Here is a 171,674-nt window from a genome sequence, read left to right on the forward strand (position 1 = left end):
GCCTACCACGTGGTGGCGACCCATCCGCAGATCATGCCGTTCACGGGCGATGCCAACAGCAAGTACGCGCTGTATGGCGACCATGTGAATCTGGCGATCACACCGTTCGGCGTCACCTCGCCGCACCTGGCGGACAAGGACCTAGAACAGCAGGAAGTGATGGACGCGTTCCTGCGCTACAACGGCAGGGTGGTGCCGAAGGACACCGCGATTACCGTTCCCGACGGCATGTCCGCCCGCAAGGTGATGGGTGACTTCAATCGCAAGCGTTTCGGTGCCATGGCTGGCGTCAATCTCGATTCCGCCAGCGATGCCGAGGTCCAGGACGCATTCACCTACAACGTCTTTCCCAACATGTCGCCGTGGGGCGGTTTCTCCCCCAGCGTGCTGTACCGCTGGCGCCCATGGCCGGACCAGGACCACACCCTCATGGAAGTGCGCATCCTGACGCCTGTCCCCGAAGGCAAGCCGATGCCGGCGGCCGTACCGATGCAAATGCTGAACCCCAGCGAAACGTGGGGATCGGCGCTGGGCGTGCTGGGCAGCATTGTCGACCAGGACATGGGCAACCTGCCGCACGTGCAGACGGGCATGAAGGTATCGCCGAACAAGCAGTTGCACCTGGCGAATTACCAGGAGGTGCGCATCCGTCATTTCCATCAAACCCTGGACAAGTACCTCGCTTCGTGATCATTGCAACGAAAAAAACCAGCCTGAAGCGGCGTTCGGGGCGTGCCAGCCGCGAACAGCTGCTCGAGGTGGCGGCCCAGCTCTTTGCGCGCATGGGGCTGCATCGCGTCACGCTGGCGGAAATCGCCGGAGCGGCGGGCATGTCCGGCCCGGCCATCTACAACCACTTTCGGTCCAAGGACGCGCTGTTCTGTGAAGTGGTTTGCCTGATGTATGACGAGGAGACGGCAGCCTTCAGCGAAGTGCTCGACCCCCTCGATTCCGTGCAGGAAGGGCTGAACCGCCTGATGGAGCAGGTGCCGGCGATGTATCGCGACGACGGCGTGCTGCAATTGCTCGGCCTGACCGCGCAGCTCGAAGCCGTGCGCGACCCGGAGGCCTTCGCCGCCATTTCGGAAGCGGCCCGGCGGCGCGATGAGGTGGCGATACGCCTGGTCGAGCGCGCCATGCGCAAGGGCGAAGTGCCGGCAGACGCCGATGCCACCGAACTCGGGTCAATGATGATTTCACTGTTCATCGGCGCGCTCGGCAACCGCGCGCTGCGCGCATCACGACACGGCCAGTTCGTGCACAGCATCGAGGCCTTGCGCGGCATCGTGCGCTTGCTGGGAAACGATAGTGCGACAAAGAAAGAGGGCATCGCGCGCACTCTTGCGTGACGGCCCGGAATGTGGAGGCGGACCGTGTGCCGCCTCCTGGTAGAAACCTTCATGGCAAACAGTAAAGGAGACAATCCATGAGCGACCAAGCAACGATGAACTCCGCCTCCGGGCAGCAAGCGGCGGAGGCCGGCAGCGACTGGGCCCGGCTGCGCCGCGAGTCGGGCAATGCGCTGCGCCGGAGAACCATCAATCACATCAAGAACGGCACGACCGACCTGGCGGACGGCCCGATGCTGGTCGATCCAGGCGCATACACCGATAGCGCCCGCCACGAGCAGGAAAGGCAGGTTCTGTTCCAGCAGCGGCCAATGCTGGCGGCGCTGACCGGCGACCTGCCGGAGCCGGGGGATACTTTCCTCTTCGACGAGACCGGCCCGTCGATCCTGCTGGTACGCAACAAGGCCGGCAAGGTCAACGCCTTCTTCAACATGTGCACGCACCGCGCGGCGAAACTCGTCACCGAACCGGGGCGCAAGAATCGCATGAGCTGCAAGTTCCACGGCTGGACCTTCGATCTCGATGGCAAGCTGGTGGGCCTGCCCGGCCCTGAGGGCTTCAAGGGCATCAACAAGGATGATCGCGGCCTGATCCCGGTTCCAGCGGCGGAGTGGCATGGCCTGATTTTCGTGCGCGCCGTACCGAACGGGGAGCCGATCGACGTCGAGGCGCATCTCGGCAAGGCGTTTGCCCGCGAGCTCGCCCACCTGGAACTGGAAAAGGCGCGGCCGATGAAGAGCACGCGCTTCGGGGTCAACAGCAACTGGAAATACGCGCTCGATACCTATGGCGAGGGCTACCATTTCGGCACTCTGCATCCGACCAGCATCGGCGCGCTGGCCTTCTCCAACATCATGAGCTATGACAACTACGGGCCCAACCATCGACTGGCGATGCCGCGTGCCGAGTTCATGGAGTACAGTGACAAGCCCGAGGAAGAATGGCCGGATACGACCTACAATGGTCTGTATTACATCTTCCCCAACACCGTGATCAATGCCAACAGCATCAAGGGCGGCAAGCAGTTCTACGGCATTTCCCGCGTCTTCCCGAACGAAAAGGTTGACGAGGCCACCACAGTGATTTCCACCTACAAGCCGGGTCATATGCTCGATGTCGAAGAGACCGCATCGTGGACGGAAATGCATGACTTCATCGTCAAGGTCGTCAGCACGGAAGACTACTCCGTGTCGGAAGATGGTCAGCGCAACATGAAATATGCCCCTGCCGGATTCAAGCCCGTCCTGGGCGCCAACGAACTGGCACTGCAAAACATCCACCGCCACATCAGCGACCTGCTCGCACAGGCGGACAAGTAATTCCTCCTCCCTCCCGCATTGCCGCGCTTCATGCGGCAATGCCGGCACACGTGCACGGAAATCTATGTACGGCAATACGTGCAGGTGAGTGCCCTCCGGCAGAAAACGAAGCGCAAAACGCGCGGCAATGCCATCTGCCGGATATCTACCCGGCGCGAAAAATTTTTGCTTTTTCTGCCTCACCTGTGTTAAAACATACCGTCTGAACTGTTTTATACTTGGGCGCGCAAGCTTCTGCGCCCGAAGCGGGCGACACGACCAACAACCATGCAAGCGAAGAAAGCGTGACATGACGACAGAACTGAAGATTGGAAGAGATAAGGCGGCTGCGGCCACATCGAAACAAAAGAGCGGGCTCTCGCGGGAGCAGCTTTTGAAGGCATACCGGCAGATGAAGGTGATCCGCGAGTTTGAGGATCGCGTCAACACCGAATGCCTGACTGGCGCCATTCCCGGATTTACCCATCTGTACAGCGGCCAGGAAGCCGTTGCGGTGGGTGCCTGCGAACACATGAACGATGCCGACTACATCATCAGCACGCACCGCGGCCACGGCCACTGCATCGCCAAGGGTTGCGACGTGGTGGGCATGATGAAGGAGCTGCATGCACGACGCGACGGCCTCAACGGCGGCAAGGGCGGTTCCATGCACATTGCCGATGTCGGCAAGGGAATGCTGGGGGCCAATGGCATCGTCGGCGCCGGCTCGCCGATCGCCCTCGGCGCGGCCATTGCGTGCAAGCTGCGCGGCGAAGGCAGGATCGCGGCGTCCTTTGTCGGCGACGGCGCCTCCAACCAGGGCACCGTGTTCGAAGCCATGAACATGGCCGTGGTACTGAAGGCACCGAAGGTTTTCGTCTTCGAAAACAACGGCTATAGCGAACATACCGGCGCCTCCTATGGCATCGGCTGCGACGACGTCGTCAAGCGCATCGAGGGCTTCGGGATTCCGGTGTTCCAGGCCGATGGTTTCGATTTCTTCTCGGTGTACGAAGCCATGGGCAAGGCGCTTGCGATTTCACGCAACGGCGGCGGTCCGAGCGCGATCTATTGCACGACCATCCGCTATTTCGGCCATTTCGTCGGCGATCCCCAGAACTACCGCGCCAAGGATGAAGTGCAACGCTTCCGCGAGCAGAGCTGCTGCCTGCAGAACTTCCGCAAGCGCATGGCGCAAAGCGGCGAACTGGACGCCGCCAGCCTCGATGCCATCGACCGTGAAGTCGGCGCGCTGATCGAGCGCGCGGTGACGGAAGCGCGCAACGCGCCGCGTCCGCAACCGGAAGACCTGCTGAAGAACGTATACGACAACTATTGATTCGGGCCCCTGCCATGACTAAAAAGACAATGCGAGAAGCCATCAACGAAGCCCTGCACCAGGAGATGGAACGCGATCCTTCCGTGATCGTGATCGGTGAAGACGTATCGGGTGGCGCAGGCGGCAGCTCCGGCCAGCGCGATGCGGCCGGCGGCGTTTTCGGCCTGACGAAGGGTCTGCTGCCGAAGTTCGGCGAAAACCGCGTGATCGACACGCCGATCAGCGAGTCGGCGATTATCGGCGCGGCCAATGGCGCCGCCCTGGCCGGCTTGCGTCCGGTGGCGGAAATCATGTTCTCCGATTTTATCGGCGTCTGTTTCGACCAGATCCTCAACCAGGCCGCCAAGTTCCGCTACATGTTCAACGGCGCGAAGGCGCCGCTGGTCGTGCGCATGACCGTCGGAGCCGGACGCAGCGCGGCTGCACAGCACTCGCAGACCATGCATTCCCTGCTGACCGCGATTCCCGGCATCAAGGTGGTCATGCCTTCCAATGCGTATGACGCCAAGGGCCTGCTGCTGCAGGCGATCCGCGACAACGACCCGGTCATGTTCATCGAGCACAAGATGCTCTACAACGACGCTTGCGAGGTGCCGGATGGCGACTACACCATTCCCTTCGGCGAAGGGGTCATGGTCCGTGAAGGTGAACACGCGACGGTGGTGGCAAGCGGGCAGATGGTCAAGCTGGCTGCCGGCGTGGTGGACAAGCTTGCGGCGGAAGGCATTCGCTGCGACCTGATCGATCCGCGCACCACGTCGCCGCTCGACGAAGAACTGATCCTCGAAAGCGTGCGCGAGACAGGCCGCCTGGTCGTCGTGGACGAATCGACCCCGCGTTGCGGCCTCGCTGCGGACATCGCCGCACTGGCTGCGCGCGAGGCATTCTTCAGTCTGCGCGCTCCAGTCGCCACCGTGACCCCGCCGCACACGCCGGTTCCGTTTGCACCGGAACTAGAGCGAGAGTACCTGCCGGACGCCGCGCGCGTCGAGCGGGCCATCCGCTCGGTCCTTGCGCATTGAAGGGGATGACATGAGCAAGATCCATCCCATCACCATGCCCCAATGGGGGCTGGAAATGACCGAGGGCAGCATCGCCGCATGGCATGTGGCGATCGGCGATCGCGTCGAAAAAGGCAGTGCGCTTGCCGATGTCGAGACGGCAAAAATCGTCAACACACTGGAAGCGATGGGCGATATGGCGGGCGTCGTGCGCCGCCTGATCGGCAGCGTCAATCAGGTGGTGCCGGTCGGCGGTTTGCTCGGCGTCGTCGCCGATGCCGACGTCAGCGAAGAAGAAATCGACAAGTTCCTGGCGGATGCAGGGCATGCGGTCGCACCGGCGCAAGCAGCGCCTGCGGCCCAACCAGCGCCTGCGGCCCAACCAGCAGCCCAACCAGCAGAGCCCGCCGTCCCGGCTGCAGCCTCTGCGCCGGCCGCGGCAGCAGTCAGTGTTGCAGCGACGGCACAGAAGACCATCGAGGAACCCGCGGAGGTCGCGACGGCGGTCGCCCAGCCGGCACTGAGCGAGGCGGAACTGGATCACATCATCGCCGCAAACGCGACGGTCAACGCCAGCCCGGTCGCACGCCGCCAGGCCAACCGCGCCGGTATCGACTTGTCACGCCTGCAAGGCAGCGGCCGGCATGGTCGTGTCTCCGTGGCCGACGTGATCGCGCTCCAGCCCGGATTGAAAACAGTCGCACCCGATCTGCCGCTGCCCGACGACCGACAACTTGTCGAGCGCAACAGCAGAGTGCGCGCTTCGCCGGTCGCGCGCCGCGTGGCGAACCGGCATGGGATCGACCTCGCTGCCGTCACGGGAACCGGGCGACATGGCCGGATCTCCGTGGAGGACGTGGAGGTCATGCTGGACACCGTGCTTCCACGAATAGAAACCGCAGCGGCAACGCCGGTCAGCCGGGCAGATGTGCGTGCCGGCCCGGCAGCGCGCAAGCTGGCGGCGGACAACGGCGTGGACCTCGCCACCGTGCAGGCAAGCGGACCGCGCAACCTCGTCCTCAAGTCCGATGTCCAGGAATCGATCAGGAATACGGCGCAGCGTGGCACCTCCGCGCCGCAGGAGGAGAAGGCTGCGGACGATCACCAGCTCATCGCGCTGACGCCGATGCGCAAGGCGATTGCCGCGAGCCTCACGCAGTCCAAGCAGAACATCCCGCATTTCTATCTGACGGTTGACCTGCAGCTCGACGCATTGATGAGCCTGCGGCAAACGATCAATGCGCAAAGCGAGGGGCGCCGCAAGCTTTCCATCAACGACTTCCTGATGCGCGCGGTTGCGCTGGCGCTGCATGACGTCCCGGCGGCCAATGTCCATTTCACCGACGCCGGCATCAAGCAGTTCAGTGGCGTGCACCTGTGTCTGGCCGTGGCAATCGATGGCGGGCTGGTCACGCCGGTGATCCGCAATGCGGAGAACAAGGGCGTGTTCGCGATCGCTGCCGAGGCGGCGGATCTGGCCGAACGGGCGCGCAAGCGCAGCCTGACGCAGGCGCAACTGAGCGGCGGCACCTTCACGGTGTCGAACCTGGGCATGTTCGGTATTCGCCAGTTCGACGCCGTCATCAATCCGCCGCAAGGAGGCATCCTGGCAGTGGGCAATGTGCGGCGCGAAGCGTGCGAGGGAGCCAACGGCGGCATCGAATTCCGTTCGGTGATGTCGGTCACGATGTCGTGCGACCACCGTGCGATCGACGGCGCGGTCGGGGCCGAGTTCCTGGGCGCGGTGCGCAAGTGGGTCGAGCGGCCGTACGCCTTGCTGGCCTGACGATAAACAGAGAAACAGGAGACATGTATGGGAGGACGTTTGCAGGGCAAGGTGGCACTGGTCACCGGCGGCGCGAGCGGCATTGGTGAAGCGACGGCGCGCCTGTTTGCGCAGGAAGGCGCGCAGGTCGTGCTGGCCGATATCAATGAAACGGCCGGCGCCGCGCTGGCAAAGACGCTGGGCATGCATTTCATTGCCACGGACGTGAGCAGTGAAGAGCAGGTCGAGCGGGCCGTGAAATACACGCTGGAGCGCCACGGCCGCATCGACTGCATGATCAATAACGCAGGGGTGGTCGGCGCAGTCGGCTCGATCATGGAAACCACCGCGCAGGCATGGCGTGCCACCCAGGCGGTGCTGCTGGATAGCGTGTTTTTCGGGATCAAGCATGCTGCGCGTGCCATGCGCGAGCAGCGCAGCGGCGTCATCCTTTCCTTGTCCAGCATCGCCGGCGTCATGGGCGGCCTGGGGCCGCACGCTTACACCGCGGCCAAGCATGGCGTGGTCGGGCTGACCCGTTCCGCCGCATCCGAGCTGTCGGCGTACGGCATCCGGGTGAACGCGGTTGCGCCCGGCACGACCGTCACGCCGATGATCGAGCAGGTGCGCGGCGGCAAGGAAGCGGCCATGACTGGCGCAGCGCAGGTATCGCCATTGGGCACGGCGCTGCTGCCGGATGAAATCGCCGCAGCCTTGTTGTTCCTCGCGAGCGACGCCGCGGCTCACGTGACGGCGCATACCCTGGTCGTCGATTCCGGCGTCACCGCGGGCGGCTTCGCCTCGGGAGCCAGCGTGCTGCGCGACCGTCCCGTGGCGTTCATGGGACCGTCCGGCGAGCAATGACCCAGCCATGCAAGGAGTGGAGAAAAAACAATGAGTGAACGTCTCAAGGACAAGGTCGTGCTGATTACCGGTGCGGCCAGCGGGATCGGCGCGCAGGCCGCGCGGCAGTTTGTCGCGGAAGGGGCGAGGGTCGTCATTTCAGACGTCAATATCGATGCCGGCAGCAAGCTTGCGCGCGAACTCGGTGCGACTTTCGTGACAGTGGATGTCAGTGTCGAGGGTCAGGTGCGTAGCGCAGTCAGCCTGGCAGTCGAGCAGCATGGCAGGCTCGATTGCATGATCAACAACGCCGGGATGGTCGGCGCGGTCGGTTCTATTCTCGACACGCGCGCCGATGACTGGCACCGCACGCTCAGCGTGCTGCTGGACAGCGTTTTCTATGGCATCAAGCATGCCGGCGCACAGATGCGCAGGCAGGGCAGCGGCGGATCGATCATTTCCCTGTCGAGCTTGGCCGGCGTGGCCGGCGGAGTGGGGCCACATGCGTACAGCGTTGCGAAGGCCGGCGTAATTGCGCTGACCCGCGGCGCGGCGTCGGAGCTCGCGCAATACGGCATTCGTGTCAATGCAGTGGCACCGGGCCTGGTCGTCACGCCGCTGGTGGACAAGGTCTACGGCGGCCGCGACAAAGCGGAGCAGGGCGCGGTTGCCAATTCTCCGTTGGGAAGCGCCGCCATGCCGGAAGAGATCGCCGAAGCGCTCTGCTATCTGGCAAGCGACGAAGCGCGCCATGTCAACGCCCACACGCTGGTCGTCGATTCCGGGGTGTCGGTCGCAGGGTCCTCCGCTTCCGCCCAGTTCCACGCTCGCCCCGCAGGTTTCCTCGGCACGATGCCGAAGCAGTATCAGTGATTGATTGGAGTTTTTAGTATGCCTAATGTGGTTTTTGTGTTGCCTGACGGCGAGTCGAAGGAAGTCAGTGTCCTGAAAAACGCCAGCGCGATGAGCGGCGCCGTGCAAAGCGGCGTGAGCGGGATCCTCGCGGAGTGCGGCGGCGCCTGTGCTTGCGCCACCTGCCATGTGTATGTCGACCCTTCCTGTGAAAACCTGTTGCCGCCGGTAGGCGACCTCGAAAGCGAACTGCTGGAAGCGGTCGCTGCCGAGCGCAAGCCGAACAGCCGCCTCAGTTGCCAGATCAAGGTCACGCCGGAGCTTGACGGACGCCTGGTCCTGCATGTGCCGGACCGCCAGTCGTGATGAATCGTAATGAAGCGCGCAGCACGTCCATCAACCAGCCATCGAGGTGCGAGACCATGAACCCGGCAATTCAGTTCGACATCGAAGGAAGCATTGGCTTTATCCGCTTCAACCGGCCCGACGTCCTCAACGCGCTGAACGTGGAAATGGCACAGCAACTGGCCGAAGTGTGCCGGAAAGTGGCTGCCGACCCGGCGGTACGCGTTGTTGTATTGAGCGGCAATGGCCGGGCATTCATGGCGGGCGGTGACCTGCAAGCGATGCGGGCGCAGCCCACTGAGGCGGTGAACAGCCTGATTCCGCCTGTGCACGAAGCGGTACGACTGCTTGCGGAGATGCCGAAACCCGTCATCGCCAGCGTGCACGGCGCGGCCGCCGGCGCCGGCATGAGTATTGCGCTCGTGGCGGACATGGCGCTGGCCGCTGCCAACATCCGCTTCAATTTCGCCTATAGCGCAATCGGTACCAGCTGTGACGGTGGCATGTCCTGGTCGCTGCCGCGCCTCGTCGGCATGCGCAAGGCGATGGAAATCGCCATGGTCGGCGACGTGCTGGATGCGGCCGAGGCATTGCGTCTCGGACTCGTCAACCGCGTTGTCGAACCGGACCGGCTTGAAGCAGAAACGCTGGCAATGGCCCAACGCCTGGCACAACGCGAGCCGCATGCGCTCGCGCATCTGAAGCGCCTGATCCGTGTCTCTTCGCTGCAGACGCTGTCCGCCCAGCTGAATGATGAATTCGCAGCGTTCGTCGATTGCGCGCGGCGCCCAGAATTTGTGGCGGCAATCGATAGCTTTTTTGCGCGGCGCTAACCAGACGAGGATGACCATGAGCCAATCCGGCACAGAAGAAAAGTTTGTTCCCCGCGAAGACAATTCTTCGTATGAGACCGATGAGCCCGTGATCTATCGCGTGGTGGATGGGATTGCCACCGTCACCATGAATCGGCCCGCGTTCAACAACGCGCAGAACTCGCAGATGACGTATGCGCTGGACAAGGCATTCCGGCAAGCAGTCGACGACGACGCCGTGAAAGTGATCGTGCTGCGCGGCGCAGGCAAGCACTTTTCAGCGGGCCATGACATCGGCACTCCCGGCCGCGATATCAACAAGCCATTCGACCGTGTGAACCTGTGGTGGGATCACACCAACAAGCCAGGCGGGGAATTCCTGTATGCGCGTGAGCAGGAGGTGTACCTGAACATGTGCCGCCGCTGGCGGGAACTGCCCAAGCCGACCATTGCGATGGTGCAGGGCGCCTGCGTTGCCGGCGGACTGATGCTGGCATGGGTGTGCGACCTGATCGTCGCCAGCGATGACGCGTTTTTCCAGGACCCGGTGGTCCGCATGGGCATTCCTGGCGTGGAATATTTCGCCCATCCCTATGAGCTCAATCCGCGCATCGCCAAGGAGTTTCTCTTCACCGGCGAGCGCATGAGTGCAGAACGTGCCTATCAGATGGGCATGGTCAACCGGATACTGCCACGCAGCGATCTGGAGGCCGGGACGTACGCGCTGGCGGCACGCATCGCGCAGCAACCACGCATGGGGCTTGCGCTCACCAAGCAGGCGGTGAATCACGTCGAAGATCTCCAGGGCAAGCGCAATGCGATGGAGGCGGTGTTCGCCTGGCACCATTTTGCGCATTCCCACAGCGAGCTCGTTTCAGGCGACCGGATCGGCGGCTTCGACGCCAAAAGCATGGCGGCAGCCAACAGGAAAGCAGCCGAATAAAGAAGAAATCCACAAGGAGACACATTGAGCAACTACGACAGGTTTTATATCGATGGCAAGTGGTGCGTGCCAGTCGGACAGCAGGTGCGCGACGTCATCAACCCGGCGACCGAAGAAGTGTGTGCGCAGATCCGCATGGGAAGCGGCGAAGACGCGGACAGGGCCGTGCTGGCGGCGCGCCGCGCATTTCCGTCCTGGGCTGAATCGACCCGCGCACAGCGCATGGCTTTGTTCGAACGCATCATCGATGTGTATCAGCGGCGGCTGCCCGAGCTGGGAAGAGCGGTGTGCGACGAGATGGGCGCGCCCCTGCAAATGGCGACCCAGATGCACGCAGCAATCGGCCTCGGCCACTGGAAGGCCAACCTCGAGATCCTGCGTGACTATGCGTTTGAACGGGAACAAGGCAAGAGCGTCGTGCGACGTGAGCCGGTTGGCGTCTGCGTCCTGATCACGCCGTGGAACTGGCCCTTGAACCAGATGGTATGCAAGATCGCGCCGGCGCTCGCGGCAGGTTGCACCGTAGTGCTCAAGCCGAGTGAATTGTCGCCCCTGTCGGCGGTGCTGCTTGCCGAGATCCTGGATGAGGCCGGTGTGCCGCCGGGCGTGTTCAACCTGGTGCAGGGTGATGGGCCCAACATCGGCGCGAAACTCGCGGCGCATCCCGAAGTCGACATGGTTTCCTTTACCGGCTCCAAGCGCGGCGGCGTGGCAGTTGCCACGGCCGCTGCAGAGACAGTCAAGCGCGTTGCCCAGGAGCTCGGCGGCAAGTCCGCCAACATCATCCTGACGGAGAAATCGTTTTCGCAGGCCGTGCGCGCCGGTACGACGGCATGCCTGATCAACAGCGGACAGACCTGCAAAGCACCGACCCGCATGCTGGTGCCGGCAGCGCGCCACGCCGAAGCCGTGGAGCTCGCGCGCGAGGTGGCCGAAGCCTATCGGGTTGGCGATCCGCTCGACGCCGCTACGCAGATGGGGCCGCTCGCCAACCGCATGCAGTATGACAAGGTGCGGCAAATGATTGCCATGGGCATCGAGGAAGGCGCGCAACTCGTCTGCGGCGGGACAGAACGCCCGTCCGGCATGGAGAAAGGGTTCTTCATTCGCCCCACCGTGTTTGCCGGGGTGAACAACGCCATGCGGATCGCCCGCGAAGAAATCTTCGGGCCGGTGCTGTGCATATTGCCGTTCGCGTCGGAAGACGACGCGGTGGCAATGGCCAACGATACGCCCTACGGCTTGTCCGGCGCAGTATGGGCCGACACCATGGAAGAGGCGGCGCGTGTCGCGCGGCGACTGCGAACAGGTTCGGTGCACCTGAACGGCGCGCCCTCGGACCTGATGGCGCCGTTTGGCGGTTACAAGCAGTCGGGCAATGGACGCGAGTGGGGTGTCGCCGGATTCGAAGAGTTCCTGGAATCCAAGGCACTGATTGGCCTGGAGTCGGTGTCGTGATCCCTTCATGCGGGCAGCACGTGGTGCGAGGCCGATCGATATGAGCCGGCCGACCGTCGCAGTAGGCGTACATCTTGGCCTGATGGCAACGATGGTCGTCTGGGCCTTGAACGTCACGATCGTCAAATGGCTGACCGGCGGCATGGACGTGACGCTGGTTGCCAGCTTGCGCATGGTGTTTGCGTTTGTCGTGCTGTTCGTGTTCCTGCTGGCAAGCGGGCAGCGTTTTCCGCGCTGGCGCGGCACGACGCTTGCGCTCGCGCTACTGGCTGCCATGCTGATGGTGTATGCGAACCAGATGCTGTTTGCAGCGGCCATGGACAGGACAACGGCCAGCAATGCGGCACTGATCCTTGCGCTGAATCCCTTGCTCAACGCGCTGCTGGAAGCGTCTGTCTTTCGCAAGCGGCTTACTGCGCCATTCGTCATCGGCGCGCTGCTGGCGGTCGCTGGCGTCAGCATGGTGATCCTGAACCGCCCGGGAGCCGCTTTCGCTGCGCCTACGCTGGGCGACGTGCTGGTGCTGGCGTCGATGGTCGCCTTCGCCACCGGCGTACTGATCGTTCAGCGCCTGGTACGGGACCACAGCGCGCAGGAAATCAATGCATTCCTTTATCTGGCTGGGACATGCGCACTGGTATTGCATACCGTCGCTACGGTGCCATCCCCCGCGATGGCGATTCAGAGCCTGAGTCTCCTGGAGTGGGCAGGTGTGGCCTTCTCCGGTGCGGTCGCGACCGCCATGGGCGCAATCGCTTGGACGCGCGGCGTTGCTGCCATGGGGCTGGGGCGGGCGGCAGTCTACATGTCGTGGGTGCCGGTGCTGGGCGTGGCATTCGCTGCGCTCCTGCTGGGCGAAGGCCTCACGGTGTGGCATTTCTTCGGAAGTGTTCTTGTACTTTCCGGAACCGTGCTGAGCTCCGAGCGATTCCGTCAGCTGACACCGCTGTCAGGACGATGATGCTGGCCCGGGCATGCGTTGAACTATGCCGGGCCATTCGAAAATTTTGCCATTGAGGGTCTTTGTATTATGAGTAGTGAACTGCCGGCCGCCATACGCGAACTTGCCCCAGAGGGCTTGTCGCCCCGTTCGGGTAGCCAGCAAGAACTGAAAAGCTCGAAAACGCGCGAGACGATTCTTGAGTCCACGCTCGACTGCCTGGCGGAGCATGGCTACGCCAGTACGACCCATAACCTGATCTGCCAGAAGGCCAAAGTGTCGCGCGGAGCGATGCTGCATCATTACCCGACCAGCCAGGACCTGATGGTCGCCGTGATCGATTACGCGTTCTACAAGCACATGACGGCGTTCAGTCACATGGTGAGCAGCCTGACCGATGAAGACCGCCAGAACCGCAACACCGCGATCGTGATTGATTGGCATTTGTGCCAGTCGCGCGAGATGCTGGTGTATCTCGAAATGCGTACTGCGTCGCGTACCAACGATGAACTGCGCGCCATCTTCCTGCCCCGGGCACGGCATCACGACCTGGTCTGGAAAGAGGAACTGCTCAAGGTGTTTCCGGAGTGGCGCGACGATATGCGCAAGCTCGACCTTACGCGCCGCCTGGCGCGCGCGATCATCGAGGGCCTGACCCTGAGCCGGGAGTTGTGGCGCGACAGCAGTTCCGAGTGGGCCTTGCTCGCGTTTACCGCCGACATGCTGCGCGGGATCCGCATCGGCGAAATGAGCTTTCCTTCCGGTGAGCACATTGAAGCGTTCAAGAAGTCGGCCACCATCACTGCAGGCAAGCGGTCGCGGAGCCGTACTGCGGCGGCGACCGGACGCCGCCCGCGCAAGGGCGAGGTCGACTGATCTGGCGTGCGCATGTTTCAACGAAACGATAGTGAGGCAGGCAATGGACCATGACATGCCCGAGCACCATCGGGGCAAGAGCGGCAAGGGCGGGCAGACATTTTTTCCGCCGCGAGGCACGAAGAAGAACATCCTCGTGGTGACGCGCGGCCACGCTTTCGTTCGCGATGCGTTCTACGCGGTGTTCGAAGACAATCCGGAGATTGAATGGTCCGCTGTCGAGCATCCTGCCGCCCAGCTGATGTTCACGTCGTCCGTCGCGCGGCATTTTGACTGCTATGTGCTGTACGACATGCCGGGCATCCAGTTCAAACGCGAGGGCGACGGCGTGCCGCGCTTTTTCGAACCGCCCGAGTTTTACAAGGATGGTTTGCTGGCGATGCTGGATGAAGGGGTGCCGCTCGTGATTCTGCATCATGCCTGCGCAGCGTGGCCGGCCTGGCCGGAGTGGGCAGAAATCGTGGGCGGGCAATTCCTTTATCAGCCGATGAAGTCACGCGGCGTCGAAAAGCCCGACTCCGGCTATCGGATCGACGTCAGGCACACGGTATCCCAGGTTCTTTCACATCCCATCACCGAGGGCGTGGAGCCCTTCGAACTGACTGACGAACTGTACCTGTTCGAGGTGTTTGAAGACGCGGTCATTCCCTTGTTTCGCAGCGACTTCACGTTCACTGCCGAGAATTTTTATTCCGCGAAGCTCGCCCTGGCTGGCCGCATGAATGCCAATGAAGGCTGGCAGCACGCCCCCGGCAGCAACCTGGTCGGATGGATCAAGCGCTACCGCAACAGCCCCATTGTCTACCTGCAGTTTGGCGATGGACCTGCCTCTTATTGCCACCCCAGTTTTCGCAAGGTGCTGGGCAACGCGATACGCTGGGCATGCTCCGAAGATGCGCGTCGATGGGCGCGGCAATCCGCGCGCAAAAGTACGATGGACGTGGGCGCATAGCTCTTCGGAACCTGGCCTGCTCACGGGCCGTACATATTTCTATTCTTGAAACATCCCCGCGTTGCCACGCAGACTCCTCTTTCTTTCGATTGACCATTTGTCGCCTTGATGATGTAATTGGTTGTGTGGTTAATGATCATTAATTAATAATCGCGCTGACAAGAGATGACGCATGAAGATGACGCAAGAAGGGAAGAGGAGAACCAATTGATTCTAGCCAGCAAGAAAGCTGCGGCGCGCCGTTCCGGCCAGGCCAGCCGCGACCAGTTGCTCGAAGAAGCGGCCAGATTATTTGCGTTGAAGGGACTGCAGCAGGTCACGCTCGCCGAGATCGGCGCCGCCGCCGGCATGTCCGGGCCCGCCATCTACAATCACTTCCAGTCGAAGAATGCGCTGTTCATCGAGACCGTCTGCATGATGTACGAGGAAGAAATTGCCGCGTTCAGTGAATTGCTCGACCCGCTCGATTCGGTCCATGACGCCCTCGACCGGCTGCTCGACAACGTTCCGGAGATGTACCGCGACGACGGCGTCCTCCAGCTGCTCGGCCTCACCGCGCAGCTCGAAGCCGTGCGCAATCCCGAACTGTTCGCCCCGATTTCACGTGCAGTGCGCGAGCGGGACGAAGTCGGAATCCGCCTCGCGCGGCGCGCGAAGAAAAAAGGAGAATTGCCCGCACACGTCGATGCCGACGAGTTGGGCGCCATGATCATCGCGTTGTTCGTCGGTGCCCTGGGGAACCGCTCCCTGCAATCACCACTGAAGAAGGATTTCGCGCGCAGTGTGGAGACGCTGCGCCAGCTGCTGCAGATGAAGCGGCACGTCAAAGCCAGGTAGCCCCCGAGGCACATTGGTCCTGCACATCCAACCCGACAAGGAAACCCGCCATGAACGCTCCCGAGACCACCATCCCCGCCGTACCGGAACAGTCAGATGCTGCGCCAGACTGGGCCGAGATGCGCCGCGAGTCGCGCAACAAGCTGCGGCGCCGGACCATCGAGCACATCAGGAACAAAACAACCGATCTTGCCGAGGCTGCGCTATTGCTCGACAAGAGCGTCTACACCGACCCGGCGCGTCATGCGGACGAAAGGCGCGTGCTGTTTCAGGAGCGGCCGATCCTGGCGGCACTCAGCGGTGACCTGCCGCAGCCTGGCGATACCTTCCTCTTCGACGAAGTGGGCCCGCCGATCCTGGTCGTGCGCAACAAGCAAGGCAAGGTCAACGCCTTCCTGAACATGTGTACGCATCGCGCCGCCAAGCTGGTCACCGAATGCACGCGCAAGAATCGCATGAGCTGCAAATTCCACGGCTGGACCTTCGACCTCGATGGCAAACTGGTCGGCATGCCTGGCAAGAGCGGCTTCGCCGGCATACAGCTCGCCGAGCGCAATCTCATCCCTGTGCCAGTGGTGGAGTGGCACGGCCTGATCTTCGTGCGGGCCGTGCCCAATGGCGCGCCGATCGATGTCGAGGCGCACCTCGGAAAGGCATTCGCCAACGAGCTGGCGCATCTCGAACTGGAAAAGGCCGTGCCGATGAAGACGACGCGCATCGACGTCAACAGCAACTGGAAGTACGCCATGGACACCTATGGCGAAGGCTATCATTTCGCCACCCTGCATCCATCGACCATCGGCGCGCTCGCGTTGTCGAACATCATGAGCTACGACAATTACGGTCCGCATCACCGTCTTGCCATGCCGCGGGCCGAATTCCTCGAATACTGCGACAAGCCGGAATCCGAGTGGCCGGAAACAGGCTACAACGGCCTGTATTACATTTTTCCCAATGTGGTCATCAATGCCAACAGCATCGCGGGCGGGCGGCAATTCTACGGTGTGTCGCGCGTCTTTCCGTGCGAGCGCGTTGACCAGGCGACCACACTGATCACGACTTACAAACCCGGCCAGATGCTCCACGACACGGAAGTGGAGCCGTGGACGCAAATGCATGACTTCATTCACAAGGTCGTGAGTACCGAGGACTACTCGGTGTCGGAAGAGGGGCAGCACAATCTCAACTATGCACCGGACGACTTCAAGCCGGTTCTTGGCGCCAACGAGATCGCGCTCCAGAACATCCACAAGCACATCGCCACGCTGCTGGCGGCAGAGAAAAAGTAATTGTTTGCAGGGCACCGTGCGCACGGTGTCCGCGCCCTCCCGACTTCCCCCGGCTTCGGAATTTATCCGGAGAATCGCCCTATCTGGTGCCTATTGCCGTCGATATAGGTAAAATTGTCGGCTTTGGATGTGCACGACATATTTACCGGTGCAATACGAGCAGCAGATTGCCGCTCCGTCAGCGGACGCGGATGATCTGGCGGGGTAGATATGTCGTTGACCTCACGGTGTTTTCCCGAGATGGCGCCATGTGCCAGTCTCGAAATTAAGGGCCTTTGTCTATGACCAATGAACTGTCCACAGCCATTGAGGAACTCGCACCGGACGGATTGTCCCCCCGCCCGGACAGCCCCCAGGAACAGAAAAGCTCGAAGATGCGCGAGAGCATCCTGGAGGCGGCGCTGGATTGCATGGCCGAGTACGGGTACGCCAGCACCACCCATAACCTGGTCTGCCAGAAGGCAAAGATTTCCCGCGGCGCGCTGCTGCATCACTATCCGACCACCCAGGACCTGATGGTTGCCGTGATCGACTACGCGTTCTACAAGCACATGAAGATCTTCAGCCAGACCGTGGGCCGTCTGACCGATGAAGACCGGAAGGATCGCAACACGGCCATCGCGATCGACTGGCAGCAATGCCAGAGCCGCGAAATGATGGTCTACATGGAAATCCGGAGCGCTTCGCGAACCAATCCCGAGCTGCGCGCGATTTTCCTGCCACGCGCGCGCCATCATGACCTGGTCTGGAAGGAAGAGCTGCTGAAGGTGTTTCCGGAGTGGCGCAACGACATGAGAAAGCTCGATCTCAGCCGCCGCCTTGCTCGTTCCATCATCGAAGGCCTGGTCATGAGCCGTGAACTGTCGCGCGATACTGAAGCGGAGTGGACCCTGCTGACCTTCACGGCGGATCTGCTGCGCAAGATCCGCATCGGCGACGTGAAGTTTCCCGCCCCCGACGCTGTTGAAGCGTTCAAGGAAGCGGCATCGCAACCGGCCAAACGTCCCCGGGCCACGGCCGCCAAGTCAAACAGCCGGTCCCGCAAAAGCGCGGCCTGAGCACCCAGGGGCGCCGCAACCGATCGCGGCGCCCGGCGCCATCCGGCACCTGCCGCCATAGCGCCCAACTCCACGATATCAACCGTCCCGGGCCCCGCTTCAAGGCGCGATCAGCCGGGCGTTGCCAGGTGCTGCAATGCGGCCATGTCACGCAGCTTGATGCATCCGTACTGGCGTTCAACCAGTCCGTCTTTCTCCAGCTCACCCAGTACCTTGTTGATGCTCTGACGACTCGTTCCCAGCATCTGGCTCAACGCTTCCTGCGACAGATGCAACATGCCGCGTGGCTCTTCCACCCGGCCTTGCAACATGTTTTGCGATATCAGCAGCAAACGCCTGGCCAGCCTTTCCTTGAGAGATTGCAAGGCATTGCTTTCCAGGAGAAGCGTCGAGAGTCGAATCCGCTGGCAGAGCAGGGGGATGAAATACCGGTACAGTTCCGGTTGAGCTTCAAGCAGGGCGGTCAACTTTTCGGTCGGAATGACAAGCAGCCAGGTATCGCCCTGTGCGCTTGCGTCGTAGCCGCGCGGCGATCCTTCCAGCGCCGAGGACTCGCCGAACGAGGTTCCAGGCTCCAGCAGCGCCAGCAAGGCCTCCCGTCCATCTGGCGCAGAACTGGTCGCACGTATGCATCCCTCGATGACCAGATAGATTCCATCCGGCTGATCGCCCTTGCGGTGCAAGACCGCGCGGTCGGGCAAGCGGCGTTCGCAGGCCATCTCCGCCAGCTTGTCCGTTAGTGTGGAGGGCATTTTCTGGAACAGCGGATTGCGCAGCAGCAGATGGCGCCGCCTGGAATTCTCGCCAAGCGTAAGAACTTTGACAGTCTCGGATGACATCGCTCGATATACTGGTTTCAAATAATTAACGGGACGGCAACCGTGAAAACAGCGCAAGACCTCATTCATTCAGAGGTTCAGCAGCAGCTTTCAGACAGACGATGGCAGACGCGGCGTGGGCTGGCAGCCCGTCATCGGCCGATTTCCTTGTTGCGCCGGAATGGAGTCCTCCATGCGCCTGCCCTGGCCAAGGTGCAGAGGACAGATCAATCCCTGGTCGATCTCGCTTGCTTGATGTTCGGCGAGATTGCCGCGTCCAGCTTCGTCAAGGTCGGCGTTACGGCAAACAGGTTTCTCAACAGCCTGAGCGGCGTCACCCCATTCGACCTTCCGGCCCCCACTGCCGCGCCAAATCTTCAAGTCCATGTAGTGCCGCATCCCGACCACACCGCATTGCTCGCTGTACCGACCCAGCAGTTGGGGCATCGCCTGCCGGAGCATTCTTTCATCATGACCTTATCAAGGACTCTACCATGTATCAACACCTGCTCGTGCCAACCGATGGCTCCGAACTTTCGACTCAGACGATCGGAAGCGCCGTCTCCTTTGCAAAGGAGTCCGGTGCGAGGATCACCTTTTTCCATGCCGCGCCGGACTTTCTCGCGACCAGCGAGGGCGCGCTTCTGCTCAGCGCCGCGCCGACCATCGTTTCCGAGCATCTTGCCGGCGGCGCGCACGCGATCCTGATGAAAGCTGAAGCCGCCGCGCGCGCTGCCGATGTCCCTCACAGGTCGCTTTACACCGTTTGCGACCGGGCACATGAAGCGATCATCAGGGCGGCGGAAGAACAGGGCTGCGACCTCATTTTCATGGCGTCGCGCGGCCCGAAAAGCATAGGCGGTCTGCTTCTCGGTTCCGAGACGCTCAAGGTGCTGATGCATTCAAAAATTCCTGTCCTCGTTTCCTCTGTGTCGCGCAACTCGACGACGCCGCAGATGGATAAGGCCATCGCCATCATCCAGGACGAACACCGGTCGCTGGCTGCCGTGCTGCATGCATTACGCAACCTGCCGGGCGCCATCGCCGAGCACGGGCGGGACGCCGGATTCTCGCTTGGCATTCAACTGATGCAATACATCAAGGAATTCCCGGAAAAGCTCCACCATCCGAAGGAAGACACGTATCTGTTTTCCAAATTGCGCCAGCGCACACATGCCACCGACGAAACCATCGCGAAGCTCGAGCAGGAGCACGCCGACAATAAGGCGCTCGACGCCGTGGAGGCAGCACTGGCAACGTACAGGAAGGAGGGCGATTCCGCGATGGACGGGTTTATCGAGGCAGTCGACGCCTACGCGGCCTCGCAATGGAAACACATGGCGCTGGAGGAAGGCGTCATTATTCCTGCTGCGCGCACCTTCCTGAAGGAGGAAGACTGGATCGACATCGCCGAAGCGTTCGGCAAGAACGGCGATCCGCGCTTCGGCATCGCACTGAGCGAGGAGTTCCGTGAACGTTTTGCAGCGCTGGCGCGACAGGCCCAGCCCATGCTCAAATCCTGAGCATCGGATGTCTTCACGGTCGGCGCCGGACAGCGCTGACCATCCTCCTCCTTGGCGCTCAAACGGACGCGGTCGACGTCCGTATTTCCAGGTGGTCGCCGGCTGATTCCTCCTGACGGGATGGCGTGCTGGCCCGACTCCGTTCACGTCTTAACTCCGCATCAAATAAGCGCGCACGGTCGCCGGGTACAGGCGGCTCCCATTCCTTCCGCGCAATCCCAGTTTATTCAGGTGCGCCGCAATGGACGCGAAGGTCTCGCCCCTTGCACGGCGTTCTGCAATGCACTCGAGAACCGACGCAAAATCCCGCTCGCTGGGACGCGTTTTCTGTGCATGGGTAGTCCTGCGAGGTGCCTGACACATCGAAAAACTCGACAACTGCTGCAGCATGAACTCGGTAGGTGCCATGTGTTCACTTCGCTCTGTGGTGTGAGATCCGGATTGCAGATCGGCTGTTTCGTGGCGATTGACCTGGTCGGGCGAGCGCCCGTCCTGCATGCAAATTTGCATGCTTCGGTCCGCCTCCTTCGTGGTTGGCCCGAACAATGGTTTGCTTCGAGTCCTTGATGTTGCGGGTCTTGCAGCGCACGCGGTTTCGCATGGCTGGAAATACAAAAGTATAGGGAGCGTGAAAGCCCGCAATCAATGGCAGGAACCGTCAACAATGCTGGAAAATTTGGTCAATCCGGCGTTGTTACCGTGCGCGCTTGCTTCGTCTTGCTCGCGCCATGAGACGAAAATCACTCCGCCACGGATGCGCCGCGGCGTGAGCGATTGCCAAGTGCAACACCGATATGATCAATCTTCCCACCAAAGTTGCTCTTTTTTGTCATCGTTACATTGCCCCGCGTTTTCTATACTTGAGCCGGATTTCTCTGGCAATCATGCCCGCCAGGGAACATGTTCTTTCGCGCCGGACTCCTGCCTCGTGGCCAAGTCTTTTGCAGACGCGAAAAATCGTTTCCCATCTCTTTTCCTGAATCGATATGAGTCAATACGCGCCTCCCTTGAACGACGTTGGTTTCCTGCTCAAGCATGTGTTCGATTTCAACCGGCATGCAGACCAATGCGGCTTTGACCTGGACAGCGATACGGCCTTGGCCATTGCCGAAGAGGCTGGAAAATTCGCCAGCGAAGTCATCGATCCGATCAATCGCCAGAGCGATACGCAGGGTGCACGGTGGAGTGATTCTCGCGTCACCACGGCCGAAGGCTTCAAGAAGGCCTACCACGCGTTTTGCGAGGGCGGATGGAATGGCCTGCGTTTCCCGGAGCAATACGGTGGACAGGGACTGAGCAGCGTCATCGCGACCACGGTGGACGAGATGTGGCATGCCGCCAGCGTCAGTTTTGCGCTTTGCCCGATGTTGACGAACGGTGCTGTCGAAGCGCTCCTGACCGCGGCCAACGATGAACTGAAGGCGACGTATCTGACGAAGCTGGTCAGTGGCGAATGGACCGGCACCATGAACCTGACTGAGCCCGGTGCCGGCTCCGATCTCGCCGCAGTGCAGACGAAGGCGGTGCCGCAGCCGGACGGCACGTACCGCATCAGTGGCCAGAAAATCTTCATCACCTACGGCGAGCACGACTATACCGACAACATCGTGCACCTGGTCCTCGCCAGGACGCCGGATGCGCCCAAGGGCGTGAAGGGCATCTCCCTGTTCGTGGTACCGAAATTCCTTGTCAATGCGGATGGCACGCCGGGAGCGCGCAACGACGTGCGCTGCAGCTCGATCGAACACAAGCTGGGCATCCATGGCAGCCCGACGGCAGTGATGCTGTTCGGCGAGAACGACGGCGCCATCGGCTACCTGGTCGGTGAGGAAAACCGCGGACTTGAATACATGTTCATCATGATGAACGAAGCCCGCTTCTCGGTGGGCCTGCAAGGACTGTCGGTCTCGTCGCGCGCCTACCAGCATGCGCTCGCCTACGCGCAGGAGCGCGTGCAGGGCAGGGCGGTGGGCGACGAACCCCGTCCCGGTGCGACGATCATCCGCCATCCTGACGTACGCCGGTTGCTGTTGTCCATGAAAAGCAAGGTAGATGCGATGCGCGCGTTGGCCCTGTATGTCGCCATGCAAAAGGACGTGGCGCATTCAGCTGCCGTCGGCGCCGATGTGCGCAAGGAAGCGCAGGCCAGGATGGAATTGCTGGTGCCCGTGCACAAGGGCTGGCTGACCGAGACGGCGCAGGTCGTCACTTACGACGCCGTGCAGGTGTTCGGCGGCATGGGCTTCATCGAGGAAACCGGCGCAGCGCAGTATTACCGCGACGCGCGCATCCTCACGATTTACGAGGGGACGACCGCGATCCAGGCCAATGACCTGGTCGGACGCAAGACGATTCGCGACGGCGGCCGTGCCGCGTTTACGCTGATCGACAGCATGCTTGCCAGCGCCAGCGCATCGCAAGCGGAAGAAAACGCCTGCGTGCGCAAGGTCGCAGGACAATTGACTGCGTCGTGCGCGGTACTGCGCACGACGGTGCAATGGATCCTGGATAACCAGGCAACCGGTTCGCGCAACGTCTATGCAGGCTCGGTACCTTACCTGGAACTCTGGGGAACGGTATGTGGCGGATGGATGCACCTGTTGCGCGCACAGGCTGCGCTGAACGCCGATGTGGCGGCGGACACACAGCGTGCGACCCTGCTCTCCGCACAGTTCTACGCCGAGCATATTCTCGGCCGGGCCGACTCGCTGGCCTCCACGGTCACGGCGGGCGGACAAAGCCTGCTGGACTTCCCGGATACCGCGTGGTTGGCATGACGACGGCAACGCACCACCAGATTCAACGAAAGGGAAAAACATGTCGGAAAACCTGATCCTGACGCGCCAGGAAGGACGCGTAGGCATTATCCAGTTGAACCGTCCTGCACAACTGAATGCGCTGAACGATCAACTCATGGACGAACTGGGCGCGGCATTGTTGCGCATGGACGCGGATGAGAACACCGGCTGCATCGTCCTCACGGGGAGCGCCAAGGCATTTGCCGCCGGCGCGGATATCGTGGCGATGCAGAGCAAGACCTACGCCGAAGCGTTCCGCAGCAACTTCATCAGCCGCAACTGGGAAACCATCCTGCGCGTTCGCAAGCCGGTGATTGCCGCCGTGGCGGGATTTGCGCTGGGCGGCGGATGCGAACTGGCGATGATGTGTGACTTCGTCATCGCCGCAGACAACGCCAGGTTCGGCCAGCCGGAAATCAAGCTGGGCATCATCCCCGGCGCCGGCGGAACGCAGCGCCTGCCGCGTGCGGTATCGAAAGCCAAGGCGATGGACATGGTGCTGACCGGACGCATGATGAATGCAGAAGAAGCGGAGCGTGCCGGGCTGGTGTCGCGCATTGTCCCGCTGGACAAGCTGGAAGAAGAGGCGTTGGCTGCGGCAACCGTCATTGCCAGCATGTCGCTGCCGAGCGTCATGGCCGTCAAGGAAGCAGTCAATCGCGCCTATGAGAGCACGCTATCGGAAGGCGTGCTGTTCGAGCGGCGCAACTTCCATGCCCTGTTTGCCACGCATGACCAGAAGGAAGGCATGCTCGCGTTCATGGAGAAACGCAGCCCTGCCTTCAGGAATGAATGACACTTCACTGGCGCAGCCAGGACCCGGAATCCCCCGATTTGAACAAGCATAAGGAGCACGAGAAATGACGATACATGTAGTGGGAGTAATTGGTGCCGGCACCATGGGCAACGGAATTGCGCAAGCATGCGCAGCTGCAGGCCTCGCCGTCACGATGGTGGATATCAGCGAGGAAGCGCTCAAGCGCGGCGTGGCGACGATCAGCTCCAGCCTGGACCGCCTCGTCAAAAAGGAAAAGCTGTCGGCAGCGGAGAAGGACTCCATCCTTGGCCGCGTGAAGACGAGCACACAGCTTGCCGATATCGCCAACGCGGATATCGTCATCGAAGCCGCCACCGAAAACGAAACGATCAAGCTCAAACTGCTGCGCGACATTGACGGCTTGCTGAAGCCGGAAGCAATCCTTGCGAGCAATACCTCCTCAATTTCGATCACGAAGCTTGCGGCGGCCGTGAAGCGTTCCAGCCAGTTCATCGGCATGCATTTCTTCAATCCGGTTCCGGTCATGGCGCTGGTCGAGCTGATCCGCGGCCTGCAGACCAGCGATGAAACGCATGCACGCGTGGAAGGCCTCGCGAAGCAATTGGGCAAGACTTCCATCACCGTCCGAAACAATCCCGGCTTTGCGGTCAATCGCATCCTTTGCCCGATGATCAATGAAGCGATCTTCGTGCTGGCAGAAGGATTGGCGAGCGCGGAAGACATCGACGCGGGAATGAAGCTCGGCTGCAACCAGCCGATCGGACCGCTTGCGCTGGCGGACATGATCGGCCTCGATACACTGCTTGCCGTCCTGGAAGTGTTCTACGAGGGATTCAATGATTCGAAGTATCGCCCGGCACCGCTCCTGAAGGAGCTCGTCGCTGCAGGCTACCTCGGGCGGAAAACCGGTCGCGGTTTTTACAAGTACGACTGAGAAAATTGCACGTTGCCGGACGCGTGTCCGGCAAGCCGCCGGCACCAGGAGGCATTCTCTGCTCCAGGAAAATCCGCCGGCGAGCGCTTGCCGCGCTCAAACTAATGCATCCCTCCCATCATCGTCGTCATCATCCCCGTCGCGGTATTGGCCGGCATACCAGCGTTTTGCATGGCGGTCTGCATCGAGGCAAGGGAAGTCATGTCCACCATCGGCATGGTGATGGCGCCGTTAGGCTGCACGATCGGCAGGCTGACGCTGGTCGGATTCTGGGTCATCAGCGCTGACATCACTGCAGCCATTTTCACCGGATCGGGTGTGGCATAACCGCTCATCATGCTGTCCATCGCCGTGACCGCGCAAGCGATCTGTTGGGATGCAGTGGTGCCGGCGACGTAGCATGGCACGCCGCTGGGGTCGACCAGCAGACCGGAGTTCCTGGCAGCCAGCGAAACCCGGGCCAGTTGTTTCACCATGTTCGATTGCATGGTCAGCATCGCCGAGTTGGTTGCATCGTTTTTCAGATTCATCATCGGCATCACGCTCAGGTCAATGCCAAGCCCTGCCATGGCGGTCTGCACCGCGGCCATCGCCGCATTAATGGAGGCCGCATTCATGGTCGTCTTGCTCGCCGCATTGGCCGCGATCTCGCTGAATGGTGTTACGTACACTGTTGTCGTGCCCGACACGGACGGAGCGACTGCACGCATTGTCATGTTGTAGGGAATATCGAGGCCGGTCGTTTCATCCACCATCATGCTCGTGGAAGTTGGCATCACCTTGATCATGACCGGACCGGCATAACCGTCCTGGAACGAGACGCTATAGGAACCGTCGGAGCCTGTGGTCGTCGAGGCACAGGAACTGTCCGGCTCGGGCGTGCCGTTCATGATTCGGCACACAAGGACCTTTGCCTGCTTCACCAGACCCTTGGAAGCGGTTCCGGTGACCGATGTGGCACTCGCCGATCCGGCTGAAGCGCCTCCACCGCCGCATCCGGCGAGCGCTGCGCTCAGGGAAGCGATGAATGCCATGTTCAGTATCAGCATTGTGCGCGTGCTCATCATTGCTACTCCCAGTGGAAGAAGATCGAGATCGTCCAAATCAGTGCGGTGTCACGGTGTGGATCGCTGCACGCCTTATTGATATCCGGCAGTGGTCCTTCGACGAGAGGAAATGTTCATTCGCGATAAGCGTCTTTACTCGTCTTTACTAGCCGTCGATTGATTCAGCATAAACCGCAATTCGAGATGTGCCGGAAAACGAAGAATCCGGTCATTAAAATTCTTTGACACTGGTCAACCATTTCCAATCCCGCGGGATCGGACGGTGCACTCCTGCAAGATCTGATGACGCGACGTCGCGCGGGCGTGTTGGCGCGAATCCGTCCCGGTCGCCAGCGCTTCATTCCACTGTTTGAACAAGAACAAAGGGGAGCCACTCATCGTCGCTACGATGAACAGGCCCCGGATAAATCCGGGGACGCCTGCTTGAATGAGCGGATGATGTTCACATGGAGGGCATGCAGTAGCAACACGGGGTGAAGCGTGCGCATTGCCGGGACGTCTATCGATCGCTCAGCCTGCACATGAGCATGAAGATGTCCTGAGTATCAGGATCCATCTTGCGCTGGCTTCGATGTGCGAGCGATAAACGAAAGGACATTTTCATGAGGAATAATTCCACGATATTTCATGCGCCATTGATTGCAGTGATGTCGCTATCGATGCTCCTTGCACCGGGTGCCCGCGCCGAGGGTAACCGTGCCGCTTCACTGGGAGGGCATGCGGCGGAACTCGAGCAGGTCAAGCGCGGCTACGAGATCGTGCCGTCAGGCGTCCAGCTGAACCTGGCCGGCAAGAATCGGGTGCTGGTCGGCCTGGGCAGTTATATCGTCAACACCGTCGGCTGCAACGATTGCCATACCCATCCATCTTATTTGCCAGGCGGCGACCCGTTCATGGGATTGCCGGAAATGATTAACTTTCAGCAATATATGACCGGTGGCCGTCAGTTCGGTCCTGTGACCTCCGCTAATCTCACACCGGACGGCACCGGCAAGCCAGCCGGTTTGACACGCGCCGAATTCATCCAGACGCTGCGCACCGGGCACAATCCCAACGATCCGCCGGGACAGATCCTGCAGGTCATGCCCTGGCCGACTATCGGCAAGATGACTGACCGCGACCTTGCAGCGATCTACGAATACCTGAGCGCGCTTCCGTCGTTGCCGGATAATCCGGCTCCCGGGCCGTAGAAGCCGCGTTGCAAGGGCAGGTGCGAAGCGGCGATGAACCGTGTTCTCATCGTCGCCGCTCATGATGCCGTTGATGAAAATCAATGAAGAGATGTGTTGTCCCGCCGGATCAAATCCGGTCGCCGTTACCTTGATATCCTTGTGGCAGCAGGAGAGATGATTCTCCTTCCAACCCATTCGTGAGCTGCCATGAGAGACCTTGTTGCATCGCTTAGCCTTGTTGCGCTTTTGACGGGGTGCGCCTACGAGCCGTCCGACTGGTATGGCATACCTAAAGCGACTCCGGAAAAGCAGCACGCAAAATATACCGAAGACTCCGCGCATGGAGACGCGCTACCGCTCGTATCGGCCTTGCATGGCGATAATTCCACGAGAAAGCAGGGATTCGGGAAGTAAACCGCGCAATCGGTGATTCTGGCGCAACGGCGCTATTACTGCTCCCGTGTCCGACGTCATGCAGGAATGGAAAAACCCTCCGCAAGGGAGGGTTCAATCAGCCTTTGACCAGCGTATCTTCAGGCATCCACGCGTCGAGATTTTTCTCGCGTCGCCGCGCTGGCCCGATCACGTCCGTTATTTGCCGATCTGCTGGCTGACAGCGTTTTCCTGCTGGTTCAGCGTGCGCTGTTCGGCCCGGGTAATGTGGCCGCCATTCTGGGCTGCCATGCTGCGCTCTTCCTTGCGGATCTGGTTATCCTGCTTGCGCAGGGCGACTGCCTGATCCTTGGTCAGGTCGCCTTCCTTGCGCTCGTGCGTGATGCGGTGGTTCTGACGCGCCAGGCGATCATTGACCTGGTCGCGGCGCGGGTGCGTCTTTTCCCATTTGGTCTCTGCCATGGCGCTGTTTGCGCTGGCGGCAAACAAGGCAACCAGCAAGGCGGCGAATTCGGCTTTGCGATAGCGATTGGATTTGAGCATGACGTGTTCCTTTCAGGCGAGGTGTTCATTGGATGGTGCTGCACCTCCTTAACGACGTCCGAAAGGAGCCCGACGACATGAAATGTTATTGATTTTGTACCGGAATGTGTCGGTCTGTAATCAACGTATCACGGTCTTTCAGCGGCCGGCGGCCTTGTTGAGAAACTCCATGTAACGCGTGACCCCGGTGTTCACGTCCATGAAGGGCTGGTGATACCCGACCTCGCGCAGAAGGCTGATGTCTGCCTGTGTAAAGCTCTGGTACTTGCCTTTCAGCTTGTCCGGAAAGGGGATGTACTCGAGCAGTCCCTGTTCGACGATCTGCGAGAGGGAGAGAGGCCCGCCTTGCGGACGCAGGCTGTTGACGACGGCAACCGCGATGTCATTGAACGGCTGTGCCCTGCCGGTGCCAAGGTTGAAGATCCCCGATTTCTCCGGATGCTCGAGGAAGAACAGGTTGACGGCGACCACATCATCGACATGGATGAAGTCGCGCATCTGTGTTCCCGGTTCGTAACCGTTATAGGCGCCGAACAGCTTCACCTTGCCCGAGGCCAGGAATTCGTTGTACTGGTGATAGGGCACCGATGCCATGGTTCCCTTGTGCACCTCGCGCGGACCGTACACATTGAAGTAACGCAGCCCCACCACTTGCGCGGCTGGCTTGCTGCCCTTGTTCGCCCAGAAGCGGCGCACGTACTGGTCGAAGAGGAATTTCGAGTAGCCGTAGATGTTGAGCGGGCGTTCATGCTGGCGTTCTTCCTTGAATACCCGTCCGCCGCCATAGACCGCCGCGGACGATGCATAGATGAACGGAATGTTCTCCTGCTGGCAGAATTCGAACAGGGCGATGCTGTATTCATAATTGTTGCGCATCATGTAGCGGCCGTCCTGCTCCATCGTGTTGGAGCAGGCGCCTTGGTGCAGCACCGCTGAAAACTTGCCGGCGAACTCGCCGCGCTTGAGACGATCGAGGAAGTCTTCCTTGTCGAGATAGTCGGCGATGTCCGAATCGACAATGTTGCCCAGCTTGTCGGCGCGGGACAGGTTATCAACAGCGAACACACTGTTCGCTTCGCGCTTGCTGAGTACGTGGGTGATATTGCTTCCAATAAAACCCGCTGCGCCGGTGACCAAAATCATTTCAAACTCCCAGTAAATTCAATTCTTCGGGCCAGACGGCATGAATGCCATCTTTCCTGCCACGATGATCGTCATGACGCCCCTTCGAGCGTATCGCGTCCGAGCATCAGTTTAAGCGGCTCCCAGACATTGTCCGCGGAGATGTTGCGCATGCAGTGATGATGCCCGAGCGGGCATTCCCGTTTCTGGCACGGCGCACATTCGAGGTGCAGCCACAGGATCTTTGCCAGGTCGGACAAGGGTGGTGTGTGCCGAGGGTCGGTGGGGCCGTAGACGGCGACCAGCGGCCGCTTCAATGCGGCGCCGATGTGCATGAGGCCGGAATCATTGGTCACCATTGCGCTTGCCTTGGCGATCAGCACGATGGCTTCCTTCAACGACGTTACGCCCGCCAGGTTCTGCACATCCGGCGCAGCAGCAGTGATCGCATCGCAGACCTCCTTGTCCTTGCCGGATCCGAGCAGCAGTATCTTGACCTGCGGGTAGGCCTGGTGAACCTGGGCGGCCAGTTCCGCGAAGCGTTCCGTCGGCCAGCGCTTCGCGGGACCGAACTCGGCGCCCGGCGCAAAGGCGACATAAGGCATCTCCGGCGCGTTTTTCATCCGGCTCAATACCTGCGCCGCGGTTTCGTCGGAGACGTGCATGACGGGGCGCGGCAGCACCGGGGGGCGTGGCAGGAATCGCGCAGGGGCATCGGCCAGGGCGGCGTAGAACTGCACCATGGGGCGAGGCGAATCCGGATTGTCATGATGCATCATGTTGATCAGTCCGTAGCGCATTTCGCCCTGATAGCCGACGCGGCGGGGAATGCCGGCCATCCACGGAATCAGCGCGTACTTGAACGTGTTCGGCAATACATAGGCTTCGGCGTATTTCCTCTCGCGCAGCGTTTTTGCCAGTTTCCAGCGCTCACCCAGTTGCAGCATGCCATGCTTGAAAGGCGTCTGGATGACCGTTGCCACTTCGCGCATCGCCTCCCAAACCGGAGCCACCCAGGCTGGCGCGAGCACGTCGATCGGACGGCTCGGAAACCGCTCCTTGATGCGCGCGAGCAGCGGCTGTGCCATGACGGCATCGCCGATCCAGTTGGGTGAGATGACGAGGACACGCGGCGTGTCGCCCTTGTTTACATTCATTCTTGGAAACCTGTCCGCTCCGGGAGCGGGATTGTTGGCGCAAATCGGGTGTGCGGAAAACGGGAAGCATATTGTAGCCAAATGGACTGCCGTCCAGCAAAGTCAATTGCTGCAATGGCATTTTGTCATCGGGATGCGCGGAGCTGCTGTGGCCCGTGCTTTTCGGAGCTTGTGCCCCGGTCAGTGACGATTTCAACCTTGACTTTCCCATGGTGGAAAGGACTATGTTGATCTTGTGAGCAGCATTTGGCGGAGTAACACCGTGGACGAATTTCATGCCGGAAAATGCGCCGTCATGGATCTGCCAGCGTTGCGAACGAAAGGGATGGCCGCGCGAACCGTAGCCGGTGCTTTTTGACCTTGATCATTCATCTTTGTCAGCGGGCTTCCTACGATGAGCTCACGCTGCAACGACGGTGCAGCGATGGACATCTTCAGGGCATATTGGCGAATCCATTGTTTCGACAACGCAATGAACTTGCGGGCGCCGCTTACCGGAATGGGCTCTAAGGGTGAGGCAGAGTTCCACCGCCAACCAGGACGAGGAGTGCATCATGGACGACAGGACCATGCACCACGACCACAGCGGCCATCGACACGATGACCACGCAGCCCATCATGCCGTGGATTCGGCACCGCAATCCGGCAAGCCATTTACCGACCTGGTATGCGGCATGAAAGTGGCGGCGGTACCGGACAAGACCATCGAGCATGCGGGGACGGCGTATCACTTCTGCAGCGCCAACTGCATGGAGAAATTCCGTACCGATCCGTCGCGCTACATCAATCCGAGCGCGCCGGAGCCGGCACAGCCTTCAGCGGAGGGCACGGTCTATACCTGTCCGATGCACCCCGAAATCCGGCAGGCCACGCCCGGGAATTGCCCGATCTGCGGCATGACCCTTGAGCCCGTCATGCCCTCGCTCGAGGAAGAAGAGAATCCCGAACTGATCGACTTCCGGCGACGCTTCTGGTGGACGTTGCCACTCACAGTGATCGTGACACTCATGGCCATGTTCGGGCACCGCATCGTCGAAGGCGGCCTGCCGCAGCAGAGCTGGATCGAACTGGCGATCAGTACACCGGTTGTCCTGTGGGCGGGCGCGCCGTTCTTCGTGCGTTGGTGGCGCTCACTGCAGCAGCGCAGCCCCAACATGTGGACGCTCATCGGCACTGGCGTGGCCGCAGCATACGGCTATAGCGTTGTGGCGACCGTGGCACCCGGTATTTTTCCGGCATCCTTCGTCGCGCATGGCCGGATTGGCGTCTACTTCGAGGCTGCCGCCGTGATCACCTCCCTGACACTGCTGGGGCAGATACTCGAACTCAGGGCGCGATCGCAGACCTCTGCCGCCATCAAGTCCTTGCTGGGGCTGGCACCAAAGACGGCGCGCCGCATCCGGAGCGACGGCGGCGAGGAAGACATTCCGCTTACCCATGTTCATATCGGCGACACGCTGCGCGTCCGACCCGGCGAGAAGGTTCCGGTCGACGGGGTGGTGCTGGAAGGAGAAAGCGCGCTGGATGAATCGATGCTGACCGGCGAACCGATTCCGGTGACCAAGCGTCCGGGCGACAAGCTGATCGGCGCGACCATCAACACCAGCGGCAGCCTCATCATGCGCGCGGAAAAAGTCGGCGCGCAGACCATGCTGTCACAGATCGTGCAGATGGTCGCCAATGCGCAGCGTTCGCGTGCACCGATGCAAAGGCTGGCCGACGTGGTGGCCGGGTACTTCGTGGTTGTGGTCGTCTCGATCGCCTTGCTGACGTTTCTTGGCTGGGGCTTTTTCGGGCCGGAGCCCAGTTGGGTATACGGCTTCGTGAATGCAGTTGCAGTCCTGATCATTGCCTGTCCATGTGCGCTGGGACTGGCGACGCCGATGTCCATCATGGCGGCAACGGGCCGCGCGGCTACCCAGGGCATCCTGTTTCGCGATGCCGCCGCGATTGAAAGCATGCGCAAGATCGATACGCTGATTGTCGACAAGACCGGGACCCTGACCGAGGGAAAACCGGCATTCGACCGGGTGGTGCCGGCTTCCGGTTTCACGGAACAGGAAGTGCTGCGCATTGCCGCCAGCATCGACCAGGGCAGCGAACATCCGCTGGCGCACGCGATCGTGGCCGAAGCGCGGCAACGCGGATTGGCGCTCGACAAGCCGGAACGCTTCGAGTCCTCCAGCGGCATTGGCGTGCGGGGCGTCGTCGCCGGACGGCGCATTGCGCTCGGCAATACGGCCTTGATGGAGCAGGAAAAAGTGGACTGGCACGGCATGGGCAGCGCGGCGGAAGCGCTTCGCCAGGAAGGCGCAAGCGTGATGTATCTGGCGGTGGGTGGAAGACTGACCGGCCTGATTGCCGTTGCCGATCCGGTCAAGTCCAGTACGCCGGAAGCGCTCCAGGCGCTGAAGGATGCGGGACTGCATGTCGTCATGGCTACGGGCGATGGCGTCACCACGGCAAGATCGGTGGCGAAGAAGCTGGGCATTGATGAGGTATATGGCGAAGTCAAGCCGCAAACCAAGCTTGAACTCGTGGAGCGCAAGCAGAACGAAGGCAAGATCGTCGCCATGGCGGGCGATGGCATCAATGATGCGCCCGCGCTCGCCAAGGCGAATGTCGGCATCGCCATGGGGACCGGCACGGACGTGGCGATCAACAGCGCGCATGTGACCCTGGTCAAGGGCGATCTGCGCGCGATTGCTCGGGCGCGCACCTTGTCGGTCGACACGGTGCGCAATATGCGGCAGAACCTCGGCTTCGCATTTGTCTATAACGCGCTCGGCATTCCGCTGGCGGCCGGCCTGCTGTATCCGTTCACCGGACAGTTGCTCTCGCCGATGATCGCGGCACTCGCCATGAGCCTGAGTTCGGTCTCTGTCATCACCAATGCGTTGCGCTTGCGCGGTGGCGGGAGCGCTGGAAGTACGCCGCCGGGCGCCGCAGGCGGCCATCGTCAGCTCCTGTTCGGGGCATTGGCTTTCCTGCTGTTGCTTGGCTTGTACTTTGGCGTATTGACCGCCGTCTCCGGCTGGGAATTCACCGTCAGCCAGTTTGCGGAATTCTGGTATTACATCGTGCCGCTCGCCGCCGGCTTCGGCATCCAGATCGGCCTCTTCGTACGCTTGCGCGATCTCGTGACGCATGCGAAGCAGACGGGAACCGTTGTCGCTGCATCCGGCACCACATCGACGGCCGCCATGATTTCCTGCTGCGCGCACTATCTGGCCAATGTCGCGCCGGTGCTGGGCGCAACCGGCCTGGTAGCGTTTGCAGCGCAGTTCCAGGTGCAACTGTTCTGGGTCGGCTTGCTGTTTAGTGCCGCGGGCATTGCCTACATTGGAAACAAGGTCATCAACGCTTCCAGGGAGCACGCAAAATGTCTCGCATGATCGTTCGTACTTGCGTATTGCTTGCTGCATTGGCTGCGTGGAGTGGCGCCGATGCAGGGAACCTTGCCCCGCAGGCCAGCAGCGAATCGGCAGTGACGGTCAAGGTGACGCCGAAAGTGCTGCAAGGCTCGGCGTGGGAATTTGACGTCACATTCGACACCCATACCCAGCCGCTCAATGATGATCTGATGAAGAATGCGATGCTTGTCCTCGCCGATGGTACGCAGATCGCGCCGAAATCATGGCAGGCGGATCCGCCCGGCGGGCATCATCGCAAAGGGGTATTGCGGTTCAACGCGCCTGCGCAGGCACAAGCGGTCGTGGAGTTGCGAATCAATCGGCCGGGTGAGGCAAGGCCGCGTTCGTTCAAGTGGAAGCCCGAATAGCAACTGGAATGCAGCATCCGAGGCAGCGTTTCGCGGAAAGATCAAGAAGCTCCCGGCGCAGGGAGGAGGTGCGCCGGGAGCCGTACTGCAAAAAGCCGGGAGATCCGTCATTGGCCACTTGAGTACTCGAAGCCACGCTGCTGTTTTCGCGTTGCGATAATCGCTTCGTCGCGGACTTCATCCCGCGAACGTGTGCTGCGCGCTACCGGCAGGTTTGGATAGGTCGCCTCAATATTTTGTTCGAGCAGGCCTTGTGTGCGCGCCGCGTTGAGTTCTGCGACCACCTCTGCCCGTGTCTTTGTCGACGGGACATTGTTGAATTCAACCCAGTTGTCGTTGCCAACGGCGTCGCCGGCAAAGGCGCTGGTCAGTCCGGCGGTCAACAGTGCGGTGAATGCGAAGACGGTGGCGAGTTTGTTCGATTTCATGATACGGCCTCTATGTCGTGGGTTCAGTCAAGTGAGCTTGCGTGGATTCGCGGTTTGCATCTCGCTTATCCATGACCCGAGTGTAGATGGCGGGCACGAACAGAAACCTGACGGCCGGATTACAAGTGTGTAATGTGCGGGGCAGCGTGAATGTTTATATGCAGAGACGAGGTGTATCGACACCCGATGCAATACCGCCCGTGGCCGTGTTAATTCGGTCACGGGCGGTAGAAAGACCTTTTCCGGAAACCTGGCCTTCTTAAGGCATGATCTCGACGTACTCGTACACCTCGCAATCCGTGATCTCCTTGCGCGCCGCAAGCGGCAGCGAGGCAAACCATTCCACCGGCCGGTGGCGGTCGATTTCCTGGCCCATGAAACGCACCAGGTCGCAGATCGGGTCGGTGACGTTCTTGCGATAGCGCTCATCGCCTTTCACGTACGCGAGGTACAGGTTCTTCATGCAGTTGCCGCGGCACCAGGAATAGGCTTCGCAGGTGTGGCAGGGCATGTTCGGATGCGGCTGCAAGGGGCTGGCGCGCAGCCAGTTGCCATCCAGGTCGCCCTGCAGCATTTCCGGCAAATGCATCATGTCGGGGCAAGGATAGATTTTCCCGTCCGGCATGACGTTCAGGATGTGCGTCGACACCCGGCATTGGGTCTTGCCGTCATAGAGCTCGATCGCGCGCTTGGGCATGACCTTGTTGCGGATCGCGCCCATGAAAGGAATGATCGGATAGATGTGATCGGTGGACGCAAAGAAGCGCTCGATCAGCTTCGACAGCACCGCCTTGCGTCCTTCGACGGCCTCCGCTGTGTAGGCTTCTCCGGCGACGAACTGAAAGTACACGTAGTCGAAGGTTTCCGTCAGCGCGTCGATCTCCTCGAAGGAAATCGCGTCGTTGCTCCAGGTCATGCGAGCAGTGACTGTGCCGCCGATGCGTTCATGCGTCTCGCGCAGGTTCTTCAGCACCTGACGATAGATGCCGCGTCCGCGGTAGCCGTCAGTCGTCTTCTCACCGCCGTCGATCGACACGAGGATGTTCGACAGGCGGGACAGGACATTGTCCGGCAGGTTGTCGAGCAGGGTGCCATTGGTCTGGAGCTGGAAACGGAAGTTCGGATAGCGCGTCATGACTTCACGTATGAACGGCTGGTTCAGTGTCGGCTCACCGCCGTAAAACGTGACGTAGACATCGTACCCGTCGAGATGCTTGCGGATGAAATTGTCCAGCGCTTCCATCGAGTATGTCACTTTGCCCTGTGAGCCGAGCACGCCGCCTTCCGAAATGGAGCAATAGGTGCACTTCAGGTTGCAGGTCAAGGTGGTCAATAACTGCAATTCCACGCGGCTGCCGACGATGGGCGGCCGATCGTCGACCTGGGGTATTGGCTGCGTCGGATAAAACACGAGCGGAATCGAACTCATGATGGGAAATGACTCCTTATTTTGGTTGTTGGTGAGTGAGGGCGAAAGGGTAGACGATGCAAAAAGCGGGAACAATCGCTCTTCCGATTTACTTGATTTGAGTCAAGAAAAATCAGGGGTTTTCTTGCGGCGTGATCTGGCGGGGGCCTGGGCAATTCGAGTAGGCCACGCGAACGCAGCGCGGCGCAAAGACTGGGCTTGCCATTGCTATTGTGAGGGAAGCAGTTTGCCGGCGCGCGATGATTGACCTGAGGCAAACAATCTCGAGGCTTTTGTTGCCTTAGTGAATCTATTTCCTTAACGTTACCCAAAAGGCCAGAGTGTCCCCATTTCGCCAGTGCGCGTTCGGCGAAGGCGAAACATGCATTGGGCATGTACAGGTAACAATAGCTTTACTGGCAGGCCTGCCGGATGCCGAGAAACGACATCGCGACAGCTTATGCGCAGCGCGCATTCCGGTTACGACATGACCACGCTATTTTGGCTGCAGACCGCTGCATGTGGTGGCGACACGCTCGCGCTGTTGAGCGCGACGTGCCCCAGCGTGGAGCAACTGCTCTCAAGCATGGGAGTGGAGCTCCTTTGGCATCCTTCGCTTTCCTATCACGCGACGCGACACCGTGATGAAACCATGGTGCGCATCATCCATGGCGAGCTGCATCTCGGGATCCTGTGTGTTGAAGGCAGTATTGTCACGGCGCCGCATGGCACCGGCTTGCATGACACCTGCAACGGACGCGCCAAATTGGACGTCGTGCGCGATCTTGCAGAGCATGCGGACCTTGTCGTTGCGGTGGGGACCTGCGCGGCGTTCGGCGGCATGCCTGCCGCGCAGCCCAACGCGGGCGGCTGCATCGGCCTGCAGTTCGATCATGACAGGCCGGGAGGACTGTTCAGCGCCGACTGGCGTTCCCGTGGCGGCCTTCCGGTGATCAATATATCTGGATGCCCGGCGCATCCGCATGCGATCACACAGACGCTGGCCTGGCTGGCAGCGGGCGCACCGCTTGTGCTGGATGAACTGAACCGCCCGACATCGCATTTCAGCAGGATCGTGCATCAAGGATGCACGCGCAACGAATACCATGAATACAACATCGAGGATACCTGTTCGGGCGACCGTGCTTGCCTGTTTTTCAACCTGGGCTGCCAGGGGCCACTGACCCGCGGTATGTGCAACAGCGACTTGTGGAATGGCGCAAGCAGCAAAACGCGTGTCGGTGTTCCATGCTTCGGTTGCACGTCGCCGGACTTTCCACGCGACGGCGATCTGCTGTGCACTGAAAAACTCGGGGAAGTGCCCTTGCATCTGCCACTCGGCGTAGAGCGGGCGCGATACATGGCCTACAAGAACCTGGCTCGTGCCGCAGCGCCGGAACGTGTCCGCAACAAGAAAATGGAACCTTAGATGCCGCGCGTCGAAGTCAACCTGGAGCTGAACCGGGTCGAAGGAGACCTCACCATCGGCGTCACCCTGGAGGACGGGGTCGTGGTCGATGCAAAGACGGTTGGGCATCTGTATCGCGGCTTCGAGCAAATCCTGATCGGACGCACGCCGCGCGATGCCATGGTGATCACACCGCGGATATGCGGCATCTGCAGCACCGTGCATCTCTACGCCGCCGTGCTTGCACTTGAGCAGGCATGGCAGCTTCCCGTGCCTGCCAACGCCGTACGGATACGCGATCTTTGCCTGATGGCGGAAGGCATACAGAGCGACCTGCGCCAGACCTTTCTTTTCTTTGCACCGGATTTCTGCAATCCGCGTTACCGCGAGCACGTGCTGTTTGATGACGTCATGGCGGCCTTCGAACCCTTCAAGGGTGCTATGCATCGTGAGGCGCTCGCCATTACGCGACGTGCCGTCGAGCTCATCGCGCATTTCGGTGGCCAGTGGCCGCATTCCTCTTACATGCTGCCCGGTGGTGTCGCGTCGCCGCCGGACATGCGGCGCATTTTGGCGTGCCAGGCGGTGCTGGATGAGGTATCACGGTGGTATGAGACGCGCGTGATCGGTGCGTCGCTCGAACAGTGGCTGGCGCTGAATAGTGCGCCATCCCTCTACGGATGGCTGGACCAGGAAGGACCCGCGAATAGCGCATTGGGCCTGATGTCCCGCTTCATGCGTTCCATCGGATTGCACCAGCTCGGCGCAGGCACGCCCCATATGATCTCCTTCGCCGGAATCGATCCGCTGCTGCGCGCATCGACCGGCGCCGGTTTTTACGACGCGGACATCAAACAGGTCCTGCCACTGGACCAGGGCCGTATCAACGAGCATGTCCGCTATTCCTGGTTTCGCCAGTACGCGGGCGGTCGTCATCCTTATGAAGGCGAAACCGTTCCCCTGTACCAGCCTGCGTCCGACCGCTACACCTGGGCCAAGGCGCCGCGCTATGCAGACAAGGTAGTGCAGACCGGGCCGCTGGCCGAGCTTTTCATCGGCGGTGACGCGCTGATCCGCAGCTTGCATGAATCGGAAGGAGACAGCGCCTGGCTGCGGCAGCTCGCCCGCATCCGGCGGACGGCATTCAAGCTGGTACGCGCCCGGCAATTGCTGAAGGAAATGGCAGCCCATCTCAATGAGCCCCATTTCCTCAGCCCGCCGGCGCATGCGGAGAAGGACGGCCAGGGATGCGGATTGATCATGGCACCACGAGGCGCGCTGGGTCATTGGGTAAAGATCAGGAATGGCGTGATCGATAAATACCAGATCATTACGCCGACCGCCTGGAATGCGTCGCCACGCGACAGCGCGGGTGAAATGGGGCATTGGGAGCGCAGCCTGATCGGCTTGCGCGTGGCCGATCCGGACGACCCTGTGGAGGTGGGGCATGTGATCCGTTCCCACGATCCTTGCCTGGTTTGTTCGGTTCATTTTCTGGGGAGCGGCCGGCGAGTGCGCTACGCCGCATGAACGATGCGTCACGTCATTTGCTTTGGCAATGAACTGCATGGAGACGATGGGTTCGGCCCTGCGGTGCACGGCCGCCTTGGGCAGATGGTGTTGCCGCCGGATTGGAAAGCATTCAATGCTGGCTGCCGCGGTCTGGATGCACTCGCGCTCTTTCAATGCGACGAGGTCATCGTCGTGGATGCAGCCGCACCCGCTGGCCAACCCGGCAGGCTGGGACAGCCGGAGCTCTACGAAATTGATGCGGAGTCAGTCCTTGCTGGCCACGATGCCGGCGTCGGCTATCTGCTCCAGGCGTTGGCCGCCATGGACGGACGCTTGCCCGCCTTGCGCATCCTTACTGCGGAGATGGCGGCGGTCACCCCGTTTCGGCCCGGACTGTCAGCGCAGATGGCAGGCGCGGTGGACGGGGCGGTGAACATGCTGTGCGCATGGATGCAAGGCCGAGACAGGAACGACAAGGAAGGTGAGGAGTCCAGCAGCCGCATGCAGCAGGAGGAGCAATGAGCGAGAGCGAACGGTTGCGCGGCCTGCATGACGAGCTCGATGCGCTGCGCCTGGCCAACGCGGCGCTCGAAGCGCAAATGATCGCTGCCGCGGAAATCTCGGATCGCATGTTGCGCGAACTGGAGGCCCAGCGCAATGCCTTGCGCGACGCGCATCAGCGGGAACATGCGCTTGCCACGTTTACGCAACGGGTGATGGACACGGTTGCATGCGTGGTCGTCGTGCTCGGGCCGGATGGACGGGTGCGGCAGGAGAACAGGTATGCGCAGGAACATCTTGCCGCAGAACGGGGCAGCCTTGAAGGATGTGCGCTGGATGACCTGCTTCATCCGGAAGAGCGCGATGCGCTGGCATGCCAACAGCCTGTGCTTCCCTGGTCGGCACAATCAGCATTGTTTGAAACGGTCCGGCAACAAGGTATCTACGGTGCGGAACACCGCTTCCTCGTCAAAGACAAGTCCTATCAGCACTTCCTGGTCAACGCGACGATGCTCTACGGGCACCAGGGTACCGAGGAGGGGGCTGTCATCAATGCGATCAATATCACTACCCTGAAGGAACAGGAACTCCGCCTGCGCGTCAACGAAGCCCGCCTCAACGAGGCACAGCAGGTTGCGCGGCTTGGCAGCTGGGAGCTGGACCTGCGTACGAATGCATTGACCTGGTCAGCTGAAGTGTTCCGCATTGTCGAGATCGATCCGGCGTGTTCGGACGCATCGTTCGACCTCCTTCGTGTCGCCATTCATCCAGAGGACCGCGAGACGGTGGAACGGGCGTACATGACGCCGCTCGTGGCCCGTCATCCGCGCGAGCTCGTGCACCGCCTGCTGTTTCACGACGGCCGGACCAAGTGGGTGAGCGAGCGATGGATCACCCACTACGACGATGATGGAAAGGCCGTGCGCGCACTGGGCACCATGCAGGACATCACCGCGCAAAGACAGGCCGAGGAGGACATCCGGCTGTCGGCAAGCGTCTTCGAGAACAGCCTCAACGGGGTTCTCATCACCAGGCCAGATGGCAGCATTTATAAAGTGAACCGGGCATTCACCGAAATTACCGGATACAGCGAAGCGGAAGTGATCGGCAAGACACCGCGCGTCCTCACCTCGGGAAATCATGACAATGCCTTCTATCGCGGCATGTGGGAGTCCCTCCAGCGCGACGGCAAATGGGAAGGAGAGATGCAGAACCGCCACAAGGAAGGGCGGATGATGGTGATCTGGCAGAGCGCCTCGGCCGTGCGCAATGCGAAAGGCGAGATCACGCATTATATCGGCATCTTCTACGATATCTCTGAGCAGAAAGCATCGGCGGAGCGCGTCTACCGCCTTGCCCACTACGATGTCCTGACCGGATTGCCCAACCGTGCCTTGCTGCTGGATCGCTGCGAGCGCGCGCTGACCCGTGCCCGGCGCGAAGGCAGCCGCTTCGCGGTCCTCTTTCTCGACCTGGACCGGTTCAAGCACATCAACGACAGCCTCGGACATCCCGTGGGTGACGAGCTCTTGCGCGCGGTGGCAAAGCGCATCCAGCAGTCGCTGCGTGAAGAGGACACGGTGGCGCGCATCGGCGGCGACGAGTTTGTCGTCCTCGTGGAGAATATCGAAACGAACCACGATGCGGTCGTGATTGCCGACAAGCTCCTGGACGCATTCATCTCGCCGCTTGAACTGCGCGCCCATACCTTGTCAGTAGGAACGACCATCGGTGCCAGCGTCTATCCGGACCATGGCCACGACGTGACCAGCCTGATCAAGAATGCGGACCTGGCCTTGTACCAGGCGAAGGAGAATGGGCGAGGGTGTTTCAGGTTTTACGAAACGCAGCTGACCGAATTCGCGACCGAACGCATGGGTCTGGAGAACGACTTGCGTCAGGCAATGCAGCGCCATGAGCTCAAGGTTCACTACCAGCCGTTCTACAAGCTCGACGATGGCCGGATCATCGGTGTCGAAGCGCTGCTGCGCTGGCATCATCCGGAGCGCGGCATTGTTTTTCCTGACACCTTCATCCCGATCGCGGAAGACACCGGCCTGATCATCACGCTGGGGCACTGGGTGCTGGAACAGGCCTGCCGCCAAGCCAGGGCGTGGCTGGATGCAGGGTTCCGGCTTGACACCATTGCCGTCAACCTCTCGGGGATCCAGCTCCAGCGCGGCAACATCGTCGCCGCCGTGGGCCGCGTGCTGGAAGATACGGGACTGCCGTCGCGCTGCCTGGAACTTGAGATTACGGAAACCTACATCATGCGCCATGTCGAGCGCGATATCCGCGAACTCGAAGCCTTGCACGCGCTGGGAGTGCGCCTGGCGATCGATGACTTCGGCACAGGGCAGTCCTCTCTGAGTTATCTGCGCCGGCTCCCGGTGAGCAAGCTCAAGATCGATCGATCCTTCGTGGCCGACCTCGCGCATCCGGGCGCGAGTGCAAGCATCACGCGCGCCATCCTCGGGCTCGGCAGGGAACTGCAGATGACGGTGGTAGCAGAAGGCGTGGAAACCCCGGAGCAGGAAACATGGCTGCGGACGCTGCACTGCGACCAGGTGCAGGGTTTCCGTTACAGCAGGGCGGTGGAAGCGGAGGCGCTGACCGCCTTGCTGAAGGAGAGCAGGGACGGGATGCCCGCCTCCCCGAAAAGCGCAGGCTAAAGCGGGTTGCTGTTCAGGCAACGCGAACTATTTCTTGCGGCATCGTTTGCGCATGGGCGCCATGGTATGCCGAAATAGGCGGCCGGCGTTCGAGGGCTGGCCTTGCCGCTTGCGCTTGCACGACACCTTTTCCCTCGTCGTCCTCGCGAAGGCAGGGACCGATAGGGCGGTCGGATACTTCTATCTGCCTGTGCGAGCGAAGCGCAGAATCAACCGGTCATGGGTCCCCGCCCTCGCAAGGACGACGGGGAGAGATATGCCGACCTTGAACTAGTGGCCTCCGCCCGCACGCAATGCGATGTGCAGCAAGGACAAGTGCTTCGCATACGGCGAAGGCCTCGTATCGTGAGGAATCAAGCGCTACTTCTGCGAAGGTTCCTGGTCCTTGTCCGCATCCTTGATGCCATCCTTGAAACCTTTGATCGCCTTGCCAAGATCGGTGCCGACATCGCCCAGCCGCTTCGTGCCGAACACCAGCATCACGATCACCAATACGACGAGCCAGTGCGCAATACTTAATTCACCCATTTTCCTGTCCTTCAGTTTCCAGTTTCGTTTGATCCCAGGCGCTACAGCCGGCTCCTGTTGGATTGCACTACCGGAAATTTGTTCCTTCCCCGCATCACCAGCCCTTGTCAGGCAATGGAAAGGTTCATTGCACTACACTCGCGAGGCAAACACTTTGAAGGGAAATGCCTTGGCCCGACCAGTCCGCCTTGCCGCGATCGTTGCAATTTTGCTCTCGCTTTGCGCATGCGACCATGCAGTGCGCGCCCACATCGGCACCAGGTACATCATTGAGGGCGATCCGCAAAGCGCGATCTATCCGAAGGAGATCGAGCCGCGGGACGAAGATGTGCTGATCACGCTCAAGGAAGGTGCGCCACGGCCTGAGGTGCTGCTGATCGAGGCCGGCGGGCGCGAGACGCGCTTTCCATTTGCGACCGAGGGAAGCATGTTGGTCGTTCCTGCCAAATTCGGTCGCCTGCGGCTGCGCCACGAAAGCGATTCGCCCGTCGACGTCGTAGAACAGACTGCGGCGAAGTAGCGGCTAGACACGCTTCGGTCTTCGGCTTGCGGGCATAGCGTGTTGCAAATTTGACTCCCGCATCCTCTGCGCATAAACTAAGCCGCGTTTGGTGCCTGCCCGCATATTCATGCGGACAGTTAAACGGGAAACACGGTGCTTTTCAAAGTTAACGTGTGCTGCCCCCGCAACGGTAAGCAAGCGTCGCGCGTGCTCGCGACAGCCGGCCCTTCGTACCACTGTGCAGTCTGCATGGGAAGGTAGGCCGGTTCGACTTGCCAGCCCGGATACCGGCCAAACATCATTCAGGATGAGCCGATGATTGCAGACGGGGAGTACTGCGATCACTACCATCACATTGTTAACCCTATTTTTATGGGCCATGTCCGCTGCGGCGGCATGGAAGGCACATGCGCATTCCACACATCGAATCCACGGCTGACGCCGTGCTGTCCAAGGCACTCGACCACGCAATCAACAACAAGACCAAGCCGCTCGGCAGCCTTGGCATGCTTGAAACCATCGCGAAGCAGATCGGGATGATCCAGCAAACGGTCTGTCCGACGATCCATCGTCCGTCCATTCTCGTCTTTGCCGGCGACCACGGCGTCGTGGCCGAGAACGTCTCCGCCTTTCCGCAAAGCGTGACCTGGCAGATGGTCGAGAACTTTCTGGCGCAGGGCGCCGCCATCAATGTCTTTGCAAACCAGAACGACTGTGCGTTGCATGTCATCGACGCCGGCGTCAACCATGACTTCGGTGCGCGCGATGGCCTGATCGACCGGAAGGTCGGCCCGGGAACGCGCAATTTCACACAAGCGACTGCGATGGACAAGGAGGAATGCGCGCTGGCGATGAAGCGCGGCATTAGCCTGGTCGACGACCTGGATGCCAATGTGATTGGCTTCGGTGAGATGGGAATCGGCAATACTAGCTCCGCTGCGGCGATCATGCACAAGCTGACCGGTGTACCTGTGGCCGAATGCGTTGGCGCGGGTGCCGGCCTATCGAGCGACGGCGTTGCGCACAAGAAGAATGTGATCGAACGCGCCGTCGAACGTCATGCCTCAGTCAGTGACCCCCTCGATGTGCTGGCGGGATTCGGCGGTTTCGAGATCGCCATGATGACCGGCGCAATGCTGCGCGCCGCCGAGCGCCGCATGGTGCTCCTGATCGATGGATTCATCGTGTCCAGCGCATTGCTGGTCGCCGCGCGTCTGCAACCTGCCATCCTGGATTACTGCGTGTTTTCGCATTGTTCGGACGAGCGTGGCCATCAGCAGATGCTTGCGCATCTCGGCGCGCGGCCTCTGCTCACGCTGGGCCTGCGACTGGGCGAGGGCAGCGGCTGCGCGCTGGCCTTGCCGCTGCTGCGTGCTGCAACCAGTTTCCTGAACGAGATGGCGACCTTCGAGTCCGCGCAGGTCAGCGGCGCGAAGGCGTGACGATGATGCAGTCGTTGGAGACGTCACCGAGAGGGCTGGCTGGCCGTGTGATTCATCAGTGCCGGCTGTTCTTCACCGCCGTGCAGTTTTTTACGCGGCTGCCGGTTCCGCGCTGGGTGGGTTTCGATCCGGGATGGCTGCATCAGTCCACGCGCTACTTCCCGGCCGTCGGCTTGCTGGTCGGCGTCGCGACGGCGATCGTGTATGCATTGTGCGTCTGGTTTTGGCCACCGTCAGTCGCGGTCTTGCTCTCGACGGCAGCCGGGATCTACCTGACCGGTGCCTTCCATGAAGACGGGTTCGCCGATGTGTGCGACGGCCTGGGCGGTGGCGTCACGCGCGAACGCGCGCTGGAAATCATGAAGGACTCGCGCATTGGTGCATACGGCGCCATTGGCATTGGCATGATGCTTGCCGTGAAGTGCCTGGCCCTGTCCTCCCTCCCGTCGCCGCTGGCGATAGCGGCGCTGCTAGCTGCGCATCCCTTGTCGCGCTTCGCAGCGGTCACGCTCATATGGCGTCTCGACTATGTCAGGGAAGAAGGCAAGTCAAAACCGCTTGCGCAGCAGATGTCGCCCCTGGAATTCATCATCGCCGCATTGACTGCCCTCACCGCGCTGACGGCGTTGTTGGGTATCGGCCTGCTGTCCTGGAAGACCCTTGCTGCCGGAGTCGCCGCCACTGGTGGCGTCACGATCTGGATGGCAAGGAAATTCATCCGGCGCATCGGCGGCTACACCGGCGATTGCCTCGGCGCCGTGCAGCAGGTGGCTGAAGCAGCGTTCTATCTTGCGGCCTTGGCGACGGCTGGATAATCGATGCGGCTCTACCTTGTCAGACATGCGAAGCCGGCCATCGTGCCCGGCATCTGCTATGGCAGTTCCGATCTACTGGTGTCGCAGGAAGAACATGAGCGTGCGGTGTCGGCGCTGGCGTGCCGATTGCCGGAGGGGCTTCCGGTATTCTCCAGCCCGCTGCGCCGCTGCAGTACCCTGGCTGTTGCACTCGCCGCCCGACTTGGTGTGTCTCCGCCGATTCACGACCAGCGCTTGGCAGAAATGCATTTTGGCCAGTGGGAGATGCGGACCTGGGAGGAAATCGATCGTGGCGAGGTCGAGGCATGGGCTTCGGATGTCGTCGGCTATCGACCGGGCGGCGGCGAAAGCGTGCTGGAGGCCGCACGGCGGGTTCATGCGTTTCATGCGGAGCGCATGCGCTGCCAGGAGGATGCACTGGTCGTTTGTCATGCGGGAACCATACGCCTGCTTATGGCCTGCCGCGACGGCAGCACTGCAGAAGAGGTGGCGCTTGCAGCGGCGCGTGATCCGGGGAAGATCGGCTATGGCGAGCTGGTTGTCCTTGACTGCCCGGCTTGTCCTTGACCCGTGCACGCTTTACAATAGGCATGTTTTGGTGCCCGCGCGCATGTTCATGCGCGCAGTTAAACGGGAAACACGACGCGTCATGGTCGATTCATGAAGCTAACGTGTGCTGCCCCCGCAACGGTAAGCAAGCATCGCGATTGATCGCGATAGCCGGCCCCTCGTACCACTGTGCAGTTTGCATGGGAAGGTAGGCCGGTTCGACTTGCCAGCCCGGATACCGGCCAGGACAGGTGGAAGCACGCGGACGGGGATCTTCGCGACATCGAGAAGTGTCATCTGAAACTTCTCATTCGTCATATCCGGTTCCAGTGCTTCTGTTCAATCCGGCTGCGGGGAAGCGGCCGGTTGTCTTTCTCTGGATATCATTTCGTGATTTCATCAATTTACCGACCAGCCGGTACGGCGCGTCGCCCACTTGCAATGGCACTGGCTGTTGCAGCTTCCACATCTGCCTTCGGGCAGGCTGTCCAAACCAAGAAACTGGAACCAGTCGTCGTTACCGCGACACGTACGCCGCAAATTGCCGGTGAGGTGTTGAGCGATAACGTCGTCATCACTTCAGAAGAGATCGCGCAGTCCGGCCAGGTTTCGCTGGTCGACATGCTGCAGGCCAGGCGTGGTATCGAAATCTCCCGCAACGGCGGCCCTGGCACCAACTCTTCCGTATTCATTCGCGGCACCGCGAACAATCAGAACATCGTGCTGGTCGATGGCGTTCGCGTTGGTTCCGCGACCACGGGAGGTGCATCCTGGGCGGCTATCCCCTTATCGCAGATCGATCACGTGGAGATCGTCTACGGCCCGCTTTCGAGCCTGTACGGCGCGGACGCAATGGGAGGCGTGGTGCAGATCTTCACCAGGAAGGGTGAAGGCAAACCGGCCCCGGCTATTTCTGCTGGTGTCGGGAGCTACAACACGCGCAATCTTGAAGCGGGCATCTCCGGCGCCACTGCCGGAGAACGGAAGTTCCGTTATGCGCTGAACGCGGCGCATGAAACCTCTGATGGCTTTTCCGCGACAAAGGCGGGCGCATTTGGTTTCAATCCGGACAAGGATGGATACACGAGCGACAACGCGAGCGGTCAGTTCAGCCTTGAGCTGGCGAAGGATCAGGAAATCGGCCTCAGCCTGCTGCACAACCACCTGAATGCGCAATTCGATAACAGCAGGATCTTCGATGACCGTAACGTGCAGACGCTCGATACCATCGCGCTTCATGCGAAGAACCGGATCACCTCCAGCTGGTTGAGCACCGTGCAGCTGTCGCAGTCCGACGACAAGCTCGCGTCAATCACCGCGTCCGGCAGAAATTTCTTCGATACCCGGCAAACCGGCCTGAGCTGGCAAAATGATGTGAGCATCGGGAAGGACGTGCTGCAGATGGTGCTGGAACGGCGCGAGGAAAAAGCCGATACCAGCAACGCTGCGGTCAACCGTACCCGCACCACGAACTCCGTTGCGGCCGCATACCAGCTGCGACGCGGCGCGCATTTGGCCACTGCCAGCGTGCGCAACGACGACAGCTCGCAAACCGGTGCGACGACGACAGGCAGCCTTGCCTACGGCTATCGCATGACCAATGCATTGCGTGCCAACGCAAGCCTTGGCACCAGCTTCAGGGCGCCAACTTTCAATGAACTGTTTTTCCCTGGCTACGGCATCGCATCAAACAGGCCGGAAAAAGGCAGGGACATGGAAGCGGGGCTGTACCATGACGATGGAAAATCGCAGTTCAGCGCGGTGTATTACCACAACCGCATCACGGACCTGCTCGTCACCGCCTTCCCTTGCCCAGTCGACCCCGCCACCCATCAATTCGGCTGTGCCTATAACGTCAACAAAGCCTTGCTCAGCGGCGTGACCTTCGGCGCCAGCACCACGCTCGGAAATTACCTCATGCATGGCAGCCTGGACCTGCAGGACCCGCATGACGAAACCACAGGTCGCCAGCTCGCGCGCCGCGCGCGCCATCACGGAACCGTGGGTGTCGACTACCACGCCGGGTCCGTGCGCGCGGGCAGCGAACTCGTGTTTGCCAGCAGGCGTTACGACGATGCCGCGAACAGGAATGTGCTGGGCGGGTACACCCTCGTCAATCTGCACGCCAGCTATGACTTCGCGCCGGACTGGTCATTGTTCGGACGATGGGACAACGTGTTTGACAAGAAGTATGAACTGGTCAGGAACTACGCGACCGCCGGCTCAAGTCTGTTTATCGGCGTGCGTTACGCCATGAAATAGGCGAGGCAGGTAACGCAAGAACGCAAGCCATCAACCAAGAGCGCCTATCAAAATGCTACTGCGCAACCTGATCCCGGACCTGCGATGCACACCGTAGCTTACGTACGGTTACGCTTCTCGATCCAGGATCGGGCTGCCCGCTACGCATTTGATAGGCGCTCTAAATCGTTTCAGAGGAACCATGAGCGAAAGCGACATCAATCAGCGCCACCATGCACGCATGCAGCGCAAGAAGGAAATTGTTGACCAGAAGATCGAATCGGCGTCGCGCAACGTCGGCGTACTGCTAGTCAATACCGGCAATGGCAAGGGCAAGAGTTCGAGCGCCTTCGGCATGGCAATCCGCGCCCTTGGCCATGGCATGAAGGTTGGCGTGGTGCAGTTCATCAAGGGCGCCAAATCGACAGGCGAAGAGCTGTTCCTGCAGCGTTTTCCTAACGAGGTCGAATTCCACGCGATGGGCGAAGGCTACACCTGGGAAACCCAGAACCGCGAGCGAGACGTCGCCTGCGCCGAGCGCGCATGGCAACAGGCAAAAGTATTCCTGTCGGATCCTGCAATCGGATTCGTCGTGCTGGACGAACTCAATATCGCGCTCAAATACCATTATCTGGATATCCACCGCGTCATCGCCGACCTGCATGCCCGCCCGCTGATGCAGCATGTGGTAGTGACGGGACGCGGTGCGTTGCCGGAGATGATCGCTGCGGCGGATACGGTCACCGACATGCAGCCGGTGAAACATGCATTTGCCGCCGGCATCGCGGCACAACACGGCGTGGAGTGGTGAGATGGCATCTTCTGTCAAAGCTGTCCTGGTCTCAGCGGTTGCATCCGGCCAGGGAAAAACGACCGTCACGGCGGCACTTGCGCGCAAGCTGGTCCGGTCCGGGATGCGCGTACGGGTATTCAAGACCGGCCCGGATTTCCTCGATCCGATGATGTTGCAGCAGGCGGCCGGCATGCCGGTGCAGTCGCTGGACTTGTGGATGGTCGGGCCTGACCATTGCCGCAAGCTGCTGGCGCAAGCGAGCGCGGACGCCGATGTCATCCTGATCGAGGGCGTGATGGGACTGTATGACGGCACGCCATCCTCCGCCGACCTGGCCCGCGCATTCGGCGTGCCGGTGCTTGCCGTGATTGACGCCTCCGCGATGGCGCAGACTGCCGGCGCGCTAGTGCTCGGCTTGCGTGATTATGGTCCGGTGAATCTTGCTGGCGTGATCGCCAATCGCGTCGGCAGCCCCGGCCACGCGCGCATGATCAAGGATGCGATGCCTGGCGTACCGTTGCTGGCCACGCTTGCGCGCCAGGAGGAATCCCTGCCGGAACGCCATCTCGGGCTGGTGCAGCCGGGCGAAATCGAGACGATCGATACCTTGCTCGATCGCATTGCCGACGAACTCCTGCTCGACACGGAAGCGTGGCAGGTATTGCCGCCGGTGGCGTTGGCCGACGACGACGCGGCTGAGCCGGTTGAACCTCTCTTGCGCGGCAAAACCATCGCGATTGCACGCGACGCTGCCTTTGCATTTCTGTATCCCGCCAATCTCGATTGCCTGCGCGAGCTCGGCGCCGAGCTGGTCTTCTTCTCTCCCTTGGAGAACGAGCCAGTGCCGAAGCAGGCCGATGCGATCTACCTTCCCGGTGGCTATCCGGAACTGCACGCGCAGCGCCTGTCGCAGGCGCAGGCATGGCAGGCGTCGATACGCGATGCCCACGCAGCGCAGCGTCCGATCCTTGCCGAATGCGGCGGCATGATGGCGTTGACCGATAGCCTGGCCGATACTGATGGCCAGACCTGGCCGATGACTGGCCTGCTGCGTGGGCAGGTGGTCATGCAGAAGCGCCTCGCCGCGCTCGGCTCGCAAGGCTGGTCGACGCCGCAAGGCCAGTTGCGCGGGCATGCATTCCATTACTCGCGTCTCGAAACCGATGTTGCGCCGTTTGCGCGCACCAAGAGACATCCGTCCGGCGATGCGGGGGAGGCGATTTATCGCAACGGTTCACTCACTGCTTCCTATTTCCATGCGTATTTCCCGTCCTGCCCATCGGCTGTGGCGGCGCTATTCCTCGGCAGGGCAGGCGCATGAGACGTACGCTCGTGTTTGGCGGCGCCCGTTCCGGCAAGAGCGCGTATGCGGAGAACCTGGCCGCGGCGTCCAGCCGGGACGTCATCTACGTAGCGACCGCGCAGGCGGGTGATGCGGAGATGACGGCGCGCATTGCACATCATCGCCAGCGGCGCAGCCATTGCCGCTGGCAGACAGTGGAAGAGCCGCTCGCGCTCGGCCAGGCCATCGCGCGCTGGAGCCGGCCGGACACCCTGCTGCTGGTCGATTGCCTGACCGTCTGGCTGTCGAACCTGCTGTTCGCAGAGAACGGGGACTTCCCCGAGATTGGGTCGATTGCACCGCCTGCGATTTTTCTTGAACAACGCGAAGCTTTTTTGAGCGCGCTGGAGCAGGCGCAGGGCGATGTTGTTCTGGTGTCGAATGAAGTCGGGATGGGCATCGTGCCGAAGGGCGCGGTGTCGCGCTGGTTTGTCGACGAGGCGGGCCGCCTGAACCAGGCGGTGGCGGCACGCTGCGAGCAGGTGGTCTGGGTGGCTGCCGGATTGCCGCTGGTGCTGAAGGGGGAACGATGATCCTCGGCTTGAATCTGTCCACGCTGGTCGTGCTGCTCACCGGCGGCATCATCCTCGATGCGGTGCTGGGCGAAATGCGTCGCTGGCATCCGCTGGTGGGGTTTGGCCGCATCGCCGGCTGGCTGGAAAAGCGTCTCAACGTGGGACAGTGGCGGTTTGCGAGAGGATTGCTGGCATGGATACTGGCCGTGCTGCCGCCGGTGGCGCTTGCCGTCTGGTTGGCGAGCGCGGGCGGTGTTGCAGCCGTTGTGCTGCATGTGCTCTTGCTGTATTTCAGCCTCGGCCTGCGCAGCCTGCGCGAGCACACGCAACCCATCGAACAGGCGCTGGCGCAAGGCGACCTGGACAAGGCCCGGCAGCTTACATCGCGCATCGTCAGCCGCGATACCCAACATGCTGATTCCGGCGCATTAGCGAAAGCGGCAGTGGAGTCGCTGCTGGAAAACGGCAACGACGCCGTGTTCGGCACCTTGTTCTGGTTCGTCGTTGCCGGTGGTCCGGGCGCCTTGCTGTTCCGCCTGTCCAATACCCTCGATGCGATGTGGGGCTACCGCACGCTGCGTTTTCTGGCCTTTGGCTGCGTGGCCGCCCGCATTGACGATGTGCTGAATCTGATTCCCGCGCGGCTGACCGCGTTGTCCTACACGCTGCTGGGCGATAGCCGCCGCGCCTGGCTGTGCTGGCGCACGCAGGCGCGGGCGTGGCCCAGTCCGAATGCGGGTCCGGTCATGGCCTCCGGCAGCGGCGCGCTCGGGCTCATGCTCGGCGGCCATGCATGCTATGACGGCGTGGATGAAGTCAGGCCGCCGCTCGGCAATGGCCGCGCGGCGCAGGCGGCGGATATCGGGCGCTGCTGGCGGCTGGTGCGAGGGAGTGTCTTGCTGTGGGTGTGCGTACTGTGCGCCGCCGCTTTGATTGAAAGGATGTTGCATGCTTGAGCATGGAGGGAACCTGCACGATGCGGTCGCGCATTTCGGCATTCCACTCGCGGAGTGGTTGGACCTGTCGACCGGCATCAACCCGCAACCCTACCCGGCGCTGATGTTGACTCCCAATGCGTGGCACAGGTTGCCACCGGCGAGTACGGCACTCGCTGCGGCGGCCTGCGCACACTACGGCGCGCCGTGCATGCTGCCGGTTGCCGGCACGCAGGCAGCCATCCAGGCCTTGCCGCGCCTGCGCCCGAAGTCGCGAGTGGTGGTGGCCGGGCCATCCTACGCGGAACATGCGTACCGCTGGCAGCAGGCCGGCCACAGCATGCGCGAAGTTCCCTATCCGGAACTCGGGCAGGCCGTGGAGGATTGCGAAGTCATGGTGGTCGTCAATCCGAACAATCCGACCGGCGCCACTGTCGAGCCACAGGTATTGCTGGCGTGGGCCGAGCAATTGGCTTCGCGCGGTGGCTGGCTGATCGTCGATGAAGCATTCGGCGACACCATGCCGCACCTGAGCGTGGCAGACAGAACCAACCGGCCGGGCCTGATCGTGTTGCGCTCGGTCGGCAAGTTCTTCGGCCTTGCCGGCCTGCGGCTTGGCTTTGTAGCTGCACAGGAAAGCCTGCTGGCAGACCTGGCGGAACTGATCGGGCCGTGGTCGGTGAGTGGTCCGGCGCAGGAAATTGGATGCGCGGCCTTGTCCGATGGGCCATGGCAGGACGCAACTTTCAACCGCCTGCAACGCGACGGCGAACGCCTGCGCTCGCTGTTGTCTCGCCACAGTATCGTCTCATCGGGAAGCGCGTTGTTCCAGTGGTGGCCGGAACCGCGGCTCGAGGCATTCTGGCAGCACATGGCAGAGCGCGGGATCTGGGTACGATTGTTTCCGCAGAAGGCGCGCGGCATACGTGTCGGCTTGCCGCCGGATGAAGCAGGGTGGCAACGCCTGGAGCAGGCGCTGCATGACTGGCCTCTGACAGGAAGCAAGGGATGAGGGCGGCCGTATTCATGCTGGCCTGCGTGCTTGCAGCCAAGGCTACGGCTGCCATCAGCGTACGCGACGACGCGGGCAACATCGTCGTCCTGCAGCAACCGGCAAAGCGCATCATTTCCCTCGCGCCGCACGTGACGGAATTGCTGTTTGCTGCGGGCGGCGGCGCATCGATCGTTGGCACCGTCAGCTACAGCGATTACCCGCCCGCTGCAAAAACCATTCCGCGCATCGGCGACAACTGGCAGGTCGATCTCGAGCGCCTCGTGGCACTCAAGCCGGACTTGCTCGTGGTCTGGCGTCACAATGCTTCGGCGCGCCAGATGGAACAGTTGCGCGCGCTCGGCATTCCGCTTTACTACAGCGAACCGCACAAGATGACTGATGTCGCGGAGACGCTCGAGCGCCTCGGCAAACTGCTGGGAACGGAACAGCAGGCGAACAGGAGTGCGGGTGAACTGCGCCAGGGATTGAGCGCGCTCGCTGCACGTTTCAGCCAGCGCCCGACGGTGCGCGTGTTTTACCAGGTCTGGGACCGCCCTCTGTACACGCTCAACAGCAGCCACATCATCAGCGATGCGATCCGGGTCTGCGGCGGTGAAAATATTTTTGCGCAGATGCCGATGGCGGCACCGCAGATTGGCGTGGAGGCCGTATTGCAGAAAAACCCGGAAGCCGTCATCGCCGGTACCTTGCGTGATCGCGCATCGGACGGCGCTGCTATCTGGAAGAAATACCCGACACTGGAAGCAACGCGCCATGACAACCTGTTCACGCTGGATGGCGACTTGCTCAACCGTCCAGGGCCGCGCATCATTTCAGGGGCCGCCGCGCTCTGCGAAAAACTGGAGCAGGCGCGCATTCATCGAGGAGAACGACCATGACTTACCAACGCATCGCATGCCTGTCCACCGAAGCGGTGGAAACGCTCTATGCGCTCGGCGCACAGGATGCCATCGCCGGCATTTCCGGCTTTACCACCCGCCCGCCGCAGGCGCGTAGCGAGAAACCGAAGATCAGCGGATTTTCATCCTCGCGCATCGAGCGGATCCTGGCGGTCAAGCCTGACCTCGTGATCGGTTTTTCCAACCTGCAGGCGGATATCTGCCGCGACCTGGCGGCAGCCGGAGTGGAAGTCCATCTGTTCAACCAGCGCGACGTCGCGGGCATCCTGCGCATGGTGCAGACACTCGCCGCATTGGTCGACCGTAGGGAAGAAGGCAGGAAACTGATCGATGAGCTGCAGTTGAAGGTGGACGCTGCACGCGCACGGGCAGCGCAATGGCCAGTCCGCCCGAAGGTGTATTTTGAGGAATGGAATGACCCGCTGATCAGTGGCATCGGCTGGGCGTCCGAGGTGATCCAGGTGGCAGGCGGGGAGGACATCTTTGCCGAACTGGCGAAGCAACCCGGTGCGAAGGAACGCATCATTGCCGACCCGATGGAAGTCGTGCGCCGCGCGCCGGACATCATCATCGGCTCGTGGTGCGGCAAGAAATTCCAGCCTGCGTCGCTGTGCGAGCGGCCGGGATGGGACACGATCCCCGCTGTACAGCAGGGGATGGTGAGTGAAATCAAGTCCGTCGACATCCTGTCGCCGGGGCCGTCGGCCATCAATGAGGGTTTGCGCCAGATCAGCGATTTGATCGCGCAGTGGCAAGAGCGGAGAAAGCGCGCCTGAACAGGAGAGACTGCGGGCAGTCGTGCCTGCGTGCCCGCGTGCCGTCGCAAGCTGCGCGTCCCCTTGGCTGTTAGACTGAGGCCTGCAGCGAACTCAGGCAACTTCTTCCATTGACCACCTATACCCTTCCTTCAACGGTTCACTCCGACATCGAGATCCGCAAGAGCCGGTTCCTCGGCATCGTCATGCCCGTAGAGAGTCGGGATGCCGCGATGCACCAACTGCAGGCGCTGCGCGAGCAGCACCCCGGCGCCGCCCATGTCTGCTGGGCCTTGCTGGCGGGCGGCCAGTCCGGCATGTCTGACGACGGCGAACCATCGGGCACTGCCGGAAGGCCCATCCTGGAAGTGTTGCGCCACCACGAGCTGGATGGCGTGTTGGGTGCTGTCGTCCGATACTACGGCGGCATCAAGCTCGGCGCCGGTGGACTGGTGCGTGCCTATACGGATGCCATCGCGCTCGCGTTGAAGGACGCCGTGCGGATCGAGCGCATCGCGCGCAGTGATTTGATCGTCGCGCTTGAATATGCGGACGAGGCCAGGGTGCGGCGATGGATCGAGCAAATGCATTACGAATTGGCGGAGGCCTGTCATGGCGAGGCAGTGAGGCTTGTTGTACGCTTGCCGTCCGACAGGCTCGCCGATGCGCGTGATGAGCTCCTGACACTGACCGATGGACGTGCTCTGCTGAGATGATGTCGCTCACTCCCTCCACCTGGCGCTGTGCTTGCGACGAACTACAATGATGAATGACGTCGTGGGGAACGCTTGCCGGATGGCAGCAATGCCACTGTGTCACATTACTTTTAAACGTGGAGGAATACGAATGAAACGAATTCTCATTGGCCTGCTCGCCGTCCTGCTCTCGGCTTGCGCCTATCGTGAAGTAGGGCATCCGGTCAGCCTGCTTGGCGATCCTGCCCCGGTTGCAGCTGCCACCAGGACCGTGATCATCCAGCCGGACACCACCTGGACGCATGTCACCGGGGGCGATACCGTGAAGTTTGTCGTTGGGGACAAATCGTTCGCCTGGGTCTTCAACGTAGGCGCTAGCGTCGACTCATTCGACTTGCGCCGGGTCGCGCCGCCGGGCGTCCTTGACCATCAGGTCATCGTCGGCATCGCGCCCGATCCTCGTTATCTTGGTGGCGGCGGCAGAAGAATGTAAGCCGGTCATGTCTGCGTGCCGCCGCTCGCAGCCGACAAGTCATCATCGGGAGATGGCAGGCCAGATGACGGTTGCGGCGATGCTCTTGGTCGAGCCCGTCATCTCGGTATTATTCAGCCACACGGCAAGCACGCCGGACGGCGTTGCCGCCAGGGTCGGATAGTACAGGCGTGCAAATGGCACTGGCGGGCCGGACACGACCAGTCCGGGCGCAGCTGGGGTGACTGTTCCGTTGATGCTGACGTGTGCCGCATAAATGCCCGTCGGCCCGCCCGGATTATTCACGTATGCGCCGCGCGACCAGGCGAGGAGATAATCCGAGCCCGTGAAAACCAGTCCCGGGTAGTCGGCATTGGCCGTTATTCCGGTCGCGATGGCGATTCCGCCCGTTGCAGCGGGGCCATTCAACAAATTGCCTGCGTGAGTGACCAACGAGCCATACATATCCCCCGGGCCCGGTGAAAAGCTGTAGCTCTGCCCCGGATAGTTGCGCCGATCGATCCACGTCACGAGGCAATTGGTGGCGTCACAAGCGACTTTGGGAGAGTATTGCGCTTCAGGCGCGGTGCTGACCTCGATCGGCGTCGCATCGAGGACCATGCCTCTTGGCGAGACCCGCGCCGCGAACAAATTGCGGTCGGCGTTCTGACCGGACACCCAGGCAACAAGAAAATCAGTGCCGTTGAAGGCAAGCGACGGCATTTCGCCTGTGCCGATGCGGAATGGCGATCCGATGACGCCGTCGCGCGAGATGCGTATCCCGTTCACCGAAAGGCCATCCATCTCGCTGAACTCGGTATACACGACGAGGTAAGTGTTCGCCCCGTACGCGACCGCTGGCGAGAACACGCCTGAAAAATAGCCGACCTGGTCCGAAGAAAGCAAGGTCAGCCCGGGATACGGATCAAGTACTTCACCAATGCCGCTGATCCTTTGCGCATGCAGGTCGTCACCACGCGTGGTCACAAGCACGAAGCCGGAACCATCCGAAGCAGCCGCAAGGCCGGACGCAGAACTTGGCGAAGGAGGTGAAACGGCAAATTCACTCTGCACCAGTCCGTTCGCACCGACGAATTCAGCGGTCAACTGCTTGTCGGTCGCTGTGTCCTTCCGGCTGACGAGCAGGTAGCGCTTTCCATCGCTGGCCAATGCCGGGCGGCCCGGCTTGGTTGCATCGGAGTTCGCGTTCGCCAGCGCGATCATCAAGTCTGTCGGCGGCAAGATTCCCGCGCCGATGTTATTCACCAGCATTCCGCGCACGTCGAGCGTTTCGGATGTGGAGGTCGTGCCGATCGTCGTCTGGATGGACTGGCGCAGTGTGCCCACGTCGGGCGCGCGCCACTCGTGAAGCGTCTGCGCCACCGGTACTGTTCCGCCGTGCGACAGTTTCACGCTTCCCGTGATGTCATAGCGCAGGCGTGCCGTGCTGGAAAAGCTGCCGAGCCTGGTGGAAAGAGTTTCGACTCCTTCGACAACACCGTTGACTTTCACATCGAGACGGTCGTTGACGCGATCTCCGTCCAGGTCGACGCCGATGTCGATATCCGACCGGTTGAGAAGCGGCGAGGCACTGAAGCTGCCGTCGAAACGCATCAGCTCCATGGGCTTGATGACGGACGCGATCCAGTTGGCGCTCGAGTTGTCGCCCAGGTAGGTGAAGGCGCGCGCATCCTTTGCGTAGTAGCTCTCGACGGGAATGCCATCACCGCCCGGATTGCTGTCACGGAAGATCCAGGCAATGACGTCAGCGACATGGGTGACGCCGGTGATAGCTACTTCATCGATGAAAGAGGCCGCGGCATCGCTCGATGTCACATCGTAAGCCCATCGCGCGCCGACGGTGACGGGATAATAGGTTTCCGGAATGCCTGTCGCTTCTGGCGGCACAGGCGTGCTGCCGCCGCCACCTCCGCCTCCGCATCCGGCAAGCAGCAAGATCAATGCGCCGGCGACTAGATGCAGCATGATTACCTCTCATCAAACATTCAGTAGCGGTCGCCGGGTTCAACGGCCGTGCCGCTAATGAAAGTATCGACAAGCCTCTTTCGGCACCGTTGATCTGCGTCATCACCTTACCGCCCGGCCCGTTCATTGCGGGAAAAAACATATTCCGCGTCAAGAAAAGGATTTCAGGCAACAGGAAAAAGAACCGATATCGCTTCCAGTGAATCGAACTGTTATCTATGTCTGTCGATGCGTCGTCACCTTAACCGAAGCAGCCGAATCTCGTGGACATCATCTTTCTTGGGACTTCATCGGGTACGCCGACCAGGGCGCGCAATGTATCCGGAGTGGCATTGCTGGAAGAGCAGGGTAGTGCCTGGTACCTTGTTGATTGCGGCGAAGGAACGCAGCACCAGTTGTTGCGCGCACCGATGTCCCTCATGAACCTGCAGGCGGCGTTCATCACGCATGTCCATGGCGACCATTGCTACGGCCTGCCCGGATTGCTGGCCAGTGCAGGAATGCTTGGCAGAAGCCTTCCCCTACACATCATTGCACCCGTCGGAATCGAAGCCTGGATCAGGGCGACGGTGCAACTGACCCAACTCGTCCTGCCCTACGAGCTGAGGTTCGTGGCGACCGAAGCCCTTGAGAAGTGGACGTATGGCAATTGGGTCGTCGAGAAGACGCCCTTGTCGCACCGGGTGCCTTCCTTCGCCTACACCTTTACCGAAGCCGGCACAGAGCCGAAGCTCGACACCGGCAAGCTTGAGGCGCACGGCATTCCGCGCGGGCCCGCCTGGGGGCAGCTCCGCAATGGCATGGATGTCACCTATGCCGGCAGGACGCTCAAGAGCAGTGATTACATCTGTTTTCCGCATGCGCCAAAGCGCGTTGTCGTTGCCGGGGATAACGACCGGCCCGAGCTGTTGCGCGAGGCATGCAGGGGCGCCCACGTCCTTGTTCATGAAGCGACATTCACGAAAGAGATCGCAGAAGGGCCGGCGAAAGATTTTGGCCACAGCTCGGCAGCATCCGTCGCGTCCTTTGCGCAATCGGCCGGTGTGCCTAACCTGATACTCACGCATTTCAGTCCGCGCTACCAGGCCGACGCGAGCCGCTCTCCCTCCATCGAAGATTTGCGCAAAGAAGCAGCAGGCAATTACGACGGAAAGCTGTTTCTTGCGGAGGATCTGGCGCGCTATCGCCTGAGCAGGAGCGGGGAGCTGAGCCGGACAGGGTGAACCGGGAGCCGGCAATGCCGAACTCCATCTATCTGGTTGTGTCATCTGCCTGTCATATCTGCGTCACTTCGCTGTCACATTCGAAGGCTAAAGTGCCCTTGGTCATTCAACAAACGTAGGAGTAGATATGCGACTGAACAAGATTGTGCCGTGCGCGTTGATCGCCGTCGGTGCTGCATTTACCTTTAACACTGTCAAGGCGGCAGAAATTACCGGCGCCGGTGCAACCTTCCCTTATCCGATTTACGCGAAGTGGGCAGAGGAATACAAGAAGGCGACGGGCACGGGCCTGAACTACCAGTCGATCGGTTCCGGTGGCGGGATCAAGCAGATCAAGGCGAAGACCGTCGACTTCGGCGCCTCCGACATGCCGCTCAAGGCGGAAGAGCTCGACAGTGAAGGCCTGATGCAATTCCCGGCCATCATGGGCGGCGTGGTGCCGGTGCTGAACGTGGAAGGTATCGCACCCGGACAGTTGAAGCTGACCGGTCAGGTGCTGGCAGAGATCTATCTGGGCAAGGTGAAGAAGTGGAACGATCAGCAGATCGCGTCGCTTAACCCCGGTGTGAAACTGCCTGCTGACGATATCTCCGTGGTGCATCGCGCGGATGCTTCGGGCACGTCGTTCCTGTTCACCGATTACCTGTCCAAGGTCAGCGCAGATTTCAAGTCGACCGTTGGTGCGGGCACGGCAGTCAAGTGGCCGACAGGCGTGGGCGGCAAAGGCAATGAAGGCGTGGCAGCGAACGTTCAGCGCCTGAAGAATTCGATCGGCTATGTCGAGTATGCCTATGCGAAGAAGAACAAGATGAGCCACACCCAGCTCAAGAACCATGACGGGCTGTTCGTGCAGCCGGACGACTCCAGCTTCAAGGCTGCGGCTGCCGGCGCGGAATGGAGCAAGACCCCGGGCTTCGCAGTCATCCTGACGGACCAGGCCGGCAAGAGCAGCTGGCCGATCACCGGCGCCTCCTTCATCCTGATGCACAAGGCGCAGGCGGATATCGCCAAGAGCAGGGAAGTCCTGAAATTCTTTGACTGGTCCTACAAGAACGGTGGCCAGATGGCCGCAGAGCTGGACTATGTCGCCATGCCGTCGAGCGTCGTGAAGCTCGTCGAAGACGCCTGGAAGTCGCAGCTCAAGGATGTTGCTGGCAAAGCCGCCTGGTAACACTTAGGCACCAGCGAACCTGACGCGCCTTGCATGAACATGTTTATGCAGGGCGTTTTTATTGTGGGGCGGGCATCCCCACGATCTTGTCCGTCGAAGGCGTCGTCACGCAAGACGGTACGCCGCCGGATCAAACTTTGAACTCCCTTTCCAAGCGTGACGATCGATCCGAACATACTTATTGTCGAAGACGAACTGTCCATCGTGGAACTGCTGTCGTATACCTTGCATTCCGCCGGAATGAAGACAACGGCGGCCACCACCGCAGCGCAAGCGATCGAATGCCTTCAAAGGCAGCGCCCGCACTTGATGTTGCTCGACTGGATGCTGCCCGACCTGTCCGGCTTGCGCCTGCTGGGACGTCTGCGAAACAGCAGGGAATTCCAGGACATGCCGGTCATCATGCTGACCGCTAGGGCCACGGAAGAGGACAGGATCCTCGGCCTCGACACCGGCGCCGACGATTACATGACCAAGCCGTTCTCTCCAAGGGAACTTGCATCGCGCGTGAAAGCCCTGCTACGGCGCAAAATGCCTGAACAGACAGAGGTGGTGCTGCGTGCCGGCGCCATCGAGCTCGATCCTGCGAACGTCACGGTGCGAGTGGCCGGCACGCGGATCGACATCGGTCAGGCCGAGTTCAAATTGCTCAAGTTCTTGCTGGCGCATCCCGAGCGGGTTTTCTCCCGCGCCCAGCTATTGGACAAGGTGTGGGGCCTTCAGGTGGCGATCGAGGAACGCACGGTGGATGTGCATGTGCTGCGCCTGCGAAAGGCCCTCGGCAGCGCGCACGTGCAGGTGCGCACTATGCGCGGCGAGGGCTATCTCCTGGCGCGGGACTGATGCATGGCGGCTGCGCTCAGGTTCCCGGAGTGATTCAGTTGGCCGCGGGGCCGCCGCCTTCCCTGTTGTCCGGCGCCGGAACAACAGCCGGTGTGCCTGCGTCACGAGGTTTGGCCGGTTCCGCAGGCACGATTTCTCCCGCATTGGATTCGCTCTCGCTCGGCTGGGCATCTTCGCGGGCCTGGTTCGTGATGCGGTCCATTTCGTCGCTGCGTGAAGCGGCAGGCGCATCGGGAATATCCGGCACCTCCGCCGGCGCTGCAGGGGATGCAGGGGATGTAGGCGTTGACGCAGACGGCCGGGGACGTGGACGGACAACTTCCTTCTCCTGCTTTTCCCCGCCGAACCAGCCATGCAGTTTGTCCATCACGGCGTCGAAGAACGAGGCGGGCGGCGTCGCGAAACGCGCGTTCGCATCAATGAGCCGCGTATGCAGCGTTCGCCGATAGAAGTCGCCCACGATGGGAAGTGCAGTCCGCGCGCCTTCACCCCAATGGCTGCTGCGCATCGCAACGCGCGCATCGTTGAATCCTACCCACGCGCCGGCAACGAGATCATGGTGCATCAGCATGAACCAGCCGTCCGTATTGTCCTGCGTGGTGCCTGTTTTTCCGGCGACATCGGCGCGTATACCGTACTGTGCGCGAATGGCGCGCCCGGTTCCCTGGTTGACCACGCTGCGCATCATGTCGGCCAGGTCGTAGGCGGTCTTTTCCGTCATCACACGGCGGCTCGCGCTGGAAAAGGTTTCCAGGACCTTGCCATCCTTGTCCGTGATGCGGCTGACCAGGATCGGCTTGCGATATTCGCCGCCGTCAGCAATCGTGGAATAGGCGGTCGCCATTTCAAACAGCGTCACAGGACTGGTGCCGAGCGCCAGCGCGGGTACCGGGTCAAGAGGGCTCTGATCCACGCCGAGCTTGCGCGCGAAGCTCACGACGCGGCGCGGGCCGACCTGCTGTATCACCTGCGCGGTGATGGTGTTCTTGGAGTAGGCCAGCGCCTCGCGCAACGTCATTTCCCGTCCGCTCGGCGGATGTACGTCGGAAGGACGCCAGACGCTGCCGTTGCCCATCGGGATTTCGACCTGGGAATCGGTAAAGCGCGTATCCGGCGTCATGCCTTTTTCCAGTGCAGCGCCGTAGACGAAGGCCTTGAAAGTGGAGCCCGGCTGGCGCCTCGCCAGCGAGACATGGTCAAACTGATCGACGGCGAAGTTGCGGCTGCCGACCCACGCCTTCACCTGCCCGTTGGTCGGATCGATGGCGACAAACCCCGTTTCCATGCGTGTCTTGTCCGCGGCGAGGCGCGTCATGAACTCGCTGTCTTTCCTGATCTGCTTGAGGGCGGCATCGGGCGCCGTACCCGCGGCGATCGCGGCGCGATAGGCGGATGACTCGCGGATGAATGCATCGACGAGCTCGCCATGCGACGTGCCGAATGACCCGAATGGATGGGAGCGCCGTTGCGGCCCTGCACCCGCCGATCGGTCCAGGCTGAGCCCCTTTTCGGCATCGAACCCGGCCTGCAGCGTCTGTAGCTGGCGCTGCACGGCCTGTTCCGCAAACTGCTGCATGCGCGAATCGATCGTCGAAGTGATCACCAAGCCATCGGAATACAGGTTGTAGTCGTTGCGGTCGGCCCATTCGATCAGCCATTTGCGCACGTTGGCGGCGAAATGCGGCGTCTTGCCGAACTCTTCCTGCTGGCGCTCGAAGTCGAGGCGTATCGGCCGCACCTTGAGCTTGTCGAATTCCGCCTGGCCCAGGACGCCGCGCTTGACCATCTGCGCCAGCACGACATTGCGACGCTTGACTGCACGGTCGCTGTTGAGCACCGGGTTGTAGTAGCTGGTGCCCTTCAGCATGCCGACGAGCGTGGCGCTTTCAAGAAGGTTAAGGTCGGCCGCCGACTTGTCGAAGTAAGTGCGCGCGCCCATCTCGATGCCGAACGCGTTGTACAGGAAGGGCATCGTGTTCAGGTAGGTCAGCAGGATTTCCTGCTTTGAATACGCGTACTCGATCTTCAGCGCCGTGATCAGCTCTTTCAGTTTGCGCGTGATGGTGCGCTTGCGGCCGATTTCCTCCGGATAAAGGTTGCGCGCGAGCTGCTGTGTGAGGGTCGAGCCACCTTCCGGCTCGCCCTGCAGGGTGCGCACGATGCCGGCCGCCGTGCGTTTCAGGTCGACGCCGTGGTGTTCGTAGAAGCGATGGTCTTCGGTCGTGATAAGGGCTTTGACGACATAGGGCGAAATCTCGTCAAGCGTCACCCACTCGCGGTTCATGCGCTTGAAGACGGCCAGTTCCTTGCCGTCGCTGGACATCAGCACGCTCGGCGTCTCCGCCTTGGCCTTGCGCAGGTCGGCGATGCTCGGTGTGAAAGGGATCAGGACGATCGTGTAGGCAACAAGCAGCGTGGCCGCGATCACGCCGCTCGCGATCATTGCCTTGAACAGTGAGTTGATTCTGACTGGCCAGCTGGCCGTGGGGTCGACGATCGACTTGAAGTAGCCTGGGATGCGCCTTGCCATCCGCAACAGGCGCTCGCGCGGCGTAATGTCTGTTTCCAAAATGAGGTTCGGTGTTCAATCCACCGCGCAATTATTCCACCAACGCAAGAAGTTTGCCGCAAATCGCGGTGTTGTTTTGTTATGCGAAACCACGTTCCAGTTTCTTGACGCTGCGGCAGGCCGGATGCTAGGGTTACTCCTTTGCAGCTGATGCGGAGCCAATCGCTTCGCCCATCGTCTTTTCCGGCCCACGCCGCATCCGCAAGCCACGTCTCTTCACGCACAAGGAATCCTGATAATGAACGGAGCTGATGCTCTTTGCGACACGCTGCTTGCCGGCGGCGTCGACACCTGCTTTGCCAATCCCGGCACCTCTGAAATGCATTTTGTCGCCGCGCTCGATCGCAAGCCGAAGATGCGTTGCGTGCTGGGCCTGTTCGAAGGCGTCGTGACCGGTGCGGCCGACGGTTATGCGCGCATGGCCGACAAGCCCGCTGCCACATTGCTGCACCTCGGGCCGGGGCTGGCGAACGGTCTCGCCAACCTGCACAACGCCAAGCGCGCGAACACCCCGGTCATCAATGTCGTCGGCGACCATGCCGGCTATCACCTGAAATACGATGCGCCGCTGACCAGCGATATCGAAGGTCTTGCTCGCCCGATGTCGCACTGGGTGAAGAAGACGCCGGATGCCGACCACGTATCGCGCGACACGGCCGAGGCCATCACGCGCTCGCGCAGCGGCGCAGGACAGATCGCGACCCTCATCCTTCCGGCCGACGCCGCCTGGACGCAGACCGGCCAGCCATTGGCCACGATCGCAGCGCCGGCGCCGCTGCCGCAGGTGTCGCGCGAGAAGATGCGCGAAGCGGTCGATGCGATCCGCTCCGGCAAGCGCACCATGCTGATGCTTTCCGGTTCCGCCCTGCGCGCGGCGGCACTCGATGTTGCCGGCCGCATCGCGAAGGCCACCGGGGTGCGCCTCATGGCGCAGCAGTCCAACGGCCGCATGGAACGCGGGGCGGGACGTGTTGCGATCGACCGGGTACCGTATGCCGTGGACCATGCGCTCGCCGCATTGAAGGAGGTGGAGCAACTCATCCTGATCGGTGCGAAGGCACCGGCCGCTTTCTTTGCCTATCCCGGCAAGCCGAGCGAAATGACGCCGCCCGGATGCCGCATCATCGAGCTGGCTGCTGCTGGCGACGATCTCCTGCACACGCTGCACTGGCTGGCCGATGACCTCAGCGTCGGGCGGGAGATCAACGCCGACACGCCGGCGCTGGATCGGCCTGCCTTGCCCACCGGCGCGCTGAACGGCTCGGCCGTCGCGACGGCACTGGCCGCGCTCATGCCGGAGCAGGCCATCATTTGCGACGAGTCGGTAACATCAGGGCGCAACCTGTTCCAGTTCACCCGCAATACGCCGCAACACGATTACCTGCAACTCACGGGCGGCGCCATCGGCCTCGGCCTGCCCATGGCGGCCGGTGCAGCGATCGCCTGTCCTGACCGCAAGGTAATCTGCCTTGAAGGCGACGGCAGCGGCATGTACACCCTGCAGGCATTGTGGACGCAGGCCCGCGAAGGGCTCGATGTCGTCAATATCATTTTCTCCAATCGCTCGTATGCGATCCTGCGCGGTGAACTGCGCGGCGTCGGCGCCGGCGAGGCAGGCCGCAATGCGCGTCGCATGCTCGAGATCAACGAGCCGGCGCTCGACTGGACCAAGATGGCTGCCGGCATGGGCGTTGAAGCCGGGCGCGCGACAACCGCCGAAGAGTTTTGCTCCCTCCTGAAACTGGCGTTGTCACGCAAGGGGCCATTCCTCATCGAAGCGCTGACCTGAAGGCTGCGGCTGCGCTCTTCAGGCTGCGTTTGCCTCGACATCGACGATGAGATGCCGGGGCTGGCCGGCAGATGAGTGCCACAGGCGCACATGAATCTGCTCAGGCGTAATCTTGAAGAATGCGGTGCCGACATCGCCGTTCGCGGGATGCAATGGTGACGTGCCGGGGGCGTCGGAGGCACGGCTTGCCATCGGATCCAGCAGAGGAAGGACATCTTCCTCGAGCGGGTAGGCCGGCATGCGTGCCAGCAGGCTTTCCAGCGCAGCATGACGATGCGCCGATGAGTGGCGAACCTTCCCGCAGGCGGGCCCTTGCGCACTCCGTCGATGGTTGGCATGGCAGTATTTGTTGGCGATGGGAACGAGCGAGCGATCGAGCGGGTCCGCTTCGATGCCGACCATGACAAACTCGCCTGCCGCCGCGAGGGTATGGTGGCACGATCCCATCCGTTCACATTCCATCACCAGCGCAACGGCGTCCGCGAGCGACCCGGCATCGAGCACTGCCCGGCCGATCACGGCGCTCGGGATTCCGAGGCTGAATTCGCCGCCTTCGATGTTGTCGATCACCTGCACTACGCCGGCGCGGTTTGCGGCAAATCCAACGCCCGGGATGCAAGCCGGGAGGCACGGAGCGAGAAAACCCGGCTTGCCCTGCGGCCTGACTTCGACCACTTCGCTGGATGCCGCCAGGACCGGGTCATCATGCAGCCACTGCGCCACCATCGCCGCACCGAGCCGGTTGACGGCAATCGAACTGCTGGTGGCTCCGGAGGTAGCAAGCAGATCGTTGCGACAGTTCCACAGGAAGACGTCAGCTGGAGCCATGCCGAGGCCGGCACCGATGCCGCGAATCTCTTCCCAGTATTCCGGAAACGCCTTTTGCGTGCGCTCGATCAGCTTGCCCAGCACGCGGCCTCCGCGCCACTTCTGCAGGCGTTGCCAGTCAGCGCATTCGTACAGTTTGCCCAGCGCCTGCTTTCCCATCTGGCCGAGCGCTTCTCCGACCGCAAACGGGTCGCCTTCAATGATCCGGATCATTGCGTGTTCTCCTTCTGCTGGTTCAGTCTGCGCACATCCTTTCATGCCGCCGATCCGCCGCGGCGCAGCGTGACGATTGCCGCGCGGAGCACGCGGCCGTTGAGCTCGTAGCCCTTGCGCTGCGTGCCGGCGACGACCATCGCCGATGCGTCGTCCCGTTCCGGCAGCGGCCTGTGCCTTTCCACGTCGAACGGCTCGCCGTCCTGCGGGCAGATCTCGCGCAGGCCGTTCCGCCAGAAGGCGTTGTCCATTTGTCGGAGGCTCAGCGCAAGGCCGTCCTTCAAGGCTTTCGCGTCGGTCGTGTCGACGCAAAGCGCGGTCTCCAGCGCGTCCTTGAACGGCAGCAAGGCTCTGGCAAAACCCTCGATGGCAAAGCGGTAGGCGTGACTGAGATCGGCTTCGGCGCGGTGGCGCGCATACTCGCTCTCACCCAGGGCATTGCGTATCGCCTGCTGCAGGTCCTCCGAACGCGCTTCGACTTCCGCCAGCCTTTCCGCAATTCTTTGCCCGCTGACGACGCGTCCTAAACCTTGCGCGCTATCGTCCCCATGTCCGGCATGGGCCTGCTCCGATGTCATGTCCGTGTCTCGCATCATCGTCCTATCCTTTCGCAGATCCGTGTATCCGTGTTTCATTCGCGTGCGCCCGGAGCATTGGACGTGTCCCGTGCAGGCATGTCTGTACCGCGACGGCGTCCGCGGGCAGGTTCGTCCGCCTGGCCGGATGCCTGGTCGACTGTCAGGATTTCAATGCGCTCGGACCTGCCGAACGGAAGCGCGACTTCCACCGTGCCGCCGACAGGGCGGCCGATCAGTGACATCGCCAGCGGAGCGAGGATGGAGATGTGGGCGGACAAGCCGTTGCTTTCCTGCGGGCAGACGATACGCACCGCGCGGCGTTCGCCGGTGCCTGCGATGCGATAAGTCACATCCGAATACAGCCCGACGCAATCGTTTCCCGAGGCGTTTTCTGGAAGCGGGATCGAGCTGGAGACGAGGTCGACCAGATCGTCGGCAAGGTCCATGTTTGAATCCTTGTTGCTGAGCAGATGCTCGGCGAGCGTGCTGAGGATGGCAGCATCCTCCTGAGACAGGTAGCGTTGATTTTTCATGGCAAAAAGACCCCTGCGGCCGCTGCGCGAAGCGCGTGGCCGACGAAAGAAATGCACAGGACGCGACGCGCTGGGCGCGTCAGCAGAACTTCAGGACTGGTGCGGGTGCTCGGGAGTGCGGAGAAGGCCGGGTGGCTCTCTCAGGCGCTCACCGAGCCCAAGAGAGGAAGGCGAGACCTCGGGTAGACAGCCGCGTGCAGAGGACATTCCATGTGGAACGTGCGCACGACGAACATTGTGGGAGACAAGCAGAAGCGAGTGAAACGGCCACGCGCGCGATTCCCTTGTCCAGGGACGAACAATTGCCATTCGAAAGAATGCGAAGCTTGTTCATGCGCAATGGTGAAATGGAGGCCGATTGAGACTGAGTATATACACTTTGTCCGGACCGTCAAGCCGGCCTTCCGGCTGCTCGCGCGCCCTGGATGCGCAAGCGATGCACTCTCCCGGTCTGGGGTAAACTTTGCCGGTCCATTGATCACTTTCCCATTTCAATACGGAGAATCCAGGCATGACCTCTTTCAAGGCCTATCAAATCGAGCAGGATGAAAACGGAAAGGCTTCCGGCCGCATGACACAGCTGAGTCCGGAACAGCTTGATGAGGGCGAGGTGACGATTCGCGTTCATTATTCCAGCGTGAACTACAAGGATGCGCTTGCAGCGACCGGCAAGGGCAAGATCATCCGCCGCTTCCCGTGCGTCGGCGGCATCGACATGGCCGGCGAGGTCACTGAAAGCACCGATGCCCGCTTCAAGCCCGGTGACAAGGTGATCGCGACGAGCTTCGACATCGGCGTGGCGCATCACGGCGGTTACGCCGAGTTTGCGTGTGTGCCCGGGCGCTGGGTCGTTCCGCTGCCGGAAGGGCTCGATCTGCAAGCATCGATGGCACTGGGGACTGCCGGATTCACTGCGGCGCTTGGCATCGTTCGCATGGAGGACAACGGATTGGCACCGGAGAATGGCCCGGTCGTGGTTACCGGCGCAACCGGCGGCGTCGGCGGGCTGGCCATCGATATGCTCGCGCAGCGCGGCTATCACGTCGTTGCGCTGACGGGCAAGGAAACGGAGGAAGATTACCTGCGCATGCTCGGTGCTGCTGAAATCATGCTGACGTCGACGATCGACCTGGAAAAGGTGCGCCCGCTCGAGGCAGGACTCTGGGCCGGCGCCGTGGACAATGTCGGCGGGCCCATTCTGCACTGGGTGCTGTCGCACATGAAGCAGGCGGGGACGGTCGCCAGCATCGGCAATGCCGCCAGCTTCAAATTGGACACCACCGTGTTCCCGTTCATCTTGCGCGGTGTCAGCCTGCTGGGTGTTGATTCCGGCTACATGGGATTCCCGACGCGGCAGCGCGTGTGGGACCGTCTGGCCACTGACCTCAAGCCGCGCCATCTGGCAGAGGTCACGCGCGTGATCGATTTCGATGCGTTGCCGGGGTGCTTTGACGACTTCATCGGCGGGCGCGTCAAGGGACGCACTGTGGTGAAGATAGCGGCATAACTGCGAGCGGAGAAAACATGGATCTGCAACTGCAAGACAAATACGTACTGATCACCGGCGGAAGCAAGGGAATCGGCCTTGCCTGCGCGATGGAATTCCTGAAAGAGGGCGCGCGCGTCGCCCTGGTCTCTCGCGATGCTGCCAATCTGGCGCACGCAATGGAAACCCTGAAGCAGGCGATTCCCGAGGCGTCGGCACGCATTTCGACCTTCGCGGCAGACCTGGCCAACGCAGAAGTGGCCGCAAGCGTCCTGGACCAAGCGGAACAGGCAGGCGGGCCGGTTGATGTTCTCGTCAATTCCGCCGGCGCGGCGCGGCGAACGCCTCCCGATGAACTGACGCCGCAAGCCTGGCACGACGCAATGCAGGCAAAGTACTTCACGTACATTCACATGATGGATCCGCTGATCAAACGGATGGGGCAACGCGGTTCGGGCGCGATCGTCAATGTGGTCGGCGCCGGCGGCAAGGTGGCGGGGCCGATCCATCTTCCCGGCGGCGCAGCCAATGCCGCACTTATGTTGGCCAGCGCCGGCCTCGCCGCTGCCTATGGTCCGAAAGGTGTCCGGGTGAACGTGGTCAATCCTGGGCTGACTGCGACGGATCGCCTCAAGGAAGGTATGGCCGCCGACGCCAGACTCAAGCAGATCAGCCTGGATGAGGCGATGCGACAGGCCAATGAGCGCCTGCCGCTGCGACGCATCGCCGAGCCGGAGGAAATCGCCAATGCGGTCGTTTTCCTGGCGTCGCCGCGTGCCAGCTATATCACCGGCGCCATTCTTGCGATGGATGGCGCAGTCACGCCGATGGTGTGACGCTGCCTGCTCCGGCGGCGTGATTTCCTTCATGCCGCCTCGCTGTGCAAACCTTCAGGCGAAAAAAAAACCCGCAGGCCGTGAGGCTTGCGGGTAAATCCAATTCAAGAAGAGTTGGAGGAGACAGGTGTAAATATACTGCGGCGCAGCAAATCTGGCTGCTTTATTCTGGTGATATGTGGATATTCACAAATCGAATAATGAGTAGTCGTACGACTTTCTCTATCCCGTAACCGAGGGTTTGGCCTTCTTCGCCAGGTACATGGCTTCGTCGGCGTGCTTCAGCAGTTGTTCGATACGGTCGCCATGATCCGGATAAAGTGCAATCCCAATACTGGGAAACATCTGTAGCGACCGGTCACGCAGCACGATCGGCCGCTGCGTGGCAGCCCGGATTTTTTCTGCGATCAGCATGGCATCTTCCGGCTGTTCAATGTGTTCCAGCAGGATGACAAATTCATCTCCACCCAGGCGCGCGACGGTATCTTCCTTGCGCACGCATTGTTTCATGCGGCGCGCGATTTCCTGCAGAAGAAGATCACCGGTGGCATGCCCGAGCGAATCGTTCACCTGCTTGAAGTCGTCCAGGTCGATGTACAGCACTGCCGCGCGCTTGTCCTCGCGCCGCGCACGGGCGAGAGCGGCGTCCACGCGATCGTGGAAGGAACGGCGGTTGGGCAAGCCGGTCAGGTCGTCGTGCCGTGCCAACCTCTGCAGTTCCGCATGCAAACGCTGCCGTTCGATGGCGGTAGCAACCTGGGTTGATACGTACTGCAGAAGTTCCTTGTCTTTCTCGGTGTGAGGCACGCCCAGCGAGCTCTTGACGATCAGCGCACCGATTACCCTTTCCTGCAAGATCAGTGGGGCGGCCAGCCAGGATTCGCCGTCATCCTGACGGGAGATCGTGCCGGGCGCGCGGGATGCCGCTTTCTCCTGCAGGAGTATCGGTTGCCGGCTTCGGATGACATCGGTGCAAAGCCGGCGTGCCGTACTTTCTTGTACGAGCGGCGAATCGCCATAGCTGTCGAGCTGGTACGGAATATCGATCAGGCCATCGTGCTCCTCGCACATTGCGACGACGAAGCCTGTCACGGGAACGAGCGATGCGATGACGCGATGCACTTCACGAAACAGTGCGACAAGATCTCCTGTCGAGTGAGCCGCTTCAGAGATCGCATACACGGCCGCCTGCACGGCTTCGGCACGCTTTTTCTCGGTGACATCGCGTGCCACGCCAATTCTCAGGCGGGCCTCTTCGGACCAGCGGGCGGACCACATGATGTGCACGATCCGCCCGTCCTTTCGGACATAGCGGTTTTCAAAGCCGATCCTCGCGTGGCCGGCGACGACATGCATCGCTTCTTCCCAGGTTCTTGCGCGATCTTCGGCCAGGACGAACTCGATGAGGGATTTGCCGATCATTTCATCGGGCGTATACCCGAAGATCCGTTCGGAGGCGGCATTCACATAAACGACACGGCCACGGACATCGACCATGACGACGGCGTCGAGCAGCAGGTCGGCGAAATCCGGAAGCGCGATGGGTGTCTTTACATCCATGTCAGATGAATTGCATCAGGTTTGGGGGCGGTTTTCAGATGGGCCGGAATCCATGGAGACTGTTGGTATGATGGCATGGATTGACTAAAAATTCAGGCGGACGGCACCAGTTTGATGAATTAGTTTGAACGTCCGCAACGCTCCGTCAGATCAACCACGACAAAGAAAACGGCACATGCGCCGGGTGAACCAAGAGTAGCATCTGTAGCGATGGTGGACGATGGCCTGAGCGCCACGAACGCGAGCCCTGATTTCTGCCCGATTTGATCCAGGGCAAAGACACCCGTGCGGTGTCTCCACCATTCTCGCAAGTTCATTTCTCGCAACCAACCTTGGCGATTGAATTCGATGGACAAGAAAATTACTGCTACGCTCATCCCCGGAGACGGGATCGGACCGGAAGTCACGGCGGCGACTGTACGCGCTCTCGATGCGCTCGGAAGCCCGTTTGAATGGGACACGCAACATGCTGGCATGGCCGGCGTCGAGCATTGCGGGGATCCTGTGCCGCAGCAAACGCTGGACAGCATCCGTCGCAACGGCCTGGCCCTGAAGGGTCCGCTGACGACGCCGGTCGGCGCCGGCTTCCGCTCCGCAAACGTCCGCATGCGCGAGGAATTCAAGCTGTACGCCAACGTGCGCCCGGTGCGCACCATCATCCCCGGCCGTTACGAGAACATCGACATCGTCCTCATTCGTGAAAACATCGAAGGACTGTACGTCGCGCATGAACACTTCATTCCCGTCGGTGACGATCCGCGCGCGGTTGCGGTGTCGACCGGCATCAACACGCGTGACGGCGCGCGGCGCATCGCACGCTTCGCTTTCGAATATGCGCTCAAGCACGGCCGCAAGAAGATCACGATCGTGCACAAGGCCAACGTGCTGAAGGCGCTGACCGGGATTTTCCTGGAGGCCGGGCGCGAGGTCGCGAAGGAATACGAAGGAAGGATCGCGGTGGATGACCGCATCGTGGACGCCTGCGCGATGCAGCTGGTGCTCAACCCATGGCAATTCGACATGCTTCTCTGCACCAACCTGTTTGGCGACATCCTGTCGGACGAACTCGCGGGTCTCGTCGGCGGATTGGGGCTTGCGCCCGGCGCCAACATCGGCAAGGATGCGGCGATCTTCGAAGCGGTCCACGGCTCCGCGCCGGATATTGCGGGCAAGGGCCTGGCCAATCCGATTTCCCTGCTGCTGGCTGCGGGACTGATGCTCGACCATGCCGGGAAACCTGAGCTCGCCGAGCGCCTGAGGAACGGCATCCAGCAAACGCTGATGGAAGACCAGGTCAAGACACGCGATCTGGGCGGCACAGCGTCGACAGATGAATTTACGGCTGCCTTGATCAAGCGCCTCGCGTAAATTGCCACTTGCTCGGGCGCCGCATCATTCTGCGCCGCCCGAGTGCGGGAATCGTTGCGTTGCCTGCAAGCCGTTTCTCGTTTTCCGGATCCCAGATCCCGGATTCCGCGCCCCATTTCCCGCTTCCTGTCTGCCTTCATCCTTCCTGACAAAATTGTCAGCAACGCGTCAGCGTCGTGACCTGCTGCGGCGCCTAAGATGTGAGCTTGTCCCGAAGGTGCAGGCCTCCGGCTTGTCGGCGCCTTCGTCTCGCTCTGAAAGCACCTTGTGAGATTTCTCCTCAGCTCTTTTCGACGATCAATGCTGGTGGTCACGCTGGCACTGACGGCCTGCGCCAGCGGGCCCGATTATGTGCGCCCGGCTCTCCCGTTGCCCGCCGCGTATAAGGAAAGCGGGCCATGGAAACCCGCCGAGCCGCAACTGGCCGATACGAACCACCCGTGGTGGGCGCACTACGGCGATACGGAACTCGATACGCTCGTCGCGCAGGCGAACGAGGCCAACCAGAACATCCGCATGGCCGAGGCGCAGTACCGCCAGGCACGTGCAACGGCGCAACTGGCGCGCGCCGGATATGCGCCCACGCTCGGTGCCGGCACCTCCATCGGCCGGGCACGGACACACACGGCTCCGACTCCGGCCGACAGCAATGCGCTGACGCTGCAGGCAAGCTGGGAGCCCGACATCTGGGGCCGCGTGCAGCGTTCCGTCGAGGCCGGCGAAGCAGCCCTCCAGGCCAGTGAAGCCGACCTTGCCGGCGCGCGTTTGAGCATTCAGGCCGAGCTGGTGCAGGATTACCTGCAACTGCGCATCACCGATGCCGAAAAGGATTTGATCCTGCGTACGGTGCAGGAATATGAAAAGGCGCTGTCATTGACGCGCAGCCAGTACAAGGCCGGCGTCGTTACCCGTGCTGACGTCGCCTTGGCCGAGACGCAGCTGCAATCGGCCCGCGCGCAGGCCATCGACCTGGACGTGCGCCGCACGCAGTTCGAACACGCTATCGCTATCCTTACCGGCAGGGCGCCCGCCGAAGTGACGATCGCGCCCAGACCCTCCGGCACGCCGGGCATAGCTTTGCCTGTCATGCCTGGGGGCCTGCCTTCGCAGTTGCTCGAGCGGCGTCCGGATATCGCCGCTGCAGAACGTCGCGCCGCTGCCGCCAATGCCCAGATCGGCGTGGCGCAGTCTGCCTACTTCCCGAGCCTGGTGCTCAACGCCAGCGGTGGATTCGCCAGTGCCGGGTTCTCGCAATGGATCACGGCGCCGAGCCGGGTCTGGTCGCTGGGCGCCGCACTGGCCGAAACGATTTTTGATGGCGGAGCGCGCTCGGCACGTACTGACCAGGCCGTCGCCGCTTACGATGTCGCCGCCGCGCAGTACAAGCGGACCGTGCTGGCCGGCTTGCAGGAAGTTGAGGACAACCTTGCCGCGCTGCGTGTGCTTGACGCCGAGCGCGCGATGCAGGAATCGGCGGTCGAGTCCGCGCGCGTTGCCGAGCGCACCAGCCTGGCCCGTTACCGTGCCGGGACGACGACCTACCTCAGCGTGGTCACGGCACAGACCTTGCTGCTGTCGAACGAACGCAGCGCGCTGCAGGCATTCGCGCGCCAGCTGGCCGCCAGTGCTGCGCTGGTCAAGGCGCTGGGCGGTGGCTGGAATGCTGCCGGGCTGGCCGCAGGTGCAGACGGGTCAGCGGCTGCGCCGCAAACCACGCATGTTCAAACCGTTCCGGCCGGCTCATGACTTTGCCGCCACATTCGACCATCAAACCCATGGCTTCTTCATCTTCTTCCTCCTTGCGTCGCTGGCTGCTTCTCGGCGTGATCATCCTGGTGCTGGCAGCGATCGCTTGGTTCGCGATGCGTGACCGCAGCCAGCCGGCAAGCCCGCGCGAAGTGGCTGCCGTGCCGGCAACGCTGGTCAAGGTGGCGCGTGAGAACGTCCCCCATTTCCTCGTTGGCGTTGGCACGGTGCAAGCGCAGGCCAGCGTGACGGTCAAGAGCAGGATCGACGGGCAGCTAGAGCAGATCAATTATGTGGAAGGGCAGGACGTCAAGGCCGGCCAGGTGCTGGCACAGCTCGACGCGCGCCCCTTGCGCGCGCAGCTCGAACAGGCACAGGCGCAAAGAGCGCGCGATGAAGCGCAGCTGGCCAATGCCAGGCTCGACCTCGAGCGCTACCAGCAATTGATCAAGGAAGATGCGACCTCGCGTCAGGCGCTGGACACGCAGCGCGCACTGGTCGCGCAGCTGCAGGCGGCGGTGCAGACCGACAAGGCGCAGATCGACTATGCGAAGGTGCAGCTTGGTTACACGACCATTACCGCTCCGCTGTCGGGGCGCGCTGGCGCGCGCCTGGTCGACCCCGGAAACATCGTGCGTGCCGCTGACGCGAACGGCCTCGTCGTGATCAACCAGATCGATCCGATCGCGCTGGTCTTCACGCTGCCGGGCGATACCGTGACGGAGATCAACCGCGCGCAACAGGGCAAGCAGCGACTCGCGGTGTTCGCCTATGAGCGCGGCAATGATGCGCCACTGGCGCAAGGTGAGCTGGTGCTGCTGAACAACCAGATCGATGTGGCCAGCGGTACCGTGCAGCTCAAGGCACGCTTTGCCAATCCGAAGCATCTCTTGTGGCCCGGCCAGTATGTCAACGTGCGCCTGCAGCTCCGCGAGTACCAGGATGCGCTGACAGTTCCGGCGCCGGTGGTGCAGCGCGCCCAGTCCGGCACCTACGCTTATGTGGTCGGCACCGACGGCAAGGCGCAGATGCGTCCGATCGACGTGCTGCAGATCCAGGATGGCAAGGCTGTCGTCAGCAAAGGCTTGCAGGAAGGAGAGACCGTGGTGCTGGACGGGCAATACAAGATCAAGCCGGGCGTGCGTGTCGTGTCTGGCCCGCAAGGCAAGCCTGCGGGATTAGCGTCAGCGCCGGCAAAGTCGGCAGCATCAGCATCAGGGAGCGGCCAGTGAGCGTTTCCGCCGTCTTCATCAAACGCCCGATCGGCACGTCGCTGCTGGCGCTCGCCATCCTGCTGGTCGGCATTGCGGTCTGGCCGTTGCTGCCGGTGGCGCCCTTGCCGCAGGTGGACTTTCCGACCATCCAGGTATCGGCCAACCTGCCCGGCGCCAATCCGGAGACCATGGCCTCGGACGTGGCGCAGCCGCTCGAACGCAAGTTCTCGCTGATTCCCGGCCTGTCGCAGATGACATCGACCAGCACGCTCGGCAGCACGCAGATCACGCTGCAGTTCGACCTCAACCGCAATATCGATGCCGCCGCACTCGACGTGCAGTCGGCCATCAATGCCGCAGCCGGTCAGTTGCCGAGCAACCTGCCGAGCCCGCCAAGCTTCCGCAAGACCAACCCTGCGGACTCGGCGATCGTGGTGCTGGCGGTGCAGTCCGATACCTTGCCGCTGACGCGCGTCAACGAATACGCCGACACCATTCTCGCCCAGCAGATTTCGCAGATTCCCGGCGTGGGCGACGTCGGCATCGGCGGCGAACAGAAGCCGGCGGTGCGCATCCAGGTCGACCCCGCCAAACTGGCTGCGCTGGGGATGAGCCTTGAGGAGGTGCGGACCGTGATCGCATCAAGCACGGTCAGCCAGCCCACCGGCAGCATCAATGGCAAGCACCAGAGTTTCGCGGTCTATACCAACGATCAGGTGCTGGAAGCCGATCATTGGAACGATATCGTGCTGGCTTATCGCAACGGCGCACCGGTGCGGGTGCGGGATATCGGCGTTGCCATCGAGGGACCGGAAAACACCTTCGGCGGCGGCTGGGCTTATTCCGGCGCTGCGGCCACACCCGAGAGCCCACAGCACAACGGCCGCGCGCTGATCCTGTTCGTCCACAAGCAGCCGGGCGCCAACGTGATCGAGACTGTGGACCGCATCAAGGCCGCGCTGCCGAAGCTGCGCGCAGCACTTCCGCCGACGGTCTCGGTGACGACACTGGTCGATCGCACCCAGAACATCCGTGCCTCGGTGCACGATGTCGAATTCACGCTGGTCATCACCATCATCGCGGTGATCCTGGTGATCTATGTGTTCCTGCTGAACGTGCCGGCCACCGTGATCCCTGGCCTGACCGTACCGCTGGCATTGCTGGGCACGGCGGCAATGATGTATGTGCTCGATTACAGTCTGGACAACCTGTCGCTGATGGCGCTGACCATTGCGGTCGGCTTCGTGGTCGACGACGCAATCGTGATGCTGGAAAACATTTACCGGCACATCGAGGATGGCATGAAACCGCTCGAGGCCGCCTACAAGGGCGCGTCCGAGATCGGCTTCACTATCATTTCGATCTCGGTTTCGCTGGTGGCCGTGTTCATCCCGCTGCTGCTGATGGGCGGCATTGTCGGTCGCCTGTTCCGCGAATTTGCGGTGACGGTGACCTTGACCATCATCGTATCGGTCGTGGTGTCGCTGACGCTGACGCCGATGCTGTGCTCACGCTTCCTGTCGAGCGAACATGCGAAGAAGCACGGGCGATTGCACCATCTGTTCGAGCACGGTTTCGACGCGATGCTGGCCGGCTACAAGCGTGGACTGGATTTCGTGCTCAAGCATGAATTCAAGACGCTGTGCGTGTTCCTCGCCACGCTGGCGCTGACGGTGGTGATGTTCGTGCTCAGTCCCAAGGGCTTCTTCCCGCAACAGGATACCGGCACCATCTATGGGTTTGCCGAGACGGCGCAGGATGCCTCGCCCGAAGCCATGAACGATCGCATGGTGGAGCTGGCGGAAGTGGTGCGCAAAGACCCGGACGTAACAGGCTTCGGCATGTTCTCCGGCCGCACCAGCGCCAACACCGGCTCCTTCTTCATCGCGCTCAAGCCCAAAGATGAGGGCCGCACGGCGACTGCCACGGAAATCATCGCGCGGCTGCGGCCGCAGCTGGCGAAGCTGCAGGGCGTCAACCTGTTCATGCAGGCGCCGCAGGACATCAACGTTGGCGGCCGCCTGTCGCGCACGCAATATCAGTACACACTGACCGACACCAACCTCGACGAGCTCAATACGTGGGCGCCGCGCCTGCTGGAACGCCTGCGCAAGCTGCCTGAGTTGACCGACCTTGCGTCAGACCAGCAGAACGGCGCCGCCGCTGCAAAGCTGACCATCGACCGCGCGCGTGCCGCGAGCTTCGGCATCACCCCGGCCATGATCGACGCAACGCTGTACGATGCCATCGGTCAGCGGCAGGTGGCGCAGTATTACACGCAGACCAATAGTTACCATGTCGTGCTGGAAGTGACGCCGCAGCTGCAGAAAGACCCGGCCTTGTTCGACAAGCTCTACATCAATTCGCCATTGACCGGAAAACCTGTGCCGCTGTCCGCCTTCGTCAAGGTGGACACCACACAGACCGCTTACCTCCTGATCAGTCACCAGGGACAGTTCCCCGCAGTGACGCTTTCCTTCAACCTGGCGCACAACGTGTCGCTCGGCGACGCTGTCAAGGCAATTGGCAAGGCGGAGCGGGAGATGGGCATGCCCGCCACCCTGAGCGGCAGCTTCCAGGGCACGGCCAAGGCCTTCGGCGAATCGCTCGCCACGCAGCCCTACCTGATCGCTGCTGCGCTGCTCGCGGTGTATATCGTGCTTGGCCTGCTGTATGAAAGTTACATCCACCCGCTGACCATTTTGTCCACGCTGCCCTCGGCGGGACTGGGCGCGCTGCTGATCCTGCGCCTGGGCGGATACGACCTGAGCGTGATCGCCCTGATCGGCATCATTTTGCTGATCGGCATCGTCAAGAAGAACGGCATCATGATGATCGACTTCGCGCTGCACGCCGAACGCGAGCGCGGGCTCGAGGCGCACCAGGCGATCTACGAAGCTTGCTTGCTGCGCTTCCGCCCCATTATGATGACGACAATGTGCGCGCTGCTCTCCGGCCTGCCGCTGATGCTGGGCCACGGCGCCGGTTCGGAACTGCGCAGGCCGCTGGGCTATGCGATGGTGGGCGGCCTGCTGGTATCGCAGGCCATGACACTCTTTACCACGCCTGTTGTCTATCTCTATCTCGATCGGGCACATGACTGGTACATGCGCCGCAAGCAGGCACGTATGGCGCATGCCGTGCCGGAACTGGCTGGAGAATGAACGCGCCCGGCGTGCAGCCGTGAGCCGGGCGGATGGATGGAAGCGATGAAGATACTTGTGGTGGAAGACGAGCTGAAAATAGCGGACTACCTCTACAAGGGGCTGACCGAGCAGGGCTGCAGCGTCGATCTCGCGCATGACGGGCTCGACGGCCAGCACCTGGCGCTCGAAATCGACTACGACGTCATCGTGCTCGACCAGATGCTGCCCGGCCTCGACGGCCTGACCCTGCTGCAGTCGCTGCGCGCCGTGAAGGACACGCCCGTCATCATGCTCACCGCGCGCGACCGCGTCGAAGACCGTGTGCGCGGTTTGCAGGCCGGCGCCGACGACTATCTCATCAAGCCTTTCTCGTTCATGGAACTGCTGGCGCGGCTGCAGGTGTTGACGCGCCGCGGCCGCCGGCAGGAGACGACCCAGATCCGCGTTGGGGACCTGACGATTGACCTGGTTGCGCGCAAGGCATTCCGGCAGGGTGCCAGGATCGATCTCACCGCCAAGGAGTTCATGCTGCTCACGGTGCTCGCGCGCCACCAGGGAGAGGTCCTCTCCAAGACCGCGATTGCCGAACTGGTATGGGATGTGAATTTCGATACCAGTGCCAATGTGGTCGAAGTCGCCATCAAGCGCCTGCGCGCCAAGATCGACACGCCATTCGGCGGCGGGCTGCTGCACACGGTGCGCGGCATGGGCTACGTCCTTGAAGAGCGTCCGGCCTGATGAACCCCGCGCGCTCCATTGCAGGGCGCCTGGCGGCGTTGTTCGCCGCGGCAGCGCTGATCGTGTTTTCCCTGTTCGGTTTCGTGCTCGACCGCGAACTGACGGTCGCGCTGCGGCGCCAGCAGGTCGAGCAGCTCGATACCAAATTCCAGGACATCGAATACATCCTGAAACGCATCCGTTCGCCGGATCAGTGGGTGCGCATCCACGCCAAGCTCGATGCGCTCACGCCGCCCGACCGCAGCACGCGCTACTGGATTTTGAGCGATGATCCGCACATCCGCTATGGCGAGTCGCTGGCCGAGATCGCCGGATTCAGCCAGGGCAGCGGCCGGGTTGGAGAACTGCGCATCGGCGACCGGCCCGAACCTTTTCTGATCCGCAGTGCCTACTTCCCGGCCAACGATCTGCACCCGGCGCTGCGCTTCATCGTCGGCATCGACTCCGAATCCTACGTGCGGACGCAGCGCGCGTTCCGCTCCGTCCTGCTGGCCTGTGTCGCCTTTGGCGTGCCGCTAGGCGCGCTGATCGGCTACCTGATCACGCATCTCGGCCTGGTGCCCCTGAAGCGCCTGTCGCGCGAAGCCCGCGCCCTGAGCCCAAGCACGCTGTCGCAGCGCCTGATGGTCACCGACCTTCCCGAGGAACTGGCCGACCTGTCGCAGTCGTTCAACGGCGCGCTCGACCGCGTCGAAGCCGCCTATGAACAGCTCGAGAGCTTTAATGCCGACGTGACGCATGAACTGCGCACGCCGCTGACCAACCTGATCGGGCAGACGCAGGTCGCGCTGTCGCGCCAGCGCAGCGCCGACGATCTGGTCGAGGTGCTGCAGTCCAACCTCGAGGATCTCGAACGGCTGCGCGGCATCGTCAATGACATGCTGTTCCTCGCACGCGCGGATCAGGGCGAGCGTCCGCAGCACCTGTTGCCGGCCTCGCTGGCCGCGGAAGTGGAGAAGAGCGCGGAGTTCCTCGACTTCCTGGTGGAAGAAGCCGGCGTGCGCATTCGCGTGCAGGGCGATGCCTTGGCGCCGATCGAGCGCTCCCTGTTCCGGCGAGCGGTCACTAACCTGCTGCACAACGCCATCCGCCATGCGGACACGGATTCGGAAATTCTCGTTCAACTCACTTCGGACGCCAGCTGCGCGCGTATTGCGGTATCCAACCACGGCCCGGAAATCCCGTCCGAACATCTCACGCGCCTGTTCGACCGCTTCTACCGCGTCGACATGGCGCGCGCCAACAGCGGCGAGAGCCACGGGCTCGGCCTAGCCATCGTCAAGGCCGTGGCAGCGATGCACTCCGGAAGTGTATTTGCGACCAGCGAGGATGGCGTGACGACGATCGGGTTTTCGGTGTCGGCTGCCCTATGACAACCGATGCGCGTTTTCGTTCTTGAAAGAACTCCTGACAACAGTTGTCGCTGGCAAGTAACACGTTTCATCCGTCTGCGAAAATCCGCTTCGCTTACGCTTTCTGTGCCGCTATAGTCGTTCATTGAAACCCATGGTCTGTCGACAGTCCGACGGATTGCGGCTGGGGTAATACATCCTGTTTTTCCCGGCCTGTTATCTGACGCCTGCAGCGACGGCCATGGCTATCCCCGGGGTTCACATCCCTCATTTTTATTCTTTGAGATTTAGACAAACTGCATTACAGCGTCGCGCTCAGGCTGACACAGTACCTAAGGTACTGCCACGGAATAAATTGCACATTTATTTCGGTTATGGCGCGCGCACTGCGGCGTAAGGTACGCCTTGCATTGCACCCCGCCATGCCCGGCAAAATGCACACGCTATTCCTTGGCAGGTCCTGAAGGCCTGATGCGGCTTCGCGGACGCGGAGGAATTCCACATGAAACTTTCCAACCTCAAGATCGGTACCCGCCTCTACGGCGGCTTCAGTGCGGTCGTATTGCTGATGATCATCCTGCTGTCAGTGGCGTATGCGAACTTTTCGCGCCTTGGCCAGGCCAACTTCATGAACATCCACACCTATCAGGTGCTAGAGGAAGTCAAAGGAATGCTCTCCAGCCTGATTGATATTGAAACCGGCCAGCGCGGTTTTTCTCTTAGCGGAAGAGATTCCTCGCTGGAGCCGCTGAAGGCGGGCGAGAATGACTTCAAGGTGCACTGGGACAAAGCCAGGTCGCTGACATCGGACAACCCGAAGCAGCAGGAACGTCTGACACAGCTTTTTGCCGCGCAGCAGAAGTGGATGAGTGACGCCATCGATCCTGCGATCGCCTTGCGGCGTGACATCGAATCCGGCAAGGCGAAAATGGATGCGGTCGTGGAACTGGAACGCGCCGCCAAGGGAAAGCAGGCGATGGATTCCATGCGTGTGCTGATTGCCGATCTTGACAAGGAAGAGCGGCAGCTCTTGGGTGTGCGGGCAAAGGATGCGCAAGACTTGCAGTCGCTCACCGGCAGTACCATGATCGGCGGTGGAATGCTCGGCATGGTGCTGGCGGCAGTGCTTGCCGTATGGCTCACTCGTAACATTACCCGTCCCATGTCTGATGCGGTGGAAATGGCAAGGCGCGTCGCCAAGGGCGACCTGACCGCGCATATCAACACGACCGCAACTGATGAAACCGGGCAGCTGATCGGTGCGCTGTGCGACATGAATGAGAGCCTGGCGCGCATCGTGGCTGAAGTCCGTCGTGGCACCGACCAGATTTTCGCGGCGTCGAGCCAGATCTCCGACGGCAACATGGATCTCTCCTCGCGTACCGAGCAGCAGGCAAGCTCACTGGAAGAGACAGCGTCCTCGATGGAAGAGCTGACCTCGACCGTGCAGCAGAATGCCGAAAATGCGCGCCAGGCCAACACGCTCGCGATGTCAACATCCCAGATTGCCCAGAGAGGCGGCGCGGTGGTGTCCGAAGTGGTGAGCACGATGGGTGCGATCAACGAGTCGGCAAAGAAGATTGTGGACATCATCGCGGTCATCGATGGCATCGCCTTTCAGACCAACATCCTCGCGCTGAATGCAGCGGTTGAGGCGGCACGCGCTGGTGATCAGGGCAGGGGCTTTGCTGTTGTGGCAGCGGAAGTGCGCAACCTAGCGCAACGCAGCGCTGCCGCCGCCAGGGAAATCAAGGCATTGATCGGCGATTCGGTGGAAAAGGTGGATGCCGGCAGCAAGCTGGTCGATCAGGCCGGTACCACGATGGAAGAAGTGGTTTCCAGCGTCAAGCATGTGGCCGGCATCATTGCCGAGATTGCGGCAGCCAGCGACGAACAGCGCAACGGCATCGAGCAGGTCAATCAGGCCATCACGCAGATGGACAATGTCACCCAGCAGAATGCCGCGCTGGTGGAAGAAGCGGCCGCGGCAGCCGGCGCCATGCAAGACCAGGCTTCCAGCCTGGCAGAAATGGTCGCGCTGTTCACGATCGATTCCACGCAGCTTTCAAATTATGCCGGTGCAGGTGGTGTACTCGGCGGACCGCAAATGTCCCAGCGTGCCCGTGCCATTCCTGCGTCCCAATCATCAGCATCGCGTGAGCGCAAAGCGAAGGCTCTGAAGTCCTTGCAGCAGGCAAAAACAACGGTCGCCAGGAACCCGCTCGTGCCGAGGAATGTGTCTATGGCGAAGGCCACCGCCACGGCAGGCGACGACTGGCAAGAGTTCTGACCTGCAAATTCTCTGGCGTTTGAAAAGACCGGGAATCGGAGCGCAACATTCAACGTGAACTCGCCCGGAAGTCGCTGGGCGTTGTTCCGGTCCATTTCTTGAATGCCTGCCGGAAGTTCGGCGCGTCGCTGAACCCGAGCGACGCGGCGATGTCCTCGGTGCTCATGCGGGTCTTGCGCAGATAGTCCATGGCGAGCTGCTTGCGCACGTTGTTGAGAATGGCCTGATACGACGTGTCCTGCGCCTGTAGCTTGCGGCGCAGGGTGCGCGACGTCATGTGCAACTGACGCGCGACGGTCTCAATGTCCGGGAAGCGGCCGGGTTGCACCATCAGCATGTTGAACACCTTGCCGGCCATGCCGGACGCGGCCTTCAATTCGGTCAGCATCTGGTCGCAGGTCTGGCGCACAACGGCGGCGGTGGCGGGATTAGCGAAGGCGAGCTGCTGCTCCAGCAAATCATGGCTGAAGCGCAGCTGGTTGTGATCCTGGCCGAAGCGCACCGGGCAGCCCAGCAAATCCTGATAGGCAGGCGCATGGCGTGGTGCCGCATAAGTCACGCGAACCTCCGTCGGCGTGACCGGCCGGCCGAAGATGTCGCCGTGCACCGACAACTGCGTTCCTAGCTGGAATTCGAGCACGAACCGGAACAGCTCGCTGCGCGCGCCGAGTGACAGCACATCCGAAAATTCCCAGAAAGCGTCACGCTCCGTTTCCTCAAAGCGCAGGCCGAGCAGGGTAGCGGCCAGGGCGCGGTACTTGATGGCGAAGTCGATCGCGTCGCGCGGCGTAGGGCTGCTGAGCAGGGCATAGCCGTACATGCCGAAGTGGGTGATGCGAATGCGCTTTCCCGCCTTGATCGCGACGCCCGGATCATGCGAGAGACGCAGGGCATTCTCATACACCGTCAGCAACTGGCGCGGCGCCACGCGCGTGGCAGGCGCATACAACTGCTCCGGTTCGATGCCGCTGCCCTCGAGCAGCCGCGACGCGGCGACGCCTTCTTCCTGCAGAAGTTCGGCCAGGGCAGCTATCTTGTGTGGCGGTTCGATGCGGTCATCGATGTCCGGAAATCGGCGCTCCATGTCGGTCCAGTTCTCTAACAGGCTGTTGAAAAACTACTGCGCGGGCCGATCTTGGGGCCTCCGGTGCTCGGCGTACCACTCGTACGCGTGCGCTCCTCGCGCCTACGCGGCCCGCCTACAATCTCGGCCCGCTCGCTACGTTTTTCAACAGCCTGCTACGTTATGTCCAGGCTCGTTGCAGGAAAGTATTGGCCTGTGCGGGGCAGTCTAGCATGAAATGTCCGATTTCAACCCCTCCATCCCTTTCGCAACTTGATACCGCGAGCAAAGACGTCTGCGCAGGGCATCAGGCCGCTGCGACGCATAGACCACAGGTGACAAATGTCCGGAATTAACCTGTTTGTGTTGTGCGAGTTAAAGCACAATCAGCACATAAAACAATTCCTACACGAGGAGACAACATGACGGCTCGCGACCCGAGGTGCCGGCGATGATGCATATCGACCAGGTACGCCTCAATTTCAACCCGCACGCGTTGCTGGCCCTTAACCTCATCCTGGCGCTCGTGATGTTTGGCGTGGCGCTGGACTTGAAGCTGTCGGATTTCCGGCAGGCGCTGCGTACGCCCAAGGCGCTGGCCATCGGGCTGTTCGGGCATCACATCCTGTTCCCGGCCGGGACTTTCCTTCTGATACGGCTCATCGATCCGCTGCCGTCGATCGCGCTCGGCATGCTGCTGGTATCGTCCTGTCCCGCCGGCCATATCTCCAACTTCTTTACACACCGCGCTGGCGGCAATGCCGCGCTGTCGGTATCCATCAGCACGCTCTCGACGGTGGCGGCGATCTTCATGATGCCGCTCAACGTCGCCTTCTGGGCCGGCCAGGACGCTGGCATGCGCGCCATCATGCATGATTTCTCGCTCGATCCGATCGCCATGCTGACCGAGGTGGGCATGTTGCTCGGCGTTCCCCTGGTGGCCGGCCTGCTCATCTCGCACCGGATGCCTCGGCTGGCGGCGCGCATGCTCAAGCCGATGCGCATTTTCTCGCTCGGCGTGTTCGCTGTCTTCGTGACCGGCGCGCTGCTCGCCAACTGGAAGTTCTTCCTCGCCTATGGTGCGATGGTGGTCGGCATCGTGTTCGTGCACAACGCCTGCGCGCTCGGCAGCGGTTACGGCCTGGCCAGACTGTTCGGGCTGGCGAAGCGTGATTGCCGTGCCGTGGCGTTCGAGACCGGCATCCAGAATTCCGGCCTTGGCCTGGTCCTGATCTTCAACTTCTTCGGCGGCTTGGGCGGCATGGCCATCGTCACCGCATGGTGGGGTATCTGGCACATCATTGCCGGCATGGCATTGTCGACCTACTGGATGAAAAAGCCGCTGCTGGCGGCAAAGGCGGGTGCATGAACGGCACTTCGATACTCGTGACCGGCGCCGACGGCTACCTGGGGCGGCAGCTCATCGTGCGCCTCGCAGACGCCCGTGCGGCTGGCACCGTGAGCACCATCGTCGCCACCGACGTGCGCCTGACGCCGCCTGCGCTGCAACGACCGGGCGTGACCTACTTGCAAGCGGATATCCGTGACGGCGGGCTGGCCGATATATTGCGCTCGCATTGCATCGATACAGTAGTGCACCTCGCCTCCATCGTTACCCCTGGCAAAAAGAGCAATCGCGCTTTCGAATACAGCGTGGATGTGGAGGGCACGCGTAATGTGCTGGAGGCTTGCGTCAAGGCCGGCGTGCGCCAGGTCATTGTTTCCTCCAGCGGCGCTGCATACGGCTACCATGCCGACAATCCGGCCTGGCTGACGGAGCAGGATCCCGTGCGCGGCAACGAAGAGTTTGCCTACTCCTGGCACAAGCGGCTGGTGGAGGAGATGCTCGCCGATTATCGTCGCAAGCATCCGCAACTCACGCAAACGATCTTCCGCATCGGCACCATTCTCGGAGCCACCGTTCGCAATCAGATCACCGACCTGTTCGACAAGCCGCGGCTGATTGCCATCCGCGGATCGGACAGTCCCTTCGTGTTCATCTGGGACCAGGATGTGGTCGGCGCCTTCCTGCGGGCGATCGAGAGCGGCAAAGGCGGTATCTACAACCTCGCCGGAGATGGCGCCTTGTCCATCTACCAGCTTGCGAAACAACTCTCCAAGCCGGTCGTATCCTTGCCGGCCGGCCTGATCGCCTTTGCGCTGCGCATCCTCAAAGCGCTTGGCCTCACGCAATACGGCCCGGAGCAAGTGAATTTCCTGCGCTATCGCCCCGTTCTCGACAACAGGCGATTGAAGGAGGAATTCGGCTACACGCCGGCCAAGACCTCGGCCGAGGTGTTTGATTACTGGCTGCAGGCGCGCTCCGCGCGCAAACACTGAAAGACGCCATGGATTACGCTGGAAAAGTGGTGGTCATCACTGGCGCGGCAGGCGGATTGGGCCTGGCGCTTTCCGAACAATTCCTCGCAGCAGGGGCCTGTGTCGCTCTGCTCGACATGAACGCTTCAGCGGTGCACTCGGCGGCAGAACGTCTTCTGTTGACCGCACCCGGCCGCGCCCTCGCCATTCCCTGTGATATAAGCGACGCCGCAGCGTGCCAGCAAGCGATCTCAGCGATCATTGCCCACTGGGGCGGGATCGATGTGCTGGTCAACAATGCCGGCATTGCACACCGCTCCCTGCTGTGCGATACCGATATCGCCGTGCTGCGCAAGGTCATGGCTGTGAATTTCTTCGGCGCCGTCCAGTGCACCCATGCGGCGCTGCATTCGCTGCGTGCGCGCCGGGGGCAGATCGTCGTCATCTCCAGCATCGCAGGTTTTTCACCGCTATTCGGCCGTACCGGCTACAGCGCCAGCAAGCACGCCTTGCATGGATTCTTCGACAGCCTGCGCAGTGAAGTCGAAGACGACGGCGTCGATGTCACCATCGTTTGCCCGGCATTTATCGCCACTGGCATCGAGCGCGCCGCCCTCGGTGGAGACGGCGGACGGGCGACCCTGCCGCGCAATGCCGTCGGCGGCGAAATGTCTCCGCACGACATGGCGGCGCGCATCCTGGCAGCAGTGCGCCGCCGGCAACGCCTTTACCTGCCGACGTCGCTGGCGAGGCTCGCATGGTGGGCCAGCCGCCTGGTTCCAGCCTGGTTCGCGCGGCAGATGAAGCGTCGCGCCGCGCCATCCCGCTCTTCAATCACTGATCAGCCTTGAACATGCCATGAAATACACGATCCGCCATTACCTTGCGCTCGCAGCATGCGGCGCGCTCATTGCACCGGCTGCGGCCGCCATCATCACCGTCACCGACGAGGCCGGCAAGCCCGTGGCTGCGGCGATGGTGACGCAGACCGCGGCGCGCCCTGCGCCACGGGACACCTCCGACCACGGCTACCAACAACCCGGCAAGCCGGAAGTGGTGGATATCGATGTCACCGGATTCACCGGCAATGCGGGGACGGTCGAGATTTCCAGTCGAATGGCCGATTCCCGTTACCGCGTCCGCAAGCCTGGATTCCGGGACGCGGTGACCGATGCACCGGCAGGGCAGGCGGAGGTGCGGATCACCCTGCAGGCCGAGACCGATCCCGTCAAGCTGGCCGACGCGAAGCCGGCCAATGCATGGCTGGGCATGCTCAAGGTAGGCGACGCCACAGCGAAGAAGCACTTCCAGATGCAGTGCGCCTTTTGTCACCAGCAAGGCAATGCCTTCACCCGGGCGGAAAGGTCGCCGGAGGAATGGAGCAAGACCATCGAACGCATGATTCGCTACGGCTCGCGCTTGCCGACGGATCTGCAGAAATCGCTGCCGGCTGTTCTTTCGGCTGAATACCGCCGCTTGCGCGAGCATCCGGAATTGATCACGGGCGGCGTGTCGTGGAAGGACAAGCTCGACAAGACCTTGATCACCGAATGGCCGCTCGGCAACGCCATGTCGCAGACGCACGATATGCTGATTGCGTCTAATCGCCTGGTCTACGTCGCCGACAATATCCAGGATCGCCTGTACGAGGTGAACACCGCCACCAACGCGGTGACGGTCTACAAGATTCCGCACAGGCCGGACGATGAACCGGGCGGCCTTATCGCAGGGCGGCTGAAGACATTCCCGAGCCATGACGATACGTCGAATGCGCATTCGCTGGCCGAGTCGCCGCGCGACGGGCACATCTTCATCACGCCGTCGGCGCAGCGCCGGCTGGTCGAGTTCGACCCGGCCACCAAGGCCTTTACCTTGCATGAAATCGGCGCGGGCTTTTATCCGCACACGATACGCGTCGATGCCAAAGACAACGTCTGGTTCACGCTGGCCTTGTCGAACCAGGTCGCGAAGTACGATCGCGCCGCCGACAAGTTCACGCTCTATGATCTGCCGGCACGCAGCCTTAAGGAACGGCTCACGGCGGCGTCGATCGGCGTCATGTTCAAACTGATGAACTGGGGCTTGCCCTTGTCAAAATGGATGCCGGTGGACTGGGCGGCCACCGGCACACCGCTTCCCTATGGCATCGACATCACGCCGGACGGAACGGTGTGGTTCGCGCGCCTGCATACGCAGGAAATCGGCAAGATCGATCCGGCCAGCGGCAAGGTCACGATGATTCCCACGCCATTCATCGGCCCGCGTCGCCTGCGTGCGGATGCGCAGGGCAACCTGTGGATCGTGGCTTTCGCCGAGTCGAAGATCGCACGCTATTCACCGGCCACCGGCAAGTTCTCCTTGTTCGATCTGCCGGTCGAACCGAAAGGCAGCGAGGCGCCGTATTCGCTCAATGTCGACAAGCAGCGCGGCATCGTCTGGGTGAATGGCAACCAGTCGGATGCACTGTTCGGCTTCGACATCAAGACGGAAACCTGGCGCACGATTCCGCTGCCGCGGCGCACGACCTTCACCCGCGACATTGAGATCGACAACGACGGCACGCTCTACACCTCGAATTCGAACTTCCCCAGCTGGCATATCGAAGGCGGCCAACCAACATTGATCAGGGTCCAGCAACGATGAACATGTACAGCCATTCAGAGGAGGCCGCATGATCGCTCGTCATTGGGCCTTCTTCGTGTCCTGCCTGCTGGCATTCACCGGCGGCCACATCATCAACTACTCGGTGATCATGTACGCGCAAGAAGTGCTGCGCTCGGACGTGCTGGCCGGGGTAGGTTTCGGCCTGTGCTTCGGCCCGCCGCTTCTGCTTGGCTGGTACGCGGGCGTGCTGTGCGACCGCCTCGCGCCGACCCGCATCATCCATGCTGCACAAGCCGTGTTCGTGCTCGCTGCAGTGCTCATGGCGTACGGCGACCACTTCATTGCCGATCCGGCACTGCGGGCACCTGTTTTTCTTTCCGCCGCGTTGTGTGCCGGCATCGGCTGGTCCTTCGTTGCGCCGGCGCGAATGACGGCGCTCGGCCAGATCGTGGACGCGACAGCATTGCGGCGCGCCTCGCTCATATTCAATCTGCTGGTCATGCTCGGATTCGGCCTCGGGCCGCTGGCGATTTCGGTATGCCGCCTATATATCGGCTGGCAGGCGGCATTCGCGCTTGCCGTTGCGCTGTTCGTCGTCGGGTCGGCGCTGTTGTTTCACGTATCGACAAGCGTTACCGGCAAGCCACCCCGGCCGGTCCTGCGCGACATCCTTGATGGCTTGGGCGCGGTGCGCCGCGACCCCTTGCTTGCGCAATTGCTCGTGACAGCCATGTTCGGTTACATGCTCATGGGCCCGATGCAGGTGATCCTGCCCAAGCTCACACGCACGACGCTAGGCATGGGTGAACTGGGGCGGGGTGCCTTCCTCGGCACGCTTGCACCGGCGCTCATTGCCGGCGGCCTGCTGTGCATGCTGATCGCGCGGTGCCTGCCGCACGGGAAGACTGTATTTGCCGCCTGCGCGCTCTCCGGCCTGCTGTTTGCGGGGATGGGGCGCACTACGAACCCGTCAGTCGCCTTCGTGCTGCTGGCGCTTGTCGGCCTGCTGGGTGGCGTAGCCATCAGCCTGATCGTCACGGCGATCCAGGAAAATGTCGATGAGAAGGTGCGCGGCCGCGTACTGAGCATGTACACCGTCATCTCCCAAGTCATGCCGGCGCTGTCAGGCCTTGCAGCAGGAGCGCTCACGCAGGCATTGGATGCGCAACGGGCGATCCTGGTCGTCGGAGGCGTGCTGGCGCTGGCGGCGCTGGTCAACGCGACGTGGATGCCGGCGTTGCGCAGCTACCGCGGTCACTGAAGTCGCCAACCGGCATCCGCATCAGGCCGCCTCTGCAAGGGCGCGTGCATCACGATGCTGCCGCCCTGCCACAACGCAGCGCTGCTGCAGGAATGCACGAAGAATGGCCTGCTCCACCTTCACCCTGTCGTTGGGCCTGCAGCTGTAGCGCAGGACCAGCGTGGCTTCATGCGCGTGGTTCAATTCCATGAGTACGCGCGGTTCCGCCGAGGGCAGGTTGACCAGATCGCGCGATTCGAGCTGCTTCAGATGGTGGTCGGCATCGGCCAGCCACGGGAAGCATACCTCCCTTGCGGCCTTGAGCAAGGTCTTCTCCAACGCCAGCAGATCCTCGGAGGGAATGACGGCAATGCTCAGCAGGTTGATGACGTAGGCGCCGGTCGCCGTGAGGTTCTTCACCGGATGGGTCAGCAGCAGCGAATTGGGAAGCACCGCAGTGCGCCCCGTGAGCTGATGCCCTTCGAGCGTTTCGGCAATCGTCGTTACCAGCAGGTCGGTATCGAGTACGCGTCCGGTCGCCTCTCCCATCTCGATGAAGTCACCGACGCGATAAGGTCTTGAGATCGCGAGCATCGCTGATCCCAGCACATTGGAGAGGAACTCCTTGCTGACGATCAGGACGGCACCGGCGACAGCGGCCAGCGAAAGTGCGGCGCCGGCGATCTTGGTGGCCCAGATGGAGCCTACGGCGAGCAGCGTGGCGCCGATGATCAGGTTCTTGGCGAGCACCAGGTTGCCTCGCCGGTGCTCGACATCGAGCATGCTGGAGCTGCTCAACCTTGCACGCTTTTTCGAGATGCGCCACAGTATCGCCGCGATGCTGATCGAGGCAAGGGTGGCGATCATGCGGCCCGGTTCGGTATGTGCGAATGCATTTAACAGGGCGGATAGCTGCGGCCAATTCATGATGTCTTCGCCTCTCTGAATAGGGTGTGTGCGTGTCAACGCCGATGCGCAAGCTGCAGCATGCACACGTCACACACTTGTTGTTGGTGGGTCGCTGCCGTCGATGCATGACACAAGGCCAATGTTGTCGAACGGAAGCCTTGTTTAAGATGGGACGGGGAGGAAATAGTTCAGCCGGAGCATGCCGGATGACGTTGTGCATCCGGTATCCGCTTGCTATGCCGATCAGAGCGGCTTGGCGAACAGGCCGACCGTCAGCGCGATGCCAATGCAAACGATCGCGATGCGCAGCAGTTTTTCATTGACGCGATGAAGTGCCCATGAGCCGAGCAGGCCACCGACGATTGCGCCGGCGCCGAGGGTGATGGCTTCCAGCCAGTGGAGTTGGGGAGAGGTGAGGAACAAGACCACAGCGGAGGCATTCATCACGCCAGCCAGCACGTTTTTCGTTGCGCCGGCATTGCGGGTCGGCAGTCCGGCCATGGTGAGCGCGGCGATCATCAGGATACCGATGCCGCCGCCGAAGTAGCCGCCATAGATCGCGATCAGAAACTGGGCGAACGCCGTTGCGGCCGGCCCGAGGTGCATGCCGGTGTCGCCCTGCCGGCGGAAGAAGCTGCCCCAGGCAAACAAGGCAGTCGCAAACAGGACGAGCCATGGCACCAGGCGGGCGAACACGGTAGGAGAGGTTTTGAGCAGGAGCAGTCCTCCCAGCGCACCACCCAGGATGCTGATCACGAATAGTGCCCAGAAGGGCAACTTGCCGACCCCCGTGACTAGTTTCCGGCCAGCGAGACCGGTGGTCACTTGTCCCGGAAAGAGGGCGACGGTGGAGGTGATGTTGGCCGCCAGCGGTGTCATGCCGGACAGGATCAGGGCTGGCAGTGTCACGAACGAGCCGCCGCCGGCGAGAGAGTTTTGCAGACCGGCCCACAGGCCGGCGACGAGTATGAGCAGGAACAGCACGACGAATCCCGGAATCTTTGCGCAGGGACGTCATGGTAGCCGAAGTCGCCCGGCCTTGCCCGTAACCCGAATGGTTCGTCGCGAAAAGTAACCAATCGTTAAACTTTCTTGAAAAATGGGAAAATTTCCCGTAAATTGCTCGGGCCGCACCTTTTGCCGTGCGAATGGAGGCTGATTTATGTGGACCCGCTTTTCTCGCAGGCTGATGTTCGGCCTGATTCTCCTGGCCGGACTCCTGACGAGCGCCATGGCCGACGACTTCCTCGAACCGGAACAGGCCTTTGCGTTCTCGGCGAAGGCCATCGACAAGCAAACGGTGCGGCTGCACTGGGACATCGCGCCCGGCTATCACCTGTACCGCGATCGCCTGCAGGTGCAGTCGGCATCGAAGGAGGCCCAGTGGGAACCCCTCTCGCTGCCGGTCGGTAAAGACAGCTTCGACGCCAACTTCAACAAGACCATGGTGATCTATGAGGGCACGCTCGATGTCGATCTGCATGTCGTCAAGGCAGGCGGATCGACCCCTGTCACCGTTGAATGGCAGGGGTGTGCGGATGCGGGGCTGTGCTATCCGCCGGCTAACGCCAGCGTCGATCTTGCAGGCCTGGGGATCACCGCTTTAGGTAATCCGCCCGCAGCACCCACATCGCAAACAGCCACGCCGTCAAGTCAAGCCGCGCCCGCAACCGATTCGATCGCCTCGACGCTAGCCTCCGGCAGTCTCTTGCGCACGATCGGTATGTTCTGGCTGGCAGGCCTGTTGCTGTCGTTCACACCATGCGTGCTGCCGATGGTGCCCATCCTGTCCTCGTTGATCGCCGGTCAGTCCGGCACGGTCAGTCGTGGCAAGGGCTTCATGTTGGCCCTGGCGTATTCGCTCGGCATGGCACTGGTGTATGCCGCATTCGGCGTGGCAGCCGGCCTCGCCGGCGAAGGGCTTGCCGCCGCGCTGCAGAATCCCTGGGTGCTCGGCGCCTTTGCACTTCTCCTGACGGCGCTTGCCCTGTCGATGTTCGGTTTCTACGAGCTGCAAATGCCGAGCGCAATACAGAGCCGCGCGTCCGGATGGTCCAACAGGTTCCAGGGCGGCTCGTTCGTCGGCGTTTTCCTGATGGGCGGCGTCTCGGCGCTCGTCGTCGGGCCCTGTGTCGCAGCGCCGCTGGCGGGTGCGCTGGTATATATCGCGCAGACACATGATGTCTTGCTGGGCGGTTCAGCCTTGTTCGCGATGGCGCTCGGGATGGGCGTGCCGCTGCTGCTGGTCGGGCTGTCTGCAGGCAGCCTGCTGCCGCGCGCCGGTGCATGGATGGAGCGCGTCAAGCAATTGTTCGGGATGATGCTGCTTGGCGTGGCGATCTGGATGGTGTCGCCGGTGGTGCCGGCTGCGGTGCACATGCTGTTGTGGGCAGCATGGTTGCTGGCGGCTGCCGCGCTGCTTGGCGTGTTCGGTGCAACGACACAGCACAAGGCAGGTCCGCCGGTTGCTGCGCGCGCGGCAGGTGCAGGCCTGGCGGCAGTGGCGATGGTGCTGTTGGTGGGAGCGGCGTCGGGCGGGCAGTCCGTGCTGCAACCGCTGGCGCACCTCCGGCCGGTAGCGGGTAGTGCTGGGGTATCCGCCAATACTGCGGTCGCGCACGACGGCCTGCAGTTCGAGCGTGTGGCCGATACGCAGGCACTGGATGCCGCACTGGCGCAGGCGCAACAAGCGGGCCAGCCTGTCATGCTGGACTTCTATGCGGATTGGTGTGTGTCCTGCAAGGAATTCGAGAACTTCACGTTCAGCGATCCCGAGGTGCGGAAACGCTTGAGCAAGGTACGCCTGCTGCAGGCTGATGTGACGAACAACAGCGCTGAACAGAAAGCCCTGCTCAAGCGCTTCAGCCTGTTCGGCCCGCCAGCGATTATTTTCTTTGATGGCGCGCCGGGCTCTCGCGTGACGCACAAGGTGATCGGCTATCAGCCGCCGAAGGACTTCCTCGCTTCACTGGCGACCGCAGCCATTCGCTGATCTCCCGGCGCATCGGGCCGCCTCCGGCGACAGCGGAGGCGGCTTCTTCCAGTCAGCTGCCCAGTTCCAGATCGTTCACCATCAGCACGTCGCCGGCCTTGACTCCCTTGAGATGAACCTTGACGCCGAGCTTGACGTCGGCTGCAGTGCCATGGCTGATCGTCGCCTGCGAGGCGTTGCAACGCTGCCCGCGCACTACGAAGTCGGCAAGGCTCGTGAACTGCTCGATGGGCGCTTCGATTTCCACCTGCGTCAGGATCTGCTCGCTCTCCGTTTCCACCTTGCTGGCCTTCAGCAGGCCGGCCTGCCAGGTGCCCTCCACCTCGACGCGCGTGCCGACGGTGATCTGCAGCGTGGATGGCTCCAGCACGGCGTTGCTCGCATCCACCTCGGTGCTGCCCATCATGAAGTGACTGCCGGAGAGCATGGTTGTCACGACGCCTTCAAGTTCACCCTCGCCATGCTGCGTGGCGCCTGCAAGCGGTCCGAGCAGCGTGGCGCTCGTGACTTCCAGGCTGTCGCCGGCTGCAGAGAGGGTTCCACTCACGCGAACCAGGTTGCCGGAGTCTAGCGCGCCGGCAGCAGTGCCGGTCAGCATGATGCCATTGAGCGAGCGCACTCCGTTACTGACGCTGACCAGGCCGCTGCTCACCGCGGTGGTATCCGTCACGACAGCGATTCGCGTCGCCGTCCAGCTGCGCGCATCGGCGCTTGCCTGCAGGCCCCACACCGCCACACGCATGCCGGGCGTGAGCTGCGCCGCTGATGCGACGCCGTCGAACACGGTGCCGCTGTCGGTCTTGATGGTCATGCCGTTCAAGGTGATCTGGCCGGATGTCACCGCCGAGATCGTGCCTTGCGCGGCTGTCCAGACATCGATCCGCGAGGCAGTACCCAGCGTCGGCATGGCGCCGGATTGGCCCTGCACGCCGGCCACCATGCCGATGCGCAGGTCCGACGAGTGAGCCGCGCTGCCGTTCACCAGCACCGTTGCATTCGTATCGTCGAATTTGATGCCGTTGACCACCACGCTGCCGAATCCCGAGATGGAACCCTGGGCATACATGCCTGTGCCTCCCGTGCCGGGCAAGCCGATCTGAATCCCGCCCCCGCAGGCTACGAGGGCCGATACCGCAATGGCGAGTACGCTGCGCCGCGACAGTCTTGCTGTCCAAGGTTTCATGTTGATCTCTTTCGTCTGGATTTTGACGCGGCCGGCGTGGCCGCCTTGCTTTTGGATTCTGTCGCGGACGCCTTCCCGGCCTGGGCCGCATCATGAAAGTACACGCCGAAACGGATGCGATGCCTGGGGCCCTGGATGCTCTGGCTGCCCTGACTGCGCTGCTTGGCAGCGGAGGCCATCTGCAGGAACTGTTGCAGGGCAGTGCTCCACAGCCGCCGTGCCAATTGCTGCAGCTGCTCGGCCTCGGCGGGCGGCAGATTCTCGAGGAAGGCGCTTTGCTCCAGCATCAGCGGCGCGCTGCGGCCGGGCGCCAGGTTGTGTACGGCGGTGGCCAGGTGGTCGCTGACGTTGGACGCGAGGAAATGAAAGGATTCGCTCAAGCCCTTGTTCGGCACAAAGGAGCTTGTCTTGAGGTGAACATAGCCATCTTCGGTCAATTCCACCACGCCCAGCCGTTGCAGTTCGTCGAGCACTGCGCGGGCACCGGCATCGCGCGTGACTTCGGCTACCAGCGTCGTGAAGTCCGGCTCGCCAGGGTGGCCGCGCCCAGGAGTGCGAGCGAGCGGACGGGCCGTCTGTTCCGCGGTCAGGTAGCGCGGTTCGCTGATCCAGCGCGCAACGACGGATGCTGCCACCGGCACCATCGGCGGCGCGGGATCGACGGCGACGGGCGCGTCCCGCAGGCGTTTCACGTCCTTGCGGTGCACGCCGGTCAGAAGGGCGATGCGCGTGTCTGAACTTCCCTTGTCGGCCAGGCCGTAGGCGGCAACGGCCTCCGAAACGAGCGCCTGCTTCAGCAGCTCCACCATCGATGGCAGCTGTAATCCGTGATCGATCATCAGGCGCGCCAGTGGCTGCAGCAGGCGTGCGACTGCCTCCGCTGCGAGGGCAGGCTCGGGCAGGCCGGAGGCAGGTTGCTCGCTCGGTTCAGGTGGTCGTTTTCGGGCGGTCATGGAGGTAATGGATCTTGCCGGAAAGGGGGAATTATGCCCGCGTTCTCACAAATGCTTACGAATTTGACACAGAGTTGCTTGACAGTAGGTCACAAATCGGTGACTATTTGCGGGAAATTTTCCCAAATTAGTGGGGCCAACGCAAGCTTTATCCGCACGCTTTGCCACATTTCGCAAGGAGCTACCGACGATGAAAAACTTCCCCATCCAGTCCGCCGCCGTGGCCACTGCGGCCATTGCCGCGCTGCTCGCCTGCCCGGTGCAGGCCGTCGAAACCGGCCAGTCCGCTCCGGATTTCGAGCTGCCTGGCAAGGCCGCCACCATCAAGCTCAGCGACTTCAAGGGCAAGACCGTCTACCTGGACTTCTGGGCCTCTTGGTGCGGGCCCTGCAAGCAGTCGTTTCCGTGGATGAATGAAATGCAGAGCCGTTATGGCAGCAAGGGCTTGCGGGTGGTGGCAGTCAACGTTGACCAGAAGCCGGATGACGCCAGGTCCTTCCTGAGCACCAATCCGGCCAGCTTCGAAGTGGCGTTCGACCAGGCGGGGAAGGTGCCGCGCGCTTATGCGATCAAGGGCATGCCGACCTCCATGCTGATCGGCCCCGACGGCAAGGTGCTCATGGTGCATGGCGGCTTCAAGGAAGAGAAGCGTGAAGAACTCGAGCGCCACATCAAGACCGCGCTGAACCTGAAGGACCAATGATGAAGCGTCTCATGTTCCTGATGTCTCTTGCGGGTGCGGCACTGCTCGGCGGCTGCACCAATCTCGGCCAGGTCAATCCCTGGGAGAAGGGCAACCTCGCCAGGCCGGCCATGACGTTCGACGGCGACCCGCTTAACCAGCGTTTCGTGCAGCACATTTACAGCAGCAAGGAAAACTCCAGCGGCGGCTATGGCGTCGGTGGGGGCGGCTGCGGATGCAACTGAAGGGCGAACACATGACCAGAAATTCCCAACGTCCCGAAACCGCAACCGGCGTGCTCCTTGCGTCCCTGATTCTTCCGGGCCTGGCAGCACTCAGCGCGATCGCCCCCTCGAATGCGGCAGCGGAAAACGCGCCGGAAAAAACCACCCTCGCAGTCAAGTACGGCAGCTACAAGGACAGTCAGCCCGGTTGGGACCGGGTCAAGGTCGATGCACCGCAGGTCTACATACAAGCTCCGATCGCCGGCGAGTGGTCGGTCGAAGGCTCGGCCGTCGCCGACAGCGTGTCGGGCGCATCGCCTCGCATGCACACGCAGCGCTCCGGCGCCAGCAACATGAGCGACAACCGCAAGGCGGGCGACCTCAAGGTGACGCGCTACACGGCGCGCTCCGCCGTGTCGGCGGGCATCGCCTATTCGGATGAACATGATTACACCTCGCGTGCCTTCAGCCTCGACGGGCGTTGGTCGAGCGAGGACAACAACCGGACCTGGACGCTCGGTTATGGCACCTCGATCGACCGGATCGACAACACCTCGAACGGCGTCAACACGGCCATCAACCAGCGCAAGCGCACCCATGAACTCATGGCCGGCGTGACGCAGGTCCTCACGCCCAGCGATATCGCGCAAATCAACATCACGCGCGGCACCGGGCACGGCTATTTCAACGACCCCTACAAGTCCTTCGACCAGCGGCCCGGCGAGCGCAATGCCTGGATCGGCCTGGTGCGATGGAATCACTACGTGGAGCGCTTTGGTGCCGCTCTGCGCAGCAGCTATCGCTACTACAACGACACCTTCGGTGTGAAATCCCATACGGTCGGCCTCGACTGGGTACAGCCGGCAGGCAAATGGACACTGACGCCGGGCGTGCGCTATTACACCCAGAGCGCGGCGAATTTCTATCGCGACCCGAAGTTCAATGCGCAGGGCCAGTACGACATGACGGCCACCATCCTTAGTGCAATGGCCGCGCCGGGCAACAATTCCTTCGACCAGCGGCTCGCGGCATTCGGCGCCACCACACTCTCGATGAAAGTGGCGTATGCGTTCACGCCGGACACCAGTGCGGATGTGAAGGTCGAAACCTATCGGCAGACGGCTGGCATGCGGTTCGGCGGGAATGGCAGCCCCGGGCTTGATACGTTCCGCGCGCAGTTTATCCAGGTCGGCCTGACCCATCGCTTCTGAAGGTGACCGATGAGCCGCTGGCGTAACTTGCGATTCGATTTCCAGGCCATGGCATCACCCTGCAACATCCAGATGGATGGCAGGGATGAACATGCCATGCGCCGCGCGGTCACGGCGGCGATCTCCGAAGTGCGTCGCATTGAAGAAAAGTACTCGCGTTACCGGGAAACCAGCATCATCAGCCGCATCAATCGGGCCGTTGGCTCCGAGGCTGTCGAGGTCGATAGCGAAACCGCGAGCCTGCTGAATTTCGCAGAGCAACTCTGGACGCTGAGCGACGGCTTGTTCGACATCACCTCCGGCGTGCTGCGCCGAGCATGGGATTTCCGAAAGGGACGCCTGCCTGAAGCCGATGCATTGAAGGCATTGATGCCGCTGGTGGGATGGTTGCATGTAGACCGCAAGGGCAGCACCGTGCGATTGAGCAAGCCGGGCATGGAACTGGACTTTGGCGGATTCGGCAAGGAATACGCGGTCGATTGCGCGGCGGCCGTCCTGAAGCATCACGGCATCGAACATGCCCTGATCAATCTCGGCGGCGACCTCTACGCGCTTGGCCCGCGCGGCTTTCCCGGCCATGAAGGCAAGCCGTGGCTGGTCGAGATCCAGCACCCGCGGCCCGACACGACCCGGCCCGAGGCGCCGCTTGCCGTGCTGCCGCTGGCGCGCGGCGGCCTGGCCACCAGCGGCGACTACGAACGCTTTTTCATTCACGAAGGGCAGCGTTACTGCCACATTCTGAATCCGCAGACCGGCTGGCCCGTATCGCACTGGCAGTCGGTCAGCATCCTTGCCGCCAATGCCACGACGGCGGGTGCCCTGTCCACCATCGCCATGCTGAAAGGTCCTGAGGCCATCACCTGGCTGCAAACCCAGAACGTGCGTTACCTGGCCGTGCGGCACGACGGACGCGTGATGCGCAACGACACTGCAGATGACGGCGACGAAGGTCGCCATTCCGTTTAACCGCCGGTCCGGACGGACTATTTTTACTGTCTCAAACAGAGGAGCCGCAACATGAAAATTTCCACACCCCGATTCACCCTGGGCCTGGTTGCCACCGCCGTCCTCGCCCTCACCGCGTGCGGCGGAGGCGGGGGCGCGTCAGGCAACGCACCTGCGACCGTAAGCCCGACCGTCATGGACGGCCTGATCCAGAATGCGCTGGTATGCGTCGACAGCAACAACAATGGCGTGTGCGACACCGGCGAAGTCCAGGGCCGTACCGACGCCAGCGGAAAAGTGACACTGAATGTCGCTGGCACTGATATCACCAATGCCCAACTCGTCGCGATGGTCGGCACGGATGCCGTGGACGCCGACACTGGCCCGGTCACGACACCCTACACGCTGACTGCCCCGGCAGGCAAGCATGATGTGATCAGCCCGCTGACCGACATGGTGCAGGCGAAGATCCGCCGCGACAAGGTCAGCGAGGAGGCCGCGGAAGCCTATGTCAAGACCCAAACCGGCTTGAGCATTTCCATGTACGACGACTTCGTCGCCAAGCGCGGCCAAAGCGCCGAGCACAAGAAGGCCGGCGAGATTGCCCGTCTCCTGGTGGTCAGCACCCAGCAATCCAAGCGCGTCGGCGCTGGCGCCGCCGCCAGTGCGACTGCATGCCAGACCGGTGCCGAGCACGACGATGAGCAAAACGAAGAGACACGCATCGACGACAATCTCGTCACTCGCCTGGACGAGGTCCGTCGTGCCACGGATGAAATCGAACACGAATCCTGCGCAAGCGGCAGCTTCGAAAGGGATTGCGGTAGCAGCATCCAGATGAAAGCTGCGGTGCTGAGCTGCACGACGGCAGGCACGACGAGCGGTACGACTGCTGGTACGACGTCTGGCACAACAACTGGCACAACAACTGGCACAACAACTGGCACGACGACTGGTACGACGACTGGTACGACGACTGGTACGACGACCGGCGCAACGACTGGCACGACCACCGGCACAACGACTGGCACGACCACCGGTACGACCACCGGTACGACCACCGGTACAACGACTGGTACGACCACTGGCACGACCGTCTCCGCAGCGAATGGCAAAACGCTCTATGCCGCGAATTGCGCCATTTGCCATGGCGCCAATCCGTCCCTGAACTCCAACAAGATCCTGCTCGGCGCCAATTCTCCCAGCACCATCCTGAACGCGATCGCCACCAACAAGGGCGGCATGAGCTTCCTTTCGGCAACGATCATGACCCCTCAGGCAACGGATATCGCCGCCTATCTCGCGAATCCCGGCATCTGATCTGAATCGAAGAAAAAACTTTTCCCTGTTGCTCACTCGGGCGAGTGAGCAAGTTGAGCGCCTTCCTTTCCAGGAAAGCGCTCTTTTTTATGAAAAAGCCGGAAGTTGGATTAACGCTTCGCCTTGAGGCTTGCTTTCGGCGCCAGATAGGTGCCCGTACATCCAGGCGTGCCGCAGTGGCAGGCAAACGCACGCTTGATTGCTGGCGTGTGGCGGCCTTCGTAGATCAGCGCATAGTTGTAGTTCAGTTCCTCGCCGCGCTCGATCGGACGCATGGCATAGACGTAGACACGTCCATCCTCGTGCTCGAAGGCTTCGCAATTCGGCTCGCAGGCGTGATTGATGAAACGCGCATCGTTGCCGCGCCGACCGCCGTCGATTACACGGCCGTCATGCAGGGAAAAGAAGAAGGTGTGATTGACCGGCCCACCTCGCTCCTCCGCGCGGCGCTGGGCTTCTTCCCAGTCGATCCGCTCGCCCCGATACTCGATGATGCAGCTGCCTGCCGCGATCTTGCGGATGGCGAACAATCCCTTGCCGTGGACCGGCGACGCTTTCACGACATATGGCCTTGCAGTGGACGAACGTGACGAGATTGGCATGCGAGCGATTGATGCGCAGACGACGCAGGCTTTGACAAGGGCGTGGTCCGTATGTTCAGTAGGTGCCGTATTCCCAGTGGAAGAGTTCGCCCGGCGCCAGCGCGACCGCGGACTTGCGGAGTTTTCCGTCGGCCACCGATGCCAGGTAGATGCCGTCGCGCGTCTCGTTCTTCGACCAGGTCCGCATGTCAAAGCGCTCGTCGCCCGTGAGGCGGTGCACAGCGATGTCCCGATAGGTAAGCGGTTGTCCGGGCTCGCAGACATCGGGCGGGTTTTGCGCGCTCAGGAAATAGACCGCGCTCGTTGGCTTGCCGACGCGCACGGCGGTGTCGCCCTCAACCAGCAGCGCAGCGCCGGAATCCACACCGATGCCGCGCACCGGGCGTTGCTCGGTATCCTTCGTGATGCGTGCCATGAAGGCAATCAGCCGTCCGAGACGGTTGCGCGTGTCGAAGTGCGTGTCCGTGATGACTCCCTCGAAATGCGGAAGGTCGAGGAAGTCGCGCGCCAGGGTCAGCCGCTCGTGGTAGGGATCGGCCAGCGCCATGGACGAGCCGATGGAGCCGCGCGCAGCGCTGAAGACATACTGGCCGAGGATGGCAAGCCCGGCGCTGATTCCCCCGATGGGAACATTGCGGCTTGCGAGTTCCTGGATTGCCTCCTGCACCGGCGTGCCTTGCCAGTAACGCAGGTATTCGCTCTGGTCGCCGCCCATGATGAACAGGGCGTCGGCCTCGCGAATGCGCGCGGCGACTTTCGGATTGCGCGCCGCGGCAGCATCGGGAATGATGAGCGTCTGCACCGACGATACGCCCCCCATGCGGTAAATGTAATCGTTGTACTCGTCGGAATTGTCGACGCCGATGACCACGAAATTCCCGCCGCCCGCCTTGGAAATCATCCACCTGAAGGCTTCATCAACATTCGCATCGCCGCCCATCAGGACAAAGGAAGGCGTCGACGGCCGGGCAGCGTGCATCTCCACCGGCTGCCCCACGACGGTATGACGGATGCCGTGCACGGCAACATGCCCGGCCGGCGCCAGCAGCAACGAAAGGAGTAAGAGGAGCAGGCCGCCCATGCGGAGCAGTCGATGCATTGCAGTTAGGAATGGCTCTTTTGCGCCCGCGAGGAAAGCCGGGCGATGCGCGCGAAAAAACATCATCGCAGGAAGGTTCAGGCTGGTTGACGCAACAGCCCGTTAATGTGTCGGAAGCCGGATGGAGGTGTTTTGCGCAATCACAAGCATGATGGCGATCTGCGTTCCTCCAGGCATCAATTGCGTTCGGGAGCCTGACTGGCGATGCTCTGCATGAAATGCCGAACTGGAACAAAATTGCCGAGGTCGCACTCGATTAACGAGTGCCATTCGTCCGGAAAAAGCATCGAACGCTTTGACCGGGAGCGCGTTCCCGCCCCCGGCGTAACGCATTATCTGAAACTGCCAAGGAGTATTGCCATGACCGACCGTTATTCCCGTTATGAACAGCTCAAGTTTGACCGGCCGCACCCGCGCGTCCTGCGCATTACGATCAGCTCGCCCTTGAAGCTGAATGCGATGACCGCGCGCTTGCATCGAGAAGTGTCGGAGATCTGGCGCGACGTGGATGATGACCCGAGCATTTCCGCGGTCATTATTACCGGCGGGCAGAATTCCTTCTCCGCGGGCGGCGACCTGAACCATGAACGCAAAGTGTGCGACGACTACGACATGCGCATGCAGGCCATGAAGGAGGCGCGTGACCTGGTGTACGGCATGATCAATTGCTCCAAGCCGATCGTCAGCGCAGCGCGCGGCTGGGCTGTCGGCGCCGGCATTGCGGCAGTGATGCTCGCGGACATTTCCATTGTGGCGAAGGACGCGAATTTTTCCGACGGCCATGCAAAGATCGGCGTGGCGGCGGGCGACCATGCCACGATCCTGTGGCCCCTGCTGTGCGGCATGGCAAAAGCCAAGTACTACCTGTTGACGGCAGACAGTTTCACCGGCGCTGAAGCCGAGCGCATCGGCCTGGTCTCGATGGCGGTGGACGATGCCGAGCTGGATGACAAGGCCGTACAGGTTGCCTCGAAACTGGCGGAACAGGCCCCGGCAGCCTTGCGCTGGACCAAGCACACCTTGAATCACTGGCTGCGGCAGGCAGCGCCGATCTTTGATGCGTCGCTCGCGCTGGAATTTACCGGTTTCGGCGGGCCCGAGGGCAAGGAAGGTATCGACGCATTCCTGCAGAAGCGCAAGGCGTCATATTCTCCGGATACGCCGTTTTAGGGCGCCGGGCAGGGCGCTGTGTCGCGAGCGGCATGCCGCTCGTTGTCAGCAAGACATGTCTTGTGTTTCGATCATCCAACATGCTGTCAAAGACCTCAATTTCTGACAGGTAATCTGCTAAAGTACCGCCCTTAAATATGCATCTTGAATATGCACCACGGATATGCACCGTGGGCGCACCGGTGCTGGTCGTAATACATAAGGCAAAGACTGCAACATGGCGGTGACGGGGTGGTTTGGATGGTCGGCGATATGGCTTTTACCGCTGGCGTGGCGCCTGTCGAAGACGTTCCTGAGTAAGCTAAATAAGGGCAGCAAGGAAACCAGCGGCGGCCAGCTACGTGGCCAGGGTTCCATTCGCCTCTGGCTGGGCACCTTCCTGATGCTGTGCGCGGGCAGCGCGCTCGAGGCATACGTCCGGACGGATCCGGCCACGGCAGGCGGCCATCCGGCTTTCGGGCAGTTTGTCGCGTCCGCGGTATCCGGCCTGTTCGGAACGGCCTTCGGCGTTCTGGTATTGCTGGCGACGGTGCTCGTTGCGCTGCCCTGGCTGTTTGGGCGCAGCGCATCGAGTCTCGCCGGGTGGTTTTACCGCACCGCTGCAAACTTCCTCAATAAGGGTGAGCGCACTAGTACGAGGCCGACAGAAAGGTATCGCGCAGCAGACACACCGCCCGTACGCTCGCGTCCGGCAAAGAAGCGCGCGGCCGGCGGATCACCGGGAAAGACGGAGCCCTGGAAATTGCCTGCGCCATTTTTTGGCAGGGACGCCGTGCACAAGGTGCAGGAAACGGTAGAAACACCGCGCGCGAAAAAAGCGCCGACCGCACGGCCCACTGAAGAATGGGCACCGTTTGAAAGTATTCGTCCGACATCGGCCATGCTCGCACGCAAACGGACCGGGCAAGCGGCAAGTGTGCCGCAAACGCCGGCGGAACCGGTCAGGATCATCGTCCGGCCCGGCGACAGGAAACCTGTCATGCACGTGGACAATGTACGCAAACTGTCCACCTTGAGGAACGCGGCATCGGCACCGCAAGCTCCACAAAAACCCGATGTACCGGCTCCGGCGACGAATGTGATGTCGCCGCCATCGAGCCCGGTGCGACTCGACGAACCGGTGGCGGTCGTGGAAAGCGCCGTCTGCCGAGTGCAGCCGGAAGAACCTGCGCCGCTCGTCGTCATCGAGGAAAACGAGACCTCGTTGCGGCAGCCTGAAAGCATCGATGCGCTGCATCAGGAAGGCAGCGACTTCAGCGCTGTCCCTGTCCAGGCCTCGCCTGTGGCTGAACTCCCGCCGGCGCCGGAGACTTCCGTAGCGCAGCCTTCAGCCATGGCACCCGCCATTCAACACGACATGCCGCCAGTCCGCCCGGCACCTGCCGCGCCGCCGTTGCGCGTGATAACGGGCGAGTCGTTTGCATTCCAGACGCCATCGGAAATTGATGTGGACCTGCCGGGCATCGATCTGCTCGACATGCCTTCCGGCATGGCCATCGATATTTCCGCAGCCGAGCTCCAGCAGACCGGGCAATTGATCGAGCAGCGGCTCAAGGAATTCAAAGTCCCGGTGACGGTACTCGGCGCATGTGCCGGCCCGGTCATCACGCGCTTCGAGATCGAGCCGGCGATTGGCGTGCGCGGCGCGCAGATCGTCGGTCTGATGAAGGATCTGTCACGTGCGCTCGGCCTGACCTCGATTCGCGTGGTCGAAACCATTCCGGGCAAGACCTGCATGGGCCTGGAGTTGCCGAACAGGCATCGCCAGATGATCCGGCTCTCGGAAATGCTCGCATCCGATGCCTATCGCACCTCGCGCTCACTGTTGACGCTTGCCATGGGCAAGGACATCACCGGCCTGCCGGTGGTGACGGATCTGGCGCGCGCACCGCACATGCTGGTGGCGGGTACCACCGGTTCGGGCAAATCGGTGGCAATCAACGCGATGATCCTGTCATTGCTGTACAAGTCAACGCCGGCCGATGTCCGCCTGATCATGATCGACCCGAAGATGCTGGAGCTGTCGATCTACGATGGCATTCCGCACCTGCTCGCGCCGGTGGTCACCGACATGAAGCTTGCCGCGCATGCCCTGACCTGGTGTGTCGGCGAGATGGAGCGGCGCTATCGACTCATGTCCGCGCTCGGCGTGCGCAATCTTGCCGGATTCAACCAGAAGATCCGCGACGCGCGGGCGGCGGAAAAGCATGTCGCAAACCCGTTCTCGCTCACGCCGGATGCGCCGGAGCCGCTGTCAACGCTGCCCATGATCGTGGTGGTAATCGACGAGCTAGCGGACCTGATGATGGTGGCGGGCAAGAAGATCGAGGAACTGATTGCGCGCCTCGCCCAGAAAGCGCGCGCTGCTGGCATCCACCTGATCCTCGCCACGCAGCGCCCTTCGGTGGATGTCATCACCGGCCTGATCAAGGCAAATATTCCCACACGCGTCGCCTTCCAGGTTTCCTCGAAGATCGATTCGCGTACCGTGCTGGACCAGATGGGCGCCGAGTCCCTGCTCGGCAATGGCGACATGCTGTTCCTGCCGCCCGGCAGCGGCTATCCGCAGCGCGTCCATGGCGCTTTCGTGTCGGACGAAGAAGTGCACCGCGTGGTCGAATACCTGAAGCAGTTCGGTGAGCCGGAGTATGAAGAAGCCATCCTCGCCGGCCCGCCGAGCGAGGACGCCGCGCCTGATCTGTTCGGCGAAACCGGCGGCACGGAATCCGACCCGCTGTATGACGAGGCCGTGGCGTTCGTCGTGCGCACCCGGCGCGCATCGATCTCGTCCGTGCAGCGACAGCTGCGGATCGGCTATAACCGGGCGGCCCGCCTGGTCGAGCAGATGGAAACTGCCGGCATTCTTTCGCCCATGGCCTCCAACGGCAGCCGCGAGGTGCTGGTGCCGCCCGCATGAAGCGCCATGGTGCCGAGGCCCCACTTCCCGCTCGTTTGAGCTCACTTATGCACAACGATATAATGTCGGGTTTTTGTTTCCAGCCGTCGAAGGTGGCCCGGATTCGCCTGAACAGGGCCGGATCGCCGGTCCGGGCGATGGGCAGCCTGGACGATTTCTCCCCGCATTCTTGATTGCACTGCCTATGGCGCGAGTCTTGCCACGCACGAGCTTCCACAGCTCAGAATTCATCCGTTGCCTCGCCGACCTGGAAATTGCCGATGTCGCCGATCCTGGCAATGCATTCGCGGAAAAGCTGGGCGGGTGGATTCACTTCGCCGATGCGATCACCCTGTCTGCCGTACACAAGGACAGCATCGCGAGCCGGCCGCAAGCACAAACCGGCATGCAGCACGACAGGCAAGCCGCTGCATGCGCTGCCGAACTGGACCGCATACGGGCTCTGCTGGTCAATGCCGTCACGGCGAGCTGCTCGCCCAGACCGGGCAGGACGCACATCAAGCTGCCCACGCCGGTGCAGGAGCTGCCGCTGGATCTCGCAACGGCTTATCCGCCTTACCGTCGGTTTTATGAAGCACACCAGCGCGACATGGAGCTGGGCGTACAGCCCCTGAGGGTCAATGTCCGGGAAGCGCTGGCGAAGGCGTCACCAGAACTCAGGAAACTTGCCGAGCTGGACGCAACGCTGGAGAAAATACTGCGCGAACGCGAGAGCAAATTGCTCGCGAAGGTGCCGGTACTCCTGAAAAAACATTTTGAGAGCTTGTTCAAGGAACATCAGCAGAAGCTTGCTGTGACAGAGCAGGCAGACAATCCCGCCGGATGGACGCGAACGGGCGGCTGGCTGGCGCACTTTTGCAATGACATGCAAATGCTGCTGCTGGCCGAAATCGAGCTCCGCTTGCAGCCGACGATGGGACTCATTGAAGCATTCAGACAAGATACGCAATGAAAAGACATTTATTTACACTCGCCTTCCTGCTGGGCGCGATCGGGATCATTTGGGTAGGCGTCGGATTTATCGACTCCAGTCTCCTGGCGCTGGCGATGACAATCATCATCGGTGCCGTCTACGGAGCCGGTGCGCTCGAACTGCGCCAATTCCGGCAGGCGACATCCACGCTGACCAATGCGTTCGCCACGATTCCCGAGAACCTGGCAGACCTCGGCGACTGGCTGCCCGTGGTGCATCCTTCGCTGCAGAATCCCGTGCGCCTGCGCATCGAGGGCGAACGCATCGGCCTGCCGGGGCCTGCACTCACGCCTTACCTGGTCGGCTTGCTGGTGATGCTGGGGATGCTCGGCACGTTCCTGGGCATGGTCGTCACGCTCAAGGGCGCTGTTTTTGCGCTGGAGAAGACCACTGAACTGGAAGCGATGCGTTCCGCGCTCGCCGTGCCGGTGAAGGGATTGGGACTGGCATTCGGCACTTCGGTGGCAGGCGTGATTGCATCCGCCATGTTGGGCCTGATGTCGGCGCTCAGCCGGCGTGAACGAATGCAGGCAGCACAACTGCTGGACACCAGGATCGCCACTGTCTTGCGCCGCTTTTCGCTCGTCCACCAGCGCCAGGAAACCTTCCGGGCCTTGCAGCAGCAATCGCAAGCCTTGCCTGCGGTAGTCGATAAACTGCAGGCGATGATGACGCAGATGGAGGCCATGGGCCAGCAACTGAACCAGCGCCTGCTCGGCAACCAGGAGGACTTTCACCGCGATATCAAGCACGTCTATACCGATCTGGCAATTGCGGTGGACAAGTCCCTGCGCGACAGCCTGAGCCAGAGCGCGCACGTCGCCGGCGAGAGCATCAAGCCGGTGGTCGAGACGGCGATGAACGGGATCGCGCGTGAAGCGACGCTGATGCATGAACGCATGGCTGGCACGGTGCAGACGCAGCTCGACGGGCTTTCCACCCGGTTTGATGCTGCGACCACCAGCGTGACCGACAACTGGGCGGCGGCGCTGAAGAGCCACGAACAGGCAAGCGCCGGCATCGTCGCGGATGTGAGCCGCTCGCTGGATGCATTCAGCGAGACCTTCGGCCAGCGTTCAGATGAACTTGTGGCCGCCGTCGGTGCGGCGTACACCAGCCTGCAGGCCGATCAGGCCGAGCGCGACAAGCAGCGGCAGCAGGCGTGGACGCAGTCGCTGGAAGCCATGGCCGCAGCGCTTTCCCGAGAATTGCAGCAAGCGGGCGCGCAGATGCTCTCGCAGCAGCAGCAAATCTGCGACACCTTGAGCCAGACCGCGCAAGACATCGCCGAACATGCGCAGGCTGGTGCGCGCACCACGCTCGCCGAAACGACGCGCCTGATCACATCCGCCGAAGAATTGATGCGCTCGCGCATCGCCTCCGAAGCGCAATGGATGGAACAGCATCGCGAACGCATGGACCAGCTGGCCGGCCTGCTGCGTTCCGAACTCGGCGCGCTCAAGGAGGAAGAGGTCGCGCGCGGCAATGCAGCACTTGAACGACTGGGACAACTTGAGGCTGCGGTTGCAGGCCATCTGACTACGCTGGGCACTGCCCTCGAGGAGCCGATTACAAGGCTCATCCATACAGCTTCGGAAGCGCCGCGCGCCGCGGCGGAAGTGATCGGGCAGTTGCGCCAGCAGATCTCCACGAGTGTCGCGCGCGACAATGAACTGCTTGAGGAACGCAGCCGCATCATGGAAACATTGAACGGCCTGCTCGATGCGATCAATCATGCTTCCCAGGAGCAGTGTGCTGTGATCGACTCGCTCGTCGCGTCATCCGCGACGGCACTCAACGCAACGGCGAGCGCATTCTCGGAAAATATCGCCGGCGAGGCCGCCAAACTGTCCGAAATTGCCGCGCAGGTCACCAGCAGCGCCGTTGACGTGGCGAGCCTGAGTGAATCCTTTGGCTTCGCCGTGCAGTCGTTCAACGAAGCCAATGAAAAGCTGATTGCGAACCTGCAGCGTATTGAAGGCGCGATGGACAAATCCATGTCGAGAAGCGATGAGCAACTCGCCTATTATGTGGCGCAGGCGCGTGAAATCATTGACCTGAGCATGGCCTCGCAAAAGGAAATGCTGGACGCGCTGGAGCAGTTGCCGGCAAGGCAGGCCGTGTTGGCCGAAGAGGGCAGGTAATGGAGGACATCGACGCAAGTGTCGAACACGCGCCGGTCTGGCCTGTGTTCGGCGACCTCATGTCAGGCTTGCTGGGCGCGTTCGTCCTGATCCTGGTGGGCGTGGTGGCAGTCCAGATGGAATTGACATCACACCTGCAGGACGAAGTGAAAAAGCGCCAGGCCGAAGAGCAACGCCGCATGAGCCTGGAAAAGGCCCTTGCGGTTCCGCTGGCGTCCGGGCGCATCACCTTGAACAACGGACGCATCGGCATCAGCGGCCAGGTCCTGTTCGCTCTCAATTCAGACCGCCTGCAGCCCGAAGGTCGCGAGCTCCTGCATAGTCTCGTTCCGCCGCTGCAGGCCTACCTGACGGCGCGCGATGAATTGCTCATGGTAAGCGGGTTCACCGACGACAAGCCCATACGGGGCGGCCCGTTCGCCGACAACTGGGAACTGTCGGCCCAGCGCGCACTGACCGTTACCCGCACCCTGATCGAGGAAGGGATGCCATCGTCCACGGTATTTGCTGCAGCTTTCGGCTCCGAGCAACCCGTCAAGCCGAACACCGATGACGCCGCGCGCGCGCAAAACCGGCGGGTGGAAATGGCGCCGGTACCGAAAACGTCCAGTGCGAAACTGCCGCGCCATGAATGATTTGCATCACAAGGAGCTTGTGGATTTTTCTTCGGGTTCACCCGCCGATGTCGACACGATGATCGCCTCCTTGCGCGCGGCAGGCGTGGACCGGTTCGACCCGGCCCGCTTGCACTATGTCGAAGCGCTGGCCCGGCGCGCGAGGGCGCACCGCGGAAGCGTCAGGCGCATGCTCGACGCGCGGCTGGCGCAAGCGCTCGCTGCGTTGAAAGAGCGATTTGAACTTGTGCAATCCGACGCAAGGGAAACGGTCGCACGAAATGCAGAGCGGTATCCGCATGCAGCCGTGGACTTGCAACGACTCGTTGCCGCTGGCGAATTCCGGGAACTGCGGCAAGCGGTCGCAACCCTGCAGACGCGGGAACAATGCGCATTGCTGGGTGAACTGGTGCGCCGGCTTGAGCACTCTTCTTCGGGAACTGCAGATGGCCCCCTCAACAGAGGCGCCGCGCAACGTGCCGAACTGAAGACGGTTCGTCATTTCAGGAATACCTTTTCCAGGCTCAGCGTGGACAAGCAGGTGGCGCAGGCCCTTGAGCAGGCGCCCAGGAATGCCGGCCCGATCAATTCACATATGCTGGTACTGCGCTCGCTCGCATTGATGCGCGACATCTCGCCCGATTATCTCAACCGGTTCATGTCTTACGCGGACACCTTGCTACGCCTCGACCAAGGCGAGAAAGAAAAGCCGGTCAGCGGCAGGAAATCTCCGGCCGCAAAGGCCGCGAAAAAGTGAAGCCGCGCTTGCGCCGCTCAGACTGACTCCGCCCTGAAGACATAGTACGAATCAACCATCGCGCTCAGGCATGTCGAGCCAGGTACGCTGAAATGGTTGAACGTCATCTGCAAGCTTCCTCCCGAATAGGCGCCGCTGGCGTATTCAAGAAACTCGCTACAGCCGGGCACGCTGACGAGGAAATAGGTATACGTTCCGACGCTGTCCAGCGACAGCATCTGGCTGGAAGGCACCTTCTGGTTGAAAGCGTTCAGCTCGTCCTGGGTGGCGATTGAATACGACCTGCCAAGGCCGGTCAGCAGGAGATTGTAAAAGCTGACGGTTTTCACCGGCGCCGTGGTTAACGTGGCCGGCTTTATTGCGGCCTTGAACGAAAATGATTGCGTGTCGACGAACACGGACTTCGGATTCGTGACGGATGTCGGCGTCACCGCAGCTTGCGTCGCCAGGGTCGTTGATCCTGAAGGCGAGTCGCTTCCACCTCCGCCGCAGGCGGACAGGAAGACAGCGGTCGTTGCGATCGATAGCAGGTGCTTCACGTTGGTTCCCGGTTGTGTGGAGTTGCTTTTCCCGGCAGGTAGTCGCTGGCCGTAGCTGGCACTGAACACTTCCATGATATGAATAGTTTTCGGGCACGCAACTGATATTGATTGACTTGGGAAGCCATTCTTGTCAGGGAATCGGCTGGAGGAAAAATCTCCTGCGAGAAACCGCAAGCCGCGCCGTTCGCCGCGCGCTAGAATGGACGCCAGCCAGAAATTCAAGGCAACAAGGCTCCACGCTTTTTGGTGAATGCCACGGCGCACAATCAGTGCCGTACCCGGTGCAGACCAACGATGTTCGCTTTCATGGGGAGTGGATCGTGCCGATTCAGTTTAACGAGTACGCCAAATATGATGGCTTGGGGCTTGCCGCTCTGGTCCGGCGCGGTGAGGTGCAGCCGCAGGAACTGCTGGCCGCGGCCATCCAGCGCGCCGACGAAACCGGCCAGAAACTCAACGCCATCGTTCGCCGCCTTGATGAGCGGGCGCGCCAAAAGGCAATGCAGCCGTTCGCCGCGCAGGCTCGCTTTCCCGGTGTGCCGTTTCTGGTTAAGAGCCTGATGCAGGACATCGCCGGTGAGCCGAGCTCGTGGGGCAGCCGATCACTGCGCGACATGCTCGCCAATCAATCCGCTGATGTCACCAGACGCTGGGAAGCGGAAGGTCTGCTGATCTTTGGCATGACCAATACCCCCGAATTCGGCGCAAAGAACGTGACTGAGCCGCTCGCTCATGGCCCGGCTCGGAATCCCTGGGATGTGACTCGTACGCCAGGCGGTTCATCGGGCGGCTCGGCAGCGGCCGTGGCGGCGGGAATCGTACCGATGGCAGGCGCAAACGACGGCGGCGGTTCAATACGCATTCCCGCTGCCGCCTGCGGTCTGTTTGGACTGAAGGCCGGGCGTGGCCGGATTTCGATGGGGCCCATCGTGGGCGAAGGCCTGGGCGGCATCGCGGTGCAGGGCGTGGTGTCGCGCAGCGTCAGGGATAGCGCTGCCATGCTCGACGTGCTGCAAGGGCCGGAACCCCATGCACCATACTACATGCCGCCTCCCGAGGGCCCCTATCTCGACGCCATCCAGAGGCCGCCGAAACGTCTCAGGATAGGTTTTTCCACGGTATCGCCGATCGGCACACCCGTGCACGCAGATGCCATCGCTGCAGTGCGTGACGCAGCAGGGCTGCTTGCATCGCTCGGGCATCATGTCGAAGAGGCCAGCCCCGCTATCGATGGCGAGCAGCTTGCACAGGACTTTCTGATCCCCTGGTTCGCCTTTACGGCAGCGACGGTCGACGAAGTGCGCAGCAAGACCGGCGCCACCCGCCGCGATTTTGAACCGGACACGCGTGCCATGGCAGATGTGGGCCGAAGCGTGTCGGCAGTTGAACTCCTGGAGATTCAGGATCGCTGGCAAACCTATGTCAATGCACTCTCGCGATTCCACGCGCACTACGACTTGTGGTTATCTCCAGTGCTGAGCGAACCGCCTTTGCCGATCGGGCATATGCAAACGCCCCGGCTCCTGCATCTGGTCAACGATGCAATCAACCTCGTCGGACTTTCGGGCCTGCTGCGCAAAACGTCGGTCTTCCGGGAAAACATCCTCAGGAATCTGGCCTGGACGCCCTACACCCAGCTTGCCAACATTACCGGCAGGCCATCGATATCGGTCCCGCTATACTGGAATGCACGGGGATTGCCATTGGGTGTGCAATTCGTCGCCGGATTGAATGGCGAGACGATGTTGCTGCAGCTTGCAGCCGAGCTGGAACAGGCCCGTCCCTGGTTTGATAAACGACCGGGGATTTGACCGGGCGCGCTTCGGTGATGTGCTGACCCGCTGCGAGCGAAAGCAGCGGATACAGGAAAGAGAACAAGGACGATAGAGCTGCCGAAAACCGGGAGGGGTTTTCGACAGCTGCGCGTTGTTATCGAGTGCCGCTCGTTCCTCCGGAACCGGATGTGCCGGTCCCGCTCGTGCCGCTGCCGCTACCACCGGTCATGCCAGACCCGCTCGATCCGCTCGATCCGCTCGAGCGATCAGAACTACCAGAGCTGCCAGAGCTGCCCCAGCTTCCGCCGCTGGACATTCCGGAAGAATCACTGCTCCCCGATCCGGATGAGCCGGGCACGCTCAGGCTGCCACTGCCGGTGCTGTCGGAGCTGCTCGATCCACCTGAACTGCCGGAACCCATGGTGCCCGACGAGCCGGACGAATCGCTACCCATGGACGAGCCGCTGCCGGAGGTTCCGCTCGAATCGGAACTGCCGCTGCTCGACGAGGGCGAGGACTTCGTCGTGGACGAACCAGACGAACCGGACGATCCCGACATGCCGCTGCTGCCCGAGGATCCATAAGGGCTTGTCACGCCGCTGCTACCCGACGAACCGGTACTTCCACCTCCACTGGTACTCTGGGCAAAGGCGACGCCGGTGCCGAGTGCGGAAATGAGGGCTGCGATCAACAGTTTTTTCATCATCTACCTCCATCATCAATTACGTGGTTGACATTGTCGGACGGAAGAGAAATGCCTTCTGCTATCCGAAATACCAGTCATTTACTGGAAGAGGTTAGAAGTTCGGACGAATGGAAGTTCAGTGAGGTTTTTGTATCAAGATGTGACGCTTCTCCTCATGCCTTTCGTCATGTCACGTAACAGGAAAATGTGCCTGCAGACTACATTTGCGCGCGGCCAATCATGTCGAATTCCGTTGATCGTGCAAGCCGAGCCTTCCGGAAACACGTAGCGGTCATCCTGCTTCTGAAGGCGACGACGTCGAGCGGCGCCGGTACCACTGCGTCGCGCGCCGCACCAGTCCTGCCAGACCGTCATAGGGGCGCGGAGGAAATGCGAGTCGGTGCGGTGTGCCGCGCTCGGCCAGCACCTGCTCTGCGGCGAGCCAGCCGGAACACACGGCACTCTCCATGCAGTAAGGAAGCTGCGTTCGCACCCAGTCTCCCGCCAGCACCAGGCCTGGAATGGCTGTCTGTGTGTGCGGGCGCCTGACTTCCGTCCCTGGCAGCGGGCAGGGAATGGCCATGGGAATGCGATGCACGCGCGAGTGCAACACGCGTGCATGCGCTGCGTCGGGTGCAAATTCGATGATCTCGCGCACCGTTGCCTGAACGATTTCCTTGTCGCTCATCCCTTGGGCGCGGTGACTATAAATGATGTTACTGGCGAAGATGGACGGACGATTTTTCCAGCCGCGGCGAATCCTCGAGAGATCATAAAAATCGTAGTTGAGTCGCGTGGGGGAACACAAATGCGAAATGAAGCGCGGGCACCTGATTTTTCTGTCGAACCACAGATAGCACGAGATGTAAGGGCAAGGCTCAAAGCAGGACAATGTCTCGAACGCCATGTGCTCTTTCCAGGCATCGGGCAACAGCAACGCAAGGTCCTGTGGAGGGACTGCACTGACAAAGTGACGAGCGCGCAGCCGCGTGCCATCGTTCAGGAGTATCGCCTCCGCCCGGTCAACTCCGATGAAGCCGCGAACGTGGGTTTGGGTCAGGAACTTTCCGCCGGAAGTCTGGACGATATCAACCGCCTGGGGTGCGTAGAGCTCCGCCAGCCCGACGGCGCCGAATCCGAAATGCAGATTGCGGTGTCCGCTCAATTGCGCATGGATCCGCATGATTGCCGCCGCCGAGCAGCGATCGACGGGCACATTCGTTGTCACCATCGATGCAAATGCCCACCACCAGTCGATCATGCGCTGAGTCATGCCCTGGCTGCGCAGGAATGCTTGTGCGCTGATGCGGTCGAGTGCGGCAACCTCTTCCTCGCCGAACTGCATTCCACGCCAGATGGTCTTGGCCGCGGAAAGGTGGTCATACAGCGGCGGACCAGGTGCGGTGAGCATGCTGGGCATCAGGCTCAGTGGCACTGGAAGCGGCCAATGCCGGAGCGAAAAGGGGTGCGGCGAGCTTGCGATCGTCAGCACCTTGCGAGACTGCCAGGTGATGAGCTCGCTTGTACCGAGCCGCTTGAGCAGCGCAAGCATGTTGCGATATTCCGATTGCACCACGTGCGGACCGATATCGACGGTATCGCCGGTGGTCTGATCGATCCAGCTACGAGCCCGGCCGCCTGGCAGCGCCTCGCGCTCGACCACGACGACCTGCAGTCCGCGATCGGCAAGAGCGACCGCACATGTCAGACCGGAGAGGCCGCCGCCGATGATGACCGCGTCGATCATTCAGTGCTCTCCGCAGATGACAGTCGCCATGCTGTGGGCAGCATTTTGTCGTGCAATTCAACGTTATTCATGCTGTCGTCTGCTCCTGCAAGTCATAGATCATCGAGATCATGATGATGAATAAAGGACGGTAGGGTGGGTCGAGTGAAGCGAAACCCGCCAATGCCTCGACTGCCGGTCATGCAGAACCATCACTCTGACCAACGTTCCATGGGTATTCGCCATTTCAGTCTCCTCTTCGCCGCATTCTGATAAGGCACGACTTCTGCAGCCAGGTTCCCTATCCGTGCCTGCCGATGGCGGCAGTGGAATCTGGCATTTCTGCGCAAGCACGCATCTGCAATGGCGCCATGGAAAGTTTCTTGCCGTCTCGCTGTCGCAGGTGAATTCGGCGCGCGAGCCGTAAAGAAGTGAAGCCACAAGTACCAGCGCCGGAACGCCAGCGATTTCAGCTTCATCCAATGGTTCGTAAAGGGTCAGCCAGTGCAGCCGGCACGATTCCATGGAAATGGCAGGGAGTCTTCAAACGAGAGGAGATGCATGATGGAGCGGGCAACGAAAATTTCTTTGGCGGCAGTGATCATCAGCGCAGCGGGACTGGCCGGCATCGTGGCCATGGATGCCACGGCGAACAATACATCGGGCCGAGGGACGAAACAGGCCGGCGGTGATGCCAGTGCGCGGCTGCTTGCGGATGGCCGGCAGATATTCCGGTTTGATACGTTCGGCGATGAGGCATTCTGGGGCGATACCTTGCGGCTGCATCAGGCGCTGGCAGGCGCGAAGAACGGCGGGGTCGGCCCCGGCGTCAGTCCCAGGACTGCGATGGCGGTCGGATTGAAGGTTGATGCGGATGCCTTGCCCGAGGACCTGAAGCAAAGCATCATGGCAGGCAAGGTCAACCTCGACGATCCCGCCACCACTGTCGCCTTGCTGCGCCTGGATGCCGTCGTCGGCGTGAAAGGTTTGTTCGATTCCAGCGGCAACCTGAAATCAATGGGCGTGCAGTGTTCCCTTTGTCATTCGACCGTCGATGATTCATTCGCCGCCGGCATTGGCAAGCGCCTTGACGGCTGGGCCAACCGCGACTTGAACGTCGGCCAGATCATTTCACTCGCGCCGAATCTCACGCCTTTCATGGCGCTGCTCGGGGTCGATGAGGCCACGCTGAGGAAAGTGCTGGCGAGCTGGGGGCCGGGCCGCTTCGACGCGCTGCTCGACAAGGATGGCAAGGCATTCCGCCCGGACGGCGGGCAGGCAGGCACGGTGATCCCGCCGGCGTTTGGCCTTGCCGGCGTCAATCTGCATACCTGGACGGGAATGGGCTCGGTGCCATACTGGAACGCCTATGTTGCGGTGACAGAGATGCACGGCTCCGGCACGTTCATCGACAAGCGCCTGAACGACCCGACACGCTATCCGGTGGCGGCGCGCGCAGGAACCAGTGAAGTGCGGAATACGCCGGACCTCGTCACCGAAAAACTGCCCGCCTTGCATGCTTACCAGTTGTCGCTCTCCGCTCCCAAACCTCCACAGGGAAGTTTCGACGCAGGGGCTGCAGAACGCGGCAAGGCCGTCTTCGCGGGAAGGGCGCAGTGCGCAACGTGCCATGTTCCGCCGCTGTACACCGAGCCCGGCGACAACCTCCATGCGCCGAGCGAAATCGGCATCGATTCCTTCCAGGCCGACCGTTCACCCACGCAGAAATATCGCACCGCGCCGCTTGCCGGACTGTGGACGCACCAGAGACCTGGCTTCTATCATGACGGCCGATTTGCCACGCTCATGGACGTGGTCGAGCACTACAACACGACGAGGCAACTGGCACTCACTGATCAGGAGAAGCGTGATTTGGTGGAGTACCTGAAATCGCTTTAAAGGGAATCGGGAAGCTGGGCCGAGGACAGCCGGTTATCTGCAGGGCGACAGGCTTCGCGGAGGAGAAGTGATGATTTTTTATCAGTCATCAGCACTTCGCATGAACGAAACAGAGCGTGAAAGACATGCTGTTTGTGCACGTCTTTCCGCTTGTGTTGCATTCCGCCGACAGGCGTATCACGCCAGCGCATCACACCAGTTTACGGGGCAAATCCGGACTGCTATTGTTTCGATGAAACGCAGCACTCTTCTTCCCCGCACCCATCTGCCCCATCATGTTATTTCGTGACCTCGCCGACATCGCATTGCGCGCCGCTGTCGCTTCCGCAACCGTAGCCACCATCGCTGTCCTGCTGGCGAGTTATTCCGCCTTGTGATGCTGCGACGCACCGGATAGTGCGTCGCTTCCTCCATCAGATCACACCTTTGCTTGCCAACGCGTCGATCTCGCCGGCCGACAATCCGCCCAGCGTCGACAGGATTTCCTGCGTGTGCTGTCCAAGCAACGGCGGCGCGAGGCGATAGGTGACCGGTGTTCCGGAGAGCTTCATCGGATTGGCAACCAGGGGCACCGTCCCCGATTGCGGATGCGGCAACTCAACTTTCATCTTCCGATGCTTGACCTGCGGATGCTCGAAGGTTTGCGCAATGTTGTTGATCGGACCTGAAGGTACGCCGGCCGCTTCCAGCGGTGCGACCCATTCCTGGGTGGTGCGGGTCAGGAGGATTTCCTGCAGCATGGAGACCAGCAACTGCCGGTTCCTGACGCGCGCGGCATTGGTGGCGAAGCGCTCATCTGTCGTCAGTTCCGGGCAGCCTGCAATATCGCAGAACTTGGCGAACTGCCTGTCGTTGCCGACGGCAAGGATGAGATGGCCGTCCTTTGAACGGAACACCTGGTAGGGCACGATGTTGGCGTGCGCATTGCCCTGGCGCTTCGGAACATTCCCGGACGCCAGGTAATTCATGTTCATGTTCGCCATTGCCGCGACCTGCACATCGAGCAGCGCCATGTCGATGTATTGGCCTTTGCCGGTCAGGTTGCGGCTTTCCAGCGCGGCAACGATCGCAAGCGCGGAATACATGCCGGTCATCAGGTCCGCGAATGCGACGCCGACCTTCTGCGGGCCGCCACCGGGCAGATCATCGCGTTCGCCGGTGATGCTCATCAGGCCGCCCATGCCCTGGATAATGAAGTCATAGCCGGCGAAGCTGGACATCGGGCCAGTCTGGCCAAATCCGGTAATGGAGCAGTAGACCAGGCGCGGATTGAGTTCCTTCAGGTCGTCATACGACAGGCCGTAGCGCGCCATATCCCCGACCTTGTAGTTCTCGATGAAGACATCACTCTGCGCGGCGAGCTTGCGGATGATGGCCTGGCCTTCCGGCGTCGCGATGTCGACCGTGACGGATTTCTTGTTGCGATTGGCCGAGAGGTAATAGGCAGCTTCACGGGTGTCCTTGCCCTGCGGATCCTTGAGATACGGCGGGCCCCAGGCGCGGGTGTCGTCGCCGGTCTTCGGGCGCTCGATCTTGATGACATCGGCGCCGAGATCCGCCAGGGCCTGGCAGGCCCACGGGCCGGCCAGCACGCGCGTCAGGTCGAGGACGCGGATATGGGAGAGTGCTCCAGACATAAGTATTCTTTCGTGAATCAGAGTCGTTCGATGACGACAGCCAGGCCCTGGCCGACGCCAATGCACAGGCTAAGGACCGCGTAACGGCCATTGCGGCGCTGCAGTTCGCGCACAGCGGTCAATGCGAGGCGGGCGCCGGAAGCGCCGAGCGGATGGCCGAGGGCGATAGCACCGCCGTTGGGGTTGACGCGCGGATCGTCGAAGGCGACACCGAGCAGCTTCAGGCAGCCCAGCACTTGTGCCGAGAAGGCTTCGTTGATTTCGATGACGTCCATATCGGCCAGCGTGCGGCCGGCGCGTGCCAACGCTTTCGGAATCGCCTGCGCCGGGCCGATGCCCATGACGCGCGGCTCCACACCGGCGGCTGCGCCGGCAAGAATGCGCGCCAGTGGCTTGGCGCCGGCTTTCTCGCCCGCAGCGCGATTGCCGACGAACATCGCCACGGCGCCATCGTTCACGCCCGAAGCGCTGCCTGCCGTGACGACGCCACCTTCATGCAGGACCTTGAGCCGCGACAGGGTTTCGAAGGTAGTGTCGGGACGCGGATGCTCGTCTTCGCTCACGATGCGCGGCAGCGTTTTCTTCCCGGTCGGCACTTCGATAGGCATGATCTCGCCGTCGAAGAAACCCTCGGCCTTGGCCTTGGCGTAACGCGACTGCGACAAGGCCGCAAAGCGATCGCTGTCCTCGCGGCTCAGCCCCAATTCGCGCGCGACATTGTCGGCGGTCTCCGGCATGGTGTCGCCGCCGTACTGCGCGGTGATGCGGGGATTGGGGAAGCGTGCGCCGATAGCGGAATCGAACACTTTGAAGTCGCGGCCGAAGGCGGCTTCGCTCTTGCCAACGACGAATGGCGCGCGGCTCATGCTCTCGACGCCGCCGGCGATGTACAGATCGCCTTCGCCACTGGAAATCGCGCGCGCCGCGTCGAGCACGGCAGCAAGGCCGCTGGAACAGAGACGATTGACCGTCTGACCGGGCACGGAGGCCGGCAGGCCGGAGAGCAGTACGGCGTGGCGCGCGATGTTGCGGCTGTCTTCACCAGCCTGGCAGGCGCAGCCGAGGATCACGTCCTCGATCTGGTCGACGGCAAAAGGAGAGTCCGCCAGCAGCTTGCGGATGACGGCAGCGACGAGGCCATCGGGGCGGACCGGAGCGAGGGCACCGGCCTGGCGGCCGAAAGGCGTGCGCAAACCGGCATAGATATAGGCGTCGAGCATGTGGTTCCTCAGTCGAATGAATCAGTTTTCCGGGGTGAGCAGCGATACCCCGAGCATTGCGCGGCGTTTCAGCCAGGGACTCGGGCGGTAGCGCGGGTCGCGGTAGAAATCGAACAAGCCGTCGAGAATGCGCAGCACGGTCCAGCCGCCGAGGGCATCGCCCATCGACAACGGGCCCTTGGGATAACCCAGCCCCAGCGTGACGGCCTTGTCGATGTCCTGCGGCGTCGCGATTGCCTGCTGCGCGATGTCCGCGCCGATGTTCACGATGGCGGCGACCACGCGCTGGCAGACAAAGCCGGGGCTGTCGTGGATGACCGACACCGGCGTGCCGTCGCTAGCGAACAGGGCATGTGCCTCGTCCCGATAGGCGGGCATGGTGAGCGGTGTGGTCATGAGCGTGCGCCGACCGGAAAGAAACAGCGCATCGAGCGCGACGGTGCGTGTCGGATCCAGCCCGGCCGTGACCGCCGCGGTGGTCGCATCCTGCCCCAGCGGCAGCACCAGGCAGAGTGAATCGGGGCCGGGGCGCTCGCCCTCGTCGAGATGCGCGCCGAGCTTCTTCAGCAGTTCGTGCACGGCAGGGAAGGCTTCTGCATCGCCGCGACCCAGCCAGACGGAGAGGCCGGTTGCCGCCGGCGCGCCGGGCGCGGCCGGTTCCTGCTTCTGGCCATCTTCATAGCGATAGAAACCGCGCTGCGTCTTGCGTCCCAGCAGGCCGGCAGCGAGACGCTGGCGTGCGATCGGGGAGGGACGGAAGCGTGGTTCCTGGTAATACTGGTCGTAGATGGATTCCATCACCGGCTGCGACACATCGAGGCCGGTCAGGTCCAGCAGCTCAAACGGTCCCATGCGAAAGCCTGCTGCCTGGCGCAGGATGCGGTCCACTTCCGGATACGCGGCGATGTTCTCGCCGAGGATGCGGAGCGATTCGGTGAGGTAGCCGCGGCCGGCATGGTTGACGATGAAGCCGGGCGTGTCGCTGGCGCGCACCGGCGCATGTCCCATCCGCTTCGCGGTTTCCACCAGTCGATCGGCGACGTTCGCTTCAGTGAGCGGACCAGCGATGACTTCAACTATCTTCATCAGCGGCACCGGGCTGAAGAAATGGAAGCCCGCCACACGTTCCGGATGCTTGCACACCGCAGCAATCGCGGTGACCGAGAGCGAGGAGGTGTTGGTGGCGAGCACGCACTCGGCGCTGACTACGGCTTCCAGTTGCTGGAAGAGCTCCTGTTTGACGCCGAGCTTCTCGACAATAGCTTCAATGACCATGGTGCAGGGAGCGAAGTCGGCGAGCGAGACGGCAACGCGGATGCGTCCGCAGGCAGCGGCGACGTCGTCACCGCTGAGCTTGCCCTTGTCGGCGAGCTTCTGCAGCATGGCGGCGATCGCCGTGCGCGCTTCCTCGGCGGCGCCGGGACGGCTGTCATGCAGGATGACGGGGATGCCGCCTTGCGCGGCGATCTGGGCGATGCCTCGGCCCATGAGGCCGGCACCGACGATGCCGAGCAGAGTCGGCGTCTGGCTAATCGAAGTCATTGTTCAGCGTCCTGTATAGCTGGGTTTGCGTTTTTCGAAGAAGGCCTGCATGCCTTCCTTCTGGTCCTGGCTGGCAAACAGCAGGTGGAATGCTTTCCGTTCGAGCATCAGCCCGGCATCGAGCGAGGCATCCTGGCCGGCCAGCAGCACTTCCTTGATCTGCGTTGCGGCCAGCGGCGGCATGCTGGCAATGAGGCGAGCGAGTTCCAACGCGCGTTCCTGCACTTTGCCGTCTTCCACCACTTCGCTCGCCAGCCCGGCAGCAAAGGCTTCCTTGCCGCTGAGCGGCAGACCGGTGAGCAGCATCTTCATCGCCTGGAACTTGCCGATGGCGCGCGTGAGCCGCTGCGTGCCGCCCGCGCCGGGCATGATCCCGACCCGGATTTCCGGCTGGCCGAAGGAGGCGCTCTCACCCGCGACGATGATGTCGGCATGCATGGCGAGCTCGCAGCCGCCGCCCAGGGCGTAGCCGTTGACAGCTGCGATGACGGGCTTCGGACATCCGGAAATCGATTGCCACAGACGTTGCACCTGGCGCAGATGCATATCGATCGGCGTGGCCTCCGCGATTTCATGCAGGTCCGCGCCGGCGGCAAATACTCGCTCACCACCAGTCAGGATGATGCAGCGGGTTTGGTCGTCGCGGCCCAGCGCGTCGAAGTGCGCGGCAAGCTGCTCGCGCACGCTCCGGTTGAGGGCATTCCTGACGTCGGGACGATGGATGGTGAGAACGGCAATGCCCGGTTCCGGGCGTGAAAGTATCACTTCGCTCATTTTGTAAAGGTTCGCACAGCGAACCAATGGTTCGAAAAAATGGATTATTCGATCCTAATTAAAGTTTGCTGCGTTGTAAAGGGCGAGCCTTCTTTCGACCATGTCGCGATAAAAATAACGTAAGCACATGAAAACAAAAACAAAAATCTTTCGTGACGATTGCGCAATATTGATCTCAGTCAACTCAACATTTTTTCTGGGTTCGCACAGCGAACCAACGGTTCGAAAATACCTTGACATTCACGGAATCGATGTGACACGATTCGATCATAGAAAAAACGGGCAACCGGCAGACCAATCGAGGAGAGAGACCGCCATGAATACGGAAAACAGCTTCAGCGACATTGAACGCTTTGATGACGAGGGGCCGGCCAAGGACCGCCAGTTCGTGACCGCCCTCGCACGCGGGCTTGAACTTTTGCGGTGTTACGCCCCGAAGGAGCGCTATCTCGGCATTACAGAACTGGCCCGGCGCACCGGCATTCCGAAACCGACCGTGTTTCGCCTTGCCGGCACCCTCGCCAAGCTTGGCTACCTGAACTATTCCGAGGCCGAGGGCAAATACCGGCTAGGCCCGGGCGTGCTGTCGCTTGGCTATTCGATGCTGTCGAACCTAGACGTGCGTGAGGTGGCCAAGCCGCTGATGCAGCAACTGGCCGAACACTCGCAGGCCTCGGTATCGATCGGCATGCGCGACCGCCTGAGCATGGTGTACATCGAGTCGATCAGGAGCAGCTCGCCCATCATCCTGCAGCGCGGTGTCGGCACACGCCTGCCGATGGCGACCACCGCCATGGGGCGCGCCTACCTGGCGGGGCTGCCGGACGAAGAGCGGAATTTTTTGATGGACCAGATTCGCCTCAGCAACGAGCACGACTGGTCGCGTATCAAGGCGGGCATCGAGCAGGGCTTGCGCGATTACGCTGATCGCGGCTACTGCATCTCGATGAGCGACTGGGACAAAGGAACAAGCGGCGTCGGTGTGCCGTTCTGCGGCCTGGACAACGCCATGATGGCCTTCAATTGCGGAGGGCCGTCTTTCCTGCTCACCCGCGACAAGCTCGAAGACGACATCGGGCCGTTGCTGGTGGACCTTGTCAAACGTGTTAGCGGCGCAATGGGCCGTATATAGCGTCCTGAGTCAGAAATTCGTTGAATAGGGCTGATGAAATGGACGCCATACCGCGTTACAAATACTCGCAAGGCTCCCAGCCTTGCTCCGTTTTGCGCCATGTCTGGCGCCGATTGCTGGCGCCCATTGCATCACCTCTATTTTTCAACGAACTTCTGACCCAGAACACTAGGAAAAATCATGATTCGTGACCAGGAAACCCTCAATGTACTTCTCGACACGCTGTCGCGCTTCGTGCGCGAACGGCTGGTGCCGGCGGAAAACGAGGTTGCGGAAACCGATGAGATCCCCGCGGACATCGTCGCGGAGATGCGTGACATCGGCCTCTTCGGCCTGTGCGTCCCCGAGGAATACGGCGGCCTCGGGCTGACCATGGAAGAGGAAGTCCTGGCCGCATTCGAAATCGCAAAGACCTCGCCGGCGTTCCGTTCGCTCATCGGCACCAACAACGGCATCGGCTCGCAAGGCCTCATCGTCGACGGCACCGAGGAGCAGAAGCGTCATTACCTGCCGAAGCTGGCATCGGGCGAACTGATCGCCTCGTTCGCGCTCACCGAACCAGGTTCCGGCTCGGATGCCGCATCGCTGCGCACCAGCGCGCGTCGCGACGGTGATTTTTATGTCGTCAACGGGACCAAGCGCTTCATCACCAATGCGCCCGAAGCCGGTATCTTTACCGTGATGGCCCGCACCAATCCCGACGTCAAAGGCGCGGGCGGCATTTCGGCTTTCATTGTCGAAAAGGGAACGCCCGGCGTCCATATCGGCAAGCGCGACAAGAAGATGGGGCAGAAGGGCGCGCATACCGCAGACGTCATTTTCGAGAACTGCCGCGTGCCGGCGGCCAACCTCATCGGCGGCAAGGAAGGCGTGGGCTTCAAGACAGCAATGAAGGTGCTCGACAAGGGACGCCTGCATATTTCCGCGATCTGCGTCGGCGCGGCCGAGCGCATGCTGGAAGATGCGCTGCGCTACGCCATCGAGCGCCAGCAGTTCGGCCAGCCGATTGCCGAGTTCCAGCTGATCCAGGCCATGCTGGCCGACAGCAAGGCGGAGATCTATGCAGCGCGCTCCATGATCCTCGACGCCGCACGCCGGCGCGACAACAAGGAAGACATCTCGACCGAGGCGTCCTGCTGCAAGCTGTTTGCCTCCGAGATGTGCGGCCGCGTGGCCGATCGCGCGGTGCAGATCCACGGCGGCGCGGGCTATGTCTCCGAATACGCGATCGAGCGCTTCTACCGCGACGTGCGCTTGTTCCGCATCTACGAAGGCACGACCCAGATCCAGCAGCTGGTCATCGCCCGCAACATGATCAGGAACGCGCAGGTTTAAGACGAGCGGTCCGCCGATTGCCTCGGCGTCAACCGCAAATCGAGGCGTGACGTACCACCACAAGCATTTTCAACAACAGTCGCGCGCGAAGGGCTTCGGCTTCGCGCCTCTTTCCCGGAGATATCATGGAAATCACTGCCAATGGGGTGGCCGCCGCCCCGGCCAACCAAAAGATCTGGATCGCCGTCTTCGTCTTCGCCTTCCTCGGGCTGATGGTGGATGGCGCGGACCTGATGTTTCTGTCCTACAGTCTGTCGAGCCTCAAGAAGGAATTCGGCCTGACCAGCGTGGAAGCCGGCATGCTCGGCAGTATCACGCTGGCCGGCATGGCCGTCGGCGGCATCGTCGGCGGCTGGGCGTCCGATCGCTTCGGCCGTGTGCGCACGGTCGTGTGGACGATCACCCTGTTCTCCCTCGGCACCGCCGCGCTCGGCACGACGCATGATTTCACCTCGTTCGCCTCGTTCCGCTTTGTCGCGTCGCTCGGCCTTGGTGCGGTCTATGTGGTCTGCAACACGCTAATGGCCGAATATGTACCGACAGACCGCCGCACCACCGTGCTTGGCTCCTTGCAGGCCGGCTGGTCGGTCGGCTATGTGGTGGCGACGCTGCTCGCGGGCTGGATCCTGCCGGCCTATGGCTGGCGTTGGCTGTTCTATATCGCAATCGTTCCGGTCGTGCTGGCGATCCTGATGCAGTACATCGTTCCGGAGCCTGCCGCCTGGGTTGCCGCCCGCCGCAAGCTGGCCGCCGAGAAGGCAGCAGGAATGAAGACGCAGGCAAAGGAAAGCGCGATGAAAATGATCTTCGCCAATCCTGCGCATCGCCGCATGTTCATCCTGTGGTCTCTTACCGCCGGTTTCCTCCAGTTCGGCTATTACGGTGTCAATAACTGGATGCCGACCTACCTGGAAAAAGAGCTGCACATGAACTTCAAGGCGATGACCGGTTATATGGTCGGCACCTATCTAGCGATGATTCTTGGCAAGGTCGTGGCCGGCTGGCTGGCAGACAAGTTCGGCCGCCGCGCCATCTTCGCTTTCGGCGCTCTTGGTTCGGCCGTGTTCCTGCCCGTCATCGTTCTCTACCACTCGCCAGAGAACATTGTTTACCTGCTGACCTTCTTCGGTTTCCTCTACGGTATTCCGTACGGCGTCAACGCCACCTACATGACCGAGAGCTTCGAGACCAAGATCCGCGGTTCGGCCGTCGGCGGCGCCTATAACGTCGGCCGGATCGGTGCGGCAGTGGCACCGGCCTCTATTGGTTATCTGGCAACGGGTGGATCGATCGGCCTGGGCTTTCTGGTGATGGGCGCTGCCTACTTCCTGTGCGGCCTTGTTCCCGCGTTGTTCATCAAGGAAAAACTCTACGATCCGCAGAAATAACGTCGCCTAACCTTTCCTGACTTTATTGCGCCGGCCGCGGGAGATTCCGCCAGCCGGCGCATTTTATTTCCACTGTTTCCAGAGGAAAGCCTCCACGCTCGGCCCCGGTAGTTGCATTGATTTTCATCAAAACGAAAATTTCCTTGCAGATCATAGTCATACGCTGCTCCGGAGACGGTTATCCACAGCATTACTCACAGCAATTGTGGGGAACTCCACAAGGCGGGCAGGACACTCCTCTATGTGAAGTGATAAAAGGTCGCTTTTTTGCCAGCCAGTGCCTTTGAAATGCCAAACCGCTCCCATATACGGAAGGAGCACGGCAGGGTTGCAAGAAAGGCGGAGCGCCCGCGCCGCAAACCCGCTTGCCGGCAAGGGGTGTTAAAGTGTGGCCGCTACACGCACGGCCGTGATTCTGAAGCCCCGGCAGTCTGGAGAGATGTTGACAAGGTCCTCGCATAAGGACAGATGTCAGTCTGTTATTTGGTCAATGATTTTGCAAGAGGTCGCATGAAGGTTAAGCTGCTGTCCATAATTTTGGCTCTTGTCACGGCGGTCAATGCGGCCGCACTCGAACTGCCCGCGCCGCCCGTGCTGGCGCCATCGCAGACACAGGTCCAGACCGCGCAGATGACTGCGCAAATCCTCAAGCGCTTCCCGTACCAGCCCGCGCATCTCGATGCCGCCATGTCGGAGCGCATCTTCCAGCGCTATCTGAAGTCGCTGGATCCGGAAAAGTATTTCTTCGTGCAAGCCGACATCGACCGTTTTGCCGACGCGCAGGCCAAGCTGGGCGACCAAATCGAGGAGGGCGATCTGCATGTTGCCTTTGACGTTTTCAACCTGTACGAACGGCGCGTCATCGATCGCCTGTCCTATGCGCGTGAGCTGCTGAAAAAGGGTTTCGACTTCTCGAAACAGGAGGGCTTCGAGTTTGATCGGGAAAAGGCCGCGTACCCGAAAAGCGAAGACGAAGTGCGCGAGCTGTGGCGCAAGCGCGTCAAGAACGATTGGCTGCAACTGAAGCTGGCCGGCAAGAAAGACGCCGCCATCCGCGAGACGCTGGAGAAACGCTACGGCAACCTGCAATCGCGTGTCTCCAAATACAAGCGCGAAGATGCCTTCCAGGTGTTCATGGATGCGTTTGCCACCGCCGTCGACCCACATACCGATTATTTCGGTGCGGCAGAATCGTCGAATTTCGACATCGCCATGAAGCTTTCCCTGCTCGGCATCGGCGCCGTGCTGCAGGAGAAGGATGAATACGCGACGATCCGCGAACTGGTCCCCGGCGGGCCGGCGGCATTGTCGGGCAAGCTGCAGGCCGGCGACCGTATTGTCGGCGTGGGGCAGGGCAAGGACGGTCCGATCGTCGATGTGGTCGGTACGCGGCTGGATGACGTGGTGGACCTGATCCGCGGGCCCAAGGGTTCCATTGTCCGCCTCGACATCATGACCGCCAGCACCGGTCCGGATGCCAAGCACAAGCTGGTGACCCTGGTGCGCAACAAGATCAGCCTGGAACAGCAGGCGGCGAAGAAATCCATCATCGACGTCAACGACGGCGGCACTGCTCGGAGGGTGGGCGTCATCTCGCTGCCCGGCTTCTACCAGGATTTCGATGCCAAGCACCGGGGCGAGAAGGATTTCCGGAGCACGACGCGCGATGTCACTCGCCTGGTCGAAGAGCTCAAGAAAGAAAAGGTCGATGCCTTGCTGATCGACCTGCGCAACAACGGTGGCGGCGCACTTGATGAAGCCGTCGCCCTGACCGGCCTGTTCATTGGCCAGGGGCCGGTAGTGCAAGAACGCAGCGCGCAAGGCCAGGTGCGGGTCGACAACAGCAATGCGGCCAAGCCCATCTGGAACGGTCCGCTTGGTGTCCTGATCAATCGGGCATCCGCATCCGCATCCGAAATATTTGCTGCGGCGATCCAGGACTATGGCCGGGGCGTCATCATTGGCGAGCAAAGCTTCGGCAAGGGCACGGTGCAGGCCATCGTCAACCTGGACCAGCTGGCGCAGCACAACAAGCCTGAATTCGGCGAACTGAAGATGACCATCGCGCAGTTCTTCCGGATCAACGGCGGCACGACACAACTGCGCGGTGTGACCCCGGATGTCGGCTTTCCGCCGATCTCGGATACGGAACGCCTCGGCGAGTCCAGCTATGACAATGCCTTGCCGTGGACGCAGATCAAGCCCGCCAGCTACAAGCCTGCTGGTGACATGGTCAGCATCCTTGCGCAACTGACGCAACGCCATCAGGCAAGGGTCGCGAAAGACAAGGATTTCCAGTACCTGTTGGAGGATATCGCCGCACTCAAGGCGCAGCGAAAGAAAGCGCTGGTTTCCCTGAATGAAGCGGAGCGCGCGGAGGAGCGCAGCAAGCGTACCGCCACGCTGAAGCTGCGCGAAGCGAACAATGCCAACAGCAACGCCAACAGCAAAGACAACGTGCCGAGCAAGACAAAAACGGCGGCCGCGAACGAGAGCGAATCACTCGATGCGGCCCTTGCGGGGGAGAGCGATGACGACACGATCGGCGAGAAGCAGAAGAAGGATGCAAAGGATGTGTGGCTGATTGAAGCCGCAAACGTTACGGCAGACGTGGCCGGACTCCGGCGCGCCACCGTCGCGCGCGCCGGCAGCGCAGCACCCATCGTCAAATGATCTTGTCAGACCGTACGAAAAAGCCGGTGTAACAACGGCAACATCGAACATGTCGGTGGCTTCGTGCCCGGCAGGAAGTTGCTGAAATCTGCTCCGGAAAGTGTTGCATCTCGTAAAATGAGCATGCCCGCAGAGACCAGGAAATGACGACTCTGCATAGGGTCTGCCAAGCAATACATTGCACAGTTTTCTCGGGCATGGCGGGTGCATTGCAAGCAGCGAAGGCCTTGCATTGCATCCCGCCATGTCCGGCAAAATGCATAATGTATTCCTTGGCAGGCCCATAACACTTCGAACTGGACAAATCCGCATGCAGTCGCCAGCAGTTCTCCGCAAGCCCGACACCCTCCGCAGCTACGTGGAAAATTACCTTCGCGAATCCATCATGGAGGGGCGCTTCCTGCCCGGGCAGCGCCTTGTCGAACGAGAACTGTGCGAACTGCTGGACGTGAGCAGGCCCTCGGTCCGCGAGGCGCTGAGAAAGCTGGAAGCGGAAAAGCTCATCGTCATCGTGCCACATCGCGGGCCCATGGTTGCCTCGATCTCTGCGCAGGAAGCCAGAGACTTGTATGCGATCCGAGCCCTGATGGAAAGCTACGCGGTGCAGGAATTTTCTCGCCTCGCCAGCAATGAACAGGTCAGCCGGCTGGAGGCAACGGTCAAGCGGCTCCATATCGAAGCAGAAAACCCCGACCGCAGGCGCCTGCTGAAGGCGAAGGCCGATTTCTATGATGTGATCCTGGGCGGCTGCGGCAATGCACTGGTCAGTGAAATGTTGCTGAACCTGCTGTCGCGCATCAGCCTGTTGCGTGCAACCTCGTTCTCGCGCCATGACCGGCTTCCGGAGAGCCTGAAGGAAATCGATCAGCTGTTTGCGCTGATCAAGGCGCGCAACCCGGAGGGCGCACGCGAAGCAGCGCGCCTGCACGTCGTCAACGCGGAAAAGGCGGCCATGGCAGTGCTGAACCAGGAAGACACAGCGCCGATCGCCGCCGGCAAATAATCGGGCCTGATTCGCGGTTCATGGACCTGCCGCACTGCAGGATTCCCACATTCACTTCACAACCGGAACTCGCAAGGGCTGGCCCAGTCCATTCAAGTCTCCAGACTTGTTTAAAATGAAAGGCCACATCCATGCTGTCATCCACCGGATACGGTGTGACCAACGCGCACGAACCACTCAGCCAACTCGACTTCACGCGCCGCGACCTGCGGGCGGACGACGTCCAGATCGACATCCTGTACTGCGGCGTCTGTCACTCCGACCTGCATACGGCCCGCAATGAATGGGGCAATACGGTTTACCCTGTTGTGCCCGGGCACGAAATCATCGGCCGCGTCGCCGCAGTCGGCGGCCAGGTCAGGCGCTTTAAAAAGGGCAACCTGGTTGGGGTCGGCTGCATGGTAGATTCCTGCCAGCATTGCAGCGCCTGCGCGGAGGGGCTGGAGCAATACTGCGAGAACGGTTTCGTCGGCACCTACAACGGCGAGGAAATGCATAGCGGCGGCATGACCTACGGCGGCTACGCCAACAACATTGTGGTGCGCGACAAGTTCGTTCTCAGCATCCCCGACAATCTCGATCCGGCAAGCGCCGCCCCCTTGTTGTGCGCGGGCATTACGACTTGGTCGCCTCTGCGGCAATGGCAAGTCGGCCCTGGAAAGAAGGTCGGCATCGTCGGTCTTGGCGGTTTGGGTCACATGGGCATCAAGCTGGCGCACGCCATGGGAGCGCAGGTCGTGCTCTTCACCACTTCGCCCGAGAAGCGGGAGGATGCGACGCGGCTCGGTGCCGACGAGGCGGTCGTGTCCAGGAATGCGAGTGAAATGGAAGCGCACCGTAATTCGTTCGATTTCATCCTGGACACCGTCGCTGCACCGCATCCGCTCGATCCGTTCATCGAACTGCTCAAGCGTGACGGCACCATGACGCTGGTCGGTGCGCCGGCCTCGCCGCACCCGTCGCCGCAGGTGTTCAACCTCATCATGAAGCGGCGGCGACTGGCCGGCTCATTGATCGGGGGCATTGCCGAAACGCAAGAGATGCTGGATTTTTGCGGTGAACGCGGCATCATTTCCGACATCGAGATGATCCGCATCCAGGACATCAATACGGCCTATGAGCGCATGCTCAAGGGTGACGTGAAATACCGCTTTGTGATCGACATGGCTTCGCTCAAGCAACGTGCGTGATTGCACAGGCTCGTTCGGGGCACTGCGGAAGAAGTTCGACGCGTGCCTTCCTGACGGGCCGTTTGCCCTCATACCTGCCAGTCCCCATCCTCTCACAGCGTGTTGAAAAACACCTGCGTCAGCCGATTCTAGGCACTGCGGTGCTCTGCGCACTGCTCGTACGCGCGCGCTCCTCGCACCTACGCGGGCCGATCACAATCTCCGCCCGCCCGCGGCGTTTTCAACACCCCGCTGGCAAAAGCGCTTTGCAGATCGGTTGATCACGAGCGCGAAATCCCATCCAGGTAACCTGCACTTCCCCCGCCATTTGCCGTATACAAGCTCGTTAAATATACTGGTACACTCTATTTACGCATGCGCGGTTCGTACTGTTGCAATGCGGAAAAGAGTTTGGAGGCATGATTGACATTCGTTAACGTGACAACGGAAATTTTCCTGCGCCGTCACTGGCATTTTGCCTCTGAAGAGCCTGAAAACTCTGCTTGCTGGATCTAAATGTAAGGCTATGCTTATTTCAAATGCGTGCTATAGTACTAGTACATAAGGCGAAATGTTAGCCACCAAGTGATAACCAGCAAAAAGGAGTGAAGAATGGTGAAGGCAAGTTACGCGGCATTGACGGAAGGTGAGGTGTACGTTCCCGGTCTGCCGACCGAATATGTCGCGCAGACCTACGGTATTCCGCTTGATCAGATTGCCAAGCTCGGTTCGGCGGAAAACCCGCACGGCCCGTCACCCAAGGCGCTTGCCGCAGTGACCGCGGCGGCGGGGCGCATCGATATTTATCCGGACTGGACCGCCAAGCGCCTGCGCGAGGCAATCGGCCAGAAATACGGTTTCGATCCTGACAATGTCGTGTGCGGCTCGGGTGAAACCGAGGTCATTTCCATGGTCATTCGCGCTTTCGCAAAGCCCGATGAGCCGGTCCTGATGCACAATCCCTGTTTCCCGCTGTATCGCATCTATTCCAACTGCGAAGGACGTCGCCCGGTGTTTTCGCAGATGGGCAAAGACTTTGATCCGCTGATCGACCAGTACATCGAGACGATGAAAAAGGTGAATCCGAAGATTGCCTTCATCACCAATCCGCACAATCCGAGCGGGCGCATGGTCACGGAGGAAGAGGCGGTGCGAGTCTGCGATGCAGCCAGCGCGGATACGCTGGTCGTGCTGGACGAGGCGTATGTCCACTATACGGAAAACGAATTCGGCATGAAACTGCTGCCGAAATACCCCAACCTGATCGTGCTGCGTACGTTGTCGAAGGCTTTCGGCCTGGCCGGCCTGCGTATCGGTTTCGGTATTGCGGCGAACAACAATTTGATCCTGCCACTGCGGCATATCAAGCCGACCTGGAACATGGGGCAGCTCCAGATCGCGGGCGGCATCGCCGGCATCAACGACGACGAGCATGTGAATCGCGCAGTGAAGACAGTCGTGGAAATGCGTGCCTACGTGGCCGACCGGATGGCTTCCCTGCGTGGCTTCCGCATGGTGCCGGAATCACGGGCAAACTTCTTCCTGACCGAGATCCTCGCGCCCGAGCTGGATTCGACCAAGGTCTTCAACGAGCTGCTCAAGCGCGGCGTCATCGTCAAGGACGGCTCCGACATTCCGGGCCTCGGCAGCCGCTACTTGCGTGTGGACGTGAACCTCAAGAAGCACATGGACCGTTTTGTTTCGGCCCTGGCCGACATCAGGATTGCATAAGAGGACGCAATGACAGTGAACAGGATGCTCATCGGCATTGATGTGGGCGGCACCTTTACCGATGCCGTGGTGCTCGATGCCGACGGCAGCAGCGTTCTGATGGCGTTCAAGCTGCCTTCGACGCCATCCAATCCGGGCGATGCGGTGATTGGCGCGCTGCAGAGGATTGCCGATCGCCTGGACGTACGCGGCGCGCTCGTCTGCCATGGAACGACGGTCGGAACCAATACGCTGATCGAGCGCAAGGGCGCCAAGGTCGCTCTGCTGGCCACGGCGGGGTTTACCGATGTCATCGAGCTGCGCCGCCAGAACCGCCCCACGCTCTATGATCTGTCAGTCCAGGTCTCGGAGCCGCTGGTACCGGCCGAGCGGCGCATCGGCGTCAACGAACGGATGGATGCCGAGGGCAATGCCGTCACGCCGCTGACCGACGAGGCCGCCGTCATCGACCGGCTTCGCGCCGCCGGGGTCGATGCGGTCGCTGTCGCATTCCTGCATGCCTATGCCAACCCGGCACATGAGCAGCAGCTACGGCGTGCCATCGAGAAGGCCCTGCCGCAAGCGTTCGTCACCGTTTCCAGTGACGTCTGTCCTGAATTCCGCGAGTACGAGCGCACCAGCACGACGGTCGTCAATGCCTACATCGGCCCGGCTGTCGGCCGTTACATTCGTGGCATCGCCGACAAGGCGCGCACCATGGGCGTGCAGGACCTGATGATCGTCAAGTCCAACGGCGGCCTGACATCGCCGGAGAATGCGGCGCACTATCCGGCGCACCTGATCGAATCCGGCCCAGCTGCGGGCATGATCGCCACCGCAGCGTATGCACGCGCCACCGGCCGCAAGAATGCGATTGCCTTCGATATGGGCGGCACAACCGCCAAGGCCGGAGTGATCCAGGACTTCAAGCCGAAGGTGACCGACGAGTTCCTCGCCGACCAACTGGTCAACGGCAGGAATGTCGGTGGCTATCCGATCCGCAGTGCCGTGCTCGACATCATCGAGATCGGTGCGGGCGGCGGCAGCATCGCCTGGATCGATGGCGGCGGCGTGCTGAAAGTGGGCCCCGAGAGCGCGGGCGCCAATCCGGGACCGGCCTGCTACTCGCGCGGCGGAAAACTGCCGACCGTCACGGATGCCCATGCGGTCATCGGCACGCTCAGCCAGGAAACCTTCGAAGGCAGCGGCGTCGCGTTTTCACGCGAGCTTGCGGTAGAAGCGATCGAGACGCATATCGCCACGCCTATGGGCTGGTCGGTGGCACGCGCGGCGCACTCCATCCTCGAACTGGCCGTGGCGAGCATGACTGAAATGGTCCGCCTCGCCACTGTACGTCGCGGCCTCGATCCGCGCGAATTTTCCATCGTGGCTTCCGGCGGCGCCGGTCCTCTGCATGCGGCGTGGGTCGGTGCCGAATCCGGTGCGAAGGAAGTCGTGATTCCGCCGCTTCCCGGGATGTTTTCGGCGCTCGGGGCCGTGCTCGGCGAAGTGCGCCACGATCTGTCGCAAACCCTGCTGTGCGCGACCCGTGAACTGCGCGCGGAGGTGCTCGAGCAGGCGTTCGCGCGCTTGAAAGACAAGGCGGATGCCCTGCTTGAAAACGAGCCGCGCAGCAGCAGTCCGGCGAGCTTCGAGCGCTTTGCCGATCTGCGTTTTGCCGGCCAGCTCTTCGAACTGCGCGTGCCGCTCGGCGCGTATGGCACGTCGATGCCGTCCGCCGAGGAAATCGAGCGGCGCTTCCGGGGAATGTATGTATCGGAATTCGGTTTCGATCTTGCCGAGTCCAAGGTGCAACTGGTGAATCTGCATTTGGTGACATCGCTACCCATGGGTGGCTCGACGGCACGCATCTTTTCGACCGAAGGCGCAACTGCAGCGACGACGCGTGCTTATCGCACACAGCGTTTCCTGCGCGCGGACGGCGGTGAGGAAGCCTTGCCGGTCTACCGCACTGCGGACTGCATCGGCGCCGACCTCGCAGGGCCGCTGCTGATCGAGCACTCCGGATCGACCGTGTGGGTGCGTGCCAGCCAGTACGCGAAAATCGGCGCCGACGGCAGCGTCGCCTTCCAGATCATGGGGAGTGGCAAATGAACGCTACAGAACACCGCATCCAGTCGCGAAGCGTGCTGGACAGCGATCCGGTGACCTTCGAGGTCGTCAAGAGCGCGCTTTACGCAATCTGCACCGAGATGAAAAGCGTGATCATGCGCACTTCGTTCTCGCCGTTGTTGAGTCTCTCCGCGGACCTGTCCTGCGTCGTCCTGGACCGTGATTGCAACGTCATTGCGCAAGGCGTCGACATTCCGGTGCATCTCGGTGCCGCACGGTTTACCGCGATGTCCGCCGTCAAGGCATTCCCGCGCGAGACATGGTGCGAGAAGGATGCCGTGCTGCTCAACGATCCCTACGAGGGCGGGACGCACTTGCCGGACATGTCGCTGCTGACGCCGGTCTTTGCCGAGGGGGCATTGATCGCATTTGTGCTGAGCCGCATCCACTGGCCCGACATCGGCGGCATCGCCGCCGGCAGTTCCTCCGTCTGCGACGAAATCATCAAGGAGGGATTGCGCGTTCCTCCGGTCAAAATCATTGAAGGCGGCGTGCTGCGCGCAGACGTGTTGCGCCTGATCCTCGCCAATGTACGTGTGCCCGCCGACCGCAAAGGTGACTTCCATGCTGCGCTGGCAGGGCATGCCCGCGCCACCGAGCGCATGCTGGAATTGTGCGGCAGGTATGGTGCGGACGTGGTCACCGGCGTGATGGCGGATACCCAGACCTATAGCCGCAGGCTGGTGGATGGCCGCCTGCTTGCGCTGCCCGATGCGGATGTCTCCAACGAAGAAACACTCGACGGCGATGGGATCGACGATGACGTGGCACCGGTGGTCAAGGTGCGCATACGCAAGACGGGATCGACGATGTCCTTCGACTTCACCGGATCATCTCCGTGCGTGCGCGGGCCGATCAACGCGCCGATTCCGATTACCTCCGCTGCTGTGTATTACACGGTGCTGAGTTTCGTCGGTGGAGATATTGCACCGAATTCCGGCGTGTATTCGGGGATCGAGATCATCGCGCCGGAAGGTACGGTCGTGAATGCGACCTATCCCGCACCCGTCGTGGCAGCCAACACCGAGACGGCGAACCGGATCGTGGACATCCTGATGGGCGCATTGGCGAAGGCCTTTCCGGAGAGAGTGTCGGCCGGAAGCTATGGCTCCGCTTGTGTCTACACCTTTGGCGGATTTGATCCGGTGCGCCAGCGCGCTTTCGTCCATTACGAGACGATCGGCGGTGGCATGGGCGCCACGGCGCAAGGCAGCGGACCAAGCGGATTGCGGGTCCACATGGGCAATACCATGAACCTGCCGGTCGAGGGCATTGAAGCAGCGTTGCCCGTGCGCTACCTGAACTACGAAATCGTCCGCGAGAGCGCCGGCAACGGCCTTCACCGCGGCGGCGCGGGTGTGCGCAAGACCTTTACTACATTGATCGAGGGCGTGGAGGCATCCGTGCTCGGCGAACGCACGCGAACGGCAGCGCACGGCGTATCGGGAGGTGAATCGGGCGGCCTGGCGTCGTTCAGGCTCATTTCTCGCGACAGCACGCGTGAACTCGCCGCCAAGAGCGGGCCGCATATTCTCGCGAAGGGCGACGTGCTGGAAATGATCACCGCAGGCGGTGGCGGATGGGGTGCGCCACCGGAAAACCAGAAACAGTAAGCAGGTTTTACCAAAGGAGACTGAGCTATGAATGGCAAGAAGGCCCCGCGTGTTCCGTTGCGTGTCGCTCTGCTCGTACCTTCATCCAATACCGTGATGGAGAACGACCTGCACGCCGCACTTCCGAAAAGCAACTTCACCGTGCACGCGGACCGCATGTATCTGGTCGAGTGCACGCGTGATGCCGAACGCCGCATGATCGAGCAGTTCGCACCGCAAGCGGCTGGCGATCTGGGCACATTGAATCCCGATTTGCTTGTGTTCGGCTGCACCTCGGCCGGTTCGCTTTTCGGTCTCGACTACGACGCCAAGGTCTGCCGGGACCTGGGTGAGCGTGCGGGCTGCACCGGCATGGGCGTCATTTCCTCCGTGGCGAAAGCGCTCGAGAGGCAGGGCGCAAAGCGCTTGGCGGTCATCACGCCGTACAACGAGGATCTGACGCGCTCGGTCGCCTCGGCCGTGGCCGATGGCCGCGAGATTGTCGGCGCATATGGCATGGGCATCGAGGACAATGTGGCGCTCGCCGATCCGACTCCGGAGGACATTGTCGCTTTCGCCCGCGAGTGCCTGGCCGGAAAAAGTTTCGATGGCATCTTTGTTTCATGCACCAATTTCCGTGCGTATGAGGCCAGGGAAGCACTGGTCGAAACGTTCAATGTCCCCGTGGTGACGAGCAACAGCGCGGTCATCGACGCGATCCAGCAATTCCGGAATGCGCGCATGCAGACGGACGGCTGATTTTGCCGCTGCACGCCGAAGCAGGACTGCACATTTTCCATGTGCATACGATCGACAAATATAACCTTGGAGGTAAGACAATGAAGCATCTGTTAACCGCAAGCATTATGGCCGCGTCGGCTCTGCCCGGGCTCGCATTGGCGCAAGTCTCCGATGACGTTGTCAACATCGGTGTCATCGTCGACAAGACCGGCGTGTATTCCACCAACGGCGGCCCGGGCGCCGTGAAGGCCGTCGAAATGGCGGTGAAGGATTTTGGCGGAAAGGTCAACGGCAAACCCATCAATGTGTTCTCCGCTGACTACCAGAACAAGGTCGACATCGCGATGTCCAAAGCGCGCGAATGGATCGATCGTGACAAGGTCGACATGATCATCGAATCGACCGACTCCGCCGCCGCCATTGCAATGCAGCGCTTGGGCGCGGAGAAGAAGCGCATCATGATCTTCGCCGGGTCAGCGACCACCGCGCTCACCAACAAGGAATGTTCGCCGTACGGTATCCACTATGTGTATGACACCTATGCGCTGGCGACCGGCACCGGCCGCGCCATCACGAAGGACGGGGGCGATACCTGGTATTTCATCACCGCGGACTATGCATTCGGCCATTCGCTGGAAGCGGATACGGCAAGGGTCGTCCAGGAGCTGGGCGGAAAGGTGCTGGGAAGAAGCCGGCATCCGCTAAGCGATTCGGACTTCTCCTCCTATCTGATCCAGGCCCAGGCATCGAAAGCGAAGGTCGTCGGCCTGGCCAACTCGGGCAAGGACATGCAGAACTCGGTGCGCCAGGCGGCTGAATTCGGCCTGACCAAAGGTGGTCAGAAACTGGCCACCCTGCTGGTCTTCGATGCCGACATCAAGGGGCTGGGATTGCCGACCGCCCAGGGTCTGCTGTTCACCACCGGCTTCTACTGGGATTACAACGACGAAACCCGCGCCTGGTCCAAGCGCTTCTACGCCGAGAACAAGTTCATGCCGACCATGATCCAGGCCGGCGCCTACTCGGCGACCATGAACTATCTGAAGGCAATTCAGGCGACCGGCACCGACAATCCCGATACGGTGATGAAAAAGTTGAAGTCGACCGAAATCAACGATTTCTTCGCCAAGGGCGGCAAGATCCGCGCGAACGGCCGCATGGTGCACGACATGTATCTGGCTGAAGCGAAGAAGCCTTCGGAATCGAAGGAAGACTGGGACATCATCAAGATCAAGCAAGTGATCCCGGGCGAACAGGCTTACCAGCCGTTGAGCGAAAATACCTGTCCGTTGAAGTGATGTCGTGAAGGTTCGGACCGGGAGGTCCCGGTCCGGTCATCGCAAGACAGGTGAGCACCAGTCTTGCGATAGTGCGAAATTCTTGCCTCTCACTTCGTCGTGCTCGAGAAGGCGGGAGCCCATGAAGGCGATGCTCCCGTCTGGACTCTCATCATCTCAGCATGGGTTCCCGCCTTCGCGGGAACGACGGGGAGAGGTGAGGGCACTGATCAGTGCCCTGGCCCGCCTGCGAAGGTCGATGTGTCTTCGAATTTTTATCGACTTGCTCAGATCACGGTGCCATAAGCGAGCGAAGGCGCGCTGCCGATGGTCGCAAGCCGGGTCAGTCCTTCCTCCAGCAGGGCGCGGTTCGCGCATGCTCCGAGGCTGATGCGGTAGGCCGCGGGCAAATCGGCAAGGGAAACCGCGAAGTGCGATGCCGGCGAAACGCGCACGCCCATCTGCGCTGCCTGCGCCGCAAATTCTTCGGCCGACCATCCCGTTGGTACGGATATCCAGGCGTGATAGGCAGGTAAGGTGCTCTTGCGAACGCCTCCGAGCAACCGCTGCGCCAGCGCGAATCGTGCAGCCGCTTCTGCCCGATGGCGCGCAATGCATTGCTCCATCACGCCATTGGCCAGCATGCTTGCTGCCAGCTCCGAATAAAAACCCGGCCCGGTCCACTGGGTGCTGACGAGTGCATCGTGAAATGCGCTGAAAACCTGTTCAGGCAAGACGGCATAGCCAAGGCGGAATCCCGACGCGACGCATTTGGAAAAGCCGGTAAGGTGAATTGTCCGCTCTGGAGCGATATCGGCGATCGATGGCGTCCCGTCATTGGCAAGCGGGATATTGACGCCGTCTTCGATAATCCAGGCATCGCTTTTCCGGCACACTTCCGCCAAGGCTTGCCGGCGCTTTTCGCTGAGCGTTGCCGTCGTCGGATTTTGCGTCGTCGTCGTAATGATCACGACCTTTGCCTCGGAGCGGCGCAACTCGCTCTCCAGACCGTCGGGAGTGATCCCTTCCTCGTCGCATTTCGCCCCGACCAGTTTTACGCCGCGGTACTCGGCAATGCGCTTGATGCCGGTGTAGGTCAGCGGCTCGCAAATCGCAGACTCTCCGGCCCGCAGGAGAACGCCGAATGCGGCCAACAGCCCCTGGTGCACGCCATTGGTGACCAACAGGTTTTCCGGCCGCGCCCTGGTGCAGAATTGCGCGATCCACGCCGCGCCGAGTTGCCGGTGGTGCGGCGAGATCGCGTAGGAAGAGTAATTGAAAAGGTCGCGCGACAGGCGCTCGGACGGAATGCGCGCAATGGTGTCGGCAAGCAGGTCCGCGACGATGTCCGGCGGCAGCGTATTGATGGACAGGTCGATGACGTCGGGTGCGGGGACTTCTACATTGCGTTCCCGTATGAAGGTGCCGCTGCCCACGCGTGCGTCGATGATGCCGCGCCGGGCCGCCTCGGTCATCGCCTTGGTGACCGTGGCAATCGTCACGCCGAACATGTCGCCGAGTTCGCGGTGAGACGGAAGCCGGTCGCCGGGGCACAACTCGCCTTTCTCAATGCCGCTTTCCAGTGCCTCGACCAGGGCCATGTATTTCGGTCCGCCAGCGGACCGGATCGATGGAGTCCATTTCTTTTTCATGGGACGAGTTTCTGGCCTTTTGGTGTTCTTGTGCGCAGCTTGTCGAGTCTCGCGCTCGAAGGTGCATCCGAAAGACCGGCGGCAAGCTGCCAGGAAATGTACTGGTGAAAATGTACTAGTATTATAAGGCCGGCAGTAGATTTGCACACCCACAAATTATCGGTGAGCTCGCACCTTCGAAACCAGCCAAGCGGAATGTGCGGAACAAGCAAGCACTCCTTGCGCGAGCGCAAACCCGCGCCCTAGTAAAGTTTTCGTCGAGACATATACTGGACTCGATCTTCCTTTGCATGCCGCTGAACACGAACAAGATCTCACTCAAGAAGGGACGTGGCTATGAATATCACCTGGTCACTTTTGGCAGCGCTCGGCACATCATTCGTGCTCGCCCATCATGTCCATGCTGCCCCATCAGCCCCATCGACAGCAAACAATGACGCAACGCTGATCGAGCGTGGAAAGTATATCGCCCAGCTTGGCGACTGCATCGCTTGCCATACCGCGAAGAATGGCAAACCGATGGCAGGCGGGCTCGAGCTGAAGACGCCCATGGGCACCATTTACTCGACGAACATCACGCCAGACGTCGATGCCGGCATCGGCAAATATACTTTCGAGCAGTTCGACCGCGCGATGCGCAAGGGTGTCGCCGCTGACGGGCATAACCTGTATCCGGCCATGCCCTATCCCTCCTATGGCAAATTGACCGAGGAGGATATGCGGGCCTTGTACGCCTATCTGATGGGTGGAGTGCAGCCGGTGCGGCAAGCAAACAAGTCATCGGAAATGCACTTCCCATTCAACCAGCGATGGGGCTTGTCGCTCTGGAACTGGGTGTTCCTCGACACGACACCCTTCAAGGCCAATCCGCAAAAGGATGCAGTCTGGAACCGGGGCGCGTATCTGGCGCAGGGACTTGGGCATTGCGGTTCCTGCCATACGCCGCGCGGCTTCGCGTTCCAGGAAAAGGCGATGGACGATGCCGGTTCGAACGGACAGCTCTATCTTGCCGGCGAAACGGTGGAAGGCTGGCGCGCGCTCAGCTTGCGCAACCTTTGGACGGTGCCGGATACGGTCCGGCTGCTGAAGACCGGCCAGAACCGCTTCGCCACGGTGTCAGGCAACATGGCCGATGTCATCCATCACAGCACCCAGCACTTCTCGGACAGTGATCTGACAGCCATCGCCACATATCTCAAGTCCCTGCCGCCGGGCAAGGATGATCTGCCGATGCCCGCAGCCCCTGTCGCGCCGGCTCCCGCTGAGGCAGCGATACCAGGCGATCTGTTCACAACGCGAGGCGGACTGGGCTATGCGCAGTTCTGCGTTGACTGCCACCGCCGGGACGGCGCCGGGGTCAAGGAGATGTTCCCGACATTGGCGGCAAACCCGAGTATTACCTCCGCCAATCCGGCGACGCTGCTGCATATCACGCTGACCGGATGGAAAACCGCTGAGACTGCCGCGTACCCGCGGGTGTACACGATGCCCGGTTTCGCACGCCTGTCGGATCGGGAGATAGCGGAGATCCTGACTTTCGTGCGCGCCAACTGGGGCAACAAGGCATCGCCGGTGACGCCGGAACAGGTCAAGAAGGCACGGGCGGAACTCGATCCGAAGATAACGGACACTTCGAAGTTCGAAACACCCCGCCTGGCGGACATGCTTTCTGCCGCGAATGCTCAGCAGCTTGTGCGCGGTATGCGCCTGCATCTTGAGACGAAGGACCTGCTGCCGAATAACGTCGCCAACTCGCTGAACTGCACCAGCTGCCACCTCAATGCAGGAACCGTGGCGGACGGCTCTCCGTTCGTGGGCGTTTCCGCATTCTTCCCGAGCTACGCGCCGCGTGCCGGCAGGGTAATCAATCTCGAAGAGCGCATCAATGGCTGCTTCAGGCGTTCCATGAATGGCAAGCCGCTGCCCGTGGATTCCGACGACATGAAAGCGATGGTCGCGTATTTCGACTGGATGAAAGGGCAGACCAAACCTGAAGACAAAGTGGCCGGACGTGGTGTTGGCAAGGTCGATCCTGCCATCAAGCCGAACGTGGAGAACGGCAAGCAGGTGTATACGAAGCAGTGCGCCGTATGCCATGGCGATGACGGCCAGGGGCTCAAGCGGGATGATGGAACGCTGGTCTTCCCGCCGCTATGGGGGGATCAATCATTCAATATCGGCGCAGGCATGGCACGCACCTACACGGCCGCAGCGTTCGTCAAGCGCAACATGCCGATCGGCTTCCATGAGAAGTTCCCGTTGGGGCAGGGAGGCTTGTCGGATCAGGAAGCGGTCGATGTGTCGGAGTATTTTTCGCACCAGCCACGCCCGGACTTCCCGGACAAGGTAAAGGACTGGCCGAAGGATAAAAAACCGGTGGATGCTCGCTACTGACAGGAACGTGCGGATGGGAAGGAAAGTTACGCCCATCCGCACCTTGATTGAACGTTGTTACGGATGCGGTGTTTCCGGTGCATAGAACGCGTTCAGCCGATCGCCTCTACCGGCGCCTGGTGCAGGCAGACAATCTCGTCATCCGCATCGCCCCAGCGCGGAAAACGCGTCAGCACAAGCGGATCGTGCCCCGGTACGAAATGATCCGGGCTGTCGCAGAGCGAAAGCAGCCGCTGGAAGCCGTTCAGCATGTCGCCCACATGCAAGACGATCGGGAAGGGCGAGGTGTTGCGGATGTTCTCGTAAAAGTGGCTGGCATCGGACGCCAGCATCACCCAGCCGCGCGCAGTGTGCACGCGCACTGCCTGCAGGCCCGCCGTATGGCCACCGACGTGCACCAGCTGGATTCCCGGCGCAATGTCTGCGTCGCCTGAATAGAACTCGATCCTATCGTTGTAGACGCCGCGCACGATCTCGACCACGTCGTCCACCGAATACGCGCTCCGCAGCAAAGGGTGTTTCATGTAGGACCCCGTCGCGTACTGCAATTCCTTTTCCTGCAGATGGATACGCGCGTTCGGCAGCAGGTTCACATTTCCGGCGTGGTCATAGTGCAAGTGCGTGATGATCACGTCCGTGACATCATCCGGCGCGATGCCCAGGGCGGAAAGCGCACCGATCGGGCAGCGCAGGAAAGTGCGCTTGCGCGCCTCCGCTGCAGTACGGTTGAATCCCGTATCGACCAGGTAGGTGCGGTCCTGCCCGCGAATCACCCAGACGAAATAATCCATCGGCATCGGCCCATCGTGCGGATCGTGGATCATGAAATTCTCCGCGCGACGCCGTTCGACGGTCGCGTAGCGCAGCGCGAAGACTTCATATTCCTGGATGCCGGTTGAGGCGGACGTCTTCATGGATTCTCCTTTCCGGTCAGGCTTGCATGTACCTGCTCCATCACAGGCCGCAGGTGACGCAGCAAGCCGGCGGGGTTTTCGATCATCGGGAAGTGTCCCAGGTCGGGCATCTCGGTGAACACGGCGCCGGGAATGAGATCGGCAACGCGCTGCGAGTCGGCCGGGCTGGCCGAATAGTCGTAGGCGCCGGTCAGCAGGTGGATCGGCTTGCTGGTGCCGTCGAGTCCTGCGAGATCGTGTTCCGCATCGAATTCCTCGCTATAGAACGCCAAGTCGCCGGAGTAGACCTGGAAACCGCCCTGCGAATAAATCCATGCCGCGATACGACGCTGGCGCAGCGGACTGGACGGGCTCATCAGGCCGCGCACATAGCTCGGATTGTGGGCGGCCTGGTTGGTCTGCGGATGTGCGAGATAGGGCGTTTTCCTTCCCACCGCGCGGAAGGGCGCTTCAAGCGCGACGATGCCGGCGATGTCGTCCGGATGCTGTCTGCCGAGGGCGAGCGCCATGGCTGCACCCATTGAGCAGCCCAACACGACCGTGGGCCTTTTGATGACGGTGTGGATGAAAGCTGCGCAAGTCGCGGTATACGCATGTTTTGTCAACCGGTAGCCTTGCCAGAGGCCGTCGGTGTTGGGCAGGCTACGGCCGTGCGCCGGCATGTCGAAAGCGTACATGTCCCAGCTTGCACGCAATCCGGTGTCCGTCATCAGCGGATGAAACTGGCGTGCATCGGCGCCAGCGGTGTGCAGCATTAGCAAGGCTGGCCCTTGCGGGTTGCCGGAGCGTTCGTAGTAGACGGCGTTTTCCGCTTCCGGGCAATCTTCCAGGCGAATGTAATGGCCGCTGAGATGTTCCATGCCGGCCAGCGGCGCAACGTCATCATCGGACTGGCCGCGCAACAGTTCAAAAAAGCGTTCCAGCGCGTGCAGCGACTGGGCGACGTTGACCGCCTCGCCTTCGAGCGAAAGGCGGGCCGGATCGCGTGCCGCGGCAGTGAAGGAGTGAAAGCCGACGGGCGGACAGGGGAGCGTGAATTCTTCCCAAACGCGCTCGTCCGCGCACAGCTGGACCAGCATGGGTGCCGCTGCCGTATCGAGCAGGTGCAGCACGGGCGCGTCCTTGCCACGCCCGATGCGCAGCCCGATCTGGAACGGCAGGCCGGCAATGGCCTGAATGAACTCGGCGTCCGCGCGCGCTGCGTCGATCGCAGCGCGGATGCGGACAACCAGGCTGTCATTCATTCGTCTTTACCTTCCAGGAAGCGGTACATCTCGGTATGGTCGGCACCCTTGCCAAGTTTTTCATTGGCATCGCGCCAGAGCTGCAGCACTTCGTCGCCCAGCTGCATCGGCTGCGACACCGACTTGCCCAGGCCCATGGCAATACCGAGGTCCTTTGCCATCAGCGCAAGCGAAAAGCCCGAATTGAATGCGCCCGAGAGCATGAACTGCTTGACCTTGTTTTCCGTCGTATTGTTCTTGGCGGTCGAGTTGTTCATGACGTTCACCATGGCTTCGGGATCGAGTCCGAAGGCCTTGCCGACATGCAGCGCTTCCGCTGCCGCAACGAGACCGGCGGCGGAGACGTAGTTGTTGAGCGCTTTCATCGCATGCCCTGCACCTGCCTTGCCGACTTGTGTGATGTTCTTGCCCATCGTCTTCAACACCGCGTCGCAACGCGCCGCCACTACAGGATCACCACCGACCATGATCGCGAGGGATCCGTCGACTGCGCGCTTGACCCCACCCGACACCGGTGCGTCAAGATAATCGATGCCCATGTCGGCCAGCGTGGCCGCGAGCTGCCGTGAACGCATCGGTTCTGATGAGCTCATGTCGATGAGCACGGCGCCGCGCTTCATCGAGGCGGCAACGCCCGGCTTGGCGTCGGTACCCAGGACGGTCGCCTCGACGGCGTTGGAATCCGGCAGCATGGTGATGACGATGTCGGCATCGGCGAATTGCGTGGGCGAAGCGCCCTGCACCGCGCCCGCGTGCTCCGCGACGAAACGCGACACCGTCTCCGTGTTCAGGTCGCTCACCGCGAGCTGGTGGCCAGCCCGCGCCAGCAGATGCGCCATCGGGTAGCCCATCATGCCAAGCCCGATAAATCCGATTTTCATGGATCAGATCCCCATTTCCTTGAACACTTCCTTGGCGGTGCGGAATGCGTCGATGGCCGCCGGCACGCCGCAATAGATCGCGGTCTGCAGGAAGACTTCCTTGATTTCATCCTTGCTCAGGCCGTTGTTGATGGCGCCGCGCACGTGCAGCTTGAGCTCATGCGGACGGTTCAGCGCGGTGATCATCGCCAGGTTCAGGAAGCTGCGGGTGCGGCGGTCCAGGCCCGGACGGTTCCATACGTCGCCCCAGCAGTACTGGGTCACGAGTTCCTGCATCGGCATGTTGAACTCGTCGGCGTTCTTGATGGATGCGTCGACATATTCTGCGCCCAGTACTTCACGACGGGTCTTGAGGCCTTTTTCAAACAGTTCCTTGTTCATGTACATGCTCCTTCAGGTGGGTGAGGTGTGTTCATGGTGCTTGAGCACCGCCGCGGCGGTCTTGTCTTTTCCGCACGGACAATGTGCCGGAGTGCAAGGCGCCCGGCGCGCTTGACGGCATTCGCGGTGCGTCTGGTATGAGCAGACTTTATCGATTGTCATACAATCTGTCAATCAGACTAAAGTGCAAATACCGATAGCTGATAATCAGGCAATGAAAATTCCCTAAGCTGTTTCCACCGATCAGGAATTGGCCGCGCAAGGAGACAAGATCTTCTGACGAATAACTGTTTGACCGATGCGCCGCAGGAAAAGCTCGGACCTCTTCAGGCTGCCCAATCTGAAGAGGTCCGACATCGCCCCATGGTGGCCATGCGATGGCCATATGGTGATCACATCGTGTTGCGATCAAGGCTGCCCGAAAATCTGCTGCAGCTCCTGCTGGATCTCCTTCGCCGTCTCCGCTGTATCGATCTTGCGCGCCAGATGCATGTTCAGATGACGCTCCACCACACCTTTGGAACCCACGATCCCGGCCTTCGGATTCTGCCCATACCAGTCAATGCCGGCGTAGTAGGCCGTGTGGTTCTGTCTCAATACGTTCACGACATCAGGATAGGCCTTGATCGAGCCGGCATGGCTGAAGAACAGGTCGATCGCTTCCTTGTTGTCATACAGCGCCAGTCCGCCCAAGGCAGCCGCTTCGAGGCCAGCGGCATAGTGGTCCCGGGTGAAGAGGAACTGCACAAACTTCTTCGCCTCCGCCTGGTGCTTCGACTTCTCGAAAATCGCCCATCCCTTGTTGTTCTGCTGGGTGATCTGCAAGCCGGCATCCGATGGAATGACAGCGCCAACCTGACCGGCCTTTTCGGGATGCGCATCATGGAATTGCGTGAGCGCGACCGATTGCGAAATGGCCATCGCAGGAGAGCCTTGGGCAAAGCTGCGATTCACCTCGGCATACGCGGCATTCAGCGATCCGGGCGGCGTGTATTTGAACAGCTCGCTGTAAATATCAATGGCCTTGCGGCTCGTCTCGTTGTCGAACGCCACCTTGCCGTCGCGGGTGAGCATGTGGCCGCCGTTGGAATACAGGATCATTTCGTAGACCATGCGTAGCGACCAGTCGCCCTTGCCCGGTATCGCGATGCCGTATTCACCTTTTTCCGGCTTGTGCAGCACTCTCGCCGCATTGATGACATCAGTCCAGCTCTTCGGCTCTTTCAGCCCGGCAGCGGCGAAACGGTCCTTGCGCCAGAACAGGTAGCGCGGCTGCCGCATTGCCGGCACGCCGAGGTATTTGCCGCGATAGCGCCAGGCGCTCAGGCCGTCGGCCTGGAACTTGTCTTTTCCGAGAGCTTCCACCACGTCGTCCATCGGCGCGAGGGAGCCGCCTGGAAGATCATTCACCCAAGCCGCATAGGCGAAGAACATCCAGGTGATATCCGGGGTCGTGCCCGATGCGATCGCGGCCGGCCACTTGACATAGGCATCGTTCGGCGACATCTGGATGACATCGACGCTGACGTTCGGATTGGTCTTGTGATAATCCGCCGCCGCTTTCTCCAGCCAGGTCTTGTATTGCGAACGCGAATCGGTGAACCACAGCGTGAGCTTGACAGGCTCTTGCTGCGCGAGCGCGCCATAGGGCGCAAGCAGCGCGCCGAGCAAGGCAATCGCGGTCCATTTGCGCAAGCACGCGATGATCGATGAATACATGTCCCCTCTCCCTGATTAGATAGTGCTTTCCCTTTGCTTCTCGGCCAGTTCAAGAATCGCGCCTTGCGAGCGCAGTCGCGCCTGCAAGGAACGCACATCCACTTTCCGCACATCGCCCCCATGCTGCAAGGCTATGACCGAGGCAAGCCCTGCCGCTTCTCCCATAGCAAATGCCGTTGCGGACACGCGCACCGATGCCTGCGCCTCGTGCGTTGCCGAGATGCAGCGCCCGGCGACAAGAACGTTCCTCAGTCCGACCGGCGTCATGGCCCGATACGGAATCCCGTAGTACTCGCCATCCTCCAGAAACTTCCACACGGTCTTCAAGCCATGGCCATGCAACTCCACAGGCCATGCGCTGCAGGCGATGCCATCCTCGGGCTTCACACCCGCCAGCACTTCGTCCGCCGTCAATGCATGATCGCCGCGGATCAGGCGGCTTTCCCGTATTCCGATCTGCGCGCCGATGTCCACCACGCGCGCATCCTTGAACCCGGGCATGTGCTTGCGCAACACGGACTCGTACAGAAATACCTGTCGGCGTCCCACACGCTCAGCCTCGGATAGTTCGCGCGGATCGGTCAGGTCGAAGGGACGCCCGTCGTTGCGTGCGACCTTGGTGGCATTCAGGTGCACCACGCCGTTGATCGGATGCGGGTAGAGCGCAACCATCGTGCGCGGCAAGGGTGTGCCTTCATTGACGACAGTTTCCAGCCGCTGGCTGATTTCATCGCGAGACAAGGTGCCGAACTGCTGCATGTCGACATTCGCCATGCGGAACATGCTGGAGCCGAACTGGGTGATGCCGCCCGACCCGAGTTCGTAGGGCGCGCCCGCGCGTGCCGCCACGTCGCCATCTCCCGTGCAATCGATCACCACGCGCGGACGTACCGCGAAACGTCCGCCCTTGTTCTCGAGCAGGACGCTGTCCACGCGTCCATCCTCGGTCAGCACATCGGCGACCCAAGTATGGAACAGCACGTCGACACCGCGCGCCTCCAGCATCTCGTCGGAAACCAGCTTGACCAGGGTCGGGTCGTAGGGCAGCGACGCCACTTTCATCCATCGGCGTGGTGCGGTAATGCCGTCGCGTTGCTTCAGCCGGTCAGCGAATTCATTGAAGAGACCGCCAACAACGGGAATCAGGCGCTCCGGGGTGACCGTCCACACGCCGCAGAACCCTCCGAGGGTCACGGCGGATAGCGTGCCGCCCAAAAAACCCCAGCGCTCCAGCAGCATCACGGATGCGCCAGCTTGCGATGCGGCCACAGCCGCGGCGATCCCGGCCGCACCGCCACCCGCAACGAGCACGTCCGGCTCGGCAATGACCGGGATATCGCGTGCCGGTTCACGTACGGTATTGGCCATCATGCAGTCTTTCCCAACGCCGTTTCCTGTCGTGCCAGTTCGATGCGGGCGCCGCTGTCGGAACGGAAGAGATGCGCGCGCGACAGGTCAAATTCAAGGAACACCTGGTTGCCGATCTGGTACCGCCGCTCGCTGTCGAGCTTGACACGCAGCGTGGCGCCCTCCGTCACGACCGAGATCACCTGCTCGGTGCCGAGGCGCTCGACCAGGTCGACGCGTCCGGGCAGCCCGCTTTGTCCCAGCGCGACATATTCCGGGCGAATGCCCAGCAGGACATCCGGCGGCAGATCGGCCAGCGCCGATCCCAGCCATTCCCGCGTTCCCGCAAGCGGTGATCCGCCGAGTTGCAGCCCTGCAGCACTCACTTTCACCGACAGCAGGTTGATCGCCGGGGTGCCGACAAAGCCGGCGACGAAGGTGTTCGCCGGCGCATCGTACAAATCGTCGGGCGTGCCGTCCTGCTGGATGCGCCCCTGGTTCATCACGATCACGCGCGTGCCCATGGTCATTGCCTCGATCTGGTCATGCGTCACGTAGATGAACGTGCGCTTGAGCCGCTGATGGAGACGAATGATTTCGGCGCGGGTTTGCGCGCGCAGTTGCGCGTCGAGATTGGACAGCGGTTCATCCATCAGGAACACCGAAGGGTCGTGGATCATCGCGCGCGCAAGCGCCACGCGCTGGCGCTGCCCGCCGGAGAGTTCGCGCGGCTTGCGATGCAGCAGGTTCTGCAGGTCGACTGCCTTCGCCACTTCGGCTGCCCGCGTACGGCGTTCCTGCTTGCGCCGGCGGGCCTCCGGCATCAGCCGGCTGATCAGCGGAATCTCGTAGTACCACGGATTGCGCATGCGCAGCGGGAAGCTGATGTTGTCGGCCACCGACAGGTGCGCATACAGCGCATAGCTCTGGAACACCATCGCCACATCCCTGCTGCGCGGAGGCAGGTCGGTGATATCGCGCTGATTGATGCGAATACGGCCGGCGCTCGGCTCCTCCAGTCCGGCGAGGAGCCGCAGCAGTGTGCTCTTGCCGCAGCCGGAGGGGCCGAGCAGCACAACGAATTCACCGGGCGCGATCGAGAGGTTCAGGTCCGGCAGGACCGTGTGGCCGCCGAAGCTCTTGACGATGCCGTTGATCTCGATGTGCGGCCGCGATTCATTGAATGGAGTAACGGACATTTTTCACCTGTGTGTCATCCAGCATGGCCAGCATCCCGCGCTCCTTGCCGATCCCGCTTTCCTTGTAGCCACCGAACGGCGCATCGACCGAGGCCTTGGCACCATGGTTGATGCATACCGTGCCGGCCTGGATCAGGCGCGTCATGCGCATGGCCCGGGCGGCATCGCGCGTGAAGATGGAAGCGGCCAGGCCGTAGGGAGAATCGTTGGCAATGCGAACGCCTTCCTCTTCAGTATCGAAAGTCAGGACCGTCTGCACGGGCCCGAAAATCTCCTCGCGCGCCACGCGCATGCTGTTGTTCGCGCCAAGGAACAGGACCGGGTCCATGTAGAAACCGCGCTGCAGCTCCGCACGGCCGCTGAGATCGACATGACGCACCGTTTGCACACCTTCTTCCTGCGCAACCTTCAGATAGGAATGGATGCGCTCGACCTGGGTCTTGTTCACGATCGGCCCCATTTCCGTGTCGTTGTCCTGCGGGCGGCCGATCTTCACGCCGGCCACTTTTTTGCTCAGCTTCTCGAGGAATTCTTCAGCGATCGGGCGCTCCAGCACGAGGCGCGTGCAGGCTGCGCAGACCTGCCCGGTATTGCGCGTCATATCGTTGTATGCCGTCGTGACGGCCGCGTCGATATTGCTATCGGCGAATACCAGCAGCGGAGACTTGCCGCCCAGTTCCAGGGTGAGGCGCTTGATGCTGTCCGCCGCGGCACGGAAGATGGCCCGGCCGGTGACAGTGCCGCCGGTGAAAGAAATTTTCGCCACGCCCGGGTGGCGTGCCAGGGCCTCACCAGCCTCGGGGCCGGTGCCATGCACGATATTGACGACGCCCGGCGGAATGCCGGCTTCCATCACGGCCAGACCGAGTTCGGTGGTGGAGAGCGGCGTCACTTCCGAAGGCTTGATGATGACCGTATTGCCGGCAGCCAGCGCGGGGGCCATCTTCAATACTGCGAGGCTGACCGGATAGTTCCATGGCACGATCAGACCGCAGACACCGAGCGGTTCGCGCAACGTGAAATCCATCAGTGTCGGATCGGAGATGTTGATGGTTTCCCCGGTGAGCGAGAGCAGGACGCTGGCGTAATACTCGATGGTCGGCGCCAGCGAGATCGTCGATGCGCGCGATTGCTTGATCGGCTTGCCCACGTCGAGCATTTCGATCTGGGCCAGCATTTCCGCCTTGTCGTTCAGGATCGATGCAAGCCGCATCAGCGCCTTGCTGCGTTCGCGCGGCGTGGCCTTGCCCCACGGCCCCTCGAAGGCGCGCCGCGCCGCCTGCACCGCACGATCGACATCCGGCGCGCTGGCGCGCGCCACCTGTGCCAGTACTTCGCCGGTGTCAGGATTGATGGTTGCAAATGTTGCGCCCGACTCCGACGGCATTTCCTTGCCGTCGATCAGCAGGGGGTAGGGCGTCTGGCGGATAAAATTCGGTAATGTCTGGTCCATCGATATGTCTCCTTGAATTTAGCCTTTGACTGAGCCAGCGGTCAGGCCGCTAATGAAGTAGCGCTGGAAGAACAGATACAGCAGAACGATCGGTATCGTGGTGATGGTGCCCATGGCCATCATCAGTCCGTCCGAGATCACGTAATCGCTCGCGAGCAGGCCGACCGCGAGCGGCAAGGTACGGATCGAGTCGGAGTTGACGATGATGAGGGCGAACAGATAGTCATCCCAGGCGAGGATGAAGGAAAACAGGAAGGTGGCGACAATGCCGGGCAGCGCGACCGGCAGCACCACATGCCACAATGCGCCGACACGGCTCGCGCCGTCCACCACCGCGGCCTCCTCGATTTCCGGCGGCACCTGCGCAAAATAACCCTTCAGCACCCACACCGAGAACGGCACCGCGTAGGTGGCCACTGCCAGTACCAGGCCCATCCTGGTGTCGAGCAGGCCGAGACCGGACAGCAGGAGGTAGAAGGGCAGGGCCAGCAGGATCACCGGCACCAGGTAGATCAGCAGCACGAAGGCGCCGAGTATCCGTTTTCCTGGGAACTCGAAGCGTGCCAGCGCGTAGCCGCCGAGGATGGCGACTGCGGTGCTGAAGGTGGCGGTGACGAGCGAGATGAGCAGGCTGTTGACGAAGTACAGGCTGAAGTTCTTCTCCACCCACGCCGTCTTCAGGTGCGTCCAGTCTATGACCGAGGGAAGCCACGATGCTGTGGGCGAATAGATCTCCTGCGTTGGCTTGATGGCGGTCAGCACCATCCAGGCGAGCGGGAACAGCGTCGCCAGCGTCACGAGCACGATCAATGCGTAGGCAAACGCCGAGCCGGGAGAGGTCTTCTTAAGCATCGCGTCGCTCCCGTAATGCACGGACGTATATCAGCGAAATGGCCATCAGCAGGAGCAACAGAAGCACCGCCAGCGCCGATGCCTGGCCGAACTTGTGCGCGCCGAATGCGTGCACGTACACGAGGATGGGCAGGATTTCCGTCGATTCTGCCGGCCCGCCGCCGGTGAGCAGCCACATCATCGAGAAATTGTTCGCGATCTGCATGGTGCGCAGCAGGACGATCGTCGCGATGATCAGCTTCAGATTGGGCAGGGTGACGTACCAGAACTCGCGCAAGGGCCCGGCGCCAGCGATGCGCGCGGCCTCGTATTCCTCTTTCGGAATGCCCTGCAGTGCCGCCAGCACCATCACGAACACGAATGGCACGCCGCGCCACAGGTTGACCACCAGTGCGCTGTACATCGCCGATTCGGGATCGGACAGCCAGGAAGCCGTAGCGCCCCATTCGATGCCCGCGTTGCGCAGCGTGACATTGACGATGCCGTTTTGCGGATTGAGAATCCAGCGCCACAGATAGGCAATTACGGCGACTGGCATCACCCACGGCAGGAAGAGCGCGCCGCGGAAGAACATGCGGGCGAATACCAGTCGGTCGAGGGCGACGGCGAGCAACACGCCGACCACGACCTGCGAGGATACCGAGCCGAGCACCCAGACCACGGTATTCCACGCGGCGTTCCAGAAACGCGCGTCGTGCAGCACGGCGACATAGTTGGCAAAGCCGACGAAGCGGCCCAGCCCTTGCCCCAGCTCCGCCTCGAAGAAGCTCATGACGATTGAGTACAGCAGCGGAACGAGAGTGAGCACCGTCAGCAGCAGCAAGGCCGGCGCCATCAGGAGGTAGGGGAGGCTGACCTGCGCCAGCCTCCCGCCCGGCCGCGACATGGGAAGGGCCGCGGCAGTCATTACAGCATCCGCTGGTAGAGCGACTGGATGTCGTCGCGCGACATCTTGCGACAGTTCAGCTGGGTCGAGCGGCTGCCCTCGGCCAACTCCGACAGCCGATCGATCATCTCGGCCTTCACGCCCAGCGACCCCAGCGCGCGCGAGACACCGATCTGGTCGCGCAGCTCCGTGAACCTGGCAAGCGTGGCGCGCGCCGCTTCCGTTGTGTCGGCGGACTGACTGGCAGCGCCGATCACGCGGCCGATGTTGGCGTAGCGCTCGGGGCTGGCCTCGATATTGAATGCCACCACGTGCGGCAGGATTGCGGCCAGGCTCTCGCCGTGGGTCACATCGAGCAGCGATTCGACCGGCGTCGAGAGGCCGTGAATCGCATCATTGCCCTTGCAGGAGATGGCAATCCCGGACATGTGGCTGGCAAGCATCATGTTCTCGCGCGCTTCCATGTCCTTGCCATTCTGTACCGCGCGCGGCAGGTTCTCCATCACCAGGCGAATCGCCTCCAGCGCGAGCACGTCGGCAACCGGGTGGACGTTGGCATTGGTATAAGCGCCGAGCGAGTGGATCAGCGCATCGATGCCCGTGGCGGCGGTCATGCGCGGCGGCACGCTTGCCGTCAGTTCCGGATCGAGCACCGACAGGACCGGGCGGCAGCGCAGGCTGCGGATCAGGTACTTGCGGCCGTCGTCATCTTTCACCATCGCAGCGGAAGTCGCCTCGCTGCCAGTGCCGGAAGTGGTGGGCACCGCGAAGAAGGGAACCGGATCGCCGGGCAACTGGTCGACGCCCTTGTTCACCTGGTCCACGATCTCCATGCCGGAGAGCAGGGTGGTCGCGATGGCTTTGGTGGCGTCCATCGAGCTGCCGCCGCCGAGTGCGAGCAGGCCATCGAAACTGCTCTTGCGCCACAGTGCCACGCCGTTGCGCACTTCTTTCATGGTCGGGTTCGGTTGCACCTCGGCGAAGATATGCGCGTCGATATCGTCCTTCTTCAAGGCAGCGGCAACCTGCTCGGCCAGGCCGCACTGGACCAGGCCCGCGTCAGTGACGATCATCATGCGCTTGACGTTCATGGCCAGGGCGCGGGCGCCCAGCTGTTTCAGGACGCCGCGCCCGAACAGCATGTCGCGCGGCCAGACGGTGGAGAATTGCATCATTGCAGATATCCTTTCTGTAATTCAGACGGCAGCGGGACGCAGCAGCGCGGCTACCTCGTTGACATCGCTCATGCTGTCGAGCGCCCGAATGGCGTCCACAGCTTCTTTTGCCTGTGCATAGGGCAGCACGTCTTCAGCGCCCTCCATGAATTTCTCGGCGTGATCAAACGGACGGTCGCGTGCGCCGAGCAGCTGGTTGCGCTCTTCCGCTTCCACCGAGCCGTCTTCCATGTGTAGTTCCACGCGTGAGCCGTACTGGTAATCGCTGTAATAGAGCGCTTGCATGCGCGCGTCGGTGCGATATTCGACCGCTTCATGCAGGCGGCGGACTTCCGGATCGAAGATGCGCTCCTTGAGGAACTGACGATAGGTCAGCTTGCCGTCTACCAGCGAAGCCGCCACGGCGTAGCCGGCGTCGAAGCACAGCCCCATGTGGCTCAGCCTGTCCTGGCGGATCAGTTCGTAGATGTCTGGCTGGAAGCCGTGATAGCGCTCGCCGACATAGATCGTGACGCCCGGGCAATGGATCACGATACGCTTGACCTTGCGCATGCCGTCGGTGCCGAGACGTTTATTCAGGTTGATTGCCGATTCGATGGCAGCAAGGTTGTAGGCGCAGGAGGGATAACGCTTGGTGTTCAGCGTGCGGGTGTACCACTCGATGCCAAGGCCTTTCAGCAATTCTTCGTGATCGACTTGCTCGGACACGGTGGCGAGAAAGCCGGCGGGATGTTCAACCATGTCAAGGTTGCCGATCAAGCCTTCCTTGCCCAGGTTCGCCGCGACGATGCCCCACATCGCGGGCAGCCCGTTGACCAGCACTTTCGAATCGCTGGACCAGCCAAGGAAGCAGTTTTCCATCGCCATGTAGCTCGAATGGCTGACCGCGCGTGCCAGTGCGATCTGGTCGAGTTTCATGAGGTGGCCGGCGACCAGTGGTGCCTCGACCTGGTGGTTCGGCATGCCGTTGCCGAGATAGGCGCCGCGCTGGATGGCGCGCGAGGTGCGGCCCGCCACTTCATCGCCGATGACGACGGCGGTAATCAGGTCGCGGCCGTTCGCGTGCAGCATCTCCGCGGTCGCAAAAGCGGTCGGAACCACGCAGGCGCCGACATGGCTGATCAGCACCCAGTCATCCCATTCGATGATCTGGCCAGTGCCGGCGTTGTAGAGTGCTGCAGCAGGCGCCGGCGCCTTTTCCGGCAGGCCGAACAGCGTGGCATCGGAGCCGTTGCCGAGAATGCGACTGCCGCGCCGCAAGGATTCGGCGCCGGGCATGCGTGTGCCGGCGAGGCAGGAGCCGATCGTGGCCAGGATCTGCTCCTTGGCGGTGTGCACCACATCGCGCGGCAGTTCATCGAAGCGCAGCGTGCTCGCGAAACGAGCATACTCCATCGTGGCCTGCGGTCGGCTCACTTCAGCAATCCTGTTCAGTTCGGGTGCACCCATTCAGGCCTCCAGCAGCAACAGCGCCTGCATTACCATGGACAACTGCATGATGTAGCGGCGCTCATGTTTGGGAAAATTCGCACGGCCGCCGAGCACGACGGTCATGACCGACCAGCGTCCCGACAGCACTCGCTTCCAGTCCTGTGCGCCCATGGCAATGGTCGCGTGCGGCTGGCGGTCCGGCAGCGCCGGGCCCACGCTTGCGCCGTTCGGTTCCAGTCGCAGGAACAGCGGCTCTTCGCCGTGGCATTCGAATCGGAACTCGCGCCCCAGGGCGCCTTCCAGGCGGCGGCTCATCAGCTGATGGCCGCTTTGCTCCCAGCGCTGCGCGAGCTTGCGCAGCCCCGGAAGCAGGACGGATTCATCCTGCATTGATCTCTCCGGAAAAATGTGGGGGAAAGCGAAGAGGGCGCTCCTCTTCGCCGGGCTTAATCGCCGAAAATCTCCGCAAGCTCGCGCTGGATGTTCTTCGCCGTTTCCGCACTGCCTGTTTTTCTGGCGAGATGAATATTCAGGTTGCGCTCGAGAATGCCCTTCGAGCCAACGATGCCGCCCTTGGGATTCTGGCCATACCAGTCGATGCCGGCGTAATACCCGGTCTGGTTCGCCAGCAGCGTGTTGACCACGTCGGGATAAGCCTTGATCGAGCCGACGCGGTTGAAGTACACGTCGATCGCTTCCTTGTTGTCATACAACGGCAAGCCACCGAGGGCAGTTGCTTCCAGGCCGGCCGCATACTGCTCGGTGGTGTACAGGAACTGCACGAATTTCTTCGCCTCTGCCTTGTTGGGCGACTTGTCGAAGATGGACCACCCTTTGTTGTTCTGCATGGTGATCTGCAGGTTGGCATTGGATGGGATCAATGCGCCGACCTGACCTGCCTTGGACGGATTGGCGTCATGGAACTGGGACAATGCCACCGGCAAGGAGATGGCCATGGCGGGGCCGCCTTGGGCGAAGCTGCGGTTGACCTCGGCATAGGCAGCATTCAGGGAGCCGGGCGGCGTGTACTTGAACAGCTCGGTGTAGATGTCGATTGCCTTGCGGCCCACCTCATTGTCAAAGACCGGCTTGCCTTCCTTGCTCAGCAGATGGCCGCCGTTCGAATACAGCACGACTTCGAAGTTCTGGCGCAACGCCCAGTCGCCCTTGCCGGCGATGGCGATGCCGTATTCGCCCTTCTCCGGCTTGTGCAGCACCTTCGCCGCGTTCATGATGTCGTCCCAGGTCTTTGGCTCCTTCAGTCCCGCCGCGGCGAAGCGGTCCTTGCGCCAGAACAGGTAGTACGGCTGACGGGTGTACGGCACGCCGAGATATTTGTCCTTGTAGCGCCACGCGTCCAGGCTTGCGGCGTGGAACTTGTTCTTGTCGAGGGCGTTGACGATGTCGTCCATCGACGTCAGTGTCCCACCGGGCAGGTCATTCACCCAAGCGGCAAATGCATAAAACATCCAGGTGATATCCGGCGTATTGCCGGATGCCACTGCCGCCGGCCACTTGACGTAGGCATCGCTGGGCGACATCTGCACGATGTCGATGGTGACGTTGGGATGGGTCTTGCGATATTCCGCGGCGGCCTTGTCCAGCCAGGTCTTGTACTGGGCACGTGAGTCGGTGAACCAGAGGGTGAGCTTGACGGGTTGCTGGGCCATTGCGGCCAGCGGGCTGAGCATTGCTCCGAGGACTACGGTGAAAACTGCACGCCTGAAGAAACCAATGAGTGTTTGGTAGCAAACCATGCGTTGTCTCCTATGTTATCGGTGTTGATCACTTGGTTCATTTAGTGAACCCGTGTATCATTGTTTAAACCCATCTTAGGCGGCTTTTTTTTTGAATGCAAGGCGCGAATGTGACGCAATGCAGCGTAATATGCGCGGCATCAATATGCGGTGCGGGCGCAATGAAACTGATAGTTACGCGCTATTCCATGGCTGGCGTTCCGGAGCGGCACAGGGCAACGGCGAACCGCCATCGAAGCAATGCAACACATTTGGACAAGATTGCTGCAAGGAAGCATTGGCCGTCATGATGTTTGTCAGCATCAGCGTTTTTTAAGGAGCCAGGAATGGTTGTCTCGAATCGATCTCTTTCAAGAGGACTCACGATTCTTCGCGTCTTTAACGAGATTCCCGCGCCGACCCTGACCGAAATCGCGACGCGCGTCGGGCTCACCAAGGCGACCTGCCTGCGCTTCCTGCGCACCCTGCAGGAAGAGGGCTATCTGAGCTTTAACGAACAGACCAAGCGCTACCAGCTCCGGCCGCTCATCCTCGAACTGGGTTACGCCGCGCTGTCGAGCCTGTCGCTTCCCATGATCGCGGAGCCCGAAATGGAAGCGCTCGCAGCGGAAGTACGTGGCAGCGTGAACCTGTCCATGCTCGACGGCGACGAGGTCGTGATCGTTGGCCGCCAGGTGGCATCGCGAGAAACCCGCAATCTGGTGACGATGAACATCCATATCGGCACCCGCTTGCCGGCGCACTGCACCGCGATGGGAAGAGTACTGATCGCCACCGAGGTTGAAGACATTCCGGCGTTCGTATCGACCATGCGCGTGACGAAGATGACGCCGAAAACACTGATCCATCGCGCGCATCTCGCGCACGAAATCCAGGAAGCCGGGCAGCGCGGCTGGGCCGTCGTGGAAGAACAGCTTGGTCTTGGCTACTCGGCCATCGGCGTGACTGTCCGGACCGGCGGATCACAGGCTTTCGGCCTTGCCGTGTCGGTGCCGTCGAAGGAATTCACCCGCGCGCGTCTGGTGCGCGAAGTGCTGCCCTTGCTGCAGGCGGCGGCTGATCGGCTGGAGCGTGCATTTGCGCACAGTTCGCCTGGTGGCGTGCCGGAAATCAGGCGGGAATTGGCGTGAATTAGCCTCAACCGCGCGCACCACAAGCGGGAGCGCGGCAGTCGGCTGTGACTGCTCCGCCATCGCGATTCTCCCCTGACAGCCTGCTACATCTTCACCGCGCCAAGCACCTTGTCCAGCGTAATCGGCAAGCTGCGGATGCGTTTTCCCGTCGCGTGGAAGACAGCGTTGGCAAGAGCGCCGGCCACACCGGTCATTCCTACTTCGCCGATGCCTTTCGCGCCGAGCGCATTCACCTGCGTATCCTCTTCGGGCACGAACAGGACTTCGATCTCGCCGATATCGGCGTTGACCGGGATGTGATACTCGGCCAGATTCGCATTGACGAAGCGGCCATCGCGCATATCCAGTACCGAGTCCTCGAACAGCGCCTGGCTGATCCCCCAGACAATGCCGCCCATCAGCTGGCTATGCGCCGTCTTGGCATTCATCACTCGCCCGACGCCATAGGCACCGACCACGCGTGGCACACGAATCAGGCCGAGTTCCGGATCGATGTGCACTTCGGTGAACACCGCGCCGAACGAGTGCATGGAATGTCGCTTTGTCTCCGCTCCGGCGGCGCTTTTTCCTTCGGCCTCGATGCGGTGGCCGGGGCTGCGGGCGATCACCGCGGCTGCCGGTTCCATGCGCTTGCCATCGGCATGGCGCAGCCAGCCATCCTCGACCTTGAGGTCACTTCGGTTTGTTCCGCACAAGGGCGAGAGCCGATCGCTGCAGGCGAGTTCGACGAGCCGGTGACGCGCCTGCAGGCAGCAGGCGTGCACCGCGGAGCCGACGCTTTCCACCGTCATGGAACCGGCGGAGATGGGAGCTTCCGGAAAATCGGTATTGCCGAGTTCGAAGCGAACCTGGGCGGGTGCATATCCGAGCACATCGGCGGCAATCTGCGTCATCACGGTGTAGGTACCGGTGCCGAGGTCTTCCGTGCTCGATTGCACAAGCGCGGTACCGTCGGGGAACAGCTGCACGCGCGCGGCGGCGGGGCTGCGCTTGGCGGGACGCGTCGCAGTCCCCATTCCCATGCCGACCAGCCAGCGGCCTTGCCGCATGGATGCGGGGCGAGGGGAGCGCCGCGCCCAGCCGAAGCGCTCGGCGCCGAGCCGATAACATTCGCGCAAGGACTTGCTCGAAAATGGCAGGTTGCGCTCCGGATCCCTCTCGGCGTAATTGCGCAAGCGCATTTCCAGCGGATCGATGCCGGCTGCGACCGCCAATTCGTCGATCGCGGATTCCAGCGCGAAGCTGCCGGTCGCTTCGCCGGGCGCGCGCTGGAAGGTCGGCGTGCCGACGTTCAGCTTGATCAGGCGGTGCGATGTCGCGACATTCGCGCAGGCGTACAGCATCCGCGTGACGACTGCCGACGCTTCGGTCCAGTCCTCGATGACGGAGGTATTCGCGATCACATGATGCTCGATGGCGAGAAGCTGTCCATCGCGATCGCATCCCAACGATACGGTCTGCTCGGTCAGCGGCCTGCCGCCGACGGGGCCGAACATCTGCGGCCGCTGAAGCACGAGGCGCACCGGACGACCTGCGTGTCGTGCAGCCATCGCGGCGAGGACGACGTGTGACCAGGCAGAACCCTTGCCGCCGAATCCGCCGCCCACGAAAAGATTGCGGACCTGGACCTGACCGATTGGGATGCCGAAGGTTCTTGCGACCGTCTTCTGCACCCCAGCGACATATTGCGTCGAGTCATGCAGAACCAGCCGACTGCCTTCCCAGAACGCCAGCGTGGCATGCGGCTCAAGCGGGTTGTGGTGCTCCATCGGCGTGAGGTACACCGCGTTCGTCCGATAGACAGCGCTTGCCATCGCCCTGGCGGCATCGCCGCGCTGCGTATCGGCCGGCATGTCCAGCACTGTGCCGGGCGAATGCGCACTGGCCATGGCATCCCTGACACGAAGCAGCGCCGGCGTGCGCTCATACTGAATGCGCAGTGCATCCGCGCCGGCGATCGCTTGCTCGAATGTTTCGGCCACCACCACCGCGACCGGCTGCCCGTTGTAATGCACCAGGTCGTCCTGAAGCAAGGACAAGACCCTGCCCTGCGGCGGCTGCACCGCTGCCTTGCCGCCCTGCGGCAGCTTCATGGCATTCCTATAGGTAAGCACAGCGATCACACCCGGCATCTTTTCCACGTCGCTGCTGCCTATTTCCCTGATGCGTCCGTTCGCAACGGTGCTCTGCACCATCACGGCGTGCGCCATGCGGGGAACAGTGAACTCCGCGGTATACCGCGCCATGCCGCAGACCTTTTGCGGACCGTCGATGCGGTCCAGCGGTGCGCCGATGTGTGTCATGCGATACCTCCCGCCACGCTGAATGCCCGCACCACGGCGTGCTTTGCAAGGGCGAGCTTGAAGCGGTTGTGTTCGTAGGGATGTGCGCCCAGCAGGGCGGCATCTGCCGCTGCCTGCAAGGCGGACTGATCGAGTGGATGCCCGATCAGCATCGCTTCGGCCTGCGGCACTCTCCATGGCTTGTGCGCCACTCCGCCAAGCGCAAGCGCGGCGTCCTGGACCATGCCATCGCGCAGATCGAGCGCGGCGGCCACCGACACCAGCGCAAAGGCGTAACTGGCGCGGTCGCGCACTTTCAGATAATGCGCATGGCGGGAAAACGCACTGCGCGGCAGGTCCACTGCCGTGATCAATTCGCCGGGGATGAGCGTGGTGTCCCGTTCGGGGTTGGCCCCCGGTAGGCGATGAAAGTCCTGCATCGGAATGGCCCGTGCCCCGCCTGGCCCCTGGACGCGCACCGTGGCGCGCAGCGCGGCAAGCGCCACTGACATATCCGATGGATTGGTCGCGATGCACGAAGAACTTGCACCCAGGATGGCGTGATTGCGGTTGTAGCCGTCGATGGCGGCACAGCCCGATCCCGGCGCGCGCTTGTTGCAGTGTTCGAAAGCCGTATCGTAAAAGTAGTAACAGCGCGTCCGTTGCAGCAGGTTGCCCCCGATAGTCGCCTTGTTGCGCAACTGCGGCGATGCGCCAGCGAGCAGCGCCTGCGAAAGAAGCGGATAGCGTTGCCGTACCAGCGGGTGATTGGCAGCATCGGCATTGGGCACCATCGCACCGATTCGCACCCCGCCATCCGGCAATTCGGTGATGTCGGCAAGCGCCAGCCGGCTGACATCGATCAGGACTGCAGGCGTCGTGACTCCGCCTTTCATCAGGTCGAGCAGATTGGTGCCGCCGGCAATGAATGCGGCGTCGGGTGCTTTGGCCAGAGCGACTGCTTCTTCCACCGAGGATGCGCGCCGGTAGTCGAACGGATTCATGTGCGGCCTCCCGGTTTCGGTCCGGCCACTGCTGCAATGGCTTTGACGATGTTGGGGTAAGCGCCGCAGCGGCACAGATTTCCGCTCATGCGCTCGCGGATCTCATCGGCATTCAACGCGATATTCTCCGCGCCGACATCCGGCGAGACCGCGCTCGCATCGCCTCGCTGCACTTCGTCCAGCATGGCAATGGCCGAGCAGATCTGGCCAGGCGTGCAATACCCGCACTGGAATCCGTCATGCGCGATGAACGCCGCCTGCATCGGATGCAGTTGCTCCGGGAGGCCAATGCCTTCAATGGTGGTCAATTCATCGCCATCGTGCATCACGGCAAGCGTCAGGCAGGAATTGATGCGCCGGCCGTTCACAAGGACAGTGCACGCGCCGCACTGTCCGCGATCGCAGCCCTTCTTCGTGCCCATCAACCCCAAGTACTCGCGCAATGCATCGAGCAGTGTCACGCGCGGCTCAAGCAGCAGATCGTGCTGTACGCCGTTGATGTGCAAGCTCACGGGCAGGGTGGGAGGCCGGTCCGGATAGCGTCCGGGTGGTGATGCATTGGCCGCAGGAAAAAAGGGCGTGCTCGCGATGGCGCTGGCAGATTGTAGAAACTTCCGTCTGCTCAGCCTGACCTTGCTGCCAGGTGCATCCCGGTTGTCGCCGTAAGGAGAATGGGCGTCATTGGCGTGATGTTCGTCTGAAGCCATGGGTGTCTTGCCTCCATGTGCGTTCGGAAAACCGCTGCGGACCTTGGGCGTGCGGCCTTCCACTGTTTGCTCTTGCGCCCGCAAGCAATCGCTGTGCCGAAAGTTCGCTCGCTGGAAGGGGAGGGGTGACTGATGGCGCCAGTTCAGCGATACCGCGTTGGGCCTTGAGCTATGGAAATTGATGTGCGCTAACGTGAGCCCCAAAGAATCGCACCATCAAGATTGGAAAACAGCGACGGGTGTTCACGCAGCTATCCGCATGAACACCCGTTATAGACCTTCCCTGGCGAACAGGAGTGCCGGAGTGTCGGAGTATCTTTCGGCGCTCCTTTCATGCCACATCCGGGAAGGCGATCATCATGCAAGAGGGTGTACCTTCAACTCCTTCAACTCCTTCAACTGTCTCACGCCGAACCCGGCTGCTAACGTGCGACGATCGTGGTACGGTCGCCATCAGAGATGACGTACACCGGCTGGCCGACCGCATGCGCAGCGGTTGGATGTTCGATGAGATAGCGGCCTTGCGTTCCATCCTGAAATTGCACGGTAACGATGGACGGTCCGCCGCTGGCCGTCGTGACGACAGCGCTGCCACCGGAACTGGACTTCACTGCTGTCTGGTCGACGACTGCCGTGTTTTCGACAGCGGCCACCTTGCCGCTTTGAACGTTGCTCTGTGTGGACGCGGTTGTTTGCGAGGTTGGGGAGGACGCGCATCCGGCGATGACAGCAGCTCCAAAGGCGCAGACAAGAAGGGATTTCATTGATCCGGGATTCATGATGTTTTCCTTTCGGGACGACCAGCGTTGAATTGACTCCAGGCATTGAAACGTCTTTTTATGCAAAAGTCTGACTGCAACAATCGCGCCGAGTTCTACCGGGGGATGAAATGCCTACTACAATGCAACGAAGGACAAACTTTCCATTTGACATGCGCACCAATTTCCTGCCAAACCGCCGCCGGCTTTTTCACTCACACCCGCGCCTGATGACTGCGCTACTCCTCGGTTTCGTCGTCGGCGCCGCGTCACCCACGGCATTCGGCACTCCCCTGCGGGCACTCATTGGCTGGAATGCGGCCGTCTGGGCCTATCTGATGCTGGTGACATGGTTGATGCTTCACAGCGATAGCCGCCGCATGCACAGCCTGGCCAGGCAGGAGGATAACAACGCCGTGTTTGTGCTGGTCGTGATGTCCATCGGCGCCATTCTCAGCCTGGCGGCCATCGTCATTGAACTGGCGTCGGCCAGGAGTGTTCCGGCGAGCAGTCGCCTGCCGCACTATCTACTCACGGGGACCACTGTCTTCGGCTCCTGGCTACTGGTGGCGGTCATCTACACGTTTCATTACGCGCACATGTTCTACAGGGCCGCGCCAGGAGAGAAGCCGCTACACTTTCCGGACGATCTCGCCGATCCGGGCTATTGGGACTTCCTGTATTTTTCATTCACGATCGCCGTGGCTGCCCAGACTTCCGACATCAGTGTCATCACGACGCAGATGCGGAAAGCGGTGCTGGCGCAATCGGTGCTGGCCTTCATTTTCAATGCCGCCATCATCGGCCTGACGATCAATATCGCCGCGAGCGTCGTCGGCTCTTAAGAGTCCATTTCGGTAGGCACTGCCTACCGAAATGGACTCTAAGGCTTGTCATAAACAAGACAGCGTTCAGTCATGCCAGCACGGCATCGGTGCCGGTCGTGGCAGAAGGTTCGAACGATGCCCGCCGTCCCTTTCGTGATTGCGGATGCCCGAAGTGCCGGCTTCGCATGCGTCACCCGGATCCTGCCTTCACCGTCGGATCAAGCTGTTTCCGAGCCGAGTTTATTTGCGGATGCTCAGACTCCAGAGTCGCAACGCGACATGAATCTCCAGCGCCCGGCTTGGGCTGCCCCAATAACCCAGCAGCTCTTCGATATTGGCCAAACGCTGCCGCAATGTGTTGACATGAATGCCCAAGCGGGCCGCAGTCGATTTCGCGTTCTGGCTGTTCTCGAAATAACTGAGCAGCGTATGCGTGAGATCGGCGCTGCGCTTCTGGTCGTAAGCGATCAGCGGCCCGATGTTCGCATTCAAAAACGCTTTCAGGCTTGTCTGATCGTGAGTCTCGAACAAGACCGAGTACAGGGCCATCTCGTTTTGATCGATGATCTGCCCCTGGACGCCGATGCGCCCGAGCACGGAAAGCGCACGCCTCAGCACGGTATACAGCGAGGGAATTTCTGCGGAAGCCTGAATCGGCCGTGACATGACGCCGCGATAATCCTGGCTGAATTCACGCCTGATCGCGGCGGTGAATTCTTTCAGGATGTCCTGCGCCCTGGTGGTCCCGCAAACGATCACCAGCACGCCATCGACTTCATCCAGCACCAGTCTGGAAAACGGAACGCTCGCACGCAGCCGCCGCGCCACAAACTCCGGTTTCGGTTGCGCCATTTCGATGAGCATCATTGAAATCGGCTGGGACAGGTCAAGCCCGAAACGTTCGGCGCGTTCCCCGATCAGTTTCGTGTCTTCCTGCCGGGGGAAAATGAGAGCGCGCAGCAAGGTGGATACGTCGCGGCTCTTGATGGCTTCGATCCGTTCCTGGGAAAGCAAAACGATGCCGAGGACGCTCGAGCTTCTCTCCAGTGTGCGTATCGATATTTCGCTCAGGTCGTCATGCCGGAAGAGCAGTACGGCTCCCAACACGTCGTCGCCGCCGATGACGGCAGTGACCCTGCATAGTTCGCCATCCGCTTTGTAGGCAAGCACCGATCGCCCTCTCAACCGACTTTCGCGCAGTGCCTGCGTGATGGCGGCGCTGTGTGCCGTGTGCGGCGCATAGGCCGCGGCTGCTGTTCCGACATATCCGGATGCTGTCGCTCGACAGATGACCTGGGATGCTTCGTCCAGGATGAGCACGTCGCCTTCGAGCAACTGCGCAATGGAATGGCAGAGGTTGCCGAGCGACGCCCCCTTCGCAAGCAGGGATGTCAGTTGTTCGTGCGCTTCGGCGGCGCTCTGCACATCGCGTGCGCGGCATTCCAGCTCCGCGCGTGCAAGATCGGCCCTGTGCAGCGCCGCCTTGGCCTGCTCGAAGGCTTTTGCGTTATTGATCGCGACGGCGGCGTGCGTCGCCAGTGTGGAAAGAATGGCAACGTTCAGGGCAGTGTAGGTCCTGTGGTAGCGATCTGCGACGAACAACAGGCCAAGGACTTCGCCGTCGCAGAGCAACGGGACGCCAAGCAATGCAGCGATGCCTTCATCGCGAAACGTATTGTCAATCTCGGGGTCGTGGTGAAACCGATTGTCGTGGAGATAGTCCGGAGTCGAAAAAGGCAGGCGCGTCGACATCACGACGCTGGCGACGCCCAGCTGCCGTCCGGCGGTCATCTTCGTTGTGCTTTCGGCGATCGCGCCGTCGGTGACCACGACCCGGAATTCGTTGTGATCGGCGTCGTACACCGACAGCCAGGTGACATGCGCTCCCAACAGGTTACGGGTGCGAGTGGCAATCGCTCCCAGCAGTCCGGTCAGATTCAGACGGCTGGAAAGATCCTTGGCGGATTCGACCACGGCCAGCATGCCCTGCTCACTGTGCTGCTGCGACTCCAACCGGTCCTGAACCGCCATCGCCATGTGCACGAGTTCGACAACGCTGGACTTGTGCGGATCGCCATCGGGAATCGCTTCAGCCTGGGCCAGGCGCAGTGCGAACTCTTTTGCCGGTGCGCTCTGGTGCAGCAGGCCAATCAGATCGGCAGCGATGCTTTCAGTCGTGTGGACGATTCCAACATGATCATTCAATTTCTTCATTCCGCGCCGACCAGACCGTGTAGCGATTGTTGTATTCGGGTCATTGTAATCCAAGCCAACTGAAAAAATTAGCCGCTGCCGTTTCCAGGCTTTCGCCGGAGGCCATGTTGTCCAGCTACACAAATGCAGGGCTTGCGATGTCGGTTTCTCACATTGAGTCGTCATGCAGAGCTCCATATAGTGAGTCCGGTCGCGTGCCGAGGCGATGCGGTCAGTCCGCAATCCGGGCAGCGAATGCCATTTGCAATCAGACAAGAATTCAAGCATGCCCGAGATCGTGGGCATGCGATAGACCGTTCAAACAGGAGAGGAAAGATGAAAAAGTTTCTAGACGGCCGGGTGGCCATCGTGACCGGAGCAGGAAGCGGTCTGGGGCGCGCTCATGCCCTGGCGCTCGCGAAGTACGGTGCGCGGGTGCTGGTCAACGATATCGGAGGCTGCCATGCCGGATCGCCAGGACGGAATGTCGTCGATCAGATCGTGAGCAATGGCGGCATCGCCATGGCGGACGGGGGTGACGTCACCAACTTTGCCCAGATGGAAAAAATGGCGGCGCTCGCCGTGAGCGAGTGGGGGCGCGTCGATATCCTCGTCAACAACGCCGGCATTTTGCGAGACAAGAGCTTTTCAAAAATGACGCTCGATGAATTCCGCCTCGTGATGGACGTGCACCTGATGGGCTCCGTCAACTGCACCAAGGCGGTATGGGAGCAAATGCGCGCGCAACAGTATGGCCGCATCGTGATGACGACGTCCTCATCCGGCCTGTACGGAAATTTCGGCCAGTCGAACTACAGCGCCGCCAAGATGGCCCTTGTCGGTCTGATGCAGACGCTCGCGCTGGAGGGCGCCAAGCACAATATCCGCGTCAATTGCCTGGCCCCGACTGCAGCGACCGCAATGACGGAAGGCATCCTCTCGCCGGAAGACCTGGCGCAACTCCAGCCGGCTGCCGTGAGCCCGGGCGTGGTGGCGCTCGCGGGAGAAAATGCACCGACACGCATGATTCTTCTGGCGGGCGCCGGAAGCTTCGAGTGCGCGCACATCACCATGACAAAGGGCATCTTTGCAGGTGACGCGGAGGATCCGGTTGCCGACATCTGCAAGAGGTTCGATGAGATCCGGGATCGACACGGCGAGACTGTTCCGGAATCGGGCTGGGCCCAGTACCAGGCTGAGCTTGCCAAGGCCGGCGCTACGGTCGAATGAGGGTGCATGAGGTCGACTAAGGTGACATAAGGTCGCATAAGGTCAACCAAGCACCAGCACGACGCAAATCTTGTTTGCGCGGCATGCCGCGCGCGCTCTCGCTTGTCCATGCGGCGGCGAGGCGCCGGCGGCTTACCGCTGAAACTCGCGCCATTCCATCCAGTTGCTACATCCCGATGCCCCCGTATATGTACTTAATGCACATAGTTTTTGAGACGCCCATCCCCGACACTTGAATCCGATCTTCGCGCCTCGTTCACCAGTCGTGGGCGAACGCGATGGCTTTCAAAAAATGAAGCCTGCCTTTGCTGCCCGGGCCGATTGGAGAAGGGCAGGGCTTTTGCAGCGGGCAGCCAGTTTGAAATTCAGATCGAATAAGCGGTCGCTCCAGAGGAATACATGAAAGACGCAGTCATTGTCTCCACCGCACGCACGCCTATCGGCCGTGCCTTCCGGGGATCACTCAACCATATCAAGTCGCCCACCATGATGGGGCATGCCGTCCGGCACGCGGTGGATCGCGCCGGGATCGACGGTGCAGAAATTGACGACGTCGTCATCGGAAGCGTGCTGACCGCCGGAACCGGCGGCGGCAATCTTGCCCGCTACGCCGCACTGGCCGCCGGCCTTCCCAACACGGTACCGGGGCAGACCATTGACCGTCAGTGTTCCTCGGGCTTGATGGCGGTGGCGGTCGCCGCCAAGCAGGTCATCGTTGACGGCATGCAGGTAGTCGTTGCCGGCGGCCAGGACAACATCTCCGCGCTCCAGAATCGCTACATGGACTGGACCTGGCAGGACGCCGATCCAAACGTTGTGACGGCCGCCGAACATGCCTACATGCCCATGTTGAAAACGGCAGAATTCGTGTCCGCCAAATATGGCATCTCGCGCGATGCGCAGGACCGTTATTCCCTCGAATCGCAACGCCGAACCGCCACGGCCCAGAAGGCAGGCTTGTTCGATGCAGAGATCGTACCGATCCGCACCACGATGGCCGTACTCGATAAAGCAACCGGGCAGGTGAGTCACCGCGACGTCACCTTGTCCGCCGACGAAGGCAATCGCCCCGACACGACGCTCGAAGGATTGCAGGCCCTCAAGCCGGTGATCGAAGGCGGTGTCATCACTGCAGGCAATGCGAGCCAGCTCTCGGATGGGGCGTCTGCCTGCGTCGTGATGGAGCGCAGGCTGGCCGAACGTCGCGGGCTGGAACCGCTTGGTATCTACCGCGGCATCGCGGTAGCGGGATGCGCTCCGGAAGAAATGGGCATCGGTCCCGTACCTGCTATTCACAAACTGCTCGATCAGCACGGCCTGAGCGTCAAGGACATCGGCTTGTGGGAGCTGAACGAGGCGTTTGCGTGCCAGACACTGTACTGCCGCGACAAGCTCGGTATTGATCCGGAGATCTACAACGTCAACGGCGGTGGAATTTCAGTGGGCCATCCCTACGGCATGACCGGTGCGCGCCTCGTAGGACACGCGCTGATCGAAGGTCGGCGACGCGGCGTGAAATACGTCGTGATTTCGATGTGCGTCGGCGGCGGTATGGGCGCGGCCGGCCTTTTCGAGGTGGCATGAGCCAATGACTCTGGCCAGGCATGGAGAGAAGCCGGCCTGAACCCCGGTAAGGGAGGAACCAAAAGAACAGTGACCACATTGCAGTACTGACCATTTCAGAACGCCAAAGCAATATGGCGTAGGCACACCATCCATAAGGAAGAGGAAAATGACTATTCGCTTGAAATCCCTGATTCTCCCAGTTTCATTCGCTGCAGCGATTGCCGTCCCCGCGATGGCCGGGGCGGAAGTGGTGAAGATGGCGTTCATCGATCCCTTGTCGGGGTCTTTCGCGCCCGTCGGAGAAAACATGCTAAGAAGCTGGCAGTATGTCGCCGACATGGCCAACAAGCAGAAGTGGGCGGGCGACAACACCTTCAGCATCACTGGTTTCGATAACAAAGGCAGCCCGCAGGAATCGCTGGTCCAGTTGAAGGCGGCCATCGACCAGGGCTATCGCTATATCATCCAGGGCAACGGCTCGGGCGTCGCGCTTGCCCTGATCGACGCCATCAACAAGTACAACGACCGGAATCCAGGCAAAGAGGTCATCTACCTGAACCATGCGGCGGTCGATCCCGATCTCACCAACAGCAAGTGCAGCTTCTGGCACTTCCGTGTCGACGCCAACAGCGACATGAAGATGGAGGCCATGACCTCGTACATGGCGAAGGACCCGAACATCAAGAAGGTCTATCTGATCAACCAGAACTATGCATTCGGCCATTCCGTCCAGCGCGCAGCCCGCGAGTATCTGAAGCGCAAGCGCCCGGACATCCAGGTCGTTGGCGATGATCTGCATCCGATCGGACAGGTGAAGGACTTCTCGCCCTACATTGCGAAGATCAAGGCAGCCGGCGCCGATACCGTCATTACCGGCAACTGGGGTGCTGATCTCGCGCTGCTGATCAAGGCCGCGAAAGACGCCGACCTGAAGACGAACTTCTATACCTATTACGCCGTGACCACAGGCACGCCTACCGCAATGGGCAGCGCCGGCGCCGACCACGTGAAATTCGTAGGCTACTGGAACCCGAACAACCAGGGCTTTGTCGGCAAGGACATCGTCGAAGGCTTCAAGAAGAAGTACAACGATGACTACTACACGATGGCGACCTATACCGGCATGAAGATGCTGGGCCAGGCGATCAAGGAGACGAAGTCGACCGATCCCGTCAAGGTCGCGTTTGCCATGGAAGGCATGAAGGTGCAAAGCCTGAATGGCGAAGTCGAGATGCGCAAGACTGACCACCAGTTGCAGCAGCCGCTCTATATCACGACGTGGACCAAGGTCAACGGCAAGGATGTGAAGTTCGACCAGGAGAACACCGGCTATGGCTGGAAGACTAACCAGGTGCTCGATACCCATATCTCAGCGCAGCCGACTTCCTGCCAGATGAAGCGTCCGTCGAAGTAAGAAGCCCCGCGCAGCGTGGTGGCTCGCAGGTCATCACGCTGTTCCCCTAGCCATAAAAACAAGAGAGTTGCCTATGGTCTGCCAAGGAACATATTGCACGTTTGTTTGAGCATAGCGGGCGCACTGCGGCGCAACGAACGCCTTGCATTGCATCCCGCCATGCCCGGGAAAATGCACAATCTGTTCCTTGACAGGCCCCTAGCTGGCAGGAGACGTTTCATGGAGTTTACAGTCATCACCTTGCTGAACGGTCTGAGCTACGGGCTGCTGCTGTTCATGCTTTCGTCGGGCCTGACGCTCATTTTCAGCATGATGGGCGTACTCAATTTCGCCCATGCCAGCTTCTACATGATCGGCGCCTATTTCGCCTATGCCGTCAGCAGCCAGATCGGCTTCTGGCCGGCGCTGGTGATCGCGCCCCTGCTGGTGGGCGCCATCGGCGCCGTGGTCGAGCGCTACGGC

General features: G+C 61.5%; 141 protein-coding genes, 1 pseudogene and 2 riboswitches. Of the genes and pseudogenes, 95 read left to right on the forward strand and 47 right to left on the reverse strand.

Features of this window, described 5'->3' with window-relative positions; genetic code table 11:
- The 18 genes from VJ698_RS03755 to VJ698_RS03840 all read left to right on the forward strand — a co-directional run.
- On the forward strand, positions 1-690 hold a 690-nt coding region (locus VJ698_RS03755; RefSeq protein ID WP_324101347.1), incomplete at its 5' end, for an RHO alpha subunit C-terminal catalytic domain-containing protein.
- A complete protein-coding gene (locus VJ698_RS03760) occupies positions 687-1,349 on the forward strand; it encodes a TetR/AcrR family transcriptional regulator (RefSeq protein ID WP_324101348.1) in 663 nt (220 codons plus the stop codon). The genes VJ698_RS03755 and VJ698_RS03760, both read left to right, overlap by 4 nt.
- Before the next feature lie 77 nt (positions 1,350-1,426).
- Positions 1,427-2,668: an aromatic ring-hydroxylating dioxygenase subunit alpha gene (locus tag VJ698_RS03765; protein ID WP_324101349.1), complete on the forward strand. Its 1,242-nt coding sequence runs from the start codon at positions 1,427-1,429 to the stop codon at positions 2,666-2,668.
- A gap of 391 nt (positions 2,669-3,059) precedes the next feature.
- Positions 3,060-3,986 (forward strand): thiamine pyrophosphate-dependent dehydrogenase E1 component subunit alpha, encoded by a 927-nt coding sequence (locus tag VJ698_RS03770; protein ID WP_414691104.1) that lies wholly within the window; start codon positions 3,060-3,062, stop codon positions 3,984-3,986.
- A gap of 14 nt (positions 3,987-4,000) precedes the next feature.
- Positions 4,001-5,008 carry an alpha-ketoacid dehydrogenase subunit beta gene (locus VJ698_RS03775; RefSeq protein ID WP_324101351.1) on the forward strand — a complete coding sequence of 336 codons (1,008 nt, stop codon included), beginning with the start codon at positions 4,001-4,003 and terminating at the stop codon, positions 5,006-5,008.
- 10 nt (positions 5,009-5,018) lie between these two features.
- Entirely contained in the window at positions 5,019-6,773 is a 1,755-nt protein-coding gene (locus tag VJ698_RS03780; RefSeq protein ID WP_324101352.1) for a 2-oxo acid dehydrogenase subunit E2, read from the forward strand.
- Between the two features lie 27 nt (positions 6,774-6,800).
- Positions 6,801-7,616, forward strand: a complete 816-nt coding sequence (locus tag VJ698_RS03785; protein WP_324101353.1) for an SDR family oxidoreductase — start codon at positions 6,801-6,803, stop codon at positions 7,614-7,616.
- A 30-nt stretch (positions 7,617-7,646) separates the two neighbouring features.
- Complete coding sequence (locus VJ698_RS03790; protein WP_324101354.1) at positions 7,647-8,468, forward strand: SDR family oxidoreductase; 822 nt, start codon at positions 7,647-7,649, stop codon at positions 8,466-8,468.
- Positions 8,469-8,486: 18 nt separating this feature from the next.
- On the forward strand, positions 8,487-8,813 hold the full coding sequence (locus VJ698_RS03795; protein ID WP_324101355.1) for a 2Fe-2S iron-sulfur cluster-binding protein: 327 nt from the start codon (positions 8,487-8,489) through the stop codon (positions 8,811-8,813).
- Positions 8,814-8,869: 56 nt separating this feature from the next.
- A complete protein-coding gene (locus tag VJ698_RS03800; protein WP_324101356.1) occupies positions 8,870-9,625 on the forward strand; it encodes an enoyl-CoA hydratase/isomerase family protein in 756 nt (251 codons plus the stop codon).
- 16 nt (positions 9,626-9,641) lie between these two features.
- Positions 9,642-10,547, forward strand: coding sequence for an enoyl-CoA hydratase (locus VJ698_RS03805; RefSeq protein ID WP_324101357.1), 906 nt, complete (start codon positions 9,642-9,644; stop codon positions 10,545-10,547).
- A gap of 24 nt (positions 10,548-10,571) precedes the next feature.
- Positions 10,572-12,005 carry an aldehyde dehydrogenase family protein gene (locus VJ698_RS03810; protein WP_324101358.1) on the forward strand — a complete coding sequence of 478 codons (1,434 nt, stop codon included), beginning with the start codon at positions 10,572-10,574 and terminating at the stop codon, positions 12,003-12,005.
- Positions 12,006-12,012: 7 nt separating this feature from the next.
- Positions 12,013-12,966 (forward strand): DMT family transporter, encoded by a 954-nt coding sequence (locus VJ698_RS03815; protein ID WP_324101359.1) that lies wholly within the window; start codon positions 12,013-12,015, stop codon positions 12,964-12,966.
- A gap of 69 nt (positions 12,967-13,035) precedes the next feature.
- Positions 13,036-13,821, forward strand: coding sequence for a TetR/AcrR family transcriptional regulator (locus VJ698_RS03820; RefSeq protein WP_324101360.1), 786 nt, complete (start codon positions 13,036-13,038; stop codon positions 13,819-13,821).
- A gap of 43 nt (positions 13,822-13,864) precedes the next feature.
- Entirely contained in the window at positions 13,865-14,773 is a 909-nt protein-coding gene (locus tag VJ698_RS03825) for a ThuA domain-containing protein (RefSeq protein WP_324101361.1), read from the forward strand.
- A 207-nt stretch (positions 14,774-14,980) separates the two neighbouring features.
- Complete coding sequence (locus tag VJ698_RS03830) at positions 14,981-15,610, forward strand: TetR/AcrR family transcriptional regulator (RefSeq protein WP_324101362.1); 630 nt, start codon at positions 14,981-14,983, stop codon at positions 15,608-15,610.
- Positions 15,611-15,660: 50 nt separating this feature from the next.
- Positions 15,661-16,899, forward strand: a complete 1,239-nt coding sequence (locus VJ698_RS03835; RefSeq protein WP_324101363.1) for an aromatic ring-hydroxylating dioxygenase subunit alpha — start codon at positions 15,661-15,663, stop codon at positions 16,897-16,899.
- Positions 16,900-17,180: 281 nt separating this feature from the next.
- On the forward strand, positions 17,181-17,957 hold the full coding sequence (locus tag VJ698_RS03840) for a TetR/AcrR family transcriptional regulator (protein WP_324101364.1): 777 nt from the start codon (positions 17,181-17,183) through the stop codon (positions 17,955-17,957).
- A 110-nt stretch (positions 17,958-18,067) separates the two neighbouring features.
- Here the strand turns inward: VJ698_RS03840 and VJ698_RS03845 are convergent, their stop codons facing one another.
- A complete protein-coding gene (locus VJ698_RS03845; protein ID WP_324101365.1) occupies positions 18,068-18,796 on the reverse strand; it encodes a Crp/Fnr family transcriptional regulator in 729 nt (242 codons plus the stop codon).
- Positions 18,797-19,023: 227 nt separating this feature from the next.
- On the opposite strand from VJ698_RS03845, the gene VJ698_RS03850 reads away from it, so the two are divergent.
- The 4 genes from VJ698_RS03850 to VJ698_RS03865 all read left to right on the forward strand — a co-directional run bounded on the left by VJ698_RS03850 (position 19,024) and on the right by VJ698_RS03865 (position 24,808).
- Positions 19,024-20,298, forward strand: coding sequence for a universal stress protein (locus VJ698_RS03850; protein ID WP_324101366.1), 1,275 nt, complete (start codon positions 19,024-19,026; stop codon positions 20,296-20,298).
- A gap of 986 nt (positions 20,299-21,284) precedes the next feature.
- The gene (locus VJ698_RS03855) at positions 21,285-23,075 is read left to right on the forward strand and encodes an acyl-CoA dehydrogenase (protein WP_324101367.1); all 1,791 of its coding nucleotides are present in this window, start codon (positions 21,285-21,287) and stop codon (positions 23,073-23,075) included.
- A gap of 40 nt (positions 23,076-23,115) precedes the next feature.
- Entirely contained in the window at positions 23,116-23,892 is a 777-nt protein-coding gene (locus VJ698_RS03860; protein WP_324101368.1) for an enoyl-CoA hydratase, read from the forward strand.
- A gap of 64 nt (positions 23,893-23,956) precedes the next feature.
- The gene (locus VJ698_RS03865; protein WP_324101369.1) at positions 23,957-24,808 is read left to right on the forward strand and encodes a 3-hydroxybutyryl-CoA dehydrogenase; all 852 of its coding nucleotides are present in this window, start codon (positions 23,957-23,959) and stop codon (positions 24,806-24,808) included.
- Between the two features lie 101 nt (positions 24,809-24,909).
- Here the strand turns inward: VJ698_RS03865 and VJ698_RS03870 are convergent, their stop codons facing one another.
- The gene (locus tag VJ698_RS03870; protein ID WP_324101370.1) at positions 24,910-25,875 is read right to left on the reverse strand and encodes a hypothetical protein; all 966 of its coding nucleotides are present in this window, start codon (positions 25,873-25,875) and stop codon (positions 24,910-24,912) included.
- A gap of 602 nt (positions 25,876-26,477) precedes the next feature.
- On the opposite strand from VJ698_RS03870, the gene VJ698_RS03875 reads away from it, so the two are divergent.
- A complete protein-coding gene (locus tag VJ698_RS03875) occupies positions 26,478-27,065 on the forward strand; it encodes a hypothetical protein (protein WP_324101371.1) in 588 nt (195 codons plus the stop codon).
- A gap of 573 nt (positions 27,066-27,638) precedes the next feature.
- On the opposite strand, the gene VJ698_RS03880 is transcribed toward VJ698_RS03875, so the two are convergent.
- The 3 genes from VJ698_RS03880 to waaF form a co-directional block, all read right to left on the reverse strand.
- A complete protein-coding gene (locus tag VJ698_RS03880; RefSeq protein WP_324101372.1) occupies positions 27,639-27,983 on the reverse strand; it encodes a hypothetical protein in 345 nt (114 codons plus the stop codon).
- 138 nt (positions 27,984-28,121) lie between these two features.
- Positions 28,122-29,126 (reverse strand): ADP-glyceromanno-heptose 6-epimerase, encoded by a 1,005-nt coding sequence (gene rfaD, locus VJ698_RS03885; protein WP_324101373.1) that lies wholly within the window; start codon positions 29,124-29,126, stop codon positions 28,122-28,124.
- 71 nt (positions 29,127-29,197) lie between these two features.
- A complete protein-coding gene (gene waaF / locus VJ698_RS03890; protein WP_324101374.1) occupies positions 29,198-30,262 on the reverse strand; it encodes a lipopolysaccharide heptosyltransferase II in 1,065 nt (354 codons plus the stop codon).
- Between the two features lie 554 nt (positions 30,263-30,816).
- Between waaF and VJ698_RS03895 the strand changes: the two are divergent.
- Together VJ698_RS03895 and VJ698_RS03900 are read left to right on the forward strand one after the other, a co-directional pair.
- A pseudogene (locus VJ698_RS03895) lies at positions 30,817-33,171 on the forward strand (heavy metal translocating P-type ATPase); the annotation flags it as partial.
- Between the two features lie 473 nt (positions 33,172-33,644).
- Entirely contained in the window at positions 33,645-34,043 is a 399-nt protein-coding gene (locus tag VJ698_RS03900; RefSeq protein ID WP_324101375.1) for a hypothetical protein, read from the forward strand.
- A 107-nt stretch (positions 34,044-34,150) separates the two neighbouring features.
- Here the strand turns inward: VJ698_RS03900 and VJ698_RS03905 are convergent, their stop codons facing one another.
- Together VJ698_RS03905 and VJ698_RS03910 are read right to left on the reverse strand one after the other, a co-directional pair.
- Positions 34,151-34,471: a DUF4148 domain-containing protein gene (locus VJ698_RS03905; RefSeq protein ID WP_324101376.1), complete on the reverse strand. Its 321-nt coding sequence runs from the start codon at positions 34,469-34,471 to the stop codon at positions 34,151-34,153.
- Between the two features lie 259 nt (positions 34,472-34,730).
- Complete coding sequence (locus tag VJ698_RS03910; protein WP_324101377.1) at positions 34,731-35,900, reverse strand: radical SAM/SPASM domain-containing protein; 1,170 nt, start codon at positions 35,898-35,900, stop codon at positions 34,731-34,733.
- A 466-nt stretch (positions 35,901-36,366) separates the two neighbouring features.
- On the opposite strand from VJ698_RS03910, the gene VJ698_RS03915 reads away from it, so the two are divergent.
- From VJ698_RS03915 to VJ698_RS03930, 4 genes are read left to right on the forward strand one after another with little or no spacing between them, the layout of a single operon-like run.
- Complete coding sequence (locus VJ698_RS03915) at positions 36,367-37,308, forward strand: NADH:ubiquinone oxidoreductase (RefSeq protein WP_324101378.1); 942 nt, start codon at positions 36,367-36,369, stop codon at positions 37,306-37,308.
- Positions 37,309-38,817 carry a nickel-dependent hydrogenase large subunit gene (locus tag VJ698_RS03920; protein ID WP_324101379.1) on the forward strand — a complete coding sequence of 503 codons (1,509 nt, stop codon included), beginning with the start codon at positions 37,309-37,311 and terminating at the stop codon, positions 38,815-38,817. It abuts the gene before it with no gap.
- Positions 38,818-38,820: 3 nt separating this feature from the next.
- Positions 38,821-39,321: a hydrogenase maturation protease gene (locus tag VJ698_RS03925; RefSeq protein ID WP_324101380.1), complete on the forward strand. Its 501-nt coding sequence runs from the start codon at positions 38,821-38,823 to the stop codon at positions 39,319-39,321.
- Positions 39,318-41,972 carry an EAL domain-containing protein gene (locus VJ698_RS03930; protein ID WP_324101381.1) on the forward strand — a complete coding sequence of 885 codons (2,655 nt, stop codon included), beginning with the start codon at positions 39,318-39,320 and terminating at the stop codon, positions 41,970-41,972. Before VJ698_RS03925 ends, VJ698_RS03930 begins: the two co-directional genes overlap by 4 nt.
- Before the next feature lie 360 nt (positions 41,973-42,332).
- On the opposite strand, the gene tatA is transcribed toward VJ698_RS03930, so the two are convergent.
- Entirely contained in the window at positions 42,333-42,500 is a 168-nt protein-coding gene (tatA, locus tag VJ698_RS03935; RefSeq protein ID WP_324101382.1) for a Sec-independent protein translocase subunit TatA, read from the reverse strand.
- Between the two features lie 169 nt (positions 42,501-42,669).
- Between tatA and VJ698_RS03940 the strand changes: the two genes are divergently transcribed.
- The 14 genes from VJ698_RS03940 to VJ698_RS04005 all read left to right on the forward strand — a co-directional run bounded on the left by VJ698_RS03940 (position 42,670) and on the right by VJ698_RS04005 (position 55,491).
- On the forward strand, positions 42,670-43,020 hold the full coding sequence (locus tag VJ698_RS03940) for a hypothetical protein (RefSeq protein ID WP_324101383.1): 351 nt from the start codon (positions 42,670-42,672) through the stop codon (positions 43,018-43,020).
- Positions 43,021-43,092: 72 nt separating this feature from the next.
- Positions 43,093-43,312: riboswitch (cobalamin riboswitch) on the forward strand.
- A 97-nt stretch (positions 43,313-43,409) separates the two neighbouring features.
- Positions 43,410-44,444 (forward strand): nicotinate-nucleotide--dimethylbenzimidazole phosphoribosyltransferase, encoded by a 1,035-nt coding sequence (gene cobT, locus VJ698_RS03945; protein WP_324101384.1) that lies wholly within the window; start codon positions 43,410-43,412, stop codon positions 44,442-44,444.
- Positions 44,445-44,449: 5 nt separating this feature from the next.
- Positions 44,450-45,259 carry an adenosylcobinamide-GDP ribazoletransferase gene (locus VJ698_RS03950; protein ID WP_324101491.1) on the forward strand — a complete coding sequence of 270 codons (810 nt, stop codon included), beginning with the start codon at positions 44,450-44,452 and terminating at the stop codon, positions 45,257-45,259.
- 3 nt (positions 45,260-45,262) lie between these two features.
- The gene (locus VJ698_RS03955) at positions 45,263-45,826 is read left to right on the forward strand and encodes a histidine phosphatase family protein (RefSeq protein ID WP_324101385.1); all 564 of its coding nucleotides are present in this window, start codon (positions 45,263-45,265) and stop codon (positions 45,824-45,826) included.
- A gap of 12 nt (positions 45,827-45,838) precedes the next feature.
- Positions 45,839-46,069, forward strand: a riboswitch (cobalamin riboswitch).
- A 129-nt stretch (positions 46,070-46,198) separates the two neighbouring features.
- On the forward strand, positions 46,199-48,070 hold the full coding sequence (locus VJ698_RS03960; RefSeq protein WP_324101386.1) for a TonB-dependent receptor domain-containing protein: 1,872 nt from the start codon (positions 46,199-46,201) through the stop codon (positions 48,068-48,070).
- A gap of 181 nt (positions 48,071-48,251) precedes the next feature.
- The gene (cobO, locus tag VJ698_RS03965) at positions 48,252-48,860 is read left to right on the forward strand and encodes a cob(I)yrinic acid a,c-diamide adenosyltransferase (protein WP_324101387.1); all 609 of its coding nucleotides are present in this window, start codon (positions 48,252-48,254) and stop codon (positions 48,858-48,860) included.
- Between the two features lies 1 nt (position 48,861).
- Complete coding sequence (locus tag VJ698_RS03970) at positions 48,862-50,163, forward strand: cobyrinate a,c-diamide synthase (protein ID WP_324101388.1); 1,302 nt, start codon at positions 48,862-48,864, stop codon at positions 50,161-50,163.
- A complete protein-coding gene (gene cobU, locus VJ698_RS03975; protein WP_324101389.1) occupies positions 50,160-50,717 on the forward strand; it encodes a bifunctional adenosylcobinamide kinase/adenosylcobinamide-phosphate guanylyltransferase in 558 nt (185 codons plus the stop codon). The genes VJ698_RS03970 and cobU overlap by 4 nt, the downstream gene beginning before the upstream one ends.
- The gene (gene cbiB, locus VJ698_RS03980; RefSeq protein ID WP_324101390.1) at positions 50,714-51,655 is read left to right on the forward strand and encodes an adenosylcobinamide-phosphate synthase CbiB; all 942 of its coding nucleotides are present in this window, start codon (positions 50,714-50,716) and stop codon (positions 51,653-51,655) included. The genes cobU and cbiB overlap by 4 nt, the downstream gene beginning before the upstream one ends.
- Positions 51,648-52,646, forward strand: a complete 999-nt coding sequence (cobD, locus tag VJ698_RS03985) for a threonine-phosphate decarboxylase CobD (RefSeq protein WP_324101391.1) — start codon at positions 51,648-51,650, stop codon at positions 52,644-52,646. Before cbiB ends, cobD begins: the two co-directional genes overlap by 8 nt.
- Positions 52,643-53,527 (forward strand): cobalamin-binding protein, encoded by an 885-nt coding sequence (locus VJ698_RS03990; protein WP_324101392.1) that lies wholly within the window; start codon positions 52,643-52,645, stop codon positions 53,525-53,527. The genes cobD and VJ698_RS03990 overlap by 4 nt, the downstream gene beginning before the upstream one ends.
- Entirely contained in the window at positions 53,524-54,324 is an 801-nt protein-coding gene (locus tag VJ698_RS03995) for an ABC transporter substrate-binding protein (RefSeq protein ID WP_324101393.1), read from the forward strand. Before VJ698_RS03990 ends, VJ698_RS03995 begins: the two co-directional genes overlap by 4 nt.
- 110 nt (positions 54,325-54,434) lie before the next feature.
- Complete coding sequence (locus VJ698_RS04000) at positions 54,435-55,019, forward strand: YigZ family protein (protein ID WP_324101394.1); 585 nt, start codon at positions 54,435-54,437, stop codon at positions 55,017-55,019.
- Positions 55,020-55,149: 130 nt separating this feature from the next.
- Positions 55,150-55,491 (forward strand): CzcE family metal-binding protein, encoded by a 342-nt coding sequence (locus tag VJ698_RS04005; RefSeq protein WP_324101395.1) that lies wholly within the window; start codon positions 55,150-55,152, stop codon positions 55,489-55,491.
- Positions 55,492-55,533: 42 nt separating this feature from the next.
- On the opposite strand, the gene VJ698_RS04010 is transcribed toward VJ698_RS04005, so the two are convergent.
- On the reverse strand, positions 55,534-57,456 hold the full coding sequence (locus VJ698_RS04010) for a hypothetical protein (protein ID WP_324101396.1): 1,923 nt from the start codon (positions 57,454-57,456) through the stop codon (positions 55,534-55,536).
- 263 nt (positions 57,457-57,719) lie between these two features.
- On the opposite strand from VJ698_RS04010, the gene VJ698_RS04015 reads away from it, so the two are divergent.
- The 3 genes from VJ698_RS04015 to VJ698_RS04025 all read left to right on the forward strand — a co-directional run bounded on the left by VJ698_RS04015 (position 57,720) and on the right by VJ698_RS04025 (position 60,693).
- The gene (locus VJ698_RS04015) at positions 57,720-58,679 is read left to right on the forward strand and encodes a ribonuclease Z (RefSeq protein WP_324101397.1); all 960 of its coding nucleotides are present in this window, start codon (positions 57,720-57,722) and stop codon (positions 58,677-58,679) included.
- Between the two features lie 127 nt (positions 58,680-58,806).
- Positions 58,807-59,850, forward strand: a complete 1,044-nt coding sequence (gene pstS, locus VJ698_RS04020) for a phosphate ABC transporter substrate-binding protein PstS (RefSeq protein ID WP_324101398.1) — start codon at positions 58,807-58,809, stop codon at positions 59,848-59,850.
- 156 nt (positions 59,851-60,006) lie between these two features.
- The gene (locus tag VJ698_RS04025; protein WP_324101399.1) at positions 60,007-60,693 is read left to right on the forward strand and encodes a response regulator; all 687 of its coding nucleotides are present in this window, start codon (positions 60,007-60,009) and stop codon (positions 60,691-60,693) included.
- Positions 60,694-60,727: 34 nt separating this feature from the next.
- Here VJ698_RS04025 and VJ698_RS04030 read toward each other — a convergent pair whose 3' ends face one another.
- The gene (locus VJ698_RS04030; RefSeq protein WP_414691100.1) at positions 60,728-63,262 is read right to left on the reverse strand and encodes a penicillin-binding protein 1A; all 2,535 of its coding nucleotides are present in this window, start codon (positions 63,260-63,262) and stop codon (positions 60,728-60,730) included.
- Between the two features lie 238 nt (positions 63,263-63,500).
- On the opposite strand from VJ698_RS04030, the gene VJ698_RS04035 reads away from it, so the two are divergent.
- The gene (locus tag VJ698_RS04035; protein ID WP_324101400.1) at positions 63,501-65,051 is read left to right on the forward strand and encodes an acetolactate synthase large subunit; all 1,551 of its coding nucleotides are present in this window, start codon (positions 63,501-63,503) and stop codon (positions 65,049-65,051) included.
- Between the two features lie 18 nt (positions 65,052-65,069).
- Here VJ698_RS04035 and VJ698_RS04040 read toward each other — a convergent pair whose 3' ends face one another.
- Genes VJ698_RS04040 through VJ698_RS04050 form a run of 3 tightly spaced genes read right to left on the reverse strand, consistent with a single transcriptional unit; the run spans position 65,070 to position 67,203 of the window.
- On the reverse strand, positions 65,070-66,092 hold the full coding sequence (locus tag VJ698_RS04040; RefSeq protein ID WP_324101401.1) for a C45 family peptidase: 1,023 nt from the start codon (positions 66,090-66,092) through the stop codon (positions 65,070-65,072).
- Positions 66,093-66,133: 41 nt separating this feature from the next.
- Complete coding sequence (gene grpE, locus VJ698_RS04045) at positions 66,134-66,688, reverse strand: nucleotide exchange factor GrpE (RefSeq protein WP_324101402.1); 555 nt, start codon at positions 66,686-66,688, stop codon at positions 66,134-66,136.
- Between the two features lie 35 nt (positions 66,689-66,723).
- Positions 66,724-67,203 (reverse strand): GreA/GreB family elongation factor, encoded by a 480-nt coding sequence (locus VJ698_RS04050; RefSeq protein WP_324101403.1) that lies wholly within the window; start codon positions 67,201-67,203, stop codon positions 66,724-66,726.
- 511 nt (positions 67,204-67,714) lie between these two features.
- Here VJ698_RS04050 and VJ698_RS04055 point away from each other — a divergent pair.
- Entirely contained in the window at positions 67,715-68,710 is a 996-nt protein-coding gene (locus tag VJ698_RS04055) for an oxidoreductase (protein ID WP_324101404.1), read from the forward strand.
- A gap of 17 nt (positions 68,711-68,727) precedes the next feature.
- Entirely contained in the window at positions 68,728-69,525 is a 798-nt protein-coding gene (locus tag VJ698_RS04060) for an SDR family oxidoreductase (protein ID WP_324101405.1), read from the forward strand.
- Between the two features lie 222 nt (positions 69,526-69,747).
- On the opposite strand, the gene VJ698_RS04065 is transcribed toward VJ698_RS04060, so the two are convergent.
- Positions 69,748-71,085 (reverse strand): sensor domain-containing protein, encoded by a 1,338-nt coding sequence (locus VJ698_RS04065; RefSeq protein ID WP_324101406.1) that lies wholly within the window; start codon positions 71,083-71,085, stop codon positions 69,748-69,750.
- Between the two features lie 348 nt (positions 71,086-71,433).
- On the opposite strand from VJ698_RS04065, the gene VJ698_RS04070 reads away from it, so the two are divergent.
- The 7 genes from VJ698_RS04070 (at position 71,434) to VJ698_RS04100 (ending at position 82,939) form a co-directional block, all read left to right on the forward strand.
- Positions 71,434-72,453, forward strand: a complete 1,020-nt coding sequence (locus tag VJ698_RS04070) for an isocitrate/isopropylmalate dehydrogenase family protein (protein ID WP_324101407.1) — start codon at positions 71,434-71,436, stop codon at positions 72,451-72,453.
- 300 nt (positions 72,454-72,753) lie between these two features.
- Entirely contained in the window at positions 72,754-74,199 is a 1,446-nt protein-coding gene (locus VJ698_RS04075) for an efflux transporter outer membrane subunit (protein WP_324101408.1), read from the forward strand.
- Between the two features lie 29 nt (positions 74,200-74,228).
- The gene (locus tag VJ698_RS04080) at positions 74,229-75,431 is read left to right on the forward strand and encodes an efflux RND transporter periplasmic adaptor subunit (protein WP_324101409.1); all 1,203 of its coding nucleotides are present in this window, start codon (positions 74,229-74,231) and stop codon (positions 75,429-75,431) included.
- On the forward strand, positions 75,428-78,577 hold the full coding sequence (locus tag VJ698_RS04085; RefSeq protein ID WP_324101410.1) for an efflux RND transporter permease subunit: 3,150 nt from the start codon (positions 75,428-75,430) through the stop codon (positions 78,575-78,577). The genes VJ698_RS04080 and VJ698_RS04085 overlap by 4 nt, the downstream gene beginning before the upstream one ends.
- 45 nt (positions 78,578-78,622) lie before the next feature.
- Positions 78,623-79,297, forward strand: a complete 675-nt coding sequence (locus tag VJ698_RS04090) for a heavy metal response regulator transcription factor (protein WP_324101411.1) — start codon at positions 78,623-78,625, stop codon at positions 79,295-79,297.
- Entirely contained in the window at positions 79,297-80,670 is a 1,374-nt protein-coding gene (locus VJ698_RS04095; RefSeq protein ID WP_324101412.1) for a heavy metal sensor histidine kinase, read from the forward strand. The genes VJ698_RS04090 and VJ698_RS04095 overlap by 1 nt, the downstream gene beginning before the upstream one ends.
- A gap of 481 nt (positions 80,671-81,151) precedes the next feature.
- Positions 81,152-82,939, forward strand: a complete 1,788-nt coding sequence (locus VJ698_RS04100) for a methyl-accepting chemotaxis protein (protein WP_324101413.1) — start codon at positions 81,152-81,154, stop codon at positions 82,937-82,939.
- Positions 82,940-82,988: 49 nt separating this feature from the next.
- Here the strand turns inward: VJ698_RS04100 and VJ698_RS04105 are convergent, their stop codons facing one another.
- A complete protein-coding gene (locus VJ698_RS04105) occupies positions 82,989-84,023 on the reverse strand; it encodes an AraC family transcriptional regulator (protein WP_324101414.1) in 1,035 nt (344 codons plus the stop codon).
- Between the two features lie 430 nt (positions 84,024-84,453).
- Between VJ698_RS04105 and VJ698_RS04110 the strand changes: the two genes are divergently transcribed.
- From VJ698_RS04110 to VJ698_RS04130, 5 genes are read left to right on the forward strand one after another with little or no spacing between them, the layout of a single operon-like run.
- Complete coding sequence (locus VJ698_RS04110) at positions 84,454-85,371, forward strand: bile acid:sodium symporter family protein (RefSeq protein ID WP_324101415.1); 918 nt, start codon at positions 84,454-84,456, stop codon at positions 85,369-85,371.
- A complete protein-coding gene (locus VJ698_RS04115) occupies positions 85,368-86,342 on the forward strand; it encodes an SDR family oxidoreductase (protein ID WP_324101416.1) in 975 nt (324 codons plus the stop codon). The genes VJ698_RS04110 and VJ698_RS04115 overlap by 4 nt, the downstream gene beginning before the upstream one ends.
- Positions 86,343-86,350: 8 nt before the next feature.
- Positions 86,351-87,172 carry an SDR family oxidoreductase gene (locus VJ698_RS04120; protein ID WP_324101417.1) on the forward strand — a complete coding sequence of 274 codons (822 nt, stop codon included), beginning with the start codon at positions 86,351-86,353 and terminating at the stop codon, positions 87,170-87,172.
- Between the two features lie 7 nt (positions 87,173-87,179).
- Complete coding sequence (locus tag VJ698_RS04125; protein ID WP_324101418.1) at positions 87,180-88,964, forward strand: virginiamycin B lyase family protein; 1,785 nt, start codon at positions 87,180-87,182, stop codon at positions 88,962-88,964.
- A 28-nt stretch (positions 88,965-88,992) separates the two neighbouring features.
- Entirely contained in the window at positions 88,993-90,186 is a 1,194-nt protein-coding gene (locus VJ698_RS04130; protein ID WP_324101420.1) for an MFS transporter, read from the forward strand.
- 21 nt (positions 90,187-90,207) lie between these two features.
- Here the strand turns inward: VJ698_RS04130 and VJ698_RS04135 are convergent, their stop codons facing one another.
- Together VJ698_RS04135 and VJ698_RS04140 are read right to left on the reverse strand one after the other, a co-directional pair.
- Entirely contained in the window at positions 90,208-91,092 is an 885-nt protein-coding gene (locus VJ698_RS04135; protein WP_324101421.1) for a mechanosensitive ion channel family protein, read from the reverse strand.
- A 225-nt stretch (positions 91,093-91,317) separates the two neighbouring features.
- The gene (locus VJ698_RS04140) at positions 91,318-92,055 is read right to left on the reverse strand and encodes a sulfite exporter TauE/SafE family protein (protein ID WP_324101493.1); all 738 of its coding nucleotides are present in this window, start codon (positions 92,053-92,055) and stop codon (positions 91,318-91,320) included.
- Between the two features lie 181 nt (positions 92,056-92,236).
- Between VJ698_RS04140 and dsbD the strand changes: the two genes are divergently transcribed.
- Complete coding sequence (dsbD, locus tag VJ698_RS04145; protein ID WP_324101422.1) at positions 92,237-94,066, forward strand: protein-disulfide reductase DsbD; 1,830 nt, start codon at positions 92,237-92,239, stop codon at positions 94,064-94,066.
- A gap of 52 nt (positions 94,067-94,118) precedes the next feature.
- Here the strand turns inward: dsbD and VJ698_RS04150 are convergent, their stop codons facing one another.
- Together VJ698_RS04150 and VJ698_RS04155 are read right to left on the reverse strand one after the other, a co-directional pair.
- Positions 94,119-95,249 carry a DUF5666 domain-containing protein gene (locus VJ698_RS04150; protein ID WP_324101423.1) on the reverse strand — a complete coding sequence of 377 codons (1,131 nt, stop codon included), beginning with the start codon at positions 95,247-95,249 and terminating at the stop codon, positions 94,119-94,121.
- On the reverse strand, positions 95,246-96,202 hold the full coding sequence (locus VJ698_RS04155; protein WP_324101424.1) for a DUF6502 family protein: 957 nt from the start codon (positions 96,200-96,202) through the stop codon (positions 95,246-95,248). The genes VJ698_RS04150 and VJ698_RS04155 overlap by 4 nt, the downstream gene beginning before the upstream one ends.
- 190 nt (positions 96,203-96,392) lie before the next feature.
- Between VJ698_RS04155 and VJ698_RS04160 the strand changes: the two genes are divergently transcribed.
- From VJ698_RS04160 to VJ698_RS04180, 5 genes are read left to right on the forward strand one after another with little or no spacing between them, the layout of a single operon-like run.
- On the forward strand, positions 96,393-96,905 hold the full coding sequence (locus VJ698_RS04160; protein WP_324101425.1) for a TlpA disulfide reductase family protein: 513 nt from the start codon (positions 96,393-96,395) through the stop codon (positions 96,903-96,905).
- Positions 96,902-97,129: a DUF4266 domain-containing protein gene (locus VJ698_RS04165; protein ID WP_324101426.1), complete on the forward strand. Its 228-nt coding sequence runs from the start codon at positions 96,902-96,904 to the stop codon at positions 97,127-97,129. Before VJ698_RS04160 ends, VJ698_RS04165 begins: the two co-directional genes overlap by 4 nt.
- Before the next feature lie 11 nt (positions 97,130-97,140).
- Entirely contained in the window at positions 97,141-98,319 is a 1,179-nt protein-coding gene (locus VJ698_RS04170; protein WP_324101427.1) for a DUF3570 domain-containing protein, read from the forward strand.
- A 9-nt stretch (positions 98,320-98,328) separates the two neighbouring features.
- On the forward strand, positions 98,329-99,285 hold the full coding sequence (locus VJ698_RS04175) for an FAD:protein FMN transferase (RefSeq protein WP_324101429.1): 957 nt from the start codon (positions 98,329-98,331) through the stop codon (positions 99,283-99,285).
- A gap of 51 nt (positions 99,286-99,336) precedes the next feature.
- Positions 99,337-100,584: a cytochrome c gene (locus tag VJ698_RS04180; RefSeq protein ID WP_324101430.1), complete on the forward strand. Its 1,248-nt coding sequence runs from the start codon at positions 99,337-99,339 to the stop codon at positions 100,582-100,584.
- 110 nt (positions 100,585-100,694) lie between these two features.
- Here VJ698_RS04180 and VJ698_RS04185 read toward each other — a convergent pair whose 3' ends face one another.
- A complete protein-coding gene (locus tag VJ698_RS04185) occupies positions 100,695-101,186 on the reverse strand; it encodes an SET domain-containing protein (protein WP_324101431.1) in 492 nt (163 codons plus the stop codon).
- Positions 101,187-101,241: 55 nt separating this feature from the next.
- Positions 101,242-102,285 carry a cyanophycinase gene (locus VJ698_RS04190; protein WP_324101432.1) on the reverse strand — a complete coding sequence of 348 codons (1,044 nt, stop codon included), beginning with the start codon at positions 102,283-102,285 and terminating at the stop codon, positions 101,242-101,244.
- A 360-nt stretch (positions 102,286-102,645) separates the two neighbouring features.
- Here VJ698_RS04190 and VJ698_RS04195 point away from each other — a divergent pair, with 360 nt between their 5' ends.
- The 6 genes from VJ698_RS04195 to VJ698_RS04220 all read left to right on the forward strand — a co-directional run bounded on the left by VJ698_RS04195 (position 102,646) and on the right by VJ698_RS04220 (position 110,860).
- Entirely contained in the window at positions 102,646-103,455 is an 810-nt protein-coding gene (locus VJ698_RS04195; RefSeq protein ID WP_324101433.1) for an enoyl-CoA hydratase/isomerase family protein, read from the forward strand.
- Positions 103,456-103,672: 217 nt separating this feature from the next.
- Positions 103,673-106,372: a DNA translocase FtsK gene (locus VJ698_RS04200; protein ID WP_324101434.1), complete on the forward strand. Its 2,700-nt coding sequence runs from the start codon at positions 103,673-103,675 to the stop codon at positions 106,370-106,372.
- A 196-nt stretch (positions 106,373-106,568) separates the two neighbouring features.
- Positions 106,569-107,324, forward strand: a complete 756-nt coding sequence (locus VJ698_RS04205) for a DUF3348 domain-containing protein (RefSeq protein WP_324101435.1) — start codon at positions 106,569-106,571, stop codon at positions 107,322-107,324.
- Positions 107,321-109,489 carry a DUF802 domain-containing protein gene (locus tag VJ698_RS04210; protein ID WP_324101436.1) on the forward strand — a complete coding sequence of 723 codons (2,169 nt, stop codon included), beginning with the start codon at positions 107,321-107,323 and terminating at the stop codon, positions 109,487-109,489. Before VJ698_RS04205 ends, VJ698_RS04210 begins: the two co-directional genes overlap by 4 nt.
- A complete protein-coding gene (locus tag VJ698_RS04215) occupies positions 109,489-110,124 on the forward strand; it encodes an OmpA family protein (RefSeq protein ID WP_324101437.1) in 636 nt (211 codons plus the stop codon). The genes VJ698_RS04210 and VJ698_RS04215 overlap by 1 nt, the downstream gene beginning before the upstream one ends.
- Positions 110,125-110,143: 19 nt before the next feature.
- Positions 110,144-110,860 carry a DUF2894 domain-containing protein gene (locus VJ698_RS04220; RefSeq protein ID WP_324101438.1) on the forward strand — a complete coding sequence of 239 codons (717 nt, stop codon included), beginning with the start codon at positions 110,144-110,146 and terminating at the stop codon, positions 110,858-110,860.
- A 17-nt stretch (positions 110,861-110,877) separates the two neighbouring features.
- Here VJ698_RS04220 and VJ698_RS04225 read toward each other — a convergent pair whose 3' ends face one another.
- Entirely contained in the window at positions 110,878-111,624 is a 747-nt protein-coding gene (locus tag VJ698_RS04225; protein WP_324101439.1) for a hypothetical protein, read from the reverse strand.
- A 59-nt stretch (positions 111,625-111,683) separates the two neighbouring features.
- On the opposite strand from VJ698_RS04225, the gene VJ698_RS04230 reads away from it, so the two are divergent.
- Together VJ698_RS04230 and VJ698_RS04235 are read left to right on the forward strand one after the other, a co-directional pair.
- A complete protein-coding gene (locus tag VJ698_RS04230; protein ID WP_324101440.1) occupies positions 111,684-113,213 on the forward strand; it encodes an amidase in 1,530 nt (509 codons plus the stop codon).
- A 152-nt stretch (positions 113,214-113,365) separates the two neighbouring features.
- Complete coding sequence (locus tag VJ698_RS04235) at positions 113,366-113,761, forward strand: hypothetical protein (RefSeq protein WP_324101441.1); 396 nt, start codon at positions 113,366-113,368, stop codon at positions 113,759-113,761.
- Between the two features lie 393 nt (positions 113,762-114,154).
- Here VJ698_RS04235 and VJ698_RS04240 read toward each other — a convergent pair whose 3' ends face one another.
- On the reverse strand, positions 114,155-115,609 hold the full coding sequence (locus VJ698_RS04240) for a hydroxysqualene dehydroxylase (protein ID WP_324101442.1): 1,455 nt from the start codon (positions 115,607-115,609) through the stop codon (positions 114,155-114,157).
- Positions 115,610-116,149: 540 nt separating this feature from the next.
- Here VJ698_RS04240 and VJ698_RS04245 point away from each other — a divergent pair.
- Positions 116,150-117,487 (forward strand): hypothetical protein, encoded by a 1,338-nt coding sequence (locus VJ698_RS04245; protein WP_324101443.1) that lies wholly within the window; start codon positions 116,150-116,152, stop codon positions 117,485-117,487.
- A 413-nt stretch (positions 117,488-117,900) separates the two neighbouring features.
- On the opposite strand, the gene VJ698_RS04250 is transcribed toward VJ698_RS04245, so the two are convergent.
- From VJ698_RS04250 to VJ698_RS04265, 4 genes are read right to left on the reverse strand one after another with little or no spacing between them, the layout of a single operon-like run.
- The gene (locus VJ698_RS04250; protein WP_324101444.1) at positions 117,901-119,124 is read right to left on the reverse strand and encodes a CaiB/BaiF CoA-transferase family protein; all 1,224 of its coding nucleotides are present in this window, start codon (positions 119,122-119,124) and stop codon (positions 117,901-117,903) included.
- A 17-nt stretch (positions 119,125-119,141) separates the two neighbouring features.
- Complete coding sequence (locus VJ698_RS04255; protein WP_324101445.1) at positions 119,142-120,344, reverse strand: 3-oxoadipyl-CoA thiolase; 1,203 nt, start codon at positions 120,342-120,344, stop codon at positions 119,142-119,144.
- A 21-nt stretch (positions 120,345-120,365) separates the two neighbouring features.
- On the reverse strand, positions 120,366-121,886 hold the full coding sequence (locus tag VJ698_RS04260; protein ID WP_324101446.1) for a 3-hydroxyacyl-CoA dehydrogenase: 1,521 nt from the start codon (positions 121,884-121,886) through the stop codon (positions 120,366-120,368).
- A 3-nt stretch (positions 121,887-121,889) separates the two neighbouring features.
- Positions 121,890-122,660, reverse strand: coding sequence for an enoyl-CoA hydratase (locus tag VJ698_RS04265; protein ID WP_324101447.1), 771 nt, complete (start codon positions 122,658-122,660; stop codon positions 121,890-121,892).
- Positions 122,661-122,976: 316 nt separating this feature from the next.
- Here VJ698_RS04265 and VJ698_RS04270 point away from each other — a divergent pair, with 316 nt between their 5' ends.
- The 11 genes from VJ698_RS04270 (at position 122,977) to VJ698_RS04320 (ending at position 138,834) form a co-directional block, all read left to right on the forward strand.
- Positions 122,977-123,792, forward strand: a complete 816-nt coding sequence (locus tag VJ698_RS04270) for an IclR family transcriptional regulator (RefSeq protein WP_324101448.1) — start codon at positions 122,977-122,979, stop codon at positions 123,790-123,792.
- A gap of 180 nt (positions 123,793-123,972) precedes the next feature.
- On the forward strand, positions 123,973-125,127 hold the full coding sequence (locus tag VJ698_RS04275; RefSeq protein ID WP_324101449.1) for an acyl-CoA dehydrogenase family protein: 1,155 nt from the start codon (positions 123,973-123,975) through the stop codon (positions 125,125-125,127).
- 125 nt (positions 125,128-125,252) lie between these two features.
- Entirely contained in the window at positions 125,253-126,515 is a 1,263-nt protein-coding gene (locus VJ698_RS04280) for an MFS transporter (protein ID WP_324101450.1), read from the forward strand.
- Between the two features lie 510 nt (positions 126,516-127,025).
- Positions 127,026-129,188, forward strand: coding sequence for a carboxy terminal-processing peptidase (locus VJ698_RS04285; RefSeq protein ID WP_324101451.1), 2,163 nt, complete (start codon positions 127,026-127,028; stop codon positions 129,186-129,188).
- A gap of 310 nt (positions 129,189-129,498) precedes the next feature.
- A complete protein-coding gene (locus VJ698_RS04290) occupies positions 129,499-130,191 on the forward strand; it encodes a GntR family transcriptional regulator (RefSeq protein ID WP_324101452.1) in 693 nt (230 codons plus the stop codon).
- Between the two features lie 131 nt (positions 130,192-130,322).
- Positions 130,323-131,381: an NAD(P)-dependent alcohol dehydrogenase gene (locus VJ698_RS04295; protein ID WP_324101453.1), complete on the forward strand. Its 1,059-nt coding sequence runs from the start codon at positions 130,323-130,325 to the stop codon at positions 131,379-131,381.
- 591 nt (positions 131,382-131,972) lie between these two features.
- Complete coding sequence (gene hisC, locus VJ698_RS04300) at positions 131,973-133,091, forward strand: histidinol-phosphate transaminase (RefSeq protein ID WP_324101455.1); 1,119 nt, start codon at positions 131,973-131,975, stop codon at positions 133,089-133,091.
- Positions 133,092-133,100: 9 nt separating this feature from the next.
- Positions 133,101-135,185, forward strand: coding sequence for a hydantoinase/oxoprolinase family protein (locus tag VJ698_RS04305; protein WP_324101457.1), 2,085 nt, complete (start codon positions 133,101-133,103; stop codon positions 135,183-135,185).
- Positions 135,182-136,816: a hydantoinase B/oxoprolinase family protein gene (locus tag VJ698_RS04310; RefSeq protein WP_324101458.1), complete on the forward strand. Its 1,635-nt coding sequence runs from the start codon at positions 135,182-135,184 to the stop codon at positions 136,814-136,816. Before VJ698_RS04305 ends, VJ698_RS04310 begins: the two co-directional genes overlap by 4 nt.
- Positions 136,817-136,843: 27 nt before the next feature.
- Positions 136,844-137,554, forward strand: a complete 711-nt coding sequence (locus tag VJ698_RS04315) for a hypothetical protein (RefSeq protein ID WP_324101459.1) — start codon at positions 136,844-136,846, stop codon at positions 137,552-137,554.
- 80 nt (positions 137,555-137,634) lie between these two features.
- Entirely contained in the window at positions 137,635-138,834 is a 1,200-nt protein-coding gene (locus VJ698_RS04320; RefSeq protein WP_324101461.1) for an ABC transporter substrate-binding protein, read from the forward strand.
- 266 nt (positions 138,835-139,100) lie between these two features.
- Here the strand turns inward: VJ698_RS04320 and VJ698_RS04325 are convergent, their stop codons facing one another.
- A complete protein-coding gene (locus tag VJ698_RS04325; protein WP_324101463.1) occupies positions 139,101-140,465 on the reverse strand; it encodes a PLP-dependent aminotransferase family protein in 1,365 nt (454 codons plus the stop codon).
- 336 nt (positions 140,466-140,801) lie between these two features.
- Between VJ698_RS04325 and VJ698_RS04330 the strand changes: the two genes are divergently transcribed.
- Positions 140,802-142,859, forward strand: coding sequence for a c-type cytochrome (locus tag VJ698_RS04330; RefSeq protein ID WP_324101494.1), 2,058 nt, complete (start codon positions 140,802-140,804; stop codon positions 142,857-142,859).
- Positions 142,860-142,951: 92 nt separating this feature from the next.
- On the opposite strand, the gene VJ698_RS04335 is transcribed toward VJ698_RS04330, so the two are convergent.
- The 14 genes from VJ698_RS04335 to VJ698_RS04400 form a co-directional block, all read right to left on the reverse strand.
- Positions 142,952-143,773, reverse strand: a complete 822-nt coding sequence (locus tag VJ698_RS04335; protein WP_324101464.1) for an N-acyl homoserine lactonase family protein — start codon at positions 143,771-143,773, stop codon at positions 142,952-142,954.
- Positions 143,770-145,017 (reverse strand): alpha/beta hydrolase, encoded by a 1,248-nt coding sequence (locus VJ698_RS04340; RefSeq protein WP_324101465.1) that lies wholly within the window; start codon positions 145,015-145,017, stop codon positions 143,770-143,772. Before VJ698_RS04340 ends, VJ698_RS04335 begins: the two co-directional genes overlap by 4 nt.
- Positions 145,014-145,898 carry an NAD(P)-dependent oxidoreductase gene (locus VJ698_RS04345; protein WP_324101466.1) on the reverse strand — a complete coding sequence of 295 codons (885 nt, stop codon included), beginning with the start codon at positions 145,896-145,898 and terminating at the stop codon, positions 145,014-145,016. Before VJ698_RS04345 ends, VJ698_RS04340 begins: the two co-directional genes overlap by 4 nt.
- Before the next feature lie 3 nt (positions 145,899-145,901).
- The gene (gene pcaC, locus VJ698_RS04350) at positions 145,902-146,279 is read right to left on the reverse strand and encodes a 4-carboxymuconolactone decarboxylase (protein WP_324101467.1); all 378 of its coding nucleotides are present in this window, start codon (positions 146,277-146,279) and stop codon (positions 145,902-145,904) included.
- A 408-nt stretch (positions 146,280-146,687) separates the two neighbouring features.
- Positions 146,688-147,998, reverse strand: a complete 1,311-nt coding sequence (locus VJ698_RS04355; RefSeq protein WP_324101469.1) for a sugar ABC transporter substrate-binding protein — start codon at positions 147,996-147,998, stop codon at positions 146,688-146,690.
- Positions 147,999-148,013: 15 nt separating this feature from the next.
- On the reverse strand, positions 148,014-149,369 hold the full coding sequence (locus tag VJ698_RS04360; protein ID WP_324101470.1) for an FAD-dependent oxidoreductase: 1,356 nt from the start codon (positions 149,367-149,369) through the stop codon (positions 148,014-148,016).
- Positions 149,366-150,544, reverse strand: a complete 1,179-nt coding sequence (locus VJ698_RS04365) for an ABC transporter ATP-binding protein (RefSeq protein WP_324101471.1) — start codon at positions 150,542-150,544, stop codon at positions 149,366-149,368. Before VJ698_RS04365 ends, VJ698_RS04360 begins: the two co-directional genes overlap by 4 nt.
- Positions 150,522-151,997 carry an aldehyde dehydrogenase family protein gene (locus VJ698_RS04370; RefSeq protein ID WP_324101472.1) on the reverse strand — a complete coding sequence of 492 codons (1,476 nt, stop codon included), beginning with the start codon at positions 151,995-151,997 and terminating at the stop codon, positions 150,522-150,524. Before VJ698_RS04370 ends, VJ698_RS04365 begins: the two co-directional genes overlap by 23 nt.
- A gap of 18 nt (positions 151,998-152,015) precedes the next feature.
- Positions 152,016-152,849: a carbohydrate ABC transporter permease gene (locus VJ698_RS04375; protein ID WP_324101473.1), complete on the reverse strand. Its 834-nt coding sequence runs from the start codon at positions 152,847-152,849 to the stop codon at positions 152,016-152,018.
- Positions 152,842-153,756, reverse strand: coding sequence for a sugar ABC transporter permease (locus VJ698_RS04380; RefSeq protein WP_324101474.1), 915 nt, complete (start codon positions 153,754-153,756; stop codon positions 152,842-152,844). The genes VJ698_RS04375 and VJ698_RS04380 overlap by 8 nt, the downstream gene beginning before the upstream one ends.
- Positions 153,756-154,910 (reverse strand): iron-containing alcohol dehydrogenase, encoded by a 1,155-nt coding sequence (locus VJ698_RS04385; protein ID WP_324101475.1) that lies wholly within the window; start codon positions 154,908-154,910, stop codon positions 153,756-153,758. The genes VJ698_RS04380 and VJ698_RS04385 overlap by 1 nt, the downstream gene beginning before the upstream one ends.
- A gap of 21 nt (positions 154,911-154,931) precedes the next feature.
- Complete coding sequence (locus tag VJ698_RS04390) at positions 154,932-156,359, reverse strand: MmgE/PrpD family protein (RefSeq protein WP_324101476.1); 1,428 nt, start codon at positions 156,357-156,359, stop codon at positions 154,932-154,934.
- Positions 156,360-156,731: an SCP2 sterol-binding domain-containing protein gene (locus VJ698_RS04395; RefSeq protein ID WP_324101477.1), complete on the reverse strand. Its 372-nt coding sequence runs from the start codon at positions 156,729-156,731 to the stop codon at positions 156,360-156,362.
- Positions 156,732-156,787: 56 nt separating this feature from the next.
- A complete protein-coding gene (locus VJ698_RS04400) occupies positions 156,788-158,098 on the reverse strand; it encodes a sugar ABC transporter substrate-binding protein (RefSeq protein WP_324101478.1) in 1,311 nt (436 codons plus the stop codon).
- A 118-nt stretch (positions 158,099-158,216) separates the two neighbouring features.
- Here VJ698_RS04400 and VJ698_RS04405 point away from each other — a divergent pair, with 118 nt between their 5' ends.
- Together VJ698_RS04405 and VJ698_RS04410 are read left to right on the forward strand one after the other, a co-directional pair.
- A complete protein-coding gene (locus VJ698_RS04405; protein ID WP_324101479.1) occupies positions 158,217-158,414 on the forward strand; it encodes a hypothetical protein in 198 nt (65 codons plus the stop codon).
- Positions 158,415-158,424: 10 nt separating this feature from the next.
- A complete protein-coding gene (locus tag VJ698_RS04410) occupies positions 158,425-159,228 on the forward strand; it encodes an IclR family transcriptional regulator (RefSeq protein ID WP_324101480.1) in 804 nt (267 codons plus the stop codon).
- Positions 159,229-159,314: 86 nt separating this feature from the next.
- On the opposite strand, the gene VJ698_RS04415 is transcribed toward VJ698_RS04410, so the two are convergent.
- The 4 genes from VJ698_RS04415 to VJ698_RS04430 all read right to left on the reverse strand — a co-directional run bounded on the left by VJ698_RS04415 (position 159,315) and on the right by VJ698_RS04430 (position 164,003).
- Positions 159,315-161,534 (reverse strand): xanthine dehydrogenase family protein molybdopterin-binding subunit, encoded by a 2,220-nt coding sequence (locus VJ698_RS04415; protein ID WP_324101481.1) that lies wholly within the window; start codon positions 161,532-161,534, stop codon positions 159,315-159,317.
- Positions 161,531-162,517 (reverse strand): xanthine dehydrogenase family protein subunit M, encoded by a 987-nt coding sequence (locus tag VJ698_RS04420; protein WP_324101482.1) that lies wholly within the window; start codon positions 162,515-162,517, stop codon positions 161,531-161,533. Before VJ698_RS04420 ends, VJ698_RS04415 begins: the two co-directional genes overlap by 4 nt.
- The gene (locus VJ698_RS04425) at positions 162,514-163,224 is read right to left on the reverse strand and encodes a 2Fe-2S iron-sulfur cluster-binding protein (protein WP_324101483.1); all 711 of its coding nucleotides are present in this window, start codon (positions 163,222-163,224) and stop codon (positions 162,514-162,516) included. The genes VJ698_RS04420 and VJ698_RS04425 overlap by 4 nt, the downstream gene beginning before the upstream one ends.
- Before the next feature lie 422 nt (positions 163,225-163,646).
- Positions 163,647-164,003 (reverse strand): hypothetical protein, encoded by a 357-nt coding sequence (locus VJ698_RS04430; protein ID WP_324101484.1) that lies wholly within the window; start codon positions 164,001-164,003, stop codon positions 163,647-163,649.
- Positions 164,004-164,155: 152 nt separating this feature from the next.
- Between VJ698_RS04430 and VJ698_RS04435 the strand changes: the two genes are divergently transcribed.
- Positions 164,156-164,827, forward strand: coding sequence for a DUF1345 domain-containing protein (locus tag VJ698_RS04435; protein ID WP_324101485.1), 672 nt, complete (start codon positions 164,156-164,158; stop codon positions 164,825-164,827).
- Positions 164,828-165,049: 222 nt separating this feature from the next.
- On the opposite strand, the gene VJ698_RS04440 is transcribed toward VJ698_RS04435, so the two are convergent.
- Entirely contained in the window at positions 165,050-167,308 is a 2,259-nt protein-coding gene (locus tag VJ698_RS04440; protein ID WP_324101486.1) for a helix-turn-helix domain-containing protein, read from the reverse strand.
- Positions 167,309-167,338: 30 nt separating this feature from the next.
- On the opposite strand from VJ698_RS04440, the gene VJ698_RS04445 reads away from it, so the two are divergent.
- The 4 genes from VJ698_RS04445 to VJ698_RS04460 form a co-directional block, all read left to right on the forward strand.
- Positions 167,339-168,232: an SDR family NAD(P)-dependent oxidoreductase gene (locus VJ698_RS04445; protein WP_324101487.1), complete on the forward strand. Its 894-nt coding sequence runs from the start codon at positions 167,339-167,341 to the stop codon at positions 168,230-168,232.
- A gap of 399 nt (positions 168,233-168,631) precedes the next feature.
- Positions 168,632-169,816: an acetyl-CoA C-acyltransferase gene (locus VJ698_RS04450; RefSeq protein ID WP_324101488.1), complete on the forward strand. Its 1,185-nt coding sequence runs from the start codon at positions 168,632-168,634 to the stop codon at positions 169,814-169,816.
- 148 nt (positions 169,817-169,964) lie between these two features.
- The gene (locus tag VJ698_RS04455; protein ID WP_324101489.1) at positions 169,965-171,212 is read left to right on the forward strand and encodes a branched-chain amino acid ABC transporter substrate-binding protein; all 1,248 of its coding nucleotides are present in this window, start codon (positions 169,965-169,967) and stop codon (positions 171,210-171,212) included.
- Positions 171,213-171,431: 219 nt separating this feature from the next.
- Positions 171,432-171,674: ABC transporter permease subunit (locus tag VJ698_RS04460; RefSeq protein ID WP_414691103.1), on the forward strand; the 243-nt coding region annotated here is incomplete at its 3' end.

The sequence above is a fragment of the Noviherbaspirillum sp. genome, from assembly GCF_035254685.1.
Classification (GTDB): Bacteria; Pseudomonadota; Gammaproteobacteria; order Burkholderiales; family Burkholderiaceae_D; genus Noviherbaspirillum.

Coding starts and splice junctions, on each gene's coding strand:
- VJ698_RS04255 (WP_324101445.1), bottom strand. CDS start 120,344: ATGCTCGACGCCTATATCTATGCCGGTTTGCGCACGCCTTTCGGCCGC.
- VJ698_RS04435 (WP_324101485.1), top strand. CDS start 164,156: ATGCGCACCAATTTCCTGCCAAACCGCCGCCGGCTTTTTCACTCACAC.
- VJ698_RS04410 (WP_324101480.1), top strand. CDS start 158,425: ATGGTTGTCTCGAATCGATCTCTTTCAAGAGGACTCACGATTCTTCGC.
- dsbD (WP_324101422.1), top strand. CDS start 92,237: ATGTGGACCCGCTTTTCTCGCAGGCTGATGTTCGGCCTGATTCTCCTG.
- VJ698_RS04055 (WP_324101404.1), top strand. CDS start 67,715: ATGACCTCTTTCAAGGCCTATCAAATCGAGCAGGATGAAAACGGAAAG.
- VJ698_RS04325 (WP_324101463.1), bottom strand. CDS start 140,465: ATGAAAAAGAAATGGACTCCATCGATCCGGTCCGCTGGCGGACCGAAA.
- VJ698_RS03780 (WP_324101352.1), top strand. CDS start 5,019: ATGAGCAAGATCCATCCCATCACCATGCCCCAATGGGGGCTGGAAATG.
- cbiB (WP_324101390.1), top strand. CDS start 50,714: ATGATCCTCGGCTTGAATCTGTCCACGCTGGTCGTGCTGCTCACCGGC.
- VJ698_RS04320 (WP_324101461.1), top strand. CDS start 137,635: ATGAAGCATCTGTTAACCGCAAGCATTATGGCCGCGTCGGCTCTGCCC.
- VJ698_RS04380 (WP_324101474.1), bottom strand. CDS start 153,756: ATGACTGCCGCGGCCCTTCCCATGTCGCGGCCGGGCGGGAGGCTGGCG.
- VJ698_RS04440 (WP_324101486.1), bottom strand. CDS start 167,308: ATGCCCACGATCTCGGGCATGCTTGAATTCTTGTCTGATTGCAAATGG.
- cobT (WP_324101384.1), top strand. CDS start 43,410: ATGCGCATTCCACACATCGAATCCACGGCTGACGCCGTGCTGTCCAAG.
- VJ698_RS03770 (WP_414691104.1), top strand. CDS start 3,060: ATGAAGGTGATCCGCGAGTTTGAGGATCGCGTCAACACCGAATGCCTG.
- VJ698_RS04270 (WP_324101448.1), top strand. CDS start 122,977: ATGAATACGGAAAACAGCTTCAGCGACATTGAACGCTTTGATGACGAG.
- VJ698_RS04110 (WP_324101415.1), top strand. CDS start 84,454: ATGATGCATATCGACCAGGTACGCCTCAATTTCAACCCGCACGCGTTG.
- cobO (WP_324101387.1), top strand. CDS start 48,252: ATGAGCGAAAGCGACATCAATCAGCGCCACCATGCACGCATGCAGCGC.
- VJ698_RS03815 (WP_324101359.1), top strand. CDS start 12,013: ATGCGGGCAGCACGTGGTGCGAGGCCGATCGATATGAGCCGGCCGACC.
- VJ698_RS04210 (WP_324101436.1), top strand. CDS start 107,321: ATGAAAAGACATTTATTTACACTCGCCTTCCTGCTGGGCGCGATCGGG.
- VJ698_RS04175 (WP_324101429.1), top strand. CDS start 98,329: ATGAGCCGCTGGCGTAACTTGCGATTCGATTTCCAGGCCATGGCATCA.
- VJ698_RS04335 (WP_324101464.1), bottom strand. CDS start 143,773: ATGAAGACGTCCGCCTCAACCGGCATCCAGGAATATGAAGTCTTCGCG.
- hisC (WP_324101455.1), top strand. CDS start 131,973: ATGGTGAAGGCAAGTTACGCGGCATTGACGGAAGGTGAGGTGTACGTT.
- tatA (WP_324101382.1), bottom strand. CDS start 42,500: ATGGGTGAATTAAGTATTGCGCACTGGCTCGTCGTATTGGTGATCGTG.
- VJ698_RS04395 (WP_324101477.1), bottom strand. CDS start 156,731: ATGCAGGATGAATCCGTCCTGCTTCCGGGGCTGCGCAAGCTCGCGCAG.
- VJ698_RS04445 (WP_324101487.1), top strand. CDS start 167,339: ATGAAAAAGTTTCTAGACGGCCGGGTGGCCATCGTGACCGGAGCAGGA.
- VJ698_RS04115 (WP_324101416.1), top strand. CDS start 85,368: ATGAACGGCACTTCGATACTCGTGACCGGCGCCGACGGCTACCTGGGG.
- VJ698_RS03800 (WP_324101356.1), top strand. CDS start 8,870: ATGAACCCGGCAATTCAGTTCGACATCGAAGGAAGCATTGGCTTTATC.
- pcaC (WP_324101467.1), bottom strand. CDS start 146,279: ATGAACAAGGAACTGTTTGAAAAAGGCCTCAAGACCCGTCGTGAAGTA.
- VJ698_RS03970 (WP_324101388.1), top strand. CDS start 48,862: ATGGCATCTTCTGTCAAAGCTGTCCTGGTCTCAGCGGTTGCATCCGGC.
- VJ698_RS03990 (WP_324101392.1), top strand. CDS start 52,643: ATGAGGGCGGCCGTATTCATGCTGGCCTGCGTGCTTGCAGCCAAGGCT.
- VJ698_RS04265 (WP_324101447.1), bottom strand. CDS start 122,660: ATGAGCGAAGTGATACTTTCACGCCCGGAACCGGGCATTGCCGTTCTC.
- VJ698_RS04100 (WP_324101413.1), top strand. CDS start 81,152: ATGAAACTTTCCAACCTCAAGATCGGTACCCGCCTCTACGGCGGCTTC.
- VJ698_RS03840 (WP_324101364.1), top strand. CDS start 17,181: ATGACCAATGAACTGTCCACAGCCATTGAGGAACTCGCACCGGACGGA.
- VJ698_RS03805 (WP_324101357.1), top strand. CDS start 9,642: ATGAGCCAATCCGGCACAGAAGAAAAGTTTGTTCCCCGCGAAGACAAT.
- VJ698_RS04315 (WP_324101459.1), top strand. CDS start 136,844: ATGAATGGCAAGAAGGCCCCGCGTGTTCCGTTGCGTGTCGCTCTGCTC.
- VJ698_RS04415 (WP_324101481.1), bottom strand. CDS start 161,534: ATGACACACATCGGCGCACCGCTGGACCGCATCGACGGTCCGCAAAAG.
- VJ698_RS04370 (WP_324101472.1), bottom strand. CDS start 151,997: ATGGACCAGACATTACCGAATTTTATCCGCCAGACGCCCTACCCCCTG.
- VJ698_RS04075 (WP_324101408.1), top strand. CDS start 72,754: ATGCTGGTGGTCACGCTGGCACTGACGGCCTGCGCCAGCGGGCCCGAT.
- VJ698_RS03915 (WP_324101378.1), top strand. CDS start 36,367: ATGACCACGCTATTTTGGCTGCAGACCGCTGCATGTGGTGGCGACACG.
- VJ698_RS04390 (WP_324101476.1), bottom strand. CDS start 156,359: ATGGGTGCACCCGAACTGAACAGGATTGCTGAAGTGAGCCGACCGCAG.
- VJ698_RS04290 (WP_324101452.1), top strand. CDS start 129,499: ATGCAGTCGCCAGCAGTTCTCCGCAAGCCCGACACCCTCCGCAGCTAC.
- VJ698_RS04080 (WP_324101409.1), top strand. CDS start 74,229: ATGGCTTCTTCATCTTCTTCCTCCTTGCGTCGCTGGCTGCTTCTCGGC.
- cobU (WP_324101389.1), top strand. CDS start 50,160: ATGAGACGTACGCTCGTGTTTGGCGGCGCCCGTTCCGGCAAGAGCGCG.
- waaF (WP_324101374.1), bottom strand. CDS start 30,262: ATGAATGTAAACAAGGGCGACACGCCGCGTGTCCTCGTCATCTCACCC.
- VJ698_RS04360 (WP_324101470.1), bottom strand. CDS start 149,369: ATGATGGCCAATACCGTACGTGAACCGGCACGCGATATCCCGGTCATT.
- VJ698_RS04240 (WP_324101442.1), bottom strand. CDS start 115,609: ATGATCGACGCGGTCATCATCGGCGGCGGCCTCTCCGGTCTGACATGT.
- VJ698_RS04150 (WP_324101423.1), bottom strand. CDS start 95,249: ATGAAACCTTGGACAGCAAGACTGTCGCGGCGCAGCGTACTCGCCATT.
- VJ698_RS04385 (WP_324101475.1), bottom strand. CDS start 154,910: ATGATGCAATTCTCCACCGTCTGGCCGCGCGACATGCTGTTCGGGCGC.
- VJ698_RS04330 (WP_324101494.1), top strand. CDS start 140,802: ATGAATATCACCTGGTCACTTTTGGCAGCGCTCGGCACATCATTCGTG.
- VJ698_RS03825 (WP_324101361.1), top strand. CDS start 13,865: ATGGACCATGACATGCCCGAGCACCATCGGGGCAAGAGCGGCAAGGGC.
- VJ698_RS03820 (WP_324101360.1), top strand. CDS start 13,036: ATGAGTAGTGAACTGCCGGCCGCCATACGCGAACTTGCCCCAGAGGGC.
- VJ698_RS04050 (WP_324101403.1), bottom strand. CDS start 67,203: ATGAAAAATCAACGCTACCTGTCTCAGGAGGATGCTGCCATCCTCAGC.
- VJ698_RS04130 (WP_324101420.1), top strand. CDS start 88,993: ATGATCGCTCGTCATTGGGCCTTCTTCGTGTCCTGCCTGCTGGCATTC.
- VJ698_RS04195 (WP_324101433.1), top strand. CDS start 102,646: ATGACCGACCGTTATTCCCGTTATGAACAGCTCAAGTTTGACCGGCCG.
- VJ698_RS04070 (WP_324101407.1), top strand. CDS start 71,434: ATGGACAAGAAAATTACTGCTACGCTCATCCCCGGAGACGGGATCGGA.
- VJ698_RS04060 (WP_324101405.1), top strand. CDS start 68,728: ATGGATCTGCAACTGCAAGACAAATACGTACTGATCACCGGCGGAAGC.
- VJ698_RS03905 (WP_324101376.1), bottom strand. CDS start 34,471: ATGAAATCGAACAAACTCGCCACCGTCTTCGCATTCACCGCACTGTTG.
- VJ698_RS04295 (WP_324101453.1), top strand. CDS start 130,323: ATGCTGTCATCCACCGGATACGGTGTGACCAACGCGCACGAACCACTC.
- VJ698_RS03910 (WP_324101377.1), bottom strand. CDS start 35,900: ATGAGTTCGATTCCGCTCGTGTTTTATCCGACGCAGCCAATACCCCAG.
- VJ698_RS04040 (WP_324101401.1), bottom strand. CDS start 66,092: ATGATCCGGATCATTGAAGGCGACCCGTTTGCGGTCGGAGAAGCGCTC.
- VJ698_RS03785 (WP_324101353.1), top strand. CDS start 6,801: ATGGGAGGACGTTTGCAGGGCAAGGTGGCACTGGTCACCGGCGGCGCG.
- VJ698_RS04035 (WP_324101400.1), top strand. CDS start 63,501: ATGAACGGAGCTGATGCTCTTTGCGACACGCTGCTTGCCGGCGGCGTC.
- VJ698_RS03995 (WP_324101393.1), top strand. CDS start 53,524: ATGACTTACCAACGCATCGCATGCCTGTCCACCGAAGCGGTGGAAACG.
- VJ698_RS03835 (WP_324101363.1), top strand. CDS start 15,661: ATGAACGCTCCCGAGACCACCATCCCCGCCGTACCGGAACAGTCAGAT.
- rfaD (WP_324101373.1), bottom strand. CDS start 29,126: ATGATTTTGGTCACCGGCGCAGCGGGTTTTATTGGAAGCAATATCACC.
- VJ698_RS04165 (WP_324101426.1), top strand. CDS start 96,902: ATGATGAAGCGTCTCATGTTCCTGATGTCTCTTGCGGGTGCGGCACTG.
- VJ698_RS04065 (WP_324101406.1), bottom strand. CDS start 71,085: ATGGATGTAAAGACACCCATCGCGCTTCCGGATTTCGCCGACCTGCTG.
- VJ698_RS03880 (WP_324101372.1), bottom strand. CDS start 27,983: ATGCTCAAATCCAATCGCTATCGCAAAGCCGAATTCGCCGCCTTGCTG.
- VJ698_RS04400 (WP_324101478.1), bottom strand. CDS start 158,098: ATGGTTTGCTACCAAACACTCATTGGTTTCTTCAGGCGTGCAGTTTTC.
- VJ698_RS04375 (WP_324101473.1), bottom strand. CDS start 152,849: ATGCTTAAGAAGACCTCTCCCGGCTCGGCGTTTGCCTACGCATTGATC.
- VJ698_RS04095 (WP_324101412.1), top strand. CDS start 79,297: ATGAACCCCGCGCGCTCCATTGCAGGGCGCCTGGCGGCGTTGTTCGCC.
- VJ698_RS04105 (WP_324101414.1), bottom strand. CDS start 84,023: ATGGAGCGCCGATTTCCGGACATCGATGACCGCATCGAACCGCCACAC.
- VJ698_RS03765 (WP_324101349.1), top strand. CDS start 1,427: ATGAGCGACCAAGCAACGATGAACTCCGCCTCCGGGCAGCAAGCGGCG.
- VJ698_RS03790 (WP_324101354.1), top strand. CDS start 7,647: ATGAGTGAACGTCTCAAGGACAAGGTCGTGCTGATTACCGGTGCGGCC.
- VJ698_RS04430 (WP_324101484.1), bottom strand. CDS start 164,003: ATGAATCCCGGATCAATGAAATCCCTTCTTGTCTGCGCCTTTGGAGCT.
- VJ698_RS03955 (WP_324101385.1), top strand. CDS start 45,263: ATGCGGCTCTACCTTGTCAGACATGCGAAGCCGGCCATCGTGCCCGGC.
- VJ698_RS03855 (WP_324101367.1), top strand. CDS start 21,285: ATGAGTCAATACGCGCCTCCCTTGAACGACGTTGGTTTCCTGCTCAAG.
- VJ698_RS03950 (WP_324101491.1), top strand. CDS start 44,450: ATGCAGTCGTTGGAGACGTCACCGAGAGGGCTGGCTGGCCGTGTGATT.
- VJ698_RS04340 (WP_324101465.1), bottom strand. CDS start 145,017: ATGAATGACAGCCTGGTTGTCCGCATCCGCGCTGCGATCGACGCAGCG.
- VJ698_RS03795 (WP_324101355.1), top strand. CDS start 8,487: ATGCCTAATGTGGTTTTTGTGTTGCCTGACGGCGAGTCGAAGGAAGTC.
- VJ698_RS03860 (WP_324101368.1), top strand. CDS start 23,116: ATGTCGGAAAACCTGATCCTGACGCGCCAGGAAGGACGCGTAGGCATT.
- VJ698_RS04090 (WP_324101411.1), top strand. CDS start 78,623: ATGAAGATACTTGTGGTGGAAGACGAGCTGAAAATAGCGGACTACCTC.
- VJ698_RS04425 (WP_324101483.1), bottom strand. CDS start 163,224: ATGGCTTCAGACGAACATCACGCCAATGACGCCCATTCTCCTTACGGC.
- VJ698_RS03875 (WP_324101371.1), top strand. CDS start 26,478: ATGAGGAATAATTCCACGATATTTCATGCGCCATTGATTGCAGTGATG.
- VJ698_RS04405 (WP_324101479.1), top strand. CDS start 158,217: ATGCAGCGTAATATGCGCGGCATCAATATGCGGTGCGGGCGCAATGAA.
- VJ698_RS04310 (WP_324101458.1), top strand. CDS start 135,182: ATGAACGCTACAGAACACCGCATCCAGTCGCGAAGCGTGCTGGACAGC.
- VJ698_RS03920 (WP_324101379.1), top strand. CDS start 37,309: ATGCCGCGCGTCGAAGTCAACCTGGAGCTGAACCGGGTCGAAGGAGAC.
- VJ698_RS04135 (WP_324101421.1), bottom strand. CDS start 91,092: ATGAATTGGCCGCAGCTATCCGCCCTGTTAAATGCATTCGCACATACC.
- VJ698_RS03845 (WP_324101365.1), bottom strand. CDS start 18,796: ATGTCATCCGAGACTGTCAAAGTTCTTACGCTTGGCGAGAATTCCAGG.
- VJ698_RS04285 (WP_324101451.1), top strand. CDS start 127,026: ATGAAGGTTAAGCTGCTGTCCATAATTTTGGCTCTTGTCACGGCGGTC.
- VJ698_RS04160 (WP_324101425.1), top strand. CDS start 96,393: ATGAAAAACTTCCCCATCCAGTCCGCCGCCGTGGCCACTGCGGCCATT.
- VJ698_RS03865 (WP_324101369.1), top strand. CDS start 23,957: ATGACGATACATGTAGTGGGAGTAATTGGTGCCGGCACCATGGGCAAC.
- VJ698_RS04260 (WP_324101446.1), bottom strand. CDS start 121,886: ATGACTTCGATTAGCCAGACGCCGACTCTGCTCGGCATCGTCGGTGCC.
- VJ698_RS04190 (WP_324101432.1), bottom strand. CDS start 102,285: ATGCATCGACTGCTCCGCATGGGCGGCCTGCTCCTCTTACTCCTTTCG.
- VJ698_RS04010 (WP_324101396.1), bottom strand. CDS start 57,456: ATGCTGCATCTAGTCGCCGGCGCATTGATCTTGCTGCTTGCCGGATGC.
- VJ698_RS04275 (WP_324101449.1), top strand. CDS start 123,973: ATGATTCGTGACCAGGAAACCCTCAATGTACTTCTCGACACGCTGTCG.
- VJ698_RS04345 (WP_324101466.1), bottom strand. CDS start 145,898: ATGAAAATCGGATTTATCGGGCTTGGCATGATGGGCTACCCGATGGCG.
- VJ698_RS03775 (WP_324101351.1), top strand. CDS start 4,001: ATGACTAAAAAGACAATGCGAGAAGCCATCAACGAAGCCCTGCACCAG.
- VJ698_RS04215 (WP_324101437.1), top strand. CDS start 109,489: ATGGAGGACATCGACGCAAGTGTCGAACACGCGCCGGTCTGGCCTGTG.
- VJ698_RS04200 (WP_324101434.1), top strand. CDS start 103,673: ATGGCGGTGACGGGGTGGTTTGGATGGTCGGCGATATGGCTTTTACCG.
- VJ698_RS03930 (WP_324101381.1), top strand. CDS start 39,318: ATGAGCGAGAGCGAACGGTTGCGCGGCCTGCATGACGAGCTCGATGCG.
- VJ698_RS04155 (WP_324101424.1), bottom strand. CDS start 96,202: ATGACCGCCCGAAAACGACCACCTGAACCGAGCGAGCAACCTGCCTCC.
- grpE (WP_324101402.1), bottom strand. CDS start 66,688: ATGATGCGAGACACGGACATGACATCGGAGCAGGCCCATGCCGGACAT.
- VJ698_RS04280 (WP_324101450.1), top strand. CDS start 125,253: ATGGAAATCACTGCCAATGGGGTGGCCGCCGCCCCGGCCAACCAAAAG.
- VJ698_RS04455 (WP_324101489.1), top strand. CDS start 169,965: ATGACTATTCGCTTGAAATCCCTGATTCTCCCAGTTTCATTCGCTGCA.
- VJ698_RS04250 (WP_324101444.1), bottom strand. CDS start 119,124: ATGTCTGGAGCACTCTCCCATATCCGCGTCCTCGACCTGACGCGCGTG.
- VJ698_RS04180 (WP_324101430.1), top strand. CDS start 99,337: ATGAAAATTTCCACACCCCGATTCACCCTGGGCCTGGTTGCCACCGCC.
- VJ698_RS04245 (WP_324101443.1), top strand. CDS start 116,150: ATGATGGAGCGGGCAACGAAAATTTCTTTGGCGGCAGTGATCATCAGC.
- VJ698_RS04355 (WP_324101469.1), bottom strand. CDS start 147,998: ATGTATTCATCGATCATCGCGTGCTTGCGCAAATGGACCGCGATTGCC.
- VJ698_RS04170 (WP_324101427.1), top strand. CDS start 97,141: ATGACCAGAAATTCCCAACGTCCCGAAACCGCAACCGGCGTGCTCCTT.
- VJ698_RS03900 (WP_324101375.1), top strand. CDS start 33,645: ATGTCTCGCATGATCGTTCGTACTTGCGTATTGCTTGCTGCATTGGCT.
- VJ698_RS04185 (WP_324101431.1), bottom strand. CDS start 101,186: ATGCCAATCTCGTCACGTTCGTCCACTGCAAGGCCATATGTCGTGAAA.
- VJ698_RS03870 (WP_324101370.1), bottom strand. CDS start 25,875: ATGATGAGCACGCGCACAATGCTGATACTGAACATGGCATTCATCGCT.
- pstS (WP_324101398.1), top strand. CDS start 58,807: ATGCGACTGAACAAGATTGTGCCGTGCGCGTTGATCGCCGTCGGTGCT.
- VJ698_RS04365 (WP_324101471.1), bottom strand. CDS start 150,544: ATGTCCGTTACTCCATTCAATGAATCGCGGCCGCACATCGAGATCAAC.
- VJ698_RS04305 (WP_324101457.1), top strand. CDS start 133,101: ATGACAGTGAACAGGATGCTCATCGGCATTGATGTGGGCGGCACCTTT.
- VJ698_RS03925 (WP_324101380.1), top strand. CDS start 38,821: ATGCGTCACGTCATTTGCTTTGGCAATGAACTGCATGGAGACGATGGG.
- VJ698_RS04125 (WP_324101418.1), top strand. CDS start 87,180: ATGAAATACACGATCCGCCATTACCTTGCGCTCGCAGCATGCGGCGCG.
- VJ698_RS04420 (WP_324101482.1), bottom strand. CDS start 162,517: ATGAATCCGTTCGACTACCGGCGCGCATCCTCGGTGGAAGAAGCAGTC.
- cobD (WP_324101391.1), top strand. CDS start 51,648: ATGCTTGAGCATGGAGGGAACCTGCACGATGCGGTCGCGCATTTCGGC.
- VJ698_RS04005 (WP_324101395.1), top strand. CDS start 55,150: ATGAAACGAATTCTCATTGGCCTGCTCGCCGTCCTGCTCTCGGCTTGC.
- VJ698_RS04120 (WP_324101417.1), top strand. CDS start 86,351: ATGGATTACGCTGGAAAAGTGGTGGTCATCACTGGCGCGGCAGGCGGA.
- VJ698_RS04450 (WP_324101488.1), top strand. CDS start 168,632: ATGAAAGACGCAGTCATTGTCTCCACCGCACGCACGCCTATCGGCCGT.